This is a genomic window from Ruegeria sp. K3 (genome assembly GCF_056531845.1).
The window spans coordinates 1-229,680 of sequence record NZ_JBQFMM010000008.1 but is presented as its reverse complement, the minus strand read 5'-3'; the positions used below and the strand labels follow the sequence as shown (position 1 = coordinate 229,680).

At 55.7% G+C, this 229,680-nt stretch carries 219 protein-coding genes, 3 tRNA genes and 1 pseudogene (1 of these 223 only partly in view); 115 read left to right on the top strand and 108 right to left on the bottom strand.

Translation table 11 applies throughout. The features are described from left to right. The 4 genes in view from ACR0MP_RS15635 to ACR0MP_RS15620 are tightly spaced (at most 60 nt apart) and all read left to right on the top strand, a layout consistent with a single transcriptional unit that may run on beyond the window. On the top strand, positions 1-97 hold the final stretch of the coding sequence (locus tag ACR0MP_RS15635) for a MaoC family dehydratase (RefSeq protein WP_074736482.1). It extends 347 nt beyond the left edge of the window; the window shows 97 of its 444 coding nt (coding positions 348-444); the start codon falls outside the window, past its left edge; it ends in the stop codon at positions 95-97. Between the two features lie 60 nt (positions 98-157). Next, complete coding sequence (locus ACR0MP_RS15630) at positions 158-1,090, top strand: bifunctional riboflavin kinase/FAD synthetase (protein WP_480887187.1); 933 nt, start codon at positions 158-160, stop codon at positions 1,088-1,090. Then, positions 1,087-1,560 carry a YcgN family cysteine cluster protein gene (locus ACR0MP_RS15625; RefSeq protein WP_170512517.1) on the top strand — a complete coding sequence of 158 codons (474 nt, stop codon included), beginning with the start codon at positions 1,087-1,089 and terminating at the stop codon, positions 1,558-1,560. The genes ACR0MP_RS15630 and ACR0MP_RS15625 overlap by 4 nt, the downstream gene beginning before the upstream one ends. Beyond that, positions 1,560-2,594 (top strand): threonine aldolase family protein, encoded by a 1,035-nt coding sequence (locus ACR0MP_RS15620; RefSeq protein WP_170401858.1) that lies wholly within the window; start codon positions 1,560-1,562, stop codon positions 2,592-2,594. Before ACR0MP_RS15625 ends, ACR0MP_RS15620 begins: the two co-directional genes overlap by 1 nt. A 19-nt stretch (positions 2,595-2,613) precedes the next feature. Here ACR0MP_RS15620 and ACR0MP_RS15615 read toward each other — a convergent pair whose 3' ends face one another. Continuing rightward, positions 2,614-3,213 carry a DsbA family protein gene (locus tag ACR0MP_RS15615; protein ID WP_480887184.1) on the bottom strand — a complete coding sequence of 200 codons (600 nt, stop codon included), beginning with the start codon at positions 3,211-3,213 and terminating at the stop codon, positions 2,614-2,616. A 108-nt stretch (positions 3,214-3,321) separates the two neighbouring features. Between ACR0MP_RS15615 and ACR0MP_RS15610 the strand changes: the two genes are divergently transcribed. Then, positions 3,322-4,341, top strand: coding sequence for a ribose-phosphate pyrophosphokinase (locus ACR0MP_RS15610; protein WP_170392433.1), 1,020 nt, complete (start codon positions 3,322-3,324; stop codon positions 4,339-4,341). Positions 4,342-4,393: 52 nt separating this feature from the next. Here ACR0MP_RS15610 and ACR0MP_RS15605 read toward each other — a convergent pair whose 3' ends face one another. The 8 genes from ACR0MP_RS15605 to ACR0MP_RS15570 all read right to left on the bottom strand — a co-directional run bounded on the left by ACR0MP_RS15605 (position 4,394) and on the right by ACR0MP_RS15570 (position 11,556). Continuing rightward, positions 4,394-5,086 carry a nitroreductase family protein gene (locus ACR0MP_RS15605; protein ID WP_170401865.1) on the bottom strand — a complete coding sequence of 231 codons (693 nt, stop codon included), beginning with the start codon at positions 5,084-5,086 and terminating at the stop codon, positions 4,394-4,396. 103 nt (positions 5,087-5,189) lie between these two features. Further along, complete coding sequence (locus ACR0MP_RS15600; RefSeq protein ID WP_170401869.1) at positions 5,190-5,540, bottom strand: H-type lectin domain-containing protein; 351 nt, start codon at positions 5,538-5,540, stop codon at positions 5,190-5,192. 117 nt (positions 5,541-5,657) lie between these two features. After that, positions 5,658-6,068: a F0F1 ATP synthase subunit epsilon gene (locus ACR0MP_RS15595; protein WP_170401872.1), complete on the bottom strand. Its 411-nt coding sequence runs from the start codon at positions 6,066-6,068 to the stop codon at positions 5,658-5,660. Positions 6,069-6,080: 12 nt separating this feature from the next. Further along, a complete protein-coding gene (gene atpD, locus ACR0MP_RS15590) occupies positions 6,081-7,505 on the bottom strand; it encodes a F0F1 ATP synthase subunit beta (protein WP_039537698.1) in 1,425 nt (474 codons plus the stop codon). 20 nt (positions 7,506-7,525) lie between these two features. After that, positions 7,526-8,404, bottom strand: a complete 879-nt coding sequence (locus ACR0MP_RS15585) for a F0F1 ATP synthase subunit gamma (protein ID WP_170401874.1) — start codon at positions 8,402-8,404, stop codon at positions 7,526-7,528. A 15-nt stretch (positions 8,405-8,419) separates the two neighbouring features. Then, a complete protein-coding gene (gene atpA / locus ACR0MP_RS15580; protein WP_170401878.1) occupies positions 8,420-9,958 on the bottom strand; it encodes a F0F1 ATP synthase subunit alpha in 1,539 nt (512 codons plus the stop codon). Next, the gene (locus ACR0MP_RS15575) at positions 9,959-10,519 is read right to left on the bottom strand and encodes a F0F1 ATP synthase subunit delta (protein ID WP_170392445.1); all 561 of its coding nucleotides are present in this window, start codon (positions 10,517-10,519) and stop codon (positions 9,959-9,961) included. Positions 10,520-10,821: 302 nt separating this feature from the next. Beyond that, a complete protein-coding gene (locus tag ACR0MP_RS15570; RefSeq protein ID WP_170401881.1) occupies positions 10,822-11,556 on the bottom strand; it encodes a methyltransferase domain-containing protein in 735 nt (244 codons plus the stop codon). A gap of 61 nt (positions 11,557-11,617) precedes the next feature. Here ACR0MP_RS15570 and gloB point away from each other — a divergent pair, with 61 nt between their 5' ends. Both gloB and clpA read left to right on the top strand, forming a co-directional pair. Beyond that, a complete protein-coding gene (gene gloB / locus ACR0MP_RS15565) occupies positions 11,618-12,385 on the top strand; it encodes a hydroxyacylglutathione hydrolase (protein ID WP_170735613.1) in 768 nt (255 codons plus the stop codon). Between the two features lie 173 nt (positions 12,386-12,558). Beyond that, a complete protein-coding gene (clpA, locus tag ACR0MP_RS15560) occupies positions 12,559-14,883 on the top strand; it encodes an ATP-dependent Clp protease ATP-binding subunit ClpA (RefSeq protein ID WP_480887180.1) in 2,325 nt (774 codons plus the stop codon). 87 nt (positions 14,884-14,970) lie between these two features. On the opposite strand, the gene ACR0MP_RS15555 is transcribed toward clpA, so the two are convergent. The 3 genes from ACR0MP_RS15555 to ACR0MP_RS15545 form a co-directional block, all read right to left on the bottom strand. Then, entirely contained in the window at positions 14,971-16,650 is a 1,680-nt protein-coding gene (locus ACR0MP_RS15555) for a peptidoglycan -binding protein (RefSeq protein ID WP_480887179.1), read from the bottom strand. A 3-nt stretch (positions 16,651-16,653) separates the two neighbouring features. Then, positions 16,654-17,832, bottom strand: coding sequence for a biopolymer transporter ExbB (locus ACR0MP_RS15550; protein WP_170392455.1), 1,179 nt, complete (start codon positions 17,830-17,832; stop codon positions 16,654-16,656). Between the two features lie 68 nt (positions 17,833-17,900). After that, positions 17,901-18,431: a gamma-glutamylcyclotransferase gene (locus ACR0MP_RS15545; RefSeq protein ID WP_170392457.1), complete on the bottom strand. Its 531-nt coding sequence runs from the start codon at positions 18,429-18,431 to the stop codon at positions 17,901-17,903. A gap of 67 nt (positions 18,432-18,498) precedes the next feature. Between ACR0MP_RS15545 and ACR0MP_RS15540 the strand changes: the two genes are divergently transcribed. Further along, entirely contained in the window at positions 18,499-19,500 is a 1,002-nt protein-coding gene (locus ACR0MP_RS15540; RefSeq protein WP_170401896.1) for a DUF2125 domain-containing protein, read from the top strand. Here ACR0MP_RS15540 and ACR0MP_RS15535 read toward each other — a convergent pair. The 4 genes from ACR0MP_RS15535 to ACR0MP_RS15520 form a co-directional block, all read right to left on the bottom strand. Beyond that, positions 19,497-20,318, bottom strand: coding sequence for an extensin family protein (locus ACR0MP_RS15535; protein WP_170401898.1), 822 nt, complete (start codon positions 20,316-20,318; stop codon positions 19,497-19,499). The genes ACR0MP_RS15540 and ACR0MP_RS15535 overlap by 4 nt on opposite strands. Continuing rightward, complete coding sequence (locus tag ACR0MP_RS15530; RefSeq protein ID WP_170401899.1) at positions 20,315-21,235, bottom strand: prephenate/arogenate dehydrogenase family protein; 921 nt, start codon at positions 21,233-21,235, stop codon at positions 20,315-20,317. Before ACR0MP_RS15530 ends, ACR0MP_RS15535 begins: the two co-directional genes overlap by 4 nt. Beyond that, positions 21,232-22,317 carry a histidinol-phosphate transaminase gene (gene hisC / locus ACR0MP_RS15525; RefSeq protein ID WP_480887177.1) on the bottom strand — a complete coding sequence of 362 codons (1,086 nt, stop codon included), beginning with the start codon at positions 22,315-22,317 and terminating at the stop codon, positions 21,232-21,234. The genes ACR0MP_RS15530 and hisC overlap by 4 nt, the downstream gene beginning before the upstream one ends. 64 nt (positions 22,318-22,381) lie before the next feature. Further along, positions 22,382-23,797 (bottom strand): aminotransferase class V-fold PLP-dependent enzyme, encoded by a 1,416-nt coding sequence (locus ACR0MP_RS15520; RefSeq protein ID WP_170401901.1) that lies wholly within the window; start codon positions 23,795-23,797, stop codon positions 22,382-22,384. Positions 23,798-23,900: 103 nt separating this feature from the next. On the opposite strand from ACR0MP_RS15520, the gene ACR0MP_RS15515 reads away from it, so the two are divergent. Beyond that, on the top strand, positions 23,901-24,362 hold the full coding sequence (locus ACR0MP_RS15515) for an Lrp/AsnC family transcriptional regulator (RefSeq protein WP_170401903.1): 462 nt from the start codon (positions 23,901-23,903) through the stop codon (positions 24,360-24,362). Between the two features lie 120 nt (positions 24,363-24,482). Here ACR0MP_RS15515 and rpsD read toward each other — a convergent pair whose 3' ends face one another. The 6 genes from rpsD to ACR0MP_RS15485 form a co-directional block, all read right to left on the bottom strand. Continuing rightward, positions 24,483-25,103 (bottom strand): 30S ribosomal protein S4, encoded by a 621-nt coding sequence (gene rpsD / locus ACR0MP_RS15510; protein ID WP_170392466.1) that lies wholly within the window; start codon positions 25,101-25,103, stop codon positions 24,483-24,485. 212 nt (positions 25,104-25,315) lie between these two features. Further along, positions 25,316-25,630 carry a hypothetical protein gene (locus ACR0MP_RS15505; RefSeq protein WP_480761297.1) on the bottom strand — a complete coding sequence of 105 codons (315 nt, stop codon included), beginning with the start codon at positions 25,628-25,630 and terminating at the stop codon, positions 25,316-25,318. Positions 25,631-26,237: 607 nt separating this feature from the next. Further along, the gene (locus tag ACR0MP_RS15500; protein ID WP_480887174.1) at positions 26,238-26,789 is read right to left on the bottom strand and encodes a La RNA-binding domain-containing protein; all 552 of its coding nucleotides are present in this window, start codon (positions 26,787-26,789) and stop codon (positions 26,238-26,240) included. Between the two features lie 182 nt (positions 26,790-26,971). Continuing rightward, complete coding sequence (locus ACR0MP_RS15495; RefSeq protein ID WP_480887172.1) at positions 26,972-27,568, bottom strand: hypothetical protein; 597 nt, start codon at positions 27,566-27,568, stop codon at positions 26,972-26,974. Between the two features lie 195 nt (positions 27,569-27,763). Continuing rightward, complete coding sequence (locus tag ACR0MP_RS15490) at positions 27,764-27,955, bottom strand: hypothetical protein (protein WP_480893821.1); 192 nt, start codon at positions 27,953-27,955, stop codon at positions 27,764-27,766. A 147-nt stretch (positions 27,956-28,102) separates the two neighbouring features. Continuing rightward, positions 28,103-28,483 (bottom strand): VOC family protein, encoded by a 381-nt coding sequence (locus ACR0MP_RS15485; protein WP_480887169.1) that lies wholly within the window; start codon positions 28,481-28,483, stop codon positions 28,103-28,105. 85 nt (positions 28,484-28,568) lie between these two features. Here ACR0MP_RS15485 and ACR0MP_RS15480 point away from each other — a divergent pair, with 85 nt between their 5' ends. Continuing rightward, positions 28,569-29,321 carry a DeoR/GlpR family DNA-binding transcription regulator gene (locus tag ACR0MP_RS15480; RefSeq protein WP_480887168.1) on the top strand — a complete coding sequence of 251 codons (753 nt, stop codon included), beginning with the start codon at positions 28,569-28,571 and terminating at the stop codon, positions 29,319-29,321. Then, a complete protein-coding gene (locus ACR0MP_RS15475) occupies positions 29,318-30,499 on the top strand; it encodes an MFS transporter (RefSeq protein WP_480887166.1) in 1,182 nt (393 codons plus the stop codon). Before ACR0MP_RS15480 ends, ACR0MP_RS15475 begins: the two co-directional genes overlap by 4 nt. A 273-nt stretch (positions 30,500-30,772) precedes the next feature. On the opposite strand, the gene ACR0MP_RS15470 is transcribed toward ACR0MP_RS15475, so the two are convergent. Beyond that, positions 30,773-32,080, bottom strand: coding sequence for a tetratricopeptide repeat protein (locus ACR0MP_RS15470; protein WP_480893819.1), 1,308 nt, complete (start codon positions 32,078-32,080; stop codon positions 30,773-30,775). A gap of 495 nt (positions 32,081-32,575) precedes the next feature. On the opposite strand from ACR0MP_RS15470, the gene gntH reads away from it, so the two are divergent. The 8 genes from gntH (at position 32,576) to ACR0MP_RS15430 (ending at position 40,111) form a co-directional block, all read left to right on the top strand. Next, positions 32,576-33,871, top strand: coding sequence for a guanitoxin biosynthesis MBL fold metallo-hydrolase GntH (gene gntH / locus ACR0MP_RS15465; protein ID WP_152456705.1), 1,296 nt, complete (start codon positions 32,576-32,578; stop codon positions 33,869-33,871). A gap of 78 nt (positions 33,872-33,949) precedes the next feature. Further along, entirely contained in the window at positions 33,950-34,978 is a 1,029-nt protein-coding gene (locus ACR0MP_RS15460) for a CobW family GTP-binding protein (RefSeq protein ID WP_480887164.1), read from the top strand. A 5-nt stretch (positions 34,979-34,983) separates the two neighbouring features. Next, the gene (locus tag ACR0MP_RS15455) at positions 34,984-35,331 is read left to right on the top strand and encodes a DUF1622 domain-containing protein (RefSeq protein ID WP_152456707.1); all 348 of its coding nucleotides are present in this window, start codon (positions 34,984-34,986) and stop codon (positions 35,329-35,331) included. A gap of 20 nt (positions 35,332-35,351) precedes the next feature. Continuing rightward, on the top strand, positions 35,352-35,777 hold the full coding sequence (locus ACR0MP_RS15450) for a YidH family protein (protein ID WP_480887162.1): 426 nt from the start codon (positions 35,352-35,354) through the stop codon (positions 35,775-35,777). Beyond that, positions 35,777-36,670: a bile acid:sodium symporter family protein gene (locus ACR0MP_RS15445; RefSeq protein WP_480887161.1), complete on the top strand. Its 894-nt coding sequence runs from the start codon at positions 35,777-35,779 to the stop codon at positions 36,668-36,670. The genes ACR0MP_RS15450 and ACR0MP_RS15445 overlap by 1 nt, the downstream gene beginning before the upstream one ends. Next, the gene (locus tag ACR0MP_RS15440; protein ID WP_480893818.1) at positions 36,667-37,368 is read left to right on the top strand and encodes a hypothetical protein; all 702 of its coding nucleotides are present in this window, start codon (positions 36,667-36,669) and stop codon (positions 37,366-37,368) included. The genes ACR0MP_RS15445 and ACR0MP_RS15440 overlap by 4 nt, the downstream gene beginning before the upstream one ends. 40 nt (positions 37,369-37,408) lie before the next feature. Then, positions 37,409-38,518: an HlyD family secretion protein gene (locus ACR0MP_RS15435; protein ID WP_170791980.1), complete on the top strand. Its 1,110-nt coding sequence runs from the start codon at positions 37,409-37,411 to the stop codon at positions 38,516-38,518. Between the two features lie 72 nt (positions 38,519-38,590). Further along, positions 38,591-40,111 carry a phospholipase D family protein gene (locus ACR0MP_RS15430; RefSeq protein WP_480893816.1) on the top strand — a complete coding sequence of 507 codons (1,521 nt, stop codon included), beginning with the start codon at positions 38,591-38,593 and terminating at the stop codon, positions 40,109-40,111. 510 nt (positions 40,112-40,621) lie between these two features. On the opposite strand, the gene ACR0MP_RS15425 is transcribed toward ACR0MP_RS15430, so the two are convergent. The 3 genes from ACR0MP_RS15425 to ACR0MP_RS15415 form a co-directional block, all read right to left on the bottom strand. After that, positions 40,622-41,983, bottom strand: coding sequence for a sulfatase-like hydrolase/transferase (locus tag ACR0MP_RS15425; RefSeq protein WP_480887157.1), 1,362 nt, complete (start codon positions 41,981-41,983; stop codon positions 40,622-40,624). Positions 41,984-42,016: 33 nt separating this feature from the next. Next, the gene (locus tag ACR0MP_RS15420) at positions 42,017-42,754 is read right to left on the bottom strand and encodes a hypothetical protein (protein ID WP_480602562.1); all 738 of its coding nucleotides are present in this window, start codon (positions 42,752-42,754) and stop codon (positions 42,017-42,019) included. Positions 42,755-42,849: 95 nt separating this feature from the next. Further along, positions 42,850-44,523, bottom strand: a complete 1,674-nt coding sequence (locus ACR0MP_RS15415) for a sulfatase-like hydrolase/transferase (RefSeq protein WP_170334738.1) — start codon at positions 44,521-44,523, stop codon at positions 42,850-42,852. 276 nt (positions 44,524-44,799) lie between these two features. Between ACR0MP_RS15415 and ACR0MP_RS15410 the strand changes: the two genes are divergently transcribed. Then, positions 44,800-45,756: a helix-turn-helix domain-containing protein gene (locus ACR0MP_RS15410; protein ID WP_170334736.1), complete on the top strand. Its 957-nt coding sequence runs from the start codon at positions 44,800-44,802 to the stop codon at positions 45,754-45,756. A gap of 243 nt (positions 45,757-45,999) precedes the next feature. On the opposite strand, the gene ACR0MP_RS15405 is transcribed toward ACR0MP_RS15410, so the two are convergent. Further along, positions 46,000-47,274: an adenylate/guanylate cyclase domain-containing protein gene (locus tag ACR0MP_RS15405; RefSeq protein ID WP_170402013.1), complete on the bottom strand. Its 1,275-nt coding sequence runs from the start codon at positions 47,272-47,274 to the stop codon at positions 46,000-46,002. Positions 47,275-47,741: 467 nt separating this feature from the next. On the opposite strand from ACR0MP_RS15405, the gene ACR0MP_RS15400 reads away from it, so the two are divergent. The 7 genes from ACR0MP_RS15400 (at position 47,742) to ACR0MP_RS15370 (ending at position 53,099) form a co-directional block, all read left to right on the top strand. Further along, on the top strand, positions 47,742-48,041 hold the full coding sequence (locus ACR0MP_RS15400) for a hypothetical protein (RefSeq protein WP_480887154.1): 300 nt from the start codon (positions 47,742-47,744) through the stop codon (positions 48,039-48,041). 301 nt (positions 48,042-48,342) lie between these two features. Then, positions 48,343-48,705, top strand: a complete 363-nt coding sequence (locus ACR0MP_RS15395) for a hypothetical protein (RefSeq protein WP_480893814.1) — start codon at positions 48,343-48,345, stop codon at positions 48,703-48,705. 56 nt (positions 48,706-48,761) lie between these two features. Next, entirely contained in the window at positions 48,762-49,376 is a 615-nt protein-coding gene (locus ACR0MP_RS15390; protein WP_480887150.1) for a hypothetical protein, read from the top strand. Between the two features lie 52 nt (positions 49,377-49,428). Next, positions 49,429-49,734 (top strand): hypothetical protein, encoded by a 306-nt coding sequence (locus ACR0MP_RS15385; RefSeq protein WP_480887149.1) that lies wholly within the window; start codon positions 49,429-49,431, stop codon positions 49,732-49,734. Between the two features lie 42 nt (positions 49,735-49,776). Next, entirely contained in the window at positions 49,777-49,950 is a 174-nt protein-coding gene (locus ACR0MP_RS15380) for a hypothetical protein (protein WP_171129925.1), read from the top strand. A 784-nt stretch (positions 49,951-50,734) separates the two neighbouring features. Further along, positions 50,735-52,168 (top strand): hypothetical protein, encoded by a 1,434-nt coding sequence (locus ACR0MP_RS15375; protein ID WP_480887147.1) that lies wholly within the window; start codon positions 50,735-50,737, stop codon positions 52,166-52,168. After that, complete coding sequence (locus ACR0MP_RS15370; protein ID WP_480887145.1) at positions 52,158-53,099, top strand: metallophosphoesterase family protein; 942 nt, start codon at positions 52,158-52,160, stop codon at positions 53,097-53,099. Before ACR0MP_RS15375 ends, ACR0MP_RS15370 begins: the two co-directional genes overlap by 11 nt. On the opposite strand, the gene ACR0MP_RS15365 is transcribed toward ACR0MP_RS15370, so the two are convergent. Beyond that, positions 53,100-53,825 carry a DUF4956 domain-containing protein gene (locus ACR0MP_RS15365; RefSeq protein WP_480887144.1) on the bottom strand — a complete coding sequence of 242 codons (726 nt, stop codon included), beginning with the start codon at positions 53,823-53,825 and terminating at the stop codon, positions 53,100-53,102. It lies immediately after the preceding gene. A gap of 387 nt (positions 53,826-54,212) precedes the next feature. Between ACR0MP_RS15365 and ACR0MP_RS15360 the strand changes: the two genes are divergently transcribed. Beyond that, positions 54,213-55,007 (top strand): SdiA-regulated domain-containing protein, encoded by a 795-nt coding sequence (locus tag ACR0MP_RS15360; protein WP_480887142.1) that lies wholly within the window; start codon positions 54,213-54,215, stop codon positions 55,005-55,007. Between the two features lie 214 nt (positions 55,008-55,221). Here the strand turns inward: ACR0MP_RS15360 and ACR0MP_RS15355 are convergent, their stop codons facing one another. Beyond that, complete coding sequence (locus ACR0MP_RS15355) at positions 55,222-56,169, bottom strand: ornithine cyclodeaminase family protein (protein ID WP_480887141.1); 948 nt, start codon at positions 56,167-56,169, stop codon at positions 55,222-55,224. Between the two features lie 337 nt (positions 56,170-56,506). Here ACR0MP_RS15355 and ACR0MP_RS15350 point away from each other — a divergent pair, with 337 nt between their 5' ends. Next, entirely contained in the window at positions 56,507-57,493 is a 987-nt protein-coding gene (locus ACR0MP_RS15350) for a DMT family transporter (protein ID WP_480887200.1), read from the top strand. A 108-nt stretch (positions 57,494-57,601) separates the two neighbouring features. Continuing rightward, complete coding sequence (locus ACR0MP_RS15345) at positions 57,602-58,069, top strand: transglycosylase SLT domain-containing protein (RefSeq protein WP_480887139.1); 468 nt, start codon at positions 57,602-57,604, stop codon at positions 58,067-58,069. A 239-nt stretch (positions 58,070-58,308) separates the two neighbouring features. Here ACR0MP_RS15345 and ACR0MP_RS15340 read toward each other — a convergent pair whose 3' ends face one another. Continuing rightward, positions 58,309-60,624, bottom strand: a complete 2,316-nt coding sequence (locus ACR0MP_RS15340; protein WP_480887137.1) for a xanthine dehydrogenase family protein molybdopterin-binding subunit — start codon at positions 60,622-60,624, stop codon at positions 58,309-58,311. Between the two features lie 139 nt (positions 60,625-60,763). Then, positions 60,764-61,846: a GFA family protein gene (locus ACR0MP_RS15335; protein ID WP_480893812.1), complete on the bottom strand. Its 1,083-nt coding sequence runs from the start codon at positions 61,844-61,846 to the stop codon at positions 60,764-60,766. A gap of 125 nt (positions 61,847-61,971) precedes the next feature. Here ACR0MP_RS15335 and ACR0MP_RS15330 point away from each other — a divergent pair, with 125 nt between their 5' ends. From ACR0MP_RS15330 to ACR0MP_RS15320, 3 genes are all read left to right on the top strand, one after another. Beyond that, the gene (locus ACR0MP_RS15330) at positions 61,972-62,787 is read left to right on the top strand and encodes a class I SAM-dependent methyltransferase (protein ID WP_480887133.1); all 816 of its coding nucleotides are present in this window, start codon (positions 61,972-61,974) and stop codon (positions 62,785-62,787) included. Positions 62,788-63,067: 280 nt separating this feature from the next. Beyond that, positions 63,068-63,733 (top strand): class I SAM-dependent methyltransferase, encoded by a 666-nt coding sequence (locus ACR0MP_RS15325; protein ID WP_480893810.1) that lies wholly within the window; start codon positions 63,068-63,070, stop codon positions 63,731-63,733. A gap of 134 nt (positions 63,734-63,867) precedes the next feature. Next, positions 63,868-64,701: a CE1 family esterase gene (locus ACR0MP_RS15320; protein ID WP_480887130.1), complete on the top strand. Its 834-nt coding sequence runs from the start codon at positions 63,868-63,870 to the stop codon at positions 64,699-64,701. A gap of 86 nt (positions 64,702-64,787) precedes the next feature. On the opposite strand, the gene ACR0MP_RS15315 is transcribed toward ACR0MP_RS15320, so the two are convergent. From ACR0MP_RS15315 to ACR0MP_RS15300, 4 genes are all read right to left on the bottom strand, one after another. Then, on the bottom strand, positions 64,788-65,006 hold the full coding sequence (locus tag ACR0MP_RS15315) for a hypothetical protein (RefSeq protein ID WP_480691735.1): 219 nt from the start codon (positions 65,004-65,006) through the stop codon (positions 64,788-64,790). 103 nt (positions 65,007-65,109) lie between these two features. Next, complete coding sequence (locus tag ACR0MP_RS15310; protein WP_480691733.1) at positions 65,110-65,583, bottom strand: DUF6714 family protein; 474 nt, start codon at positions 65,581-65,583, stop codon at positions 65,110-65,112. Between the two features lie 185 nt (positions 65,584-65,768). After that, a complete protein-coding gene (locus ACR0MP_RS15305) occupies positions 65,769-66,104 on the bottom strand; it encodes a hypothetical protein (protein ID WP_480893808.1) in 336 nt (111 codons plus the stop codon). A 250-nt stretch (positions 66,105-66,354) separates the two neighbouring features. Further along, entirely contained in the window at positions 66,355-66,777 is a 423-nt protein-coding gene (locus ACR0MP_RS15300; protein WP_480887126.1) for a nuclear transport factor 2 family protein, read from the bottom strand. A 344-nt stretch (positions 66,778-67,121) separates the two neighbouring features. Here ACR0MP_RS15300 and ACR0MP_RS15295 point away from each other — a divergent pair, with 344 nt between their 5' ends. Both ACR0MP_RS15295 and ACR0MP_RS15290 read left to right on the top strand, forming a co-directional pair. Continuing rightward, a complete protein-coding gene (locus ACR0MP_RS15295) occupies positions 67,122-67,820 on the top strand; it encodes a hypothetical protein (RefSeq protein ID WP_480637307.1) in 699 nt (232 codons plus the stop codon). Positions 67,821-68,008: 188 nt separating this feature from the next. Next, complete coding sequence (locus tag ACR0MP_RS15290) at positions 68,009-68,821, top strand: DEAD/DEAH box helicase family protein (protein ID WP_480887125.1); 813 nt, start codon at positions 68,009-68,011, stop codon at positions 68,819-68,821. A 123-nt stretch (positions 68,822-68,944) separates the two neighbouring features. Here the strand turns inward: ACR0MP_RS15290 and ACR0MP_RS15285 are convergent, their stop codons facing one another. Both ACR0MP_RS15285 and ACR0MP_RS15280 read right to left on the bottom strand, forming a co-directional pair. Continuing rightward, positions 68,945-69,343 (bottom strand): hypothetical protein, encoded by a 399-nt coding sequence (locus tag ACR0MP_RS15285; RefSeq protein WP_480887123.1) that lies wholly within the window; start codon positions 69,341-69,343, stop codon positions 68,945-68,947. 59 nt (positions 69,344-69,402) lie between these two features. After that, entirely contained in the window at positions 69,403-69,834 is a 432-nt protein-coding gene (locus tag ACR0MP_RS15280) for a MarR family winged helix-turn-helix transcriptional regulator (protein WP_480887121.1), read from the bottom strand. Positions 69,835-69,994: 160 nt separating this feature from the next. Here ACR0MP_RS15280 and ACR0MP_RS15275 point away from each other — a divergent pair, with 160 nt between their 5' ends. Beyond that, complete coding sequence (locus ACR0MP_RS15275; RefSeq protein ID WP_480893806.1) at positions 69,995-70,999, top strand: GNAT family N-acetyltransferase; 1,005 nt, start codon at positions 69,995-69,997, stop codon at positions 70,997-70,999. A gap of 177 nt (positions 71,000-71,176) precedes the next feature. Here ACR0MP_RS15275 and ACR0MP_RS15270 read toward each other — a convergent pair whose 3' ends face one another. The 4 genes from ACR0MP_RS15270 to ACR0MP_RS15255 form a co-directional block, all read right to left on the bottom strand. Then, positions 71,177-71,983, bottom strand: coding sequence for an NAD(+)/NADH kinase (locus ACR0MP_RS15270; RefSeq protein ID WP_480893804.1), 807 nt, complete (start codon positions 71,981-71,983; stop codon positions 71,177-71,179). Positions 71,984-72,093: 110 nt separating this feature from the next. Continuing rightward, entirely contained in the window at positions 72,094-73,080 is a 987-nt protein-coding gene (locus ACR0MP_RS15265) for an SPFH domain-containing protein (RefSeq protein ID WP_480887115.1), read from the bottom strand. A 17-nt stretch (positions 73,081-73,097) separates the two neighbouring features. Next, complete coding sequence (locus tag ACR0MP_RS15260) at positions 73,098-73,898, bottom strand: NUDIX hydrolase (RefSeq protein ID WP_480887113.1); 801 nt, start codon at positions 73,896-73,898, stop codon at positions 73,098-73,100. A gap of 357 nt (positions 73,899-74,255) precedes the next feature. Then, on the bottom strand, positions 74,256-76,538 hold the full coding sequence (locus ACR0MP_RS15255; protein WP_170401907.1) for an adenosylcobalamin-dependent ribonucleoside-diphosphate reductase: 2,283 nt from the start codon (positions 76,536-76,538) through the stop codon (positions 74,256-74,258). A gap of 129 nt (positions 76,539-76,667) precedes the next feature. Between ACR0MP_RS15255 and ACR0MP_RS15250 the strand changes: the two genes are divergently transcribed. Next, the gene (locus ACR0MP_RS15250; protein WP_170392480.1) at positions 76,668-77,099 is read left to right on the top strand and encodes a DUF1489 family protein; all 432 of its coding nucleotides are present in this window, start codon (positions 76,668-76,670) and stop codon (positions 77,097-77,099) included. On the opposite strand, the gene hisG is transcribed toward ACR0MP_RS15250, so the two are convergent. From hisG to hisS, 3 genes are read right to left on the bottom strand one after another with little or no spacing between them, the layout of a single operon-like run. Continuing rightward, positions 77,096-77,785 carry an ATP phosphoribosyltransferase gene (gene hisG, locus ACR0MP_RS15245; RefSeq protein ID WP_170401909.1) on the bottom strand — a complete coding sequence of 230 codons (690 nt, stop codon included), beginning with the start codon at positions 77,783-77,785 and terminating at the stop codon, positions 77,096-77,098. The two genes, ACR0MP_RS15250 and hisG, sit on opposite strands and share 4 nt — an antisense overlap. Then, a complete protein-coding gene (locus ACR0MP_RS15240; RefSeq protein WP_170392482.1) occupies positions 77,782-78,870 on the bottom strand; it encodes an ATP phosphoribosyltransferase regulatory subunit in 1,089 nt (362 codons plus the stop codon). The genes hisG and ACR0MP_RS15240 overlap by 4 nt, the downstream gene beginning before the upstream one ends. A 3-nt stretch (positions 78,871-78,873) precedes the next feature. Next, positions 78,874-80,361, bottom strand: a complete 1,488-nt coding sequence (gene hisS, locus ACR0MP_RS15235) for a histidine--tRNA ligase (protein WP_170401912.1) — start codon at positions 80,359-80,361, stop codon at positions 78,874-78,876. Positions 80,362-80,486: 125 nt separating this feature from the next. Between hisS and ACR0MP_RS15230 the strand changes: the two genes are divergently transcribed. Together ACR0MP_RS15230 and ACR0MP_RS15225 are read left to right on the top strand one after the other, a co-directional pair. Further along, complete coding sequence (locus tag ACR0MP_RS15230; RefSeq protein WP_010443294.1) at positions 80,487-80,681, top strand: SlyX family protein; 195 nt, start codon at positions 80,487-80,489, stop codon at positions 80,679-80,681. 10 nt (positions 80,682-80,691) lie between these two features. Beyond that, entirely contained in the window at positions 80,692-81,381 is a 690-nt protein-coding gene (locus ACR0MP_RS15225; RefSeq protein WP_170401916.1) for an imm11 family protein, read from the top strand. 23 nt (positions 81,382-81,404) lie between these two features. Here the strand turns inward: ACR0MP_RS15225 and ACR0MP_RS15220 are convergent, their stop codons facing one another. From ACR0MP_RS15220 to dnaE, 3 genes are all read right to left on the bottom strand, one after another. Further along, positions 81,405-81,776, bottom strand: a complete 372-nt coding sequence (locus ACR0MP_RS15220; protein WP_170401919.1) for a YmgD family protein — start codon at positions 81,774-81,776, stop codon at positions 81,405-81,407. Between the two features lie 2 nt (positions 81,777-81,778). Beyond that, positions 81,779-81,991, bottom strand: coding sequence for a YMGG-like glycine zipper-containing protein (locus ACR0MP_RS15215; RefSeq protein WP_170392486.1), 213 nt, complete (start codon positions 81,989-81,991; stop codon positions 81,779-81,781). A gap of 86 nt (positions 81,992-82,077) precedes the next feature. Next, positions 82,078-85,578: a DNA polymerase III subunit alpha gene (gene dnaE, locus ACR0MP_RS15210; RefSeq protein ID WP_480887107.1), complete on the bottom strand. Its 3,501-nt coding sequence runs from the start codon at positions 85,576-85,578 to the stop codon at positions 82,078-82,080. 342 nt (positions 85,579-85,920) lie between these two features. On the opposite strand from dnaE, the gene xdhA reads away from it, so the two are divergent. The 8 genes from xdhA to ACR0MP_RS15170 all read left to right on the top strand — a co-directional run bounded on the left by xdhA (position 85,921) and on the right by ACR0MP_RS15170 (position 96,578). Further along, positions 85,921-87,282, top strand: coding sequence for a xanthine dehydrogenase small subunit (xdhA, locus tag ACR0MP_RS15205; RefSeq protein ID WP_170401925.1), 1,362 nt, complete (start codon positions 85,921-85,923; stop codon positions 87,280-87,282). Further along, positions 87,279-89,681 (top strand): xanthine dehydrogenase molybdopterin binding subunit, encoded by a 2,403-nt coding sequence (gene xdhB / locus ACR0MP_RS15200; RefSeq protein WP_480887105.1) that lies wholly within the window; start codon positions 87,279-87,281, stop codon positions 89,679-89,681. Before xdhA ends, xdhB begins: the two co-directional genes overlap by 4 nt. Then, the gene (gene xdhC, locus ACR0MP_RS15195; RefSeq protein ID WP_170392490.1) at positions 89,681-90,616 is read left to right on the top strand and encodes a xanthine dehydrogenase accessory protein XdhC; all 936 of its coding nucleotides are present in this window, start codon (positions 89,681-89,683) and stop codon (positions 90,614-90,616) included. Before xdhB ends, xdhC begins: the two co-directional genes overlap by 1 nt. Next, entirely contained in the window at positions 90,613-92,130 is a 1,518-nt protein-coding gene (locus ACR0MP_RS15190; RefSeq protein ID WP_170401928.1) for an ABC transporter ATP-binding protein, read from the top strand. The genes xdhC and ACR0MP_RS15190 overlap by 4 nt, the downstream gene beginning before the upstream one ends. Before the next feature lie 38 nt (positions 92,131-92,168). Next, positions 92,169-93,251 carry an ABC transporter permease gene (locus ACR0MP_RS15185; protein ID WP_170392492.1) on the top strand — a complete coding sequence of 361 codons (1,083 nt, stop codon included), beginning with the start codon at positions 92,169-92,171 and terminating at the stop codon, positions 93,249-93,251. A 1-nt stretch (position 93,252) separates the two neighbouring features. After that, a complete protein-coding gene (locus ACR0MP_RS15180) occupies positions 93,253-94,173 on the top strand; it encodes an ABC transporter permease (protein WP_170392493.1) in 921 nt (306 codons plus the stop codon). A 34-nt stretch (positions 94,174-94,207) separates the two neighbouring features. After that, complete coding sequence (locus ACR0MP_RS15175; protein ID WP_170392494.1) at positions 94,208-95,281, top strand: BMP family ABC transporter substrate-binding protein; 1,074 nt, start codon at positions 94,208-94,210, stop codon at positions 95,279-95,281. A 262-nt stretch (positions 95,282-95,543) separates the two neighbouring features. Next, entirely contained in the window at positions 95,544-96,578 is a 1,035-nt protein-coding gene (locus ACR0MP_RS15170; RefSeq protein WP_480887103.1) for a S41 family peptidase, read from the top strand. Positions 96,579-96,773: 195 nt separating this feature from the next. On the opposite strand, the gene ACR0MP_RS15165 is transcribed toward ACR0MP_RS15170, so the two are convergent. Further along, on the bottom strand, positions 96,774-98,006 hold the full coding sequence (locus ACR0MP_RS15165; RefSeq protein ID WP_170392496.1) for an HlyD family secretion protein: 1,233 nt from the start codon (positions 98,004-98,006) through the stop codon (positions 96,774-96,776). Positions 98,007-98,009: 3 nt separating this feature from the next. Further along, a complete protein-coding gene (locus ACR0MP_RS15160) occupies positions 98,010-98,420 on the bottom strand; it encodes a hypothetical protein (RefSeq protein WP_480887198.1) in 411 nt (136 codons plus the stop codon). Positions 98,421-98,623: 203 nt separating this feature from the next. Here ACR0MP_RS15160 and ACR0MP_RS15155 point away from each other — a divergent pair, with 203 nt between their 5' ends. From ACR0MP_RS15155 to ACR0MP_RS15145, 3 genes are all read left to right on the top strand, one after another. Then, positions 98,624-99,685, top strand: coding sequence for an NAD(P)/FAD-dependent oxidoreductase (locus ACR0MP_RS15155; protein WP_170401934.1), 1,062 nt, complete (start codon positions 98,624-98,626; stop codon positions 99,683-99,685). Positions 99,686-99,687: 2 nt separating this feature from the next. After that, a complete protein-coding gene (locus ACR0MP_RS15150; RefSeq protein ID WP_480887101.1) occupies positions 99,688-100,341 on the top strand; it encodes a DUF938 domain-containing protein in 654 nt (217 codons plus the stop codon). A gap of 72 nt (positions 100,342-100,413) precedes the next feature. Continuing rightward, on the top strand, positions 100,414-100,749 hold the full coding sequence (locus tag ACR0MP_RS15145) for a carboxymuconolactone decarboxylase family protein (protein ID WP_170401940.1): 336 nt from the start codon (positions 100,414-100,416) through the stop codon (positions 100,747-100,749). Between the two features lie 69 nt (positions 100,750-100,818). On the opposite strand, the gene ACR0MP_RS15140 is transcribed toward ACR0MP_RS15145, so the two are convergent. From ACR0MP_RS15140 to ACR0MP_RS15125, 4 genes are all read right to left on the bottom strand, one after another. Next, positions 100,819-103,326 carry a GcvT family protein gene (locus ACR0MP_RS15140; protein ID WP_170401943.1) on the bottom strand — a complete coding sequence of 836 codons (2,508 nt, stop codon included), beginning with the start codon at positions 103,324-103,326 and terminating at the stop codon, positions 100,819-100,821. A gap of 137 nt (positions 103,327-103,463) precedes the next feature. Next, the gene (locus ACR0MP_RS15135) at positions 103,464-104,711 is read right to left on the bottom strand and encodes a hypothetical protein (protein WP_480761316.1); all 1,248 of its coding nucleotides are present in this window, start codon (positions 104,709-104,711) and stop codon (positions 103,464-103,466) included. 110 nt (positions 104,712-104,821) lie between these two features. Next, positions 104,822-106,219, bottom strand: coding sequence for an FAD-linked oxidase C-terminal domain-containing protein (locus ACR0MP_RS15130; protein ID WP_170401949.1), 1,398 nt, complete (start codon positions 106,217-106,219; stop codon positions 104,822-104,824). Between the two features lie 27 nt (positions 106,220-106,246). Next, positions 106,247-107,233 (bottom strand): 2-hydroxyacid dehydrogenase, encoded by a 987-nt coding sequence (locus ACR0MP_RS15125; RefSeq protein WP_170392503.1) that lies wholly within the window; start codon positions 107,231-107,233, stop codon positions 106,247-106,249. A 169-nt stretch (positions 107,234-107,402) separates the two neighbouring features. Here ACR0MP_RS15125 and ACR0MP_RS15120 point away from each other — a divergent pair, with 169 nt between their 5' ends. Then, on the top strand, positions 107,403-107,891 hold the full coding sequence (locus ACR0MP_RS15120) for an SH3 domain-containing protein (protein WP_480887196.1): 489 nt from the start codon (positions 107,403-107,405) through the stop codon (positions 107,889-107,891). A gap of 27 nt (positions 107,892-107,918) precedes the next feature. Here the strand turns inward: ACR0MP_RS15120 and ACR0MP_RS15115 are convergent, their stop codons facing one another. Further along, positions 107,919-108,428 carry a ferritin gene (locus ACR0MP_RS15115; protein WP_170401952.1) on the bottom strand — a complete coding sequence of 170 codons (510 nt, stop codon included), beginning with the start codon at positions 108,426-108,428 and terminating at the stop codon, positions 107,919-107,921. A gap of 370 nt (positions 108,429-108,798) precedes the next feature. Here ACR0MP_RS15115 and ACR0MP_RS15110 point away from each other — a divergent pair. Next, positions 108,799-108,873: transfer RNA gene (locus tag ACR0MP_RS15110), tRNA-Gln, on the top strand. Between the two features lie 183 nt (positions 108,874-109,056). On the opposite strand, the gene ACR0MP_RS15105 is transcribed toward ACR0MP_RS15110, so the two are convergent. Continuing rightward, positions 109,057-109,284: a hypothetical protein gene (locus ACR0MP_RS15105; protein ID WP_170401955.1), complete on the bottom strand. Its 228-nt coding sequence runs from the start codon at positions 109,282-109,284 to the stop codon at positions 109,057-109,059. Between the two features lie 398 nt (positions 109,285-109,682). Here ACR0MP_RS15105 and ACR0MP_RS15100 point away from each other — a divergent pair, with 398 nt between their 5' ends. From ACR0MP_RS15100 to ACR0MP_RS15065, 8 genes are all read left to right on the top strand, one after another. After that, a complete protein-coding gene (locus tag ACR0MP_RS15100) occupies positions 109,683-111,422 on the top strand; it encodes an ABC transporter substrate-binding protein (protein ID WP_170392843.1) in 1,740 nt (579 codons plus the stop codon). Between the two features lie 81 nt (positions 111,423-111,503). Then, positions 111,504-112,553: an ABC transporter ATP-binding protein gene (locus ACR0MP_RS15095; RefSeq protein ID WP_480887098.1), complete on the top strand. Its 1,050-nt coding sequence runs from the start codon at positions 111,504-111,506 to the stop codon at positions 112,551-112,553. A gap of 1 nt (position 112,554) precedes the next feature. Then, positions 112,555-113,631 (top strand): ABC transporter ATP-binding protein, encoded by a 1,077-nt coding sequence (locus ACR0MP_RS15090; RefSeq protein WP_480887097.1) that lies wholly within the window; start codon positions 112,555-112,557, stop codon positions 113,629-113,631. Then, entirely contained in the window at positions 113,628-114,491 is an 864-nt protein-coding gene (locus ACR0MP_RS15085) for a carbohydrate ABC transporter permease (protein WP_170392846.1), read from the top strand. The genes ACR0MP_RS15090 and ACR0MP_RS15085 overlap by 4 nt, the downstream gene beginning before the upstream one ends. Continuing rightward, positions 114,488-115,285: a carbohydrate ABC transporter permease gene (locus tag ACR0MP_RS15080; RefSeq protein ID WP_170401963.1), complete on the top strand. Its 798-nt coding sequence runs from the start codon at positions 114,488-114,490 to the stop codon at positions 115,283-115,285. The genes ACR0MP_RS15085 and ACR0MP_RS15080 overlap by 4 nt, the downstream gene beginning before the upstream one ends. Positions 115,286-115,293: 8 nt before the next feature. Continuing rightward, positions 115,294-115,695, top strand: a complete 402-nt coding sequence (locus tag ACR0MP_RS15075) for a DUF2160 domain-containing protein (protein ID WP_170401966.1) — start codon at positions 115,294-115,296, stop codon at positions 115,693-115,695. Between the two features lie 66 nt (positions 115,696-115,761). Next, positions 115,762-116,157 carry a BlaI/MecI/CopY family transcriptional regulator gene (locus ACR0MP_RS15070; protein WP_008759241.1) on the top strand — a complete coding sequence of 132 codons (396 nt, stop codon included), beginning with the start codon at positions 115,762-115,764 and terminating at the stop codon, positions 116,155-116,157. Continuing rightward, positions 116,144-117,241 carry a M56 family metallopeptidase gene (locus ACR0MP_RS15065; protein ID WP_170401969.1) on the top strand — a complete coding sequence of 366 codons (1,098 nt, stop codon included), beginning with the start codon at positions 116,144-116,146 and terminating at the stop codon, positions 117,239-117,241. The genes ACR0MP_RS15070 and ACR0MP_RS15065 overlap by 14 nt, the downstream gene beginning before the upstream one ends. 927 nt (positions 117,242-118,168) lie before the next feature. On the opposite strand, the gene rplT is transcribed toward ACR0MP_RS15065, so the two are convergent. The 5 genes from rplT to pyk form a co-directional block, all read right to left on the bottom strand. Continuing rightward, positions 118,169-118,534 carry a 50S ribosomal protein L20 gene (rplT, locus tag ACR0MP_RS15060; protein ID WP_008756009.1) on the bottom strand — a complete coding sequence of 122 codons (366 nt, stop codon included), beginning with the start codon at positions 118,532-118,534 and terminating at the stop codon, positions 118,169-118,171. 14 nt (positions 118,535-118,548) lie between these two features. Continuing rightward, entirely contained in the window at positions 118,549-118,749 is a 201-nt protein-coding gene (gene rpmI, locus ACR0MP_RS15055; RefSeq protein ID WP_010443552.1) for a 50S ribosomal protein L35, read from the bottom strand. 182 nt (positions 118,750-118,931) lie between these two features. Beyond that, entirely contained in the window at positions 118,932-120,482 is a 1,551-nt protein-coding gene (locus tag ACR0MP_RS15050; protein WP_170395588.1) for an alanine/glycine:cation symporter family protein, read from the bottom strand. 14 nt (positions 120,483-120,496) lie between these two features. Beyond that, the gene (locus tag ACR0MP_RS15045) at positions 120,497-120,934 is read right to left on the bottom strand and encodes a universal stress protein (protein WP_170395586.1); all 438 of its coding nucleotides are present in this window, start codon (positions 120,932-120,934) and stop codon (positions 120,497-120,499) included. Between the two features lie 243 nt (positions 120,935-121,177). Next, on the bottom strand, positions 121,178-122,623 hold the full coding sequence (pyk, locus tag ACR0MP_RS15040; RefSeq protein ID WP_170395584.1) for a pyruvate kinase: 1,446 nt from the start codon (positions 122,621-122,623) through the stop codon (positions 121,178-121,180). A gap of 118 nt (positions 122,624-122,741) precedes the next feature. Here pyk and ACR0MP_RS15035 point away from each other — a divergent pair, with 118 nt between their 5' ends. The 3 genes from ACR0MP_RS15035 (at position 122,742) to ACR0MP_RS15025 (ending at position 124,235) form a co-directional block, all read left to right on the top strand. After that, the gene (locus tag ACR0MP_RS15035; RefSeq protein WP_170512699.1) at positions 122,742-123,479 is read left to right on the top strand and encodes an N-formylglutamate amidohydrolase; all 738 of its coding nucleotides are present in this window, start codon (positions 122,742-122,744) and stop codon (positions 123,477-123,479) included. Between the two features lie 87 nt (positions 123,480-123,566). Continuing rightward, on the top strand, positions 123,567-123,806 hold the full coding sequence (locus tag ACR0MP_RS15030; protein ID WP_170401976.1) for a DUF6868 family protein: 240 nt from the start codon (positions 123,567-123,569) through the stop codon (positions 123,804-123,806). A 114-nt stretch (positions 123,807-123,920) separates the two neighbouring features. After that, on the top strand, positions 123,921-124,235 hold the full coding sequence (locus ACR0MP_RS15025) for a DUF1244 domain-containing protein (RefSeq protein WP_170401979.1): 315 nt from the start codon (positions 123,921-123,923) through the stop codon (positions 124,233-124,235). Positions 124,236-124,280: 45 nt separating this feature from the next. Here ACR0MP_RS15025 and ACR0MP_RS15020 read toward each other — a convergent pair whose 3' ends face one another. The 3 genes from ACR0MP_RS15020 to dgcN form a co-directional block, all read right to left on the bottom strand. Next, the gene (locus tag ACR0MP_RS15020; RefSeq protein WP_170395576.1) at positions 124,281-125,141 is read right to left on the bottom strand and encodes a D-amino-acid transaminase; all 861 of its coding nucleotides are present in this window, start codon (positions 125,139-125,141) and stop codon (positions 124,281-124,283) included. Positions 125,142-125,151: 10 nt separating this feature from the next. Continuing rightward, positions 125,152-126,117, bottom strand: a complete 966-nt coding sequence (gene dgcA, locus ACR0MP_RS15015) for an N-acetyl-D-Glu racemase DgcA (protein ID WP_170401982.1) — start codon at positions 126,115-126,117, stop codon at positions 125,152-125,154. Between the two features lie 68 nt (positions 126,118-126,185). Beyond that, entirely contained in the window at positions 126,186-127,187 is a 1,002-nt protein-coding gene (dgcN, locus tag ACR0MP_RS15010) for an N-acetyltransferase DgcN (protein ID WP_170401985.1), read from the bottom strand. A gap of 295 nt (positions 127,188-127,482) precedes the next feature. On the opposite strand from dgcN, the gene ACR0MP_RS15005 reads away from it, so the two are divergent. Beyond that, positions 127,483-128,445, top strand: a complete 963-nt coding sequence (locus ACR0MP_RS15005) for an L-malyl-CoA/beta-methylmalyl-CoA lyase (protein ID WP_170513736.1) — start codon at positions 127,483-127,485, stop codon at positions 128,443-128,445. A gap of 38 nt (positions 128,446-128,483) precedes the next feature. Here ACR0MP_RS15005 and ACR0MP_RS15000 read toward each other — a convergent pair whose 3' ends face one another. Further along, the gene (locus tag ACR0MP_RS15000; protein WP_170401991.1) at positions 128,484-129,062 is read right to left on the bottom strand and encodes a PA14 domain-containing protein; all 579 of its coding nucleotides are present in this window, start codon (positions 129,060-129,062) and stop codon (positions 128,484-128,486) included. 118 nt (positions 129,063-129,180) lie between these two features. Next, a complete protein-coding gene (locus ACR0MP_RS14995) occupies positions 129,181-129,633 on the bottom strand; it encodes an Lrp/AsnC family transcriptional regulator (RefSeq protein ID WP_170401994.1) in 453 nt (150 codons plus the stop codon). A gap of 72 nt (positions 129,634-129,705) precedes the next feature. On the opposite strand from ACR0MP_RS14995, the gene ACR0MP_RS14990 reads away from it, so the two are divergent. Then, the gene (locus ACR0MP_RS14990; protein ID WP_170401997.1) at positions 129,706-130,302 is read left to right on the top strand and encodes a LysE family translocator; all 597 of its coding nucleotides are present in this window, start codon (positions 129,706-129,708) and stop codon (positions 130,300-130,302) included. A 1-nt stretch (position 130,303) separates the two neighbouring features. Here the strand turns inward: ACR0MP_RS14990 and ACR0MP_RS14985 are convergent. Next, positions 130,304-131,137: pseudogene (locus ACR0MP_RS14985) on the bottom strand (AraC family transcriptional regulator). Between the two features lie 121 nt (positions 131,138-131,258). Between ACR0MP_RS14985 and ACR0MP_RS14980 the strand changes: the two are divergent. Next, positions 131,259-132,221 carry an acetyl-CoA carboxylase carboxyltransferase subunit alpha gene (locus tag ACR0MP_RS14980; protein WP_170395560.1) on the top strand — a complete coding sequence of 321 codons (963 nt, stop codon included), beginning with the start codon at positions 131,259-131,261 and terminating at the stop codon, positions 132,219-132,221. Positions 132,222-132,225: 4 nt separating this feature from the next. On the opposite strand, the gene ACR0MP_RS14975 is transcribed toward ACR0MP_RS14980, so the two are convergent. From ACR0MP_RS14975 to ACR0MP_RS14965, 3 genes are all read right to left on the bottom strand, one after another. Next, complete coding sequence (locus tag ACR0MP_RS14975; protein WP_170401999.1) at positions 132,226-133,356, bottom strand: lytic murein transglycosylase; 1,131 nt, start codon at positions 133,354-133,356, stop codon at positions 132,226-132,228. A gap of 111 nt (positions 133,357-133,467) precedes the next feature. Further along, positions 133,468-134,115, bottom strand: a complete 648-nt coding sequence (locus ACR0MP_RS14970) for a GntR family transcriptional regulator (RefSeq protein WP_170395556.1) — start codon at positions 134,113-134,115, stop codon at positions 133,468-133,470. A gap of 30 nt (positions 134,116-134,145) precedes the next feature. Beyond that, a complete protein-coding gene (locus tag ACR0MP_RS14965; protein ID WP_480615325.1) occupies positions 134,146-134,838 on the bottom strand; it encodes a M48 family metallopeptidase in 693 nt (230 codons plus the stop codon). 100 nt (positions 134,839-134,938) lie between these two features. Between ACR0MP_RS14965 and ACR0MP_RS14960 the strand changes: the two genes are divergently transcribed. From ACR0MP_RS14960 to ACR0MP_RS14950, 3 genes are all read left to right on the top strand, one after another. Continuing rightward, a complete protein-coding gene (locus tag ACR0MP_RS14960; RefSeq protein ID WP_170402007.1) occupies positions 134,939-135,262 on the top strand; it encodes a TIGR02300 family protein in 324 nt (107 codons plus the stop codon). A 137-nt stretch (positions 135,263-135,399) separates the two neighbouring features. Then, positions 135,400-135,475: transfer RNA gene (locus ACR0MP_RS14955), tRNA-Ala, on the top strand. A gap of 63 nt (positions 135,476-135,538) precedes the next feature. Continuing rightward, the gene (locus ACR0MP_RS14950) at positions 135,539-136,126 is read left to right on the top strand and encodes a linear amide C-N hydrolase (RefSeq protein ID WP_480887092.1); all 588 of its coding nucleotides are present in this window, start codon (positions 135,539-135,541) and stop codon (positions 136,124-136,126) included. A 1,122-nt stretch (positions 136,127-137,248) separates the two neighbouring features. On the opposite strand, the gene ACR0MP_RS14945 is transcribed toward ACR0MP_RS14950, so the two are convergent. From ACR0MP_RS14945 to ACR0MP_RS14930, 4 genes are all read right to left on the bottom strand, one after another. Beyond that, on the bottom strand, positions 137,249-137,521 hold the full coding sequence (locus ACR0MP_RS14945) for a hypothetical protein (RefSeq protein ID WP_480887091.1): 273 nt from the start codon (positions 137,519-137,521) through the stop codon (positions 137,249-137,251). A 79-nt stretch (positions 137,522-137,600) separates the two neighbouring features. Then, a complete protein-coding gene (locus tag ACR0MP_RS14940; RefSeq protein ID WP_480893801.1) occupies positions 137,601-138,626 on the bottom strand; it encodes a hypothetical protein in 1,026 nt (341 codons plus the stop codon). 51 nt (positions 138,627-138,677) lie between these two features. Then, complete coding sequence (locus ACR0MP_RS14935) at positions 138,678-138,974, bottom strand: hypothetical protein (RefSeq protein ID WP_480887088.1); 297 nt, start codon at positions 138,972-138,974, stop codon at positions 138,678-138,680. 27 nt (positions 138,975-139,001) lie between these two features. Continuing rightward, entirely contained in the window at positions 139,002-140,972 is a 1,971-nt protein-coding gene (locus ACR0MP_RS14930) for an alpha/beta hydrolase (protein WP_480893799.1), read from the bottom strand. Between the two features lie 442 nt (positions 140,973-141,414). On the opposite strand from ACR0MP_RS14930, the gene ACR0MP_RS14925 reads away from it, so the two are divergent. From ACR0MP_RS14925 to ACR0MP_RS14915, 3 genes are all read left to right on the top strand, one after another. Beyond that, positions 141,415-145,014: an adenylate/guanylate cyclase domain-containing protein gene (locus tag ACR0MP_RS14925; protein ID WP_170402058.1), complete on the top strand. Its 3,600-nt coding sequence runs from the start codon at positions 141,415-141,417 to the stop codon at positions 145,012-145,014. A gap of 27 nt (positions 145,015-145,041) precedes the next feature. After that, complete coding sequence (locus ACR0MP_RS14920; RefSeq protein ID WP_170402061.1) at positions 145,042-145,299, top strand: DUF4242 domain-containing protein; 258 nt, start codon at positions 145,042-145,044, stop codon at positions 145,297-145,299. 118 nt (positions 145,300-145,417) lie between these two features. Next, on the top strand, positions 145,418-146,833 hold the full coding sequence (locus tag ACR0MP_RS14915) for an FAD-binding oxidoreductase (protein ID WP_170402064.1): 1,416 nt from the start codon (positions 145,418-145,420) through the stop codon (positions 146,831-146,833). Between the two features lie 805 nt (positions 146,834-147,638). On the opposite strand, the gene ACR0MP_RS14910 is transcribed toward ACR0MP_RS14915, so the two are convergent. The 9 genes from ACR0MP_RS14910 to ACR0MP_RS14870 form a co-directional block, all read right to left on the bottom strand. Further along, complete coding sequence (locus tag ACR0MP_RS14910) at positions 147,639-148,091, bottom strand: SRPBCC family protein (protein WP_170402067.1); 453 nt, start codon at positions 148,089-148,091, stop codon at positions 147,639-147,641. A 102-nt stretch (positions 148,092-148,193) separates the two neighbouring features. After that, positions 148,194-148,802 (bottom strand): nucleotidyltransferase family protein, encoded by a 609-nt coding sequence (locus ACR0MP_RS14905; protein WP_170402070.1) that lies wholly within the window; start codon positions 148,800-148,802, stop codon positions 148,194-148,196. Then, complete coding sequence (locus ACR0MP_RS14900) at positions 148,795-149,577, bottom strand: XdhC family protein (protein ID WP_170402073.1); 783 nt, start codon at positions 149,575-149,577, stop codon at positions 148,795-148,797. The genes ACR0MP_RS14905 and ACR0MP_RS14900 overlap by 8 nt, the downstream gene beginning before the upstream one ends. Then, the gene (locus ACR0MP_RS14895) at positions 149,574-150,755 is read right to left on the bottom strand and encodes a VWA domain-containing protein (protein ID WP_170402076.1); all 1,182 of its coding nucleotides are present in this window, start codon (positions 150,753-150,755) and stop codon (positions 149,574-149,576) included. The genes ACR0MP_RS14900 and ACR0MP_RS14895 overlap by 4 nt, the downstream gene beginning before the upstream one ends. Further along, complete coding sequence (locus ACR0MP_RS14890) at positions 150,752-151,627, bottom strand: AAA family ATPase (RefSeq protein WP_170392519.1); 876 nt, start codon at positions 151,625-151,627, stop codon at positions 150,752-150,754. The genes ACR0MP_RS14895 and ACR0MP_RS14890 overlap by 4 nt, the downstream gene beginning before the upstream one ends. Positions 151,628-151,673: 46 nt before the next feature. Then, positions 151,674-154,103 (bottom strand): aerobic carbon-monoxide dehydrogenase large subunit, encoded by a 2,430-nt coding sequence (locus ACR0MP_RS14885; protein ID WP_170402079.1) that lies wholly within the window; start codon positions 154,101-154,103, stop codon positions 151,674-151,676. Continuing rightward, on the bottom strand, positions 154,100-154,594 hold the full coding sequence (locus tag ACR0MP_RS14880; protein WP_170392521.1) for a (2Fe-2S)-binding protein: 495 nt from the start codon (positions 154,592-154,594) through the stop codon (positions 154,100-154,102). The genes ACR0MP_RS14885 and ACR0MP_RS14880 overlap by 4 nt, the downstream gene beginning before the upstream one ends. 12 nt (positions 154,595-154,606) lie before the next feature. Next, a complete protein-coding gene (locus tag ACR0MP_RS14875; RefSeq protein WP_480887087.1) occupies positions 154,607-155,461 on the bottom strand; it encodes an FAD binding domain-containing protein in 855 nt (284 codons plus the stop codon). Positions 155,462-155,572: 111 nt separating this feature from the next. Then, positions 155,573-156,688: an MHYT domain-containing protein gene (locus ACR0MP_RS14870; protein WP_170735722.1), complete on the bottom strand. Its 1,116-nt coding sequence runs from the start codon at positions 156,686-156,688 to the stop codon at positions 155,573-155,575. On the opposite strand from ACR0MP_RS14870, the gene ACR0MP_RS14865 reads away from it, so the two are divergent. Beyond that, positions 156,665-156,877, top strand: coding sequence for a hypothetical protein (locus ACR0MP_RS14865; protein ID WP_170402087.1), 213 nt, complete (start codon positions 156,665-156,667; stop codon positions 156,875-156,877). The genes ACR0MP_RS14870 and ACR0MP_RS14865 overlap by 24 nt on opposite strands. Positions 156,878-156,973: 96 nt before the next feature. Here the strand turns inward: ACR0MP_RS14865 and ACR0MP_RS14860 are convergent, their stop codons facing one another. Beyond that, positions 156,974-157,318 (bottom strand): adenylate/guanylate cyclase domain-containing protein, encoded by a 345-nt coding sequence (locus tag ACR0MP_RS14860; protein ID WP_170735724.1) that lies wholly within the window; start codon positions 157,316-157,318, stop codon positions 156,974-156,976. Between the two features lie 241 nt (positions 157,319-157,559). Between ACR0MP_RS14860 and ACR0MP_RS14855 the strand changes: the two genes are divergently transcribed. Next, positions 157,560-158,837, top strand: a complete 1,278-nt coding sequence (locus tag ACR0MP_RS14855) for a tetratricopeptide repeat protein (protein ID WP_480887084.1) — start codon at positions 157,560-157,562, stop codon at positions 158,835-158,837. 127 nt (positions 158,838-158,964) lie between these two features. Here ACR0MP_RS14855 and ACR0MP_RS14850 read toward each other — a convergent pair whose 3' ends face one another. From ACR0MP_RS14850 to ACR0MP_RS14835, 4 genes are read right to left on the bottom strand one after another with little or no spacing between them, the layout of a single operon-like run. Further along, a complete protein-coding gene (locus ACR0MP_RS14850; RefSeq protein WP_480887082.1) occupies positions 158,965-159,813 on the bottom strand; it encodes an ABC transporter six-transmembrane domain-containing protein in 849 nt (282 codons plus the stop codon). Positions 159,814-159,819: 6 nt separating this feature from the next. After that, entirely contained in the window at positions 159,820-160,239 is a 420-nt protein-coding gene (locus ACR0MP_RS14845) for a DUF2141 domain-containing protein (RefSeq protein ID WP_170402094.1), read from the bottom strand. After that, on the bottom strand, positions 160,236-163,364 hold the full coding sequence (locus tag ACR0MP_RS14840; protein ID WP_480887080.1) for an efflux RND transporter permease subunit: 3,129 nt from the start codon (positions 163,362-163,364) through the stop codon (positions 160,236-160,238). The genes ACR0MP_RS14845 and ACR0MP_RS14840 overlap by 4 nt, the downstream gene beginning before the upstream one ends. A 3-nt stretch (positions 163,365-163,367) precedes the next feature. Next, positions 163,368-164,516, bottom strand: a complete 1,149-nt coding sequence (locus tag ACR0MP_RS14835; protein ID WP_480762190.1) for an efflux RND transporter periplasmic adaptor subunit — start codon at positions 164,514-164,516, stop codon at positions 163,368-163,370. A 101-nt stretch (positions 164,517-164,617) separates the two neighbouring features. Here ACR0MP_RS14835 and ACR0MP_RS14830 point away from each other — a divergent pair, with 101 nt between their 5' ends. Then, the gene (locus ACR0MP_RS14830; protein WP_480887078.1) at positions 164,618-165,235 is read left to right on the top strand and encodes a TetR/AcrR family transcriptional regulator; all 618 of its coding nucleotides are present in this window, start codon (positions 164,618-164,620) and stop codon (positions 165,233-165,235) included. Between the two features lie 327 nt (positions 165,236-165,562). On the opposite strand, the gene ACR0MP_RS14825 is transcribed toward ACR0MP_RS14830, so the two are convergent. Continuing rightward, on the bottom strand, positions 165,563-167,158 hold the full coding sequence (locus ACR0MP_RS14825; protein WP_170402106.1) for a GMC family oxidoreductase N-terminal domain-containing protein: 1,596 nt from the start codon (positions 167,156-167,158) through the stop codon (positions 165,563-165,565). A 109-nt stretch (positions 167,159-167,267) separates the two neighbouring features. Between ACR0MP_RS14825 and ACR0MP_RS14820 the strand changes: the two genes are divergently transcribed. From ACR0MP_RS14820 to ACR0MP_RS14805, 4 genes are all read left to right on the top strand, one after another. Further along, complete coding sequence (locus ACR0MP_RS14820; protein ID WP_170402109.1) at positions 167,268-168,506, top strand: TRAP transporter substrate-binding protein; 1,239 nt, start codon at positions 167,268-167,270, stop codon at positions 168,504-168,506. A gap of 66 nt (positions 168,507-168,572) precedes the next feature. After that, a complete protein-coding gene (locus ACR0MP_RS14815; protein WP_170392533.1) occupies positions 168,573-169,238 on the top strand; it encodes a TRAP transporter small permease in 666 nt (221 codons plus the stop codon). After that, positions 169,238-170,596 carry a TRAP transporter large permease gene (locus ACR0MP_RS14810; protein WP_170402112.1) on the top strand — a complete coding sequence of 453 codons (1,359 nt, stop codon included), beginning with the start codon at positions 169,238-169,240 and terminating at the stop codon, positions 170,594-170,596. Before ACR0MP_RS14815 ends, ACR0MP_RS14810 begins: the two co-directional genes overlap by 1 nt. 11 nt (positions 170,597-170,607) lie before the next feature. After that, a complete protein-coding gene (locus ACR0MP_RS14805) occupies positions 170,608-171,387 on the top strand; it encodes an IclR family transcriptional regulator (RefSeq protein WP_170402115.1) in 780 nt (259 codons plus the stop codon). A 286-nt stretch (positions 171,388-171,673) separates the two neighbouring features. On the opposite strand, the gene ACR0MP_RS14800 is transcribed toward ACR0MP_RS14805, so the two are convergent. Continuing rightward, positions 171,674-172,711 (bottom strand): LacI family DNA-binding transcriptional regulator, encoded by a 1,038-nt coding sequence (locus ACR0MP_RS14800; protein WP_170402118.1) that lies wholly within the window; start codon positions 172,709-172,711, stop codon positions 171,674-171,676. Positions 172,712-172,882: 171 nt separating this feature from the next. Between ACR0MP_RS14800 and ACR0MP_RS14795 the strand changes: the two genes are divergently transcribed. The 16 genes from ACR0MP_RS14795 (at position 172,883) to ACR0MP_RS14720 (ending at position 185,432) form a co-directional block, all read left to right on the top strand. Continuing rightward, positions 172,883-173,074, top strand: coding sequence for a hypothetical protein (locus ACR0MP_RS14795; RefSeq protein ID WP_170392536.1), 192 nt, complete (start codon positions 172,883-172,885; stop codon positions 173,072-173,074). Between the two features lie 31 nt (positions 173,075-173,105). After that, positions 173,106-174,251, top strand: coding sequence for a TRAP transporter substrate-binding protein (locus tag ACR0MP_RS14790; RefSeq protein WP_170402121.1), 1,146 nt, complete (start codon positions 173,106-173,108; stop codon positions 174,249-174,251). A 102-nt stretch (positions 174,252-174,353) separates the two neighbouring features. Next, the gene (locus ACR0MP_RS14785; RefSeq protein ID WP_170392538.1) at positions 174,354-174,869 is read left to right on the top strand and encodes a TRAP transporter small permease; all 516 of its coding nucleotides are present in this window, start codon (positions 174,354-174,356) and stop codon (positions 174,867-174,869) included. Between the two features lie 15 nt (positions 174,870-174,884). Further along, on the top strand, positions 174,885-176,216 hold the full coding sequence (locus ACR0MP_RS14780; RefSeq protein WP_170402124.1) for a TRAP transporter large permease: 1,332 nt from the start codon (positions 174,885-174,887) through the stop codon (positions 176,214-176,216). A gap of 36 nt (positions 176,217-176,252) precedes the next feature. Beyond that, positions 176,253-177,560 carry a histidinol dehydrogenase gene (gene hisD / locus ACR0MP_RS14775; RefSeq protein ID WP_170402126.1) on the top strand — a complete coding sequence of 436 codons (1,308 nt, stop codon included), beginning with the start codon at positions 176,253-176,255 and terminating at the stop codon, positions 177,558-177,560. 8 nt (positions 177,561-177,568) lie between these two features. After that, positions 177,569-178,306, top strand: a complete 738-nt coding sequence (locus tag ACR0MP_RS14770) for an SDR family oxidoreductase (RefSeq protein WP_170402129.1) — start codon at positions 177,569-177,571, stop codon at positions 178,304-178,306. Then, positions 178,303-179,265, top strand: coding sequence for an alcohol dehydrogenase catalytic domain-containing protein (locus tag ACR0MP_RS14765; RefSeq protein ID WP_170402130.1), 963 nt, complete (start codon positions 178,303-178,305; stop codon positions 179,263-179,265). Before ACR0MP_RS14770 ends, ACR0MP_RS14765 begins: the two co-directional genes overlap by 4 nt. Positions 179,266-179,283: 18 nt before the next feature. Beyond that, positions 179,284-179,589: a UxaA family hydrolase gene (locus tag ACR0MP_RS14760; RefSeq protein ID WP_170392543.1), complete on the top strand. Its 306-nt coding sequence runs from the start codon at positions 179,284-179,286 to the stop codon at positions 179,587-179,589. Positions 179,590-179,601: 12 nt separating this feature from the next. Next, on the top strand, positions 179,602-180,780 hold the full coding sequence (locus ACR0MP_RS14755) for a UxaA family hydrolase (RefSeq protein ID WP_170392544.1): 1,179 nt from the start codon (positions 179,602-179,604) through the stop codon (positions 180,778-180,780). A 209-nt stretch (positions 180,781-180,989) separates the two neighbouring features. Next, on the top strand, positions 180,990-181,406 hold the full coding sequence (locus ACR0MP_RS14750) for a universal stress protein (RefSeq protein WP_170402133.1): 417 nt from the start codon (positions 180,990-180,992) through the stop codon (positions 181,404-181,406). Between the two features lie 155 nt (positions 181,407-181,561). Next, positions 181,562-182,449, top strand: coding sequence for a helix-turn-helix domain-containing protein (locus tag ACR0MP_RS14745; RefSeq protein ID WP_170402136.1), 888 nt, complete (start codon positions 181,562-181,564; stop codon positions 182,447-182,449). A gap of 113 nt (positions 182,450-182,562) precedes the next feature. Next, positions 182,563-183,516 carry an alpha/beta hydrolase gene (locus tag ACR0MP_RS14740; RefSeq protein WP_170513551.1) on the top strand — a complete coding sequence of 318 codons (954 nt, stop codon included), beginning with the start codon at positions 182,563-182,565 and terminating at the stop codon, positions 183,514-183,516. A 58-nt stretch (positions 183,517-183,574) separates the two neighbouring features. Then, a complete protein-coding gene (locus ACR0MP_RS14735) occupies positions 183,575-184,069 on the top strand; it encodes a nuclear transport factor 2 family protein (RefSeq protein ID WP_223116901.1) in 495 nt (164 codons plus the stop codon). 53 nt (positions 184,070-184,122) lie between these two features. Continuing rightward, positions 184,123-184,629: a nuclear transport factor 2 family protein gene (locus ACR0MP_RS14730; protein ID WP_170735734.1), complete on the top strand. Its 507-nt coding sequence runs from the start codon at positions 184,123-184,125 to the stop codon at positions 184,627-184,629. Positions 184,630-184,740: 111 nt separating this feature from the next. Continuing rightward, entirely contained in the window at positions 184,741-185,148 is a 408-nt protein-coding gene (locus tag ACR0MP_RS14725) for an SDR family NAD(P)-dependent oxidoreductase (RefSeq protein WP_480887074.1), read from the top strand. Then, on the top strand, positions 185,115-185,432 hold the full coding sequence (locus ACR0MP_RS14720) for an SDR family NAD(P)-dependent oxidoreductase (protein ID WP_480887072.1): 318 nt from the start codon (positions 185,115-185,117) through the stop codon (positions 185,430-185,432). Before ACR0MP_RS14725 ends, ACR0MP_RS14720 begins: the two co-directional genes overlap by 34 nt. 3 nt (positions 185,433-185,435) lie before the next feature. Here the strand turns inward: ACR0MP_RS14720 and ACR0MP_RS14715 are convergent, their stop codons facing one another. Next, the gene (locus ACR0MP_RS14715) at positions 185,436-186,272 is read right to left on the bottom strand and encodes a LysR family transcriptional regulator (protein WP_480867298.1); all 837 of its coding nucleotides are present in this window, start codon (positions 186,270-186,272) and stop codon (positions 185,436-185,438) included. Positions 186,273-186,363: 91 nt separating this feature from the next. On the opposite strand from ACR0MP_RS14715, the gene ACR0MP_RS14710 reads away from it, so the two are divergent. After that, on the top strand, positions 186,364-187,359 hold the full coding sequence (locus tag ACR0MP_RS14710) for a zinc-binding dehydrogenase (RefSeq protein ID WP_170512830.1): 996 nt from the start codon (positions 186,364-186,366) through the stop codon (positions 187,357-187,359). Between the two features lie 37 nt (positions 187,360-187,396). Then, complete coding sequence (locus ACR0MP_RS14705) at positions 187,397-188,137, top strand: SDR family oxidoreductase (protein WP_480762197.1); 741 nt, start codon at positions 187,397-187,399, stop codon at positions 188,135-188,137. A 28-nt stretch (positions 188,138-188,165) separates the two neighbouring features. Here ACR0MP_RS14705 and ACR0MP_RS14700 read toward each other — a convergent pair whose 3' ends face one another. Then, positions 188,166-189,053 carry a MurR/RpiR family transcriptional regulator gene (locus ACR0MP_RS14700; RefSeq protein WP_170392553.1) on the bottom strand — a complete coding sequence of 296 codons (888 nt, stop codon included), beginning with the start codon at positions 189,051-189,053 and terminating at the stop codon, positions 188,166-188,168. Between the two features lie 130 nt (positions 189,054-189,183). On the opposite strand from ACR0MP_RS14700, the gene ACR0MP_RS14695 reads away from it, so the two are divergent. From ACR0MP_RS14695 to ACR0MP_RS14680, 4 genes are all read left to right on the top strand, one after another. Continuing rightward, on the top strand, positions 189,184-190,266 hold the full coding sequence (locus ACR0MP_RS14695; protein ID WP_480887070.1) for an alcohol dehydrogenase family protein: 1,083 nt from the start codon (positions 189,184-189,186) through the stop codon (positions 190,264-190,266). A gap of 17 nt (positions 190,267-190,283) precedes the next feature. Beyond that, on the top strand, positions 190,284-190,841 hold the full coding sequence (locus tag ACR0MP_RS14690) for a dimethylsulfonioproprionate lyase family protein (RefSeq protein WP_480887068.1): 558 nt from the start codon (positions 190,284-190,286) through the stop codon (positions 190,839-190,841). A gap of 25 nt (positions 190,842-190,866) precedes the next feature. Then, positions 190,867-191,973 carry a mandelate racemase/muconate lactonizing enzyme family protein gene (locus ACR0MP_RS14685; protein WP_480887066.1) on the top strand — a complete coding sequence of 369 codons (1,107 nt, stop codon included), beginning with the start codon at positions 190,867-190,869 and terminating at the stop codon, positions 191,971-191,973. A gap of 109 nt (positions 191,974-192,082) precedes the next feature. Then, positions 192,083-193,204 carry an aminotransferase gene (locus tag ACR0MP_RS14680; protein ID WP_480887193.1) on the top strand — a complete coding sequence of 374 codons (1,122 nt, stop codon included), beginning with the start codon at positions 192,083-192,085 and terminating at the stop codon, positions 193,202-193,204. Here the strand turns inward: ACR0MP_RS14680 and ACR0MP_RS14675 are convergent. The 5 genes from ACR0MP_RS14675 to ACR0MP_RS14655 all read right to left on the bottom strand — a co-directional run bounded on the left by ACR0MP_RS14675 (position 193,201) and on the right by ACR0MP_RS14655 (position 199,541). Continuing rightward, a complete protein-coding gene (locus tag ACR0MP_RS14675) occupies positions 193,201-194,283 on the bottom strand; it encodes a sn-glycerol-3-phosphate ABC transporter ATP-binding protein UgpC (RefSeq protein ID WP_170735743.1) in 1,083 nt (360 codons plus the stop codon). The genes ACR0MP_RS14680 and ACR0MP_RS14675 overlap by 4 nt on opposite strands. Positions 194,284-194,286: 3 nt before the next feature. After that, the gene (locus ACR0MP_RS14670; RefSeq protein ID WP_480887064.1) at positions 194,287-195,942 is read right to left on the bottom strand and encodes an alpha-glucosidase; all 1,656 of its coding nucleotides are present in this window, start codon (positions 195,940-195,942) and stop codon (positions 194,287-194,289) included. Positions 195,943-195,951: 9 nt separating this feature from the next. Further along, positions 195,952-197,100: a carbohydrate ABC transporter permease gene (locus tag ACR0MP_RS14665; RefSeq protein ID WP_170392558.1), complete on the bottom strand. Its 1,149-nt coding sequence runs from the start codon at positions 197,098-197,100 to the stop codon at positions 195,952-195,954. A gap of 12 nt (positions 197,101-197,112) precedes the next feature. Then, the gene (locus ACR0MP_RS14660; protein WP_170402173.1) at positions 197,113-198,120 is read right to left on the bottom strand and encodes a carbohydrate ABC transporter permease; all 1,008 of its coding nucleotides are present in this window, start codon (positions 198,118-198,120) and stop codon (positions 197,113-197,115) included. A gap of 65 nt (positions 198,121-198,185) precedes the next feature. Next, positions 198,186-199,541, bottom strand: a complete 1,356-nt coding sequence (locus ACR0MP_RS14655) for an ABC transporter substrate-binding protein (RefSeq protein WP_170402176.1) — start codon at positions 199,539-199,541, stop codon at positions 198,186-198,188. A gap of 214 nt (positions 199,542-199,755) precedes the next feature. On the opposite strand from ACR0MP_RS14655, the gene ACR0MP_RS14650 reads away from it, so the two are divergent. Both ACR0MP_RS14650 and ACR0MP_RS14645 read left to right on the top strand, forming a co-directional pair. Further along, complete coding sequence (locus ACR0MP_RS14650; protein WP_170402179.1) at positions 199,756-200,787, top strand: substrate-binding domain-containing protein; 1,032 nt, start codon at positions 199,756-199,758, stop codon at positions 200,785-200,787. 1 nt (position 200,788) lies between these two features. Then, positions 200,789-202,108 carry a GH1 family beta-glucosidase gene (locus ACR0MP_RS14645; protein WP_170735747.1) on the top strand — a complete coding sequence of 440 codons (1,320 nt, stop codon included), beginning with the start codon at positions 200,789-200,791 and terminating at the stop codon, positions 202,106-202,108. A 34-nt stretch (positions 202,109-202,142) separates the two neighbouring features. On the opposite strand, the gene ACR0MP_RS14640 is transcribed toward ACR0MP_RS14645, so the two are convergent. Then, entirely contained in the window at positions 202,143-202,682 is a 540-nt protein-coding gene (locus ACR0MP_RS14640; protein ID WP_170402185.1) for a ZrgA family zinc uptake protein, read from the bottom strand. A 231-nt stretch (positions 202,683-202,913) separates the two neighbouring features. Between ACR0MP_RS14640 and ACR0MP_RS14635 the strand changes: the two genes are divergently transcribed. The 10 genes from ACR0MP_RS14635 to speB all read left to right on the top strand — a co-directional run bounded on the left by ACR0MP_RS14635 (position 202,914) and on the right by speB (position 213,991). Beyond that, a complete protein-coding gene (locus tag ACR0MP_RS14635) occupies positions 202,914-204,182 on the top strand; it encodes an imelysin family protein (protein ID WP_480887062.1) in 1,269 nt (422 codons plus the stop codon). A gap of 128 nt (positions 204,183-204,310) precedes the next feature. Then, complete coding sequence (locus ACR0MP_RS14630) at positions 204,311-204,604, top strand: (2Fe-2S)-binding protein (RefSeq protein ID WP_170392565.1); 294 nt, start codon at positions 204,311-204,313, stop codon at positions 204,602-204,604. After that, positions 204,552-205,037, top strand: coding sequence for a bacterioferritin (bfr, locus tag ACR0MP_RS14625; protein ID WP_170402188.1), 486 nt, complete (start codon positions 204,552-204,554; stop codon positions 205,035-205,037). The genes ACR0MP_RS14630 and bfr overlap by 53 nt, the downstream gene beginning before the upstream one ends. Next, positions 204,997-206,544: a di-heme oxidoreductase family protein gene (locus tag ACR0MP_RS14620; RefSeq protein WP_480893796.1), complete on the top strand. Its 1,548-nt coding sequence runs from the start codon at positions 204,997-204,999 to the stop codon at positions 206,542-206,544. Before bfr ends, ACR0MP_RS14620 begins: the two co-directional genes overlap by 41 nt. A 3-nt stretch (positions 206,545-206,547) precedes the next feature. Continuing rightward, the gene (locus ACR0MP_RS14615) at positions 206,548-207,558 is read left to right on the top strand and encodes an imelysin family protein (protein WP_170735751.1); all 1,011 of its coding nucleotides are present in this window, start codon (positions 206,548-206,550) and stop codon (positions 207,556-207,558) included. A 3-nt stretch (positions 207,559-207,561) separates the two neighbouring features. Further along, a complete protein-coding gene (locus ACR0MP_RS14610) occupies positions 207,562-208,647 on the top strand; it encodes a DUF1513 domain-containing protein (protein WP_170735753.1) in 1,086 nt (361 codons plus the stop codon). 102 nt (positions 208,648-208,749) lie between these two features. Then, a complete protein-coding gene (gene speA, locus ACR0MP_RS14605; RefSeq protein WP_480887059.1) occupies positions 208,750-210,639 on the top strand; it encodes a biosynthetic arginine decarboxylase in 1,890 nt (629 codons plus the stop codon). Positions 210,640-210,661: 22 nt separating this feature from the next. Further along, positions 210,662-211,873: a saccharopine dehydrogenase family protein gene (locus tag ACR0MP_RS14600; RefSeq protein ID WP_170735755.1), complete on the top strand. Its 1,212-nt coding sequence runs from the start codon at positions 210,662-210,664 to the stop codon at positions 211,871-211,873. A 109-nt stretch (positions 211,874-211,982) separates the two neighbouring features. After that, positions 211,983-213,152, top strand: coding sequence for a carboxynorspermidine decarboxylase (nspC, locus tag ACR0MP_RS14595; RefSeq protein ID WP_170402899.1), 1,170 nt, complete (start codon positions 211,983-211,985; stop codon positions 213,150-213,152). After that, positions 213,149-213,991, top strand: a complete 843-nt coding sequence (speB, locus tag ACR0MP_RS14590; RefSeq protein ID WP_170402203.1) for an agmatinase — start codon at positions 213,149-213,151, stop codon at positions 213,989-213,991. Before nspC ends, speB begins: the two co-directional genes overlap by 4 nt. Here the strand turns inward: speB and ACR0MP_RS14585 are convergent. Next, entirely contained in the window at positions 213,988-214,578 is a 591-nt protein-coding gene (locus ACR0MP_RS14585) for an HD domain-containing protein (protein WP_170402206.1), read from the bottom strand. The genes speB and ACR0MP_RS14585 overlap by 4 nt on opposite strands. Positions 214,579-214,680: 102 nt before the next feature. Between ACR0MP_RS14585 and ACR0MP_RS14580 the strand changes: the two genes are divergently transcribed. Beyond that, positions 214,681-215,514, top strand: a complete 834-nt coding sequence (locus ACR0MP_RS14580; protein ID WP_170402209.1) for a LysR family transcriptional regulator — start codon at positions 214,681-214,683, stop codon at positions 215,512-215,514. Positions 215,515-215,516: 2 nt separating this feature from the next. On the opposite strand, the gene lptF is transcribed toward ACR0MP_RS14580, so the two are convergent. The 8 genes from lptF to ACR0MP_RS14540 form a co-directional block, all read right to left on the bottom strand. Then, a complete protein-coding gene (gene lptF, locus ACR0MP_RS14575; RefSeq protein ID WP_170402212.1) occupies positions 215,517-216,656 on the bottom strand; it encodes an LPS export ABC transporter permease LptF in 1,140 nt (379 codons plus the stop codon). 72 nt (positions 216,657-216,728) lie between these two features. Continuing rightward, entirely contained in the window at positions 216,729-218,144 is a 1,416-nt protein-coding gene (qhpG, locus tag ACR0MP_RS14570; RefSeq protein ID WP_480887056.1) for a flavin-dependent monooxygenase QhpG, read from the bottom strand. A gap of 4 nt (positions 218,145-218,148) precedes the next feature. Continuing rightward, on the bottom strand, positions 218,149-219,459 hold the full coding sequence (locus tag ACR0MP_RS14565; protein WP_480887054.1) for a radical SAM protein: 1,311 nt from the start codon (positions 219,457-219,459) through the stop codon (positions 218,149-218,151). After that, entirely contained in the window at positions 219,456-221,216 is a 1,761-nt protein-coding gene (locus ACR0MP_RS14560) for a ferritin-like domain-containing protein (RefSeq protein WP_480887052.1), read from the bottom strand. The genes ACR0MP_RS14565 and ACR0MP_RS14560 overlap by 4 nt, the downstream gene beginning before the upstream one ends. Continuing rightward, positions 221,209-222,882: a hypothetical protein gene (locus tag ACR0MP_RS14555; RefSeq protein ID WP_170594301.1), complete on the bottom strand. Its 1,674-nt coding sequence runs from the start codon at positions 222,880-222,882 to the stop codon at positions 221,209-221,211. Before ACR0MP_RS14555 ends, ACR0MP_RS14560 begins: the two co-directional genes overlap by 8 nt. A 39-nt stretch (positions 222,883-222,921) precedes the next feature. Further along, complete coding sequence (locus ACR0MP_RS14550) at positions 222,922-224,487, bottom strand: FAD-binding oxidoreductase (protein WP_170402229.1); 1,566 nt, start codon at positions 224,485-224,487, stop codon at positions 222,922-222,924. Positions 224,488-224,607: 120 nt separating this feature from the next. Then, a complete protein-coding gene (locus ACR0MP_RS14545; RefSeq protein ID WP_480887050.1) occupies positions 224,608-227,913 on the bottom strand; it encodes an adenylate/guanylate cyclase domain-containing protein in 3,306 nt (1,101 codons plus the stop codon). A gap of 228 nt (positions 227,914-228,141) precedes the next feature. After that, positions 228,142-228,217: transfer RNA gene (locus ACR0MP_RS14540), tRNA-Trp, on the bottom strand. Positions 228,218-228,359: 142 nt separating this feature from the next. On the opposite strand from ACR0MP_RS14540, the gene ACR0MP_RS14535 reads away from it, so the two are divergent. Continuing rightward, positions 228,360-229,064: a DUF374 domain-containing protein gene (locus ACR0MP_RS14535; RefSeq protein WP_170402235.1), complete on the top strand. Its 705-nt coding sequence runs from the start codon at positions 228,360-228,362 to the stop codon at positions 229,062-229,064. 34 nt (positions 229,065-229,098) lie between these two features. Here the strand turns inward: ACR0MP_RS14535 and ACR0MP_RS14530 are convergent, their stop codons facing one another. Together ACR0MP_RS14530 and ACR0MP_RS14525 are read right to left on the bottom strand one after the other, a co-directional pair. After that, a complete protein-coding gene (locus tag ACR0MP_RS14530; protein WP_170402241.1) occupies positions 229,099-229,320 on the bottom strand; it encodes a hypothetical protein in 222 nt (73 codons plus the stop codon). 270 nt (positions 229,321-229,590) lie between these two features. Then, on the bottom strand, positions 229,591-229,680 hold a 90-nt coding region (locus ACR0MP_RS14525; protein ID WP_211330766.1), incomplete at its 5' end, for an EF-Tu C-terminal domain-related protein.

Below are 229,680 nucleotides of genomic sequence, written 5' to 3'. Positions count from 1 at the left end.
ACGTCGGGTGAAACTGGATTGCCACTGCGCAGTTGACGGAAAGAAAGTGTTGGTGGGTGAGGCCATGGTGCTGGCTCCGAGCCGCAAGTTCGACTGATAATCCACCTTAACCGAACTGCGGCTTGAACCTGACGGGCAGTCCCGCTAGGCAAGCCGCATGCATATCATCCGGGACTTCCAGTTTGTTGAACCAGAAGACCGAGGCGCAAGTGTCGCCATCGGGAACTTTGACGGTGTTCATCTTGGCCATCAATCCGTCATCGAGTTGGCGCGCAATGCTGAATTGAACGCGCCGCTGGGGGTCATGACATTTGAGCCGCATCCACGAGAGTATTTTTCCCCAGAGGCACCGCCCTTTCGTCTGATGCGCGGCAATGCACGCGCGCACCGGCTGGAAAAACTCGGCGTGCAGAAGCTTTATGAACTGCCTTTTAATTCAACGCTCGCGGGTATGACGCCCGAAGCTTTTGCGAGAAATGTCATATGCGATGGTCTGGGGCTTTCTCATGTTGTCGTGGGTGCCGATTTTTGTTTTGGCAAAGGGCGCAGCGGTAACCCTCAGGACCTGGTTCGCTTTGGCGAAGAGATGGGGTTCGGTGTGACAATCGCGCCCCTGTTGGAGCGCACCGAGAATGTGGTTTCGTCGACTGCGATCCGGACAGCTCTGTCAGAGGGGCGCCCGCGCGATGCGGCAACAATGCTGGGGCACTGGCACCGGATCGAGGGTGAGGTCGTCGGAGGCGAGCAACGCGGACGAGAGTTGGGGTACCCGACAGCCAATATGTCGATCGAAGGACTACACCCTCCGAGATTCGGCGTTTATGCAGTTTTGGTCGACGTCCTGGATGGCCCGCATCAGGGCAGCTATCACGGGGCGGCATCGGTCGGGACCCGGCCCATGTTCCAAGGCGAGGTTCCTAACATCGAGACATTTCTGTTCAATTTCTCAGGTGATCTTTACGGTGCCACGCTGTCCCTTGGTCTGGTCGACTATCTGCGGCCCGAAATGACATTCGACGGCCTTGACGGGTTGATCTCGCAGATGGATGCCGATTGCGCGCGCGCGAGAGAGATACTGGCCAGTACATGACTACGGATCCAATCGATCGAGCTGGCCTCGCGCCCCGATTCTGGGAACGCAAGCCGCTGCGCAAGATGAACCAGCGTGAGTGGGAGGCCCTGTGTGATGGTTGCGGCAAATGCTGTCTTAACAAGCTGGAAGACGAAGATACGGGCGAGGTCGCATTGACCTGTGTTGCCTGTCGCCTGCTGGATGACGAAACTTGCCGGTGCACCCAATATGATATCCGCCACCAATTCGTGCCCGAATGCATCGTCATGACACCCGATAACATCGACAACCATGCCTATTGGCTGCCCCAGACTTGCGCCTATCGACTGCTCTGGGAAGGCAAACCGCTTTACGACTGGCACCCTTTGCTATCAGGTACGCCTGAAAGCGTTCACACCGCCGGAGTCTCCGTGCAGCGGCGAACCGTATCTGAATTCGAAACGCCCATGGAAGAGTGGGAAGACTACATCATCGAGGAGCCGAATTAATGCATTTTGCCTCTGATAATTCCGGGCCTGTTCATCCCGAAGTTCTGGCCGCATTGGCCGAAGCCAATCAGGGCTATCAGATGGCTTATGGCGCCGACACCTTGATGAACGAAGTGCGCGACCAAATCCGCGGCATTTTCGAAGCACCGGGTGCGGCAGTTTATCTGGTCGCTACGGGAACGGCAGCGAATTCACTGGCGTTGGCAACGCTGAGCAAGCCGTGGGAAACCGTGTTCTGTTCACCCGTTGCTCATATCCATGAGGATGAGTGCAATGCCCCCGAATTCTACACCGGCGCGAAACTGACTCTGGTGCCGGGTGGCGACAAGATGACCCCCGAAGCATTGACCAAGTCCATTGAGGGGGAAGAAACCCGCGGCGTGCATGGTCCGCAGCGCGGGCCTGTCTCGATCACTCAGGTGACCGAGCGTGGCTCGGTTTACTCGCTTGCCGAACTTCAAGCCTTGTGTGGCGTTGCCAAGAAGTATGGGTTGCCGGTGCATATGGATGGTGCACGCTTCACTAACGCTCTGGTCGCTTTGAATTGCTCACCGGCAGAGATGACGTGGAAATCTGGTGTTGACGCAGTCAGCTTTGGCGGCACCAAAAACGGGCTGATGGGTGTCGAGGCCGTAATCTTCTTCGACGAAAGCAAAGCTTGGGAGTTCGAGCTGCGGCGCAAGCGCGGGGCGCACCTGTTTTCCAAGCACCGTTATCTGTCGGCCCAGATGGCTGCTTATCTGCAGGATGACCTGTGGCTGAAATCAGCTCGCAAAGCGAATGCCAATTGCGCGCGATTGGCGGGTGGTCTGCGGGCAGTCGGGGCAGAATTCCTGCATGAACCCCAGGCAAACATGATTTTCGCAAGCTTTCCTCGCAGCCAACACAAGCGCCTGCACGAGGCCGGCGCCGTTTATCACCTGTGGGGCGATACGTTGGACGGTGTCGACGAAGACGAGATGCTGGCCTGCCGCCTTGTCTGTGACTGGTCCATCGAAACCGACCAGATCGATCGGTTTCTGAACCTCTTGTAGCCGTGCCTCCCTGCCCCGGCTATTTCATCTCAGCCAGATGCTTGTCCAGATCATCAAGACGGTCCTGTCCCCAGAACCTCTGATCGTCCGGTGTGATGTAGAAAGGTGCCCCGAAAACACCCCGGTCCACGGCTTCTTCCAGATTTGCGGCGTAGGTTTCCGCACCTACCAACAGGCCACTATCAGCTAGATTTGGACTAAATCCTGCCTGTTCCAAGCAATCCCGGATCACGCCATCATCAGAGATGTCCTTTTCTTCTGCCCAGCAGGCACGCAAGAAGGAATGGCAAAGTTTACCCACATCACCTGATCCATCCTGTACTGCTGCGATCACAGCGTAAGAGGACGGTGCCATGTTCGTCGGCCAGTGCGCAGGCTGCAGGTTCAACGGCATATCCAGATTACGCGCTTGGCGCACTAATTCCTGCCCGCGGTATTCGATGCGAGATATATGTCGGTCTTTTGGTGGCGTTCCACCTGTCCGGCCGAACAGGGCAACAATATCCAATGGTTTATAGTTGATCGTCGCACCGTGTTTTGCCGCGATCTCTTCAAGGCGCATTTCCGCCAGATAGGAATAGGGCGAGAGTGTCGCAAAAAAGTAGTCAATCTGGGCCATGTTCACTTTCTCCGCTGCGTTATCTTTGCGGGACGGTAGACCCATGCTAAGCGGTGTCAACATCACGAATCTGTCACATTGCCACTGCTGCCCGGGGAAAATCAGCCGATGCCGACACTTCACGAACCCAAGCTTATCGCTGGGAACGCCAATCTTCCGCTTGCCGAAACCATTGCACGTCGCATGAGCCTGCATCGCGGCGTTGACCAGGGGCTGGTCGATGCACGGGTCGAACGGTTCAACGACGGAGAGATTTTCGTCGAGGTTTTCGAGAATGTGCGCGGTGAGGATATGTTTATCGTTCAACCAACCTCGAACCCCGCCAATGACAATCTGATGGAGCTGCTGATCATCGCAGATGCCCTGCGCCGTTCATCCGCAGCCAGGATCACCGCTGTCATTCCGTATTTCGGGTACGCCCGTCAGGACCGCCGCACCAAGGCGCGCACACCAATCAGCGCTAAGCTGGTGGCAAACATGCTGACTGGTGCGGGTATCGAACGGATTCTAACCATGGATCTGCACGCAGCCCAGATTCAGGGCTTTTTCGACATGCCGGTGGACAACCTTTATGCCTCTCCGATCTTTGCCCTGGATGTGAAGAAACAATTCAAGGATCAGATGGACGACCTGATGGTGGTCTCGCCGGATGTCGGCGGTGTTGCACGTGCCCGTGAATTGGCCAAACGCATCAATGCGCCCCTTTCGATCGTTGACAAACGCCGCGAAAAGGCAGGCGAAGTGGCCGAGATGACTGTCATTGGTGACGTGAAAGACAAAATCTGCCTGATTGTCGATGACATTTGCGATACCGCTGGCACTCTGTGCAAAGCTGCCCAGGTGCTGATGGATAACGGCGCCAAGGAAGTACACTCTTACATCACCCACGGTGTCATGAGTGGACCGGCGGTTGAACGTGTGACCAATTCGGTGATGAAATCTCTGGTCCTATCGGACACGATCCAGCCTACGGCTGAGATCAACAAGGCCGCCAATATCCGCATCGTGCCCACCGCGCCGATCTTTACGCAGGCGATCCTGAACATTTGGAATGGCACCAGCGTGTCATCTTTGTTCGAAGACAAGACACTGACGCCGATCTACGAGTCACTTTATCATATGGATTGATCGAAAAAACTGCTAGCTACCATAGATAATGTCTGAATTCATGACGGCCTACCTATTCGGCGACCGTCATGATTTCTTCCAACGGTTTTTTCATCTTTGCAACTTTTGGCACCTTCGCGTCGTCTTGCGGGTGGCCTACAGCTACGATCATAATAGGCTTTTCATGATCAGGGCGGTTTAGCAGTTTATTCAGGAACTTCATCGGGTTGGGTGTGTGGGTCAGTGAAACCAGCCCTGCATGGTGCAGCGCCGTCAACAAAAAGCCCGTGGCAATGCCCGTGCTTTCAGGCACGTAGTAGTTTTTGAACCGATCTCCATCATCGAAATGACCCCAACGTTGGGCGAAAATCACTATCAGCCACGGTGCGTCTTCCAGATGCGGCTTCTGATCGTTAGTCCCGATTGGTTCAAGCGCCTTCAGCCATTCATCTCCGGCACCGCCTTCATAAAACCTGCGCTCCTCAGCTTCTGCCTCTTCCCGAATACGGCGTTTCATCTCAGGGTTCGAGATGGCCACAAAGTGCCAGGGCTGATGATTGGCCCCTGAGGGCGCTGTTCCGGCTGCGCGAATGCACTCTTCGATGACCGTGCGCTCGACGGGCCGGTCCGAATAGTCACGCACGGTATGGCGGCGTTTCATCTTGTCGTAGAACGCTCGCGCTTCGGCCAGCATTTCTTCATCAGACAAGTCCATACGATCCGGAAGGTCCAAGGCTTCGTATTCGATATGATCTCTTGCAAACACCTGTATGATCCTCCGGTTGCGTTAGCCGCTATTTGGGGTGGCCAGTCTTCTTTATGGGACGACGCGCGAAGGTGCGCAATCTTATGTCACGAACAGGCCTGCTTCACGAGATGTCCCAATCGTCTTCATGCGAAACATCTCCAATTGCGGTCCAATTCACCCGAATTCTGGCGATACGCGTATCAGACCAGGTGCGAAACACCGCATTGAATCCTTCCGGCGTTATATCTTCGGCCTGAACTTCAGCGCGTAAAGCGGAAGACGTATCCACATCCCAAAGCACCACGCCTATCTGGACGATTGGCACAGAGCGGAACACTTCTGAAAAACGGACGCTTACGCGACGCTCTCGCGGGCCCTCACCAGTCCACATCACGCCACCATCGGCGAAATCGGAAAACAAGACCTCCTCGCCCTGATCAATGCCGATGGGATGGGTTTGAAACTTTTTCATCTATCGTCTTTTATTGTTCAATTCCTGCAGCTTAACTTCAGCGAATGGCAAAATCACGACAAAAAAACGGCCCCGCGTATACAGGGCCGTTCCAAGTGATCAGAATGTCATGAACCCTTACAGGCTCATATGCGTTCCTAGGGCTTCCATGTCAGCCAGCAACTTGGCAGCATCGTCGACGATCGTCTGATCGTCACCGGCCTTGGCCGCCTCGTGCGAGGTGCGGGCCTCGGCGATCAGATCGTCCAGATGCGAACGTGTTACTTCGGCAACCGGAATGGCCTTTTCGGCCAGAACCGACAGGCCATCACCATTGATCTGAGCAAACCCACCGGTGACCAGGTATTCGCTGGAGCCTTGGGGTGCTTCGACCTTCAGGATGCCCGGGCGCAGAGTTGTAATTGTGGGGGCATGATCGGGCATTGCCGTCATGTCCCCGTCCGCGCCGGGAATCTGGACCGCGGTGGCCTCGAGCGAAGCAAGGCTCCGCTCGGGGCTGACGAGGTCGAATTGCATCGTGTTTGCCATCAGGGATACTCCTTAGGCGGCTTCTGCGGCCATCTTCTCCGCTTTGGCGATCACTTCTTCGATGCCGCCAACCATCAGGAAGGCCGCTTCGGGCAGGTGATCGTATTCGCCAGCAACAACCGCTTTGAACGACGCGATGGTCACATCCAGAGGAACCTGAACGCCCGGCGAACCGGTGAAGACTTCGGCCACGTCGAACGGCTGCGACAGGAAGCGCTCGATCTTACGGGCACGTGCCACGGTCAGTTTGTCCTCTTCCGACAGTTCGTCCATGCCGAGGATGGCGATGATGTCCTGCAGCGACTTGTAGCGCTGGAGAATCTGCTGAACGTCGGTTGCGACCTTGTAGTGCTCTTCACCAACGATGGCCGGGTCGAGCAGACGCGAGGTCGAGTCGAGCGGGTCAACCGCCGGGTAGATACCCTTTTCCGAGATCGCACGGTTAAGAACGGTGGTCGCGTCCAAGTGAGCAAACGAGGTTGCTGGCGCCGGGTCGGTTAGGTCGTCCGCAGGCACGTAGATCGCCTGCACGGACGTGATCGAGCCCGACTTGGTCGAGGTGATGCGTTCCTGCAGGGCACCCATGTCGGTGGCCAGGGTCGGCTGGTAGCCCACCGCCGAAGGAATACGACCCAGCAGAGCCGAAACCTCGGAACCCGCCTGCGTGAAGCGGAAGATGTTGTCGACGAAGAACAGAACGTCAGTACCGGACTGGTCGCGGAACTGCTCGGCCAGGGTCAGACCGGTCAGAGCAACACGCGCACGCGCACCCGGAGGTTCGTTCATCTGACCGTAAACCAGGGCCACCTGCGATTCCGACAGGTTGTCCGGTTTAATAACGTTCGATTCGATCATCTCGTGGTACAGGTCGTTGCCTTCACGGGTCCGTTCACCAACACCCGCGAACACCGAGAAGCCCGAGTGCACTTTTGCGATGTTGTTGATCAGTTCCATGATCAGAACGGTTTTACCAACGCCGGCGCCGCCGAACAGGCCGATCTTACCGCCTTTGGCGTATGGGGCCAGCAGGTCAACAACCTTGATGCCGGTTACCAGAACTTCCGACTCGGTCGATTGTTCGTCAAAAGTCGGTGCGGGCTGGTGGATCGCACGGGCTTCGGTTGCTTCAACCGGGCCTTTTTCGTCGATCGGCTCGCCAACCACGTTCAGGATGCGGCCCAGAGTGGCGTTACCAACCGGAACCGAGATCGGTGCACCAGTGTCGGTCACGGCTTCGCCGCGGACCAGACCCTCGGTCGCGTCCATCGCGATGGTACGGACGGTGTTTTCACCCAGGTGCTGAGCAACTTCCAACACCAGGCGCTTGCCGTTGTTGGTGGTTTCCAGCGCGTTCAGAATTTCAGGCAGCTGATCTTCGAAGTGCACGTCGACGACGGCCCCGATGATCTGTGTGACTTTGCCTTTTGCATTCGCCATGTTTCGTCTCCGGTATGTCTCTACAGCGCTTCGGCGCCGGAAATAATTTCAATCAGCTCGTTGGTGATCACGGCCTGACGCGAGCGGTTGAACTGGATCGTCAGCTTGTCGATCATCTCACCCGCGTTGCGTGTCGCGTTGTCCATTGCGGACATCCGTGCACCCTGTTCAGACGCTCCGTTTTCGAGCAGAGCCGAGAAGATCGCGGTGGCAACCCCCTTGGGCAGCAGGTCGGCCAGGATGGCCTCTTCGCTGGGCTCGTAGTCGAATACCGCACCGCTGTCGTCACCCGTCGCTTCGTCTTCGAACGAGGCGGGGATGACCTGCTGTGCCGTCGGGATCTGGGTCACAACGTTGACGAACTTCGAGTAGAAGATCGTGGCAACGTCGAACTCACTCCCGTCAAAGCGGGACAGGACGTCCTTGGCGATGTCTTGCGCGTTGGAATACCCCAGACGCTTGACCTCGCTCAGGTCGATATGTCCAACGAACAGATCGCTAAAATCACGCTTGAGCGCGTCGCGACCTTTTTTGCCGACGGTCAAAACCTTGACCGTCTTGCCTTTGGCGCGCAACTCGTCCGCCTTTTGGCGAGCGAGCTTGGCGATGTTCGAGTTGAAGCCGCCACACAGGCCGCGTTCAGCTGTCATGACAACCAGCAGATGGACATCATCACTGCCCGTGCCACGGAGCAGCTTGGGGGCGCTGTCGCTGCCCCCGACCGAAGCCGCCAGCCCCGCCATCACGGCATTGAACCGCTCGGCATAGGGACGCGAGGCTTCGGCAGATTCCTGGGCGCGACGCAGTTTTGCAGCCGCGACCATCTGCATGGCCTTGGTGATCTTGCGGGTCGATTTGACCGACTCGATCCTGTTTTTAAGGTCCTTAAGATTTGGCATATGCCCGCCTCTCCCTTAAGCGAAGGTTGCGGCGTATTCGTCCAGCGCAGCCTTGATCTTGTCGGAAGCGTCACCCTTGATCTTGGGATCTTCGTCCGTGATCCACTGAAGCAGATCCGCGTGCTTGCCACGCAGATGCGCCAGCAGGCCAGCTTCGTAACGACCAACATCGGACACGTCGATCTTATCGAGGTAACCATTGGTACCGGCGAAAATTACGCAGACGATTTCAGCGTTGGTCAGCGGCGAGTACTGCGGCTGTTTCATCAGCTCGGTCAGACGCGCACCACGGTTCAGCAGCTGCTGGGTCGCGGCGTCGAGGTCAGAACCAAACTGCGCAAAGGCAGCCATTTCGCGGTACTGAGCCAGTTCCAACTTAACTGGACCGGCAACCGACTTCATCGAGTCGGTCTGAGCCGAGGAGCCCACACGCGAAACCGACAGACCGGTGTTCACGGCGGGGCGGATACCCTGATAGAACAGTTCGGTTTCCAGGAAGATCTGGCCGTCGGTGATCGAGATCACGTTGGTCGGAATAAACGCCGAAACGTCACCACCTTGAGTTTCGATAACCGGCAGAGCGGTCAGCGAGCCCGCACCGAAGTCTTCGTTCAGCTTTGCCGAACGTTCCAACAGACGCGAGTGGAGGTAGAAAACGTCGCCAGGATAGGCTTCACGTCCGGGTGGACGGCGCAGCAGCAGCGACATCTGACGATAGGACACAGCCTGCTTCGACAGGTCATCATAGATGATCAGCGCATGGCGGCCGTTGTCGCGGAAGTATTCGGCCATCGCGGTTGCGGCGTAAGGTGCAAGGAACTGCATCGGTGCCGGGTCGGACGCGGTTGCCGCCACAACGATCGAGTAGTCGATCGCGCCGGACTCTTCCAGTTTCTTCACCAGCTGAGCAACGGTCGAACGCTTCTGACCGATCGCAACGTACACGCAGTACAGCTTCTTCGACTCGTCGTCGCCTGCTGCGTCGTTGTAAACTTTCTGGTTCAGGATCGCGTCCAGAGCAACGGCGGTTTTACCGGTCTGACGGTCACCAATGATCAGCTCACGCTGGCCACGGCCGATTGGGATCATTGCGTCAACCGATTTCAGGCCCGTTGCCATCGGCTCGTGAACCGATTTACGCGGAATGATGCCCGGCGCTTTAACGTCTGCAACGCCACGCTTGGTCGCGTTGATCGGGCCTTTGCCGTCCAGCGGGTTGCCCAGACCGTCAACAACGCGGCCCAGCAACTCGTCACCGATCGGAACGTCCACGATCGAGTTGGTGCGCTTAACAGTGTCACCTTCTTTGATGTCACGGTCAGAACCGAAGATAACGACACCAACGTTGTCGCTTTCCAGGTTCAGGGCCATGCCCATGATGCCACCGGGGAATTCGACCATTTCGCCCGCTTGCACGTTGTCCAGGCCGTATACACGGGCAATCCCGTCACCGACGCTCAGCACGCGGCCGATCTCGGCCACTTCGGCTTCCTGACCAAAATTCTTGATCTGGTCCTTCAGGATTGCAGAAATCTCTGCAGCTTGGATTCCCATTTATCCGACCTCTTTCATTGCATTCTGTAGGGAGTTCAGCTTCGAACGGATCGAGCTATCGATCATTTTCGAGCCCACTTTAACGACAAGACCGCCGATGAGGCTTTCATCAACGGTCGCATTGATTGTCACGGTCTTGCCCACACGCTCGGACAGCGTCTTGGACAGTTTATCCATTTGGGTCTTGGTGAGCGCCTTGGCCGAGGCGACATCGGCGGTCACCTCGCCACGCTCGTCAGCCAGCATGTCGCGCAAAACCTGCACCAGTTGCGGTACAACGAACAGACGACGTTTCTGCGCCATCAGACCCAACGTATTGCGCAGGATGGCATGTAGGCCCATCTTGTCAGCAACAGCAGTGATTGCGCTTTCCTGTTCGGCGCGCGAAACCAAAGGCGATGCGATCAGGTCGCGCAATTCAGCGCTGTCACCCAATGCTGCTGCCAGATCGTTGATTCCGGTTTCCAGACCTGCAAGGTCATTATTCTCTTTAGCGATCTCGAAGATCGCGGTGGCATAGCGCTCGGCGATGCCAGTGGAAATCGAAGCTGGTTCGGACACGTCCACCCTTCCGATATTTGAGGCCCCGATTTTGAGTAGCGGCCGCTACCTTGGGGCGTGAGGAAACCCCGTCCATTTAGGGCGGGGATCAAAATCACCGGGGATGTAGCAGAGGTGTTCCAACCAAGCAATACGCTATAGCGGTAACAGTTTTATCCACAAATTATTATTTTTCATACACTTAACCCAACTGCGACCCTTTGGACCGATTGGGGCAGTTGAAAAATGTTACGAATATGCAGGTTTTTGCGATTCCTGTGACCTTTTTCCCGCATTTTTTCCGTTCAAAATGCGCCGGACTGTCACGCAGGCTTCAACAAACCATCCAACGCTTTGATCGGGCGCTTCGCTGTGTCTTTAGTAACGCTTCCGCTAGGCGGGCGAATGAGTTTACTGGCCTCAACCATAAGCACGCCTCCGGCCATGACGGTTGGGATGCGTTGTCCAGTCTTCTCGATCAGGCTACCTGATTTTAGCCAGAACCGACGGAACGAAGGCGGCAGGTAAAGCGCCGAGCAATGGTTTTCGGGGACGAAGTGGTGCGCTCGCAATTGGTTTTCCAATTGGGTCGTTGAATAGGGCTGCCCAAAGCCAAACGGCGTCCGGTCTGAGCGCGACCAAAGCCCGGCCCGGTTCGGTACGACAAATAGCACACGCCCTCCGGGCCCCAGAACGCGCCAGCATTCTTCCAGCAATTGGCTGGGTCGGTTTGAAGTTTCCAAACCATGCATCACCACGAGTTTATCCACATGGCCAGTTTCGATTGGCCACATCGTCTCTTCGGTCAGAACGGAAACATTGGGCATCCCCGCAGGCCACGGCATTACACCCTGCGGACCAGGCATAAGACCAATCACACGACGCGCATCTTTGAGGTAAGGCCGCAATAAAGGTACGGCAAAACCAAATCCGACCACAGTTTGCCCTTTGGCTTCGGGCCAAAGATCCACCAACCGACCACGGATCGCTGCCTGGGCCGCGCGACCCAGGGTGCTGCGATAGTAGAAATTCCTCAGATCCTGCACATCAAGATGCATTGCGGACACCCGGTCAATCGGCTTAGCTGGGCGCAGTCTAGCAATGAAAGGGCAAAAGGCCATGCCTCTTGAGATCGTTACCATTCCTTGCCTCAGCGATAATTACGCCTTTCTAGCCCATGATCCGGCCAGCGGTGAGACTGCCTTGATCGATGCGCCAGAGGCAGTTCCGATTCTGGCCGAACTGGATTCGCGCGGCTGGCAGCTAAGCCATGTGTTGCTGACCCATCATCATTGGGATCATGTGGACGGGCTGGGCGACATTCGGGCGAAACAGCCCGCGCGTGTGATCGGCGCAAAAGCAGATGAGCATCGGTTGCCAAAACTCGATCAGGCGGTGGTTGAAGGTGACACTTTTTATATCGGCGGTGAGCCGGTCGAGGTTCTTGATGTGTCCGGGCACACAATTGGGCACATTGCATTCTACATGCGCCAAACTGGCGTTGTATTCACCGCTGACAGCCTGATGGCGCTGGGATGTGGGCGATTGTTCGAGGGCACGCCTGCGCAAATGTGGGCCTCTCTCAGCAAGTTGGCGGCCCTGCCCGATGAAACAATCGTGTGCTCAGGCCACGAATACACACAGGCAAACGCCAAGTTCGCCCTGACCATCGATCCCGACAACCCAGCCTTGCTTGACCGCGTGGCCGATATTAATCGCGCCCGCGCTGCCGGAGAACCCACTGTGCCTTCGCTTTTAGGCCTGGAAAAGGCGACAAATCCGTTTCTAAGGGCCACTGATCCGGCGATTCAGGCCCATCTGGGCATGGAAAACTCTGATCCCGTGTCCGTATTCGCCGAAATTCGAGCCCAAAAAGACAGCTTTTAACCCGTTTCAAGCCCCAATCACGGCCACGGTCACAACAAATGTGACTGTCAAGTGAAAGAAAACCCTTGAAGCCGGGGCGGGATCAACCAAACTCTAATAGTATGAGGACATGGTTGGGATGGGGTTCCGGCCTGCAGCCTGCCCCTTCCGGCCCAATACAGAGGAGCACCCGCGTGCCTTCATTCTCGAGCACACTGGAACAAGCCATCCACGCGGCCCTTGCGGCGGCGAATGAACGGCGACATGAATTTGCAACGCTAGAACATCTGCTGCTGGCGCTGCTGGAAGAACCCGATGCGGTGCGCGTCATGAAAGCGTGCAGCGTCGATCTTGATGAGCTGCGCAGCACATTGGTCGAATTCATCGACGAAGACCTTTCTAATCTAGTCACCGATATCGATGGATCCGAAGCTGTGCCCACAGCTGCCTTCCAACGTGTCATTCAGCGCGCCGCGATCCATGTTCAAAGTTCCGGCCGCACCGAAGTGACCGGGGCCAATGTTCTGGTCGCGATCTTTGCGGAACGCGAAAGTAACGCAGCCTACTTCCTGCAGGAACAGGATATGACGCGCTATGACGCGGTGAACTTTATCGCACATGGTGTCGCAAAAGACCCAGCCTATGGTGAAAACCGGCCTGTGACAGGTGCAGATGAAGCCGAAGAAGAGGCGCAGACGACATCCGGTGATGCAGAGCAGAAAGAAAGCGCACTTGGTAAATATTGCGTAGACCTGAACGCCAAATCGCGGGCCGGGGATGTTGATCCCTTGATCGGACGCTCGGACGAGGTCGAACGCTGCATTCAGGTGCTGTGCCGCAGGCGCAAAAACAACCCATTGCTGGTGGGTGACCCCGGTGTTGGTAAAACCGCCATTGCTGAAGGTCTTGCTCATAAGATTGTGGCCGGTGAGGCCCCCGACGTGTTGTCGGAAACCACCATCTACTCGCTGGATATGGGCGCGCTCCTTGCAGGAACCCGTTATCGCGGCGATTTCGAAGAGCGTTTGAAAGCCGTCGTTACCGAGTTGGAAGAGCATCCCGATGCGGTTCTCTTCATTGACGAAATTCACACGGTGATCGGTGCGGGGGCGACGTCAGGAGGTGCAATGGATGCATCGAACCTGCTGAAGCCTGCGTTGCAGGGCGGCAAGCTGCGCACCATGGGTTCGACCACGTATAAAGAATTCCGTCAGCATTTCGAGAAAGACCGCGCGCTGAGCCGCCGGTTCCAGAAAATCGACGTGAACGAACCCTCGGTCGAGGACAGCGTGAAAATCCTGCGCGGTCTCAAGCCGTATTTCGAAGAGCATCACTCGATCAAATACACCGCGGACGCCATCAAAACGGCGGTCGAATTGTCGGCGCGCTATATCAACGACCGCAAACTGCCCGACAAGGCCATCGACGTAATCGATGAGGCTGGGGCAGCGCAGCATCTGTTGGCCGAAAGCAAACGCCGCAAAACTATCGGCGTGAAAGAGATCGAAGCCGTGGTCGCCAAGATCGCGCGCATTCCGCCCAAAAACGTCACCAAGGACGATGCCGAGGTACTGAAAGATCTCGAAACCTCGCTGAAAAGGGTGGTGTTTGGTCAGGATGTAGCCATCGAAGCCTTATCCAGCGCAATCAAACTGGCCCGTGCCGGTCTGCGTGAGCCTGAAAAACCCATTGGAAATTATCTGTTCGCCGGTCCCACCGGTGTGGGTAAAACCGAGGTGGCAAAACAGCTGGCGGATACGCTGGGCGTTGAACTGCTGCGCTTTGACATGTCGGAATACATGGAGAAGCACGCGGTCAGCCGACTGATTGGTGCCCCCCCAGGCTATGTCGGGTTTGATCAGGGCGGTCTGTTGACCGATGGCGTCGACCAGCATCCGCATTGTGTGCTGCTGCTTGATGAGATCGAAAAGGCGCATCCGGATGTGTTCAACATCCTGTTGCAAGTGATGGACCATGGTGAGTTGACCGACCATAACGGGCGCACTGTGAACTTCCGCAACGTGGTGCTGATCATGACCTCGAATGCAGGGGCCCAGGAACAGGCTAAGGCCGCGATCGGCTTTGCCCGCGACCGCCGCGAAGGCGAGGACACTGCCGCGATCGAGCGAATGTTCACGCCGGAATTCCGCAACCGTCTGGACGCCGTGATCTCATTTGCGCCGCTGCCGAAAGAGGTCATTCTGCAGGTGGTTGAAAAGTTTGTCCTGCAGCTTGAGGCTCAGTTGCTGGATCGCGGCGTGACCATCGATCTGACACCCCGAGCCGCCGAATGGCTGGCCGACAAAGGGTATGATGACAAAATGGGTGCGCGCCCGCTGGGCCGCGTCATTCAGGAACACATTAAGAAGCCCCTCGCCGAAGAGCTTCTGTTCGGCAAACTGGCCAAAGGCGGCGTGGTCCGTGTCTCGATGAAGAAGGGCGAGCTGAATCTGGAAATCCTGGGCCCCGATCAGCCCCGCATTCCGGGCGACAAGCCCCCGCTTTTGACTGCGGACTAACCTACAGCCTCTATGACGAAAAACGCCCGCCTTCTCGGTGGGCGTTTTTCTTGTTTGGCAGGTAATCCACAGCGGTTCGAACCAGCCTTACCGCTCTGTCAGCTTCAACTCGATCCGACGGTTTTGGGCGCGCGCCTCGGGTGTGTCGGCGGGATTAACGGGCTGGAATTCTCCGAACCCGTTTGCCGCCAAACGATCAGGTGGAATGCCCAGCGCATCAACCATGTAGCGCACCACAGAAAGGGCACGACCCTGGCTGAGCTCCCAGTTGTCGCGATATCGTCCGCTTCCTGCAAGTGGCACATTGTCGGTGTGACCATCGACACGGATGACCCAGTTCAACCCTTCGGGTATTTCTGCGGCAACGCCTCGCAGGATATTGGCAACTTTGGCAACCTCCTGACGACCTTCCGCAGACAGGTTTGCGGACCCGGTGGCAAACAACACCTCAGACGAGAACACGAAACGGTCACCTTCGATGCGCACGCCATCCTGATCACCCAGCACATCGCGCAGCCGCCCGAAGAATTCCGAGCGATAGCGCTGCAAATCCTCGGCCTGTGCGGCTAGTTCCTGATTTTGGCCCGCCAGTTTCTCGGCCTCGGCTTCCAGCCGAATACGTTCAGCCTCTTCCAGCAGTCGGCGACGGCGTTCTTCCGAGGCTGCGCGCGCTAGAGCGGCATTCAGATCCTGGCCCAGCGTCTGTATCTGGATCTCGGCGGCGGTATTACGTTCTTCGTAATCGTCTAACAAAGCCTGCAGCGATCCCAACTGGCTGCGCAGGGCTGCCATCTGCTGATTAAGCAGCGCGGTCTGACGTTGCGCTTCGGTCGAGATTTCCTGTTCCGATACAAGCGCCTCTCGGGCGAGCGCCAGCAGCGCCGCGCGCTCCTCGGCCAGCGACCTTTGTTCAGCTTCATTTGCTTGTGCTTGGGTTTGGGCATCCAGCGCCGCCTGCAGTTGTTCCCTCAGTTCTTCGGCATTGATCTCACCGAACTGACGCTCAAGCTCTGCCTTGGCAGCCTGTGCCGCAGCTAGCAAAGTCAGGGTATCCTCTGCTTCCTTTCGCTGCGCTTCCAGCGCCAAGGTCATCGCTGTCAGTTCGGCATCTGCATTCTGCAATCGATCACGCAACGCCTCAGCAGCGGCGGCTTCGGCCAGACGCGCGGCTTCTTCCTCGGTCAGTTGCTGTTCTAGCTCGGATATCTGAGCTGCCTGTGCATCTTCGCTGGTTTCAAGTTCGGCGACGAGAGCTTCAAGTGCTTCGCGTCGAGCCGCGGCAAGGCGGGCGGCTTCAGCCTGTGCGTCGATTTCTTGTCTGCTTTGAGCAAGTGCCAAATTCAAGGCATCTTGTTCATTTAGCAACTCATCGCGTTGCGTTTCTAGCGCGGCGATATCCCCCTGCGCACGCGCCTGATCAGCCAGCAAAGCCGCGACCTGTGCTTCAAAGTCGGTTATGCGGGTTTGTGCCTGCGCCAGATCATCTTCGACCTGATTAAGCGTTGCATTCAAGTTCCCAAGACGCGCTTGAAGACGGCTGTTTTCCCGCTCTTCCAGCCCCAGCGCCCCGGCCAGCGCGGCGATTTCGTCGGACAGCGCAGTCAGTTCATCCTCTTGACCTGAAATGGTTTCGCGCAGCACAAATTGCACGACCATGAAGATGGTCAGCACAAAGGTCAGCACCATCAACAATCCCGTCATCGCATCCACGAAGCCGGGCCAGACCGAGCCCGAAAACCGTTGACCTGTGCGGCGGGACAGCGCCATGGGTTACTCTCCTTCCGGGGGGGTACGTACGGCGCCCCGTGGCAAAGTCAACGCTTTGACCAGCAGCTCAAAATCCTTGCGCAGTTCGTTCATGCTGTCCTGACGACCAGCGGAGATTTCTTCGAGTATACGCAGCAACTGAACATCCATTGACCGCAGGCGCATGCGGCTTTCCGCATCAATCCCCTCGCCCGCGCCATGTTCGCGCATGTGATCCAACAAAGCGTCCTGCCCCAGCGCCACACGTTCAAGCGCAGCCGTAACACCTTCGGTCTGGGCCTGACGCTGGTTCATTTCCCCGATGACATCGACCAAATGTCCCAGTTTGGTCGAGACGTTCGTACGATCAACTTCTTGCGCCGAGAACATGTCCTGCAGTGCATCCATTTGTTCAGACATGGCGTCCAGTACTGGGGTCAGCACGGCCAGTTCCGCGCCGCCCTCATCGCCCGCAGCAAAGCCAACGCGGGTGATTGAGGACAACCATTCTTCCAATTCGCGATAGAACCGGTTCTGGCCATGGCCCGCGAATAGTTCCAGCAAACCGACGATCAAGGATCCGGCCAGACCCAGCAATGACGACCCAAAAGCAACGCCCATGCCCTGCAGCTGCGCTTCCAATCCTGTCATCAGACGGTTGAAGACGGCCAGACCTTCTTCACCTTCCTGCGGGTTCAGGCTGCGGATCGTATCAACGATGGCGGGGACAGTGGTGGCCAAACCAAAAAATGTCCCCAGTAGGCCAAGGTAGATCAGCACGTTGGTGATGTAGCGGGTGATCTCGCGCTCTTCTTCGACCCGTTCGGCGACGGAATCGAGGATCGATCGGGTAGAGCTAGAGCTGATCTGAGACCGCGCCCCGCGTTCCCTCAACAACGACGCCAGTGGGGCAAGCAGTTGCGGCGGGCGCACATCGTCACGTTCGACCCCTCCGGCAAAGGCTTCGATCCAACGAACCGATCCGATCAGTTGTGTGACTTGCAGAAAACAGGCAGCGACACCGATGACAAAGACCAGCAAAATGAACCCGTTAAGATACAGATTGGCCTGAATAACCGGCAGCACATATGGCAACGCCATGAACACGCCAAGTCCTGACAGCCCTATTGCGATCAGCATCATCAAAATCTGACGGATCGGTTGTGAGAAATGTGGTCTCACGCCCTGTTGTGCCTGCGCCATGCGCGTGGCTCCTGGTATTGTCTGCTCTGGGCTGAACCTATCGAAGTTCGCCCCGTGACGCCAAGAGTTTATGCGCTGATTGTCCGCACCCGTTGCGACAACCACTCAAGATCAGGGTCGTGCAGTCCGATCTCGGTCAAGTGCGAGGCAGTATTGTAGAGATATTCGGTATTTGGCCCACGTCCGCCAACCGCGTGGGCGATGATCTGAGCCTGCTCTTCCAATGGAAGACCACCGCAATACTGAACGTGGTGAGCATCGATGACGTAAGTCACTGCATTTACGATCTGCCCGCAGTCCAGATGCACGTCCAGCATCCGCTCCAGATAGGCTGACGAGATCAGCTCACGCTCACGCAATTCAGCCAAAGTGCGCTCTTCGTGACCTGCCTCGACAGCAAGCGCCAATCCAGTGCAATGCGCGTCTGGCTGTTCGTCCAGCGCCAATACCAAACCGGGGTCTTCTTCCGTGCCGCGATGGTGGATAGAGCGCATGCAAAACGACCGCGCATATCCGTGCAATTTAGCGCGTTCGCTGCGTGCCACCGGAAAGCCCGGGTTCCACAGCAGCGATCCATATCCGAATACCCACATCGTCATTGCACTGGTCCTTGCCCGTTTGGCCCTATAAACATCAAATCCGAGGCAGGAAAAAGGGCCATTCATCATGCGCCGTCTGGTACGCGTTTTCGTATTTATCGCCCTCGCGTGGAGCGCCTACTGGTTTGTCGCCGGTTATGGTCTGCGAAACGCCCTGACCGGTTGGTTTGACCGACAGCAAGAACTGGGCTGGCAGGCCGAATTCTCGGACGTGTCGACGGCCGGATATCCGTTTCAGCACATCACACGCCTGAATAATCCCGCTTTGGCCGATCCGGTCAACGGAACGGCGTGGAGTGCGGACTGGGTCGAGTTCCAAAGCCCAGCAATCTGGCCCGGCCGCCAGATGCTGCGCTTTGCCAGTACGCCGCAGCGCCTTTCCTATTTCGACCAGACCACGACCGTTCAGGCCGAAGCGCTACAAGCCGAATTGCAGCTCCAACCCGGTGTCGCGCTGGTGCTCGAGAAAATGGCGCTGACCTCAAAGCGCTGGCTGCTGACAACCGAAGGTGATCCGCAAGCCGGAGGCCAGTCGCTGAGCCTTGTGATGGAGCAATCTGGAGCGCCCGAAAGCTATGGGATTACTGCGAAGATCGACGGATTTACCCCCGGCGATGATCTGAGACGCCTGATGCGTTCAGCATCGACCCTGCCGCAATCGTTCGAAACGCTGGAAATGGATATGTTTGTCACTTTCGACAAACCCTGGGACCGCACCGCACTTGAGCAGCGTCGCCCCCAACCCGTTGCGATTGATCTGCGTTTGGCAGAAATGAAATGGGGTGAGCTGCGTCTGTTCGCCACCGGCGAACTGGAAGTTGACGAACAGGGCATTCCAACGGGTGAAATCGCGATGAAGGCCGAGAATTGGCGCGACATGATTGCGATGGCAAACGCCGCAGGTGCGCTGCCCGATCAGGCGGTTGATCCGGTAACCCGCGCATTGGGGTTCATGGCCGGATTGGGCGGCAATCCAAATGCGCTGGATTTACAGCTGAATTTCCGAGATGGGTTCGTCGCCTTAGGTCCGTTGCCCCTTGGTCCTGCCCCGAGACTGGTGCTGCGTTAACGGCAATAGGTGCCGCTGCGGTAGCGCGCGGTGTCTAGGTGGAAATGATCCCGATGGTAGCGATCAGAGTTTGGTCCGAGAACCGTGCCAAATGGCCCACACGCGCCGCGCCAAACCTTGGTCAGTTGCTTCTTGGACGGATTTTTGCGCCAGCCATTTAGAACCGTCACCACCTCACCATCGGCCATCTTGAAGCCCGAAATGTCGATGGCGCGCCCTTTACCATGCTCAGAGATCCGCGCCCCTTTACGGTTGTTACGTGTTCTACAGGCGTAATGCGCGGCGACCTGTAGCTCGACCACCGGACCTCGGCGTTTGAACGTGGGCTTTACAGTTTTGTCGACCCAATTATTCAGCGCCTGTGCAGTGCCGCAATCCATCGTCGCTGGGCGGCTCAGCCCGACCCCCGATACTGAGGTGATTTGCACTGCATCCTTAATCCCGCAGGCTTTGATCTTGCCCTTCACACGTCCAACCGGCTTACCCTGAATATCGATATCGCCACAGACTGAACCCTTACGCAGCTTGCGTTTCTTAAGAAAGACGCGTTGTTCCAATTCTTCTGGGCGCACAAACGGGCGGATCGAATACTCGGGCCCGAGCAATGGTAATTCAGCGGGACGGGCTGCAGCGGCCGTTACCTGCGGCGAAGCGGGCCGTAGCACCGGCCGGATGTTGGGGGTGACGATTGCCACCATCGCTTGGGTGGTTTCCGGGCGCGTCAACGGCACAATAGAAGTTTCAGGCGCCGCCGCATTTGCAGTCGTTGCCGCCAAAGCAACGCAGAAAATCAAATGGCTGCAACCGATCTTTCTCATGTCGATTTTTTTCCCCGCCCGAAATCTGGCGCATCCGTATCCTGGCCCGCATCAATGATGCCGCGGCGGATCGCCCGTGTGCGCGTAAAGTAGTCGAACAATTGCTCTCCGTCACCTGTTCGGATGGCCCGCTGTAGCGCAAAGAGCTCTTCCGTGAACCGGCCCAGAATCTCCAGCGTTGCGTCTTTGTTGGTCAGAAACACATCACGCCACATCGTCGGGTCCGAAGCCGCGATGCGGGTGAAATCGCGGAAACCAGCTGCCGAATACTTGATGACTTCGGTGTCTGTAACCCGCCGGAGATCATCCGCAACTCCCACCATCGTATAGGCAATCAGGTGAGGTGCGTGCGAGGTGACCGCCAGCACCAAATCATGATGCGCGGCGTCCATCTCATCGACATTCGATCCCAGACCCTCCCACAAAGCCCGCAGGCGAGCGATTGCATCCGGGTCGGAATCTTCGACCGGCACCAACAGGCACCAACGGTTGTCGAACAGTTCGGCGAATCCCGATTCAGGCCCGGAATGCTCGGTCCCGGCCAGAGGGTGTGCCGGAATGAAATGAACGCTATCGGGTATGTGGGGTGAGACGGCGTCAATCACGTGACGCTTTACCGACCCCACGTCTGAAACGGTGGCACCGGATTTCAGAACCGGCGCAATCTGCTGCGCCACAGGTCCCATTGCGCCAACGGGGACACACAAAACCACTAGATCAGCACCTTCGACCGCCTCTTCCGCGGTCTCGCAAACCCGGTCACAAAGGCCGATCTGGCGCGCCGTCTCGCGGGTTGCCTCGGATCGCGCATAGCCCGTCACTTCCCCCGCAAGCCCAGCCCGTTTGATCGCCCAGAACATGGACGATGCAATCAGGCCCAACCCGATCAGCGCAACACGGTCGTAAATCTGGCTCATGCAGCGCCCCCTTTGAACGCAGTAATCGCTGCAACCACGCGGCCGCAGGCGAATTCGTCACCTACGGTGATCCGCAGCGCGTTTGGCAGGTTGTAGCCCGCGACCCGCCTCACGATCAAACCCTGCGTTTTCAAATAGTCATCGCAGGCTTCCGCCTCGGCCCTGTCAGCAAAACGGGCGAGGATGAAATTCGTGCATGACACATCGGATGAAACGCCGACCTTCGCCAGTTCATCAGACAACCAAATCCGGAGGCGTGCATTTTCAGACAGGCAGAACCGCAGATATTCCTCATCCCGCACGGCGGCCTCGGCCGCCGCAAGAGCCGTCAGCGATAGGTTGAACGGCTGACGAACGCGGTTCAGCACATCAATAATCTCTTTCGCCGCATAGCCCCAGCCAACGCGCATCCCACCTAGACCGTACACTTTCGAAAACGTCCGGGTCATGATGACATTGCTAAACCGGTCCACCAGCCCTGCGCCTCCATCGAAACCATCGACAAATTCGGCATACGCACCATCCAGCACCATCAGGCAATTGGCTGGCAATGCATCCGCCAACCTCTGCAATTCGGCGTCAGAGGCCATGGTTGAAGTAGGATTTCCCGGATTGGTCACAAAGACAATCCGTGTCTGCCCAGTGACCGCGGCAAGGATGCTATCTACGTCTACACGGCGATCCCTCTCGGGCACCATGACCGGGGTCGCGCCCGCCATTCGCGCGATGATCGGATACATGGAGAATCCATGCTCGGTATAAATCACCTCATCACCCGGACCAGCATAGGCCTGCGCTACGAACTGCAACACTTCATCACTGCCGACACCGCAGATGACCCGATTGGCATCCAGTCCGTGCCGTTCAGAAATTGCGGCGCGCAGGCTGGCATGATCGGTGCTGGGATAACGATGCAGCGAAACGGCACTTTCGCGCACCGCTTCGATCGCCTTGGGACTTGGCCCAAACGGGTTTTCGTTGGAACTCAGCTTGATGACATCCGCAACACCGTCAACATGCGACTGTCCGCCCTGATACAGCGCGATGTCCATTATGCCGGGTTGAGGTGTGATCTGGTTCATGAGGGGCTCCACTAGCTTGGCCCCTCATACCTTTCTCAACGGGTTGAGAAAAGCGGCAATTATCTTACGCCGCTTTGAAGCGCGCCGTCGCCGGATCGGCATTGTAGAATGGGACGAACTCCTCGGTCCGGCGCGACAGCTCGTTAACGCTGTCGATAATGAACTGAACGGTCTCTTCGCTCATGAGGTAAGAGAAATTCAACCGCACCCAACCCGGTTTCTTCATTTCCTCACCCTCCGACAGGGCCGCATGCAATTCTTCCGACGTTGCCCGATCAATGCCCAGCAAACGATGCGCATAGGGTCCGGCACAGGCACAGCCGCCACGTGCCTGGATGCCGTAGATATCGCTGAGCATCCGGGTAAACAGCTGCTGATGCACCGGCTGCCCATTCCGATCACACACGAGGAACGAGAATATCGGCAGGCGGTGTGCATTCTCGGCACCTAGCAATGTCAGATGTGGGTTGTCGGACCACCCATCCAACGCCATGCGGTTACACTGCGCCTCACGCTGTGCGATTTCATCCGTTCCGACCGCATCCTTGACAATGAAGGCCAGGGCCGCACGAATGTCTCCGATCACATTTGGTGTACCCGCCTCTTCCCGCGTCGCGAGATCGGCGCTGTAGTCGTGCCGCCAAGGCGAGACAAAGCTGACAGTCCCACCTCCGGGCCAACTCGGACACGTCCGCTTCACAACGCATTGGTTAACGACCAGAACACCCGACGCCCCCGGCCCACCCGGAAACTTATGCGGAGAGACAACGATCGCGTCCTTCCGCGCATCTTCCGGCCCCATGTCCATTGGCAAATAAGGTCCACCACCCGCATAGTCCCATACCGCAAGCGCACCATGCTCTTTCAGCATCCGCGTCACTGGATCAGAGTCGGTGATGATGCCGGTGACGTTTGACGCCGCTGAGAATGACCCAATCACAAGATCGGAATCTGCGTGCTCTACCAGTGCCGCCTTTAGCGCCTGCATATCGGGACCGCCGTCAACGGCTTCTGGAATCTCGATTACCCGCGCCTTGCTTTCACGCCACGGCAGAATGTTCGAATGATGCTCATACGGACCAATCAAAACGACCGGCTGATTAGCCTCTTGCACTCCCAGCAGACTAACCAGCCGGTTAAGACCCGCTGTAGCGCCAGACCCGGTAAAGATCACCGCGTCCTCTTCCTTGGCGCCAACTATGCAGGCGATCTCGGCCCGCGCCTCGCGGCGCAAACGGGTTATATAGGAACCGCAATAGGAGGCTTCGGTGTGGCTGTTGGCATAGAACGGCAACACATGCTCAGCCACGAAATTTTCGACCTGTCGCAACGCGCGACCCGAGGCAACGTAGTCCGCATACACAAGCGGCACGTCCCCATGCAGACCCGGGATGAGTACCCCCTCACCGATCAGCCCATCACGCAGAGTATTTCCGTGAGCAGCAGATTGAATTTCTGCGCGAAAGTTGGACAAGGTCATAACACAGGCTCCATATTGCTAACTCCAATATGATTGATCCATCCTGTGGAAACCTCACAATTTTATGCTTTATATGTCCGAGTTTTGTGTCATATGAGTTTATATGGAGAAAAAATTAGATCAAATTGACACGCGTCTTCTGAAGGAACTGCAAAAAGACGCAACACTTTCCCAGCGAGAATTGGCAGATAGGGTCGGCCTGTCCCAAAATGCCTGCTGGCGAAGAATAAAGGCCTTGAACGACACAGGTGTCCTGCAAGGTTCTACGGCGCGCATCGCGCGTGAAAAGCTTGGGCTGAATCTGGTGGTTTTCGTCATGCTGCGCACGCGCCACCACTCTGCCCAATGGTTGCAGGCCTTTCGCAGTCATGTCCTGACCATTCCTGAAGTGGTCGATTTCCATCGCATTGGCGGCGACTATGACTATCAACTCAAGGTCGTTACAGAAGATATGGCCTCTTACGACAAAGTCTATCAACGCCTCATCGATAAGATCGAACTGGACAGCGTCACCTCCTATTTCGCAATGGAGGCCATTGCCGAAAGTCGCCCGCTTCCTATCTGATCCGCCTCTTCATCTGGCCAAATATATCTCGGGGGAGTCGCGCAGCGACTGGGGCAGAGCCCCATAAAAAAAAAGACCGCGCTGAAAGCGCGGCCCTTAAACTCAACAGGTCGGCGAAGATTAGTTCTTCGCGTAGAATTCGACGACCAGGTTCGGTTCCATCATAACCGGGTAAGGCACATCGCTCAGGCCCGGTGCACGCACGAAGGTCGCGGTCATTTTCGAGTGGTCGGCGTCGATGTAGTCAGGCACATCACGCTCGGCCAAGCCGACAGCTTCCAGGACAACGGCCAACTGCTTGGACTTATCACGCACTTCGATAACGTCGCCTTCTTTGACGCGGTAGGACGGGATGTTGACCCGCTTGCCGTTCACTTTAACGTGGCCGTGGTTCACGAACTGACGTGCGGCGAACACGGTCGGAACAAACTTGGCGCGGTAAACAACAGCGTCCAGACGGCGCTCCAGCAGACCGATCAGGTTTTCACCGGTGTCGCCTTTGACACGTTCGGCTTCTGCATAGATGCGGCGGAACTGCTTCTCGGTCAGGTCGCCGTAGTAGCCTTTCAGCTTCTGCTTGGCACGCAGCTGCAGACCGAAGTCAGACAGTTTGCCCTTGCGGCGCTGGCCATGCTGGCCGGGGCCGTATTCACGACGATTAACCGGGGATTTCGGACGACCCCAGATGTTTTCGCCCATCCGGCGGTCGATTTTGTACTTGGCAGACGTGCGTTTGGTCACGGCTGATCTCCTTCTTTAGATCGAGGCCCCGATGGGCCACTATGAAGGGCGTTGTCCTCTTGAGGTTTCCCCCATGACAGGCATCCCCTCGCGGGGGCCACCAACACCAATGAAGCCGCGCTTATATCCCTGCTTCGGCCAGAGTCAACACGCCACAGCAAGCAAAGGGTAGGATTTCTGCTTAGAGTTGGAATCTTTCTGAGAAGTATCCGTTATTCAGCGGCCCAACCGGCAGTATTTGACAGACTTACCGGCACTGAACTTGCATTTGCGCGAGCCGCCGGGAACACGACAACCTTGTCGTCATAACCGCTGTCAATCTCAACAGGTTCAATATGCGAAGCTGCCGAACTGACCCAGAAATCTTGATCAGGCTCAGGGCATCCATCCTCAAACACAAGCACCAGAGACGCTTCGTTCACCTCACGCACCAGCTCGGCAACGAAAGTCTGAGCCCCGTTTGACAACTCGATCTTGGCACTTTCGTTGATCTCGCCGGGGTTGGCGAAACTGGCTCTGGCCGCCAATATAGATCCAAGACCGGTGGAGCCTGCGTGCAGCGCAACTTGGTCAGCACTTGCGGCGAGTTGGACCCCTCGCCCCCTCCAGGACCAAGAGCTACCAACGCACAAGTGGGCCAAAGGCGCCGCCTCAAGCCCGTCAACTTCCGTCTGTGTCCAAAATATTGCTATTCGACCGTTATAACCGGTTCTCATCTGTCCGCCCGCACTTTTACTCATCCCACAAGTAACTGTGCTTGTGTATCAACGAAAAAATGGGCGGAAAAGAGACCGAAATGTAGCAATCACGAAAATGTTGCTAAAGAACAGCCTCATATTGATACTTTTCGTCGAATGTTGGTGAACGTCTGGCGCACCGCGCTAAGTTCGCTTCGATCCGAAGTCCGCGAAGATAGCCGACTTTGATTGATTGCAGATGTTCCGTTGGGCATAAATAACCCATAATCGGCAGCCGCCAAAATCTAAAATATTGATTTTTATATATATTTAACATCACCATTGGTCATACCGCGGCCACTTCGCCCATCTTGACAACTCATTGTCGCCCACAAAAAAATTTGGGCAACAAAAAAGCCGCCCCAAAGGGCGGCTGCTACTTCAGCTTTTTGTTCTTCTAGAATTCTGAGGTTCTGTAGAGCTCCACTCCTGCCGCTTTGGGTTCCCAAACTGGCAAGATCCCTCGAGATTTTAACTTCCTTCGGGCTTCCGGAACTGTTGTTGCCATTCTCGTCGCAACGTCGGTGATCTTTTCGTAGTCCACCTTGAAACGGTCCACGCTAGCAGGGCTAACAAGATCACGCATCTGCCCCATGTGTCTAGTTTGTCCGCAAATTGTCAGAACCGGTTCCATTCCGTCTGGTGGAGTTCGTAGAAGGAAGTCGACTGAGGTGGCAGAAAGGCCAAGCTTTCGCGCGACATCCGAAATCGATTTCCCGGGAGAACCAGTTCGGCAACCGAGTTTTTCACCCACTTCTGCCACGTCAACAAGTACAGATTGGTAACGCAGTTCTTCGTCGAGAAGCTCAACTCCAGTTAGTTGCCTTTGGAGCAACAGTTCGACAATCCTGACAGCGGGCGCTTTCAAGGCTTCAGCCGCGTTGGCAATTCCCAACACACCCTCTGAGGGTTCAGAAATGGACTGCCCGAAACTTCGCAAGCGGTTCACAAAACTGTCCAGGTCGTTGGCGTCAACTCCCTGAGCAATGCTCCTTCGGCCATCTCTACAGCCCGCGATTGGTTTGGTTCCTAGCAGGAGAGGCGCTTACAAGAAGCGCGCACTACTACAACGACAGTCGCCATATAAGACTTCGTATGTAAAATATTGGGTAATGGCGGCAGGTAACTGTACTAGCGGTCTGGGTCTGTATCGAGTTTGCCCCAGAGATCATCAACCATATCTGAGAAGCCATCATTCGAGGCCTCCTTGGGCATTAGACCAGCTCTTCGCCGGCGTTCGATCTCGGCCAGTAGTTCCTCCTCTGTAGCTGTTTCAACCACATCACATCGAAGAGCTTCAATCTCGTCCGCTGTCCACGACTCAAATTTGTCAGCGTAGAAGCCCAGGGAATACGGCTCGTCATCAGAAATCTGTTTGATCACAGCATTCCAATCGTCATTCTGGTTCGATGCCTTTTCGATCCTCTCGTCTGGTTCGCGAATGGACTCACGGATCAACGGCAGCAGCTTTGCCTGAGCGCTTTCTTCACCAGCACCAGTCCCTGCAAGCCAAAGGTCTGCGATCTTGCGAACAAGCGACCAAACAGTTTGATTTCGTGGGTGGTCTTCGATTCTGCCGCCAAGGCCTCGTTCTTCAACACCGAGCTGTTCAGATGCCCTCTCATTCATGCGGATATCGTAATTAGACACGTCAGCCAGATCTGAAGCGTTCTCAGCCACAGCTCGGGCGACCTCTTGATCACCAACATAGACAACCACCTTCAACATCCCGCTACCTCTTCCTTCGCCGGTTCATCACTCGGTCCAGGTGGCTGTAGTCCAGATCTCGCATGATCCTTTGAACTCGCTCTGGATCGACTTCGCGATCTTTTCCAGCGGTGCGGACGATGTGTCTGACGTAGACCGCCAACGCGACAACGATCACGGCGGATAAGATCAAGCTGTAATGCTCGGGGCCCATCACTACTTCTTCTTCCTTGGGTCTTCGATCCCGAGGTCGTCGAACACGTTGCCGCTACCATCAGTGATCTCGACATCATCGTCGTCAGTCACAAGATCCCAGGTGTTCTCTTTGACCCATTCATCCCGCCATTTGGGCGCGTCGGCCGGACGCTGTGCAAAATCGGCGATTTGCTCGAAAATCATTTTGCGCAATGCAAGCCAGACCTCCGGACCCTCTTTGCGACGAGCTTGCAACTCTGCGATCAACTCATCCAGAGGAACATCATGTAGAGGCTAAGAAGCATTGGACCTTTGCTGTTGACGGCAAAAAAACAAAAACGCTTTTGACCATAAGTGAATTCATTCGACGATCTCCACCATGAGACCTTCCGGAGATCGAACCACTGCTTCATAATACCCGTCGCCCGTTCGCCTCGGTTTGGACACTAACAGCCCAGCGTGTTTGAAGCGATCTGCGACCTCATCAACTTTCGATACACCACCTACTGAAAATGCAACGTGTGCCCAGCCACCTTCCTCGTGCGAGCGAGGCCTTACCCATGGTCCTTCCATTAGTTCGATGCGAACGTCATCGTTTGGCAGCGTGGCGAAGCGGGAGGCAAAGCCGGGGCGGTTCACACTCTCATACCGGTCGCTGAGTTCCGCTTCGAAAAACTCTACCCAAAATTTCGAGGAGCGCTCCAAGTCTGTTGTCCAAAGAGCAACGTGGTTCAATTTCATCCCAATCTCGCTCGCATCTATTCAGTATTGACGGACGTCGCATAACAGCATATGCGGTTTTTTGCAATATCCTGAAGGTTTCTGCATGAATCTGAATGTCCCAGACACACGACAACTCGAACTGGCTCGGCGCTTGCAGGAAGGTCAGCAAGTCATTGCGGTCGAGGCTGCTCTAGAATTTGACGTGTCAGTTGATACGATCCGGCGGGATATTCTCGCCCTCGAAGCAGAGGGAAAGGCCCAACGCGTTCGCGGTGGTGCAGTGCCTTTATCCACTCCGGCACCGCCGTTGCATAAAAGACTATCGGGAGATGTTGCGCCTAACCGGAAGCTGGTTTCAGCCGCTATCCGAGAGATCGGCAGTGCGGCGACACTCCTGATCGATGGAGGTACTACAACGCTTGCCATAGTCGAACACCTGCCCCAGGAAGAGGGTCGCCTTGTGATCACACCGTCGCCCTGGATTGCGATTGCCTGCCAGCAAATGAACGTTCCGGTCTATGTTTTGGGTGGTAGCCTAAGGCCGCAAGGCGGCATTGCGACAGGAGGCACCGCAATCGAACGGGTTGGGGATGTCACGGCAGATGTTGCCATTCTGGGAGCGTGCGGTTTGGATGCTGAGTTCGGTTTAAGCTCGGACGATGCAGAAGAAGCCATGATGAAGAAGGCAATGCACCGCGCCGCAAGCCGCACTATTGTTGTAACTAGTCACGCGAAGATCGGCCTCAGAGCCCGTCATCGAACAGTAGCGCTCTTAGAGATAGATGCTGTTGTCACAGATTCACACAACGCGACAACAGATTTGATCGCATCCCATACGCGTGTGGTGACCAAATGAGCGATAGTTCTCGTGTAAGTGAACTGACCCCGAGAATTGGCCGGCCGACTGATTATTCGGCTACAAACTCGGCGCGTTTAGCCACACGTTTGGCCTTTTTTACTGCGGGTTTTTCTTTGGCCTGTTGTGCGCCCCTTTTCCCCTTTTTCAAAGAATCCGTTGACGTCGACAAAACTCAATTTGGGTTACTCCTGCTTTGTCTTGGATTTGGATCCATAGTAGCCATGCCGGTTACCGGTGTCTTGGCAGCGCGCAGTGGAGCGCGTCCACTTATTTTGCTTGGAGGCTATGGTTTGATCGCCATGCTTCCCCTTCTGGCACTATCGCAAACGCCAATAGCTTTGGGTGCAGCTTTATTCGTTTTCGGAGCGTCACTTGGGACCATCGACGTTGCAATGAATGTACATGGCGCGGAAATTGAAGCTATCGAAAGTCGCCCCCTTATGTCGAACTTTCACGCCCAATTCAGCATTGGTGGGTTTTTCGGAGCTGGTTTGGTTACACTGTTGTTGTCATTCTCCATCCCAGTGCTGACTTGTTCCATTCTGGGGGCTATCGTGGCGTTGGCTTCTATGCTGCTGGCCCGCTCCCGGTTTTTGGAGGTCAGTGGCAAAGATCCGGAACCCATTGTCGTTCCGCGTGGGATTGTTTTGCTATTAGCCATTTTGGCCGCAATCACGTTTTTGGTCGAAGGTGCCCTGCTGGATTGGGGCGCTCTTCTGATCATTGATCTTGAACTCGCCGAACCCGAGAGCGCTGGCGTGGGCTATATCCTGTTCTCAATCGCGATGGTACTGGCCCGCCTGACTGGTGACCGAATTGTTGAGCGATGTGGCGAATATCTCGTTCTGATGGTTGGCGGATCACTCGCGATCATTGGGATCGCGAGCATTCTTCTGTCGACCAATTCGGTTGTAGCCCTGCTTGGGTTCGTCTTGATCGGGCTCGGAGCCGCAAATTTGGTGCCGATCCTATTCAGCGTTGCTGGACGTCAAAACTTGATGCCACCTGGGATTGCTATCGCCTCGGTTACTACTACGGGATACGCGGGCATCCTTATGGGGCCAGCGTTGATTGGTTTCATATCTGGGGCATCGACGCTGGCGACGGCTTTCTGGATGCTTGCGCTGCTAATGGTATCTGTTCCGATTTTCGCGAGACTGGTGGCAAAAGTCTGAACCCAACATAGGCAATAGCCGCGATACGTTTCATCATTATCTATGTAGTGTTTCCAGTATCATATTTCGCGTATTGACGTCGTTGTGGAAAATCCTGTCGGCGAAAACTCATGCCTTACGCATTTTAGCGACGAGCCGTTTTGCTTATTCTGGTTTTCCCAACTGATCGCGCGCAACGGCTCGGAGAAAAAGCGTATGAGTACTCGCGACTGGGGCGGCGAAAACAACAGTATTAAGGCTGTTAACCCTTCGGCTCGCTTCACGTCCGCTAACTCAACTTGGTGAATAAAGATCAAGCACGGATAGCACACGTGAACGAGTCTCACGATCTTTCACAAAAAAACGTTCTACGACGCTGCGGGCAGGGAAGTCTGGCCAAGTGTCCAGCAATTCGACAATTGCCTTCTCCGCCCCCACAGTATTACCTGTTTCGTGATAGGCGGTGGCGAGCAAAAAGAGGCTTGGCGGACTCACAGGATGGCCTCGCTCTGCTGCTTTGGAAAAGGCATCGATGACTTCACCATAGTTCTCCAACATAAGTTGTGCAGCCCCATAGATGTTGTTGTATGCGAAACGACCCACGCCTAGTCGAGACCGTTGTGGATTAGAAACTTCGGCCATTAACACAGGATCATCTACAACTAGGGCCGTGATGCCTATCAGATCCAAAGTATGTCCGTCTTGAGGGCTAAGATCCAAGGCAATTCGGGCACGTCTAAGCGCTGCTTCACTATCTCCAGTCACAGCAAGGGTCCAGCCATGAGCGGCTTGCGACCAACCATCCAAGGGATCTAGCGTGGTAGCGCGTTCTGCCATTTCCAAAGCTTCAGCAACTAAAGCGGTTGAAGCGTCAGCATCGCTTGTCAGAAGTGACTTAAGTGTGAGCACCTGGGCCGAACCCGCATAACCTGCAGCAAGTTGCGGATCGAGGTCAATCACATACCGAAACGTTTCCAAGTTAATGGCTTGCCGTCGGAGGTCGAACAAAGGAAAAAACAATCCCCGTGTTTGCTCAGCTAAGTTTGCAGCCTGAACACTGGTGAATGACTTCTCCCGAAGCGCAGCCAATTCTGCGGGGTTTTTATTGGTTGCGAACTGTGTGTTCGATTGGGAACCGCGTAGTCCAAAATATCCTAGGACACATGCCAACAAAAGCGTTGTTCCGATGAGCGGTAACAGGAATTTGCGACGCCAGAAACCGCCAGAGTGCGATGATGCCGACTGGCTTTGCCCGCTACTTGGCTTCGTCGCGACGGATGGTTCAAATTGTGGTCGATACCCCCCGGTTTGCATAGTTATGCGTAAAGGGTCTGATTTGCCCGCGTCACTGTAGTAGTTCTCCAAGGCACGCCTAAGGCGACGGGCCTCAACCCGAACGAGGTTTAGTGCCCCACCGGTCTCGTCAAGCTCCTTATCGTAGACATCTGTCGCGATAACTTTGCCCTTTATGGAGCGCCCGTGACCGTCAAGTTCCTGTTCGACAATGTATCTTAGGAAGGACTGCAGCCTGGGTGAGCCAGCAAACTCTGCGGATGAAAGGACCCGCTCAAGTGTTCGCCTAATTTCTTCAGCCTCTATCATTTCCTCAGACTCACATCCATTTTCTTATTTTTTTCAGTGTTTTAATGACCATCCCGCCTTTCTGAATCTAAGCTGAACTCACCCCTAGCTCACCGTAACTCACTTTCTTTCCGCTCCGCCCACCTTCTAACATATTGGCTAAAGTGAATACAAAAAGGCCACACTCAACCATGAACTGCAGGGAACTCCACGCCCTCATACCTGAGTATTCCGAGGCGGCTCTGTCCCGAGCGCTAAGGAACGAAAATGTACGTGAGGCGGTGGAAGACCTTGATGAAGTTCTTAAGCATGTAGCCCTCTCACCAGAAAAGTCTCCTGTACGAAAAGAATGGGAGACTGTTCGAGACGAGCTGCTGTCCGAAATTCGACGACTTACGCAGAGGCTCAGCGATGCTAGTTGATATCGGCGATGGTTAGGAAACGCAGGTCCTTGTCTTCAGGAACCAAGAAAAAACAAAAAACTGTGCACCAAAAAAACTCTCGGAGGATCCAAAAATGAGCCAATCACGCAACCCTTACGGGCAACGCCCCGGCGGTGGCATTACGCTGCCGGAGTATTTCCGGCCGACACCCGGCTGTACAAGCAACAACTTTTTCCCACCCAACGAGCTTTTGCCAAAAGGCGAGATGCGGATTTGTTTTCCGGGTAGCACGCCTTGGCCTCCGACGATGGTACAGTCCGGCACATGCATTGTCTTGGAGCTGGGGAACGGTACTCCATTCCCGCGCCGCCTGTTCTTTGATTTCGGCAATGGCTGCGTAAGGAATATTATTCAGCTTGGCATTTTGCCGCCGATGGTGCGCGACATCTTCATCAGCCACTTGCACGTCGACCACTATGCAGACTTGCCCTACTTCATGCCGTTCCGCGCATGGTCGGGAGGCTGGCGCAACGGTTTGCGCATTTTCGGCCCGTCAGGTGACCGGCCAGAGACGGGCACCCAATATATGGTCGACAAGATGCATGAGATGATGACATGGCATCTTGAGAACTTTGACCACTGCCCGATTGGCGCCGGCTACGACACCGAAGTTGTTGAGTTCGACTACAAAGACGAAGGCGGTGTGGTTCTGGAAGAACCCGGTTTGAAAGTCACACACTGGGCGCGAAGCCACGTGAAAAGCGGTGCGTCAGCATATCGCGTGGATTGGGAAGAAGCCGGATTGTCCTTTGTCTGGACAGGCGACGGGCGCCCTGATGAAAGCACAATCGAGTTTGCGAAAGGCTGCGATATTTTCGTGACCGAAGGACAAGCCGATCTACCGCAACTACTCAACTACAAATACGGCACGCCCAAAGAAGTTCTGGAATTCACTCTGGATACCTACCACACGCCCTACTATGCGGCGGGATATCTGATGAACGAAATTCAACCTCGGGCCGGTGTGATCTGCCACTACACCGAGGAATCGGCGGGCGAAGCCATCGCGGAAATTCGCGCGCATTGGGATGGTCTATTCCTCTTTGGTGGACCAGACACCAAGGTAATCAACGTCACAAAGGATCGTATCTGGGAACGTATGGCCCTGCGTCCGGAAATGCCGGCGATGCAGCCACCAGATCCCAGAACGATACCGTTCCCGGATGGCGAGATGCCGGATTACATTCAGATTCCGAAACCGCGTTTGCCGCGTGAGGAACAACAGGATGCCTTCCTGCGGGAACGGGAACTAGATCCGGCCCTCTACATGCCTGAGGACGTACTCCGTCCACTGACGCAGCACTACGACGAAGAAACTTTCCGCTTCGACCTCCACGCCCTGATTGCTGCGCGCGATCATACGGATTGATCTGATTATTGACTAAAAATAAGCGCCGCGTTTCTTAGCCACGCGGCGCGATCACAGTTCTTGCAAAAGGATGTAGCCATGAACAACGCCCCAAAAGAACCTGTCCCGCTGACGATCCTAACAGGGTTTCTGGGTGCGGGAAAAACTACTCTGCTGAACCGGATTTTAAAGGGTGAACATGGGTTGAAAATTGGCATTCTTGTGAATGATTTCGGCTCGATCAATGTCGATGCAGAACTGGTTGTCGACGTCGAAGATGGGATGATTAGCCTCGCGAACGGCTGCGTCTGTTGTCAAATCCGAGATGATCTCGTTGAGTCGGTCGCAGCGTTGATCGAGCGTGATGATCCCATTGAGTACATACTGCTTGAAGCCAGCGGAGTTGCAGATCCGGCAAGCATCTATATGACCTTCGTGGATTCAGCATATCGCGATCTGATACGGCTTGACAGTGTGACGTGTGTCGTCGACGCCGATCAAGTCTTTACTTATGACGACCCGGACCTTGCCAAGCTCAAGCTGCAGCAGATCGGATTTGCGGATCTTGTAATCCTTAACAAAGTTGATTTGGCAGGAGTCGAGGAAACTGCAAAGGTAAAGAGGTGGATAGACGGCTTCTTCTCAAGGGTTCGCATCGTTCCTGCCGTCAAATGTAACGTTCCACTCGAAATCCTGCTGTCTGTCGGTCGTTTCGATGTTTCTCGCGCAATGGCTGATCAAGCGCATAGCCACGACCACGAACATCATCATAAGCACAATCACGGTTCTTTCTTCAGCACCTGGAGTTATACGCGCGACGCGCCATTGCAGCGCAAAGCATTGGAACGAATGATCAAGAGAGAACTGCCTTCAAATATCTATCGCTGCAAGGGATTTGTTTACCTGGATGACGACCCGAACAGCCGTTATTTGCTGCAAGTTGTCGGGCGGCGGGTCGAGTTGACGAAAGACCGCCCTTGGGGGGGCGAGGATCCGGCAAACCGGATCGTTGCCATCGCACACAAAACAACTCTTGATCAAGCACACTTGTGTGAGTTGTACGATGCTTGCTCTGGTTCGTCTGTCGGGAACGAAAATAGCGAAGTTGTAACTGTCGCAACAGGATAGTTACCATGCATGAGTTGGAAATCCTGATCGTTCAAGCGGCGAGCTACATCCAGGTTCTATTCGAAGCGGCGAGCGTCATCGTTGTTGCTGCTGGAGGCATCGCCTTTGCACGAGCGTTCATTATGCATCGGAAGTCGGATGCCGAGCCTGTCGCACGGCGCATCCTTGGAAAATACCTGATTGTGGCGCTCGAACTGCAACTAGGCGCGGATATTATAGCGACTGCAACAGACCCAACAATCGAAGAATTGGCGAAACTGACAGCCATCGCCTTCGTCCGAACCTTTCTCGACTATTTCCTCGTTCGGGAAATTCGCGAGGAGAGAGTCGAGGATAAACCAAGTGAAACCTGATTTTCTAACTGAGGCCTCCAATGGAATTTGACGACGAGGACATGCCGCAGCGTTCTAACAATCAGTTGGCCGGCGAACGAACAGATCTGGCGTTCGAGCGGTCCCGGCTCGCTTCGGACAGGACGACCATGGGATATATGAGAACGGCTACGTCGCTCGTTGGTTTTGGCTTCTCTATACCCGCACTATTCAGAATTTTGACTGATGTACCTGGGTTGGAAGAGGTTCCGATAGAACATGCACGTTTTGTCGGATTATTCATGCTGATACTGGCGGTAATAATGCTATCTGTCGCCATCATACAGCAAATTACTTTTCTTAAGCGGATCTCTGATATCTCCGGAAAGCCATTTCCGATTTCACCTGCGCTGGTCTCAGCCGGGTTGATCTTGGCGGTCGCTATTTACGCTACGATCAGCATCCTTTGGAATGTGGAACCGCTGTGATGGAGTCGCCGCTGCCGTTTGAGCAATCCGTCACCCTATTCATCCATATCTTCATTACTCTAGCCATGCTTTGCATCGGGATGAGTGCAACGCTGCGCGAAATGGGTGCAACGGTTCTGGAACGTGAAAGACTAACGCGCCTTCTTGCTGCAAATGTCTTCATACCGCCCGTCATTGCAATCCTGATTATCGGGGTCTTCCCACTACCACGATCAGTTAGCGCCGTTTTGTTTTTGTTGGCAGTCGCCCCCGGCGGCATCAACGCGGTCCAATTTTCGACCAAAGCGCCGGGACAAGTCAGCGCGGCCGGGGCCCTGCTGGTTTTACTTTCAATCATCGGCTTGGTTCTTGCGCCGTCGGCCGCTCAGGTCGTTTTGCCAACCGCCGCGCTGGAACGTGTCGCTTGGGACCAACTAATGATCCGCATCGTGGGTGTGATCGGAATTCCCTTGCTTCTTGGGATTTTGATCCGACGATTTTACCCGGATGTCGCCGAGCATATCTACAAACCGGCGATGCTTATATCGACAGTCTCCTTCATTGCATCTGTCGTAGCAAGCATCAGCATCCGGCAGGAAGCCGCTGTTGGATTGGGGCCTTCGAGCCTGATCGCGATATTGGTTTTCATTCTGTCCCTAATGGCGCTCGGCTGGTTTTTAGGCGGCGAGAATAAGGAGTATCGGCAGGTCCTTGCGACCTGCACAAACCTTCGCAATGTCGGTCTTGTCTATCTACTTGTGGATGCGTGCTGCTTTGATCCGGCCTATTCAACGAGCGTTCTGGCCTTCATGATGCTGATGGTTCCAATCAACCTTGTATTCACTATTGCCTGCGCAGTGGCAAGAAAACGGCATAGCCAATCTGGTAGTGATGACAGAGGCACCAATGCATGACGATTGGGCGAACGACATCGCGAAAATATCTTGCAACCATGCTCGCTATTGCTGCTTCCACTTCTTGGGCTCAGACCGGAGAAGACGAAAAACTATCGGATGATCCGACAAAGATCGTAACGAAAATCGGCGTTCGTTATAGTGACTTTGGCACTGTATTCGGCTCGGTTGCTTTCGGGCCCGTAACGAAGATCAACGTCTCGGTCTCAGAAGACGATCAGTGGCGCGTTGGTGGCTCTTATCTCTTCGATTTTGGAATAGTTAATTTCTCAGCGTCCGAGCAAGAGCTGGAAGGTGGCGTCAAACAAACGCAATACGCCATAGGGACCTTTGTGCCGCTTGCCGCGTTGGGCTTTCAGCCTAAAGGATGGCTTTTGTTCCCGGCACTGGGAGCAAACTATACCGACGGTCGGATCGGCAATAGCGATATTGAGTTTGCTGATGCCTTTCCCGCTGAAATTGCCAGCAAGGGCGGTTATATCGGTATACTTGGCCTCAAGCCATTGTCAGAACGATGGGTTGTGAAGACGGGTGGTGTCCCATCTGCCGGTTCCAACGATTACTCTGGGTACACCGTTGGTGCCGGCGTTACCTTCAATGCGTCGCCGAACGACAGCATCAGCGTATTTGGCAGCCATATCGACAACACTTTCGGAACACGTGATCTGGTTGGTATCAGCTATACGCACGAGTTTTGACGGCAACTGAACAAAAGAAACACGGTGAGGGCAATTCACGATGCTCATTATTCTCGGTCTTTATTTTGGTATTGTTTGGCTGGTTTTTGCGAAGCTCAAAATCCTGCCTTGGAACGGGTTCTTCAAGACAGTCGTGTACGGTGGAGCTTTGGTCATCGCGTTGGTTGTTGTTGGAGCCTTAAACCACACGACACCATCCGGGACTGTGTCCGTGCAAGGTGCTGTCATCAACATTGCACCGAACGTATCCGGCCCAGTCACTGAAGTAGCGGTCACGGCAAACCAACCGGTGGCGAAGGGTGATGTGTTGTTTCGAATAGATGACACCACCTACGCGGCTGAAGTTGCCCGACTTCAAGCCTCGCTCGCATCAGCACAGTCCGCAGCAGACCAGTTACAGACAGACTATGCGGCGGCGCTTGCAGAAATTGATTCTCTTGAAGCCCAACTTTCTTTCGGTGTGCAGCGTCGCGATGACATCGTCCAGCTTACCGGACGCGGTGCTGCAGCTGAGTTCCAATTGCAGGAAGCCGTTTCAACGATTGAGCAACTTGAAGCCGGGCTGCGAGCAGCACAAGCGCGTAGGCAGAGCCTCGAACGACGCATCGCGGCTCAGGTGGACGGAGTCGATGTCGGTGTCGTTGAAGTTCAGGAGGCGCTGGCCCAAGCTGAGTGGGCGTTGCAGCAGACGGTCGTTCGAGCGCCGGATGACGGTGTTGTAACGGCGCTCTCACTCCGCCCAGGCAATCGTGTTACGACTTTACAAGGCGCCGTGAATTTTCTACTCCCTTCAGATCGGCTGCTCATTGCGGCGTTGCCGCAAAGCAGCTATCCCAACGTGGCCGTTGGCGATACGATCCGGATTGCTTTGGGCACTATGCCAGGTCAGGAATTTGAGACCACAATACGGTCAATCCCTCCGGGAACACGAGAGGGCGCGTTGGATACGAGAGGCGGGCTGCCTAGCATGCGCGAACTTACAGGCGCGTCGAGCTACATTGTAACTATCGATATCCCAGAAGGCCTTCCGTCTGATCGTGCAAAGCTTGGTGTGTCAGGAACCGCTTTGGTAATAACCGAAGGGGCTGGCGCAATCTCAGTGCTGGCGGAAATCCTGTTTTGGATCAACAAGAAACTCAACTACATCTGAGCCCAAATTCGACAAAAGGGGCAACCCGGCCTTGCAAACATAGGAAACTAAATGCGGCTGATCAGAGTATGCTTGATTGCGACAACAGTGATTGCACTCACCGTAGTTTGCTTAAGGTTGGCTTTTCCGCTGCCTGAGCAGAATTTTTCGCGGCAAACGCTGAAACTGGACGCCGATTGGGCTGGAGCATTGGGCGAAACCATTCAATATGCTCTTAATCGCAACCCCGGTCTCGACGGAGTTCGGCCTTTGGGCGATGGACGCGCCGCATTTGCAGCCAGGGCTATCCTTGCGAGAGAAGCTACCTCCTCAATCGATGCGCAATACTATATATGGCAAGATGACGTAACAGGTCTCATGCTCCTTGACGAGCTTAGGGCGGCAGCAGAACGCGGTGTTCGTGTCAGACTACTGGTCGATGACAACGGTATCTCAGGGTTGGACGATCTACTTTCAGAGCTAGACACGCTCCCCAACGCGAATGTGCGTATTTTCAATCCGTTTACGCTGAGAAAACCCAAGTTGCTCTCTTACGCATTTGACTTCAGCCGACTAAACCGGCGGATGCACAATAAGTCGATGACTGTCGATGGGGTCGCAACGATTGTTGGGGGGCGCAACATCGGCGACATCTATTTCGACTATGGGGGTGGAACGCACTACCTTGATTTAGATGCGATTGCCATCGGGCCGATTGTGGACGATGTTTCGAAATCATTCGACGCTTATTGGAACAGTGCATCTTCTTACGATGCTGGACTATTCTTAGATCCTCCAGCCGTAGGCAGTCTGCAAGCTAAGGCGGATGCGGCACGGCGAACCGCCGTTGGCGCAGGTTACCAAAAGGCAATTCAGGAAAGTGAACTGGCCGACAACATCGCAGCACATACTCTGAAGTTTGATTGGAGCGAGGTTACACTTTTTGTCGACGATCCGGCGAAGGGCTTGGGCGAAGTCAAAAGTGAAGACCTATTGGTCGAACAACTGATCGAATTCGCTAAGAGCTCACGGACTTCACTGGACCTTGTTTCGGCATATTTTATTCCTGGCGAAAGAGGCTCTAAGGTCTTGGAGGAGTTGGCCAAGTCAGGTGTTAGGGTCCGTATCTTGACCAATTCTTTGGACGCGACAGACGTCATGCCAGTTCACGCTGCGTATATGCGTTACAGATATGATTTGTTGAATAGTGGAGTAGAACTGCTGGAGCTACGAGCCTTGCGGCGGGAACATCGCGACAGAAGCCTGCCAGAGATCCTAGCTGGGTCGGCATCAGGGCTGCATGCAAAAACCTTTGGGGCGGATGGCGAGCGGATCTTTATTGGCTCTTTTAATCTCGATCCAAGGTCTGCGCATCTCAACACTGAAATGGGCATCATGATCGAAAGTCCAACGATTGCTGCATCACTGACAGAGCAATTGAACAAACCGGAATTTTCTTATCGCGTTAAGCTCAATAACGGCAATGAAATGATTTGGGTTCAAGAAGAACAAGATGGCACAGTAACTGTACATACTACGGATCCGGAAACCAATGGCCTACAGAGAGGTCTTACTACAGTCGTCAGGTGGCTACCGGTAGAATGGATGCTGTGAGCAGTTTTTTGAATTGGTTGTATTATTGAAAAGGTCATGCTCCCTCTTCCATTCCGTACCAATGCGCCTTTTTAGTATTCAACGTAGCGCTAGACTGTTTCAGATTTTGCCGATTTTGAGCAAGAAAGGGAGTGAATGGAGCTAGAAAGCGGATCACGGCCAATCACAAATGCTGATTCGACGGCCGCTTTGTCCGCATGCCGGAAGTTGCAATGTCCAGTTTTGAAGGTCCGGTTTGGGCTGACTGCGGTCCTTTGAATTAAGAATGCGGATGGCTGCAAAGTCCGCATCTCGGAAGTCACCTTGCTTGGAATTGAAGGTCTGCTTTGGGCTGCCTCCAGACATAGGCACGGGAACCAGCGAAGGTCGACTGCGAGCCCAATCTTACCAATGCTGCGCTGGATCCAAATGACAGTCTTGGTGCACAAGCGAACCTTCGTCAGAAGGTGTTCCTCGCGAGTTCTTGTTAGGATCGGGAGGCAAGGATTGGTGCCTCCCGTGAGTTGATTTCTACTGTGACATCCCGCCTTCGGTCGAGATTTGTTCTTCAACATGACCTTGGTTGGTGACGTCCGAACCCCGTGGAGGATAGTCCTTGAACGTAGAAAGGTGGTTTTGAACGATTTTGGCCGCCGGCCCAAATGCCCACATCTTGTTGCCCATCCAGCGGGTATACATCCCGGATTCCTCGGCCGCTTTTTCGTAAGGATCGCGACGCAGGTTGAACAGCAGGGGTGCGTTCAGTTCCTCCTTGGGGCCAGCCCAGCCTTCGGATTGGATCGTGAAATGTGCTTTCCAGTCACCATGGCGTACAGCTTGCAGGTCCGGTCCTTCGTAGTAGATGATCTCGTCCCGGCTGCTCTCGCCCTCACCGGTCAGGAAAGACAGTTGGTTATATCCATCGAGATGCACCTGATAGCCTTCATAGCCTTGCAGCAAGGATTCCGGCAGATCGCCCGGCCCTCCGGCGGCGGCAACAAGGGTGGGCATCCAGTCAAGACCGGCAAAAATACCGTTACTCACGGTTCCGGCGGGGACTTTTCCGGGCCAGCGAATGATGGCCGGGACGCGGAAACCGCCTTCCCAGGTTGTGCCCTTTTCGCCATGGAACGGTGTTGTTCCACCATCGGGCCAGGTCATGGTTTCGGGGCCGTTATCGGACGTAAAGACAACAATCGTGTTGTCCGAGACACCCAATTCCTCCAATCGCGCCATGACTTTGCCGACGTTGTCATCCAGCTCTTTCATCACGACATCCTGCAAGCCGCGCCCGTCGCCCAGCATGGCCTCGTATTCGGGGCTCAGATGGGTCCAGACATGCGCGCGCGCCGGTGCCATCCAGACAAAGAAAGGCGTATCGCTGTCGACTGCGCGGTAGATGAAGTCCAGCGTGTGGGCTGTCACCTCGTCGTCCAGCGTCTTTTGCCGCTCAGGCGGAGCCGGACCATCGTCGATGATGCGTTGCTTGCCAACCAGACCCCAGCGTGGGTCCACAGTTTCATCGACTGTATCCGTGGCGTACGCGTGAATGATGTTCCGAGGGCCAAATGTGTCGTTGAATTTCTGATCTTTCGGCCAGTCCGGGTCGGATGTGTATTCCATCGCGTTCAGATGGTAGAGCCAACCCCAATATTCATCAAAACCCTTCACCGTCGGCAGGAATTTATTCATATCCCCCAGATGGTTCTTGCCGAATTGACCGGTCGTGTAGCCCAGAGATTTTAGCATGATGGCCAAAGTCGGGTCATTTTCGTTCAGACCTTTTTCAGGGTCTCCGGGCAGGCCGACTGTGTGCATTCCGGTACGAACTGGCAATTGTCCGGTGATAAACGCAGAAAACAAATGGCTGAACAGATTTCTGGACTGTGACATAGATGATCTTCGCCGAGGTTGGGTGTGGGTGAACTAGTAGTTGAAACGCAAACCTAAGCCGGCACCTTTATCGTAGGGGCGGTCGGAACCTATGCCGATGAGGAAATCAGCATAAATTGCGATGCCAGGACTGAGGTTCTTGCCAATCTGGAACTCAGCGGTAGCTGGCCAAGCATCGTTCTCCCAGTCATATGGTGCTTTGATATCAGCCTTGGCCCAGTACCCATCGCCAAACGGTTGTAGCGCAATCAACCGCATCGCGGTTTGGTTTATGTCCGTCGGGCCATTGTATGAAGCAAAATGCTGGAGCAGTGGGATCAGCGTCAGCCCTGATTTTGTGTTTGCAAAGGCGAACCCGCCAAAAGGCGCAATTTGATCGGACCCGGTTCCGATCCCTTTTTCCGGGTCGCCAAAGTCCAGTATCCACTCCAGACCAATGGCCGACTTGATGGCCCACGTTTCGTTGAGCGGTCTCTGAGAAGGGAAATAGATCGCTTTGAGGCTCAATTTCTCAAAGTCAGTGAACCGAGTTCCAGTCACATCCGTTGAGTTGTAGTGCAACTCATATTTCAGTTTCAGATCAGGCCGCAGCATGTATGCGCCATCTATAAAGGCGTCCTGCTTGTCAGCACCGTTGCCCAAATCAAAATACTGATACCGGATGTCCGTGTTATTGACTGCGGCCAAAGGGTTTGAAGCGTTTTCATCGGCGATTGCTGAGGCCGCAACAATGCCAGTCGCCAATGCAAGGACAAGCGCTTGGATTTTCATATTGTTTCCAGAATTTTTGTTGTGGATGCCAAGCCCCACATCAAGCATATTATCATCTGATGCGGGGCTTGCATGACTCTTATCAGCTTCACCTTTTAGTCGGGCTGAATGTCCCGCTTGGCGACAAAGGCATCCACCGCTGCGACGGTTTCAGGACGAAGGTTCACGATACCTTCATAGGGACGTCCAGTCGCGGCTGGTTGATCGGGGTACATTTCCTTGAATTTCAGGTGGCGGGCAATAATGCGGTTAAACTCATGTCCAGCCCATGCTCCGATCTCGGTCGATACGCTCTGTTCTTCGCGGGGGTCGCGGAACAGGTTGTAGAACTTGGCCACGATAGCATTTTCACCTTTGGCCGGAACTTTGAGTTTGATGTGTTCCTTTACCACCTCTTTCAGCGAATTGATCGAGTAGATCAGTACATGATCCCTGCGCCCATGCGTATCGCCAATAAACATCAGGGACGTCTGATCGACACCGTCAATGATCCGGTCGCGGGGGATGGCATCCATCGCTCCGCCGATACGCGCAATTGACGTGAACAAATCAGAGATATGAATAATGTCAGATACAATTGAGTCTCCCTCGATCAAGCCGGGCAGGCGGGCAAACGCGTCCACCCGAACGCCTCCTTCAGACGTATCGGCCTTGCCGCCGCGGAAGACCAGCGGCGAAAACCCACTGCCGGGGGCATATTTGGTGAAGTGACCGTTGTCGCCCATCAAAACGATCAGGGTATTATCCCTGAGCCCCAGCGCATCGACTTCGTTCAGAACGACCCCTATCCATTCATCCAACTCTTCCATGCTTTCAACGAATGTACCGCCGTTGGGTGTCGTGAACGCTTCTCTCGTCGTGCGCGTTGTCGACAGAGGGACAAGCGGCCAGTATTGCAGGAAGAACGGTTCATCCCGTTCTGCTAGCAGGCGCAACTGCTCCATCGCCTGTGCCTGATAGCGGATGTTCATTTCATTATATTTGTCCTGGGTCCATTTCTCACCCGGTTCCATATGGACTTCGCGGACCTCCCCGCCAATAACAGCTTCAAGGCCGGTAATCATGTGTCCCGGATCAGGGCGAAACCAATCATCCAGCGTGTATTTGGAGTTGTAGTTGTCTTCCCCTATGGCCATGGTGATTTCTTCCTTGGCTGCATCTTCGTTGAAGATGGCCAACTGGCCCTGCTGATGGATGGGGAACGCGGCGTAGTCAAAGCCCTGATAAGTAGGCCAGGATTCCTGAATGTCGCCCATGTGCCATTTGCCAACATGCGAGGTGTTGTAGCCTACGGATTTCAGAACTTCGGCAATTGTGACTTCTTCATCGGCAAGGCCAAAACCTGAAATATCGACGGCGGTATCGCCCATCCCATTGCGATACGGCTGGCGACCCGTCATGAAGGCGACCCGCGACGGTGTGCAGGACGGCTCGGTATACATGCGCGCAAACCGCATGCTTTCCTCTGCGAGCGCGTTGATATTGGGCGTCGAATACCCGCGTATCGCGTTCATCTCGGGCATACCCATGTCGCCAAAACCCATGTCGTCAATAAGGATGTAGAAGATGTTTGGAGGGTTCCCTCCGTTTTTCTCACGAAAATCGGCCAGCAGTTGGTCAACCTGTGCGTCGTTCTCGACCCAAACGGCTTCGTTTTGCTGCTTCAGCACATAGTATTCCGCATCATGCACGATATTGCTGTCCTGTGCTGCCGCCGTGATAGCGGAGCCGGCAAAGACCAGCGCGGAGAGGAACAGTTTTGATTTCATGAGATACCCCTGTTTCATGATATACTTGTTTTCAGACCTTCAAGGATCAGATGATGGCAAAAGGTTGAAAGGGAGAGTTCGCTGTCTTCAGCCTGTGAGCGCAACAACTCTTTTTCGCTTTTGGTTAGCAGCGTTACGACGCGTTCGGTGCGCACAGTATCTTCAGGCAACGATGGGCGTCCGAACCTCTTCCCTCTCGATTTGTCTGCTTTCTCTTGCAATTGTCCACGCCTACATATTCGAATAACATTTCATGAAAACTACCTGCGGGGCGGAATGGACGACATCAAAAAACGATCAGCCCCCAAAAAAACCTGCGCCCCAAACACACTTTTTTTGCAGGACCCTTCGCAATTCCGCGAGCTGTCCCAATGGGATGTCGAGCTACGTCAAATTGAAGAGGGAACTATGAACTCTTCGGTATCCGTTTGGGCAGGTCTTGACCTTCAAATGATTGATTTGTCGTTTGATAAGGCTGTGTACCAAACCGGAGTTTCTCGCCCTGACATTCTAGCGTTTGGCTTACCAGACAAAGGGAGTGTACGAACTTGGCTTAACGGCTCACCCTCAGACACCGCTCTGATGAATTTTGGTAGCGGAGACCCTTTTGAAGGCGTGAGCAATTCAACGCTCACAGGCCTGACCTTTGGCATCGACATCCGAAGGGCTCAACGGATCGCCGACGATTGCGGTCTTGATATCAGCACCGTGCGAAATGACGCTTTAAGATCCTTCGTTAGCGACGCTGGCAAGCTGCATTACTTAGTCAAAAACAAAGCGCGCTTTCTAATTGGATCAGCGGCCGGACCAAGCTCTGATAGTGAAGAGAGTGATATGATCTTAGAGCTTCTGGAAATGCTGGTGGTAGGCGAAAAATGGAGTGATCGGCGAAACAGTAAAAATAGAACCCGTTTAGCACAACAAGCCGTTGAGTTCATGCGGGCCCATTTGATGGATAACGTGTCAATCGGTGAGGTATGTGCAGATATTCAGGTATCCACATGCACTCTTCGTCGCGCGTTTCAGGAAACATATGGGGTGAGCCCCAAGCAGTTTTATCTAAGAGCCCGTCTCGGTGCTGTGCGCCATGAACTGGTATCCTGCTCGCCAGAGGAGAGTATATCGGACATCGCAAACGCTTACGGATTTTGGCACATGGGTCAGTTCGCGCGAGACTACAGAGCACTCTTTGGACAACTGCCGACACAAACGTTGTCAGGCAAAATGAACTGAAACAGAGCTTGGCAGTCCGCGGCCTAACTTGTCCGCAACACTAGAATTGCAAAGTCGGATTTTGAAGGTCCGCTTAGGGCTGAGACCAGTCGTCAGAAAGCGATGAGCCTACGGCAATTTTGTCCGCGAAGCAGACACTTGTCGGGATTGCGTCAATGACGGCTTCGAGCCCAAAGCTGACCGGTTTCATTTCAGTACCCGCGCCTAAACGAATGATTGCCAATCGCCTAATGCAATTGAGCGTTATGAGAAAATTTCGTAAGAAAAGACATCTAAGTCTTCCTCAAAACCCCGCAAAGAATGCCGCCCCATTTTTTTCGGCTCTTCAGATACCAAGTTCACAAAATCGCCCGTTGCTAAAAGCCGCGCCTCCAGTTTTCGCGTCAGGCCCTCTAACCTGCTGGCTATCGCGACTGATGGGCCAGTTACCGTAAAATCCAAGCGCTTTTCAGTGCCAACATTCCCGTAGACAGCCGCCCCAGTGTGCAAACCAACCCCAAATTCAGCACGGTCTGATGGATCAAGTTCTTCATTCCTTTGGAACGCTTCACGCGCTGCGGACAGGGCAGCTTCGCACATGTCCTCGGGTAGTCTTCGTTGACCATCAAAAGGAAAGATCGCAAGCAACCCATCGCCAACGAATTTAAGTACCTCTCCGCCGTGATCGTGTACCGCCCCACCGACACAATCGAAGAATTGGTTAACCGTCGCGACATATTTTTCCGATGACAGGCGCTGGCTCAAAGCAGTAGAGCCGCGCATATCGCTGAACAAGAGAGCACAGTCAATTATGCTGACATCTCCCCGGGCTATTTGACCGTTCAGTACGGATCGACCGGACAACTTGCCTAGATAGACCTCCATCAACTCAGCTGCCAAGAACTGTTCCGACAATACACGCGCTGCACCAAGCAAAGGTAAAGATAGCCGCGACAGACCATCTACCTCACGGTCTGTGAAGCCAGTACGACGCTTTGTAGCAAAAGACACAGACGCGCCCAAAGCCCACTCCATCTCTCCGTCAAAGACAACAGTGCGATTGCCGAATGGTGCACTGCATACGACATAGTCGGTGACACCTGCTTCAGCGAGTTTTCGGAATAGCGGAAATTTGTCACGGGTCGCTTGGTCAGTCAGATTTGCTCGCATGAAAGGAAACTTGATTGTGCCGTTCGCAAGACCGTCCGCCAAGTCCCAGACTTCCTTATTAAAGTGCTGTTTCGCAATCTCATTGGCCAATTTCGAATTCTCTCCGAAGGGTGCTTTGTCGAAGAGATCAGCCGTTACTGAGCTGCGTGGAAGAACGGTCCATTCAATACGATGGTTCGACGCATCCCACGTTGCATCGAGCAATCCAATTACAGGGTGCATCATCAGGCGGCCCAAGGAAACACGCGTGACCGGCACGCCACCATCGATCAGCCTGTGACTTAACTGCTCGACTAGTCCGCCAAGATCAGCATCAAAAAAGGCCAGCTTTTGCAGCCAATCTGCAATGCGGTCGAAAACATCCGCCATAACTTACACCTCCACCATCATCTTGTTACAGCTGAGGGCTCGTGTCATTCGGTTTGTCTTCGAACGCTCAATTCTCTAGCGATGGGTTTGCAAATTCTCACGCGCGTTCGCTTGAGATATTGGCCAAAGCCCGTCAGTTTTTCGAGCTACGAAATAGTACCGGGCGCAACAGTCGATAGAGAAACGTGACTTTCAGCTCTAAAGTGCTCTTGCCAAGGTCCTGTGCATCGGTGCAACTAACGGCCGCTTTGTCCGCATAGCAGTCGTTCGACTTTATTGCTGCGAATGATCGCTTCGAGCCCAAAGCGGAAGTTAAAATGGATCTATTGCTCGAAAGGCTTTGGCTATCAAAACAAGTTGTCCCAGCCTGACATCCGCTATCATGTAAAAATCTCGACACAATCAAATAGTTGATTTTGTTTTGCATCTTTGGCCAAGTATTAGTTGGAACCATAGAGGGAACGACAATGAAGAAGTTTTTGACGCCCACCGCTGTACTACTTGGGGCTCTGACGATTGCAGCATGTGAAGATACTGGCAGCTCGACTGTGTCATCAGAACTCACTCCGGCTCAGCAGGCATGCCTCCGTGATGTCGCCAATACGACGAACAATTCGCAAGTCGTGGTGCTGTCGTCTGCGTTTAGCGAGGCGGGGACACAAGTAACCGTCGGCGTTGGCGAGGATCGTGCTCCTTGGAATTGTATTGCTTACAGTGATGGCGCGACAGCTGGTATCGAGTTCCTGGGCGACGAAGGCGCATTGTGATCAATTTGGTGCGTGGCTGAACACGGCCGCGCAACACTGGCTTGCTCTTCGGAAAACTCGACTTGGTTTGTAGAATAGCCACCATCGTATTCGCGATCTTTTACCTGCTGGCTTTGTTTGTGTTCTTGACGGGTACATTTGGCTGGTTTGGACAAGAAAAAGACCCTTTGTCTGGGGTGTTCCTTTTGCCGTTGGGACTGCCTTGGATACTTGTATCGGACTTGGTCTCAGAGCCAATCAAACCGTGGTTCGCGGCGCTTGCACCAGTACTTAACCTGTTCGCGCTGGTTTTGAATTGCAGATGGGCACGCAGTTTGCGGCAGTAGTGATGGCTGAACTCTTTCTCATCAAAAGGGAGGAAAACATGGGAAAAGTGATCTTGGGTATTGTGATCGGTCTGGTCCTCGGTGTGGTTGGGGCGATGACCTTGGGTGGCGGAGCCGCAATGGGTGTCGGCGTTGCGACAGGTTTGTCCGCCGGTGTCTGCTCCACATTAAAAGGAGCACAAGCCGAGAACCTGATCACCGCTGAGCAGGCGGATCAGATCCTCAACCGCGTAAATTCCGAAATGGCGTCACTGCAAGGAATTGAAACGACGGGCGAGATCGTCGGCAGCGCACAGGCATGCGATGAATTTCTGTCAAAGCTACGAGAAGCGCAGTGAGGTTACCCTTTTGTACCGAACTAAACTGTAAGGACATGCCGACAGGGAGCCATCTGATGAAACACCTTTTATTCAAACTCCTCACACCCATGTTCGCAATCGCGGGCACAGCTGCTTTTGCAATATCAGAAGCCGACGACGCGTGTATCGACCATTTGCGGCAGGTTGGTGGACCAGACGGTCAATCCGGACTGATTGAAAGCTCTCAGTTCTCGGAAGCTGGTACGCTCGTCATGCTACGAGACGCAGGCGGAACACTTTGGCGCTGCATCGCGTACAAGGATGGTAGCATCGGCGAGATGTCGGTTGTCGAAGCGATGGATGATGGCGGTGGAGCCATGGCAGGCGCCGCCGGGTCTACTGGTAGCCAACGTGTCAAATTCGATGCTGGTTCCACCGGGGCCGAACTCGTTGGTGAACTCGCGCCCGGAGCGTCACAGCAATATGTTCTCGGGGCAAAAAACGAACAGTTTCTTTACGTCCGCGTTGCTCCGCGAAATGGCTCCTTGGACTACGTTATTCGTAACCCCGATGGTTCTGAACTGTTGGGATTAATGTCGGCGGACAAGGAGTATCGAGGGCAGCTTTGGCAATCTGGTGATCATGTTGTGGAGGTTATCAATCGCAGCAACTCTTCCGTCGGCTACAACGTAATTTTCGGAATTGAATAGGTGATCAACCAGAAACCCGGAAATGTATTCCCAAAGAAGCTAGGAAAAACAGATGAAACCCAAGTTCTTATTTGTGATCGGCACGGCGTGTACTGCTGCGCTTGCAGCATGCGACGAGAGTGGCGGATCGGTGGATGCAAGTGCACCAACTGTAGGCAGCGCTAGCGATCTTTCGTCATTTGAAGGGGCAAGAGCGGGCCAAGCTGAAATGGGCATCCAAAGTCTCGGATTTGAGCTCATCCGAAGCGAAGGTCTGACCTCGTACTGGTTTAACAAGGATACTGGTGCATGTGCTCAGATCACAACGTCTGAGGGAAGGTACTCAGATGTAGCTATGCTGCCATCAGGTGATTGCTAACACATTTTCATCAATCTCCAATCTGAAAGAAGGAGCTCGCACTTGCACTTTGACCTGGCACATGCGGCGGTCATCATTGCCGCTCTAGTTATGACAAATCTGGCTTTGATATCGGCTGGCGTGATCAATGAAGAAAACAAACACCAATGGAACTGGAAAGTTGTTCTAGCCTACTTCGTGGTCGTCGTTATCATCAACCTGGTGTGGCCCATTTAAAGTTTCATAACGTTAAGTTAACCGCCCACTTGAAATGGTTATCGTGAACCAGCCCTTTCGAGAGTTTATCAGGTCGGAAGAGTGTAACCATCAAGTGCTCAAGAATAGGAAGGAGCTGGCATGCGGTTTTTGATGTCCCTCATATTCATTGGTGTTCTCGCAACCGCTGCCAATTCTGACGTGACCAGTCGAAACGGCGGCCCAAGCAACAGTCAATTGCTCTCAAAGGGTGGTGACGGAGGCATCGATGGCGTCGCTTTTTTTCGCCCCGTCTTAAGCGGAGTATTGTATCGCTCTGGTTTCAAAGGCGGCGACAAGGAGCGAACTGGCCTAAGTGAAGGTCAACGCGAAACTCTGTGCAGTGAAGGGTTTTCAACAGGGTTTTATGCCGACTTTGGTAAAAACACTGAATACGGTCGCACCAGCTGCGGAAACGGATCCTTTGACTATCAGAGCGCCAGATCCTCCCGACCCGATGCTGTCATGGCGTCCATACACGAGGTGATTAAAAACCCCGGAAAGGGCCCTGTTCTGGTGCACTGCATGTGGGGCGTTCATTCCTCGGGTGCATTGTCGGCGATGGCGCTCGTTCAGTTTTGTGGTTGGACGGAAGAAAGGGCCAAGGAATATTGGAATGATGCCCGAAACGGGGCCCCTTGTTCAGGCGGGTGCGACAAGTGGATTGACACAAAGTTCTCCAACTTCAGTGTCGACCCAAAGTTGAAAATCTCCACCGAACAACAGGCCGCGATTTGCCCTAAATGATACCGGGAGGACTATCCAAATGAAATTCAATCTTCTGGGGTCACTTGCTCTCATTGCACCCACTGCCTTGTGGGCGAATGACGATGTTCTGGGTGAAGCCACGACATTTGATAGTTCCAACGGCATTACTGAACGCTGTATTCGGATCGAAAAAGTTCCGACTGGCGAGTACAAGGACAGCGATCTTGAGGAAGAAACTGCCTATTGCGAGATCGATTTCTATGCCTCCGAAATTGCTATTTGTCCAAAAACCTGGAGCACCAGCCCAGGAATGGCCGTCTACGATATTTCGGAAGGACCCTACACGGGGAACCGTTCTGAATTCGAGAGAAACGCTTGCAAGGAGGGGAAGGCGGCAAAAGATCTGGCTAAGGACAGGGTGGCTAAATTCAAGTCCACCATGAACCAGAAAGGCACCAGTGGAACCTTTTCCACGTCTTCACTGCTTTACTATCATTTCTCCAGATATTTCGACGCGACTGTAAAAGTTCCAGTCGCCGTTTGGCGAAGCATGGACGCCCAGACGCATTTTTCCGAGGTCGCCGAGCCTGGCCTTGCGATTTCTGGTGGCTCTCATGGCGGGCGCATGAACCACGAAGGCTGGCGGGTCTTCGCAGCTGCGGATGCTGACCCGAACTCATACCAGCCAACCGACGATCTGTTCACCGCAGATCGAACGCAAATATACGGTGTGCTGCTTGATAGCCCTGGGCATCGATACGGCTCGGAAATCAACGGCACCCGTAAATCTGGTTGGGGGAAAGGTCAGAACCGCGATTTTCAGGAAACTCCTGCTTTCTTGGCTTTGCGTTCTTCAAAACCCTTGCCAGAGGCCATTGTAGAGGGCGTCAGAGAAGGTCGAAGAGACCGGATGATCAACAAGGATCTCGGTCCCGATGTCAGCGACCAACAGATGGCATTTTGGATGCAAGAAATTACCGAGATTGTTCTCCTCGATTTCATCTTTAGCCAGCAGGACCGCGTAGGAAACATAGACTTCACACCCTATTGGTATTGGGTCGAAGACGGAAAGCTGAAGCATAAGAAAGCGAAGCACCATCAGCCAAAGGATGGAGATGTTCCTGCCAACGCGCTTTTGATCCGTCGAAGCAATCTAAACGACAACGATGCTGGGGGGCGGGTCGAGTATGCCAACTTCGCGAAATCTACTCAAATGCTGGAGAAAATGCGCCACTTTTCTCCAAGCACGTACCGGCGCTTGGTTACATTAAATAGTGACCTGCAAACGCAAGGCCCGGTTTATGACTGGCTATCGCAAAGCTTTGGGTTGTCAGGCAGTCAGATTGCACAAGTTGTTAAAAACACTGCGCTGGCAACGTCCATCCTCCAGAACAGTTGTTCTAGTGGTGATTTGATGTTCGACTTGGATCCTGTCGCATTCTTTTTGAGAAACGACACCGACGTGGAGGCCGTGAACTGTAGTGACCCGTAAGCTTTCTACGCTCTTTTCGGCAATCATTTGGACCGCTCTTGTCGCCTGCAAAGCGGCGGCATTGGATGTTATCGTCATATCGGATCTGAACGGAAGCTATGGTTCGGTAAGATACGATGCCCGCGTCGACAAGGCGATTGAGCGCATAATCGAGATTGATCCAGATCTGGTTATTTCGACCGGAGATATGGTTGCGGGACAGCGCATTCCCAACTTGTCCGATAAACAGGTCAGGGAGATGTGGAAGGCGTTTCACGAGGCGGTATCAGATCCTTTAGAGGCTGCCGGCATTCCATTTGCGGTCACGCCAGGAAACCATGATGCCTCTGCGTACCGTGGGTTCGAGCGTGAAAGAAAAACATACGCAGAGGAATGGACATCGAGAAAACCAGACGTCGATTTCCTGGTTTCAGATGACTACCCGTTCTTCTACGCATTTGAGATGCAGGGCATTACGTTTGCGTCACTGGATGCAACGACCCTAGGACCCCTATCCGGTGACCAGCAGGACCGCCTACAGGAACTGGGTGCAGACGGAGATCCGATTGTCACTTTCAGTCACCTCCCACTTTGGCCGTTCGCGATCCAGCGCGAACGCGAAATCATCGGTGACCCAACACTTGAAAAAATCTATTTGGAAAGCGGTGTCGTTCTGCATCTGTCAGGCCACCACCATGCCTTCTATCCCGGTTGGAAAGACGGGGTAGCTTACGTCTCTCAAGCTTGTTTGGGGGGGGGCCCGCGACGGCTTATTGGCTCAAAAGCCAGATCACCTCACAGCTTCACTCATGTAACGTTTCAGCCAAACGGAGAATTTGGGATTGCGGTATATCGAGGACCTGATTTCGAAAGGTCGGTAAATTTCAAGTCGCTCCCGAAAGAGATCAGATCTCCGAATGCAGTGTTGAAACGCTTAGACCTTGTCAAATGACTAGAGGTTGAGTTTCAGTTCGACCTTTTCTGGGACCAGATCGTTTATCATCTCTTCGATCCGAGCTTCTGAAAGTCCTCCTGAGGTGATGAAAAGCAATGAAACGCGAGATTTTCCGGGGACGTGGTGTTTTCTGACCAGCTTCCAGCCAGCGTCTGCGGCCATCGCTTCAATGTCTCCGCTGACTTTCAATGAGTGTTCTTCATCTGAAGCTTTGAGCGAAACTTCCACACCCTTGTTTCGCCCTCCGAGCCAAATGAAGCTCCAACACACAATCGCCACCAGTGTGGCCATCAGCGGTAAGCCCAAACCGACGGCAAGACCAAGAACCGTTACGATTATCATTTCGACTGTATCGACCGGATCATCCAGATTGGAGCGGAACCTGAGCAACGCACCGATGCCAAAAATAACGAAACCAATCATTGACCCGTGCTGGACCACCAGGAATCCCACAGCCATTCCAATTAGCGCGTATAGGAAGAACAGTCTGGGCATAACCAGATCGCTGACACTTCGGCGCGCTTTACGTCGTACGGGATGATAGACAATCAATGCGGTCAAAATGATCGTTACAATGACGTCTAGCGTGAAGAAGTAGAGTTCCTGCTTACCACGGAACTGAGTCCAGCCTCGTTCAATCACTATCTCTGACTCGGACGTTCCCGCAAGCAAGGAAGCAGGATCAATCTGAGAATAGCTAACGCTAGGCAAAAGCACCGCCAAAAGGACCGATACTATCGAAAATAGCTTACTCAAAAGTCTTTCCCTCCCGCTGTACCGTCGAAATGTCGCTCCAAAGTGAATAACTTGAAGCAATCACTCCACACCTCTCGACCAAGTCGCACGCCCATAATCTAATTCAACCCTATGAATTTACATTCGGTAAAGCCTTGCGGGGTCAAACATCATACTTCCGCGAAATACTGTGTTAGGTTGGACAACATCGATTTTTGATCGAGTATGAACTAAGTCCAAACGAACGCAGAATTATCTCGAATGAACCAACCAAATGATCGGCACAAACGAAGAGTAGCGAAGGTAATTTGCGCGAGCCTTGCTGTTGTCGCCACCACTTTGGCGTTAACGAGCCCAGTGAGCGCGCAGACTGATATGTTGGAACTTATTGAGTCTTACAAAGTTGCAGATAAATCAGCGGGCTTTTCTGAGCCATCTGGGTTATCGCTTTCCAGCGTTGATGGGTTCTTGTGGGCAGTAAGCGATGAAGCATCGAAGCTGCACCTTCTAGGAGTAGATGGAGAACTAAAGAGTTCGTTCAAACTTCCAGAATATCTGGGCACAGATTTGGAAGGTGTCGCTGGAAGAAAGGATGGGTCTGTATTGCTGTTACAAGAAACTGACCGATCTATCGTAACGGTCCAACCAACAGATCCAATCAAAGTCAATTCTACTTCAATTTCTTCACTCAGGGGCTACGGCAAAGTTGCTGAAATGCTTGCTGAGAACCCTTTGAACAAGGGGCCAGAAGGGATCACTGTAGATCAAGACTCTGGGCAAGTATTCGTAGTCATTGAGGGTCAACCAAGACTGCTGCTCATCATTTCGCCAGAGATTGATGAGATTGTCGAAGCAGTTCCATTAACGGCTCAGGCTGGTTTTGTTTCATCTCGCGCCGACGATGACGAACTAGACATCAGCGGGATTGCCTGGTCCGGCAAGACCAAGTCATTATGGATACTCAGCGATGAAGGGCGCCGAATATTCGTTTTTGATCCTGAGGTTCAATCAGTCAAATCTATCGACTTAATTTACTCCAAAAGGGATGAAGTAAAGGAAGTGAAGAACCCGGAGGGGATAGCATTGGATGAAAGTGATGGCGTTCTATACATCTTGACCGATGATGGAAAAAAGTCACGCCTCTACGCATTTGCCTTACCGCAAGTTTGATCGCAGTAAGAAATTCGCACTTGCTTGTCGCATTTAATTGCAGAAAAACGAAATGGCCACCCCTTCCTGCATCTCGGGAGTTGCAAAGTCTTGTAACGAATGTCCGCTTAGGGCTGCGACCAACTAATTGAACTGATCGCAGAGAATGGCAAATCTGGACCCAAAGCGACCATTTCGTTATCTAATTCCAAAGTGGATGTTCATGTCTTTGGCCTCACTTCACGGGCATATCGGTGAACCGGCGAACTGCGAGGACCGAAGCAGCATAATCCCCCAATGAAATTCCTCTGAAAGCAAAAGCCGCCGGTTTATTGCGTGCTCGGACGTCGACTTTGCCAGCGACCAATTCCGTCAAGTCGCCAGCAATTTGCTCGTATGGCAACATCGGCTTGTCGCTTTCCAGTTCCTGCAAACGGTCGTCGACAATTACCGTTTTGAAAGCAGTCATGTGCGCCGACACCCACGGGATGCAGGCATCAGTTATGGTGGCGAAGGCAGCCGGCTTCAGCCATCGGGCATCCAAGAAGGGTTCAATAGAGTAGTCCAACGTTATCGATGTCACTATCAGTTCGGCATCACTCAAAGCGTCCTTGGCATTGGCGCATGTTTCAGCTTCGAGACCCATGCCCCGAGCATAACGACAAAGCTTGTCGGTATTCTCCGTGCCACGCCCGAACACGCGGATTCGTTTCAGGGGAAACAGTTCTGAAAACGCGACTAGATGGGAGTGAGCCTGCACACCCGCGCCCACAAAAGCCACCGTCTCGGCATGAGGGTCAGCAAGCCGACGCGCTGCCACCACTGACAGCGCCGCAGTTCTGACTGCCGTAATCCAATTCGCTCCCAAGACCGCGCGAAGTAACCCAGTTTGCGCATCCATAACCATGATGGCACCGTTTATCGCGGGAAGACCCCTCTCCGGATTTTCCGGACACACTGTAACCTGCTTGGTCACGATGAATCCATCATCTCCCATTGCCAAAGTAGACATTGCGTAGCGCCCGTCGCCGGGCAAGATGACTGTCTTGGGAGAAGTGTGAAGCTTTCCGTCTGCCTTGGCTATTAGGGCAGCCTCGATGGCATCGGCAACTTCAGAAGGTTGGATGCCCAAACCCCCGAGGTCGTCGTCAGACAGGTAAATTAGGGCGTTCTCAGAAGTCACGGCGTCTCTCACTTAAGCAATTTGGCTTTCTGACTGAATACATTATCTTCGGCAGTTTTTCCTATCGGCTTACCCTCACAGAAGTATTTGGGCTGTAACTTTCAATCGCCCGATCCAAGGCGCAGAAAAGAAATGCGACTTCATTTTTCTGAAAATGTGAACCTAGCCGAACGCTTGATTTGTCCGCAATTCGGAGTTTGCAATATCTTTTTGAAGGTCGGCTTAGAGCTGCACCTGTCACAGATACGCGTCGTGGATATCAGAGCGAAAATCCGTGTCGCAAAGCGACGTGACCTATTCTGTGGCCCATGGTAGTGGCCCAATGAAAGGGTCCTCCATGACACCGGCACATAAACTACAAAACCCGACAGCTGGTATTGCGTTCGTACTGATCGGAATATTGGCGATTTCTATCAATGATATGCTGATCAAATTCCTGTCTGGTGGTTATCCCTTGCACCAGATGGTGTTTACAAGATCGTTGATCGGGATTGGGTTCAGCTTTGCCCTGGTCCAGATGGAGGGCGGTTGGCGCATCCTGAAAACCGATCAGCCGGGACTTCACCTTGTGCGCGGCCTGCTGATTGTCATTGCCAATCTGACGTTTTTTACGGCCCTAGCAGTAATGCCTCTGGCGGAGGCCACCGCTGTTTTCTTCGTTGCTCCCTTGATGATCACCTTGCTGAGTATCCCATTGCTTGGCGAAAAAGTTGGGCCGATGCGGATTGGTGCTGTGCTTGTGGGACTTTTGGGCGTGGTGATCATGACCCGCCCATGGGAGGCCGGCGGCGAGCGTGAAGTTGGTCTGTTTATGTATGCCTTACCGGTTCTTGCTGCTTTCACCTATGCCCTCAACAACGTGATGACCCGTTTTCTTGGCGCAAAGTCCAAAGCCTCAGCAATGGCCGTGTACATTCAGGCGTGCTTTATCGTTGTCAGTCTGTTGTTCTGGTCAGTAGCAGGGGATGGGCGTTTTGCGAGCGAGTTTGAAAACGAAAGCTTGATCTTCTTACTGCGTGCCTGGGTTTGGCCCGAAGGGACTGACCGCTGGTTGTTTATTGGCCTCGGATTCAATTCTGCAATTGTCGGGTATTGCCTTGGCCAGGCTTACCGCATGGCAGACGCAGCTACAGTGGCACCGTTTGAATATGTCGGTCTTCCCATGGCCATATTCTGGGGATGGGTCATCTGGGGCGAGCTCCCAAACCTGCCTGTCGCAGTCGGTATTTCACTGATCCTGGGTTCAGGATTGTTTGTCTTTTTGCGTGAGCGTCAAAAAAAGAGGCACGTTGTTACTGAAAAGAGAGTGCACCGTCGGTATTAGGTGCCAAATCAATTCTGGCCAAAAGCCGCTCAAAAATACCCTGGGATATTGAATATCAATCGCAGTTGAGCGCTGATGAATTTTGTAGTTAATGAGATGAGAATTTTGATGCGATACACAGTCATTCTTGCTGCGCTATTTCTTACCGCTTGCGGCAATGAACCCGCAGAGCCAATAACCCGACTTTTTCCCGGTGAGACCCCTGAGCTGCGCGTGATGATCAACGAAACTGCGGACGCAAACGGTGTACCGCGGAGCCTTGTACACCGTGTGATCCAGCGAGAAAGCGACTATCGTCCCAATGCTCGAAATGGCCCCTACTACGGGCTGATGCAAATTCTGCCTGCTACTGCGCGCCAGATGGGATTTCGCGGACAGCCTTCCGACCTCTTGGACGCTCAGACCAATCTGACGTACGCCGTGAAATACCTGCGTGGCGCTTGGATGGTTTCGGATGGATATGAACCCGAAGCGGTCATGTGGTATGCCCGTGGGTATTATTACGAGGCGCGAAACAGATGCATGCTTGTGGCCACCGGGCTTAGGGATACTGAGGTGCGAAAGTACTGCGGATGAAGCCCTTCCCATGAGAGCGACATAGAGCTTCAAATTAACCGTATACAGACTTCTCCAAACAGAGTGGGCTCGCATTACGGAGCCATGTTTTTTTGTGCGTCTTGCAGAGTTACCTCATCTGTGAGCAGTTGCTGCAACAGCAAAACGCGGAAGAATGCAGGCAGCTTTACCGCGCATCTCAGAAATTTGCAAAACCCAGTTTTAGATGTCTGCTTCGGGCTGATTAATCCCGTTTGCATTTAATATGCATCCGACCGGCACTCTGGATTTGTGGAGACTTGTTGCACCAATCGCCAGATGCGTTCCGGGGTAATCGGAATATCAAGGTTAGCGACTCCGCGTGTGCATAGAGCGTCAGCTACGGCGTTGGCGACAGCGGAAATTGAGCCGACGGTTCCAGCTTCACCGCAGCCTTTAACACCCATTTCATTCGCCGTGGAAGGAACTGGTTCGTTGAAATAGTCGAAATGTGGAAAGTCCAGCGCTCTTGGCAGTACGTAATCCATGAAACTCGCTGACAGCAATTGACCGTTGTCATCGAAAACAGTGCGTTCCAGTAATGCCTGGCCAATACCCTGCGCGCAGCCTCCATGCACCTGGCCTTCAACCAGCATGGGGTTTATCAGGTTACCGAAATCGCTGACCACCGTGTATTTCTCAAGGGTGACCACACCGGTTTCAGGGTCCAGTTCAACCTCGGCAACATGCGCGCCATTTGGAAAGGCCCAGGTGTCGATTTTGCCGACTCCTTCAATATCCAAAAGGTCGGCCCTTCCGGCTGCGCGTATCATATCAGCGGCTTGCAGCATCGAGGGGGTCAGGTTTGAGCCCGGAGCGCGAAAGGTCTCGCCGTCAAACTCAACCAGATCAGGGTCAACCTGCATGGTTTTGGCGACAAAGGGGCGGAGAACCTCGACAGCATTCGAGACAGTTACCAATGTAGCGTTGCCGGTAGTCGTCAGTGAGCTTGACCCGCCTGTGCCGACGCCAATCCCCGTCTTGTCGCTGTCCCCCTGAATTACGGTAATCTGTTCTTCGGGAATTCCGGTTTGTTCAGAAAGAAACGCGGCAAACACACTTTCGTGCCCCTGTCCCGAGGACTGCGATGGGACGGTTAGAATGGCTGATCCATCGACGGGAAATTCCAAACGCGCACTGACCTTGGAATTGCCTATCGCGTTCATAACGTAATAGCTCAACCCGATCCCGCGCAATCTGCCGCGGGCTTCACTATCGGCTCGCCGCTCAGCAAACCCTGATCTGTCAGCCACATGCTCAGCCCGGTCCAGAACGCGGTCGTAATTTGCCGGATCATATTGCTCACCCGTCGCGTTGATGAAAGGAAACTGCTCGGGCTTGATAAAATTGCGTCGTCGCAATTCCCACGGATCGACACCAAGTTCGCGGGCCGCGTAGTCCATCATTCGTTCCAGAACATAACTGGCCTCGGCCCGCCCGGCACCGCGATAGGCGTCGGTCTGTGCTGTATTGGTGAAAATGCCTTTCACGTTCAAATAACAATTCTGCACCTGGTACGCGCCGGACAGAACCATCGCAAAATAGTCGGTTTGGATAAGTTGCCCAAGGTCGCTGTTGTAAGCGCCCAGATTACAGCGTGTTTCGACACGATATCCGATAAGACGATAGTCGCTATCAAATGCCAATTCGGCATCGTGATCCAGGTCACGGGCAGCCGCGTCAGTCAGCATTGCCTCAGTTCGGTCGGACGTCCAGCGAACTGGCTGTTTCAAAACCCGCGCTGCATGCGTGACCAAAATGGGTTCAGGATATGACATGGCTTTCATACCGAACCCGCCCCCGACATCAGGCGTCGTCACTCGGATATCTTCGGCTGCCACACCAAGAATTCGGTTGATTTCGTCTTTGGTGCTCTGGACACCCTGACTGTTCAAGGCAAGATGAATTCTACCGCCCACCGTTTCAGCGAAACACCCGCGCGCCTCGATTGAGTTCACGATGATCCTGTTGTTGTAAACGGTCTTGGAAACTGTGTACGCGGCCTTTGAAAACGCTGCCTGACAAGCTGCCTCATCGCCCGTGGACCAGTTGAATGCGCAATTGTCCGGTGCTTCGCTGTGTAACGGCTCTCCACCTGCTGAAACGCGCATGTGCGAAGGCAAATCTTCGTACTCGAATTCGATCAGCTCGCAGACGTCCAAAGCCATTTGCGGCGTCGATGCCACGATCATTGCAATTGGCTCGCCGACAAAGCGCACCTTTTCTTCGGCAAGAAGTGGACGCCTGGGCGCGACGCCAATACTGCCGTCCGGACATTCCACAACTTCGAAGGGCAATCCTTCTACAATGCCAGCCGCGTGTAAGTCGTCAGCGCCTAACACCAAATGCACGCCTTCCATCTTGCGCGCGTTGAAAACGCTCAATTTGGTCATTTTTGCGTGCGCTACGGGCGATCTATAGAAATGGGCATACAGCGCGTATTTTGGCGCAATATTATCGACAAAAGTCCCTTCTCCGCGCAGCAATCTGACATCTTCGCGTCGTGACCATGGATTGCGGGCTCCGAAATTCTGCATTGAAATCTCCAGCCAAAAGCGAGAATTCTACGATGAAATCAATCTCTTCAGCATGCACTTATGGCCGGCCCGAACAAGTTCTTCTTAGAGTCCGCTTTTACCGACTAATCTCGTGCCAGATTAACCGAAGGCACGTTCGTTATTTTGTCCTGAGTTGACCGTCATACATCCCGCGCTTTTTTGCGTCTGGCAGTGTTGGACCAGCTTTTAACTCACCAACTGCGACCCAGCGCGATGAAAGCTGCGGATCATTCTCCGTCCTGATCCTTGGCAAATCGTCGTGAATATCAACCCAGGGTATCTGACTCTCGACACCGAAATGTAGCTCAGGGGGGAAATCAGCTGGGTTATCGAACGTCCCAACCCTGATCGAATAGTATCCAAGCTCTTTTACGTCTGTATAAATGCTTGAGCCGCAGGTTTTACAGAATGCCCGCTCAGAAAGCTGCGAGGACGCATAAAGCCCCGGTGGATCGCCTTCAAACGTTACATTTTGCTTCTCGAAAATCGCCCAGGCGTTCAACGGTGCTCCTAGAGCGAGTTGACAGTGCCGACAGTGGCAAAACCCAACTGTGACCGGTTGTGACCAAACCTTATATTTTATTTTGCCGCAAAGGCATCCGCCCGCAGCCACCGGCTTGCGTGTAGTCGCTGAAAGGAATGGCCAGCCAGATGGTTTTTCGGTTTCGCCGGTTGCTTTGGCACTAGTAGAGAATACTCGCACCGGTTCAGCTATATTTTTCAGCTTACGGTGTCCAAGATCATGAAAGGTCTGTTCGACCTTACCTTTGATCTGTCCATGTACTGCTGCGGAAATGCAAATTGCACCTGGCTCAGATATCTCCTGCAATCGGGCTGCCTGAATAACCCCGTCGCCAAAGATATCGTCACCGATGATCGTAATGTCTCCGATATTGATGCCCATTCTGAATTCTATTCGGTGGGCTGTTTCTTCATCGGTTTCCCACTCTTTCAGGGCGTTCTGGATTTCCAGCATGCACCTAACGGCATCCAGAGCGGACGAAAATTCCAATAGAACGCCGTCGCCCATGAATTTCACGACACGTCCATATCGAGAGTCTACGCGCGGCGAGAAGACATTGTCGAAACATTCAGAGAGGCGGGAGATTGTTCCGGCTTCATCCAATTCCATCAGATGCGAGTAACCCGCCACGTCTGCTGAAACGATGGCAGCGAGTTTTCGAAGCTTGAGTTGTGGCATAGCAACATAATACTCGAACAACTCCGTCAGAAATAGCTGAAATCCAGCGGGGGAAAGCGATCATACCGCCCTCACGATTCCGACCAGTATGTGCTATATATAAATCTGGGACCAATTGCTGTGGGATGGCAATAGTGGTTACTGATGTGACACCGGAGGAACTTGAGGCAGGACGCGGGTATGAGGCTCTGTTCGTGCCAGCGCTTTTTGCGCCATGGACCGGACACCTCATTAACGGCGCTTCAGTTAGCGCGAGTGCCCATGTTCTGGATATTGCCTGCGGATCGGGGGTACTTGCACGTGCGGCTCTTGAACATGTCGGCAAGTCTGGACAGGTTGTAGGGCTTGATCCGGCACCAGGTATGATTGCTGCGGCCAGAGAAGTTGAGCCCGATGTCGAATGGGTTTTGGGCAGTGCCGAAGATTTGCCTTTTGGCGATTGTTCATTCGACTGCGTAGTGTCGCAATTTGGCATGATGTTCTTTCAGGACCGCCAAAAAGCGGCCAACGAAATGTATCGGGTGACCAAGCCAGGCGGAACGCTGGCGGTGGCTGCCTGGCACTCGATAAACAGGAATCCAGCATATAAAGACGTCGCCTCGGTATTAGATGAGCATGTATCGCCAGAGGCCGCTGATGCAGTGCGAATACCGTTCTGCCTAGATGATCCTGATCAGGTTGCCGGACTATTGTCGAAAGCTGGATTCGGCGACATAGCCTACGAGACGAAAACCGAGCAGGCAAAATTCCCCAGCACCCGGACAATGATAGAAGTCGAATTGCGCGGCTGGCTGCCACTTTTCGGCATACATCTCAACGAAAAGAAAATCGCGACTGTGTTGGAAAAGTCAGACGCAAGGCTGTCGAAATACGCCAAATCGTCCGGGCAGGCCGTTTTTCCAACGTCCGCTTACATTATGGCCGCCTGTAAGCCAGAATAGCCTCGGAGCCGGAACTGGAGCATTACCATACTTGTGAGAGACTGGCAGCATGGTTTCAAACGCGGCTGTGATGCGTTAGTCGCAATAGTTTCCTGGTCCGACATTCATCGGAAGGACAAACAATATACAGGACCGTGTATCTGACCATTACAGCGGCCGTGGCAACTTGGCCGAAAAACTCGCGAATGATCTGCGAGAAATTGGACTGGAGCCCACTGAACTGAAACCGTCTGATTTTGAGTCCATCGACGAATTTCACTTTCGGGGCCGGGAAGCGACTTTGGAACTGCTGAAACAACTAAACTTCCAACCAAACTCGAAAGTTTTGGATATCGGAAGCGGCCTTGGGGGTGTGTCCAGAACAATCGTCCAAGAGGCAGGCGTTTTCGTGTCAGGGGTCGATCTAACGCAAGAATTCTGTGACGCGGCAACAACCATTTCTGATTGGGTCAACCTGTGCCACAGAACCGAATTTCGCCAGGGTGATGCGACAAAGCTGCCATTTACAGATGACCATTTCGACGGAGCAATCACCGTTCATGTTGCTATGAATATCCCCGACAAGAAAATGATGTACGCCGAAGCCAAGCGTGTTCTCAAACCCGGCTCGAAGTTCGGCATTTATGATATTCTTCAGGGCGAAGGCGGGGATGTCCTTTATCCCGCCCCATGGGCTAGGGAACCTTCAATCAGTCATCTCGCGACTCCGGCAGAAATGTCCGAATATCTCCTAGATGCCGGTTTCAATATTCTCCAGGAATCGGATTCAACCTTGGAGAGCTACCGCTGGCTTGAAAACAGAGCAGCTCAACCGAAACACTTCAAGAGTTTGCCCGCCACAACACAATTGCTATTCGGAGCCGTGTCACGGGATATGGTGCAAAATCAGTTGCTGGGGCTTTTGGAGCGTCGGATGCTGACCTATTCGTTCATTTGCGAGGCGTGAAGCCAAGTCTTACTACCAGCATAGATCTGCGTTCCGCATATTGTAGATACAGCTGAGCTGAATCCTGTACCAACTCCGTGTCAGTAAAGTCGGTGCTGTAATATGGTATTGTCAGGCATTGGAGGCGAACAGATATGATCCATAGGGTAACAATCGCATTGTTTACGCTTCTGATTTCGGGACAGGCCATTGCGCTTGATTGCGGCGAAGTATCCAATCCCTGCAAAATAGACACTGGTGAGTACCATATCGCCCTTCCAAATGAATGGCGGGGCGGGCCAGTCGTGATACACCTGCATGGTTATGGCGGGTCCGGAGCAAAGGTGCTTAAAAACAAGCTATTCGTCGAAGCATTCACCGCGCGGGGCTATGCGTTTGTGGCACCGACCGCACTGCCATGGCTGGAAGGCAAGCCCGCAGATTGGTCGGTTCGGGACGGGTGGGTTACCTATCCTCGGTCTGATGTTAGTTTTCTCCGCGACGTGCTGGCGGATGTCGTAGTCCGCGCAAACGTGAATCCGGACCAGGCGCTGATGACAGGGTTCTCACGAGGCGGCTCGATGGTTTGGGAAGTCGCGTGCCTCGCGCCAGATCTGGCGCGGGGCTATGCCCCTGCTTCCGGTGGCTTCTGGCTCCCAATGACTCAAGAATGTCTCGGGCCCGTTCACATGCTTCACACACATGGATTCACTGACAAGGTTGTGCCGCTTGAGGGCAGATCAATACACAATGAAGAATTTGATATCACCATCACCCAGGCCGATATCTGGGAGGGGCTTGCATTATGGCGCCGAAGAAACGAATGCCAACACAACGCGGCAGAAATCGAAGTGAAAGCCAGTCTCTGGCGCAAGCGGTGGGAATGCGAACAGGGAAGTCTTGAACTCTTTTTGCACGACGGCGAGCACGGCTACCCAAAAGAATGGGGTACTATGGTGCTCGACTGGTTCGAAAGCATGGAAAATTGACAAACCAACGAAAACGCAACGGTCGTATTCGTTCAGCCTAAAGTGGCCCATTGGTTCTGAAGTCACACCGTGCTGGGCAAAACTTACTAATCCTTAAAGAAAATAGCCCAGATAGCAGCAATGATGACTCCGGCGCCAGCTGCGAACACCAATGCGATAGCGCTGAAGAACAAACGCGGCTGGCTGGAGCGTCGGACTGTCGAAATATGAATTCTTATCTGGCCTCTAAGCAAACCATCCGCTGCCATCGATACTGCAAAAAGGCCAAGAGCCAGCGCACTGGCCCCCCCCATAGCCGTTGCCATTGCTCATCCTCAGTCAATGCCAACGGCAAACCGGTTACGATAAAAAGCGCTGCGAAGAGCCACATCAAATACGTAAATATCATCGAACCGGTAACCACATGCCTTATTCTATCCAGTAGTTAATCAATGCGGCTTGTGCAAATTCACCAAGATTAGGATGGTCGCTGAAATGGTACAGAAACCTCAACACGGCCTCCGTCTGTGCAGGCGTCAATTGGGTGAACTTGGACTTCCTGAACTCGTGCAGCATTTCTTTCGATGTGCCAGGGTCGAGTGCCAGAAGAATGCTTTCACTGGCATATTCCGGGCTGTCTGAATTTCGCAGAGTCCAAATCAGATACGCGGGCAAGTAGTACTGAAATGCTTTGGGGCTGAAAGCCGTGGGGGCAGCGTAACTGTATACGATCATTTTACCGGTCATCTCATGCCATTTGACCCCGCCGTAGAATTCAAGAATATCCACGTCATCCATACATTCGGGGTGAAGAAGTTCATCATCAGCAGGTGGATCAAGACCGTCAAAAGCAGCAATGATCTGGTTTGCAAGAGCTTCCGTTGTTGTCGTTATCCTTGGCATGGTGACATATTAAACTGGCTGAAACCCCGAAATCGAGCGTGTCAGCAACAATTCGGATTCGAGTGATTGCAATGGATAACGGACAGAGGCTCTTTCAGGACGTCAGTCATGAATTCCACGACAATTCCATTTATGCCCTAAAATTGGTTTCGCCTGACCCAGACAACAATGACTGGGTGAGCGAACTAATACTCGATATCGACCACATTGAGGAGTGGATCAGGCAGGACAACGGGCAATTCAGTTTTTCCGTTTCCCAGGTCAACCTGTGTTTCGAGGGCGTTTCCGATCTGTTCGTTTCCTTTTCGTTTCCGAAATCGACCGTTACACCGCTGCCAATCGACCGGATTACCCGGTCCAGAGAACCAGTTCGGATCCACGGAATAGATTATTTCGAATTTGCCTGGACCATCGGGCTGAATGACCGCCGCGGCGGTCGCATTTGCTTCCACGCTACTGGGTATCGCTTTGAAAGGGTCGGAAAACCCGTCACCTGCGAGGAACAATGTATACCCAAACATTGGCGCCTACCGCAGTAGATGCAGAAGACTGTGTGACCACCTCGGCAACGAATGCCATTGGAGCCCACCTGCCATCTCACTTCAATCGTAATTGGGTACGCATTTGGTAGGAGGTACTGCACCTGTCACAATTGACTGCGAGTGTATTCAGCATAGTCAGACCGAATACGGAAACGGGTTTTCGTTTGCTGAGGATCAGCTTTGCCGCGCCTCTCAGATGCTACAATGCCCGCTTTGCGTGGCGATATCACTATGAGAAAGTGCCGCCGCCCTGTCTGGCATGGTCGTCGCGGTCAAACCAAACCAACGACAATTGTATCAAGCCATTGTCGTCGAGGGTCCACTCCTCCCAGCCCAACAGGCGGACAGGAGAATCTTCGCGCTTTCCAGGGCCGACGAGCATACCGGTAAAGAGAGCGTGGTTCCCAGATAAACGAAAATCATGCAGCAACACAGAAGAACCAGGAAAATCACGGAAGAACGGTGCCGCGTAATCCGAAGCAATCGCGCCCCGACCTTGAATCGCCTTGCCAGAATTGAGCCGCGCCGCCCCACCTTCAGCGAAATGTGCTGCTACCTGTGCCGGATCGTTGGAACTCCACGCAGCAGCATACGAAGAAGCTTTCTCCAGCGCATCAGCAAACAACATTTCGGTTGCCCCTTTCTCGAACATGGCCGCTCTTTGGCTTTGAAGGTGAGCCCATGGATGTATCTTAGACGCGTACGTGCAATAAGTCAGAGGTAACCTCGTTTTAGGCGTTCGGTTACGGCGCAGCGAAAGAGCGCTCCTCCGAACCGGGCGTTCGCAAAGCTCGCAGCGACAGCGCCGGACGCACCCAGTTTTCTGTTTTCTGCGGGGGTGACGAAAGTCGGCTACGTCTGAGCCAACCGATATTCCATCAGCACATGTCTCGCGCGCTTCACTGCCACGTTCCCAAATTCGTGAGCGCTATTCCGTGGACCCAATCAGAGCATACGACTAGCATCAGTGATTACTCAGCACGAAGGGAGACAAACATGTCGAAGTTCACCTATAGAACAACTGCCCATGGGGTTGCTGCACTCGTAATCTGCTGTTTCGCAACGGCCACACAGGCACAATCGGCGAGCGAGGAGATGTCGTTTTTCATAACCAGTGTGGGTAAGGGGGACGGCGCCAATCTGGGCGGCCTTGAAGGCGCCGATGCTCATTGCAACGAGCTTGCTTCGGCGGCCGGTTCTTCCAGAACTTTTGCGGCCTATTTGAGCACTTCTATGTCCATTGATCGAAGCACTGACCCGATGACAATCACCAATGGCATTTCTGCACGCGACCGGATCGGGTCGGGCCCTTGGTATAATGCCAATGGAGAGCTTATCGCCAACAATGTTGAAGAGCTGCACAGTGACGGCGTGAATATTAGTCTTCAAACCGCGCTCGACGAAAACGGTAACCCCGTCAATGGGCGTGGCAGTCAGCCGAACAAACATGACATTCTGACCGGCTCCGATTCCGCGGGTTACTTCTCGACGGCGGGTGGCGATACGACATGCAGCAACTGGACTTCGAATAGTGAGGACGGATCCGCGATTGTTGGGCACCATGACCGTGTAGGTCTCAACGATGCTCGAAACATGTTGTCCTGGAACTCATCGCACGGCTCGCGCGGTTGCGGAGAGGAACATCTGCCACGTTCTGGAGGGGCGGGCTTATTTTATTGCTTCGCAACCGACTGATCAGGCAGCATTGGTGCGCGTGTCACCCGCACTGCACCTGATATTGTCTGGTTGGCTTTAAAGGTCGCGTTCTGGAAACTGTTTTTGGGCAGCAAAGCCCAATTGCCGTTTCGGCCTGTGGCCGACACCGAATTAGGAGATTCGCAATTTCTATCGACAGTTTTGCGGACACTGAGATTGGAAGACACTTGGCCGACGCTGCTCGTCGTTGCCGCATGGTTTTCTTCACCGGACTACCAGCGTCTGGAAAGTCATTCCTGTTGCGCCAGCAAATATCCATTGCGATCTCCTCGGGACGTCGCGTGCATATCATGCGTTGGGATACGGGGCTCGCGGCGTTTCAGACCGAAGACATTCTCGCGAGGTATCCGGATGTTTCGGATGGAACTCATCCGTTGATACGAAGGGCAGCTGGATTGTGGGGCCGGAGAGCCCTGGCGCGATGGCTGGTAGAGCATACCGACCCCACAGACATGATTATCGGTGAAGTCCCTATCATCGGAAACAGGTATTCCGAGCTCATCCAGGTGCAGCCGGATCAGGTTGAACCAGCCCTAGCATCCGAGGAAACCACATTCATCTTTCCTGTTCCCACAAAGAGCTTGCGTGCCAATCTCGAAGCCATCCGAAGGTCAACGTTTGCGAACCCAAAACATCCTGATGAGGCCAGAGATGCGCCTCCATCGACAATGGAACTGGCCTGGCGCCAGACATGCGCCAAGGCTGCGGAATTGGGCTTAGTCTCTGAGGTTGACATCCATTCTCCGTACGAGGAGACGATCTATGTCCGATTTTTTGAGCACCTTCTGCAACACCGAAACTCCATCGGAATTGGGGTCGATACGGTTTATTCCGATGCCGGTTCAGCCCATGACCTGGATGCGAACATCTTGGAGCTCAGTGCAAGCCCGGACGAAATACAGTGTACAATCGCAGAGGTAGAGGCTGTTTTTACAGTCGAGGACGCTGCCCAAGACGTTAAAAACTGGTATCAAATGTAGTCTCAGGCAATATCCCACTCTTAGCGCATCTCGGAAATTGCAAAGTCTAAGTTTGAATGTCCGCTTTGTGCTGTTTGCGGACATTCTATCTGCCCGCAAACTCAACTAGTACTCTTCGGCTATTTAGGCACCGTCTTTCGAAAGTTTGGACTTCATGAAGTCCTCTTTCATCATGTGAGCTTTCATGGCCGGTAGGCCGATGGCTTTTAATCCGATGATTGCTGCATAGATCAAAGTCGCTGAGGCAAGGGCGTCCAAGAACCACCCGATAGGTGTCGCAGTAACACCAAGTTGCCCTGGCAGCGTCGCAAGTGCCGGTATCGTCCAAAACCCGGTCAAGCCATGAAGAACCAGCGCGATCCAAAATCCGGCGCAGTACGGGCAATGCCATTGTTCATAGAGTGAACTTAGCGGTCGGGGCAGCGCCGCAATGAAGCGGTTGAACCACGTTCCCCATTCAGGGAGTTTCTCCCAGATCAAGATGTGGATGGCTGTCGCCATTAGGACTAATTCGAACGTCATTTTTCAGTTTCCTTTTTTATGTTAGTCTGTCTGACTTACTTTATGCTGCAAAATATTTGTCAGACCGGTTTCCGATGCTGCCCTACTTTGATTTCAATCGCTCTGACGTCATCTTCGGACAGTTCCTCAAGCAGCGCCTTCGCTGCTGCTTCATAGATCTGCTCACCAGAAGACAGTAGGTTTTGACCCTGTTCAGTTAGCATTATGTGTTGAGCGCGGGCGTCGTACTGACAAGGGAAACGCACCACTAACCCACGTTCCTCAAGTTTCAAGACCATCGCACTGGCTGATGCTTTTCGAACACCCATATCATCGACAACATCTTGAAGATGTTGCCCATGATCATCTTTGTCCGTTTTTTTGGCTTCCTGATCTTTTATCGCGCGAAGATACTCGTATTCGCTGTGGGTCATCCCCAGATGCCCCCCTGCTTTCGCCCACTGTCTGTGACCTTGTCTGTGCGCCAGTTCGATCAGCCTTGCCAACTTCATGCTACGATCCTATTTAGTCAGTCTTTCTGACTAACCTGTGTACGCGCGAAGTCAATAGCGCTTTCGCAACTTTGCAAGCAATCAAATCAAGGTAGACGCTTTGGAACAGACAAGGAAATTTGAGACCGCGCGCTTGCGAGTTCAAAGCTGGTCAGAGACAGTGAGCAATGGTGAACAACGACGCCAATTGATCAATGAACTTAAGGACGTTCTAACACCTGCTGTTTTACAACATCTGCCTGAACCGTTGCAGATTCATGATACCGGTTCCTCGATAAAGGACTGGATAAACGAGCGAGTTGCCGAGAGCGAGGTATTGACGGTTCGAGATCGAGCTGATGATAGCCTTTTGGGTCTTCTGATCTTAGCTGAATTTTTAGAACCCGAAACGCTTAAGACAGTTCATCTGGGGTATCTTTTTTGCGAACGCGCCTGGGGGAAAGGCTATGCGACCGAACTGATTTCGGGTGTCATCACATGGTACAGGGCCGACGGCCAATCGGTGCAGCTTTACGGCGGTGTTGAAACGGGCAACCCAGCCTCTGCCAGAGTATTGAGGAAAAATGGATTTGAGCTGGAAGAAGGGTTGTCAAATTCAACAACAGAGATTTTTGGCCTGTATATACCGTACAACTTCGACAAGCTTTTTCGGTCAACGCGCAATGCACTTGGAGAACCCACTCAAGTCTTTGTCGACTTTTTCAAACAATACTCTGGCAAACCACTGCGCGTGTTGGACATTGGCTGCGGTCAAGGCCGTGACGCGTTGTTCATTGCACGGTTGGGTCACAGCGTTGTAGGTGTTGACATCTCTCCCAGTGGCATTCGTGATTTGCTTGAAGCAGCACGTCACGAGAATTCAAGCGTTGAGGGCATCGTCGAAGACATAAGGATCTTTGTTCCCGAAGATAAGTTCGACGTATTGCTCATAGATCGCACCTTGCACATGTTGTTGGAAAAAGATCGGCTGGAGGTGCTTAACCGATTGATCGGTAGCGTGTCCGATGAAGGTTGGGTCCTGATCTCGGACGAGCCGTCGAATATGCAGGGATTCAAAGACGTGTTCACGTCGAGCAACGACGCTTGGGAAGTAAAAATAGATAAACCCGAAACACTGTTCACGCGGCGCTATAGTCAAAGAAGGGGTTTCCAACGACTTCCTTGATAAACTGAAGCAGACTTTCGCTGCGCTGCTGCAAAAAAGCTTTGGCAGGGCTCAAACTGCCCCTCTCCGCACCTCGAATAAATGGCTGGTTGCGACCCAGTTCCAACTTTGGGGTTCGAATTAACAGATATGTGCCGAGCTTGGCTCAAGGTGAACGCGCGAAAATCCCAAGCAAACTCAACTCTCACTGGATGACAATAGGTTCAGAGTCCGGGCTGCAATTCCGATCCGAACCTGTTGCCCCCAATCGAACTGTAGGAAATCCTGCTCAACACCATCTGCGAAAATCACTCCACCTTCGTTGATCCGGGATGTCATGAGCAACCCACCAGACGACTGAACCAATCCGGAAGACAAACTGCATCCGCTGGCTTGGCTAGGCCAAGGTTCCCGCGAAAAATAAACCGCCTTTCTTTCGGTCGGGCTCAACTGGAGGTGTTGGTGCGTGGAGGCCATGATTGATTTGGCCCAGCCTGTCGCTCCTGTTCCGGTCGACACAATAACACCTGACGAAGATTGGTATTCCTCGGCATCTCCCTCGCGAATAATGTATCGGGCAGATTGATGGGACCTGTGACCGATGAACAATTCGTTCAGTGCGACCAGACTATCCCCATTGCCAAGTCTCGCTTCCACCATTGTCCTGGGTTCCAGTGTGGCCAGCCCTGCCGAAACCATAGCAAGCAAATGGGAAACTTCATCTGGCCGTCTCGTCGTCAGCACACCTTCAGACATTCCGCTTCCAGGTGTCACACCAATCACAGGCTGGCTGGTGATGTATTTGGCAAGATTGGCAACAAGTCCATCTTGCCCCACGGCCACGACGATATCGTTGGCCGCGAACAAAAACCGATCAAGATCCGCTCGTTCAACCTGCGCAATAGACCAATCCGAAGGCACCGCGCTTTTCGTTCGGTTTATGCCTTCTTGCAGGGCCGAATGCACCGCCTCTACTTTCTCGATGCTCTGATCGCGGCTGCTCAAGAAGAAGCTTGCCTGCCCCCGCGTCCCGTGTTGCTCGATTAACGTTTGGTACTCTGAAGCACGGTGAACGATAACAACGCGTGGGGACAGGCTACTCATCACTTGCCCTTTCAATCGGTGACAACCGCCGGGGAGATTGCTGATTTCATCTGCGCCATGACACTAGACAACATGTCAGGAGTGACGGTCAGATTGTCGATGGTTTGAAGCTTGCCCGCGAACTCCTGCGCAGCCATAGCGAACAGCACGTTGGGCGGAAGGGACGCGTAAGCAGCCATGCGTTCCTTCTCCATGTCAGCTTTGGCTTGGTCGACGGTGCGAATACGGTCCGCCTCAGCCTCGGCATCAATCTTCATTGCTGCGGCCCCGGCTTCTGCCTTGGAACGGGCGTTTTCATCTTCGCGGGCAATCAGTTGCTTGCGCTGGGTTTCCAACTCGATCCTGGTACTCAGCTCGTTCTCGGCAATGGCTCGTTCTTTTTCGACCGCCAAAGCACGCCTACTGAAAGTAGCTTCATCCGCCTGTTGCTGAAGACTTTCAAAAGTTGGGGCCTGCAACGCTCGGGCAAGTTCGCTGCTGGGTGAGATATTGTCCACGCCAACACTCACGATCTCAACACCCATTTCGGTCATAGCACTCATCGATGCAAAGCCTTCACGCAAGGCGACCTGCACAGGACCAACACCGCTCTTCAGAATCTGCCGAATGTCGTTTTGGTTGACATAGGCGGAAATGAGACGTCTGCCCTGCCCGCCGATCAAATCATTGATCTGATCAACAGGTTGCCCAAGGAGCAGACCTGAATTGGGGTCCAAAGTGAAATCTATACGATCCCCCAAGGTCTCGGCATCTGTTACCCGCCAAACGATACTGCCTTGTACCGTAAGGTCCTGATAGTCAGCCGTTTGCGCCTTCAGCAAGAACGGCAACACGCGATCATCCATTGGAATTTCCGACAATGAGGTGCCCGCTGGTGTAAACCAGAATGACAAGCCTTTGCCTAACCGCGCCCGCTGTCCCTTACGATACTGTTGAACATGGCTTGAGGCGTCAGCCCGCAGGTGTCGGATGAACGGGTATCTTGTGATCTGAGCCATAACGACAAGCTCCTTTCTCAAAGACGCGTGTAAAGTTCGGCGGGGCGAAATGCAGAGGCTTCCTCACGTCGCCCCGTCGCCTTGATCGTCTTGCGATCAAGGAGTTTCCGGCGGAACGCGGGCTTTGTCAGGCTGCGCCCCAGAATTGCTTCGTAGACTTCCTGGGCCTGCCGAAGGGTGAAAAACTCAGGCAGTAGCTCCAATGCTATATTGGTATAGTCCAGCTTCCCGCGTAGTCGCTTGACGACATCCCCGAGTATCTCTGCGTGGTCAAAAGCAAGACCAAGAGTGTTTCCGTCATCGGATACCGCAGTAGCCGCACCCCCGGTTTTGCCATCCCAATTCGTTTGAACCGAAGCGAGCTGCAATGACTCGGATTTCAGAACAGCTTGAAAAAGATCAGAGGACGGCATCAGCGCAAAATGTGTAACGCTGACAACCCGTTCACGTGGGTCGCGATTTAGAGCGCCGTATGTAAACAACTGCTCAAGATAGGCCGATTTCAATCCGGCTTTGTCATTCAAGACCCGCTGAACGGTGGCGTCGATTTCCTCGTCAATCCTGTGTTGCAGGACGCTTTGCACTCGGTTTTTGATACGTCGCTTGTCATCCCAAGTTAGCAGAACACCATCGGATAGTTCGCAAGCAACTTTATCAAAATCATTTCCACCGAGATCGACCGAGTGTTCATCATTTCCGATGAGTTCTTTGGCCAGCCGCGTTTTGCGCAAATTTTTCAGATATTCTGTCAGCCGATGCGTAATGGCGCCTTTTTCAACGTTGGGATCCGTGGCGAGTAGGAGTTTGACGGTCTTCATAGCAGTTCCCTCATCTATCCAGTGAGACAAACCGACCGAAAACGAGCGCAAAAGAAGATAAATTATCAGCAGCTAACGGTCGGCCCTAACAGGGGCAGATCAGAAAAACCGTATGAGAAAGATATGCTGCGATGTCGTCATAGAATGAAACAGCCCTATTACTGGACGCACGTCAATACCTTCGAATTATTGATGCTGACTGAGAAAGCGTCCGCTAAGAAAATCAGACGCTTTCCTGCCCCTATGAAAACAAGGGGATTTTAATACTTGGGCGACAAAGACCTTGTCTTTGGGCGAAAAAATCGCTGATTTGGGTCTCAATTGCTTGGTGCATCAGCAGATAGCTTTTACGCCAAATCAGCCACACTTAGAATGACCGCAGCTGCGGCAGGTCATGCAGCCTTCGATCATCACCATGTCGAACTGACCACAGGATGGGCAAGTCTTGCCACGCGGGGCGTCCATGTTGACCACCTGCGCCTGAGGATCGGATTTCAGGCCCATGCCTTCGCCCTCAAGGAAGCCGATATTGACCATGTGTTGCTCGATCACGCCGCCAATCGCGGCCAGAATGGACGGAATGTACTTGCCTTTGACCCAGGCCCCGCCGCGCGGGTCGAACACAGCTTTCAGTTCCTCGACCACAAAGGACACATCGCCACCGCGTCGGAACACGGCCGATATCATCCGGGTCAAAGCCAGCGTCCAAGCATAATGCTCCATATTCTTCGAGTTAATGAACACCTCGAAGGGACGGCGGCGTCCGCCAATGACGATATCGTTGATTGTCAGATAAATTGCGTGCTCGCTGTCCGGCCATTTCAGCTTGTAAGTCGACCCTTCAAGCGATTGTGGGCGATCAAGCGGTTCGGACATATAAACGACCTCGCCCCCGTCAACCTCATGCGGGGCATCCGCGCTTTCACCCGGCGCTTTGTCGTCGCTTTCCGATACGCTCAGAACCGAACCGGTGATATCATTGGGGCGATAGGTTGTGCAGCCTTTGCATCCCTGATCCCAGGCCTGCATGTAGACGTCTTTGAAGGCATCAAAGCTGATATCTTCGGGGCAATTGATTGTCTTCGATATCGAACTATCGATCCACTTTTGCGCCGCCGCCTGCATTTTTACGTGATGGGACGGGCTTAGTGTTTGCGCATTCACGAAATACTCGGGCAATTCGGCGTCGCCAAACTTGTCGCGCCACATCTGCACCGCATAGTCCACAACCTCTTCTTCGGTGCGCGAACCGTCCTTTTGCAGCACCTTGCGCGTATAGGCATAGGCAAAAACCGGCTCGATCCCCGAAGACACGTTGCCCGCATACAGCGAAATCGTACCCGTCGGCGCGATCGAGGTCAGCAGCGCGTTGCGGATGCCGTGTTCGCGGATTGCGTCGCGCACATCGTCATCCATCTGTTGCATGGTGCCGCTGGCCAGATATTTCTCGGCGTCAAACAGTGGGAAAGCGCCCTTTTCCCTCGCCAAATCGACCGACGCCAGATACGCGGCGCGCGCGATTGCGTGCAACCAGCGCTCGGTCTGACGCGCCGCCTCGTCCGAGCCGTAGCGCAGACCCAACATCAACAGCGCATCGGCCAGACCAGTCACGCCCAGCCCGATGCGGCGCTTGTCTTGCGCCTCGGCTTCTTGTTCGGCCAGCGGGAATTTCGACGCGTCCACCACGTTGTCCATCATGCGAACGGCGGTGGCCACCAGCTCTTGCAAGGCCTCCTCGTCCAGATGCGCGGCATCCTCGAACGGCTCGGCAACCAACCGTGCCAGATTGATCGAGCCCAGCAAACAGGCACCATAAGGCGGTAGAGGTTGTTCTCCGCACGGGTTGGTCGCCGAGATCGTCTCGACGTAATTCAGATTGTTCGCCTGATTGATCCGGTCGATAAAGATCACGCCCGGCTCGGCATAATCATAGGTGGCCTGCATGATCTTATTCCAAAGATCGCGCGCCTGAACGGTGTGATAGACCTTTCCGTCAAATACCAGATCCCACGGTCCATCGGCCTTGACGGCCTCCATGAATGGATCGGTGACCAGAACCGACATGTTGAACATGCGCAAACGCGCCGGGTCGGATTTCGCGGTGATGAACTGTTCGATATCCGGATGGTCGCAGCGCATGGTCGCCATCATCGCACCACGACGCGAGCCTGCAGACATGATCGTGCGGCACATGGCGTCCCAGACGTCCATAAAGCTTAGCGGGCCCGAGGCATCCGCTGCGACCCCTTTCACATCGGCGCCGCGCGGACGGATGGTTGAGAAATCGTAACCGATCCCCCCGCCCTGCTGCATGGTCAGCGCGGCCTCTTTCAGCATGTCGAAGATACCGCCCATGCTGTCGGGGATCGTCCCCATCACAAAGCAGTTGAATAGGGTTACCTGTCGCGCGGTGCCCGCCCCGGCGGTGATGCGGCCAGCAGGAAGGTATTTGAAATCCTCTAGCGCCTCATAGAATTTTTTTTCCCAATGCGCCGGGTCTTCTTCCACACGCGCCAGATCACGAGCTATGCGCCGCCAGCTGTCCTCGACTGTCTGATCGATGGGCGTACCATCCGCCTGTTTGAAGCGGTATTTCATATCCCAGATCTGCTCGGCGATGGGGGCGGCAAAGCGGCTCATTGGTGATTCCCTGTACTGAAAGAGGCATTCAGATTAGCCCAGATCACATCTAAACCACAACACCTTGATGACAAGCGCATGAGGGCTACAATATAGGGATCACCCTTGGGACGACTCTGTGGGAAAGCTGTGGATAAGTACGTAAACCTCATCAAACTTTCGGTTGGGTCAGAAAGCGTCGACACGTTGATGGCATGGCAAGACAGCCGCAAACCACTCTATGAGGACGGATACCCGCGCCACGTCACCCGCATGTGGCCCAAGCGCGACGCTGAAATTCTGAATGGCGGGTCGATCTATTGGGTGATCAAAGGTGTGGTCCAGTGCCGCCAGCGCATCCTGCGGCTGGATGAAGTCCGTGGTGAGGATGGCATCCGCCGCTGCGCCATCGTCCTGGACCCCGAGGTACACAGAACGCAGAACGCTCTGAAGCGTCCATTCCAGGGCTGGCGGTATCTCAAGCCTGAGGACACCCCTGCCGACTTGCCTAAAAATCGCGAGCAGGACGACGCCCTGCCCGACGATCTGAACCGCGCATTAGCGGAAATTGGGGTGCTTTAGGCCAACCTGTCCAGCAGCTCATTCAAAGCCGTCTTTTCAGCCGCATCGTATTTGGCCACGCGGCTGCGCCACAGCGTGGCCTGCGATTGCAGGATCAGCCCATCCGACAGGATTTTCAGGTGGTTCGCCCGCAGTGTTTCCCCGGTCGAGGTGATATCGGCAATCGCCTCGGCTGTCTCATTCACCACCGTCCCCTCGGTTGCGCCCTGGCTGTCGACCAGCGTGTAATCGGCCACCCCCGCTTCGGTCAGGAATTCGCGGACCAGACGGTGGTACTTGGTAGCGATCCGCAGCCGATGGCCATGCGCCCTGCGAAAACCTGCCGCCGCTGCATCCAAATCATCCAGAGTGTCCACGTCGACCCAGCAGGCTGGGGTTGCGATGATAAGGTCCGCCTTGCCGAACCCCAAAGGTGCAACCTCTTCCACCTGCTGTTCCCAGCGCGGCAGCTTTTCATGCACAAGATCGATGCCGGTCACGCCCAAATGAATGCGTCCCGCCGCCAGCTCGCGCGGAATCTCTCCTGCAGACAATAGGATCAGCGAGACGCCACCAATCCCATCAACCTTGCCCGCGTATTCCCGGTCTGATCCGCTGCGCGACAGTGTAATGCCGCGCTTTTCAAACCATGCGAAGGTCTTGTCCATCAACCGGCCCTTCGAAGGCACACCGAGTTTCAGGCTCATTGCGCAGCCTCCTCGATTTCGAGCATCAGGTCCGGGCGGATCACGCCGCCAATTGCCGGAATCTCGGCCCCACCACCCAATTGCCTGGTCAGCGCATCATAGCGCCCACCGGTTGCAACCGGTGGCAGATCAGGGCGGCCTTCGGCATAAAAGCCGAATACAAACCCGTCGTAGTACTCCATCGAGGTCCTGCCATAAGACGCCTCAAAATCCAGTGTATCCACATCTACGCCCCGCGCTTGCAGGGCTGCGATACGAGCCTCCAAACGATCCAAAGCAGATGTGATCTGTGGCAGATCAACCGCAATGTCACGCAGTTGTTCCAGCGCGAAAGGCATGGTTTCTCGCACATTAAGTAGCGTCTCCAAACCGGCCAGTTCATTGTCCGAGATCGGCGGCGCAGCGCGGTCTTCGCGCAGGGCATCAATCCGTTCGAGAATTTCGGGCGTGCGGCGCTTGCCTATCATGGGCACGTCAATCGCCAATGGGTCGACCGCGTCAAGCAGAGCATCGCGCCCCTCGAGACTAGCTTTGCGTCCGGCATATCGGTCCAGCAAAACGCGGAACCGGCGAGGCCGCCAGAGATGCCGCATCAGTGCAGCCTTACGACGACTAGTGGTCTTGAGACCCCCGACCGCGGCGATCAGAATACCGATATCACCTGTCGCTGCCCGCAAAGGCAGCCCGCGCAATTGCAGGGCAAATAACGAAAACACCTCGGCATCGGCTCCGGCGGGGTCTTCGCGATCAAATACTTCGTAGCCGACTTGGATATACTCATTAGCACGATCCGGATCGTGTTCCTGACGGCGGAACACTTCGCCGGAATAGGTGTATCTTGCTGGTTCAGCCCCGTCGGACATGTGCATCTGCACCACCGGCAGGGTGAAATCCGGGCGCAGCATCTGCTCACCCCGCAGCGCGTCCGAGGTTACGTAAGCACGGGCGCGGATATCTTCTCCATAGAGGTCCAACAGCGTCCCGGCTGGCTGCAGCAGAGGCGTATCAACCACCTGCGCGCCCGCCGCCTCGAACCGGACACGCATCATGGCGGCGCGGGCCTGTATTTGGGAACGGTTCGGCATGGGTCAGTCCTGATTGTCCAGAATCTCGCGCACCTTAGCAACCAGATCTCCGCGGGGCACTTCGAACTGGCTGGGCCGTTCTTTCCATTCCTCAAGCGTGGCGCTTTCGGCAATCTTGGCGCCAAGGATCAGGTCCTTGATCTGCACGATCCCATTTGCCTTTTCGTCACCGCCTTCGATCACCGCAATCGGAGAGTTCCGCTTGTCCGCATATTTCAGCTGATTTCCAAAGTTCTTAGGGTTGCCCAAGTAGACCTCGGCCCGGACTCCTGCATTCCTCAGTTCAGCGACCATCGTCTGGTAATCCGCCATGCGGTCGCGATCCATGACTGTCACAACCACCGGGCCAGTCGCTTGCGCCGCGATCCGCCCCTTTTCACGCAAAGCGGCCAGCAATCGGTCAACACCGATGGAGATGCCGGTCGCGGGTACTTCCTGTCCGGTAAACCGCTTGACCAGATCGTCATAACGACCACCACCCGAGACCGACCCGAATTGCCGCTTGCGGCCCTTCTCGTCGTATATTTCGAAGGTCAGTTCGGCCTCATAGACCGGCCCGGTGTAATAGCCGAGGCCACGCACGACCGAAGGATCAATCTCGATCCGGTCCGAACCATACCCGCCTGCATCCAGCAGCGCACCAATCTGCTCCAACTCAGCGATCCCGTCCGCACCGATCTTGCTGTCACCCACAGCGGCGCGCAGGTTGGCCAGCGTTCCGGCGGTATCTGCAGCTTTAGAAGTCAGGAAGGCAATCACCGGCTCGGCCTGATCACCGCTAAGACCAACACCATCGATAAAAGCGCCAGAGGCATCCAATCGGCCTTTGGTCAAAAGCTCACGCACACCAGCCTCGCCCACCTTGTCGAACTTGTCGATCGTGCGCAGAACATTATCTCGGGCGGCGGCGTCTTCACCCAAACCCATCGCTTCGAGCACACCATTCAGAACCTTACGGTTGTTGACCCGCACCAGATAGTCACCGCGCGGGATTCCAACGGTTTCCAGCGTGTCCGACAGCATAGCGCAAATCTCGGCATCCGCAGCCATTGAGGCCGTGCCCACCGTATCCGCATCGCACTGATAAAACTGGCGATACCGCCCCGGCCCCGGCTTCTCGTTCCGCCAGACCGGACCCATCGCATAGCGGCGATAAGGCGTCGGCAGATCGTTGCGGTGCTGCGCATAGACACGGGCCAGAGGCGCAGTCAGGTCATAGCGCAGCGCCATCCAGTCGCCATTGCCGCCTTCGTCAAATTCCTGCCATGCAAATACGCCCTCGTTCGGGCGGTCCACGTCGGGCAGGAACTTGCCCAACGCCTCAACCGTTTCAACCGCGCTGCTCTCCAAGGCATCGAACCCGTAACGATGATAGACGCCTGCAATCGTCCGCAGCATCTCGGTGCGCTGCGTGACTTCCTCGCCGAAATAGTCACGGAACCCTTTCGGCGTTACGGCCTTGGGGCGGGGCTGTTTCTTGGGCTTGGCCATGTGGGGCGTCCTTGGGATTTAGTGTTCCGCGCGCGGTCTATCCCATGGTCTGTTTCGGGGCAAGGCGGGGTTTCTCTGGCCAGGGCGTCACAGGGTCGCTATGAGACGCCTATAAGGAGAGCCCCATGCAGCATCTGGAAGAGCAGATCGCCCATCTGACCCGCACGGTTGAAGAGCTGAACTCGGTCGTCACAAACCAACAGAGCGAGATCGACCGCCTGACCCGCCGTGTTGAGATGTTGCTGCAGCGCGAGGCAGAGCGCGCACAGGAAGGCTCAGGTGGCGTTGTGTTCGGCGACGAACGCCCGCCGCATTACTGAGGGCAAGCTGATGGCGAGTGAGGACAGCAACGCGCAATGCGTGTGGATTGCCACGACGGTGAACAACATCAACGTCATCTCAGCGGTAATCCGAAAGGAATACACCCCTCAATGGCGTGAAAGGCAGTCGCCCGAGGATGTTGAGTGGTCCAAGCGAATGGTTCAGGAATCTGACTTGGGCTGGAAACGCGGTGAGCTGCTGACCAAAGCGCATATTGGTAGTCTGTGGTACTACAACTCAAAAGCCGAATACTACACTGCGCCGTTTATCAGCGGCGGCGGCTATCCTCTGGTTTCAGAAGCGGCCAAATCCGTTCTGGAACAGTTCGATCTGGGGAGCACGGTATTTCATCCGCTGACGTTGATGGATTCGACTGAAAACCACCTGACCACGTCCGAGCGGTATTATTTTCTGAACGTGTGCAACAAGCGATCCATGGGCAACTACGATGTTTTGGGGCCAGAGGGCGATATCCGTTCACCGCTGGACAACATCGGCAAGGGAACCTGCTACCTTCCTAGAAGCAATCAGGAATCTAAACTGGTAGTCATACCTGAAGCGCTTGGTGGACCGGACATCTGGCTGGACCCGAAAGTTCCGAACCTTCTCTTTTTGTCCGACCGTCTCGTCTCAGGCCTGAAAGACGCCCAAATGGACAGAGGCTGGGGCCTTGTGCGTTGTCCAGTGGGCAGGCTTTAGCGCTCGCAAGACCAAGCGCTCGCTTACAACCCCAGCGTCGACTTCACTGCATTGTCGACCACCCCGCCCAGAAGGGCGTTCTTATCTGCGGCACAACCTTCAGACAGCGCGGCGATGAAGGCTTCGCGCAGTTGGGCCTTTTCCTCGTCAGAGGCTGCATGATCCTGGATATTAATCTGGCGGTTGTAAAGTGACAGGGCCGTCATCTTTCCTACGACTTCGACAACAAAGGCTTCGTCCCCGTCGGCCTCTTCGGCGATCGAGGCGCATGTATAGTGCATCATAGGCAGGACGTCTTGCACCATCTGCTCAGCAGCCTCATCCGCGAAAGCAAACGTCGGAAGAACAAACAGCATGGCGCAGAAGGAAGATTTGATGGGATTTTTCAACATCATGATCACTTCCAGTTATGTCCGATAATCGCACCGGCCACCCCACCGACCGCAGCCCCTTTACCATCGCCGACCAGCGCGCCAACGCCCGCGCCGACCAAGGCCCCGGTAAGAGTGTTTTTCTTCTTTTTGTCGTCTGCATGTACCGCAGTGGCCAATGCAAGTGAACATGCCGCGGCGAGTGTAAATATCCTGAAAACATTGCCTGAACTTGCCATTTAGGAACCCTCCTGTGAAATGACCTTTGAGGATGTTCACCCAGCCTAGCGGGGTCCATCGCGTGTGGCAACATTACGGTTCGGGATCAGATTTCTTCGATCTCCGATATCCCCTCAAGCGACTTCAGCGCGCCTTTGATTTCTGGGTTGATCGGAAATTCCCGGCCCAGATCCATCTCGACCTCGCCTGGCAGTCCGGGATCGAATAGACAAACATAAACAGGTCCCTTGGCCACCCTTTTGGCCGAAGCCTCTGCGCCTTCCAGTACCGTGGCCATGTTCGGCAAAACCTTCGAATCCTCGACAAACACACGCAAACCCGTTGCACCCGCATCGGCCACAACTGTATCAACCGGACCAACGGACCGGCCCAGCAGTTTCAGCTGATCGGCCTCCATGGTCGCTTCGGCCGTCAGTACCACCTGTGCGCCGGTTTCCAGAAACTCTCGGGATTTCTCCAGTGTTTCCGAGAATAACGTGACCTCGAATGCTCCGGTGGGGTCAGAGAGCTGGGCAAAAGCGAACCGATTGCCGCGCGCTGATTTCCTTTCTTGCCGTCCGGCAACGACACCTGCCATCTTGGCAATAAATGGGCCAGAGCGCGCCTTTTCAGTCACCTGATCCAGTGTCAGTACCTGTTTGCGCTTCAGGGCCGGCATATAGTCATCCAGCGGATGGCCGGATAGGTAGAATCCGATGGCCTTGAATTCCTCGCTCAGGCGTTCGGCAGGTAGCCAATCAGGCGAAGGGGACAGACGCGGTTCGGGCAGGTCATCGCCTGCCTCGCCAAACAGGGAAACTTGGTTGGAATTCTTCTGCTCGTGAATCGCCGCCGAATACTGAACCAACGGATCAAGGCTTTCAAACACACGGCGACGATTTTTATCGAGCTCGTCAAAGGCACCGGCGCGAGCCAGCATCTCAAGCGGGCGTTTGCCGACCTTCTTCAGGTCAACACGGCGGGCGAAGTCGAACAGGTTTACGAAAGGCTTTTCGCCACGCCCCTCAACCACAAGATTCATTGCCTCGACGCCTACGTTCTTGAGCGCGCCCAGCGCATAGACCAAATGCCCATCGGCCACATCAAAGGTCGCTTGGGATCGATTCACGCACGGCGGAACATAGGGCAGCTGCAGCCCCTTGCGGACTTCCTCAAAATAGATCGCGAGCTTGTCGGTCAGATGGATATCGCAGTTCATGACACCTGCCATGAACTCGACCGGGTGGTTCGCCTTTAGCCAGCCGGTTTGATAGCTGACCACCGCATAGGCGGCGGCGTGGGATTTGTTGAAGCCATAGTTGGCGAACTTGTCCAGCAGGTTCCAGACTTCGGTCGCCTTGGCCTCATCCACATTGTTTTCGGCAGCACCTTTGAGGAACTTGGGTCGCTCTGCATCCATCGCCTCCTGAATTTTCTTACCCATCGCGCGGCGCAGCAAGTCCGCGCCCCCAAGGCTGTAACCCGCCATTTCCTGCGCGATCTGCATCACCTGTTCCTGATAGACGATGATGCCCTGCGTCTCATCCAAGATATGGTCGATGGACGGGTGCAGCGTGTCGCGTTCGCTAAGCTTGTTCTTGACTTCGCAGAACTTGGGGATGTTCTCCATCGGGCCGGGTCGATAAAGCGCGACGAGGGCGATGATATCCTCGATACAATCCGGCTTCATCCGCTTGAGCGCATCCATCATGCCCGAGGATTCAACCTGGAACACCGCCACCGTCTTGGCCGCCGAATAGAGTTTGTACGTCGCCTCGTCATCCAGCGGGATGGCGTTGATCTGATTTATTGCCCCTTCGGCGGGTTCATAGAGTTCCGTGCCATCGGGAGCAATGTGAAGGTCACGCCCTGACTTAAAGATCAAATCCATCGCGTTCTGGATCACGGTCAGTGTTTTCAGGCCCAGAAAATCGAACTTTACAAGCCCGGCCTGCTCTACCCATTTCATGTTGAATTGGGTCGCAGGCATGTCCGAACGCGGGTCCTGGTATATTGGAACCAGTGCATCCAGCGGCCGATCTCCGATCACCACGCCGGCAGCGTGTGTCGAGGCGTTGCGCAGCAGCCCCTCGACTTGCTGGCCATATGTGAGCAGACGGTCCACGACCTCTTCATTGCGTGCCTCTTCCCTCAGGCGCGGCTCATCCTTCAGTGCCTTTTCGATGGAAACGGGTTTGACGCCTTCGACTGGGATCATCTTGGACAGGCGATCAACCTGCCCGTATGGCATCTGCAATACACGCCCAATATCGCGCACAGCCGCCTTCGACAGCAAGGCACCGAAGGTGATGATCTGCCCCACTTTGTCGCGCCCGTATTTCTGCTGCACGTAGCGGATAACCTCTTCGCGGCGATCCATGCAGAAGTCGATATCGAAGTCGGGCATAGAAACCCGCTCGGGGTTCAGAAACCGTTCAAACAGGAGCGAATACCGCAGCGGATCAAGGTCGGTAATTGTCAGCGCATAAGCCACCAGTGATCCCGCACCCGAGCCTCGCCCCGGACCCACCGGAATGTCATGATCCTTGGCCCACTGGATAAAGTCGGCAACGATCAGGAAATAGCCGGGGAAGCCCATCCCTTCGATGATGCCAAGTTCGAAATCCAGCCGTTCCTGATATTCTTCAGGTGTCACGGCGTGCGGGATCACGGCCAGACGTTTTTGCAGACCCTCGTTGGCGATGCGACGCAGTTCGGCGACCTCATCATCTGCAAACTTCGGCAGGATCGGGTCGCGGCGATAAGCCATGAAGGCGCAACGTTGCGCGATTTCAACCGTATTCTCGACGGCTTCGGGCAGATCGGCGAACAGCGTCACCATCTCCTGCTGCGACTTGAAATAGTGCTGCGCGGTCAGACGTCGGCGACCGTCCTGCTGGTCGACATAAGCCCCCTCGGCGATACAGATCAGCGCGTCGTGGGCCTCGTACATGTCCGAAGTCGGAAAATAGACGTCATTGGTGGCCACCAGCGGCAGGTTCTTGTCATACGCCATCTCGACATGACCGCGCTCGGTCAAGCGCTCGGCCTCAGGTTGGCCTCCTTCGCCTGGGTGACGCTGCAACTCAACATAAAGGCGATCCGGGAAAATCGCGGACAAACGATCCACCAAAGCCTCGGCAGCAGGGCGCTGACCTTGCTGTAACAGCAACCCTACGGGCCCGTCTGGACCGCCGGTTAAGCAGATCAAATCATCTGCTCGTTCCGCCAATTCGTCCAAAGTGACCTGCGGCAACTGCCCGCTTTTGTCTACATACAGGCAGGAACTGAGCTTCATCAGATTCTCATATCCCACCTCGGATTGTGCCAGCAGCACCAGCGGCGCGGGTGCTTTGGGCTTTTCTCCCGGCTGCGCCTGAACGTAACTGAGATCGACCTGACAGCCCATGATCGGTTGCACACCTGCCCCGCTGGCGGTGACCGAAAACTCTAAGGCCGAGAACATTGAATTGGTATCCGTCACCGCGACGGCGGGCATCTGCATCTTCTGGCACAGGTCCGGCAGCTTCTTCAGCCGCACGGCGCCTTCCAGCAACGAATATTCAGTGTGAACGCGGAGGTGAATGAATCGGGGGGAACTGCTCATACAGGCTAAGCTATCTCAGCCAGCGACGTTGCAAAAGCGGGAACCGGCACCATCGAATGCCGAAAAAATCATCGGTGATTATTCGGCTTTTTCAGAAGGTGCTTCGGGCGCAGGAACGCACACCTTCACAAAAAGTGTTTATTTTCAATTTATTAAGTTTCACACATACACTACAATCATGGGCCGCTCGGGTGCAATGGTGTATCATATAGGCAGTTTTTCTTGCCAGATAAGGTGCGCTGTTTCTAACATCTGACGGCAAGCTACCGCCCGCCACTCTTTCTACGTCGCATCGAAGGAGGGCCGAACGGGCGCAACCGGGTAACGCGACGGGTTTCTCGAATGAACATCACGTTTCTTCTGAACGGAGAGACAGTGGAGCTGCCGGATGTCGATCCGACGGCCACCCTACTGGACTGGCTGCGTGAAGATCGCGGTCTGACAGGCACCAAAGAAGGCTGCAACGAAGGCGATTGCGGCGCGTGCACGGTCATGGTGACGGACGAAGACGGCGCAAAAGCTCTGAACTCCTGCATCCTGTTCTTGCCCCAGCTGCATGGCAAAGCGGTTCGTACAGTCGAAGGGGCAAGCGGCCCGGATGGCGAAGCACATCCCGTTCAACAGGCAATGGTTGACCTGCACGGCTCGCAATGCGGTTTTTGCACTCCGGGTTTTGTCATGTCGATGGTCGCCAGTCATGCGACGGGCGCCACGGATCATGACACCCAGCTTGCCGGAAACCTGTGCCGCTGCACTGGCTATGCACCGATTATTCGCGCTGCGAAAGCGGTCGAGGACCGTCCCGTGCCAGTCTGGGTCAAAGACAAGCCACTCGCATCTTCTGCTGCGTCGCGCATGCTGCCTGAATCTTCCGATGAACTGGCAGCTGTTTATGCTGAAAACCCAGATGCCACGCTGGTTGCCGGAGCAACAGATGTCGGCCTGTGGGTGACAAAGCAACTGCGCGACCTGGATCCAGTAATCTTCCTCAACCGTTGCGATGATCTCAAACAAATCACCATCACCGACGATGAAATTCGCTTTGGCGCAATGGTCGACATGAATCGGATGGGTGAGGCTCTGGCCGATCTTCACCCCTCTTACGCCGAAATGATCCGCCGCTACGCCAGTGTACAGGTGCGCCATGCCGCAACGGTGGGCGGCAACATAGCCAATGGCTCGCCCATTGGGGACAACCCGCCTGCGCTGATTGCTCTGGACGCAACCCTTCATCTGCGCAAAGGCGACACCCGCCGGTCCGTTCCGCTGGAAGAGTTCTTTATCGACTATGGCAAACAGGACCGCGTTCCCGGTGAATTCGTCGAAGCTGTCGGCTTCCCCCGTCAGCTGGATCGCCTGAAGGCCTATAAACTCAGCAAGCGGTTCGATCAGGACATCTCGGCCGTCTGCGGGTGTTTCAACATCACCGTCTCGGGCGGCATCGTCACGCAGGCGCGCATCGCGTTCGGCGGCATGGCCGGCATCCCGAAACGGGCAACCCATGTCGAGGCCGCATTGGTCGGTAAACCTTGGGCGCGCGAGACGATTGACGCCGCGCTGCCTGCCTTTGCTGACGATTATTCACCACTCACGGACATGCGCGCCTCGGCCACCTATCGACTGGAAACCGCCAAAGCGATGCTCGAAAGATACTTCCTGGAAGATCAGGGCGAAGTGACCAATGTGCTGGAGGTATCGGCATGAGCGTGACCAAACCCCTCCCCCACGACGCAGCACCGCTGCACGTTTCAGGAACCGCGCGGTATGTGGACGATATCCCAACACCCAGGGACAGTTTGCATCTGGCTTTTGGCCTCAGCCCGATTGCCAAAGGCAAGATCACCGCAATGGACTTATCTGCGGTGAAGGCTGCCGAGGGCGTCGTGATGGTTATGGCTGCGGATGATCTGCCCTTCGCCAACGACGTATCGCCTTCGATCCATGATGAACCGCTACTGTCGGACGGCACGGTTCACTATATCGGCCAGCCTGTGTTTCTGGTCATCGCCAGCAGCCATCTGGCCGCCCGCAAGGCGGCCCGTTTGGGCAAGATCGACTATGCCGAGGAAACCCCGATCCTAACCGTCGAAGAGGCTCTGGCCGCCGACAGTCGGTTCGAAGACGGCCCGCGCATCTATGCCAAAGGCAATGCTGATGCGGCTATTGCAGGATCCGCCCATGTGATCGAAGGGTCATTCGAGCTTGGCGGGCAGGAGCATTTCTATCTGGAAGGTCAGGCCGCTTTGGCCGTGCCGAATGAAGGCGCGGATATGCTGGTTCACAGCTCGACCCAGCACCCGACCGAGATCCAACACAAGGTGGCCGATGCATTGGGCGTTCCGATGCACGCCGTCAGGGTCGAGACCCGCCGTATGGGCGGCGGTTTTGGCGGCAAGGAAAGCCAGGGCAATGCGCTGGCAGTTGCTTGCGCGGTCGCCGCTCGCGCAACTGGCAAGGCGTGCAAGATGCGCTATGACCGCGACGATGATATGACCATCACCGGCAAACGCCACGCGTTCCGCATCGCCTATAAGGCCGGATTTGACGAGAACGGCCATATTCAGGGCGTCTCGTTCCACCACTACGCCATCTGCGGCTGGGCGCAGGACTTGTCCCTGCCCGTCGCCGACCGCGCGATGCTGCATTCGGACAATGCCTATCTGTTGCCAAATGCACGGATCGAAAGCCACCGGCTGAAGACCAACACCCAATCCGCCACCGCTTATCGCGGCTTCGGCGGCCCGCAGGGCATGGTTGGCATCGAACGCGTGATGGACCACGCCGCGTATGAGCTGGGTCTGGACCCGGTGGAACTGCGCCGCCGAAACTACTACGAACCGGCCCATGCGATTGCCGAGATCACGCCGTCCGAAAAGCCTTTGGGTCATCCCGACCCGCATGAGGACCTAACAAGCCGCGGCGCGGTCGAAACCGGGGACGCCCCCGTGCGCCCTCTGCCCGCTGGTGGCAATACCACACCCTACGGAATGGAGGTCAGCGATTTCGAATTGCACGGGATGACTCAGGCCCTACTGAAATCCAGCGATTACGAAACGCGCAAGGCCGCCATTGCGAAATGGAACGCCGAGAACAGCGTGATCAAGAAGGGCATTGCCTTTTCTCCGGTCAAGTTCGGGATTTCCTTCACGCTGACCCACCTGAATCAGGCAGGCGCTTTGGTGCATGTGTATCAGGATGGCTCGGTCCATCTGAACCACGGCGGCACCGAGATGGGTCAGGGTCTGTTCCAGAAGGTGGCACAGGTGGCGGCTTCGCGCTTTGGCATCCCCCTGGAGATGGTCAAAATCACCGCCACGGATACGGCCAAGGTGCCGAACACTTCGGCCACGGCAGCATCCTCGGGCAGCGACCTGAATGGCATGGCCGTGCAGGCGGCCTGCGATACGATCCGCGATCGAATGGCGGACTATCTGGCCGAGCGGCATCAGGCCGATCCGTCGACTGTCACCTTCTCTGATGGCCATGTTTCGGTTGGCGCAGAACGCTACACCTTCGCTGAAGCTGCGGCGCTGGTCTATCAGGGTCGGATCAGCCTGTCGGCGACCGGTTTCTACAAGACACCCAAGATCGAATGGGACCGGATCGCCGGACGAGGCCGTCCGTTCTTCTACTTCGCCTACGGAGCGTCGGTCACCGAAGTGGCCGTCGACACTCTGACTGGTGAGAACCGCATTCTGCGCACCGATATCCTGCATGATGCCGGTGCTTCGTTGAACCCGGCGTTGGATATCGGGCAGGTCGAAGGAGGTTATGTGCAAGGCGCGGGCTGGCTAACGACCGAGGAACTGGTCTGGGACGGCACGGGCAACCTGCGCACACACGCACCCTCGACTTACAAGATCCCCGCCTGCTCAGATCGACCCGACGTATTCAACGTCGCACTCTGGGATGCCGAAAACCGTGAGGACACGATCTATCGTTCGAAAGCGGTGGGCGAACCTCCGTTTATGCTCGGGATTTCCGCATGGCTGGCCCTGTCGAATGCGGTCGCGGCCTGTGGAGAGGTCTACCCCGCTCTTGATGCACCAGCCACGGCTGAAGAGGTTTGGCGCGGCGTCCAAAAGATGAAGGGAGGCATCTGATGGGAATTGACTTGGAGGCTTTGAGGGAGGCGGTCAAAACCCACGGAACAGTGGTCCGGGTGGTCATCGCCGGCATCAAAGGGTCGTCTCCACGTGAAGTGGGGGCCGCGATGCTAGTCTGGAAGGACGGGCAAAGTGGCACCATCGGTGGAGGCACGTTGGAGTATCAGGCAGCCGAAGCTGCGCGATCCCAAACCACCGCCACCCGACTAACGCATCACGCTCTTGGCCCCGACATGGGGCAATGCTGCGGCGGTGCAGTTTCATTGCTGAGTGAAGTATTTGATCATGAAGCGCTGAATGCACTGGACGATACCGTCATCGCGCGTTCGGCCTCGGGCGGAGAGATGCCGCTATCGGTCAAACGTCGGCTGGCGGCAGCGCGAGGACAGGGTGTCGCGCCCGAGCCCCAACTGATCGAAGGTTGGATGGTCGAACCCGTTCACAAACCGACGCGTAATCTGTGGATCTGGGGCGCAGGCCATGTAGGCCGGGCGCTGGTGGACGTTTTGTCCCCCCTACCCGATCTGGCAATCACCTGGGTCGATACCGGACCCGAGCGGTTTCCCGATGTGGTTCCAACCGGTGTAACCCCGGTTCCGACCGCAAAACCCGCCGAGCTGGTTCGCCACGCGCCAACCGATGCCGAGCATCTGGTGCTGACCTATTCGCACAATCTGGATCTGGAACTGTGCAACCGGCTGCTTTCGCACAATTTCCTCTTTGCGGGGCTTATCGGCTCGGCTACGAAATGGGCGCGATTCCGGTCGCGACTTGCAGCCCTTGGGCATCCGCCCGAGCGGATCAGCCGGATCACCTGTCCGATCGGCGATCCAGGCTTGGGCAAACACCCGCAGATGATCGCCGTTGGCGTGGCAGCGCAACTGTTACGCCCCGCCCGACAGAACGAATTGAAGAAGGACCTGAGCGCGTGACCACTCCACTTCTGAGCTTGCAAGGGCTGACCAAAGCCTATCCCGGCGTCGTGGCCAATGATCAGGTGTCCTTTGACATCGGTGAAGGCGAAGTTCACGCGCTGCTGGGCGAGAACGGCGCAGGCAAATCCACGCTTGTCAAAATGATCTATGGGCTGGTGAAGCCCGACAGCGGCTCAATGCTGCTGCGGGGGCAGTCCTATGCACCGCCTGAACCGCGCGCCGCCCGTGCGGACGGGATCGCGATGGTGTTCCAGCATTTTTCGCTGTTCGATGCGTTGAACGTCGCCGAGAATATCGCTCTGGGGATGGAGAACCCGCCCCCAATGGGTGATCTGGCGTCGCGTATCCGCGAAGTATCCGAAACCTACGGCCTGCCCTTGGACCCCTTCCGCACGGTTGGCGATCTGTCTGCAGGTGAGCGTCAGCGGGTCGAAATCATCCGCTGCTTACTGCAGGACCCAAAGTTGCTGATCATGGACGAGCCGACCTCGGTTCTGACGCCGCAAGAGGTTGAAATCCTTTTCAAAACGCTGAACAAATTGCGCTCGGAAGGGACATCGATCCTGTATATCTCGCACAAGCTGGAAGAGATTCGAACGCTATGCGACCACGCCACGATTCTGCGGCTGGGTAAGAATGTGGGCGAATGTGTACCAGCTGAAACCTCAGCGCGCGATATGGCTGAGATGATGGTGGGCTCGACCCTGCAGACACCTGAACGTTCCGGCCGGGAGTTCGGTGACGTTGCGCTGGATGTCAGCGGATTGTCAGTGCCGTCGCCGTCGGAATTCGGAACCGCGCTTCGCAACGTCCACATGACCGTCCGCAAGGGCGAGGTTCTGGGGATCGGGGGTGTCGCGGGGAACGGTCAGGATGAATTGCTGGGTGTGCTTTCTGGCGAAATTCCGACCACCGCAGATGCGATCAAATTCAGCGGTCAACCCATCGGCAAACTCGGCCCGACCGCGCGGCGTAAGCTGGGCGTGTTAACCGCGCCCGAAGAACGGCTGGGCCACGCGGCTGCCCCTGATATGAGCCTGACCGAAAACGCTCTGCTGACTGGGTCGGTCCGCGAGGGGCTAGAGAATAACGGCTTTCTGAAGTGGTCCGAGACCAAGAGCTTTGCCGAAAAGATCATTAGCGCCTTTGACGTGCGTACGCCGGGTCCTGAAAATGCCGCCCGGTCGCTGTCGGGCGGGAACCTGCAGAAGTTCGTGATTGGTCGCGAAGTGCTGCAAAACCCGGATGTTCTGGTCGTGAACCAGCCGACTTGGGGCGTGGATGCAGCGGCGGCGGCCTCGATCCGGCAGGCCATTCTGGATCTGGCGGCCAAGGGAACTGCGGTCATCTGTATCTCGCAAGACCTCGATGAACTGATGGAAATCTCAGACAGCTTTGCCGCCTTGAACGAAGGACGACTAAGCGCCCCGCGTGAAACTACGGGTCTGACGGTCGATGAGATCGGCCTGATGATGGGCGGCGCGCATGGCATGGAGGTGGCCCATGTCTAAACAGTTAAAAGAAAAGAGAAACGCGGGGGTATGAGCAAATGATTGTGTTGGAGAAACGGCCTCAGCCGTCCAAGGCGTGGTCTTATGCCACCCCTCTGGTCGCGGTCCTGGCGACGATGGTTTTTGGTGGCATCCTGTTCGCCATTCTGGGCAAAAACCCGGTCGAGGCTATTGGAACCATTTTCTGGGAACCCCTGTTTGGCGAGTTCGCCTTCTATTATCGGCCGCAATTGCTGGTTAAGGGCGCGCCCCTGGTTTTGATCGCTATCGGCCTGTCTTTAGGCTTCCGCGCCGGTATCTGGAATATCGGGGCCGAGGGTCAGTACATTATGGGGGCCATTTTCGGTGCGGGTGCCGGTCTGGCATTCTATCCGCTGGATGCATTCTACATCTTTCCGATCATGGTGATTGCAGGCGCGTTTGGCGGCTGGCTATGGGCAATGATCCCAGCCTTCCTGAAAGTGCGCTTCGGTACCAATGAAATCCTTGTGTCGCTGATGTTGGTCTATGTGGCCGAACAGATGCTGGCCTCGGTCTCGCTAGGCCTGCTGAAGAATCCCGAAGGGTTCGGCTTTCCGGGTTCGCGCAATCTGCAATCCTACGACAGCGCGTATAATGCCGAGCTGATTGCGGGTTCAGGCATGCACTGGGGCGTAGTCACTGCCCTGATCGCTGTTATCTTTGCATATGTCTTGCTGAACCGGCACATGCTGGGCTTCCACATCCGCCTGACAGGTGAGGCCCCGCGTGCGGCGAAGTTCGCAGGTGTAAACCCTGCCCGCCTGATCCTGTTCTGTTTGGGTCTGGCCGGCGCGCTGGCCGGTCTTGCGGGGATGTTCGAAGTCTCGGGCCCTGCTGGCGTGGTCAGCATCGATTTCAACGTCGGTTACGGCTTTACCGCGATCATCGTGGCTTTCCTTGGCCGTTTGCATCCGGTGGGCATCCTGCTGGCCGGAGGCCTGATGGCGTTGACTTATATTGGTGGTGAAATCGCCCAATCTCAGCTGGGTCTGCCCGCCGCAGCCATTCAGGTATTCCAGGGGATGCTTCTGTTCTTCCTGCTGGCATTCGATCTTCTGACAAACTACCGCATCCGTGCGGCCCGTAGCGAGGTAGCGTGATATGGACCTTGGTGAAATTAACCCCGTCCTTCTGGTCGCCTCGCTAATGGTGGCCGCAACCCCACTTTTGTTGGCCGCAATCGGAGAATTGGTGGTCGAAAAAGCAGGCGTCCTGAACCTCGGTGTCGAGGGCATGATGATCGTGGGCGCAATCAGCGGCTTCGCAATCTCAGTCGAGACCGGTTCGCCCTGGCTGGGCTTTATTGCGGCAGCAATCGGTGGCGCGGTGCTATCGCTGTTGTTTGTGCTGCTGACGCAGGTGGCGCTGGCCAATCAAGTTGCCAGTGGCCTGGCCCTAACATTGTTCGGCCTCGGGTTCAGCGCGCTGATGGGGCAGAGCTACGTAGGAATAAAGCCGCCCAGCATGGGTGAAATCCATATCCCGGTAATCAGCGATATCCCTGTTATTGGACCAATCCTGTTTCAGCACGACCCGATCCTCTATGTCGGAATTGCCCTGACGGCCGCCGTCTGGGCCACGCTGAAATACACACGCATCGGCCTGATATTGCGCGCCGTTGGCGAGAACCACGATGCGGCGCATGCGCTGGGCTACAAGGTCATCAAGATTCGCATCATGGCGATCCTGTTTGGTGGTGCTTGCGCTGGCTTGGGCGGCGCCTACATCAGCCTGATCCGCGTGCCGCAGTGGACCGAGGGCATGACTGCCGGTGTCGGCTGGATTGCCTTGGCGCTGGTGGTTTTTGCCAGCTGGAAACCATGGCGTGTCTTGCTGGGCGCCTATTTGTTCGGCGGCATCACTGTGTTGCAGCTTAATTTGCAGGCAGCGGGCGTTGCCATTCCTGTCGAGTATCTGGCAATGTCGCCCTACATCATCACGATCCTTGTGCTTGTGATCCTTTCGGCCGACAAGAGCAGCGCACCTGCCGCATTGGGCCGGACCTTCCATGCCTCGCACTAAGCGAGGCCAACTGAACCAACTTGGGGAGTAACACATGAAATTCACTACACTTTTGGCAAGCGCCGCAATGGCGCTGGGTCTGGCCTCGGGAGCCATGGCCCAAGATAAGACCAAAGTCGGCTTCGTCTATGTCGGCCCAGTGGGCGACGGCGGCTGGACCTATGAGCACAACAAGGGCCGTCTGGCCGTGGAAGAGCACTTTGGCGACAAGGTTGAAACCGTGTTCGTCGAGTCGGTGCCTGAGGGCCCAGATGCAGAACGCGTGATGACCCAGATGGCACTGGAAGGCGCGGACCTGATCTTCACCACCTCGTTCGGCTACATGGATCCGACCATCAACGTCGCGAAGAAATTCCCGGATGTGAAATTCGAGCACGCAACCGGCTACAAGACCGCCGACAACGTCTCGGTCTACTCGGCCCGCTTCTACGAAGGTCGCGCCGTTCAGGGTCACATCGCCGGGAAAATGACCGAGTCGAACATCATCGGCTATATCGGTTCCTACCCGATCCCTGAAGTGATCCGCGGCATCAACTCGGCATACATCCACGCCAAGAAGGTAAACCCCGACGTCGAGTTCAAGATCGTCTGGGCTTACACTTGGTTCGATCCTGCGAAAGAAGCTGACGCCGCCACAGTTTTGATCGAACAGGGCGCGGACGTGATCCTGCAGCACACTGACTCGACTGCACCGCAGGCAGCCGCGCAAGAGGCAGGAAACGTTGTCACCTTTGGCCAGGCCTCCGACATGAGCGAATACGCACCCTTCCCGCGTGTGTCTTCAATCATCGACGATTGGGCTCCCTACTACATCGCGCGGACCCAGGCCGTGATGGACGGAACATGGGAAAGTGCCAACACATGGGATGGCATCCGGGAAGGCATGGTAGCAATTGGTGAGATTTCGGACGCCGTTCCCGCCGACGTTAAAGAAGAAGCACTGGCGCTGAAAGCCGCGATGGCAGCCGGTGAATACCATCCCTTTACTGGCCCGCTGAAAAAGCAGGACGGCAGTGACTGGCTGGCCGAAGGCGAGACCGCCGATGACGGTACGCTGGCGGGCATGAATTTCTACGTTGAGGGGCTGGAAGGCGAAATTCCGCAGTAAAAACTGACCTGGAAACTAACAACAAGGCCCGCATGTTTTTGCGGGCCTTTTTAGTCGCCCTGAGCCCAATCTGGACATTGACGAATGGCTATGCGCATCGTGAAACATGTCGCTCACGGAAGACCTGAACCAAATTTTAGAAACTGCCCTGCCGACCGATCCCAGTTTTCGACAGATCGAAAAGGCCGTGATTGACGACTGTATTGGTGAAACCCGGCAATATGCCTCAGAGGGCTCTGTCGAAGCCTTCCTTTTGTCAGCGATGCGTTTATTGGCACTTCCCGGCAATGGGCACACACGGCTGATCCCGAATGATGCGATCGAGGTGCTACCGCTGAGATTCGTGAGCGTTGGACGTTCCGTTCAATTCATCGACGCGGCGCCAGAGATAGCCGCACCGCGAGGAGAGTTGATAGCGGTCAACGGCTCAGCTTTGAGCCAGATTGAAGCCACTGCAGAGAAATTTCTGGCGGGAACGTGCCAAAGGAAACGGGTCATCGGCCCGATTCTACTGGCTTGGCCGTACGCTTTGGCACGTTTGGGTTTTTCGTCAAACGGCGGCACGACCGAGTTCCGTGTGCAGGACGAAAATGGGCGGATAGCCAATCTGAAAGTGGCCAATGAACATACAGTTCCTGGATCGATGCTCTACCCGAGAAACGAGCACGGCAAGGCTGATCCAGCCTGGGAACCCGAGATATTTGTAGAGATAGAGGACTGGCAAGAGCTAGGGCTATCAATAGCGTTACCAAGCTTCTTTGATCCGAAGGAAAATGCGCTGCCTAAAGCCATCTCAGCCGCGGTGGAATGCGTGCGCGCATCCTCGAACAAAACACTACTAATTGATGTTCGCGGAAACACTGGTGGCGACTTTCTTCTAACGATGCCCTTGATCGACGCGATCTCAGAAAGCGCAAACAAGCAGGTTGTTATGCTTGTCGATAAATTCACGTTTTCCGCAGCGATAGTGTTTGTAGCCATCCTCAAACATCGATTGGGAAACAGGCTCAAACTTATTGGTGAGGAAATGGGAGATAGGCTGACGTTCTTTGCCGAGGGCGGATTGCTCGAATTGTCGACCAGCGGAGCGGTCGTTCGTTACTCATCAGCCTTTCACGACTGGAAGAATGGAACGACTGACGATACCACGCCGCCCGAAATCGCAAGAAAAATCGTACCTGCGGGATCACTGAACTTGGATTTGGAATGGGTCGAAAGACCTGCAGTTGAGGATGCACCAACCGAACTCCATCAACGAGTTCTCAAAAGCATGAGCAAATCGCTAAACAGCCGCTAAGTCCGCATAGCTGCATTCAAAGAAAGCAAATGCTGCACGCACGGCGAAGGTCTACTTGGTGGCCAGTCTTATTGGCGACCCAACACCATCGGACCGTGGGCAATATTAGCCACGAGCGTTTTGATACCCAGCTGTCGTCGGGTCAGGACTTCAAGCGATTGAATCGCCGCAATGGTTAGGTTCTAGGGCGTGAAATTAGTGTCCGCCCAGCACCAGAGTGTTCACTGGCATCAGGATCAGTCGCAGGCGCAGGCCTGCCGCATGAACGACGCCAATCGTGTCTACCACATGCAGGAACGATTTTTCCCAGAAGCCGAGGCTCTCATCCTCCAGCTTTGCATGATTATCCGTATAGATATTCGCCAGACAGTTGCTGCCTGGAGGCACATCATCGGCCATGCTTTTGTAGAGCGGTTCAAGGTAGACAAGGATCGAACCCGGATTGGTGTTGCTCTGCACGTCCCGCAACTCATCAGATGGCCTGATCTGCCCTGATGGGATCACATCCTGCACCTCGACGACAACCACCGGGATAACGGTAAAGGGCTTGGTCATGCAGCCCAATTCGCCAATCATACCCGGTTTGACCACCTGGGCCGAAAGCTGACTGAACGCCGCCTGGAATCGGTCATGTCCGGAGGAGGATGGCACCAGAATACCCGCCGGGCGCAGCAAAGGGCTGACATAGTCGCCGACCTGAAGCCCGAATTGTTCAACCCTGCCCGTCACTCCAGCATTGACCACAGTCTTGTCCAACTCGGTCAATGCCGCATCCAGCTGCGCATTGGCACTGGCAAGTTGGGCCGGGATCAGCTCTTCGATCTGTTGTACAACCGCTGCGCGTTTTGAGACGGCTGCTTTCACCTGCGCTTCACGCTCGGCAACCAGATTTTCCAACCGATCAATCTCGGCCAAGCGCACCGCACTGGATCCCTCGTCACGTAAGGTGGTATTGCGTTCCAGATCCTCGAGCGACTGATCCAGAGCTGCGCGCGCGCCTGCAATCCCGGCCTCAGCCTCGGCCAGATCGGTTTCCGCCACCTTCAACGAGGCTTGAACCTGAGCAATCTGGGCATGCGCCGCTTCGACCTGCGCGGTTTGCGTGAAGTCTTCGATCCGGAAAATCGGCTGTCCAGCTGTCACCTGCTCATTGTTGCGCACGTAGACTTCGGAAACGCGCCCCCCTAGCTGCGGAAGGATCGTTACCGTCCGGAAGTAGGAAGCCGCTGTTTTGCTGGACGGGTGAAAATAGAACAGCGTTGTGATAACGGTTAGCGCCAAAATAGCGCAAGTCGTCAGCCCCCAGCGCAACTCGTACCACATGGTGAACAGCGTGATCTCGTGTCCGATCCGTTTGCCCTGCACAAAGCGGCGAAACAGATAGTCAGGAAGCACGGTAATCAGGGCGCACAGCATCGTCTCGATCATTGTTCAGTGCCCCTGTGCTGCCGGTTCGGAGGTTTTGGATTGTTCGGGCTCAGTTTCCGGCTCAGGAGGGGGTGAAGCGTGTTCTTTGTCCTGCCTAGGCGCCAAAGATCGGATGGCATCGGCAATCGAGCGCAGCGGTGCCGCGAAATCAGGGAACTGGAACCCAGCCACAAGGATGGCGGCAACCCAGAAAAGGCCGTTATGCGTAAACAAAGCCAAAAGCGCCAGAATCCCAACCAATTGAAATTGCGGGTGATTGGTTTCATGCGCCATTTTTTCCGGGATCGAATGCAACGTGAAGTAGGCAACCCCGATCAGCACGACCATCCCGACGGTAAAAAACAACATGAAAGTGAAGAGGAAGTCGCTACCATCTGCCTGTGTCACATATGACGGAATGTGCCCCGTTGCCATCGGGTGAATATCTGCCGCGTTCACGTCCGCCTCCGAATCTTATGTTGTTTGCACTAAAAGCAGGCTGGCCGCCTACGATCAAGTTTCCATTGCGGTGGGCTTGTGTCTTTTCGTTTGGCAGTACGCGTGCCATGGTCCGCCAATGTCGCCAGTCAACCTACCACCGGCTCGATCACTTGGCGGCCGGAAACGGAACAAAACGCATGATTGATTTTCTCATAATCGGTGGCGGTGTCGCCGGGCTAAGCGCAGGTGCGCGCCTGTCAGAGCACGGCACAGTTACGGTGTTAGAGGCCGAGGACGGATTGGGATATCATACTTCGGGTCGTTCAGCCGCCCTGTTCGAAAAGGGTTACGGTCCAAACTCGGTCAAGGCATTGAACGAGGCAAGTGCTGCGTTTTTTGAAACAAATGCGTACCTAACACCACGCGGCCTGATGCTGATTGGCGGAAGGGATCAACAGGCGCTGTTTCAAAAAGACGCCCAAGATCTTGGTGTGCAAGAGATTTCGCCGGATGATGCCATCGGACACATTCCTGTCCTGAATGCTGAAACTGTCGGTTATGCAGCCATAAGTAATAGCGCATATGATATCGATACAGATCGCGTCCTGCAGGACTTTGCGCGAACCGTCCGCAAGAATGGCGGTTCAGTCCTGACCCGTCAGAGGGTCAGCAGCATCCGCAAATCGGTTCATTGGACCGTCGAAACCTCAGAATCCTTTGAGGCACGCAATCTGGTAAATGCCGCCGGAGCCTGGGTCGATGAGGTGGCGCAGATGGCAGGAATCTCCCCCATCGGGATCACACCTTACCGTCGATCGATTGCGCGCATCCCCGCACCGGGCGAACATGACCTGCGAAACTGGCCAATGATGCTGGGCGCAGGCGAGAGCTGGTACGCCAAACCTGATGCGGGCAAGCTACTGGTCTCGCCTTGCGAGGCGGACCCAACCACACCCCATGACGCTTACGCCGATGACATGGTTCTCGCAGAAGGACTGGCACGATACGAAGCGATGGTTACTGAAACTGTAACTCGGGTAGAAACCAATTGGGCGGGGTTACGTAGTTTTGTTGCCGATGGCACGCTGGTGCTCGGACCTGATCCAACCGATCCATCGTTTATCTGGTCGGCAGCACAGGGAGGGTATGGGTTTCAGACCGCTCCTGCAGCCTCGCAACTTGTGGCGGATCTTGTGACTGGCGCGTCGCCGCGCCTTGATGCGGCGATTGTGAAAGCGCTGACACCCGGTAGGCTGTAACGATGACAAAACGCAAACTGCCCCCGAATGCCAGCGTCGCCACCGAGGGCGACGGCAGCAAACTCGTCGCCCCAGCCGCCAGCCGAAACACGGCTGTGCTGTGCGATCTTCTGGCACGGGTCGCCCCGTCATCAGGACAGGCCCTGGAACTGGCCAGTGGAACCGGACAACACATTTCGGCCTTTGCCCAGCGGATGCCCGGGTTGCATTGGCAACCCAGCGAAGTCACCTCTGAACGGCGCGCCAGCATCGATGCGTACACCAAGGGTTTACCAAACACCGCCGCAGCCGTTCATCTGGATGCGACTGTGGAGGGTTGGCACAAATCAATGGCGCAGCAAGATTTGGTTTTACTGATCAACCTCTTGCACCTGATCAGTTTGCCCGAGGCTGAAACCCTCGTTGCCGAAGCAGCGTGCGCTCTGAAAACGGATGGGCGTTTGGTGCTTTATGGCCCTTTCAAACGTGACGGACACCTGACAAGCGATGGCGACCAGCGATTTCACGACGCACTGGTCCAACAAGACCCTGATATCGGGTACAAAGACGACACATATATATTGTCTATGTTAAAGGACAACGCCCTCGAACTGGTCGAAATCGTAAAGATGCCTGCGAACAACTTGGCATTTGTCGCCCAAAAAACTGGAATCTGATCAGGATCAAAGTCTGCTTTGCTCTTCATCATTCATATGCAGATTATCATATGTATCAAGAAGGACGTTATGATGAGCTGGCAGGATTCACTGAACGAAACGCGCAAAAGCTTGCGTAACCTTAACGGAGCCATTCCTGATACGGCGCGTGCCTTTGGGGCGCTGGGAAAATCTGTCAAGGAAGGCGGGACGCTGGACTACAAAACCAAAGAGTTCATCGCGTTAGGCATGTCAATCGCAGTACGGTGTGAGCCTTGCATTACCCTGCATTCCGAGGCGTTGGCCAAGGCGGGAGCCACCCGCGATGAGGTTTCGGACGTTCTGGCAATGGCCATCCAGATGGGCGGTGGGCCGTCCATGATGTACGCCGCCAAGGCACTAGACTGCTTTGATGAATTGAGCGCATGAAAAAAGCCCACCGAGAGCGGGCTTTTGGTAGGCGGTGCTACGTGAGTACCGCCTTATTTCTAAAAAGCGTCAGCCGTCCTTGCGGATGACCTCGTTCTTCGGATCATACGGGCTGTCACAAGTGACGACCGCATCCCACAGCTTGTCCTGAATTTTGACCTGCAGCTTGGTGCCTTCGACCGCCAGCTCAGGCTTCACATACCCCATGCCGATGGATTTCTCGAACGCCACCGAGTACCCGCCCGAGGTCAAACGACCCACGCGCTCACCTTCCGGCGTGTACAGCGCCTCGCGGCCCCAGGGGTCGGCATCGTCCGGTCCGTCGATCAGCAGAGTGCAGCACTTCACGCGCACGCCGGTCTCTTCCAGCTTGGCTTTGCCGTAGAAGTCTTTCGACAGATCAATAAAGCGCGGCAGGTCAGCTTCCAGCGGGGTCGCGTCGCGGCCCAGTTCGGTGCCGAAGGCGCGATAGGATTTCTCCTGGCGCAGCCAGTTTTGGGCGCGGGCACCAACCAGTTTCATGCCGTGCTTTTCACCGGCCTTCTCCAGCAGGTCGAACAGATAGTTCTGCATCTCGATCGGGTGGTGCAGTTCCCAGCCCAGCTCACCCGTATAGGCCACGCGGATCGCGTTGACCGGGCACATGCCCAGTTCGATCTGACGGGCCGACAACCAAGGGAAGCGCTTGTTGGACAGCGCGGTTTCCGGATCGGCGTCCTTGATGACCTCTTTCAGAACGTCACGCGACTTGGGTCCGGCGATCGCGAAGACGCCCCACTGGGTGGTCACGTCCTGGATTTCGATGTAGCCGAACTCCTCCATCTTGTCCTCGGCCGCCTTGCAAAGGTAGTCGGCGTCGTACTCGGTCCAGGCACCGGCAGAGACGATGTAGTAATTGTTCTCGCCATTGCGGACGATGGTGTATTCGGTGCGGGTGGTGCCGTGCGCGGTCAGCGCGTAGGTCAGGTTGATGCGACCGACCTTGGGCAGCTTGTTGCAGGTGAACCAATCTAGGAACTGGGTCGCACCGGGGCCTTTGACGACATGCTTGGTGAAGGCCGACGCATCGATCAGGCCAACGCCTTCTCGGATCGCTTTGGCTTCTTCGACGGCATACTGCCACCAACCACCGCGGCGGAAGCTGCGGCTTTCTTTGTCGAAGTTATCAGGCGCATCCAGCGGGCCGAAATAGTTCGGACGCTCCCAGCCGTTGACCCAGCCAAACTGTGCGCCACGAGCTTTCTGACGGTCGTAGGCCGGAACGGTGCGCAACGGACGACAAGCTTCACGCTCTTCATCCGGGTGGTGCAAGATGTAGACGTGCTCATAGCACTCTTCGTTCTTGCGCGCCGCGAACTCGGTGGTCATCCAGTTCGACGAATACCGCTTGGGGTCCAGCGAAGCCATGTCGATCTCGGCTTCGCCATCGACCATCATCTGAGCCAGATAATAACCGGTGCCGCCCGCAGCGGTGATGCCAAAACTGAAGCCTTCAGCAAGCCACATGTTGCGCAGCCCCGGAGCGGGACCGACCAGCGGGTTGCCATCAGGTGTGTAGCAGATCGGGCCGTTGAAATCGTCTTTCAGACCGGACTCAGCACAGGACGGCACGCGTTCGGCCATCGCCATGTACTGATCGGCGATCCGATCCAGATCCAGCGGGAATAGGTCAGCGCGGAAGCTGTCCGGCACGCCGTGTTCGAACTGCGCAGGAGCGCCATGTTCGTAGATACCCAGAATCCAGCCGCCACGTTCTTCGCGCGCATACGACTCGTTGTCGGCATCACGCACAACTGGATGCTCGGGGTTGCCCGCTTCACGCCATTTGACCAGCTCGGGGTCTTTGTCCATGACGATGAAGGTATGCTCGACCGGGATCGCGGGCATCTTGATACCCAGCATTTTCGCGGTCCGCTGTGCGTGGTTGCCTGACGCGGTCACAACATGTTCGGCGGTGATCACAACCTGCTCATCTGACGGAATGAGGTTGCCGCCCTTTTCGACCATCTTAGTGCAGGTGACTTCCCAGTGAGTACCGTTCCAGCGGAACGCATCGGCCTGCATCTTGCGAACGATGTCGACACCGCGCTGACGCGCACCTTTGGCCATCGCCTGGGTCACGTCCGCAGGGTTAATGTAGCCGTCTTCAGTGTGATAGATCGCGCCTTTCAAGTCGGAAGTTTCGATCAGAGGCCAACGTTCCTTGATTTGCTCGGGCGTCAGCCACTCATATGCAACATCACAAGTTTCCGCTGTGGATGCATAGAGCATGTATTCATCCATACGCTCTTGTGTCTGTGCCATACGCAGGTTTCCGACTACGGCGAAGCCTGCATTCAAGCCGGTTTCTTCCTCTAGTGTCTTGTAGAAATCGACTGAGTACTTGTGGATGTGGGTCGTGGCATACGACATGTTAAACAACGGCAACAGGCCCGCTGCGTGCCAGGTGGAACCGGATGTCAGTTCGTCCCGCTCGATCAGCATCACATCATCCCAGCCCGCTTTGGCCAGATGATAGGCAATCGAGGTCCCGACGGCGCCGCCGCCAACGACCAGTGCTTTGACTTGGGTTTTCATAGCCGGGTGTCTCCCCTTGAATTCAGTTGACACCATATGGCGCATTTGAGGGGCTCGACGCGACATTCATCCGACCAGTGATAATAGAAAAACGACCCGCTAATGCCGCGAGTCGTCGTTTGCAACAATTTGGCAGATCAGTTCTTACCGAACGAACAACGCTTGGTATTCCCGCTCATCGCGCAAGAGGAACCTTCGTTACCTTTTCGCACACGGACTTCGGATGGCATTGATTTGGTTGCCGCAGCAACTTCACTACCTCCGCTCAATGCTCCGAGTCCGGGAAGCTTTTGAATTAGACCCTTGAGGAAACCACCACCAGATTTCGCCGGACCAGAATCGACGTGACGCTGATCCGAGAGCAAAATCATCTCAAGCGCCTTTCCATATGCCATCTGCAGATTGTCCTGATTCTCAAAAACCTTGCCGCCTGTGATGTCCGCCAATCCTTCGGCATTGAACTCTGTCGCCGTCAACGTGTTCAGCATCATCGCACCCATATCCATGTTTTCGATTTTCTGCTGCGTTACCTTGTCTTGCATGACCAGCATCTTGTCATAGAGATGCAACATTTTATCCGCCTTCTCGGGCTGCTCTTCGACCGGTATGACTATGCCCTCCCCCGTCGCGACCGAGGGGAATTCCAGCAGATCGTTCAGACTGGCCAGATCAACCGTTTCCAGAAACTGAATAATCGTCGCGTCATTAGTATTGGAGTGCAACCGCAGGACAATTTCTTCATCAAATCCGATGCGACCTTTGATCTTGCGGATATCGCTTTCTTCGTTCCTGCCAGAGATATCACCGGTCACCTCTGCAAAGGCCACGCCATCAATAACCGCGAACCCGCTGGACTGCTCCATCGCGTTCATGAAATCGGCCTGCCGTCCCAGCGCCAACCCAATAAGCGTGTTGCGCGCTTTCTTGGGCTTCAAAGTGATATCGAACCAGACAATGTCGCCATCTTTTTCATACACATAACCTGACTGAGCCAGTTTGCGTATCAAACTGTCCCGCCCTTCATTCGTTAGACGCTGCAATTCCACCTGGCTGGAAATCGAGCTGACCAAGGGCGAAAGCTCGAACCAGGACAACACCGTCTGAACAGCTTTGCTCTCGCTATCCGCCAGATCAAACCGGGCCCAACCCTCTGGCGGCGATGGCAGATAGGGCTTTGCACCCGCATCCCATCGCTTCTTACGGTCACGCTCGGCCTGCTTGGCAACCTGTTCTGCCTTAAACACACCGAAACGGTCATTGATCGTCTCAAGATATCCACTGAACGATAGTGATCCATCGTGCTTTTTGTCTTGCTGGTAATAATCGAGACCCGCGATAAAAATCGCCGCAATCAGCAAAAAACCAATGAAACGCAGCGCGCCCATAAAAAACCTCAGAATCAGATACTCTTCTGTGAAGAATCTGTCCCACAACATTGAGGCGCAGGTGTGTCTGATGCTTGGAAAATTCCGTCATTTGGCAATCGATCTGATGGCTACAGAATCTTTCCCGGATTCATGATGTTATCGGGATCCAGCGCTGCTTTGATCGCCGCCATATAATTTGTCGCCGCACCTAGTTCTTTCACCAGATAGGGGCGCTTACCCTGCCCGATTCCGTGTTCTCCGGTACAGGTGCCCTCCATCGCAATTGCAAGATCATTTAGCCAACCGACGAATTCCTCTGCACTTGCGACCTCTTTTGCGTCATCCATGTCGATTAACAGAAGTGTATGGAAGTTACCGTCACCAACATGACCCACGATTGGGGCCAGCAAACCCAATTCAGCGGCCTTATCCTGTGCGGAGGTCACACATTCGGCCAAACGCGAGATCGGAACACATACATCCGTAGAAATGCCCCGCGCGCCTGGGCGCAGTTGTAGGCTGGCCCAATACATATCGTGCCGGGCCTGCCACAGCTTGTTGCGCTCTTCGGTTGTCGTAGTGGTGGTGATATCGCTGCCACCAAATTCTTCCGCGATTTGGCCAAAGGTCTCTGCCTGTTCCGCTGCACCGCTGTCCGAACCGTGAAATTCCAGCAGCAGCAGTGGCGTTTCTGGCAAATCCAGTCCCGAATAAGCGTTTGCCGCTTTGACCGACATCTGATCCAGCAATTCGATCCGCGCAACCGGGATACCATACTGAATAGTCATCATCACAGCCTGACAGGCTGCATCCACCGATGGAAACGAACAGCGAGCTGAACTGATGGCCTCGGGGATACCCTGCAATCGCAATGTGATTTCGGTGATTATTCCCAGTGTGCCTTCGGCACCGATTAGCAAGCGGGTCAGATCAAAACCCGCCGAAGATTTTCGCGCACGATGCCCCGTGCGGATCACTTGCCCGTCCGGCATCACGGCCTCAAGGCTAAGCACATTATCTTTCATTGTCCCATAACGCACAGCATTGGTGCCAGACGCGCGTGTCGCGGCCATTCCACCCAGCGACGCATTCGCGCCCGGATCAATCGGGAAGAACAACCCCTGATCCCGCAGATGGGTGTTCAATTCGGCTCGGGTGACACCCGGTTGGACAACGCAATCTAGATCACCGACATTGACCGCCAATATCTTGTTCATCTGACTCAGATCGACGGATATGCCACCAGCAGGAGCGTTCACATGACCTTCGAGCGAGGTGCCTGTTCCGAATGGGATGACTGGCACCTTGTGCTCGGCACAGGTCCTGACGATATCGGCCACTTCTTCGGTTGAATGCGGGAAAACCACCGCATCCGGTCTCTGGTTTTCAATCCACGTTGTTGTGTGCCCGTGCTGCTCGCAGATCGCAGCACCAGATTGCAGCCGGTCTGCGAACCTCTGCTTCAAAATTCCCAGCGCCGTGTCGATCCCGGCCTCGTTTCGCGGCAAAGCAGTTGCCTGCACCATTGCGTTCCCCTTTTCTCAGGCCACAGCCTAAAGCATTGCAGGCACAACCTGATCTGGCGGGCGATGACCGTCTTCGAAGGTCTTGATGTTGATAATGACTTTCTCACCCATCTCGATCCGACCCTCAAGCGTCGCCGAGCCCATATGGGGCAGCAGCACCACATTCGGCAATTGCCGGAGGCGTGGGTTCACATCCGTGCCCTGTTCATAAACATCCAGACCAGCGCCCGCGATCTCACCGGCGCGGATCATGCGTGTCAGGGCGTTCTCATCAACGACTTCACCGCGTGATGTATTCACGATCACCGCCGTGGGTTTCATCAATTTCAAACGCCGCGCATTCATCAAATGAAAGGTCGAAGGGGTCGACGGGCAGTTGATCGAGATGACGTCCATCCGCGCCACCATCTGATCAAGACTATCCCAATAGGTCGCCTCAAGTTCCTGTTCAATCTCGGGGCGCAACCGGCGGCGGTTGTGATAGTGGACCTGCATTCCAAACGCGCTGGCACGTCGCGCAACGGCCTGCCCTATCCGGCCCATCCCAAGAACACCCAAGCGGCGACCACCGACCCGGCCACCCAGCAAGGCCGTCGGGGCCCAACCGGCCCAATCGCCCTTTTGCATCACACCTAACCCCTCGGGGATACGTCGTGTAACCGCCAGGATCAGAGCCATAGTCATATCTGCAGTATCGTCAGTCAGTACTCCTGGTGTGTTCGAGACAAGGATCCCGCGCTGCCTCGCCGTCGCCACATCAATGTTGTCGACACCGGCACCATAATTGGCGATCAGTCGCAATTTCTCACCAGCCTGCCCCAGGATACCGCCATCAATTGTATCGGTTATCGTCGGAACCAACACATCTGCTGTGTTCACTGCCGCCACCAGCTCTTCGCGAGTCATGGGATCGTCGGTGTCACGCAGTTTTACATCGAAAAGCTCGCTTAGCCGTGTTTCCACCGCTTCGGGCAACCGTCGCGTAACGACAACACTCAGACGTTCTCTTGGCACCTTGACCCTCCTACCGCTTTGCAAACTGCCGCGCGCCATGGCATCGTGGCGCAGGATTACACGGGGCACAAGAACCCCTTGGGCATCGTCTCAACCTTTTTTGCATACGATCCACAGGCATAAGAGCAGACAGGCAGTGAGTGCTAGTTTTTCAGTGAACCGCCATTTTGTGGTGTTGATATCGGTTTTCCTGCTCGTGCTCGGCGCAGTGGCCGTGTCCGCGCAGGAAAAACGCGGTCCAGTGACGAATCTACCGCTTCCACGATATGTCTCGATGAAAGCCGCCGAGGGTAATGTCCGTCGCGGCCCTTCGCTGACTCACCGAATCGATTGGGTGTTCAAACGCCGTGGCATGCCGCTGCAGATCACGGCCGAATATGGAAACTGGCGCAAGGTTCAGGATCGAGACGGTGCCGGGGGTTGGGTGCATTACGCGCTGCTTTCAGGTGTGCGGACAGTCCTTATCGAAGCCGACTTGCTGCCGGTTTACGCGATGCCTGATCCCAAATCGCAGGTGAACGCGCAACTTGAAGACGGCGTCGTCGCCCGGCTTGAAAAATGTTCACCCGATTGGTGCCGCATATCGGCAGGCGGCTATCGCGGCTGGACCCTAAAAAGCAATCTTTGGGGGGTCGACCCCACCGAGATTCGGGAATGACACGCGTGCGCGACAGCGCCGACTGAGCTACTCCGCGCCTGCAGCGCTGCCGCGTTTGGCCAGTTCCTGATCCAACAAAAGCAGGTTCCATCGGTCCCCGCTGGCCGCCTTGGCCTTATCCAGGATCGATGTGAACAGGTCTTCTTCCTCTATCTGTTCGGCCAGGAACCAGTTCAGCATATTCTGTGTGCTGTATTCTTTGACCTCATGCGCCAGCTCAAACAACGCGTTGATCTGGCCCGTCACGGTTTGCTCCTGCGCCAGCGCCTGCTCCAGTACATCAACGGGTGATTCATAGTCCGTTTGCGGTTTTGCGATGCCGTCAAGATTTACCCTCCCACCCCTCTTGGCGATAAAGTCGAATATACGCATTGCATGGGTTTCCTCTTCGGCAGAATGCCCCCGAAACCAACTGGCGAATCCTGGCAGATCCTGCGCCTCAAAATAAGCCGACATCGCCAAGTAGGTGTACGAAGCGTGGAGCTCATTGTTGATCTGCTTATTCAATGCTTCTGCAACTTGCGGGTTCAATTTCATTGCTCGCTCCTTTTTTGTGGTGGTTAGCGGACCTTATCTAGCTAGGTCCGAAGCCAAAGACATTCAACTGATAAAGGTAATTTTTATCGCTATTAATCAATAATTTAATCCAATTCTTGCGCTATTGAAACGCAGTCGCAGGAACGAGCGTTGTGGCGCATCGCGGATTGTATCTCGAGACCGCAGAACCAAGGATTGCCAGTTGGATTTTCGTTTTAGAGATCTAGCTTCGCCTCAAACAATCGCCTGACCCATATTCGACAATCCCGACGATCCAACCGCGATCAAACTAAATTGCATATCCACATCAAAATTGTCCAAAAAAGCCCTTGAACCCTGAAAGCAACAGTCGTAGATAGCCGCTCACCGTTGGGGTGTAGCCAAGTGGTAAGGCAGCGGTTTTTGGTACCGTGTATCGTAGGTTCGAATCCTACCACCCCAGCCATGATTTTCCCGGAAATCACATACCGAGAAGTTGCACGCCGATTATAGCGTGTTTTCAGCGACTTAAGATCCAGCAATTTCAACTGAGACCCGAGCGTGTGCGCAACAGTGGTCGATTTCCGACCACAGTCCCAGGTCGCGACTCCGACGGTACGAGTTTGGTGGGTTTCGGAGAGGCGGCAGATCAGAGGGCAGAGAAGCGCTTGTGTTGATCTGACCAGATCACTGGGAATCCCGACTTGATCTGGTAGTCCATTGTCAGACCATCAGTTTGTTCGCCTGAAGCGATGGCATCCAGAGCATCAGGCGCCAGCATGGCCAGATCGACCACATCCTGCACCCGGCGTTTGGAGGTGCCTTCTTTTTCTACAATCTCAGAAAACGTTGGCCATCGACGATCATCACCAGCCACTGACGCACTTTGATGACACTGTGAACAGGTATTTGATCAATCTGGGGCGGCTCATCGCCAAGATGTAGTTTCATTTCCACGCCTTTCCGGTGCATCCGGTATAGCGCTGCTATGGTTGGTTCAGCGTTGGGTTCCACCCAATTTGCATTGGAACAGCAAGCGCTAAGCCCACTTCAGAATTGGGTGTTTCGCGATGCTTTCAGCACCTACGGACACCATTTGTTTGAACGTATCTTCTACTTCCAACACGCCGCAAGCAGATATTATTTTTATTTATCAAGTGCTTAAATTTGATATCTCTTATTACTAAAATTTTAGTTTGACAGCAGCGCTGAATATCATCGATGCTGTTTGCCATCCGGTCTGCACCGGATCACATAATCTTTGGGAGGAGACAGATGCGGAGACATCTACTTTCCGCCGTGGCGGCAGCGGCCGTCATTGCGGGGCATGGTCCTGCTTGGGCCGACGAAGCCGCAGCACAACGTTGGATCGACGACGAATTCCAGCCATCGACCTTGTCGAAGGATGAACAGTTGTCCGAAATGAAGTGGTTCATCGAAGCTGCACAACCGTACTCGGGCATGGAAATCAATGTCCTGTCCGAGGGTATCCCGACGCATTCCTATGAATCCGAGGTTCTGACCAAGGCGTTCGAGGAAATAACCGGGATCAAGGTCAATCACCAGATTCTCGGCGAAGGCGAAGTGGTTCAGGCCGTACAGACTCAGCTACAAACCGGACGGAATCTGTATGATGGCTATGTCAACGACAGCGACCTGATCGGGACACATTCGCGCCTGCAGTTGGCCTATCCGCTGACCGATATGATGGAAGGTGATTGGGCGGCGACAACCTCGCCAACGCTGGATCTGGATGACTTCATGGGCATTCAGTTCACCACCGGCCCTGATGGCAAGCTGTATCAATTGCCCGACCAGCAGTTTGCGAACCTATATTGGTTCCGCAAGGACTGGTTCGATGACGAAGCCAACAAGGCCGCGTTCAAAGAGAAATACGGCTATGATCTAGGCGTTCCGGTCAACTGGTCAGCCTACGAAGACATCGCCGAGTTCTTCACCAATGACGTGAAAGAAGTCGATGGCACCACGATCTATGGCCACATGGATTATGGTAAGCGCGCGCCTGACCTCGGCTGGCGCATGACTGACGCCTGGCTGTCGATGGCCGGCGCCGGTGACGTGGGTGAACCGAACGGCGTTCCCGTCGACGAATGGGGCATCCGCATGGAAGCGGGCACCTGTAACCCGGTCGGTGCGTCCGTTTCACGCGGCGGTGCCGCAAACGGTCCCGCTGCGGTCTATGCGATCCGCAAGTGGGATGAATGGCTACGAGCGTATGCGCCTCCAGGTGCGGCGTCTTACGACTTCTACCAGTCGTTGCCAGCGCTTAGCCAAGGCAACGTGGCTCAGCAGATCTTCTGGTACACCGCCTTCACCGCGGACATGGTGAAGCCGAAGTCCGAGGGCAACAACACCGTGGATGACGAAGGCACGCCGCTGTGGCGGATGGCGCCCAGTCCGCACGGCCCCTATTGGGAAGAAGGCCAGAAGGTTGGTTATCAGGACGTGGGGTCGTGGACCTTCCTGAAGTCGACGCCTGCGGATCGTGCTCAGGCGGCTTGGCTCTATGCCCAATTCGTGACGTCCAAGACTGTCGACGTGAAGAAATCCCATGTGGGCCTAACCTTCATCCGCGACAGCTCGGTCAACCACGAGTCGTTCACCGAGCGCGCACCCAAGCTGGGTGGTCTGGTCGAGTTCTACCGCTCACCCGACCGTGTGGCATGGTCACCGACCGGCATCAACGTGCCGGACTATCCGAAGCTGGCCCAGATCTGGTGGCAGCAGATCGGTGACGTGAACTCGGGCGCCTTCACCCCGCAAGAGGCGATGGACCGTCTGGCAGAAGAGATGGACATCACTATGGCCCGGATGCAGGCCGCTGACGAAAGCGCCGGTGTCTACGGTGGCTGTGGCCCGCGTCTGAACGAGCCGCAGGATGCCGCCTTCTGGTTGGAAAAGCCGGGCTCGCCCAAGGCCAAGCTTGAGAACGAAAAGCCGCAGGGCCAGACCGTCAACTATGACGAACTGGTTCAGCGCTGGCAGTCTCAGTAAGCAAGCGAAACCGGGGGTGCCGTGTGCGGCATCCCCACCCCAAGGCCAGTGCGACGCACTGAAGGACCGGAACCCACGGACATGATCGAACTTAAAGACGCCACCAAACGGGTTGGCAATGTCATCCATATCAAGCCTACGAACCTGACGCTCAAGACTGGCCATTTCAACGTGTTGCTGGGCGCGACGGGGTCGGGCAAAACCTCGCTGATCAAGATGATGGCCGGGCTGGACCCGATCGCCTCAGGCAAAGTTCTGATGGACGGGCAGGACGTCACCAAGCTGAACACGCAAAAGCGGCAGATCAGTTTGGTACACCAGTTCTTCGTGAACTACCCGCATATGACCGTTTTCGACAACATCGCTTCGCCCTTACGCGTGGCGGGGATGGCAAAATCCGAAATCGAAGGCCGCGTCGAAGAGGCCGCCGACTTGCTGCAGTTGCGCCCAATGTTACAGCGCCGTCCGCATGAGTTGTCAGGTGGCCAGCAGCAGCGTACCGCGCTGGCCCGCGCGATTGCAAAGGAAAGCCGTGCAGTGTTTCTTGACGAACCTCTGGCCAACCTCGATTACAAGCTGCGTGAAGAACTGCGTGAAGAACTGCCCGACTTGTTCGCCGGGCGCGGGGCCGTAGTCGTCTATGCCACCTCGGAACCGGAAGAGGCGTTGATGCTTGGCGGCTACACCGCCTTGATGGAGGACGGGCGCGTCACCCAATTTGGCCCCACATCAGATATCTATCGCAACCCCGAGAACATCTCTGCAGCTCGTGTGTTCTCTGACCCGCCCATCAATGTGGCGCGCATCACTGTGTCTGATGCGCAGGCGCAATTGGTCGGCGGTGGTGGCTGGAAAGTCACCGATATAGCCGATGGTGACTACTTGGTCGCCGTGCGTCCGCACCGGGTGACCCCGTTCCGCTCTTCCGACGCCGACGTGGAGCTGACCGGGCGTGTCATCGTGACCGAGCTTTCGGGCTCGGATTCCAGCGCGCACTTCCAACATGGGGATGAGGCGTGGGTATCCCTGGCCTCGGGTGTCCATCCCTATCAGGTGGGTGAAGACCACAGCTTCTACATGAACCCGGCCCATTGCCGGTATTTCGGCCAAGACGGCAAAAGGATAGCCTGACATGGCACAAATCAAGCTTGCAAACCTGCGACACAGCTATTTCCCCAATCCCAACGGGCCACAGGATTACGCCCTGAAGGAAATCGACGTCACCTGGCGCGATGGCGGCGCCTATGCGCTGCTGGGGCCATCAGGATGCGGCAAGTCAACGCTGCTGAACATCATCTCGGGGTTGCTGACGCCTTCCGAGGGACAGATTCTGTTCGATGGTCAGAACGTTACTGCCTTGCCCCCAGATCAACGCAACATTGCGCAGGTGTTCCAATTCCCGGTGATCTACGACACGATGACTGTGGGCGAAAATCTGGCCTTCCCGTTGAAGAACCGGGGGGTTGACCCGGCAACGATCAAACGTCGCGTCGATGAGATTGCAGAAATGCTGGACGTTACGGATATGTTGAATACCCGGGCCTCAGGTCTGAGCCCGGACAACAAACAGAAAATCTCGATGGGTCGTGGGTTGGTGCGCGACGACGTGAACGCGGTGATGTTCGATGAGCCGCTGACTGTTATCGACCCACATCTGAAATGGAAACTGCGGTCCAAGCTGAAAGAGCTGCACCAGCGCGTCAAAGCCACGATGATCTACGTCACGCACGACCAGACCGAGGCGCTGACCTTCGCGGACGAAGTAGTCGTGATGCAGGAAGGCGAAGTCGTGCAGATCGGCACCCCTGTGGAACTGTTCGAACGCCCTCAGCACACATTTGTCGGCCATTTCATCGGCTCACCCGGCATGAATGTGCTGCCGTGCGAAGCAAAGGGCGATCGGGCCCTATTCGAAGGCCATGAAGTGATGCTGGAAGGCCAGACCCACGGTGACGGAGGCCGCACCGATCTGGGTATCCGGCCTGAATATATAAGCTTTGGCGAAACCGGCATCCCTGCCCATGTCACCAAGGTCGCAGATATCGGGCGACACTATGTGGTCAGTGCCATGGTCGGTGATACGCCGGTGAAAGCCGTAGCAGAACACAATGCGCCCAACCCTGGCTCACATGTGTACCTGCAATTCAAACCCGAACAATCTCGCGTCTACCGCGACGGCTGGATCGCAACCGAGGAGCGGACGCAATGAGAACGGAAAACCAAAAAGCATGGTTCTTTGTCCTGCCGGTGCTGGCGCTGGTCGCGTTTAATGCGCTGGTGCCGATGATGACGGTGGTCAACTATTCGGTGCAGGAGACCTTCGGTAACAACCAGTTCTTCTGGGAAGGACTGGGCTGGTTCGAACAGATCCTGCGTTCCGACCGGTTTCAGGCAGCTCTGGGACGGCAGTTCCTGTTCACCTTTCTGATCCTGCTGATCGAGGTGCCGCTTGGTATCATCGTGGCGCTTTCCATGCCGCGCAAAGGGTTCTGGGTGCCGGTCTGTCTGGTCCTGATGGCCCTGCCGATGCTGATCCCGTGGAATGTGGTCGGCTCGATGTGGAATATCTTTACTCTGCCCAAGATCGGCCTGCTGGGCTACTTCCTGAATGACGTCCTGGGCATCAACTATGACATGACACAACAGCCACTGTCGGCCTGGATCACCGTGATCGTCATGGATGTCTGGCACTGGACGTCGCTGGTTGTGCTGCTGTGTTATGCGGGCCTCGTGTCGATCCCGGATGCCTATTATCAGGCCGCTAAGATCGACGGCGCGAGCCCCTGGTCAGTATTCCGCTATATCCAACTGCCCAAGATGAAAACCGTCCTGACCATCGCCGTTCTGCTGCGCTTTATGGACAGTTTCAACATCTATACCGAGCCTTTCGTTCTGACCGGCGGTGGCCCCGGCAACTCAACCACTTTACTGTCGATCGACCTTGTGAAGATCGCGCTGGGACAGTTCGACCTTGGCCCTGCGGCCGCGATGAGCCTGATCTACTTCGCCATCACCCTGCTGGTCAGCTGGGTCTTCTACACTCTGATGACAAAGGATGACGCGCAATGAAGAAGCGGTCCCTTATCCCGATCCTCTATATCGCGTTCCTGATGCTGCCGATCTATTGGCTGGTGGCGATGTCCTTCAAGACCACGAACGAGATCCTGTCGGGCTTTTCCCTGTTCCCCCAGACCTTCACGCTGGAGAACTACGTCACCATATTCACCGATCCGACGTGGTATTGGGGCTATATCAACTCGATAATTTACGTGACGATCAACACGGTGCTGTCGGTCTGTGTAGCGCTGCCAGCGGCCTATGCGTTCTCGCGCTATCGGTTTCTGGGCGACAAGCAGTTATTCTTCTGGCTGCTGACCAACCGGATGGCGCCAGCGGCGGTGTTCGCGCTGCCCTTCTTCCAGCTCTATTCGTCAATCCACCTGTTCGACACTTATCTGGCCGTGGCGCTCGCGCACACGCTGTTCAACGTGCCGCTGGCGGTCTGGATTCTCGAAGGCTTCATGCGCGGCATCCCGAAAGAATTGGATGAGACAGCCTATGTCGACGGCTATTCTTTCCCACGCTTCTTCGTGACGATCTTCCTGCCCAACATCAAAGCGGGTGTCGGCGTCGCGGCCTTCTTCTGCTTCATGTTTTCATGGGTCGAGATGCTGCTGGCCAAGACCCTCACCGCGGTCGAGGCCAAGCCCATCGCCGCCGTGATGACCCGCACCGCCTCCAGCGCGGGGTATGAGTTGGGTCTGCTGGCAGCCGCGGGAACACTGACCATTATCCCTGGTGCCATTGTCATCTGGTTTGTCCGCAACTACATCGCGCGCGGTTTCGCGATGGGCCGTGTGTGAGGTTCGATATGCGTAGACTTCTTCTCACCCTCCCCTTCCTGCCTTCGATGGCATTCGCCCAGCAAGCCGGATGGGGCAATGTTGGCCAGCAAGAGGAAAAGGGATTCTCGTGGACCGCCCCTCTTTGGCCTGATTTCTGGATGGCCTGGACCCCGGCGACGTTGGCGGTATTCGTGGGTATCTTCGCGGCCATCGCATTAATTGGACTATTGGAAGGGTTCAAGTTCCGCGACGGCCTTGAACGTCGCGGTGTACTTGGTCTGACAACCACGTTAGGCGATCGGTTGTTCATAACACTGCTCGGCTCGACCTATATCTTCCTTGCCTGGCTTGGGCTGGTAGGCCAACCTGTATGGACGCCTCTTTTCCTGTCCATCGGTTGGGGCGTCTTCGTCTTCTGGAAAGTTTAAGCTTTGAGAAACAGCGAAAGGATGCTTGTCTGTCAGGCATACTAAATAATGGCGACACCGAGATCGATGCGAAAGAAAAAGACAACAAATCTTCTGACCGACGTGGAACTTGAGTTCATGAACGAACTCTGGGCGCTTGGTCAGGGCTCGGTCCGTGAAGTCCTTGATCGCCTGCCACCTGATCGCAATCTGGCCTACACTTCCGGAGCCACAATTTTGCGTATTCTTGATGAAAAGGGCTTTGTCGAAAGCGAGAAGAACGGCAAGTCGCTGATCTACAGACCCCTTCTGGAGAAAGACAGGTATCAGTCGCGGTCGTTGCAGAATTTGTCCCGGACCCTGTTTGACGACACGCCCGCAACTCTGGTGGCAAGGCTGGTCGATGATGAGGGGCTGACAGAAGATGATCTAGAGGAGATTCGAGCACTGGTAGAGAGGAGACTGCAAAATGACAGCGGTTAAACCGGTTCTCGATGCGTTTCTCGAGTTCAACATAGTGCTTGGATTGTCGGCGCTGATCTGGCTGGCCGTGCGCGGAGGCCTTGCGCTGACGCCCATGCGGTACGGCTTTGTTGCTCAGCTTCGTTCGCTCAAGATACTCTGCATCGGCGTTATGCTCAGCCCGGTTCTGGCGATGGGTGTTTCGGGTTTTGTTGCTCAGGTATGGCCCGGACGGGTTGTTGCGCTGGGGGATATCGCAGTGGCAGCCTATTTGCGCGGCGAAATCGCAATGCCGGCTGCGCAGTTCGAAACCCTTCTTAACACGCGCGAACGCTGGGTTGATCATGTCATGTCAGGCGGCTCTGTTTTTGTGACTTGTGCGTTGATTACACTGGTTTTGGTGGCGGCTGTTCTGGCAATTCGGGTTGCCCTCAACGCGCTTGCAATTCGCAACGCTGTAAGCTCCAGCTTTCTATGGCGACAATCGGCCAAAGTGGACATTCGTCTTTCGGATCGCGTGACCGTACCCTTTGCAGTACGCGGCCTTCGTCGCCGCCACGTTGTTTTGCCCAGCCATCTACTGAACTCGCCACGCGATCTGCGCTTTGCTCTGGCGCACGAGTTTCAGCACATCCGCGCATTGGACGTGGAATGGGAACTGGGTTTCGAGCTTTTACGCCCGTTGCTGTTCTGGAACCCGGCCTATCTGGCTATGAAGCATCAGTTTGACCGGCTTCGCGAATTGGCCTGCGATCAGTCTGTCGTCTCGCGTAAAGGGATTGACGCGACCGACTATACCGCCTGTTTACTGGACTACTGCACACGATCGGTTAAGCTAAAAAGCCCTCGCATTCTTCATGTGGCCTTGGTTAACGGGCCGAAAGCAAAGCATGTTCTGCGACAGCGTGTGATCGCCCTGACCGATGCACCAGTGACGACGACCCAATTGTCGGCTATTTTCGTTGGGTCGGCGCTTTCCCTTGTTGTTGTGCTTGCAATTGGTTCGGCCTCGGTTCGTCAAACTCAGGATTGGAGCCATGATCGTCTTATGCTTTCGACGGTTGTAAACCTTGAACGGCTGGAAGCTCGTAATCAGGGGAATTAACTGGCCGTAGTGTATGTCCAATGCGGGCTGGGGGGGTTACACTTGCGGTTACTGCTAGCAAGTTAGTCACAGATTCTGCGCTAAAGTGCTGCTGATTTTCAATAAGTCTGGTTTTGAGGTATCGCTGTCAGCGGCTTTAACGCTGGCGTCCGCGTTGCTCGATATTGATCGACCGAGAACGATTCGATAGCAATTTATGCCATTCCAACCTGCTACAACGCAGCATCGCCATTTCTAAATCAAGGTCTGGTTATACTTCGGTGCTGTGAACGTTCCAAGTTTGGCAGAGAGCCCTTACAACGCCTTCTTATCCGCTATGCGAGCCATTGAAACGCCCCGAAGACGATCTGCCAGCGTACCCGGTCATTCAGCAGAGTGAGTGTGTTGTAAACCTTTGTTGTCCCAATTGATCGTGGACAACCGCGCCCGCAGTTGCGCCGGAAACATTCGATGATTTGATTTGCCTGTCGGGGCTGAACCCTTGGGATGCGAAGCAGCTTCTACTCAGAAACCCGCGAACTTCTCAGCGCTGTTCCATTGAAGTTCGCCTTCTATCAGCCCTGACTGCACAAATCACGGATGGAATGCCATCATCAGAAGTGCCTTATCGCCTCAATTGAAGCCGGTCATATACAAATCGATTACGCCCAGGTCGTTCTTTTCTTCACTGCACATTTTCGCATCTCATCTGATTTTGGGAGCGAAGCAGTCAAGTAGTCACAGCGCCTAATTGGAACCTAACGAAGGTATCGCATCCTACCGCCGTTGCCATTGTAGGCGGGGTCAGCGATCAGCCATTTGGGGTATCTATATCGTCGCCCTGGAAAGCTAAACCTCGCATGCTAACGAACTTGACACCCATTCTGAAAACAAGAAAAGACCGTCCCAACTGGGACGGCCTTTCATTCACTGTCTCTCGAAAGAGGTTCAGGCAGCCAGCGCGGCCTGTGCTTTGGCGACGATCGCGCCGAACGCTTCCGGTTCGTGCACAGCCAGGTCGGCCAGAACTTTGCGGTCCACTTCGATACCGGCCAGGTTCAGGCCGTTAATGAAGCGGGAATATGTCAGTGCCTCGTCATGCGAACGGACAGCGGCGTTGATACGCTGGATCCACAGCGCGCGGAAGTTGCGCTTGCGGTTCTTGCGGTCGCGGGTTGCGTACTGGTTGGCCTTGTCTACGGCCTGACGGGCAACCTTGAAGGTGCTCTTGCGGCGGCCATAGTAACCTTTGGCAGCCTTGATGACCTTCTTGTGACGGGCGTGAGTTACGGTTCCACCTTTAACGCGGGACATCTCTTAATCTCCTCTTAGCGGTCGTAGGGCATGTAGCCCTTGACGATCTTGGCGTCGGGGGCGGACAGGGTGGTGTTGCCACGGGCGTCGCGGATGAATTTCTTGGTCCGCTTGATCATGCCGTGCCGTTTGCCGGCCTGGCCAGCAAGGACCTTACCGGTCGCAGTCACCTTAAAGCGCTTTTTGGCGCTCGACTTTGTCTTCATCTTAGGCATTTCCGTCTCCTTTCGGGGTTCGGTTTCAGACGCGACTCGGCATGCCATCTCGGCCGGTCACGCGATCAGAAGCGCCGTTTACGCAAGTTCGGTCATACTGGCAAGGGGGTTTGGGCCAGAATCTGCGCTTTTTGCAGGCTGGCTAGGCACCGGGGCGACGCGCGCCGCCCCGGAGGTTTGGATTAATGTTCGAATTTGCGGATTTCACCGCTCTTCAAACGCTCTGCATAAGATGCCAGTTCCTGACGTACCACTTTCATCAGGAAGTAGAGCGCGAAGACGTTCACAACCGCCATGGCAAAGATCGCCGCATCCGAGAAGTCGATAACGGGGCCAAGGTTAGCCGCTGCACCGATGACTACGAAGATGCAGAAGATGACCTTGAACACCAGTTCCTTGGTGTGACCCTCACCGAACAGGTAGGTCCAGGCCTTGAGGCCGTAGTAGGACCAGCTGATCATGGTCGAGAAGGCAAACAGAACTACTGCGATTGCCAAAACGTAAGGGAACCAACTGAACGCGCTGCCAAAGGCGGCTGAAGTCAGGCTGACGCCCGAGTTTCCGTCAACCGTTGCGATGGCATTACCGGCTTCGTTCAGCATATAGTTTCCGGTCTCCGGATCGACGATCAGCTGCTGCGTGATGATGATCACCAACGCGGTCATGGTACAGATCACAACCGTATCAATGAACGGCTCCAGCAGCGACACGAACCCTTCGGTGATCGGTTCTTTGGTGCGAACCGCCGAGTGGGCAATCGCCGCTGAACCAACGCCCGCTTCGTTCGAGAACGCCGCACGCCGGAAACCCTGGATCAATGCGCCGACCATACCGCCAGCAACACCAAGACCGGTGAAGGCTCCTGCGAAGATCTGGCCAAAGGCCCAACCGATCTGATCCGCGTTCATCAGGATGATCACCAGCGCCGCGGCCACATACATCACGCCCATGAAAGGAACGACTTTCTCAGTCACGCGCGCGATGGATTTCAGGCCGCCCACGATCACTGCAAAGACGATGCCTGCAAAGACCAGGCCAGTGATCCAGCCCGGGTAATCTCCGACGATGCCTGCGATCTGCTGATGTGCTTGATTGGCCTGGAACATATTGCCCCCACCAAGCGCGCCAAGGATGCAGAAGATCGAGAACAGAACGGCCAGAATTTTACCGCCCGGCAGGCCCAGTTCGTTGAACCCTTTCGACATATAATACATTGGACCACCAGAAACGGTGCCGTCATCATATTCGTTGCGGTACTTTACACCCAGCGTACATTCGGTGAATTTCGAGGCCATGCCCAACAGGCCCGCGACAATCATCCAAAAAGTTGCACCTGGCCCGCCGATACCGACGGCGACCGCAACACCAGCAATATTACCGAGGCCAACTGTACCGGACAGCGCCGTTGCCAGCGCCTGAAAGTGGCTAACTTCACCCGCATCATTGGGATCAGAATAGTCACCTTTCACAAGGCTGATCGCATGACCGAAGAAACGCAATTGTACAAAGGCAAAATAAAGCGTGAAGACGGTCGCGGCGATCACCAGCCAACCCACGATCCAAGGGAACCCGGTGCCCGGAAACGGGGCAAAAATAAAGCTGACGAAAGGCCCGGTGAAATCAGCAAAGGCCTGGTTGATTTTATCGTCCAACCCGACCGCCTCCTGTGCGGCAGCGGGGCTCGCAACCAGAGCGGCAAGTGCTGCCAGACTCAGTTTGTTCTGAATATTCATCATAATCTCTCCCCTCAGTTCACGACCGTAACCGGAACATCGGCGTGCATGACAAGGTTCTGGGTCGAACTGCCAAACAGGCGTTTTTTAAACCCATCTGCCGAGGCCCGACCCACAACGATCTGGGAGCCACCGTTTTCAACCGTGATTGCATTCAGCGTTTCCGCCACATCTCCGTGACGGACGATGCCGCGCGCCTCGAATCCTGCAGCCTTCAACGCTTCGACCGCTGGCTCGATGATCCGTGACGTAGCTAACGCAACCTCTTCTTCGCGCCGTTTGTGCCGCAGGGCGTTCTCTTCTGGTGTCTGGAATGTGAAAGGAGACCATTCGATGACGTAAACCGCCAGAAGCTCGCATGAACCGATACGCCCGGCCAAGTCTTTGGCAAAGGCGATCGCGCGTTCTCCGGTTTCTGTCCCGTCCAGTCCTATGACAATTTTCGTTGTCATGCCGTTCCTCCGTTATTGTTGCTTTGGCCGGGGCCCTCGCCCCCGGCAGGGCAGCCGGAACCTGGAACTTGCTTGAGTAGACCGCCCTAAGGGCAAGTATCCCGAAAAAACACGCAAAAACAGAGAGATTATTGCTGGATACAACCCTCAAACTTCTAAGACACTGTAAATAAATATTATTATATGCCCAAATATTAGGCATACGCCTGGTATCAAACTGAAATTAGTAGTGGTGATCCGGGCTTAGCCCGGATCAGTGTTGTAGATCAGCCGTTCATCACAAGGGGCGATACGTAAGATGTTGGTGGTGCCAGGAACATTGAAAGGGACGCCGGCGGTGACCACAATCTGATCAGTCTCAGCGGCGAAACCACCCGAACGGGCGGCGCGAGCGGCGCTGACGACCGCACCTTTGAACCGCTCTTGTTCAGGGGTTAAGACGCAATGACAACCCCAGCTCAGGCAAAGCCTGCGGGCGGTGCCAGTGGCGGGGGTCATTGCGATGATAGGCACACCGGGACGCTCACGGGCGGTGAGCAAGGCGGTGGTCCCGCTTTGAGTGAAGCAGCAGATGGCTTTGATGTCAGTCTTTTCGGCAATCTCACGTGCCGCAGCCACGATACCATCAGCGATGGTCGTACCCTTGGCGGTACGCGACGCGGCAATAATCTGAGTGTAGGTTGGGTCAGCTTCAACTTCGATGGCAACCTTGTTCATCGTCTGAACCGCCTCGATGGGATAAGAACCAGCAGCCGATTCAGCACTCAGCATGATTGCATCGGTACCCTCGTAGATCGCGGTGGCCACGTCCGAAACCTCGGCCCGTGTGGGCATTGGGCTTTCGATCATGCTTTCCAGCATCTGGGTTGCGACAATCACAGGCTTCGCGGCTGTACGGCATTTACGCACCAGACGTTTTTGGATCGGGGGGACTGCCGAAACAGGCAGTTCGACGCCCAGATCACCCCGCGCAACCATGATCCCGTCTGAGGCGTCAAGGATATCGTCAAAAGCTTCGACCGCAGCAGGTTTTTCGATCTTGGACAAGATCGATGCTCGGCCATCCGCCAGTGCGCGCGCCTCGAACACATCCTTGGCACGCTGAACGAAGCTCAGCGCCAACCAGTCCACACCCAGTTGGCAGACAAATTCCAGATCGTCGCGATCCTTGGCCGACAGCGCTGCCAATGGCAGCACCACGTCAGGCACGTTCACACCCTTGCGGTTCGAAATCGTGCCACCGACTTCGACCGTGCAATGTGCAAAATCCTGACCGCAATCCTGCACGATCAGACGAATCTTTCCGTCATTGACCAGTAGGCGCGCACCTGGCTCCAATGCGGCAAAAATTTCGGGATGTGGCAGGCAGACCCGGGTGATATCCCCGGCTGCCGGATCAAGATCCAGACGGAATGCGGCGCCCTCCTCCAGTTCTTCCGCATCATTTGCAAACACGCCAACGCGCAGCTTTGGCCCCTGCAGATCAGCCAGAATCGCGATCGGGCTTTCCAGATCCTTTTCGATCTGCCGGATTATACGGTGCCTCTCGCGAATCTCATCGTGGCTGCCATGGCTCATGTTCAGCCGGAATACATCGGCCCCGGCCTCATGCAGCGCACGGATGGTGTCATAGTCATTGGACGCCGGTCCCAGCGTCGCCACGATTTTCACATTTCTCAGGCGTCGCATTGATCAGGCTCTCCTCAAACGCGTAAATGTTACCGCAAACATTGCTCAGGCTGCTTATTGCGCAATTCCCTTTCCAACGCAACTGTCCTACACCTGCGACAAACAAGATGACAGGCTCATGACATACTCTCCGTTTTTTGTTCACGGCGCGGATCGCCCGTCGCGTTGGCTGATTACTTGCGACCATGCAACCAACATGGTGCCGCCCGAAATCAGCGGCGGAGACCTGGGCCTGCCGCGCGAAGATATGGAACGCCATATCGCTTATGACGTGGGCGCCTACGAGGTCTCAAAGCATCTGGGTGAGGTTCTGAACGCCCCCGTAATCGCAGCCAACTTCTCGCGCCTCGTGATTGACCCCAACCGGGGCGAGGACGATCCGACGCTGTTGATGAAGCTCTATGACGGCTCGATCATCCCCGGTAACCGACACGCAGATGCGACCGAGCGTGAGCGTCGTCTGACCATGTGCTACCGGCCCTATCACGATGCGCTGGCAGAGCTTGCAGCCCTGCCGCATGCGGTCATCATCTCGATGCATTCCTTTACGCGCCAGCTCCGTGGCCGCGATCCTCGGCCGTGGCACATCGGCGTCTTGCACACACCGGATGAGCGGTTCTCGCGCCCGCTGATCAACCGGTTGAACGCCGAGGATGATCTGTGCGTTGGGGTAAATGAACCCTATACAGGTGTGCTACCCGGCGATGCGATCGACAAGCATTGCAGCAGTTTCGGCCGTCCTAATGCACTGATCGAGCTGCGTAATGATCTGATTGCGGATCATGACGGGCAACGCAGCTGGGCCGAACGATTGGCCGTTATTCTGCAGGATGCACTGAACGATAGCGGACTATGACGTAAGGTCACTTCATGCCGCTTCCGATCCTCGAAATATTGTGAGCCAATGTACTGACACCCATATATTAAGGGAAAGGAGACGACCATGACTCAGGAATTCCTGACAACTGTCTTCGGCTGGATGACCGCCCTTAACATCGCTGTTTTGTTGTTCAGCACACTTATGATCCTCATCATGCAGGACTGGATTGCAGGCGTGCATGGCAGAATGTTCCAAATGGAGCGGGCCGACGTAAAGAGGGCCTATTTCAGATATCTTGCGAACTACAAAATCCTGACAATCATTTTTTGCCTTGTGCCGTGGCTGGCCCTCAAACTGGCATAAAGCATCCAAACCTGACGTTCCAAGGGGCCTTAGGCCCCTTCCTGTTCGTTGTAACATGGCCCACGGATTGCTAGGTCAGGTCCAGATCGCAAGACAATCATTCGGAGCCCGACAATGGACAAGCAAACTGAAATCGAACTTCAGGCCGCAGCGTTTCGCCGTTTGCAGCAGCATCTGATGCAGGATCGCACCGACGTACAGAACATCGATATGATGAATCTGACCGGGTTCTGCCGCAATTGCCTGTCCCGCTGGTATCAGGAAGCAGCCAATGCCAAGGGCATCAACATGGACAAAAACGAAGCGCGCGAGATTTTCTATGGCATGACCATGGATGAGTGGAAGGCCAACTACCAGACCGAAGCGAACGCCGAGAAACAAGCCGCCTTCAAGGTCGCGTTTGAAGAGAACGTCACAAAAAAAGGCTGACGCCCCGAAAACGAAAAATGCCCGCCATACTGGCGGGCATTTGGTTTAGATTGCAGCCTTTCGGCTTTCGTCCAGATAGATCTCGCGAAGGCGTTTGGCAATCGGGCCCGGCGTGCCATCACCCAGTGCCACGCCATCAATCTCAACCACCGGCATGACAAAAGCGCTGGCCGAAGTGGTGAAGGCCTCATCCGCCTCTTTCGCCTCGTCGATGGTGAACAGGCGCTCCTCAATCTCCATCTGCGCCTCGGCTGCCATGCGCAGAACCGCCTTGCGGGTGATGCCGTGCAGAATGTCGTTGGACAGCGGGCGGGTGACGATCTTGCCGTTCTTGACGAAATAGGCGTTGTTGCTGGTGCCTTCGGTGACATAGCCGTCTTCAACCAACCAGGCATCGTCACAGCCAGCCGCTTTCGCCATCATCTTGCCCATGGACGGATACAGCAACTGTACGGTTTTGATATCGCGGCGGCCCCATCGGATGTCGTCGATCGAAATAACCTTGGCCCCTTTCTTCGACGCGGGGCTGTCGGCCAGACCTGGCTTATTCTGCGTGAACAGAACAAGCGTAGGCTTGGTATCCGCTGACGGAAACACAAAATCCCGGTCGCCGTCACTGCCGCGCGAAACCTGTAGATAGATCAGACCTTCTTCGATGTCGTTCAGCTCGACCAGTTTGCGATGGATTTCCAGAAGTTCTTCTTTGCTGCAGGGTTCAGCCATCTGTAACTCGTCCAGCGAGCGTTTCAGCCGCACCGCGTGGCCTTCGAAATCGACCAGCTTACCATCCAGCACACTGGTCACTTCGTAGACGGCGTCTGCAAACAGGAAACCTCGATCAAAGATCGAGACGCTTGCCTCGGTTTCAGGCAGGTATTCGCCATTCACATAAACGGTGCGGGTCATGTTCTTCTCCTCAGCCCCAAAGTGCCGCTTTGGGCGGATGCACTCCGGCGTCATCAAAAATCAGGGGTGTGTCGCGGTCTTCTGCCAACAAAAGCGGTCCGTCAAGGTCCGTCACCATCGCACCCTGCGCGACCAGCGTTGCAGGTGCCATGGCCAGCGAACTTCCAACCATGCATCCGACCATGATGCCATAGCCCTCGGCCAGCGCGGCCTTGCGCAGTTCGAGCGCCTCGGTCAGACCGCCGGTCTTGTCGAGTTTGATGTTCACCACATCATATTTGCCTTTTAGCGCAGGCAAGCTGGCCCGATCGTGACAGGATTCGTCGGCACATACCGGCACCGGACGATCCATGCCGATCAGTGCATCATCCTCACCGGCTGGCAGAGGTTGTTCAACCAGAGCAACGCCCAGTCGCACAAGATGCGGCGCAAGATCGGCGTACACTTCAGCAGACCAACCCTCATTGGCGTCGATAATGATTTTGGACTCCGGCGCACCAGCCCGCACGGCCTCAAGCCGGGGCATGTCGTCCGGTGTACCAAGTTTGATCTTCAACAAGGGTCGGAACGCATTTTCTGCCGCCTGTGCCTGCATTGCCTCGGGAGTGTCCAGGGAAAGAGTATAGGCCGTAACTTCAGGCCCCGGTGCGGCAAGTTCCGCCAGCTCCCACGCCCGTTTGCCGGAGCGTTTCGCCTCAAGGTCCCAAAGCGCGCAATCCACTGCATTCCGAGCCGCGCCGGCAGGCAGCAGATCCATCAGGGAATAGCGAGAGAATACGTCGGGCAGGCCGGCAATCTCGGCCTCGACTGAATCCAGCGTTTCGTCATAGCGCGCATAGGGCACGCACTCGCCCCAACCATGATGCACACCATCCGAGATCCGAACCGTCAGGACCTTTGCCTCAGTCCGTGAGCCGCGCGAGATAGTGAATACCTGCGCCAGCCGAAATACATCGCGGGAAACGTCAATCTGCACGCGTTCAACCTTTCATCGAAAGTGATGTCTGTTGCCGACAGCAAGGGGCGATCGGCAACCTGCTTAGATCACAGTGCGGCCAACGCATCCACCAGTTTACCGGCACCAAACCGGTAAGGATCGGTTGCTGGGATACCCATCTCGGTCTCAACCTTGGCGATGTATGCGTGTGCGTCGTCTTCGCTCAGATGCTGGGTGTTGATCGACACGCCCGCAACCTGACATTCCGGGTTAGCAACACGCGCCAGCGGCAGTGCTGTGTCGCGCAACTGCTCCAGCGTCGGCAGCGAATACTCAGGCAATCCTCGCATATGGGTCCGGGTCGGCTCGTGGCACAGGATCAGCGCGTCGGGCTGACCGCCATGAATCAGCGCCATGGTGACGCCAGAATAGGACACATGGAACAACGAGCCCTGCCCTTCGATGTGATCCCAGTGATCCGGATCATTGTCTGGTGTCAAATACTCAACGGATCCCGCCATGAAATCGGCGATAACCGCATCCAGCGGGACGCCTTGACCCGTGACCAGAATTCCGGTCTGACCGGTGGCCCGGAAGGTGGATTTCATGCCGCGTTCGCGCATTTCAGCGTCCATGGACATCGCAGTGTACATCTTGCCGGCAGAGCAGTCGGTTCCAACGGCCAGGCACCGCTTACCAGTACGCTTGCGGCCGTTTGCGATAGGATATCCTACGGTAGGCACACGGACGTCGTGCAATGTGCAGCCGTGAGTCTGTGCCGCAGCAACCAGATCGCCTTCGTCGCGCAGCAGGTTGTGCAGGCCCGACGCCAGATCATAACCCATCTCCAGTGCTGCGATCAGAACCTCTTTCCAGGCCTCACTAATGACCCCACCTCGGTTGGCAACACCAATGACAAGAGTCTTGGCACCAGCAGCTTTACCTTCGGCAAGTGTCATTTCGGTAAGACCCAAATCAGTCTTGCAACCATCCAGCCTTATTTGACCCACTGCATTCTCAGGACGCCAGTCGCGGATACCAATGGCCACTTTGGCCGCCAACAAGTCGGGCGCATCGCCCAAAAACAACAGGTACGGTGTCTCGATCATTGCGGTGCACTCCTTTGATTCTGGCTTAAGCTAGAGAACCGTTTTGACGAGGGTTTCTCAAATTCTTCTTGCCTGCCCGCCCACAGCGGGAAGTTTTTGCGTATTTGGGCCTTCTTGCACAAGATTGTTCGAAGTTTTTAAACTGATCAAACTTTAAGCACCCCATTTTGCCAGTATCTTCAATCATGCTGCATACGCATTGCCGCATATGCACAATCACGCTTGCGCAGCATTGCGCAATTTAATATCCCATGACCAACCCTAAACGCAATTTCCTTACTCTCATGAGGTCCAAATGAGCTTCCGCATCCAACCTGCCGCTCCGGCCCGGCCCAATCGCTGCCAACTGTTTGGCCCGGGCTCGAACACCAAGCTATTTCCCAAGATGGCTGCATCAGCTGCAGACGTCATTAATCTGGATCTAGAAGATTCGGTGGCTCCTTCCGACAAGGATACCGCTCGCGCTAACGTAATCGAGGCGCTGAACACAGTCGATTGGGGCAATAAATACATGTCGGTTCGGATCAATGGGCTGGATACACCCTATTGGTACCGTGACGTGGTTGATGTGCTGGAACAGGCAGGCGACCGTCTGGATCAGATCATGATCCCCAAAGTAGGCTGCGCGGCCGATGTCTATGCCGTGGACGCGCTGGTTACCGCAATCGAGCGTGCCAAGGGCCGAACCAAGCCAATTTCATTCGAAGTGATCATCGAATCTGCCGCCGGACTGGCGCATGTCGAAGAAATCGCAGCCTCATCCCCGCGCCTGCAGGCCATGAGCCTTGGCGCCGCAGATTTTGCAGCCTCAATGGGCATGCAGACAACCGGCATCGGGGGTACGCAGGAAAACTACTATATGCTGCGCGAGGGTGAGAAGCACTGGTCCGATCCGTGGCACTGGGCGCAGGCCGCAATTGTCGCCGCTTGCAGGACTCATGGCGTGCTGCCTGTCGACGGCCCGTTTGGCGATTTCTCCGACGATGAGGGCTATGTCGCGCAGGCCAAACGGTCTGCCACGCTGGGGATGGTCGGCAAATGGGCCATCCACCCCAAGCAAATCGCATTGGCCAATCAGGTCTTCACACCGTCGGATGAAGCAGTGTCCGAAGCGCGCGAGATTCTGGCCGCCATGGAACAGGCAAAAGCCAACGGTGAAGGCGCGACGGTCTACAAAGGGCGTTTGGTCGATATCGCTTCGATTAAGCAAGCCGAGGTTATTGTGGCGCAGGCAGAATTAATCGCGGCGGGTAGCTAAGAAAAAAGGCGCTCAGCTGAGCGCCCCAATCGATCTGATCAGCGTCCAAATACATTGTTTGGTGTCCATGTTAAACGCTCACCCTTCTTTCCTGATTTCATCATCAGGCACGAGGTACCGTATTTCTGAAAATACTTGATTTTGATTGGATACCAACCCGCCTGCGGCACCTCGACCTCGGTGCGTTGGTTGGCTTCGCAGCCCTGACGGCCGTTGACATAACCGATCTGCTGACCGCCGACCCAGGCGTCAATCCCATCGTTCGACCAGGTCTCAAGCTCGTAAACACCGGGTGAATCAAAGCGGATATACCCACTGATTTCCGCGGCAACATTGAACGCCTGATTGTAGGTCAGGACAGGATCACCTTCGTTCGTGTCTCTGTAGTCCAAACCTCGGAGGGGCTGACCCGGCTTTGCCTTCTTCAATAGATGATTGACCTTCGAGAGGTTCTGGATTTTGCGAGGCGGGTTACCTTCCCAACTGTATTTTACATTCAAGCCGGCTTTTGGGCTGGGCTGAGGGCTAGCTGGCTGTAACTTCAAAGGTGCTGCTGTCGCAGCGCCGGCAAACATTGCCAAGGCAGCCACCAGCGCTCCGGTGCGGAAAAATGTCATGGTCTACTCCCTGAATTTGCGCCTGCTTCGGGGTTAATCCCTGCCGACGATCCTGTTGAGATGACACTAGGCGCTGAACTTTGACCTCGCAAGATGGTTAAAAATCACTTTTTAATGGTCACGCACGCATATCCTTGGGCGATCCCATCACAACATATGAGGTGATCGAGGTCACATGCGGCAGTGTACCCAGCACCTCGGTGTGGAAGGTTTTGTAGGAAGGCAGATCGGCACATTCGACCCGTAACAGGTATTCGATCGTGCCGGTGATGTTGTGACATTCCACCACTTCGGGCGCTTGTTGCAAGGCCCTTTCGAACCCTTCCTGCGCCGCTTTTGTGTGCTCGCCCAAACCAACGCCGATATAGGCAACGAAACCCACCCCCAGCGCCGCCGGGTTCAGCACCGCTCGGTAGCCGGAAATGACCCCTGCCCGCTCAAGCTCCTGCACCCGGCGCAAGCAAGCGGATGGGGACAGGCCCACCCGCTCGGCAAGATCGAGGTTGCTGATGCGACCGTCCCGCGAAAGCTCTTGCAATATATGTTGGTTGATCTGATCAATCTTCGCCATTTATTGCAACATTAACCTTTGAACGCACGAATACGCAATTTCATTTGCCGGGTTCAGCGAGAAAATGCAGCCATGACCTACGATATCCTGATGGCCCTGATCGCGTTTGCTTTTGTCTCGTCAATCACTCCAGGCCCCAACAACCTTATGCTGATGGCATCAGGTGCGAATTTCGGCTTTCGCCGCACGATCCCGCATATGCTGGGTATCGGTTTGGGCTTCACCTTTATGGTGCTTCTGGTGGGGGCGGGGCTGGTTCAGGTCTTTGACCGGTATCCGATTAGTCATACCGTGTTGAAAGTTCTTTCGGTTCTGTATCTGCTGTATCTGGCATGGAAAATCGCGCATGCAGCGCCCGCTAAAGGTGCCGATGCTGCGGGCACCCCGATGACGTTTCTGCAAGCTGCAGCCTTCCAATGGGTCAACCCAAAAGCCTGGGCGATGGCGCTGACCGCGACAGCCGCCTATGCGCCCGACCAAACGATCAACGCGATTCTGCTGGTCGCGCTGGTGTTCGGAGCCATCAACCTGCCCTCGGTCAGCACCTGGACGGTTCTTGGACAGCAAATGGCGCGAATCCTGACGAACCCGCACCGATTGCTGGCATTCAACTGGACGATGGCGGCCCTGCTTGTGGCCTCGCTCTATCCGGTGCTGTGGCCGAATTAGGTTACCTGAGCGGCAGGCAAATTTCTGTCAACAGATCCTCAGGGGCCGTTTCTCGTGGATCGTTGAGATAGATCTCATAACACGGATGGTCCGCAGGTTCTTCGCCAGACTCGGGCAACCAATTGCCAAATAATGTCTGATACGCGCCGTGAAGGCCGGAATAAGGGCCCTTGAAGGTCAGCACCGCTGTTTTGCCACCCGGAATTTCAAGGTCTTCCATCCCCTCGGGCGTATCATCACCGCAGAATTCAGCATCTGCAAAACTGCGTAAATCATCCTCGGGCACATCGTCCGGACTGTCGAGATACAGCCCGATCATCGGGCCGACTTGCGGCCACAGCTTGCGGGATTCGCACAGGGCACCAAAGGCCTCAAAGCTGCGGCCAATCTCGGCATACGCCCCTTTATGTGGCAGCGCTATGACTCGGCGGGACGGTTCGGTTCGGGTTGTTACGGGATGCATCGGATATCCTCCGGTTTTGAACATTGGATGGGCCGGCAGTATTTGCCCCGCACGTCGAAACGCGGTGGGGCTGCTGCCGTAGGCCTCGGAAAAGCCCCGCGCAAAGGATTTTTGGTTCGGATAGCCAATGTCGGTCGCGATCCGCGTAACCGGTCTGTCTGTTTGCACCAGCCAGCAGGCGGCACGGTGCAGGCGTATCCGACGGGTGGCCTACGCGCAGGTCTCGCCAGTAATGGCGCGAAACACGCGATGCCTGTGAAACCGCGACATGGCTGCGACCTCGGCCAAAGCATCCAGCGACAGATCCCCGGCGGGGTGATCATGGATGTAGGCCAACACGCGCAACACGCGATCTTTGTAGCTAGCGGCCATCGGTATCCTTCCTTCTCTTTGCCCGTCCGTGGTCGCATATTCCGCGACCACAAATCTTGCTGAGTTGCATCCCGGACCACCTTTGGTCATATAGCAGGGAACTTCCGCGTTGAGAGGCGTCATGACCCAGTATCTGGATTTCGAAAAACCGCTGGCCGAGATCGAAGGCAAAGCTGAAGAGCTGCGCGCGCTGGCCCGTGCCAATGAAGAAATGGATGTGACGGAAGAGGCCGCCGCGCTGGATGCCAAGGCCGCCAAGCTTCTGGACGAGCTGTATGCCGATCTGACCCCATGGCGGAAATGTCAGGTGGCGCGTCATCCTGAACGTCCACACTGCAACGATTACGTGGATGCGCTGTTTACCGAATTCACCCCACTGGCAGGTGACCGGAACTTTGCCGACGATCTGGCGGTAATTGGCGGTCTGGCGCGGTTCAACGATCAACCCGTCATGGTGATTGGCCACGAAAAAGGCAGCGATACCAAATCGCGGATTGAACGCAATTTCGGCATGGCCCGCCCCGAGGGCTATCGCAAGGCTGTGCGCCTGATGGAAATGGCAGGCCGCTTTGGCCTGCCGGTAATCACCTTGATCGATACAGCTGGGGCCTATCCCGGCAAGGGGGCGGAAGAACGTGGCCAGTCCGAGGCGATCGCGCGCTCAACCGAGATGTGCCTAAAGATTGGCGTTCCTTTGGTGTCCGTAATCATCGGCGAAGGTGGTTCGGGTGGCGCGGTCGCCTTTGCGACTGCGAACCGCGTAGCGATGCTGGAGCATTCGGTCTACTCGGTGATTTCGCCCGAAGGCTGCGCGTCGATCCTGTGGAAAGATGCCGAGAAGATGCGCGAGGCCGCCGAGGCGTTGCGCCTTACCGCTCAGGATCTGCACAAGCTGGGCGTTTGTGACCACATCATTACCGAGCCCAAGGGCGGTGCACATCGCAACCGCCCGGCGGCGGTCGAAGCCGTGCGGTCTGCAATTGCCTCGATGCTGGAAGAGCTTGATGGGAAAGACGCGGCAGCCCTGATCAAGGACCGCCGTCAGAAGTTCCTGGATATCGGTTCGAAAGGGCTGGCGGCTTAACCCGTCAGCCACCCAACCGCTGCAACAGAGCCACCGAAGGCTGGCCAGTCACGGACAACCCGTTGGCGCGCTGGTAGGCGCTAATTGCCGCCTCAGTATTCTTGCCGATAACACCATCTGCGCCTTGTGTGTCATAGCCCGCGGATGTCAGGCGGCGCTGCAGTTCTTTACGATCCTCCAGCGTCAAACCGGTCGCATCCGGCCCGAATGACGCTTGGAACGGCGCGCCGCCAGCAATGCGATCAGAAAGATGACCTACGCCGATCGCGTAGCTGTCCGAATTGTTGTAGCGCTTGATCACCTGAAAATTGCGGAACACAGCAATACGTGGGCCGGGCGTCTGCGGTTGCAGCACTGCCGCCGGCGTGCCCGAAACCGTGCCGACTTCACCGCCCCAAGGCTGCCCTCGCACCCAACCGGCACGTGCCAGATAAGCCGCCGTTGACGCAAGTGAATCTGCTGGGTCATCGGACCAGATATCGCGCCGCCCGTCGCCGGTGAAATCGACCGCATAAGCAAGGTAAGACGTCGGAATGAACTGTGTGTGGCCCATCGCTCCGGCCCAGCTGCCGGTCATGTTAGCCGGGGTCGTATCGCCCTCTTGAATTATCTTCAGCGCTGCCACCAGTTGCTTCTCAAAAAACGCTCCGCGCCGCCCGTCATAGGCCAGAGTCGACGTTGCCGAGATCACCGGCACATCGCCGCGCCGTGCACCATAACGGCTTTCCAGGCCCCAAACAGCCACGACGACCTCCTTGTCGACACCGTATTGGGCTTCGATCTGCGACAGGGTTCCTGCATGCCGCACAAGCATTTGCTTGCCAGTGCTGATCCGTTCATCCGAGGCAGCAATCGCCAGATAATCCTCAAGCGAGCGTTTGAATTCGACCTGATTGCGATCGCGTTCGATCACGTCGGGTAGATATCCTGCGCCTTGAAACGCTCGGCTAAGGGTCGTCTGTGAAATGCCCTGTGACGCTGCCCGGTTTTTGAAACTGGCCACCCAGGCATCCCATCCTGCGTTCGGAACCGCACGCATCCGCGAAGCCGGAGCACTGTTGGGTGCGGTGCCTGTGGAACAGGCCGCCAACAGGGTTGAACCAAGCCCTAAGGAAAACACTCTTCGATTAATCATAGTTAAATCTGCTCTTGTTGTGATTTGCGTTCAGAATAGCGCAGCCCGGTCGCTCAAGCCAGCAAAGCGACATCCGAAATCAACTGAATTGGAAGATGGGCAACAAGCCGCTCAGGTCACAAGCAGCCGCAAGCCCTGGGTCACATCCGAACGCACTGCTAGTCGCAATCCAGGCTCATCCCCGGCCTTGAGCGCTGCGATGATCAGACGATGGTAGTGCGGTGGCTCGGTCCTCCGCAACCGACCGTATAGGGCACGCATCGTGGGACCCAGCTGCAGCCAGACAGTTTCGGCCATGGCAAGCATCGCGGGGGCCTGTGCGCGTAGATACAGCGTGCGGTGAAATTCCAGATTTGCACGGATATATCCCACTGCATCGCGTTTCGTGACCATCTCGGCTACTGCCATGTTGATGCTTTGCAACCGGTCAATCAGCGCCATATGCGCGCGCGGCAGGGCCCGGCTGGCCAGTTCAACCTCAAGCAGCGCGCGCAGCGCCGCCAGCTCTTCGATCCGATCGCGCGTGAGTTCCGGCGTTGATACCCGACCGGAGGTGGACAGGAACAAAGCACCTTCTGCCGCCAGACGTCGCACCGCCTCGCGCGCGGGAGTCATCGACACACCGAATTCCTTGCCAATCCCGCGCAGCGTCAACGCCTGCCCCGGGGCAATCTCTCCATGCATGATGCGGGATCTGAGGGCGCGATAAACGCGATCATGGGTTGCCGTATGAGACTCGGCGGGGCGTGAGGTTAACATGAGTTTATGTGATCACAAATCGCGCTGAGGTCAAGCGACGGAGTCGAAGCGATATCTGTGCAGTTCAGCCCCGTTGTCTCGCAGCCAGCGGCGTGGTTCTTTGTAAGGGCCAAAAATACGCTCGACCTGCGCCCAGAACGCAGGTGAGTGGTTCATTTCGGCAAGATGCGCCACTTCATGCGCGGCCACATAATGGAGAACCTCTGTCGGGGCGAGGATCAACCGCCACGAGAACATCAACCCGCCCGCAGAACTGCACGACCCCCAGCGCGAACGCGTATCGCGCAAAGTAAGGCTACTGTACGACCGCCCCAGCATCGCCGCGTAATCATCGCACGCACCGGTCAGACGATCGCGGGCAAGCTCTTTTAGAAACCGCGCTAGTCGCCGTGCTTCGGCACCGGGCGGAACCCCGATCGCATCGCCACTCAGCAAGACCCTCCGCCCCGATGCAGGAACGATTCGCCGCGCCGTACCCTCGATCGGAATGAACTGCCCTACGCCAACTGCTTCAATGCTGGGTCGATCCTGCAGGTGCCCGCGGATCCAGCCCTCTTTCTGCTGTGCGAAATTCAGCGCTTCGGCTTCAGCCACCCCTGTCGGGTAGGTCAGCGTAACCCGTCCATCCAATTGGGAAATTCGCAAACTGATCCGCCGTGCGCGCGCCGATCTGCGCAGTGTCAGCGGCACCGGAGGTGTTCCGGGCAATGCGTGTCGCCCCATGGGTGGGCCTCCTTTGCGCAAAGGCTTTGACAGTGCCTGCCGCATGTGGCAGGTGACCTGAATCATTGATGAGATTCACCTGATATCAAGGGGATTTGATATGCCCAAGGAAGAATGGGGCGTAAAGCGTGTCTGCCCGACAACCGGCAAACGGTTTTACGACCTGAACAAGGACCCGATCGTCAGCCCCTATACGGGCGAGGTCGTGGAGCTGGATACCGGAAAAAGCCGGATGATCGCCGCGGATGCTGAAGATGCCGCATCGGTCAAGGCGCGCGAAGCGTCGTCGGACGAAGACATCGTTTTGGATGATGACGATAATGTCGATGTCGAATTGGATGACGATCTGCTGGACGACGATGACGACGGCGACAACGTTTCACTAGACGATATAAAGGACATGTCGTCAGAAGACGAAAACTGATGGATCCCGAGGCGGCCCCGCCGCCTCGACCCGGCCTGCGAGGTCGGTCTGAATTTTTTGCGGATTCCGATTTTAGGACTTGCACTCATCGACGGCGTCTCATAAACGTCCGTCCACCGTTACGACGGTACATTTATGGGGCCTTAGCTCAGTTGGGAGAGCGCTTGCATGGCATGCAAGAGGTCAGGGGTTCGACTCCCCTAGGCTCCACCAAAACCTAACAATACAACTAGATAGCAAGCATTAGAGCGGTGTGACACACAGGTGTGACACAAAATGAAGCTGCATGCGTATCTCTCACTGTCCAGACATGGCATCTACTACTTCCGTTGGCCACTGCCCGACACAAGGCCAAACTCGCCTAATTACGACTGGCACATGACCAACCTCAACAATTATGTAAATCTGACCGCTATCGGCCTTCCCGAAGTCGAAGCTAGCGGCGTCACCTTTGCCCCGCTGGGCGCAGGAAGCGGGATGATTGGCCTACCCGGTGATTTCACACCTCCTTCGCGGTTCGTCCGCGCGGTCGCATTCTCTCAAACGGCACGTGAGACAGAAGGCGGATATGACACTGTGCGCGAGGCCTTCCGAATACTCGACAACTTCAACATACCAGCCGACGCAGCAGAGGGTGCTCAGGACGATGTACAGTCTGAGGATTTGCTATACAGCGCGACACAGGTAACGACTGCGAGCAACTCACTAGACCTGACCTACTACTATCACACGATGTACGACCGCACTGTGCACATGGTCGATCTCAAACAAATCGACTTCGAAGGGATGGGTGACGAGATGATAATATTCCCAACAAGTGGCAATCGCGAACCCACAATCGTCGATATGACACCGACCAACTAGTCACATGCGCACTTGGGCCACGGAAGCAACAGAGTGGGAACGTGGCCCAAGACATCAGCCCAAACGTACTAGTTGCCTATGTTCGGGTGTGACATTAAGGTGAGACACAGTACAAACCACCACACTACAATAGTGTTTACTATCAGTGCATTAGGCGTCCGGCGGCGTTTCCCCTAGGCTCCACCAAAACCTAACAATACAACTGGATAGCAAGCATTAGAGCGGTGTGACACGCAGGTGTGACACAAAATGAAGCTGCATGCGTATCTCTCAATGTCCAGACATGACATCTACTACTTTCGTTGGCCATTGCCCGACACAAGACCAAAACCCCATACCAGACCAAGCACTACACGTAGGACCATTCGGGTGTCTTTGCGTACGAGATGCCCTAAAGAGGCTGGCACTCTGGCACGGCGTCTTGCAGTGTGCGGCGACACAATAACAAAGCACATAGAAATATCGGGCATGAACCACGGCGAACTGCGCACAAAGGTGCATGAGCACTTCACGGAAGTACTAAAGAAAGCAAAGGCGCGTAGAAATGAACTTGGCCCCTACACCGAACTAGAGAGAGAGCGTATCTTCTACTACATCTTGTCGTGGTTGCGGCTGCGGAACTTTTGACCACGCGGCGCATGGCGGATCCCATGACATCGCGCATAGCCAAGGAAGCGTGGATGAGGGATGCGGACCGGGTTCGTGCGTGGGCGGCAGAGAGACTATCCATCAAGGCAAACAACGTCGTCACTGTTGCTGATCTGTATTCGAATTTCCGTCAGTGGTGTGCCGCAGAAGGTGTATCGGACAGCCGAATTCCTGCGCGCAACAGCTTCGCTCGACGCTTGCGTCATGTAGGGCCCCGTCTAGTTCCAGGACCCAATAGCAAAGGCGCTCGGTTCGAAATTGCTATCCTCAAGACGGCCTGATTTAAAGTGGGACAGCTTGTAACGAGGCCAAACGAACTAGGCCGGCCATTTCGTTTTGGGTGGACATGCAATAAAACCTCCCAACTTCCCTGTCGGGCGTTTGGTTGGGAGGTTGGGATGTTTTGTGTCTCGTCCGTCTGTATATTTTCTGTTGTTCACATCAAGCATAATGCTGCTTTTTAACGCCCGACGTTCATTGCAGCGCTGCGGTGCGACCCCGCGAGGACCTCCGTGTTTCGTCCAGCGCCTGACGCATTGCTGCCAAACCAGCCCGCTCGACATACTGGTCCATCGGGTCGAGTTCATCCCAAGTGCGAGATGCGGCAGCAGGCCAGATCTGCGGATGACTGTGCCGCATTTGGCTGAGCCGCCATTCATGGTGGCAGAGTTGCGGTGTCATAGCTTCAGGATCGCTCAGGAAGCGCGCAGCGACACCACAGCAGGCCTGCCACTGCCGGTCATGCACAATCGGGCTTTCCTCGCCGCTCGTTGCTGTTTGGGCTTCACAGTAACGGCATCAAAGTTGGCCCGACAAAGTGGCAACGCTATTGGAGTGCTTTAGTCAATGCAGAGACCAGCGCGTTCGGATCTTCCTCCATGCGGGGGAGAAGTACTGTTTTCACGACGTCGTTCAATGCCCTATCCGCTTGGGCAGCGGCTGGGTCATCGTGATCGACGAAGACTTCGAATGCTTCAGTGGCGGTTAAGACTGCGCCCGGCACATGCGCCACGCCCTGTAGCAATGCGCTAATGCCCAAATGTTCCACTTGATTGCTATTAGTAGGGGGGCCGACGAACGCGGGATTGAACCCGTCAACTCCCCAAACCTGGCTCGCGGTAAGGCCTTCGCCCGTTGCATATTGATGGATGTGAGGCACACTAAAGTGGCCGATATAGCCGTGGCTCCACAGGGGGCGGTGCGTTAAGGGATTGTACCTGCTTGTGCCTGATAACAGAGCTTGCCAGATCAACAGAGTGGCCTGTCCCTCTGTCTTGGCATGGCGTTCGCGCTCTGCTCGCGCACTCTCTGGCAGCGTTTCGACATAGTTACGGGAAAGCGGCAGCAGCGCCAATGCGCCTTCCAATGCATTGGGCTTGCGCTCGAGAAAAGCCGCGTAAGCATCAGATAGAAGTGCGACGTGAATTGCTCCGGCATCTGATGCCATTGCGTCGGTGAGTGTGTATACAGTCCAGCCCGCCTCACGAAGCGCTGGCGTGCTCACATCCCAAAGCGTCGGCGGCAAGGCTTGACCGCGATCCGCGCTGACTGCCGACAATTCCGCTATGGCATCGGCATACGCGCTCAGTGTAGCTGCGTCGACCTTGTCGGCTTCCAGCCGAGCAAGGTGGTCATCGACGCCGAGATCGCTTAGCTGACCGGTCGGGTGAAGGCCGACTGCCAGAAGGCGTTGCTCCAACTCTGATGCGTTCAGGAGCGCCGGTTCAGGCGGTACTGCCTCCGCCAAGTCTCTGAGTGTTTCAATCCGTAAAAGAGGGCGAGATACAAGCCAAATAGTGCCCGCCGCTATAAGAAGCGCAGCCGCTGGCCAGAGAAACGCTGACCGCTTCATGAAGTCTCCGACCCGCGCCACGTTTTTGCAAAAGACGGCACGGTTCTTGTCCTATTCCTGCGCCAGATAATCTTCAAAACCCTTCACCGCGCCGTCAATGATTGTACAATTACCTGCCGCGCGTATTGTTGGGTCGTCCCAATACACATTCCAGAAAACGACGATACTTTGATCGTTCAAAATGCCCGGAAATACGGAAATTGCGGCGTTTGGCAGGTCAGCATATTTGGGTACATCCCACAAATAGTCGTGGCACAGTTGAAGCGCGTCAGTCGTTTGACGATCAAATGCATGGGCAGACGATGCAAAGCCAATCGCCAAAATCGTTGCTGTGATCAGGGCCTTCATTGGACTCTCCATTTGCTTAAGCGGTCTTCAATTCTCGACACTATGCAAGCTGCCGTCCGGCATCAAATACGGTAGCCTTAGATCCGAGACGCATGTGCCATCGATGCCTGCCCCGGGGTTTTCAAGAAACGCTTCACCAATATCGCGGGCGCATTGGCTGAAAACAAGGGCCCCGTGCCCTGTTTCCGGGAACAGGAACGACTGACTGTTGTGCAAAGTGTCTGCCGCTAGTCCACCCCAGGAAGATGCGGTCTGTGTGTCAATCTCACCAGACAGCACCAGTACCGCGATGTCGGAGAGCACGGGTTCGAGGTAGTTGTCTCGAGGTGCCGGTGTGAACTCGCTGCAATCTGCAAATAGGCTCGGAATTTCAGCTAAAGCCGCTGTCATCAATGGACCGTATCCCAACTCTGCTACTAAAGCGCCAAACCCCGCCGCCGAGTTGAAACCGTCTACAAAATCTTCCTGACATGCGTAAAGCAAGAGCTCGAACTCACCCTCCATAATTGTTTGCAAAGCTGCGTTATCTGTCGCGATCAAGCTGAAAACACGCTCGACATCTTCGGGGCTTAGTAAAGCGATCAATGAGGCTAACCGTCCTGCTGTCGCCTCATTGAAATGGGCGCGGACTAGGTCCAGCAACGCTCCAGCACGCGGCGTTTCAAACCGGAGGTTTAAATAGTCTTTCGCAAACATCAAGCGATCCGCCCGATCAGGTAACCCGGCCAGAGCATCTTCAAGAGCATCGTCAAAGAACTCTCCCAACGAAGCCGGTTCTAGATCTCGGTCGCGATCCGCTTCAAGCTGCTCCAAAGCCGAGGACGCAGTGTCGGAAGCAATTTCCATTTGCGACATGGCGTTGATTGCAGCTTGCGCCAGAGCCTTTTCATCGGTGCTCAGGTCTAACGTACCCGCCAACAACGTTTCTGCGGAGGGCTGGGGTGGAAGGTCACCGTTGATGATTTGTGCGATGAGGTCGACCGTTCCGTCCTCAAGCTCTCTGACCAGTGCGGGCGCGTAAGTGGTGAAGCCCCGGATCGTTGGGTCGGACCAATCGTTTCTGCCGGAAAAAATGCTGAAAAGCACTTGCCCGGATATCTCGATCCCCGCAGCCTCCAATGGACGTGCCTCCAAGTCTTCAAGGAGGTTAAAATACCGCTGCGTTATGTCGGGATATGCCTCCGCACAGATAGGATCCGCTTCACACGGTGCGAACGTATTAAAAATGGCCTCGGTGTGTGGGACGAACAGAGTGTCGTAAAGCGCGATTTGGGGTGGAGCGACGCTGTCTAAAACGACTGCACGCACACCCTCTGGCGCAGAGCGCATGAGTTCTAGCGCGAGCTTGGTGCCATATGAAACGCCATAAATATTGTACTCAGCGTAGCCAAGAGCCGACATTACAGCTCGCACATCTAAAGCATTTTGGGTCGTGTTGAACTGCGGAAGATCGAAGCCTCGTTCGGTCAATTCAGAAATGCAGTCGCGAACAAGTGCCGTCTCCAGCTGAGGTAGGTCAGCCCCGCCCAACTGATCGACGATTGGCTCCAGGTTTTTTGCCAGAGTCCCGAAGCAATCCATATCCGGGGCGCTGGCATCGACGCCGCGTTGATCGAACGCCACGACGTCCCTTCGCCCCCGCAAATGGTCAAAAAACAGACTGAGCGAGCGCACAGATTCAACTGAACCGCCGCCCGGTCCCCCGTGAAGGTAGACAACCGGGTCTGCCACGGGTGCCAGCGAATGAGCCTTGAAAACGATGAAGCTCAGGTCCAGGGTCCTGCTTTGAGCATCTCTGTGGTCCTCAGGTACTGCCACGATACCGCAGATTACAGTTTCTCCGTCAATCTCATCGGGGACGACGGGGCGCGTGCACGGAGTGATTTCGACCGGATAGCGCGTATCTGCTCCACCCGCGAATTGAGCTTCAAAAGCCGTCGGATCAGAAGGCTCTCCAAGCAAAGCAGACAGGACGGCAAATATTTGTTCGGGATTCATGGTCACACCACATGAGGCTGTTGATTTTTCTATAACCTTAGATCAGTGGACTGCAATTGCGAACCGATTGAAAGTTGTCCTTCCGTCGCTTCAAATCCAAACACTACGGATTGAGAGGTTGTGTCAGAGCATCTTTGCAATGGGCACCACCCTGTAGAATCCGGAGATCGAAAACTAAACAACCAACGACAGCTTTGTCCGCAAAGTAGACGTTTACGCAAGTTGCCGCGATCGAATGCAATGCGGACAGAATTGCCTTTTGCGGCAACGCAGCAAATGCACGCTGTGGGAGAACTAGGCGCAAGAACCCACTGAGTCCCGGCAAGGTTCGATAACCAAGTGTCATTTCTGTCAAAGGCAATGCGGACGTTTTGTCGCCAAAAACCGTCTGTGTTTACAGCGTTTTCTTGATTAACGCCCCGTATCTCAGCATGATCCCATTATGGTAGTTGAAATCCACAAATGGCTGAAAGATCTCGAACTGGATCAATACGCCGACGCTTTTGCCCAGAATGATATCGACGAGCGTGTCCTGCCATTGCTATCAAACGAAGACCTTAAAGAACTTGGGGTTAGTCTGGGTCACCGAAAAATCATCCTGGAAGCGGTTCAGGACTTGATTAGCCAAAAGCGACAGTATCATCCACCAAAATCCATAGACGCTGATGAAGACGAAGTCGGTCGCCCCCCCATTTCCAATGGGTCGCAAGACGAGGCAACATCCGCGAGGAAGCCTGCTTCATTGGGGATTGCAGAAAGGCGTCACTTAACAGTTTTGTTTGCGGACCTCGTCGCCTCGACGGAGTTGACTAATCGGTTTGACCCCGAAGACATGCGCGAGCTGCTGCGGAGATACCAGGATGCGGTTGCAGGAGCAGTTAGCAGGTACGGCGGCTACGTCTCGAAATTTTTGGGTGACGGCCTTTTGGTGTTTTTCGGCTGGCCGACAGCCTATGAAGATCATGCAGTTCGCGCCGTAAAGGCTGGTCTTGAAGCCGTTCGGCGGGTCAGAGAGCTTAAAACACCTGACGGTGAGCGTTTGTCAGCCAGGTTTGGCATCGCGAGTGGCGACGTGGTAGTTGGCGATACGATCGGTGAAAACACCTACGAAGAAGGAGCGATGACGGGTCCGATCGTCAATCTGGCAGCACGGCTTCAGGAGCACGCAGAACCAAACTCGGTTGTATTGTCTGCTGAGGAAACCGAAGAAACTTTGCATCGGCTATTTGAGTTGGCGCCTCGTGCATTAACTAGATTGAAAGGCTTCAAAGAGCCGCGGAACCTTTTGACTGTCGTATCAGAACACAGCGCGGAAAGCCGATTTCGAGCGTCCTACAGGGACGAAATCGGCAGCGTTATGATTGGCCGCGACTACGAAAAAGGTATCCTTTTGCAATCATGGCTGCGTGCTCAGAATAGTCAGGGCGAAGTTGTTCTGCTTGCCGGTGAAGCTGGGATCGGTAAATCGCGATTGGCGGAAGAATTTCTCGCTAACGCTGTAGCGACTAGCGAAGCTGATATTATCAGGCTGAACTGCTCTCCTTACCTTACCAGCAGCCCGTTCCACCCTGTCGCCCAGAGGATTTCTCAGGACGCTGGTGTGGGGACAGATTTTGATGACGATCAAATTCTCGATCTTGTAAAAAAAATGTTGGAAAGCCGGGAAGGCTTGGACTGGGAACAGGTTCTACCCGTCTTTGCCGCGCTGGTTGCGCCCCACAGTGCTCTTGCCCGAAGCGTACTCGATATGTCACCGCAGGAGCAACGTGACCTCACGATTCAGACTTTGATCCAAACGGTTCAGGTACGCTCAAGAACGCGCCCTGTTATTCTTTGCGTTGAGGACGCCCATTGGATTGATCCTTCCACCCAAGCCCTTTTGGATCGCTTCAAAGCAATTTGTGCAGATCTGCCCTTAATGATTTTGATCACCCATAGGCCCGGCTGGGAACTTGTCCGTGATGATGGGGAAGCGCACGTACATACGCTCCAGCTGCGTCGGTTTGATACAACCCATGTCTCGAACTTGGTGCGCAATGTTATCGGAAAAGTACCCGACGATGCACTGATCGCCACAATTATTGAGAAGACGGACGGTGTGCCGTTGTTCGTAGAGGAGCTGGCCCGAGCGATTGTTGAGGCGGGCGAACACAGGCAAGTTCACATACCTTCGTCTTTGAAAGGCACATTGATGGCACGTCTTGACGCGGTCTCGCCAGAGGCCAAACAGGTCGCGTTAACAGGTGCCGTCATTGGGAGGGAGTTCGAGCCTGGTCTGCTGGCATCCGCAATAGGTCTTGCCAGTGCGGAGACTCAGTCTCGTATAGAAGAGCTGTCCCGAACGGGTTTGATCTTTGAAAGCGGGCACAATCGAGGGCATTTCGTTTTCCGTCATGCCCTTATTCGGGACACCGCCTATCAATCCATGTTAGGCTCCACCCGCCGACAACAACATGCAAACGTGGCTCGTGCTTTGATGCAGTTGCGTTCAGCAGAGATTGAACGTCGACCCGAGCTGGTTGCCCGCCATCTTTCAGAGGCCGAAGAATGGCGTGCTGCGTTCGACAAATGGCAGACGGCGACCGAAATGGCATTGGCGCGATCCGCTAGCCAAGAGGCGATGGTCAACGCTAAAGAAACGCTCAAAGCTGCCGAAAATCTTGGGGACGATAACAGTGTCGAAACGATTAAAGCCAAAATCCTGATTGGTCGAAGCCACGACAGCCTGGGTCAGTTGCCGGAGGGGATAGCGGCCTTGAAAGAAGCCTCGGACGCCGCCCGTGGAATACGCCATGTAGCGCTCGCCGCTGATGCCGCGAACCATTTTGCGGACTCGTGCATGATGTCGAGTAAGAGACATAGCGAGGCTATTGAGCTTTGTAATAGAGCTCTGGACGACCTTGCCGACCATGATGAAGTTAGGCAGTGCAGATTAATGAGCCAACTTGCACGGGCACATATGTTTGTCGGCCAGTTTTCTGAAGGCGCACGCTTTGGCCAGCAATCAATGGAACTGGCCGCGAAACTGGGGGACTATAAATCCCAGTTCTCGGTGATGATGATGCATTATGGGGCGCCATTCGTTGCGCGCAAAGGAAGAGAGATACGTCATTGGCGTGAAAACCTTGATGCAATGCATCGGGTCGCCGAGAACCTAGGGAGTATTGATCAGGGTCGGGACCGGACACTTAGCCTGTTTGTCGGGGCTGAAATGGCCGACCGCGACTTGATGGATCATTCACTCGAATTGCTGACGGAGATTTCGGAAAAGGACAACCACCTGCAACTCTACTGGGTACAGAAACATGCGCGCGCCATGGTTGCAATTATGGACGGCGATTTTGAGCAGGCAGAGAAGCATGCCAACGAAGCGGTGAAAATTGGTCGGGAGACACACGGAGAACATGTTGAGGGCGTCTTCGGTGTTCAGATGTTTACCATCCGCCGCGAACAAAACCGACTGCACGAAGTCGCACCGGTTATCAAGAGGCTGATGACTGAAAGCCCGGAAGACATTTCTTGGAAACCTGGTTTTGGCCTTATTGCCGCCGAGTTGGGTTACAAGGAACCAGCTGAACGCATACTTAATGAAATGGCAGAGAAAGGCTTCGATCTGCCCGCTGATGCTATGTTTTCAACTACATTGTCTTATCTTGCTGACATTTGCGTCGCAGTCGAGCATCTGGGACATGCTGGGACACTCTATGACATGCTGACCCCATACGAAGAGCTGACGGTCACCGCAGGTGCAACGACTGTTTGCGCCGGGGCGGCTGCAAGACGTCTGGGCAATTTGGCAGCGGTGCTGAAAAATTGGGACACCGCTGAGAGGATGTTCCAAAAGGCCATCGAAATAGACACGCGCATGAAGTGCCCTCCTTGGATTGCGCACAGCAAAGCAGCATATGCATCCACACTTAGGCGACGGGGCCGCACGAATGATTTGGAACTAGCGTTTCAACTGGAAGGGGAAGCGTTGGCAATTTCACAGCAATTGAGTATGGTTTCCCTTAGGTCAAAGCTCGAAGGAGTAGCTGTTTAAAGCCATTTACATGCTTGGGGGAGCATTATGCCAAGATACATAATCGAGAGAAATTTTGCGGAACAGCTGAACGTCAGCGACGACGACAAAATTCACATCAAAGAGATCAATGACGAAGTTGGGGTCGAGTGGATTTTCTCGTTCCTCAGCGCAGACAAGCGTAAAACATACTGTTTGTATGAGGCCCCCGACGAGGAAAGCCTCAGAAAAGCGGCGGAGCGCCTTAACATTCCTGCCGATGTCATTACACCGGTAGATCATATAGATCCTGGTATTTTCGCCTGACTATTTGCACCTCAAATCCTAAACCGAGGCGATTATTCTGCAGGACAAAGCCTCGGGCTTCACATCTACATGAGGCAGCTGCGCAAGAAGCCTGACCTAAAAACAGGGAGGCCTATGCATGTACGACATAAAAACACTCGACGGAAACACGGCAAGTGTGGATCAAGACGCCTTGGACGCGCTTAACTCTTCTCTTCGCGGCGGCGTCTACTTAGTGGGCACTCCGGAATACGAAGACGCAAGAACAACATGGAATAGCATGTTCGAACGTCACCCTGGGTTTGTGGTACGAGCGATGGGCGCAAGCGACGTGCAGAAAGCGGTGGACTTTGTAAGAGACGCCGATCTCATAATGTCAGTCCGATCAGGTGGGCATCAGATTGCGGGGCACGCTGTTGCAGACGAGGCCGTATTGCTCGATCTGTCCCAAATGCGATCGGTTCACGTGGACCCTGTCAACAAGACCGGTCGGGTTGCGCCAGGCGCGTTGCTTGGCGATGTGGATCGTGAAACTCAAGCTCACGGGCTTGCAGTCCCTGTCGGCATCAATTCGACAACTGGTATCGCGGGTTTGACCCTTGGCGGCGGTTTTGGGTGGACGACGCGGAAATTCGGAATGACGATCGACAACCTTCTATCGGCAGAAGTCGTGACGGCAGATGGGGCGATTGTTTCCGCCTCGCCCACAAGCCATCCGGAGCTTTTCTGGGCCATCCGCGGAGGAGGTGGCAATTTCGGCGTCGTGACCTCATTCGAGTTCCAGTTGCATGATCTTGGGCCCGAGGTTTTGTCCGGCCTGATCGTTCACCCGATCGCAAAGGCAGCAGAGCTTCTTGCAGAATTCGCAGTCATTGTAGATGAATCACCGGATGAGCTGACGGTCTGGAGCGTGATGCGAAAAGCTCCTCCCCTGCCGTTCCTACCAGAAGAGTGGCATGGGAGAGAGGTGCTGATTTTCGCAGCTTGTTACAGCGGCCCCATAGACGAGGGTGAAATAGCCATGGGGGCTTTGCGCGCGCTTGGAGAACCAATAGCCGACGTTATCTCACCTCACAACTTTGTGGACTGGCAAGCAGCATTCGACGCATTGCTTACACCTGGTGCTCGGAACTATTGGAAAAGCCATGATTTCGATGCGCTTTCCTCGGATGCGATCACAGGTCTTCTCGAGGCGATTTCCAGCCTCCCCGACCCTGCGTGCGAAGTATTTATTGCCCATGTAGGTGGCGCAATGGCGCGCATCGAATCCCACTCAACAGCTTATCCGCAACGATCTGCACACTTCATAATGAATGTTCACACTCGTTGGGAGGACCCGAACAAGGATGGTGAGTGCATTGCGTGGGCGCGGCGACTTTATGATCAGATGCGACCCCATTCGTCTGGCAGCGCATATGTTAACTTTATGCCCGAAGACGAAGCGGATCATATGGCTGGCGCGTACGGTGTGAATGGTGAGAAACTTTCGAAAATAAAGGGCAATTATGATCCAACAAATCTGTTCAGGATTAATCACAACATATTACCCAAGTAGGACCATTCAATCTGGATAGACTGATCCATACGGACCCTTGGAGCCTATGCTTGATTTTTATGACAAATATCTGGTTGCTTACTCAGACCTCCTGATATTTTTGCCGTCCAAGATATGGACGCTCGTGTTACTACTGTTAGGCGAAAGTCCTGTCCCGCTGCAGAGGCAAGGGCAATGCCGAACATTTGGCCGCTTTGGGCTCAACTTGGTCATTCGCAAAATCGCGATGTAAGTCCACTTTGCGGAACTAACCGTCATTCGAATTCCATACTTCGCTGACGCAGCATTCAGTCGCAAGTGTAGAAATTTGTTGTCGCTGCGCAGCGCATGTCGCCAATACGTTCATTCACGGGCGTAGATTTGGTCGGAACCGAAGACTCAGTGCAATTCCCTCACGCCGACACAGATCGGCAAGCGTGGTGTTGAATCAGGCTGAATGAAACAAACTTTAATACCCATCAGACGCTTCTTACCAACCTCAAGGAGTTCCTTGAACCTATTGCAGTAGAGGTTCCCTGCGACACTCTCGGCGGCAAAGAGTTAGAATTGATTCACTTTCGATACCATCGCTTTGGGTGATACATCGAAGATGCCTGATATCTAAATAATCTTAATCACGACCCCAATGTACGAAGGAAAGGTTTTGGTAAAGCGCCGATCGAAGCAGTACCGAAACGGCCAAGATCTTCGGAATCCCTAACAACTTTTCAGCCCGTTTGTTGTTGCGCAGGCGGTACAATTTGCCTTTCTGGTCGTTCGCGGGTGGAGCAAGCTTACAGAACCGCTTCATCCCCACCCATTAAGATCAAATCATCGCGCCTTCATTTACTACATCAGCGAAGGACTTGAAGAATTTTCCAGCGAGCTTCTTGGCTGTGCTCTGGATCAAACGACTGCCGAGCTGAGCCAGTTTCCCGCCAATCTCGGCCTTTGCTTCATAGCGCAGGATCGTTGTGTCGCCGTCTGCACTCAGCGTCACATCTGCGCCACCCTTTGCATGACCAGCGGTACCACCATTGCCCTGACCAGACAGAGAGAATGCATCAGGGGCGCCGGTCTGATCCAGGGTGACATTGCCTCCGAACCGCGCCTTTACGGGCCCTACTTTTAGCAAGACCTTGGCCTCCAATTCAGTATCAGAATGCTTGATTAGTTCTTCACAACCCGGGATGCATTGTTTCAACACCTCGGGATCATTCAGTGCCGCATAGACGCGATCTTTCGGGGCGTTGATGATGATTTCGTCCTTCAGTTCCATACTCTAGTCCTTCTTAGCAACAGGGAAATCTTATGTTGTCTGCTTGTTCAGTGGTCATTTCGAGCGATTTAAGACGCCTGCGCATCCAGATCAGAAGTCGGCTCATGAGATCGGCTCCTTCGCGGTTTCCAAATGGGTCGCATAGTAATCCGGGGTATCGACATCGGTGTAGAACCCTGGCGATGGCAGCGTAGCGGCTTGTACATGTTCGGGATGATCGCGCGTAAAGCCCAAGCAGCCGGGGCGTACGGGGTTTTCCAGCAATCGCCGGCGCAATAGCTGCGGGATAGTAATTGGATTGCCTCGTGCGCCGTTGTGGACAGGTATCGTCACTTTAGTCGCATCACCTGCAACGTGAGCGGCAATCAGATCTTGCAGATCCTGAGTGGTCAATAGCGGCTGATCACCCAAGCCGATCAGAAGCAGATGGGCGTCAGGTGCACAATGCAATCCCGTGGCAACCGAGCTCTGCTGGCCGCTGGTGAAGTTTGCATTGTGAACCAAAGAAACAGCTAGCCCTGATAATGCCCGGCGCACGGCGCTCGCCTCATGTCCTGTTACCACCGTCAGGTCAGTATCAATGGCGCCTAAGTAAGCCATGGCTACACGGCGGATCATCGGTACGCCGTCTATTGGTAACAGCAGCTTGTTTTGCGCCCCCATGCGCCGGGAAAGACCGGCGGCCAGAAGGATCGCGGCAACATCAGCCATCGGCAAGCCCCACAGTCTGCCGTCTGACACGGACTAACTGCGCAAGGATCGACAGCGCTATTTCCTCGGGCGTGACCGCCCCCAGGTCCAGACCCGCCGGGGCGTGGACGGTGTTGATGGCCTCGGGCGTTATGCCGGCGGTCTTTAGTTTTTCAGCCAGTGTCGCGAATTTCCGAGCGCTTCCGACGAAGGCAACATAGTCGGGCAAATCTGTCAGTACGGATTTGAGCGCGTCCAAATCTCCTTGGCCTTGCGTCGCAATGACAACGAAGCGTCGTCGATTGCACGTCGTATCAGTCGACGTGGTGCCAGAAACCGACCAGTGGAATTGCGGTGCCAGGGAACCAAGCGCTTGGGCCACAGGGGATGCGCCAAGCACGACAAGTTCGGGCATTGGCAAACAGGGCTCGATAAAAATGTCGACGGTGCCTTTTGACGGGCAACCATTGCGCGCAAAGCGCGTCCCGTCGATCTCATCCCCCGCTATCACGCCCATTTCTTCCAGGAGTTCCTCGGGCGCGACAGAAACCAGTTGCGGCTGACCGGCGCGCAAAGCCTCTACCGCAGCGCGTTTGACCGCGCCACGCGTGCATCCGCCACCAAGCCATCCATGCAGGATTGTCCCGTCCGCGCTGAGCAGCGCTTTAGCACCCGGCTTGGCCGCCGTCGCCCCCGCAGTGCGCACGATTGTCGCGAAGGCGAAAGGTTCTTGCCGGTCACGCAGGTCTTGTGCCGCATCGGCAAGGTCCGTGTCTAGGATCTCTGCCGGACTCATAGCGTCACCAATTTTGGTTCCAGGGCGGCAAGATCGGCAAGGGTGTTGGCCGGTTGAAAAAGGTCGAGATAAGGCAAGGCCGCAGCCATTCCGCCAGCTACGGGCGCGTAGTCGCTCCAGCCCTTCAATGGATTGAGCCAGATGATCTTACAGCCGCGTTTTCTCAGCTTCTCAAGCGCTGCTGCCAGGATTGCGGGTGGCTCGGTATCATAGCCGTCCGACAGGATCACTACGACAGACCGGCCATCTACAAAGCGCCGCGCATAGGTATCGGCAAAGCGTTGCAACGATGGCCCGATCTTTGATCCACCGCCGAAGCCATCTGCCATCAGCGACATCCGACCAATTGCACGCAGTGCGTCTTTGTCGCGCAATGCTTCAGTGATGCGAACCAGCCGTGTGTGAAAAAGATAAGCGTCGGCATCTTTGTCAGCGCGCATCAGCCCAGCGAGAAAAGCAAGGAAAACTTGTGCATAGACGCTCATCGATCCCGATACATCGCAAAGCGCTACGATTTTGCGGCTGCGATCTGGGCGAGACTTGCGCAAGAGCTGCAGAGGTTCCCCTCCTGTCGCAAGGCTCAGGCGAATGGTCTTGCGAAAATGCAGGCGGTCGCCTTTGCGGGCGGCGATCCGACGGCGCGAACGTCGGTCGCGCAAAGCGGCACCGATGCGACGCGCAACTGCTTCGGCCTCTGCGATATCATCCGCGCGGACCAGATCACGCAGATCGCGGCGGCTGAGATTGCGTTGCTGAGTTGCGATAAGTTTACCGGTGCCGTCGCTGTCGGCCTCGCCGTCACCGGAATCAGGAGCGATGGCGCTGCCCGATGCGCCCATATCCTGACCCTTGGCTTGACGAGAGGAATGCACGTCATCGCTGAGCGCAGACTGCGCTTTGGGCACGGCCCTTTGCTTCACCCGACCGGAATCCATCCAAAAACTATCGAAGAGGCTGTCGAACCGTTCGGCCTCATCCTTGCATCCTGTGCAGATGGCCCGTAACGCGCGACGGCTTTCATTCGGGACAACGGCATTGACCTCGCCGAGGGCAAGCAAGGCAAGCTCTGCCTCTGCCACACCTAGGCGCAGGCCGTTCTGGCGCAAATGCGCAATGAACCCGGCGACACGGGCCGCTGGCCCCGGATCACGCGCCGCAAATTTGGAAACCCGGCTCATGCGGCCTTCCCCGCGATACGGGCCGCGACTTCGGCGGTGATCTGTGCCTGATCGCTTTGAGTTTTCAGCAGCGTGGTTAAGGTGGAGTGCAACACGGTTGGATCGTTGGTCAGATCCGCAATCCCAAGTCCCATCAAGGCGGCAGCAAAATCGAGCATCTCAGCGATGCCGGGTGTCTTTTCCAGTTCCTCCTCGCGAAGCTTTTGTACAAAGCCTACGACTTGCGCGCCAAGACGCGCCTCAATCGCAGGGCAGCGGGCTTTGAGGATTGCAAGTTCTGTCTGTCGGTCCGGATAATCGACATAGGTGTAAAGGCAGCGACGACGCAGTGCATCGGATAGATCGCGTGTGCCGTTTGATGTCAGGATCACGATCGGCTTACTAGAGGCCGTGATGGTGCCGAGTTCTGGCACAGTCACTTGATAGTCGGCCAGAACTTCCAGCAAGTAGGCTTCGAATTCCACATCAGCGCGGTCAATTTCGTCAATCAACAAAACAGGCGGCGTGTCCTGGGTAATGGCGGCCAATAGAGGGCGTTCCAACAGGAAATCACGGGAAAAAATACGCTCCTCAACGCTTTTGCCCGTCTCACCATCTTCGGCGGCGGCGCGGATCGTCAGCAATTGCCGCTGGTAGTTCCATTCGTAGATGGCCTGCGCGGCGTCGAGCCCCTCATAGCATTGCAGTCGGAGCAATTTAGTGTCGCGCGCATCGCTCAGGGTGCGCGCGACCTCTGTCTTACCTACGCCCGCGGCGCCCTCCAGAAGAAGGGGCCGCTCCAACGTCAGCGCCAAATGGAGAGCAACTGCTAGGTCGTCGGATGCGACATAGCCCTGCCCTTCAAGAGCGGATTGTAAATCGGTCCAGGTCATGTGTGTCTCCGGGCAGAGCGGAACGTCTCCGCCCTGCCTTTCGCCTTTAGCCATGCAGGCCAAGCTCATTGGCGGTCTTCCAGATCCGCCAGTGATCATGTGGCATGTTGGTATGCCGCAGACCAAAGGCCCGGAACGCATCCTGCACCGCGTTGGAGAAGCATGGCACCCCGCCCACATGCGGACTTTCGCCCACGCCCTTCGCACCGATGGGATGATGTGGCGACGGCGTGACGGTGTAGTCGGTCTCGTAATTCGGAACCTCCCATGCAGTCGGCAGGAAGAAATCCATCAGCGTGCCCGTCTTCACGTTGCCCTGATCGTCATAGGCGATTTCCTGGCCCAAAGCGACGGCGAGTGCTTCGGTCAGGCCGCCATGCACCTGTCCTTCGATGATCATCGGGTTGATCCGGGTACCGCAATCGTCCAGCGCGTAGAAGCGGCGGATGTCTGGCACGCCTGTATCCACATCAATATCCATCACGCAGACATAGGCACCGAACGGATAAGTCATGTTCGGCGGGTCATAGTAGCTGACCGCTTCAAGCCCTGGCTCAATCCCTGGAATGGCCTGATTGTAGGCGGCGAACGCGATTTCTTTCATGGTCTTGAACCGCTCGGGCGCTCCTTTGACCACGAAACGGTCGACGTCGAACTCGACGTCATCGTCATGCACTTCCAACAGATAGGCCGCGATCATTTGCGCCTTGGCGCGGATCTTGCGGCCAGCCATGGCCGTAGCCGCCCCGGCAACCGGGGTCGAGCGCGAGCCGTAGGTGCCCAGACCATAGGGCGCGGTATCGGTGTCACCCTCTTCGATGGTGATGCTATCGGCAGGTAATCCGATCTCGGAGGCCAGTATCTGTGCGAATGTCGTCGCGTGGCCTTGCCCCTGCGAAATCGTTCCAAGCCGTGCAATTGCAGAGCCCGTTGGATGGATGCGAATTTCGCAGCTATCGAACATGCCGAGACCCAGGATATCGCAATTCTTCACTGGGCCGGCACCCACGATCTCAGTGAAGAAACTGAGACCGATTCCCATGAGCTTGCGCGTTTCGCCCCGTTTGAACGCCTCTACACGCTCGGCCTGTTCCTTGCGCAATCCCTCGTAGTCGACGGTGCTGAGCGCTTTGTCCCATGCAGTGTGATAATCGCCAGAGTCATATTCCCAGCCAAGCGCAGCCTGATAGGGGAATTGCTCTTTCTTGATGAAGTTGATCCGGCGCAAATCTGCCGCGTCCATGTTCAACTCGATCGCCAGCACCTCGATCATCCGTTCGATGAAATAAACCGCCTCTGTCACGCGGAAGGAACAACGGTAGCTGACCCCGCCCGGCGCTTTGTTGGTGTAGACGCCATCAACCTCAAGGAATGCAGTCGGGATGTCGTAAGATCCGGTGCAGATATTCATGAAACCCGCCGGGAATTTGGTTGGGTCGGCGCAGGCGTCAAATCCACCATGGTCCGCTGTCACATGGCAATGCAACCCGGTGATCTTGCCGTCCTTGGTGGCAGAAATGCGGCCCTTCATCCAATAGTCGCGGGCAAAGGCGGTGGTCATCAGATTGTCCATCCGGTCTTCGATCCACTTTACCGGTTTGCCGGTGACGATGGAGGCGACGACCGAACACACATAGCCCGGATAGGCCCCAACCTTATTTCCAAACCCGCCGCCAATATCGGGAGAGATCACACGGATATTGTGTTCCTCGATCCCGGAAATCAGGCTGACCACAGTGCGGATAGCATGAGGCGCCTGGAACGTGCCCCAAAGAGTCAGCTTGCCATTGACCTTGTCCATTGAGGCGACACAGCCGCAGGTTTCCAGTGGGCATGGGTGCGTACGGTGGTAATACATGGTCTCTTCGGCAACGACCTCGGCATTGTCGATTGTCTCGAATGTTGGATCCTTGTCGCCCGCTTCCCACGTAAAGATGTGGTTGTGATGCTTTCGAGGACCATGTGCTCCATCGATTGGTTTGCCATCCTCGCCCACGGTGTCTTCACGCAGAACTATCTCTGATTCCATCGCCTTGAACGGATCGACCAGAACCTCAAGCTCTTCGTATTCGACCTCGACGGCCTCGATTCCATCTGCCGCCGCATAGCGGTCTTCGGCCACCACAAACGCCACTTCCTGGCCTTGAAACAGAACCTTGCTATCGGCCAGAACCATCTGCTTGTCGCCGGCCAGCGTCGGCATCCAATGGAGGCCGAGCGGTTCAAGGTCCTTGGCGGTCAGCACAGCGAGAACGCCGGGCACTTCAAGCGCTGCCGCCGTATCGATGTTGGTGATCCGTGCGTGAGCGTAGGGAGAGCGGACGAAATCTCCAAAGAGCATCCCGTCAAGCTTCACGTCATCGACGTAGTTGCCCTTGCCTTGAGTAAAGCGGGCATCTTCGACCCTTTTGCGCGAACAGCCCATGCCCTTGAGGTTCGCGGTGCGTTCCTCACGATCTGGTGTCATGTCATTCATTGGGCCGCCTCCTTGGCTGCATTCATCTCGGCCGCTGCGGCTTTGATGGACTTCACGATGTTCTGATACCCGGTACAGCGGCAGATATTACCTGCCATGCCAAAACGGATCTCTTCCTCGGACGGGTTCGGGTTCTCTTCGAGCAACTTTGCCGCGCGTGTGATCATGCCCGGTGTGCAGTAGCCGCATTGCAGCCCATGATGTTCCTTAAACGCCTCTTGCAGCGGGTGCAGCGCGTCAGGCCCGCCGATGCCTTCGATGGTTGTGATATCCTTGCCATCGGCCTGCGCCACGAACATGGTGCAGGACTTGACTGATTTACCATCAATGGTGACGGTGCAAGCGCCACAATGGGAAGTCTCGCAACCAATATGCGGGCCGGTGATGTTGAGCCGCTCGCGCAGCGTGTAGATGAGAAGTTCGCGTGGCTCGGCAAGGAATTCCTCTTCCTTGCCGTTCACCGTGATCTTGTAGTGTTGTTTCTTTGACATCGGACGATCTCCTCACGCACGCGACCAGGCGCGCTCAATGGCGCGGGTCAGAATGATACCTGCCACGTGTTTTTTGAAAGCGACGGGGCCGCGGTTGTCCTCGGTGGGGTCAATATCACCGAGCATGGCGGCCACAGCGGTCTTAATGGCATTTGCATCGACGCCGGTGCCAACCAGAGCGGCCCCAGCCGCCTCGGAAAAGACCGGTGTGTCGCTCAGATTGGTCATTGCAATCGAGGCGGAGGCACAGGTGCCACCTTCTTTCACGATCTGGACTGCAGCAGCAGCGGTAGCATAATCACCAATCTTGCGCTTTTGTTTTTCATAGGCGTAACCGCCATGCGGCGTTGGGATGGTGACTGAAGTCAACACTTCTTCGTCTTCCCGAGCGGTCATGTAGGCGGCTTCGTAAAACTCGCGGGCAGCGATGTCGCGTTCCCCGTCAGGACCCTCGACAGTGAAACGCGCATCCAGGCACTGCATCAGGCCGGGCATGTCATTGCCGGGGTCGCCATTGGCCACGTTGCCACCAACTGTACCCATGTATCGGACTTGCGGGTCTGCGATCTGAAGGGCAGCTTCGCGCAGAATCGGAGCGGCGTCAGCCAGTGCTTCGTGATCAATAATCGCGTGCTGGGTGACCATCGCACCGATGCGGATACTGTCACCTCCGATCTCGATATCAGACATGCCGCCAACATCCTGAAGATCGATCAGATGCGGCACATCCGCCATCCGCAGCTTCATCATCGGAATCAGGCTGTGCCCACCGGCCATGACGCGGGCATCATCGCCATGCTCTTCCAGGATCGACAGCACACCGGCCATGTCCCTGGGTCTGTAGTATTCGAATGCCGCTGGAATCATCGGCTCTCCTCCCTTCAAGCAAATGTTCTGGCTGAAAGGATCACTGCATGCGCTTGGTTGGCGACGCTTCAGTAAATCAACAAAAAACAGGTATTTTGCACGAAATGCGCCCTAGGTCGCACGAATTGCGCCCACCTGCGATGCAAGCGCATCCTGAACCGTCTTGAGTTTGGATCGACTGACCGGTGCGGGTGGTAAACCATCCCCGTCGAACAGGCATCGGCCCTTATCCTTGGTACGCTCAAACCGCGCCACGCGCTGAGGATTGACAAGGTAGCTGCGGTGGGTCTGGAGAAATCCGGTGGGCACTAATCGCTTGGCGGCCTCGGTCACTGGCCAGACACAAAACAACCGATCCGTTTCGGTGTAAACTTGGGTGTAGTGCCCATCCGCGCGCAAAAACAGAACATCTTCGGCAGAGATGAAGACCTTTCCACCATCCCGTTCGCAAGGAATTTGCAGCAATGGTTTTACATCCACGGTCGCTTCTGTTGGCTCCGGGTCTTTCCTCGAAGGTCCTGGCAGGTAGGTCACGCTGACCCACAAGCAAGCACCAAATATGATGAAACTGAACAGGATTACGCCAATGGCCAGCGTCTCGTTGCTCATCAACGGGCCAAACTCAACCCCACTTGGCACGGCGACGAAACGGGTGCTCGCCAGAGCAAGAAAATGAACGGTGCAAACCGCCACTGCAAAACACAATGTGCCCAGCAAAATGTTTCTGTTTGTTCGCTGCCCGTAGGCAATCGCGAAAGCCAGCATACAAAGCGCTATTGCAGCAATCGAGGACAAGATGACGCCACTGGGCGTATACACTGCCCGGCAAAGCTCCAAGCCAGCCATGCCAATATAGTGCATCGCCAAGATGCCCAACCCAACGACGCCTCCTGCCATCGCAATCGTGGCGCGGTTGCGTTCGGTGAAATGCAACAGAATAAGCGCAGCCCCGACGAGCAGGATCGCGACAAGGGCAGACACAAGTGTGATTGCAGCGTCGTAATAGAACAGGATCGGCATCTGAAGCCCGAGCATGGCCACGAAGTGCATGGCCCAGATTCCACCGCCAAGCGAAACAGCCGCAAGAGCCACCGAGGCCTTCTTTTCAAAGACCGGCTTCGTCGAAAGATCTCGCGTCATCGACAATCCTGTAAACCCTGCCACGAAGGCAACGATGCAGGACATGGCGACGAGGAAACTGTTGTGGCTGACGTCGAGAAACTCCATTGTCGCAAATTGGCTAAAAAGTATGCGTTTGGCAAATGGATCAACGATGTCGGACGTTCAAAGAGCGGTTACACATTAGGCGATGCCCAGCTCCGAAGCATTCGTGCCGAGGTGGCTAGCATGCTGCTATTCGGCGGCTTTGAGGCCAAATCCGCCGTTCATATTGATTGGGTGAAAACCACAATTTAAGGCTAATGAAGATCTGCTCGGCCCCACGCGCCGTCATCATTTGATGTTTAATTTGTGACTTCCAAAAGCTGTTGGGTGGAATGGCTAGAGATGCCTTTAGACCGCTCTAAAAACTTGCCAGTCTTCGGATAAGCCCTTCAGTTCTTTTGTTCCAAGACTTTCGAAGTCCAGACCGTACCCAGCCACCAGATCTTTTACTGTTCTGGAAACGACGATGTCGCCGCCTCCGCCCAATTCAGAGATACGCGCTGCAATGTTAACGGCAATTCCGCGCACATAATGCAAAGAAACTTCGACTTCGCCTGTGTGAACCCCTATGCGAACTTCCAGATTCAGCGTGGAAATGGCATCGCCAATCGCCTTGCCACGATGGATCGCCTGGCCGGGTCCGTCAAACGCAGCGAGAAAGCCATCGCCATATACTTGGTAGGCAATGTGCACCTCATCACTGTGCCTCCTTAGGACAACCCTATTGGCAAAGAAAGGCTATGAGGCACGCTTGGTTCAACCAATATCTTTTCAATCAGCAGTGAAGGCCAGAAGGCCAGTCCGTTAACCGATGGTTCGATCCCTATAGCAATCGATTATCCACAATAGTGCTTATGGTTTCGCTTTTTGTGCTAGCGTTGGGCAGTTGCGAGCACGCACGTTTGAGTATGCTGACGAAAGTGGGAGTGTGGAGATGCTGGTTGACCGATATGGACTGACGTTGACGACCAGCCTGCCAGAGGCGCGGGATGCCTATGTCGCGGGGCTTGATCACATCCTTGCAGCAACGTTTGGTGCAAGCGAAGCTTTTTCCGCCGCCATCACGGCCGATACCGGCTTCGCCCTCGGTCACGTTGGGCTTGCTCGAGCTCGAATGTATGAAAACGATATGTCTGGCGCTCAAGAGGCAATGGCGTCGGCCCGCGCCTGCGCATCTGGGTTGACTGAGCGCGAGGAGGGTCATCTCGCGGTATTCGATCTCTTGCTTCAGGGACGTGTTTCACAGGCACGAAGCGCAGTTCTGAAGCACGCTGCTCATCACCCCCGCGATGTCCTTGTCGCGCAGATCTGTACCAACATTTTTGGTTTGATTGGGACATCGGGTGAGCCTGGTCGGGAAAGCACGCAACTTGCCTACACGACCAAATTATTTGATGCCTTGGGCGAAGACTGGTGGGTTATGAGCGTACACGGTCAGGCGCTGTGCGAAGTTGGGCGGCTTGATGAGGCCATGTCCATGATGGACGGCTCGCTCGCTTTGAACAACGCCAATGCAAACGCGTCACACTTCAAAGCGCACACACTCTACGAGCAAGGTTATGGAGAGGCCGGTCGCGCATACCTTGCCGACTGGATCGCGGATTATGATGTGCGCTCGGTATTGCACGGCCACTTAAGTTGGCATCGCGCTCTGTGGGCCTTGGAGCAAGGGGATGAGGCTGAGCTATGGACGATTTACGAGGGGGCTATCGCACCCGCAGCGTCCTATTCGTTGCCGATAAATGTTCTAACCGATGCTGCTGCACTTTTGCACCGCACTGAGATTGCGGGTCTAACAGTTGCGCCCAAACTTTGGCGCGACCTGAGTGAATACGCATCACGGTTTTTTCCAAACCCAGGCATGAGTTTTGCAGACATACATGGCGCACTGGCTCATGCAATGGCAGGGGAAGGAGAACGCCTTGCGGTTCTGACCGAAACAAGCTTGGGTTTTGCGTCAGATCTTGTTCGCCCGGTGGCCCGTGCGTGGGGCGCGATTGCGCGACAAGATTGGACGGATGCGCTGCAACAGCTGACACCGGTCATGGCAGATCACGCTCGTCTGGGTGGCAGCCGCGCACAGCGTGACCTTTTGGAGCTGACTTACCTGAATCTGCTATTGAAATCCGGCCATATTCAAGAAGCTCATCGAACGATTACAGCGCGACGCCCGATCTTCAGTCATAATGCGCCCGTTGCAGGCTTTGTCTGAATTCACAAAGCTCTAGTTTATCAGCTCTTCTTACCCCTCCTTTAGCTAGGCTACGCACGACCGGAATGGACTGGTTACTTCCTGATTACAAATCCCGAATCACGCCATTTATGGTATGCAAGCCTGATCAATCGCTCTGCAACCTGGTCGTAATTTCTGACAGGCGAGACCGGGATTGTAAGGTGACGGGCAAAGCAAGTGCGGCTTCCGCAAACTCCCACGAATAGCTGATAATCGAAAATATCATGCCCGGTGTCGCATCCAGGTTTTGGGTCGCGAACCACAGGTTGAATAGGAGCAGACCTATTAACAGAATGAAGATTACGCCATACAGAACGGCTTCGGTATCCGAGAGCTTTACTTCGAACCGGCGCAGTTTACTCAGGTGGACGAAAACCGGACGGTCACGTCGTTGTTCCAGAACACTGATCTGATGCTCCATTTGCTCATTCAGCGCACGGTTCCATTGCCAAAACGTCGAATGAAACAGAGCGTACACAGATATCATTCCGACAAGAACTCCACAGGCAGACAGGGCCAGAACTGGCGAGAAGTAAAACAGCAAAATTGCTGATACGACGAACTGCACCACCCCCGCGATTGCCGAGGGCAGGATCTCCTCAAGAAAGTCGGCCAGTTCGCGCCCCATGCCGATCCGGGCGTTCAGCGACGAAATTGGAAGATTTGAAAACCGCGCGGCAAGCGCCTTGCCCAATTCGACACGGATCATACCGTAGACACGTGTATCGTAAATCCGCCGGATCACGCTGATCATAGTGAGGGCAACCATGAGCGCACCTAACTGCACAAAGGGCTCAAAATCTTCGCTCAGCAATCCATCTATGGCGAAGCCGACGAACAGCGGAATCAGAACCGTCATGGCAGTTTCAGCCAGGATCAGGAACCACGTAAGCCCTACGCGCCAGCGGAACACACTCAGAAGCGTGCCGATTGTTAGTTGTCGATCTGTCAGCATGGCGCACTACTGATCATAGTGAATGCGAACACGCACATCGCCCGGCCAAACCGAGGCAGCCTTGAAATCCGGCTCGTCCTGAGGGTCTGAGGCACCTGTTGAACCCAGCCCCTCCAACAGTTTTGTCTCAGTCATGTTCAGGTCATCGTCCTTGTTTTCGTCATGAAACAACAGCACAGCGTATGGGCCCGCGTTCAGGTCAGAAAACTCATGGCTGACGCTGCCTTTACGTGACGGAATCTGGGCGTAGTCAATGGCGCTCCAGACATCCAAACTGTCAAAGGCGCGCGCGTTATCGAATACAAGGATCACGATGTTGCCCTTGGCGTTGCGGATGCCGTCCACAGTCACATTCAGACCCTCGGCGGAGGCCGGTGTCGCAAGCGTTATCACGGCGAATGCAGGGGCTAGAAGGTTCCGTATCATGGCTTTGTCCTTTCTTCAGGAGGCTGCGGAAGGGGTGACTTGAGAATGGCAATGACATCCTCGGTGATGGCGATCAGTACCGGCACCAGCAGCAGCATGAGGGCTGTGCCGAAGAGTTCTCCAAAAGCTAAAGAGATTGCCGCAGGGATCAGATACTGCGCTTGCTCAGAGGTTTCGGTCAGCAAAGGCAGCAGACCAATCACTGTAGTTGCGGTGGTCAGAAAGATCGCCTTGAAACGTCCAATGCCTGCGCTTCTCAGCGCCAGATTCACGGGCTGACCTTCCTCTCGCGCCTGATTGTAGCGGGTGATCATGACCAGACTGTCGTTCACAATCACACCGGTCAGAGCAAGCATGCCGAAGAACGAAAACAGCGACAGCGAGACATCCATGATCAGGTGCCCGACGGCGGCTGCGATAAAGCCGAATGGCACGATGGCCAGAATGACGAAAGGCTGCCAATAGCTTTTCAACGGCACGGCCATCAGCACATAGATCAGAACGGCTGCCAGCAACAGCGCGCGCTTCAGGCCATCGCTTATATCGGCTATCTCTTCCAGTTCACCGGCCGGCAGGACGGTTACGCTGGGATATTTGGCACGGAGTTTCGGGACCAGCTGCTCGAACACCGCCTGCCCCACCTCTTCGGGAGCAACAAGGTCGCGGTCGATGGACGCGGCTACGATGTTCATGCGCTTGCCGTCACGGCGATCGATAGTGCCAGAGGCATAGGTGCCCTCGATTTCGGCGACGGTCTCAAGCGGCACCCAGGCGCCGGATGCGCTGCGCAACCGGGTCTGCACCAGATCCGCCAACGTATCGCGGTTTTCACGCGCGTTCTGTACGACTACGCGGACTTCGGACCCATCGCGTCTGACCTTGGTCACCTCGGCCCCGCCGAACCCATAGCCAATCTGTCTGGCCAGAGCCTCGGCGTTAAAACCAAGGTGCCGCGCGTCCGGGCGCAGGCGGAGTTTCAGTTCAGGTTGGCCGCCCACCAACCCATCCCTTACATTTGCCACGCCCTCGATGTTCGACAGGAAACCTTTCATTTCAGCGCTGGCTTGCTGCAGAAGATCTTCGTCTTTTGACGCCAACCGGATTCGGAACCCTCCGGCAAGCGTTTCCAATCCGGTGAACTCCAACTCGGTGGCGCCCTCGACCGCACCGACCCGGTCGCGCCATTCGCGGACCACAGAAAGGATCGGGACATTCGGACGCTCAGCTACCGGGATCATTTCAGCGAAAATTTGCGCATTTCCAGCGCTGTTGATGATGGTGAATACTGTCTGAACGGGTGGAGCAGACATGCTCGCCTCTTCTGCAAGCTCGACGTTCAGCTCGTTCAACACGGCTTCGATCCGATTCACGTTCCTGCGGGTCAGTGCAAAGGGGGAGCGGGCATCCATTTCCAGGTTCATCGTGATGACCTGACCGGGCACCTCGGGAAAGAACACCGTCCTGACCTTGCCCTTGTACATCAGGCCAAGCCCCAGCGTTGCGGCGGCAATGAACAAGATCAGCACGGCGTAGCGCTGACGCACCGCCGCGACGAGCAAAGGCTGGTAGATGCGATCCCGCACCCAGTACAACCCGCCCTGCGCAGAATCCTGTACCCGCCCCCACAAGCGGGTCGGCAAGTATCGACGCTCTTGCCGCATCGAAACCTGCGCCAGATGGGCGGGCAGGATGAATTTGCTTTCGATAAGCGAAAAGATCAGCGTCAGGATCACGATGCCCGCGAACCCGGCAAGTACCTTGCCCAGCGGATTGTCGATCAACAGCATCGGGAAAAAGGCTGCGATTGTGGTCAGCACGCCAAAGACGGTCGCAACAGCCACGCGATGCACGCCGCGTTCCGTGTCCCTAATCGGGTCCTTCCCCTTGCGGCGTTCTTCAAAAACGCTTTCGCCGACTACAACGGCATCATCGACCAGAATTCCCAAGGCAATGATCAGACCAAAAGTCGTGACATCGTTCAGCGAATAGTCCACCCATTTCGAGCCCGAGACAGCAAGCGCCCCCATGACCGAAACGGGAATGCCCATGGCAACCCAGAAGGCCAAACGCACGTTCAGGAAAATCGACAGCATCAGGGTCACAAGGATCAAACCCTGCACCCCGTTTGAGCGCAACAGCGCCAGACGGTCCGAGATGTAGCCAGCGCTATCACCCCAAACCTCGACCTGTACCTGCGACGGCAGCTGTCGGCTGAACTCGTCAACCGTGCTGCGCACGACATCACTGATCTCCAGCAGGTTCTCCTTCTGCCCGACCAGAACCTCCATCCCTACGGTTGGTTTGCCGTTCAGGCGAAACAAGTACTCGCCGTTCTGAAACCCGTCTTCGATTTTGGCAATATCGCCCAAAGGCACATAGGACCCGTCGTCACGTTCGATAATCGGCAGAGCTGCGTATTCCGGCACGTATTTCGCCCTGTCATCGGCCCGCAGATAAATCGTACCGCCATCGGTCCTCAGACGACCTGCCTGAAAGGCCAGCGAATTCCCTTCGATCGCACGGGTCACATCCGAAACCGTCAACCCATAGTGGCGCAGCAACGCCGGGTCGATTTCGATGCGCAATTCCCGCGGTATCAGGCCCCAGATTTGCAGCCGCGACAATTCCGGTTGCGCCAGCAACTCTTCTTTCAGGCGTTGCGCCAAGCTCTGCAATGTGGCGGGGTCTGTTTCTCCGAACAAGTTCAGATACAGCGCCGGGAAATCGAAACCCGAGGCTTCGATCACGGGTCGGCGCGCAGTATCAGGCAGATCAGTCAAACCGTCGATCCGAATACGTACACGATCCAGGACGGCTTGTAGCTTCTGGCCACCTGCGCGGCGGACAGTCACGACACTTAGGTCATTTTGGGATCGTGATGTCACACTACGCACGCCCTCCAAACCTTCGAGGGCCTGCTCAACTTTCTGGGTCACCAATTCATCAACCTGTTCGGCTGTGGCGTCCGGAAACTCAATCGCGATTGTAACACTTTCCGGCGGAATGCGGGGGAAGCCTTCGATCCGAATGTTCAGCAGCGTTTGCACCCCAAGAAATAGGATCAGCGCCATCAACAAATTGGCAGCGACCGGATTTCGAATAAACCAGGAAGTCAGAGCGTGCATGGCTCAGCCCCCATCTGATTGCGGCGTCACCCGCTGACCCGGTAGAAACGAGGCCAAAGGTGTTTTGCCCACGCGCCACGGGCCGGTCCCTTCGGGGGCCGATACCGTCACTGTACCTTCGCTGCGGAACAGGATGTTCGGGCTAAGCCTCTGCAATTGGTCCTTATCGTCTACAAGCCAAATGTATCCCGCACGGGTCAGGACGCTTTCGGGTAGGGTTAATGTGTCCGAGATCCGGCGTCCGGGTATGTGAACCTGCAGGAAGTCTCCGGCGAGTATGCGTTCATCGGGCTTTGTGACATCCAGAAAGACCCGCACCTGCCGTGTGTCTTGATCCAGAAACCCTCCTCCACGCCGGACTTGAGCCCGCCCCAACGCTCCGCCCGAGCGCTGTGTCAGATCAGCAGTGGCGCCAGAGATCGGATGATCCAACAACGCCCAGTCCGCCTGACTAAACTCGGCGACCAGTTCGAATTGCTGGTCGTCCGAAAGGTGTATCAGGGCATCGCCTGGGTTGACCGTCTGGCCCAGACTGGCAAAGCGATGGGTTACAAATCCCGAAAAAGGGGCGACAACCTCCGCGTCCTTCAGTTCATTTCGCGCCGCATTCAGCCGTGCCTGCGCAGCTGCAACGGATTTCTCGGCAATGCGCAATTGCGGCAGATTCACAGCCAGTTCGTTTGGCGGTTCTGTTTCATCCCGGTCAAACTGTCGTTGCGCGACTGTCACTTTGTTCTGCGCGCGCAATAACGCCAGTTCCGCTTGCTCAAGCTCCATCTCAGCGGCTGCAACGGCGCTTTGATAAGGTGCATTTTCGATTGAAAACAAAGGGGCACCCCGTTCCACCTTAGTCCCTGCCAAAGCAGCGTTGTGCACTGCAATGATGCGCCCGGACACAGCAGATCGCAGCTTGGCATCCCACCGAGGCCGAACTTCGGCAAACGCCGAAACCCGCGCTTGTACGGTTGCTGAAGCAACTGTGACGACCGAGACGGTCGGTGGCGGAGGTGAGGTCGTTGTTGCCTGAACATCAATTGTATCTTCTGTATCAAACAGGAGGATGGCGATCGCTACAAACAGTGCCAACGATAGTCCAATCCAAAGCCACCGCCGGGTCGGTCTTTGCCGAGTTTCCAAAGTTTTGTCTGTCATAGACCAGTCTTTCCTGTGCCGCCGAATCCATTGCACCTTGCGGCATTCGATAGAGTGTCATATACTATGAACGATCGTTCGTTCAATATTAAGTTGAAAAAATGACCGAAGACACCAGGAAGCCGGAATCAATCCGGGAAAAGGCAACAGCCAAGCGTCGCAACCAGATTTTGGAGGCCGCAGTTATGTGTTTCCTTGAGCGCGGCTATCATCAGACAGGCGTCCGCGATATCGCTGCGCGGGCGGGCGTCAGCCTTGGAAATCTCTATAATCATTTTCGCAGCAAACATGATGTGCTTGTAGAAATCGCAATACTTGAACGCCGCGAGATGGAGCCGTTTCTGAAAATCCTGAACTCAGATGCGCCCGCGCCCAAAGTCATAAGAAAGTTCATCAAGGCCTACGCAAAATACCTTGCTGCGCCAGAAAACGTTATTCTCACGTTGGAAATTTCGAGCGAAGCAGTTCGTCAACCGGACATCGCGCAGCTGTTCGTCGAGAACCGATCGAGTTTGACTGAGGCCCTGGAAGCCGTAGTGAAGCGAGGAATTACTGGCGGTGAATTGCGCACCGTTCCGGATCCCCTTCAGGCGTCACAACTGGTGATCGAAGTTCTGGAAGGTAGTGCATATCGTAGTGTACTGTCAGAAATGCCTATGACCGGGATCATTGTGTGCGCTGAAGACTTTATTATGAGTTCCTTGCTGGCACGTCATTAGCACGTGGGTAGCGTGTCGTTTTGGATTTCGTGAATGTCAGCCAAAGGGAACTGCCTGAGACATTCATTTAGGCAGCAAAGATCGACTTTGAGCCGGCCGAAACGCGCGGGAGGTCAAAAGAAAGTTGGAATTGCAGTTAGGACTATTGGCTAACGCAATATCATCCGAGGTTCGGTTACCAGACTTCGTTTAGTCACAAGACAAAGCGGTGGCAAAGCGCATGCAGATTCCAACCACCGGCACAGCGCCAGATCGTTTTTGATGCGATTGACGCACTGATCTATTGATACTGTAGGGATCAGGCGATCAGATACGATGGCAGATTTCTCAAGCATCCGCCTTTATCAGGTCGCTTGCCTTTTCGCCAATCATGATCGCTGGTGCGTTGGTGTTGCCGCTGACGATTTCCGGCATGATCGAACAATCAGCCACCCGCAGGTTCGAAATACCGTGTACCTTTAGTCTTGCGTCGACAACAGACGTCTCGGCGTTCCCCATCGCGCAGGTGCCGGTTGGGTGGTAGATCGACACGCTGTTCGATCTGGCCCAATCCAGAGTGCCTTCATAATCTTCGCAGCTCAGCTCTGCCGTTGGTCGAAACTCTTCTGATATCTTCGAGGCCAGAGGGTTTTGTTTGGCAATCCCGCGCGCGATGTTCACGCCGTCGACAATGGTTCGGCAGTCCGTTTCAGTAGACAGATAGTTCGGGATGATCTTGACATGTTCGGATGGGTCCGGTCCGTTCAGGCGCAGCTCTCCCCGACTTTCCGGACGCAGTTGGCAGACCGACATCGTGAAGGCCGAAAACGGATGCACACCTTCGCCTGGGCTGTCGGCGGACCAGGGTTGCACGTGGAACTGAATGTCGGGCGTCTCAACATCGGGCCGGGTTTTCATGAAACCAGTCGCAAGGCTGGCGGCCATTGTCATCGGACCCGCACGAAATAGTGCATATTTCAGCGCGATTCGCGCCTGATTGAACAGGCTGCGAACTTCGTCATTCAGTGTGGGCTCATTGCATTTGAACACCAGCCGCGCCTGCAAGTGATCCTGAAGACCTTTGCCAACACCCGGCAGGGCGTGCAGCGGTTTGATACCATTTTCCTTTAGATGATCCGGCTCTCCGATCCCTGACAACATCAGGATTTGGGGAGAGTTGATCGCCCCGCCGGACAGGATGACCTCGCGCCGAACAGTCAGTGTCTGCTCGTTACCAGAACGATCCCGGTAGACCAGCCCGGTTACTTTTTTCCCATCCAGAACCACACGCGACACAAGCGCTTTGGTGATGATGTTGAGGTTCTGACGACCGCGAATGGGCTTGAGATAGGCGACGGCGGCGCTACAGCGGCGCCCATTGCGCGTGGTCAGTTGGAAGTAACCCACGCCTTCTTGCTCGGCCCCGTTATAATCTGGGTTGAACGGGTAACCGGCGGCCTGTGCTGCTGCGACCCAGGCATCGCAGATCGGGCGCTGAATGCGCATGTTGGACACTGACAAGGGGCCATCGACGCCATGATATTCATCCTCGCCGCGTTCTTGATCCTCACAGCGTTTGAACAGGGGTAGCACATCGTCCCAGCCCCAACCCTCGTTGCCCATTTGCCGCCAGCGGTCGTAATCTTCCTTCTGGCCACGCACATAGAGCAACCCGTTCAGCGAAGATGAGCCACCCAGTACCTTGCCCCGCGGCCAGTCGATGGATCGACCGTTAAGGCCGGGGTCGGGCTCAGTGCGATAGCACCAGTCAACCGAGGGGTTATGCATCGTTTTGAAATAGCCGACGGGGATGTGAATCCACGGGTTGGTATCGCGGCCACCTGCTTCGAGCAGCGCAACAGTTGTGTTGGGGTCTGCGCTCAACCGATTGGCAATGACACAGCCCGACGATCCTGCGCCAACAACTGCATAATCCACCTCCATGACCGCCTCCTTCCAAACTCGCTGAAAAAAACTCTATGCAAGATGCAAGAATTATACTAGCCTTTTTTGATACAAAACGTCTCAATAATTGCGATCAGGGAGGTAAGCAATGGAGATCGGACGGAAACTAAGTGGTATTTCACGGCGAGATTTCTTCCGCGTGGCCGGGCGTTACGGCATGAGTTCGACACTGCTGGCGGCAGGCGGGTTCGGCGGCGCGATGAGTCTGGCGAATCTGGCGCAGGCCGCCGAATCCACCTATGAGAAGCGCTTTTCGAAAGAGCCGAAGCACACGCTGAAATTCGGCGCGTCGGGTTTCAACACCCGCAACCTGTTGATTGAGCGCGCCGGCGCAATCGAGTTCGCGCGCGACCTGGAAGAACGCACGGACGGCGAGATTCGCATCGAATTCATCGGCGACAACCAGATCTGCGGCCAGCTGAGCTGTGTCGAAAAGACCCAACAGGGGATCGTCGATATTTATGCCGCCTCAACTCAAAACTCGGCCGGAGGCGCACCTTATCTGAACGTGCTGGACTATGCCTATATGTTCCCCAGCCGCGCGGCGCAGTATCACTTCTTCTATAGCCCGGCGAGCCAGCGCATCCTGCGTGATCCGCTGGAAAAACGGCACGGGTTGAAGTTCCTGTTTACCCATTGTGAGCTACGCGGCCTGCAAATGGGTTCGACCTTTGCCGACAAGCCGACCGTCACCAAACTGGAAGAGTTGTTTGGTACCAAGAACCGCGTGACGGGTACGCAGTTGGGCCGGATTGCAATGCAATTGCTGAATCTGAACCCAGTCCCGGTGGCTTGGGAAGAGACACTGGATGCGCTTAAGACAGGTCTGATCGATGGGGCGGAAACCTGGGCCTCGGCCGTGGCTTACGCCAACATGGCGCCGGTGGTTTCGCAGTCGGTCAATCTGAAATTTTTCTGCGGCACTGAACATACGTCCATGTCGGCCGAGGTCTTTGACGGTCTGAGTGGAGAATTGCAGGACGCAGTTATGGAGTCTTCCTACTTCACTCAAGCGTTGATCCAGGGTGCGAATGAAGCCGCATTGCTGAATACGGTAGGCTTCTCGGAGCCGCAATTGCCGGACACTATCTTCGCCGAAAATGGCGTGCGCCCGGCATTCCTGGCTGACGATCAGATCAAGCTGGCCGAAGAGATGTGCGCTCCGAACTACAACCCAGAGCCTTGGGCCCAGTGGCGCGAACGTCTGAATAAATGGGCAGGCGGCATTGATACCTATCAGGAAATCTACGACATCGCGCGCGAGATTCCGGCCGACACCCTGCCGGAAAATGTCGAACCGCGCCGTTGGTGGAAAGGCGAAGCCTGATAGACTGTTACGAACCGGCCCTGAGCGGGCCGGTTCAACTTTATACCGACTGGGAGGACGGGGTTCATGTCGTTTTGGGCAGACATCGGCGCGATTTTCAGCGCCTTTCTCAGCCAGGATTCGTTCGAGATTCAATCCGCACTGGAATCCGACGCCGCCTGGGTGTTGGGCGCGATTGTCTCGGCGATTGGCGGAATCGTGATCATGTTGATCTATCGGGCGGTGCCCTTTGTTGAACGTCATCTGGAACGGTCGGTGATGGTGTATTCCTACCTTGCGATCGCATTAATCATCTTCTGGGGCGTGATCGACCGGTTTGTGTTCAACGATCAGGAACCCTGGTCGACCACCATCCCCCCGCTGCTGTTCATGGTCATGGCGTGGTTTGGGGCGTCGTATAACGTCCGCCTGCGCACACATTTGAGCTTCAGCGAATTCCGCACTGCAATGCCGAGGGCTGGGCAATTGGCTTGCCTGATACTCGACGCGATATTGTGGTTCATCTTTGCGGTGATCGTCATCGTGACCACAACACGGCTGGTGGCATTGTCGGCATCAAACTTTCAGATCGTTCTGGGCACAGACAATATCATGCAGTGGTGGTTCCTTTTGGCCGCACCGCTGTCGTTCTTTCTGATGGTCGGGCGCGTGTTCCAGAACCTTGCCGATGATCTGAACAACTGGAAAACAGGCGAGCCGCTGATCAAGCAGGCCGTGATCGGAGCAGACTGATGACAGACGGAACTATGGTCACACTGATCTCTCTTGCGGTCACCTTTCTGTTCATGCTGGGCGTGCCGGTTTTGCTGGTAATCGGCTATTGGGTCATCGGCTGTTCGTTTGTTCTTGGCCTGACGCTGGACAACATGGGTGCTGAACTTCTGAACGTGTTCAACAAGGGTTTCGCCTTGCTGGCGATGCCGCTTTTCATCCTGACCGGCGACCTGATCAATAAATCGGGCATCGCGCGGCGGCTCAGCGATTTCGCCTATGCCTGTCTGGGCTGGATACGCGGTGGATTAGCGATGGCGTCACTCGGCGCTTGTGGGCTGTTTGCTGCGATCTCGGGGTCGAACTCGGCAACGACAGCCACCATTGGCTCGATGCTGCACCCCGAGATGGTCAAAGGGGGTTATGACGAACGGTTCAGCGCGGCCACGGCGGCGGCAGGCGGTACGGTGGGGATCATCATTCCTCCCTCGATCATCTTCATCGTCTATGGCTTCCTGATGAACCTGCCGATTTCCGAGCTATTCGTGGCGGGTATCCTTCCGGGCGCGCTGATGGTCTTTGGCATGCAGTTCGCCTGCTGGATCATTTGCCGCATGAACGGCTGGGGACATCTGATTCCGCTGCAACTGAACCGGGTGCTGAAAACTGCATTCGGTGCCTGGCTTGGATTCTTTGCCATCGGGCTGGTGCTGTGGGGTATATACACAGGCAAATTCTCACCAACTGAGGCAGCCGGAGTGACGGTCGGCTTCTGCGTTATTGCAGGGTTGGTCAGCTATCCGATCAATCGGATCATGGGCGCGCGGAACGACATCTCACCCACCGAAAAAAGCTATGCCGAGATGTTTGTCGTCGAAGGTTTCACGATCCCCGAGATCCCCTCGATCGTGATCCGTTCGGCCCAGATCACAGGCATCCTCGCACCGCTAATCGCAATTTCTGTGGTGATGCAGCAGATCCTGTCTTTGCTTGGCGCTCAGCAAACCATTGGGGATTTCGTAACCTCGATGGGTGGCTACCATGCGGTTCTGTTTACTTCAATGGTGATCGTTTTCTTCTCGGGCATGGTACTGGAAAGCCTGCCTGTCACGATTATCCTGGCCCCGATCCTGGCGCCGATTGCAGCCTCGGTCGGGATTGATCCGATCCATTTCTCGGTGATCTTCCTTGTTGGGGCGTCGATCGGATTCATTACCCCGCCGTATGGGCTGAACCTTTACGTAGCCTCGGGCGTGACCGGAGTACCCTACTTCAGACTGCTGAGGTATACAGTGCCTTATCTGGTGTCTCTGCTGTCGGTTTGGATTTTGGTGTCGCTTGTGCCCGATCTGGCCTTGATCCTGCTGCCGAATAACTAGACTGTTCCGGGATGGCCGAGACGGAAACACAAGACAAAGAAACTCAGATCCCAACTAACTTGCGCCTTCTCCTCATCCTTGAGGAGGTGGCGCGACGCGGGGTAGCCGTCAAACCATCGGACCTGATCGAGGCACTCGGTCTGGCGAAACCAACAATCCACCGTTTGTTGCAAACAGCAGAGGCCGAAGGTTTCCTGCAGCGCGATCTGGATGGCCGCTCATACGGTCCCGGGCACCGTCTGCGGTTGCTTTCAGTCAACACCATGTCGTCCGAGCATCTGCGCACAGCGCGTTTGGCGATCTTACGCAGTGTCGCCGAACAGGTTGGTGAGACCTGCAATCTCGCCATCCCCGACCGAGAGGGCATGATCTATCTTGACCGGGTCGAGACGAAGTGGCCTTTGCGCATTCAATTACCGGTCGGGACACAGGTTCCCTTTCATTGCACCGCCAGCGGTAAGATGTACTTGTCCACGCTCCGGCAGAAAACACTGGATGGATTTCTTTCAGCAGGAAATCTGCAGCCACAGACTGAAAGTTCACTGACCGACCCGCAGTCATTGCGCACGGAAATCCAACATATCGCTGAGAACGGTTATTCCACTGATGATGAAGAGTTCATGAGTGGAATGGCAGCCCTAGCAGTACCCGTTCAAGATGGGCAAGGCCGATTGGTGGGCACACTTTCGGTTCATGCACCGACACAACGTCACAACGTCAACAGCCTGATGTCGTTTCTGGGTATCCTGAAAAAGGGAGCAAATGAACTTTCGGCTCTGTTAACCACGTGACCAGAACCTGAAAGACAGCCGCGACATAATAATTTTTGCTCGACTGCCACGGCAGGTATCGTCCGGTTCGGGGCATTCTGCATCGCAACGGATGAGCCGCACACAAAGGCCTTCCTCACAGCAATCACTCTCACAGCTTTCTTAGTCTGCTAGCCATAAACTCTGAATCTAAGAAATACTCACACCAGTAGTTCAAGTTGGATTGGCCGTGCATGCCGAATCCGAGTCGTACATCGTTGATAGATTCGAGCGGGTAGATTTCCAGAGATAGCCCTCAAGGTCGGGATCACTCAATAGTGCGAGCAGGACCGAGTGATTGACGTAGTCTTATTTCTGTCGGCAACTCAACACTTTGACCGCTGTGCGCATCACGGAGTATCTGGATCAGCATCCCTGCAGCGCGACGACCCATCTCGCGATGCGGGACATGGACCGTTGTAAGAGCGGGTTCGGCGAGCATTGCAATTTCGATATCGTCAAAACCGGTAATTGAGAGGTCCCTGGGCACCTCAAGCCCCATTTCCCGAGCCGCACGTAAGGCTCCGACCGCCAAAACGTCATTGACGCACATCACGGCAGTGGTTTCTGGTGCGGCTGTCATGACCTCGCGCAAAGCAACTTCACCAGTTTCAACGCCGTAAGCGGTCTCGACAAGAAACATTGTATTCGGGTCTTGACCGGCCTCTTGTTTGGCATCCCGAATGCCTTGAACGCGTTCCCTTGCCCGATCATTCGAAGCGGTTGGTGCAGAGATACACGCGATATGCCGATGCCCATATCCAATGACCTGCCGGGCAAGGGCAAACATCGCAGCCCGATTGTCAAAGCCGATGGCCGGCGGGGATTGGTCAGGATCAAATGACCAGGCGATCAAAGTTGGTACACGCTGCTTTTTCAGAAACGCATAGATTTCCGGTTCGCGATCGTACCCAATCAGCAGCAACCCATCTGCACCCCGCGCTACCAACGCACGCACCTGTTGTTCTTCCAGCTCTGAATCATAGGCGGACGAAGCAACCAGAAGCGTTTTACCATGCCTCACCAGCTCTTCCTGAAACGCCTGTAATCCGCGTGCAAAAACAGCGTTCTCCATAGTCGGTATCACGGCGGCGATGGTATTTGTCTGCCTTGCTGCAAGGGCTTGGGCTCCGAAATTTGGCGCGTACCCAAGTTCTCGTACGGCTGCCAGAACTCGTTCCCTTGTGCTTTGCCCTACCCGCTCTGGCGAGTTCAGGCACCGCGAGACAGTTGCGGTGGACACGTTCGCATGTCGGGCAACATCTGCAAGGGTTGGGACTGTGTTTTCGTGACCGCTTTGAGGCATGGTTTTTCTTGTCATTTTGGATGGGCAACTAGCTCAAGACGAATTCTATCAAAAGCACGATTTGTCGGGAACCTACAACACATGTGCAATGTAAGCGCTTGCATAACAAAATGTAAGCGCTTACATTGCGGGCGACTCAGTGCGAGGCATTGGATGGGTTGGGGAGGACGCATGCCATACTTGATAGCTGGAATATTGCTGCTCGCGTTTGTAGCGAACGTAGTGATCGGAGCAGTGTCGAATGCGCCCTTGGTCAACAATATCTGGGAAATGTTGATCTTGTTTGCCGCGGCCATCGCCTTTTCGATCGGCATTCTGCGGAGCGAAGCAAAAGAAATTTCGGAGAAAAAATCAAAGGAATAAATCCGAAAAAAGTCCAACGGGAGGAGAACACATGGACAAGACTAAACAGGAGCTGGCTTCGGCCGAGCGTCGGAATTTTTTGAAACTCGCGGGCACCGGCTCGTTCACGGCAGCTATGGTCGCCGGCGCGGCTGGGACATTGTGGTCCAGCGAAGCGGCAGCACAGACCGCCGCCGAGGAACGCGATCGCGAAAACGCGGCTGAATTCAAGATGACGTTGGCAACGGCCTATGTTCTGGGCGCGTCTCGCAGCTATCCGATCATGCAGCTGGACCTGAAAGAAAACATCCAGAACATGACGAATGGCAAGGTCTATGTGAAACTGGCGCCCGGTGGTCAGCTTGGTGCAGGTGGTGCGTTGGCGCAGGCGGTTCAGGGGGGGACCATTCAAGCCGCGCAACACTCGTTGTCAAATTTCGCGCCCTTCGCAAGCGTCGTCGACCTGATCAACCTTCCATATTTCTGCGGGTCCAACCAGCGGTTCACGAACCTAACTTCCTCTGAAGCTTGGAAGGCGGAAGTAGACCCCAAGATCGCGGCATCCGGCTTTAAAGCGCTGATGTATATCGTGATCGATCCGCGCGTCGTCGCTGTTCGCCAGGGAGGCAACGCAATTATCACCCCCGGCGATATGTCCGGTGTCAAATTCCGCGTACCCGGATCAAAAATGCTGCAGCAGTATTATGGCATGGTGGGTGCGAACCCGACGCCTGTTGCGTGGGGTGAGACTCCGTCAGCGATCCGGCAAGGCGTCGCAGATGCGCTTGATCCCTCGGTGGGCGCGCTGCATGTCTTTGGCTTTGGTGAGATCCTCAGCCATGTGACCTTCACTCAGGCGGTGCCGGACAGTCAGGTCTATTCGATCAACCTTGAATGGTTCGACAGCCTGCCGATGGACGTCAAAGAAGGTATCGAATTTGCGGGCGAAGTCACCCAGCAGCAGAACCTGTCCAAAGTGCCTTCGGCACGGGCCTACGCCATGTCTCAATTGATCGCGAACGGCGTCGAGTTCCACTCGCTCAGCGAAGATCAGTTGGGCGAATGGAAAGAGGTCGGTGGCTATCAGCGCAGCGAATGGGACAGCTTCAAGACCGAGCTGGCCGGATCGATGGATGCGTTCGCCAAGCTGGAAGAAGCCGCAGACACGCGTGCGAAATACTACGTGCACGACGCCTGATCGCGTCTTCGGGCCGGCGCGTCCAGCGTCGGCTCATCCGATGTTTGCCCATTAAAAACCCACTAGAACACGTCGCCGCCGCGTGACGGTAGTGAGGATGCTATGTCTCAGCTCTTTCGAGCGATTGATAAAAATGCCGAACGTTGGCTGCTTTTAGTCTTCTACGTCATGCTCGTCGGCACGATGTTTATCGAAGTGGTCCGGCGCGAGGTCTTTGCCTACTCGTCCATCTGGGGCGAAGAAATCGTCCGGTATGCGTTCATCTATCTCGCATGGATCGGTGCCGCCGCTGCGGTAAAGGAACGCGGGCATATCCGCATTGATGTTCTGATGCACTACGTCCCGCGCACGGTCAAAACGCTGCTCTACATCTTCGGCGACATCGTGATGTTCATCGTGGCACTCGTCGCGATCTATTGGTCGTGGGAGACAGTCCACGTGTCCTGGAAATTCGGGTCTGTCACACACGGCCTGCGGATCAGCCAGGTCTTTTTCCTCATGGCGGTGCCGTTTGGCTTCGCGCTGGTCATCTTTCGGCTGGTGCAGTCCTTCCTCCGCGACATTGCCGACCTTCGAACGGGCCGTCCCGTCTACGAAGGCGACAAGCTGTTTGATTAAGGGAGGGCCTGAGCCATGATGTGGCAACAACTCGGCGGTCAAACGCTTGAACTTGGGTGGGATTTCTACGCCTCCGTCATTCTCTTCGTCGCTCTTGTCGCGCTCGCCGTTCCGGTCTGGGCAGCGATCGGCGCAGCATCGATCACAATGCTGATCATGTCCGGCGCATTGCCGCTGAGCCTTGTCGGCGAAAAGCTGTTCTCGGGCATCGATGCCTTCGCGCTGACAGCTGTGCCGTTGTTTATCCTGACCGGAGACGTGCTTGTCCGAACCGGGCTCAGTCGAAAGTTTCTGGACGTCGCCGAAGCCCTGACCTGCTGGGCCAAGGGTGGCTTCGGTTCGGCCACCGTCCTGGTCTGCGGCATGTTCGCGGCGATCTCCGGGTCGGACGCAGCAGGTGCGGCAGCGGTAGGGCGCATGACTATCGACCGGCTGGTCGAGAGCGGTTATCCCCGCCCCTACGCCTGTGCTTTGGTCGCAGCAGGAGCCTGCACCGGCATCCTCATCCCGCCCTCTATCGCCTATATCATCATCGGCCTCGTGCTGGGCATAGCGGTCTCGACCTTGTTCCTTGCTGCGCTGATCCCCGGCCTTTTGATCCTGACGGCCATCCTGATCACCAACGTCGTGATGAACCGGCTGAACCTTTGGGAAGGTGGCGGCATGATGACCGCAGCTGAATGGCGCGCGAACCTGTGGAAGACGGTCAAGTCCGGCTGGTACGCTTTCCTTGTCCCCGGCATCATTTTCTACGGCATCTTCTCGGGGAAACTGACCCCGACCGAGGCAGGTGCCGTGGCGGTCGTCGTGACCATCGTCATCGGGTTTATCCTAGGCACACTGAAATTGTCCGACTTCCCGGCCATGCTGGTCAGTTCGGCCAAGGTCAACGGTGTGATCCTTCCGATCATCGCCTTCTCGATCCCTCTGGCCGAAGCTCTGGCGATCATTGGAGTGCCGCAAGGATTTGTCGGAGCTTTGACCTCAGTCAGCAGTAACGAATTCGTACTGATCGCCATGATGGTCCTTATCCTAATCATTGCGGGCTGCGTTATGGAAACGACGCCCAACATCGTGATCCTGGCACCGATCCTCTACCCGTTGGCGCAAGAGATTGAGATGAACCAGATTCAGTTCTGCATCATGATGATCACCGCGCTGGGGGTCGGGTTTATTACTCCACCCTTGGGGCTGAACTTGTTCGTGGTGTCGGGGATTACGGGCGAGTCGATCCTCAAGATCGCCTACCGCGCCATCCCGTTTGTTTTCTTCATGCTGATCGTGACGTTGATGATCGCCTATATCCCGGCGTTCTCTACCTCGCTGTTGCCTGATGTCTATCGATAAGCCGCCGAAAGACGCGGTAGGAAAAGGACTCGATACATGACCCGTGAATACCTGAAGAAAGCCACGCTGACCGCGCGCAGCGGAGCGTCGGATGTCAGTGAAATTGTGCAGGGAATCCTGACTGATATTGAAGCAGGCGGTGATGCCAAGGCGCTAGAGTACGCTGGCAAATTCGACAAATACGAAGGTAACGTCATTCTAAGCGATGCCGAAATCCAGGCCGCGATGGATGCCGTGCCAGAAAAGCTGAAGCGCGACATCGAGTTCAGTCACAGCAACGTCAAACGCTTTGCCGAGGCGCAAAAGGAATCCATGACCGACATCGCGGTCGAGGTTGTGCCGGGCCTGACCGCTGGCCAGAAGATGATCCCGGTGGATGCAGCCGGTTGCTACGTCCCAGGCGGGCGCTACAGCCATATCGCCAGCGCGATCATGACGGTCACCACGGCAAAAGTAGCGGGATGTAAGCACATTGTCGCGTGCTCACCGCCGCGCCCCGATGTCGGTATCGCGCCTGCGATCGTCTACGCCGCGCACATCTGTGGCGCCGACAAGATCATGGCCATGGGCGGCGTGCAGGGGGTTGCGGCGATGACCTTCGGGTTGTTCGGGCTTCCCAAGGCTAACATCCTTGTGGGGCCCGGCAATCAGTTTGTGGCCGAAGCAAAGCGTATCCTGTTCGGGCGTGTCGGCATCGACATGATCGCGGGCCCGACGGACAGTCTGGTCCTTGCGGATGTCACTGCTGATCCGATGGTTGTTGCAACTGACCTCGTTGGGCAGGCCGAGCACGGATACAACTCACCGGTTTGGCTGGTGACAGACAATCGCGACCTCGCCGAAGAGGTTATGCGCTTGGTGCCAGTGCTGATCGAGGACCTGCCCGAAGTGAACCGCGAAAACGCTACGGCTGCGTGGCGCGATTATGCCGAGGTCATCCTGTGCGCGGATCGCGAAGAAATGGCGGCGACATCGGATCAATACGCCCCGGAACACCTGACAGTCATGGCCGATGATCTTGATTGGTGGCTGGATCGGCTGACGTGCTATGGGTCGCTTTTCTTGGGCGAAGAGACCACGGTTGCCTTTGGCGACAAAGCCTCGGGCACCAATCACGTGCTGCCCACGAGCCGGGCGGCCACTTACACCGGTGGCCTCAGCGTCCATAAATACATGAAGATCGTGACCTGGCAGCGCTCGACCGCTGATGCGATGAAGCCGATTGCGCAGGCGACGGCCCGTATCTCACGCCTTGAAGGTATGGAGGGGCACGCGCGTACCGCGGATATTCGACTGGCCAAGTTCTTCCCCGATGAAAACTTTGACCTGACAGCCGAAGACTGACCCAACCCGTGACCTATCATCCTGATCTCACTGGACATACCGCTCTTGTGACCGGGGCCAGCTCCGGCCTTGGTCGCAGAGCGGCAGAGGTACTGTCGCATGCTGGCGCTAAGGTCGTGGGCGTGGCGCGACGTGCAGAAGCGTTGGCCGAGCTGGATCAGGTTCATGCGCTGCCATGGGATCTTTCGGATCGCGATCGGTTGGCAGAGCTGGCCGTTGCCGCGTCGCAGCCGTTTGGGGCACCGGATATTCTGGTGCATGCCGCCGGGATCAACACGCGCGAGCCTGCGGATTTGGTGTCACCAGAAGGATGGGACATAACAATCGGGTTGAACCTTGCCGTTCCCTTCTTTCTGTCGCAGCACCTAGTGCCCGATATGAAGGCCAAAGGCTGGGGACGGATCGTAAATTTCGCATCGCTCCAGTCCAGCCGAGCTTTTCCAGGTGGGCTTAGCTATGGGGCGTCTAAGGGCGGCGTGGCACAGCTGACCCGAGCAATGGCCGAGGCCTGGTCATCAAGCGGAATATGCGTAAACGCGATTGGCCCTGGGTTCTTTCGAACCGAGCTGACGGCTGCAGTGTTCAATGATCCTGAACGCGCGAACCGTAATGCTGCGCAGACCTGTATCGGTCGCAACGGTGAGCCCAAAGACCTCGACGGCCCGTTGCTGTTCTTTTGCTCTGATGCCTGTGCCTACGTGACCGGGCAAGTTTTGATGGTTGATGGGGGGTTTACAGCGAAATGAGAGCGTTAGTCTACACCGATGTAGAAACACTGGAATACCGCAATTTCGCGGACCCGGAGCCCGGCCCCGATGAGGTTCTCGTCCGTATCGATAGCGTCGGCATTTGCGGGTCCGACATGCACGCCTATCTGGGCCATGATGACCGCCGCCCGGCACCGCTGATCCTCGGCCATGAAGGGGCCGGAGTGACTGCTGATGGTCGCCGCGTAACCATCAATCCGCTGGTAAACGACCCCAACAGCGCGGCCAGCCGGTCCGGACGTGAGAACCTTTGCCCCTCGCGACAGATCATCTCAATGCCGCCGCGCGAAGGCGCTTTTGCGGAATATGTCGCTATCCCAGAGCGCAATTTGATTGAAGTGCCCTCGCATATCACGCTGGAGCAGGCCGCACTCGCCGAACCGATTGCGGTCAGCTGGCATGCGGTGCGGCTGGGGCTTGCGGCCCTGCACCCGGCAGACGAACGGCGTGCCCATGTGATTGGCGGCGGGGCAATCGGGCTAGCGGCAGCTCTCGCGCTCACTGCGATGGGGGTCGAGCAGGTGACCTTATCCGAACCCAATGCAGCCCGTGCGACCTATCTTCGCGACACCTGTGGAATCGCCGTTGTGGACACACCGGAACAGGACATTCCATTGGTGATCGACGCAGTGGGGTTTGCGTCTACCCGTGCGGTTGCCTCGGCGCTCGTCAGCCCGGGCGGGGTGATTTTGCACATCGGCCTAGGCAGTTCCGAAGGTGGATTGGATATCCGACGCATCACGCTGCAGGAAATCACGCTAATCGGCACCTACACCTATACCGCACAGGACTTCCGCGACACATGCAATGCCATGTTCAAGGGCCGCCTCGGGACGCTTGACTGGGTTGAAACCCGCGACCTGTCCGACGGGGCCTCGGCCTTTACAGACATTCGCGCTGGCAAGACGCTTGCGCCGAAAACCATCCTTAAACCATAGCAAAAACCGGAGACCTTCATGTCAAATCCAGCCCCAAATGAAATACCGCACCTTTTGGTGCATGAAGAGGAAGACAATGTCGGTGTCGTGGTCGTCGAAGGCCTGACTGCAGGCACCGACATGCTGTGCTGTATTACACATGACAACTCGACCTTTCGCCTGACCGCAGGTGCGGATGTTCCGATTGGCCACAAGATTGCGCTCACGGACCTCAAGAACGGCGATACGGCGATCAAGTATGGTGAGGATATCGGCAAGATCATCGCTGACATCCCACGCGGCGGGCATGTCCACACGCAAAACTGCAAGACCAAGCGCTGGTAAGGGGTTAATACCATGAGCAAATATTCAAACATGACTGTCATGGGCTACCGGCGCGAAAACGGCCGGGTTGGTGTGCGCAACCACGTGCTGATCCTGCCCGTCGATGACATTTCCAACGCCGCCTGCGAGGCGGTCGCCAACAACGTCAAGGGCACGCTGGCAATCCCACATGCTTATGGCCGCCTTCAGTTCGGCGAGGACCTCGAGCTGCATTTCCGCACCATGATTGGCACAGGGGCCAACCCGAATGTCCACTCGGTGGTGGTGATCGGCATCGAGCCGGGTTGGACCAAACGCATTGCCGACGGCATCCGCGAGACCGGCAAGGACGTGGCAGAGTTCTCAATCGAACAGAACGGTGACTTCGAGACCATCCGGCGCGCTTCATGGGCCGCCAAGGATTTTGTCCACAAGGCCACCGAGGTCCAGCGCGAGGAATGCTCGATCAACGAGCTTTGGATTTCGACCAAATGCGGTGAAAGCGACACGACAACGGGTCTGGGGTCCTGCCCAACCGTTGGCAACATGTACGATAAGTTACTACCCGAAGGGATCACCGGATTCTTCGGTGAAACCTCGGAAATCACCGGGGCGGAACACATCTGTCAGAAGCGGGCCATCAATGAAGAGGTGGGCGAACGCTGGTACAAGATGTGGAAAGCCTATCAGGACGATGTAATCTTTGCCCATCAGACCGATGACCTCAGCGACAGTCAGCCAACCAAGGGCAACATCGAAGGTGGCCTGACCACCATTGAGGAAAAGGCGCTTGGCAACCTCGAAAAGATCGGCCGGACTTCGCAATATATCGACATTCTGGAACCTGCCGAGCAACCTAACTCGGGCAAAGGCCTTTACTTCATGGACAGTTCATCAGCTGCGGCGGAATGTGTGACGCTGATGGCGGCGGGCGGTGCTGTGATCCATACCTTCCCGACAGGTCAGGGCAACGTGGTGGGCAACCCGATCGTTCCGGTCATCAAGATCACCGCGAACCCGCGTACAGTGCGCACCATGGGCGAGCATGTGGATGTTGATGTTTCAGGCATCTTGCGGCGCGAACAAACCATCGATCAGGCTGGTGATGCTCTGATCGATATGATCCGCAGGACAGCAAACGGCCGTAACACCGCGGCAGAGGCGCTGGGACATCGGGAATTCTCGATGACAAAACTGTATCGCAGCGCATAGTAACCTCAAGGCGGCCATCGCATATGCGGTGGCCGTCTTTCTCTTGAACCGAGGTCCAGAATGGGCGCGGCTCGAGGTGTTTGGCCACTAAGGCAGGGCGGGGTCCTGGGCAACAGATCAGAACCTTATAATTCTGAAAGTACTTATCAAGTTATGATGCACCAAGCCCTGCTCGTTGACATCGCCGAAACTCACTGGGAGTGCTTTACATGTATAAATCCATATTGATCCCCGTTGCCATTGATCATGAAGAGTTGGTTGCTGAGAAAATCACCACTGCCCGCAAGCTTTTGGCAGCTGACGGAAAGATCACACTACTTACAGTTCTGGAACAGATCCCGGGTTTTACGGCGGAATTCGTGACAGTGAAATCCGAGAACCATCTGACCAACAAAATCATGGGAACCCTAAAGTCGATCGCCGGAGAAGCGACCGATATAAACTGCCAGGTAGAAACGGGAAAGCCAGGGCTGCGCATTACCGAGTTCGCACGGGAAATCGGCGCTGATTTGATTGTTGTCGGAGCGCATCACCCATCGGCAATGGACTATTTTCTCGGATCAACGGCAGCACGTGTTTCTCGTCGGGCATCGTGTTCCGTCTTGATTCAGCGACCGCAATCTTGAAAATTCTCTAAGCGTCGACCCGAACGCTACAGCTGCGCTGCGAGAAGCAGGTGGCCACGGCACCACTCCATGGGTTCGCACCCCTGTTGGATGTTTTCAACCGTGTACGATCGACGCCAGCGAGAATTGCCCAGGTACACTATGGGAGCCGACGATTGCCTTCGAGATATGCGGACATTTACCCCTCGGAACCTTTACTAAACAGCGATGCGATCGAGCGGCCTTCGGCTGCAGGGTTGATGTCCGTTCGGTATTTCCGGGCTGAGCCGGATCAGATGCCCGAGGATGTTTTCAAAGAGCATCACGTGCTTCTCAATCTCCAGACCATTCCGCACAGAGTTCAGAACTGGAGGGATGGTGAGTTGCGGGATTTCATGTTTCACAAGGATGAAATCATCGTCACTCCGGCTGGTATGCGATCGGGTTGGCGGTGGTACGCGACGTCTGATGTCATCGTTATCACACTGGACCCGGCTAAGGTTGAACGCTTTGCTCAGTCCGAGCTGGGCATGCTGCTTGACCCGCAGCAATTTCGGGATTTGCCGCAGTTCTCGGACCCTGATCTGTGCACGGCTGGCGTTATACTGCGTGACGCATTGGAATCGACCGACATGTCTTCGGTCGTGATGTTCGAAGCCATGAGCCGCGTATTCCTAGTGAAACTGCTCCAGAAATATGGAAAACGCCGGATCGAAGATGTTCAGCTGTCATCCCGCTTCACATCCCGGCATTACCAGCGCGTTTTGGCCTTTGTACAGAACCGGCTGGATCAGACCATAACCGTTGAGCAGCTCGCGACCGAGGCGGGAATGAGCCCTTCGCACTTCGCACGCATGTTCAAAGAGACGTTGGGCACGACCCCGATGCAATATGTCATGGCCTACCGAATTGAACAGGCGATGAAGATGATGCAGGACCAGCAGCGTCCTCTGGGTGATATCGCTTTGGAATGTGGCTTTTCCGATCAGGCTCATTTCACGCGCAGCTTTAAACAGGTGGTGGGACAAACCCCCAAGGCTTATCGCGCGGCCAACATGGCTTGATGCAGGATCATTCAAAAACACAGCAGTCCGGTGCAATCAAGTGAACCTCCGGCAACGTATCTCTTTCGTCATCGGGCTTGCGCCCATCCAGACAGACTTTGGGAGATATCGCGATGAAAACCCTCGCTCTGAATACCGCTGCGGCTTTAATGGCCTCGACAGCTGCCGTCGCACAGGTCGAAACCCGCATTGTCACCTTTGAGAATGAAGGTGCCACCCTATCCGGCACACTGTACCTACCCGAAGAACGCGGCGATGCACCATTGCCAACGGTCGTGGTCACAGGGGCCTGGACCTCAGTACAAGAACAGATGCCGGCGAACTATGCCCGGGAAATGGCCGAACGCGGATTTGCCGCCTTCACCTTCGATTTCCGGGGCTGGGGCAAATCCGGCGATCTGCCGAACCAAGCGCGCTTTGTCGAAAGCCCCGAAGCCAAGACCTCGGACATCAAGGCAGCGATCGAATTCATAGCGACCCTGCCAGAAGTGGACGCCGAGCACATCAATGGGCTGGGTATCTGCGCCTCAGCGGGTTATATGGTCGATGCCGTCTCGGGCAACCCGCTGGTTCAGCGACTTGGTTTGGTTGCTCCCTGGCTGCAGAACGCCGAAATTGTTGAGGCCGTCTACGGCGGCGCAGAAGGTGTTGCCGGCTTGCTTCAAGTCTCTCGGGCTGCCGAAGCCGCCGGGGGCCAGATCATTCCTGCCGCGGGTCCAGAAGGTGCCGAAGGCGTGCTGATGCCGATCGGTGGTTACTACTATGAGGCTGACCGTGGAGCGATCCCGGAATATGATGACAAATGGAACAATGCAGGCTGGGAAGGCTGGCTGACCTACCATCCCGCCGACAACCCACAGCGTCTGGATAAACCGCTGACCATTGTTCACTCTGAAAGCGCAGCGATCCCGCAGGGCGTGCAGACCTTCCTTGCCGGATTTGCCGGTGACGCGACTGCGCAGTGGCTCGAGGATGTCACGCAGTTCGATTTCTACGACAACCCCGAGGACGTGACACGGGCGGCCGACGCCGTTGCCGACCACTTCCGCGCCGGATTGGATAATTGATCCTGCTGATCAGGCGTCGGGCCTCGCTGTCCGACGCCTCATTCCCTTGGAGACCCCTATGACCCGAAAACTTCAACTAGCACTCGCGGTCGCGACCGTTATGGGAGGCAACGCAATGGCCGATACCCCCGAAGACAATATGAAAGTGGTTCAGAACTTTTTTGCGGCTTACGGCTCGAACGACCTTGATGGAATCGCCGCTGTCATGGACGAGGACGTACAATGGCACATTCCCGGCCGCCATCCGCTGAGCGGCACCAAAAACGGTCGGGATGAAGTTTTGGCCTTCTTCGCCCAGTTGGGCGCAGCTGGGTTTCAGGCTGACCCGATCTACTTTGGCGCGGATGAAACCCATGTTGTAGATATTCACCGAGGCTGGTCCAACGCCGAAGGTAAGCCGAATGTCGATACCATCTGGGCTCTGGTCTACCGGATCGAGAACGGCAAGATCGTCGAGGCCACCAATCTCAGTGCCGATCAGGATGCGGCAAATGCGTTTTTTTGGTCGCAATACACCTTAGCGCCCGTGCCTGAACGCCTGGCTAATGAATGAAGCAGGCGCAGCAACGTACGTTGCTTTGTCCAACTCTGACAAAGGACCCGGATATGAAACGATCCCTCATCGCCATGCTCGCCGCCATAACAATGATTGGAGGCCCTGCATTGGCCGATCAAACCGACATCACCCGCACCCTAACGGATATCGCTGCAGGCGCAGACCGGCACGATTGGACCCGTGTAAGGGATGCCTTCGCCGATCACGTCACCATTGACTACACCAGCCTTTGGGGTGGAGACCCGGCAACCCAACCCGCTGACGAACTTGTTGCGGGCTGGGCCGCCTTCCTGCCCGGGTTCGACAGCACGCATCACATGGTGACCAACCACGCAATCACCTCAGTTTCAGAAATCGCCGCGACAGCGCAAGCTGATTTCACCGCCACCCACCGTCTTGACGATGGCCTATGGGTATTGGGCGGCCGCTATGACTATGCGCTGGAAAAAACAGGTGACCGCTGGGTTGTGACAACGATGACAATGACCGCTCTTTGGGAAACCGGCGACCGTGGTCTCGTCGCCCTCGCCGGTGAACGCGGGGCTAAGGCCAACTGACATCAGTTAACGCTGCATCGTTGCGCGCCGGCTGCCTTGCCAGAGCGATGTTGGCAATCTCACTATTAGGCTTTGCTTTCGGTTAACTGACGAAAATTCAAAGGAAACCTCATGACCGAACAACGTATCGCACTTGTGACCGGAGCCAATCGAGGCATCGGTAAAGAAGTCGCCCTACAACTGGCCCGCGATCATGGATTATTTGTTTTGGTAGCATCGCGCGACCCGCAAAAGGGACAAGCCACGGCCGAAGAGATTGGGCATGGAGCTAAGGCCTTGCAACTGGACGTGTCCGATCAGAGCTCGGTCAACGCTGCCTTTGATAAGATCAACTCCGAATACGGATATCTCGACATACTGGTAAACAATGCAGGCGTTGACTACGACACGGATCAGCACTCGCTCAGCGCCGACCTGGTGCGCGTACGCCGTGCTTTGAGACCAACTTCTTCGGAGCCTGGGCAACAACCATTTCGGCCGTTCCTTTGCTTCAAAATGGTCATGATGCCCGGATTGTAAACGTGTCTTCCGGCTCAGGAGCGCTGACAGGCATGTCATCCAGCACTCCCGGATATGGCATCTCGAAAACAGCGCTCAATGCGCTGACCATCAAGACTGCGGCTGATTTGAAACCCGAAGGCATCCTTGTCAACGCAGTGTGCCCCGGCTGGGTCGCCACTGACATGGGCGGGGGTGGTCGCCCGGTGTCCGAAGGGGCCAAGGGCGTCGTGTGGGCTGCAACACTGCCCGTGAACGGTCCAACAGGTGGTTTCTTTCGGGATGGGGTGCAAATTGATTGGTAGGATTTATCCCGGCACCATGAAATCGATCAGTTTCCTGACACGCTCGGGCAACAGGCGACGGCTGGGATAAACCGCATACATGTCTCGTGTCAGCGGGACAGTATTCTCAACTTCCAGTCGTCGCAGATCGCCCTCCACCATATCCTTCGGCAACATCGCTATCCCCAGATTACGACGAGCGGCCTGTGCGATGACATCAAGGTCGCCAATATTATGGGCTATGTGGGCTGGATTCACCGTCTCTCCCGTTTCCAGTACCCAGGGTTGACCCGCTATCAGTGCAGGAAGAGTCTGGAACTTCGGTCGCGTTAAAGGACCCGAAAGTCCGTGCTCTCGAATGAAGCCCTGCCCTGCGCAAAAACAATATGGAACTGACCATAACCGCTTGGCAACAAGACCGGAGTCCGCAAGCGGACCGACCCGAAAGGCGAGGTCGATATTGTCCGCGAAAAAATCCAGCATGATGTTAGTCGTCGTCAGTTCAAGCTGGACCTGAGGATTTTGTTCGGCGTAATCCACCAGCTTTGGCCCTATCGTTGTACGAGCTGCCAAGGGTGGGGCCGTAATGCGAATCGTGTGGTGCCGCGTGTCATCGGTAAAACCCGCAACACGCTGAAGCGCTTCAATCGGATCCTGACAACGATCCAGAAGACGGCGCCCCTCTTCGGTCAGGCGCACCTGCCTTGTCGTGCGCTCGAATAGCTTAGCGCCCAGATGATCCTCTAACTTGGCAATCCTGCGGCTAATCCTGCTAAGCGGAATACCCAGACGATCTGCAGCTTTGGAAAAGCTGAGGTGGTGGGCGACAATAGTAAACAGGCCAAGGTCGTTGAAGATCATAATTCTGTCTATGAGATAATACCTTCTAAATTCAACTATTATCACGAAATGGCGTCATCGCTATCTTCTGCGAAACAAAAGGAGATGCATCATGCCGTACGCGATAGAAATCACCCAAACTGGCGGGCCCGAAGTTCTGCGAAGTGTTGGCCAAGCGGTCGCACAGCCCGGTGCCAGAGAAATCCTGATCCGTAATCATGCCGGGGCGGTGAATTTTATCGATACGATTATTCGCCGTGGCGAAATGCCAGAGGGCATGATGCCAGACCTGCCCCATGTACCCGGCGTTGAAGGTGCCGGAATCGTCGAAGCGACGGGCAAAGATGCCGTTGGTTTCGCCGTGGGTGATCGCGTCGCATGGATGGGGCCGATTGGTGCGGGCGGCTATGGTACGCATTCCGTAATAAGTGCACCTTATGTAACCAAAATTGCCGATACCATCGCCTTTGAAACCGCAGCAGCAATCCCTGTCAACGCAATGACGGCCTATCACATGCTGGTCAATCTGGGCGGTGCGGCGGCCGGAAGATCCGTACTGGTGCATGCGGCTGCAGGCGGAGTGGGCACGATGGCCCTCCACATCGCCAAGCATCTGGGCATGACTGTGATCGCTTCGGTCAGCACTGAAAAGGTCGGATACGCCCAGGCGCAAGGAGCAGATTTTGTCATCGACTATCGTACTCAGGACGTGGCCACGCTGGTGTCAGAGATCACAAGTGGGCGCGGTGTTGATTTGACGTTGAATCCGGTTTCCGGTGACTCCTTGAAATCAGACCTTGATGCGCTGGCTCCCCTTGGAACGGCTGTGCTCTTCGGATTCCTTGCCGGGCCGCCAGCTGGCGGTTTTGCCGAGGATCTGGCGAAACACTTCCAGAAATCTGTCTCAGTTCGGGTCAGCGATATTTACACGTATTTTTCCAACCGACCAACTGCATTCGGCGCGGACATGACCAAGGTATTCAAGCTGTTGGAAACTGGCATTCTGCGTCCTCAGATCACCACATACCCAATCGCCAAGGCCACGGAAGCGCATCGCCGCCTAGAGGCGGGCGAAACCACCGGCAAGTTGGTGCTCAGCATCGATTGACTCATTTAACAAACACGACAAGCAAGGAACCAAAGCAATGAACTCGGTTTTCGAAACGGCCCTCATCGGCAAACACGTTGTTATCATTGGCGGCAGCAGCGGCATGGGTAAGGCCACCGCAAAGCTGGCGGTGGCGCTTGGTGCGAAAGTTACCATCGCCAGCCGGAGTCCCGCCAAGCTGGAAGCAGCAGCGGCAGACATCGGAGGCGAAGTTCAGATCGCACCGGTCGATACCACCAACGAAACTGGCATGAAGTCCTGGGCCAGCGGCCTTGAAAAAGTAGATCATCTGGTCATCTCTGCCTCAAGCGCAGCGCGTGGGGCCTTCGCCGAATTGCCAACCACTGACCTGCGCGCGATGTTCGAGGCTAAATTTATCGGGCCCTATGTGGCGGCGCGTGAAGTCTTGCCTGTCTTGACTGAAGGCGGCTCCATCACCTTCTTTTCTGGCGTCCTCAGCCGCCGACCCTCTGCCGGTGCAACGGGTCTTGGGGCCGTGAACGCGGCGGTCGAAGCCCTGTCCAAGGGGTTGGCATTGGAGCTATCAAACCGTGCGCGTGTGAACTGCATCAGCCCTGGAATGGTTGCGACCGAGGCTTACGCGGCAATGTCGAATGAGGCTCGCGAGGCCATGTTCGCTCAGGTTGGTAACAGCCTGCCCGTCGGACGCATTGGTGAGGCAGAGGACATCGCCCAAGCTGTGATAATGGCAATGACAAATGGCTATCTCACAGGCGCTGTGCTGGATGTGGATGGAGGTCACCTGGTGCGTGGCTGAATGGCCAATGCGGATTGGCCTGATCCAATCAGGGCTCTTCCGCGTGATATAGGCCTAGCTGATGGCGACGCTTGTGAAAGGTCGCCACTCTTTCGACAATCTCGTCGCTGGCCACTGCAATGACGAAGGACAAAAGCGTTTCGAGCAATGCGATAGTACTTACTGATGACGGGAAGAATTGCGGCGTATCCGCCGAGATGACGAACCCGTGTTGTGCATTGCGCAGAACAGGGCTGGCTGGGCTGTCAGAAAGACCGACCACCGTCATGCCCTGCTCTCGGGCAACTTGCACCGCCTCGACCACTTCATTCCGATAAGGTTTGCAGGTCATCGCAATTAGCACATCGCGTTTGTCCGCCCATGCCAGATCGTCAATCGGATTTGATCCGGCGCGCGGGATAGCATGGAACTGCACCATGCCCGTCGAGGCCAGATAAACAAAGTTTCGCGCATTCGAATTGTTCACACCAACGCCCAGCACGAACACGTTACGCGAATTCCAGATATCTTCAGCGGCGGCTTTCAGCTGTTCGGACGAGATATTGGCAAACGTCTCCTCGACATTGCGCAGGGCGTCCTGAACCATATCCGCATAAAGCCCGCCCATATTGCCGGACTTACGAATATCCTGCAGCCAACGCGCGCGCTCCGGGAAATCGGCCTGCCCGCGCCGGATCGCCTCGCGGAAGGGAACCCGGAAATCTTCGTAGCCTTCGAACCCCACCTGCCGCGCCATTCGGACAATGGTATTGGGTTTCACATTGGCGGCTTCAGCAATTTCGCGTACAGTCGATACGCCCACGTCGCGCGGGTTCTCAAGCACATAGGTCGCAGCCTTGCGTGCCTCGGGTGTCAACTGAGACAGTTCTTCCGCCAGCCGTTCCAAAACTAAATTTGATACATCTGTCCCATTCATGATTGACGATGGTATTTTTGTTTGCATACGGTGTCGAGACCAAATCGACTCAGGGGGCCGGACCGATGTATTTCAGCTCACTCCCGCGTTTGATTGAGGTCACCGTAAATGCATCGACGGAGTTTGCCGCATGGCCCAATCCGAGACAATGAAGGCGATGGTCACCATGGGGCACGGTGATCTGGATAAGATGGTCTGGCACGAAAACTGGACCTGCCCCACTCCCAAACCGGGCGAAGTTCTGATCAAGGTTGGTGCCTGTGGCCTGAACAATACCGACGTAAACACTAGGTCCGGCTGGTATTCTAAAACAGTCAGCGATGCGACCACCGGTGGCGCGTTTGAAGAGGTCGGCACTGATGACCCAACCTGGGGCGGAGCGCCACTGGCCTTTCCGCGCATTCAAGGGGCGGATGTCTGTGGGCAGATCGTTGGAGTTGGAGACGGCGTGGATCCAAACCGCTTGGGCGAGCGTGTGATAACCGATTGCTGGTTGCGCGATCCGACCGATCCGGTGAACAAGGACAAAACCGGCTACTTCGGATCAGAGCGAGATGGCGGCTTTGCCGAATACACAACGATCCCGGCTGTCAATGCGATAGCCATCCAATCAACACTTTCGGATGCTGAGCTGGCAACCTTCTCCTGTTCCTACTCAACCGCCGAAGGCATGCTGACCCGCGCCAAGGTCACCGCGGCTGACACTGTTCTTGTTCCGGGCGCATCTGGCGGCGTCGGTGGCGCTCTGGTTCAACTGGCCAAGCGCCGAAATGCGCGGGTCATCGCGATGGCGTCGGAGGCTAAGCACGACAACGTGGCTCTGTTGGGTCCAGATGTCATCCTGTCCCGCGCCCCCGATGAATTGCGCAAATCGTTGGGAGACGAAAAGATCACGGTCGTTGCCGACGTGGTGGGCGGGTCATACTGGCCGCAGCTTATCAGCATTCTTGAACGCGGCGGACGCTATACCTGCTCGGGCGCCATCGCGGGCCCTATGGTCGAGTTCGATTTGCGGACGTTCTACTTGCGCGATCTGACCTTTACAGGCTCGACCGTCATCGACCCCGAAGTAATGCAAAATCTTGTACGTTATATCGAAGCGGGCGAAGTAAAACCGGCCCTGGCCGCAACCTACCCTCTAAGCCAATTGCATGAGGCACAAACCGCCTTCATCGCGAAGAAACACACCGGAAACATCGTGGTGATCCCATGACGTTGGATGATGTTTTAATGGCCGCCAGGCGATTGCATCAGAACCACCCGGATTTGGCGGGTTTTGGGGGTTGGCCAACGGATTTATCCAGAACGGACTTACAGCCCGCACAAATTCCGGCAACCCGGCTTGTCAGCAAATTTGGTCTGAGCGGTACGCCCGAAACACAGGCATTGGTTACGGCCATTGCAGCAACTGCTGAGCAGGCGCACTGGAAACTGACCTATTCCGAATCCGAGGTCGGTGCGGATTTCTTGTCCCGATACGGGTATTACGAATTGTTCGGACCCAGCGGGCATTTCCATTCGACCCAACTACGCGGTTATGTCGCCTATTGGGGCGCAGGTCTGCAGTATGACTGGCACAGCCATCAGGCTGAAGAGCTATACCTCGCGCTCGCTGGAAAAGCCTGTTTTAAGGTTGAAGGGAATGCACAGCTTGTCGGGCCGGGCCAGACCCGCCAGCATGAAAGTTGTCAAAGTCACGCCATGACTACAAGCGATCATTCAATCCTAACCTTTGTCTTGTGGCGGGGCGATGGAATGGATGATCTGCCTCGGATGGATGCCGCATGACATACTGCGTCGAGGTGAAACCAAAATGAAAATTACCGGGATTTCTGTCTTTCAAATCGACCTGCCATTGGAGCATCCATACTGGCTGTCAGGCGGGCGATTGAAGTTTGAGAAGCTGGATGCGACGCTGGTCAAGATTGAAACCGACAAAGGGCTTGTTGGTTGGGGCGAAGGCACGCCCTGGGGGCATACCTATGTACCCGCCCACGGCCCCGGCATACGGGCCGGGATCGAGACGATGGCACCGTTTGTTCTAGGCCTCGACCCGCGGCGAGTTCTGGATGTTGAACGCGCGATGGATCAGGCCCTACCCGGACATCTCTACTCCAAAAGCCCGATTGACATGGCGTGCTGGGACATAGCCGGTCAGGTTGCTGGTCTTCCGATTGCTGATCTGATGGGGGGAGGGTCGCGTACGCCGCGCCCTATCGCAACCTCCGTAGGAGCCAAGACAATCGAAGAAACCCGCGCCGTCATCGAACGATACCGGCAGCGCGGCTATATCGCCCATTCCGTCAAAATCGGCGGCGATGTGGCCCGTGATATCGCCCGAATCCGTGACATGGAAAGCCTGCGCAATCCCGAAGAAATCGTCCTCTATGACGTCAATCGCGGCTGGTCGCGGCAGCAAGCATTACGCGTGATGAGTGCGGTCGAAGACCTCAATGTCATGATCGAACAGCCTTGCGAAACACTGGATGACATTGCCGCGATCTCAGGCAAACATGCTTCGCCTGTTTCCGTCGATGAAAGCCTTGTGACCCTTCAGGACGCGACGCGCATAGCCCGCGATGGCATTGCCGAAATATTTGGCATCAAGCTCAACCGGGTCGGCGGGCTGACCAAAGCGGCCCGAATGCGTGATGTCGCGCTGGCGCATGGGATCGATATGTTCGTTATGGCGACCGGTGGTTCTGTATTGGCGGATACCGAAGCGCTGCATCTGGCGGCGACCATTCCGGATGCGAATTGCCATGCTGTATGGGCCTGTCAGGACATGATCACAGTCGATATCGCGGGGGGGCGTGGACCGCGAAACATTGACGGCCACCTGCATCTTCCCGAAACTCCCGGCCTTGGGGTTCACCCGGATGAAAACACATTGGGCGATCCGGTGGCGGTTCATAGGTGATGATCACCTGCCTAATGCACGGGACTTGACGACGGCCATTCTCCAAGGTTGACCTTATCCCGCTGCCATGGGAACGATGCGCGATGGTAAAACCGGACAGGATTCAGCGATGAAGATCGAACCCTTTGGCGTCGAAATCTGGATGGACGAATGGGAAACCCGCTGCGCCTATAACCTTGCGGAAACCTGCGTCGAGAGCCTGAGTATTGGCGAGCTTTTGAAGCTTTCCGGCAAAAACTCGGATGATCTGTCAGAATTGCTGGGGATGAAAATGACCTATGGCGCGATCCGGGGCTCGGATCGGCTGCGTGATGCGATCTGTGGTCTTTATGACCAGCAAAAGCGCAAAAACATCATCGTCACCCACGGCACGATCGGCGCCAACATGCTGGTCCACAAAACGCTGGTCGAGCGCGGCGACAAGGTGGTGGCCGTCGTGCCCACCTATCAGCAACACTATTCCATCCCGGCCAGCATCGGCGCGGAGGTGACGCAGATCCATTTACGGGCCGAGAACGCTTATTTGCCCGATCTTGAGGAGCTGCGCGCCGCCGTAACTCCGGGCACCAAACTGATTGCAATCAACAACCCCAATAATCCAACCGGCGCGGTGATGGATCGCGCCTTCCTGCTTGAGATCGTCGAAATCGCACGCACCGCCGGAGCATGGTTGCTGTGTGACGAGGTCTATCGTGGCACCGGGCAGGAAGGTTCTGGCATGACAGACGCAGTTGCAGATCTTTATGAGAAAGGCATTTCAACCGCAGGCATGTCCAAGGCTTTCTCGCTGGCGGGGCTACGACTGGGTTGGATCGCGGCTGACCCGGAATTGATCGAGGCGGTTTCGATCCATCGCGATTATGACACGATCTCGGTCGGCATGATCGACGACCATTTCGCTGCGCTTGCGCTGGAAAACCACGACAAGGTTCTGGCGCGCAGCCAGGCCATTACGCGCGGCAACCTCGCCATGCTGGAAGAATGGGTCGAAAGCGAGCCCAAAATCAGCTGGGTCAAACCCAAAGCAGGAACAACTGCACTTTTGCATTACGATGTCGACATGCCCACGCGCGAGTTCTGTGTGAAACTGCTGCGGGAAACCGGCGTGATGTTCACACCGGGCTCTGCCTTGGGTCTCGAAGGCTGTGTTCGGATCGGTTACGCCAATACTCCGTCGATCATTCGCGAAGGGCTGGAAAAAGTTTCCACCTTCCTTGCGAAGCTCGACTAGCGCCTCATCGACTGACCGTTGTGGAACAGATGCACCTTTTCGGGTGCCGCCGTGACCGAGACGGTTTTTCCTCGCAGATTGCGCTGAACACCAGGTAGTTTTGCAATCACGGCTTCCCGTCCATCCGGGACTGCAAAGTAAAGCAGCGTGACCTCACCCAAAGCTTCGGTGAAATCCACCAAGCCGGAATAAATTGGTGTTCCATCAGTGATATTTAAGTCCTCAGGCCGGACACCGATATTGACCTTTTTGCCTTCGTCAGCGGCATCCGTCGGGATCGATGAGATTGCCACGCCGCCATCATCCAGCGTCACAGTCGTTGTCTCTCCTGTCGCGGTAATAGTCCCGGGCAGCAGGTTCATTGCTGGTGAGCCGATGAACTGCGCAACAAACTCGTTATCTGGCGTCTCGTAGAGTTCCAGCGGCGTGCCGACCTGCGCGATCCCCTTGTTAGCCAAAACCACAATGCGGCTGGCGAGTGTCATCGCCTCGACCTGATCGTGGGTGACGTAAATCATCGTGCTGTCGGGCATCGCCTCTTTCAGGCGTGCGATCTCGATCCGCGTCGCCACGCGCAGGGCAGCGTCGAGGTTCGAAAGCGGCTCGTCGAACAAATATACTTTGGGGTCGCGCACGATGGCACGACCGATGGCAACGCGCTGGCGTTGTCCACCAGACAATGCCTTGGGCAGGCGATCCAGCAGGGGTTCGAGCTGTAGAATCTGGGCCGCGCGCTCCACGGCGGCATCAACCTCAGCACTGGGCAACTTGGCAATCTTGAGTGCGAAAGCCATGTTTTCGCGCACCGTCATATGCGGGTAAAGCGCATAGGACTGGAACACCATCGCGATGCCGCGTTGCGCAGGTGGCACATCGTTCACCACCTGCCCTTCGATCTCAAGCGTACCGCCAGTGATCTTTTCAAGGCCCGCGATCATCCTCAGCAAAGTGGATTTTCCGCAACCTGATGGGCCGACAAAGACAATCAGTTCGCCTTGCTCGATCTCGAGATCGATATGTTTCAGAACATCGACAGGACCATAGGATTTGGCCACATCCGTAAGCTTGAGTTCCGACATGGTTTACCTCTTTTCCCGAGCCAATAGACAGAATTGAGCGGCATCCAGCGTCAAGTTGCTTTCCCCGCGAACGCCGCCCAACTCCTCCCCGATCACTTGCCAGTCACCTTCTGGCAGGGTCACGTCAACCGGACAGTCACCCAGATTGAAGGCGCAGAAGACCTGCTCGGCTTCATCCTCTCGGGTGAAGGTCAATACCGAACCGACTTGTGACATCCCTGTCTGCGCGCCGGACATCAGCGCTGAGTGCGCATGACGCAATGCAATCGCATGGCGGTAGTGGTGCAGCATCGACGCTGGATCTTTTTCCAACCGATCCACCGCCCGCTCGGCCTGCGCAGCGCTGACTGGCAACCAGGGACGGCTCGTGCTGAACCCGGATTGTTCGTCCTGTGCGGCCCAGACCATCGGAGTACGGCAGCCATCGCGACCTTTGAATTCAGGCCAGAATTCAATGCCATAGGGGTCTTGCAAATCTTCGAACGCAACATCTGCCTCGGGCAGACCCAGTTCCTCACCCTGATAAAGACAGGCTGAGCCACGCAGGCACATCATCAGAACGGCGTGCTGCCGGACAGCTGCGTCGTCCAAACCCCAACGCGAAGCATGGCGTTGCACGTCGTGGTTTGAGAAGGCCCAGCATGGCCATGCATCACCCGCCTTGTCCTCAAGCTGGTCAAAAACCTGCTTTGCGTAAGCTGCCGTCAAAGCCCGCTTTTCGAGGAACTCGAAAGCATAACACATGTGCATCCGTTTGTCGCCGCTGGTGTATTCGCCCATAATCTCAAGCCCGCGCTGCGCGTCGCCGACCTCACCCAGACAGGCGCGGCCCTCGTATTCGTCAGTCAGGGCGCGCAGCCGTTCTAAGAAGGCGATATTCTCGGGCTGACTTTTGGAATAGAGGTGATCCTGATGGTTATACGGGTTCACCATCGGCGCAATTGATGAGTTCCTCTGATCCATCGGCAGGCCGGGATTGTCACGCAGCTGGGCGTCGTGGAAATAGAAATTGATGGTGTCCAGACGGAACCCGTCGACCCCCATATCCAGCCAGAAGCGCGCCACATCCAGCAGGGCATCCTGGACATCCTTGCAATGGAAGTTCAAATCTGGCTGCGAAGTCAGGAAGTTGTGCAGATAATACTGCAAACGCCGCGCATCCCACTGCCAAGCCGAGCCGCCAAAGATCGAAAGCCAGTTATTCGGAGGTGTCCCATCGGGTTTGGAATCAGCCCAGACATACCAATCGGATTTCGGGTTCTCGCGGCTGGCGCGGCTTTCGTTGAACCATGGATGCTGATCTGAGGTGTGGGATAGCACCAGATCGATCATCACCTTCAGCCCGTGTGCATGGGCCTCATCTAGCAACTCTTTGAAGTCCGCCATAGTACCGAACATCGGATCGACATCGCGGTAGTCGCTGACGTCATAGCCGAAATCCTTCATCGGAGATTTGAAGAACGGCGAAATCCAGATTGCATCAACCCCCAGCGAGGCGATGTAGCCTAGCCGCTGGGTGATACCCTTTAAGTCTCCGATCCCGTCACCGTTGCTGTCCTGAAAGCTGCGCGGATAGATCTGATAGATCACCCCGCCCCGCCACCAATCTGACGCCGACTTGGTTTTTTCGAATGCTGTCGCGTTGGTCTGCACGTTCATCACACGCCCTTATTTTACGGAACCGGCAAGCAAGCCGCGAACCAGATATTTTTGCATTGCAAAGAAGACTGCCAACGGCACCGCGATTGAGACAAACGCCGCCGTGGCCAAGATTTCCCAGTTACCGCCACGCGTACCCAGCAGCTCGACGATACGGTTGGTCATTACCGTTGTTTGGCCGCTGGCATCGATCAGGAAGACTTTGGCAACCAGCAGATCGTTCCATGTCCAAAGGAACTGGAAGATCGCAAAGGATGCCAGTGCCGGAAAGCTAAGCGGCAGGATCAACTTGGTAAAAATCTGAAACTCGGTTGCGCCATCTACCCGGGCGTTCTCAATCAGGTCACGAGGCAGCCCGGCCATGTAGTTACGCAATAGGTAGATCGCCAATGGCATCCCGAACCCGGTATGAGCCATCCAGACCCCGAGGTATCCTTTACCGATCCCGATATTGAGATGCAGTTTCAGCAACGGGATCAGCGCCAGCTGCAATGGCACCACCAATAGGCCAACCACCGCAGCGATCAGCAGGGCACGCCCCGGGAAATCCATCCATGCCAGCGCGTAAGCCGCAAATGCTGCGACAAGAATCGGGATAATCGTCGCCGGGATCGTCACCGTCAGGGTATTGAAGAACGCCTTGCCCATACTGTCGGAACTGCTTTCGTTGAACAGAACATGGGCATAGTTTTCCAAGGTGAATTCAGGCGGCAGAGTAGTCGTCACAAACACGCGAGGGCCGCGCTTGCCCGAAAACTCTTCTGCGTTTTCCATCCGATAGTCACCGTTGGCCTGAACCGTGATCGTCCCGCCACGACGAAGCTCAGCCGTTTCGCCCGGAGCAAAGGCATCAATCGCACGGGAATTCACACCCCATCGCGAAATGTCCGAGGCCCGATCACCATCGAAGATATTGCCTTCGATCACATAGAGACCATCCTGCAGAACCTGCGTTTCCGGCGCAGCCGCGCGCAGAGTCAGGTTCTGTTCCGACGGGAAGAGCGCCCGCCACCAGCCGCTGCTGGAAATCTGGTCCGCCGTTCTGAATGACGAGATCAACAAACCGAGTGTTGGGAAAACCCAAAGCACCACAAGCAGCACAACCGAGGCGTGAACGACCCATCTAAGGGCTGGGCGGGTTCCTGCAATATCGCTCATAACCCCGTCCTCCTACTGCATTTCTTTGCGCGCATTGCGCACGTTCCAGATCAGGATCGGCGTCACCAGCAACATGATCACCATGGCGGATGCCGATCCCACGCCCCAGTCATTGGCGCGGAACATCTTGTCGTACATGTAATTGGCCAGAACCTGCGTCTCCCACTGGCCGTTGGTCATCGCAAAAACGATGTCAAAGACCTTGAGGACCACGATGGTGATGGTGGTCCAGACCACCATGATCGTGGTTTTGATCTGCGGCACTTTGATCTTGAAGAAAATCTGGAACGGATTGGCCCCGTCCAGAATGGCGGCCTCGATGGTCTCTTCCGGGATGCCGCGCAGCGCGGCGGACAGAATGACCATGGCAAAGCCAGTTTGTATCCAGACCAGAACGATCATCAGGAAGAAATTGTTCCAGAAAGGCAGGGTCAACCAGGTGTGCGTTTCGGTTCCACCAAAGAAGATGTAGATCGCGTTCAGGACGCCGATCTGATCCTGATCGGCCGGACGCGCATCATAGACCAGTTTCCAGATTACCGAGGCGCCAACGAAAGAAATCGCCATCGGCATAAAGATCAACGACTTGGCGACGTTACCCCAGCGGATGCGATCCGTCAGCTGCGCCACGAGCAGGCCAAATGCGGTGGACATGGCAGGTACAACAATCAGCCAAAGCATGTTGTTGCGCATCGCCTCCCAGAATTTCGGCTCGGCTACCATCTGGGTATAGTTGTCAAAACCCGCCCATTCATATCCGCCTCCGGCTACGCGATCAGTCAGAGACAGGCGCAGCGTCTCAAACACCGGATAGGCAAGATAGACCCCAAGGGCGAGGATCGCGGGAAGCAGAAACAGCCAGGGCCGAATCATATTCGCGCGGTTGATATTGCGACCCGCGTTCGGTCCACGCGCAGGGAACAGGACTTTATCCAGAAATTGGTTGGACAGGTAGAAATAGCCCACGCATCCCGACACACCGATTACGATTGTTAGCAGGCCCTGAATTGCCGGATTCATGGCGTCCTCTCCCTTGCTAGGGTTTCGGGCAACCTGATTGAAAGGTTGCCCGAAGGTTCAGCGGATTACTTGATTGCGTCCCAAGATGACTGGATTTCGCCGGTGACTTCTTCGGCGGATTTCCCGCCAGTATAGTCAACCATGCCGGTCCAGAACGTACCCGCACCCACGGCGCCCGGCATTAGGTCCGAGCCGTCGAAGCGGAAGGTGGTCGCGCCCAGTAGAATGTCACCCAGACCGCGCAGAGTATCATCCTTATAGGCTTCAGTGTTCACGCCCTTATGCGGGGTCAGGAATCCGGTTTGTGCCATCATGACTTCATGTGCAATCGGTTGCTTGAGGAACTCCATGAACGCGCTGGTCGCATCCGATGGATTGCTTACCGCCATCAGAGTACCGCCACCCAGAACCGGGTTACCCAAGTCCTTGTCTGCGAAAGACGGCATGTAAAAGAAATCTGCATCCAGGCCGAACTCGACATCTTCGGGGAAGAAAGCCGGAACGAAGGATGCCTGACGGTGCATGTAGCACTGCGGCGGCGATGAGAACATGCCTTTGGGGCTGTCGCGGAAGTCAGTCGAGGCGACAGCATCTGACCCACCCGAGACCTTGGCGTCATCACGCGCGAACCAGCCAAACTCTTCGATTGCGGCGATAACGCGCGGATCGTCAAACGGGATCTCGTTTGTCACCCACTGGTCGTAAACCTCGGGCGGCTGAGTCCGCAGCATCATGTCTTCAACCCAGTCGGTCGCCGGCCAACCGGTGGCGGCACCCGATCCCAGGCCAATGCACCACGGGGTTTCGCCATCGGCGACGATCTGCTCGGTCAGGGCCTTCAGTTCTTCCATGGTCGTCGGCACTTCGTATCCGGCATCCTCGAAGTTTTCCGGGTTATACCAGACCAGAGACTTGACGTTCACATTGTAGAAGAAGCCATACATCTGGTCATTGCCGTCGGCGTCTTTGTAAGTGCCAAGATCAACCCAGGAATCGCCAGCCGCATAATTGTCACCAACCCAGGCCGCCATATCTTCACCCAGCGGTGTCAGCTGCCCTTTGGATGCCATGATCGCCGCCAGACCAGGTTGCGGGAAGACCGCGATATTGGGGGCTGATCCTGCCTCGGCATCGATAACGATCTGCTGCTCAAAACTGTCGGAACCGGTATAGATCACATCTGCGCCAGTCGCCTCTTCGAAATAGGCAATCATGTTGTTGAAGTAACCGTCTTCCGGGGTCAGCCACGGACCAAAAATCGTGACCGTCTGACCGCTCAGATCCGGGGCGCTTTCGGCCCAGGCATTATAGCTGTCCCAGTTGAACGGCCCCTCGCCCGGCGCGAAGACCAAATCTTGTGCTTGTACCGACCCGGCCAGCAGAGCGATCGCCGCCGCACCCGAATAAAGTGCGTGTCTCATGAGTTCTCCTCCCAAAATTTTCGGCGCAAACGAGATTCGTTTTCAAAGCGCTTTGGATGCCGTACTTTATCCGCTAACATTCAGACCCTGTCAATATCTCGCCTACAAACCCCTAAAAAACTGCCATTCTAAGGCATTCTCTCGAAACATGTTGACTGAGCCAGGTTTTCACAACAAAACAAATGGGAATCAATTTGAAGGCGCTTTGAGTGAAATGAACCTAAAGCAACTCTCTGAGATCCTCGGCCTTTCACAAACGACCGTCAGCCGCGCGCTGAACGGTTACCCGGAGGTCAGCGAAGGGACGCGCATCCGGGTTCAGGCTGCTGCGAACAAGCATGGTTACCGCCCCAACAGCCGCGCCAAGGGGCTGGCGACAGGGCGGTCTATGGTCATCGGCCATGTGATTCCCACCTCGTCCCGGCACGAAATGGTCAATCCGATTTTCGGAGATTTTGTGGCAGGCGCAGCCAAAACCTATGCGGCGAACAATTATGACATGATGTTCACGCACGCGCCGGACACATCAATTGAAGAATCCTATCGCAGCCTGTTCAATCGGGGCGTCGTAGACGGCGTGGTCCTGCAAGGCCCCAAGGTACGAGAGCCGCGCATCTCGGTATTATCGCGCCTCGGCGTGCCCTTCATTGTTCATGGCCGGTCGACCTACGCCAAAGAGCCCTATGATTGGATCGATGTGAACAACCAGCGTTCATTCGAACGCGCTACTCGGTTTTTGATCGATCTGGGCCATCGGCGCATCGCCTTGATCAACGGGCTCGAGGAAATGGATTTCGCGCGTCGGCGGAGGAACGGCTATCTGTCGGCGCTCAAAGAAGCGGGGATTGCGCCTGATCCAAACCTACTGCGCAGCGCTGAGATGACCGAGATTTATGGGCATCAGACAGCCTGCGACATGCTGAAGCTCGACGACCCGCCAACAGCAATTTTGGCCTCTTCGATTATCTCTGCGGTTGGAGTCCGGCGCGCACTGGAAGAAAGCGGCCTGAAAATGGGGCGCGATATCTCGGTGATCGCTCATGATGACGAGTTGTCATACATGCGCAATGGTATGGATGTTCCAATTTTCACCGCAACGCGCTCGTCGGTCAGACACGCGGGCGAGGTGGCTGCCGAAATGCTGATCGAGCGGATCAACGCTCCGGATGACCCACCCAAAACGCGCTTGCTGGAGGCTGAACTTGTCGTCGGCAGCTCGACGGGGCCAGCCCCACAAAGGATGTGATATGAAGTACAAACGCGCAGATTTCCCGCCAGATTTTCAGTTTGGCGTGGCGACGTCGGCCTATCAGATCGAGGGACACGCCAATGGGGGCGCAGGCAAGACCCATTGGGACAGTTTCGCCGCAACTCCAGGTAACGTCGCCAATGCGGAAAACGGAGATTTGGCCTGCGATCACTATAACCGGTTCGAACAGGATCTGGATCTGATCCGGGGCGCAGGCTTCGACTGTTACCGTTTTTCAACCAGTTGGGCGCGCGTGCTGCCCGAAGGGCGCGGACCGATCAATCAGCAAGGCTTGGATTTCTATGATCGCCTGACCGATGCGCTGCTTAAACGCGGCATCAAACCCTGCGCAACGCTGTATCACTGGGAACTCCCGTCACCGCTCGCCGATCTGGGCGGTTGGCGAAACCGGGATATCGCGAATTGGTTTGCAGACTTCACCGAGATCATCATGGGCCGCATAGGCGATCGGATGTTCAGCGTCGCACCTGTCAACGAGCCTTGGTGTGTAAGCTGGCTGAGCCATTTCGAAGGCCAACATGCCCCCGGCTTGCGCGACATCCGGGCAACCGCGCGCGCGATGCATCATGTATTGCTGGCCCATGGCCGCGCAATCGAAACTATGCGCGGATTGGGCATGTCGAACCTTGGCGCAGTGTTCAACCTTGAATGGGCGGAACCTGCTGACGACAGCGATGAGGCACAGACTGCGGCGGCGCTTTACGACGGGATTTACAACCGCTTTTTCCTGGGCGGCGCTTTCAAGAAATCCTACCCTCAAAATGTTCTGGAAGGATTGGAGCCGCATCTGCCGGACAAGTGGCAGGATGATTTCGACACGATAGCTGCACCTGTCGATTGGTGTGGGCTCAATTACTATACGCGCAAGTTGATAACGCGCGCAGATACGTCTTGGCCTTCCTTCACCGACGTCCCTGGCCCCTTGCCAAAAACGCAAATGGGGTGGGAGATTGATCCGGCAGCCTTGTCCCGTTTCCTGATCCGGACCGCGCAAGAGTATACTGGAAACCTGCCTATCTACGTGACCGAAAATGGCATGGCGAGCGCAGAACGTCAAAACGACGCTGACAGAATTGACTACTTGAACCAGCATCTTGCCGAAGTGTGTAAGGCCCTGGACCACGGCGTTCCGATCAAGGGATATTTCATCTGGTCCCTTCTCGACAATTACGAGTGGGCGCTGGGATATGAAAAACGGTTCGGGCTGGTCGATGTAGATTTCGAGACGCTGGAAAGAAGGCCAAAGGACTCCTACCGCGCGTTGCAGGCCGCATTGGTTCGGGATCAGTCTGGTTGACCGTCAAGCTTTGCTACTGCGGGCACACGCCGGTTCAGTTTGGCACCTTCAAATGTGGCGTTTGGCGTTCCACCGTAAGGTTCTGTGTGGCCGAGGATGACGTCAGTTCAACAAACAAGCGCTCGGCGCGCGCAAACCGTTCGAAATAGGTGAACTGAATTGAATTCACTAACGACGGCTCCTGACACTGCACCAGATAATCGGCCTGAAATTCGGTGTGATGCACGGCATTATCGCTGACTTGCCCCTCATCCTGAACGAAGACATCACCAACAAGCGCGACATTGGCCGTTGCAGTCACACACCCCGCTTCAGGCGGCACCTCAAAGATCTCAAGCGGTTTAGAAAGGTCCGAGATTGCGACAGCAACATCCGCCCTCTCATCTTCGTTCTCGGCAGTGTGTTCGAACCCAACAATATCTACGCCTGGCACTTCAAGCGTCAGGCTAAATCCGGTTTCAACGAATGAAATTGCCATATGACCCGCGCCATGAGTATGCGCTTCGATGGCGGTCTCTGCCTGCGCCATCAGCGCGGCTGGTATTAGCGCAAGAACAACGGCCGCGCGTTTCATTCTGTTCACCATTAACCAAACAAACCGTAGGGCATTTTAATACAATTGCGCCTCAGCGCAATGTTCGCCGGGTGCATCGGGCTCCCCAGATATGGTTAGTCAGAAATAGGAATAATACCCGACAATAAAACTCAGGTTGACATTGCCGACTATTTCACTAAGAAATTGCCCCGTCCAGCCCCGCTGTGCCTGCCGGGGTCCGAATCCCGCTAAGAAAGAAAAGTGTTCCACATGACCAGATTGTTCAACGCGGCCAGTGCCCTGACCTTGTGTATCGCAAGTACAGCTGTCGCCGAGGCCCCGTCCAAAGCCGATGTTCTGACCACATATTCCAACATCGCCGAAGCCAAATATGACGACAGTCTGATTGCAGCAAAGAATCTGCAAGCTGCCGTCAACGCCCTGATTGCTAGCCCATCCGATGCCACTCTGAACACCGCACGTGCCGCATGGGTCGCCGCGCGCGTGCCGTATCAGCAGACCGAGGTTTATCGCTTTGGAAACGCCATCGTCGACGATTGGGAAGGCAAGGTGAACGCATGGCCTCTGGACGAGGGCATGATAGACTATGTGGATTCCTCCTACGGCGGCCCCAGCGATGAGAACGAGTTTGCCGCGCTGAACGTCATCGCCAACCCCAGCTTTGATCTGTCTGGCGAGACCATCGACGCCAGCGAAATTACCCCTGCCCTGCTGTCGGATACGCTGCATGAGGCTGACGGGATCGAGGCGAACGTCGCCACCGGCTATCACGCCATCGAATTCCTGCTGTGGGGTCAGGACCTGAACGGCCACGGCACGGGCGCAGGAAGTCGTCCTTATACCGATTATCTAGTTGGTGACGGCTGTACAGGTGGCAACTGCGATCGCCGCGCCCAATATCTGAAAGCGGCAACCGATCTGCTGATTAGTGATCTGGAATGGATGACTGCCCAGTGGGCCGAAGATGGTGACGCACGTGCCGCTCTTGCCGCAAATGAAACTGCTGGCATTAGTGCGATCCTAACCGGCATGGGTTCGCTGTCCTACGGCGAGCAGGCGGGTGAGCGTATGCGCCTCGGCCTGATGTTGAACGACCCCGAGGAAGAGCAGGACTGCTTCTCGGACAACACCCATAACAGCCATTACTATGACGGCCTGGGCATCCAGAATGTGTATTTGGGCAGCTATACCCGCATCGATGGCACGCCTGTTTCGGGTGCATCCCTATCGGATCTGGTGACCGCAGCCGATCCGACGCTTGATACAGAGATGAAAGCCAAGCTGGCCAACACCATGCTGGCGCTAGGCCGTATCAAATCAACCGCCGAAGCGGGTTTTGCGTATGACCAGATGCTGGAACGCGGCAATGAAGGTGGCGAAGCGCTGATTATGGGTGGCGTCAATGGACTGGTCGATCAGACCAAGACCATCGAACGCATCGTGACCGTGCTGGAGCTTGACCAGATCGATTTCGAAGGCTCGGACAGCTTGGATAACCCTGACGCGGTATTCCAATAGGCATCATGGCCGGGCGCATTTTTAGTGCTCTCGGCCTTTCTCAACATCGAGTGTGGCGTCTTGGCACTGGACGCACCCTCAATAACCTACTATTTCACTAGGAAATAGCATACCCCGACTGAGTCGCCATGATCGTTTGCCATTGCACCAACATCTCTGACCACGATATCCGAGCGGCGATCGATTGGATGCGCACGGCAGACCCACAGACCATCATCACTCCCGGCAAGATCTATCATGCCCTCGGCAAGTCAGCGGATTGCGGCGGATGTATGCCGCTTTTCCTAGACACAATGCGCGCAGACGATAATCTTAAAGTCCCCATGCAGCTTCGGTCATTACGATCCGAAGTATCACAGGAGAAAGCACATGAAGGGCGATCCCAAGGTCATAGAATACCTCAACAAATCACTGCGGCATGAACTGACGGCGGTCAGCCAGTACTGGCTACATTACCGCCTGCAAGAGGATTGGGGGCTTGGCCATATGGCCAAGAAAAGCCGTGAGGAATCCATTGAGGAGATGGGCCATGCAGACAAGCTGATCGAGCGGATCATCTTTCTGGAGGGCCACCCCAACCTGCAGAAACTTGACCCACTCCGCATCGGGCAGACCCCGAAAGAAACACTGGAATGCGATCTAGCCGCCGAACAAGACGCGCGGGCGCTTTATGTCGAAGCGCGGGAATACTGCCGCGAGGCCAGCGACTATGTGTCCATGGGCCTGTTCGAAGAATTAATCAGCGACGAAGAAGGACATATCGACTTCCTCGAAACGCAGCTCGACCTTTATGAAAGGATTGGCGAAGCCAATTATGCGCAACTTAACGCATCCAAGATGGACGAAGGCGAGTAAGCTTGCCCTTGCATCGGTGGCCGCACTCACGGCCACCTCTTCCCAAGCCACCGAGCTGCGGGACCCTCATCTAAATTTCCTTCCAAGAACTGCCGAAGAACGCGCCCGGATCGACGCTGTCACAGCAACGCCGGACGACTTCAGTGTGCCGCAACGGTTCGAAGAACTGTCCGCTGGTGCTGCGACCGTGCGGGCGCGCACTGTTGCGGACGCGTTTTCTCAGCCCTCCGCCAATTTAAGCTTCGAACAGGAGCTGGACTTCAAAGTCGGCAACGGGTTGTTCAAAAAGATCTGGGTCTCGTCTCCGTCGTCCACTCTGGCTTCGGACGGTTTGGGTCCGCTATACAACGCCCGCTCGTGTCAGCGCTGTCACATCAAGGACGGGCGCGGTCATACGCCTAACGGCCCGGATGACAATGCCGTCTCGATGTTCCTGAGAGTTTCGGTTCCCGGCAAGCCAGAGGGCGCGCCTGCTGAGATCGAAGACTATATCGCCACCCTGCCTGATCCGAGTTATGGCACTCAACTGCAGGATTTCGCTCTGGCAGGCCATCCCGCAGAATATCGGCTGGACATCACGTATGAGGAAGTCCCCGTCGCGCTGTCCGACAGCGAAACGGCCTCGCTCCGCCGCCCCAGCTATAAGGCCGCCGATTTAGGCTATGGCCCGCTGCACCCGGACGCGATGCTTAGCCCTCGAGTTGCGCCGCAGATGATCGGACTGGGGTTGCTGGAATCAATTCCGGTTGAGGACTTGCTGGCCAAAGCCGATCCTGATGACGAAGATGGCGATGGTATCTCGGGCCGTCCGAACATCGTATGGTCGACGGAATTCGGCGAACCAATGATGGGCCGCTTTGGTCACAAGGCCGGGATGCCCACGGTGATGGAGCAATCGGCGGCGGCCTTCGCAGGTGACATCGGCATATCAAGTCCGCTTTACCCCGCGCCGTACGGCGATTGCACCGAATTGCAGGCCAACTGCATTGATGCACCGCACGGAGACAATGATGCGCGGGGATTCGAGATTGACGCAATTGGCATGGACCTCGTCGCCTTCTACAGCCGCAATCTCGGTGTTCCGGCGCGCCGAGACACCGATGACCCTGAAGTGCTGCGCGGGAAAGAAGTGTTTCTTGCCTCGGGCTGCGCATCCTGCCACACGCCTGCTTATGTCACCCACAGGATGCCCGATAGGCCCGAACAGAGCTTCCAGCTTATCTGGCCCTATACCGACCTGCTGTTGCACGACATGGGCGAGGGTCTGGCCGACAACCGCCCCGAGGCCCGCGCAACGGGCCGCGAATGGCGCACGCCGCCTTTGTGGGGCATCGGCCTGACACAGCGCGTCTCGGGCCACACCCAATTCCTGCACGATGGTCGCGCGCGATCCCTGCTTGAAGCCATCCTTTGGCACGGTGGCGAGGCGCAGGCCGCCCGTGACACGGTAGTTTCAATGCCAAAAGCCGACCGCGACGCTCTGATCCGCTTTCTTGGGAGCCTCTGACCCATGCGTAGCCTTACTTTCGCCGCCGCCCTGCTAGTGCCCTTGGGCGCCTTTGCTCAGGATCGTGCTCCGATTTTGATGGATGTGACCGAAACGCATATTCTACCGCGCTTTGCAGAGCTGGCTGACGCAACCGGTGCTTTGTCGACCACAGCCCAAACAGATTGCGAACCGGAGTCAGACGACCTGCGCGCTGATTACGCCACGGCATTCAATAGCTGGATTTCGGCCAGCCATTTACGTTTTGGGCCGTCCGAGGCTGACGATCGCGCTTTTGCACTGGCTTTCTGGCCAGATACCAAAGGATTCACACCCAAAACCCTGTCCCGACACATCGCCAGTGAAGACACTGCCGTCGACGACCCCGATGCCTTTGCCGAAACCTCAATCGCCGGGCGCGGCTTTTTTGCATTGGAACGAATGCTCTTTGATCCAGCGATGACAGAACAAGGAAGCGCCGACTATCGTTGCGCGCTTATCCGCGCCATCACCACTGATATCAACCGAAATGCCGTAGCGATCAACGCGGACTGGCAAAGCTACGCACCACGACTGACGCAGCCGGGGGACAACAGCCCCTATCGCTCGGGCGATGAGGCGATGCAGGAGCTGTTCAAGGCGCTTACAACGGGGCTAGAGTTCACAGCCGACACACGCATTGGACGCCCTTTAGGAACGTTCGAGCGTCCGCGCCCGAACCGTGCTGAAGCGCGGCGGTCCAAGCGGTCGTTGCATCATGTCACGCTGTCTCTGATCGCCCTGCGTGACTTGGCCGCCCGTCTGTCCTTTGACCACCCCGAGATTGCTGCAGATCTGAATGCCGGTTTCGCGCGGGCCATCGACCGGGCTCAATCACTGGACGACCCCGCCCTCGCCGGTGTTGCGACACCGCAAGGTCGCGTCCGCATCGAAGCGCTGCAGCAATCGATCAACGACATTCGCGAGATCGCCGCGACCGAGCTTGGCCCGACGCTCGGCATCAGCGCCGGATTCAACTCACTGGATGGGGATTGACCATTGACGAACCGCCGCGAATTTCTTGCAGGCCTTGGTGCCGCCAGTCTTGCTTCGGTGCCGGGCTGGGCGTCCGTCGGCGCGCCCCGCTATCTGGCCGCTGCCTTATTCCCAGATGGTAGCTACCGCCTGTCCGGCCTGGATAACTCGGGCGCAGTTTTGTTCGCTATACCGCTACCCGCGCGCGGGCACGCCGCCGCGGCCCATCCGTTCAAAGCCCAAGCGGTCGCCTTTGCCCGCCGCCCCGGGACCTTTGCAATTGTAATTGATTGTACAGATGGTTCTGTCCTAAAGCGGCTGGAGGCACCCAATGGCCGCCACTTCTACGGGCATGGTGCATTCTCGGCTGATGGAACACAGTTTTTCACAACCGAAAACGACTATGAGGCCGCAGAAGGTGTGGTTGGCGTCTGGGACGCGATCAGCTTCGCACGGCTGGGAGAGTTCTCGTCAGGTGGGATAGGCCCCCACGACATGCGCTTGCTGCCCGGTGGCGACATACTGGTCATCGCCAATGGCGGCATCGAGACACACCCCGACAGCGGTCGGACCAAGCTAAATCTGCCAACGATGCAGCCCAACCTGAGCTATCTCGACATTTCGGGTTCGATATTGGAGCAAGTAGAGCTACCCCGCGCGCTGCACAAAAACTCGATCCGCCATCTTGCGGTGCGTGACGATGGTCTAGTGGGTTTTGCAATGCAATGGCAAGGCAGCCAGACCAAGTACCCTGCCCTTCTGGGGCTTCACCAAAGGGGCGAAAAGCCTCGCCTTTTGTCAGCGCCCGAAACGCAGCAAAGAGAGTTGCAAGGGTATGCTGGCAGCATTGCCTTTTCCACCGATGGCCAATCGGTTGCGATCACCTGTCCGCGAGGCGATGCATTGCACCGCTTCGACGTAAATAGCGGAACATTCATCGAAGCTTTAGTGTTCGAAGATGTTTGCGGTTTAGGCGCCGGCAAGGCTGGGTTGGCGTTTACCACCGGAACCGGTGCATTTGGCACTCTGACGACCACCGGCGCCGAAATCACCGCGCGGTCGGATTGCCAGTGGGACAACCACCTGATCCCGATCCGTGCATACGGCTAGAATTCGGCGGCGAACCCTCTCACAGTTTACACTTGGACGAATCAAACTGCTGCCGTATTGGCAGGCGCTAAACCAGCACACCCAAGTTAAGGACTGATCTGATTGAAACAGACGCCCGACGCACCGCATTCCATCTACGGGGTTGAGAAATGGGGCCATGGCCTCATTGAGGTGACAGAAAGGGGCGAGATAGCTCTGCGCAATCCGATGGCCCCCGAGGCCGAGGCAATCAGCCTGCCGGGTATCCTCAGCGATCTGGACGACCGGGGGATCAAAGCCCCGATGGTCTTGCGTGTTGCGTCTTATCTAGAGCATGAAATCGCGCACCTGAACGAGAGCTTTGCCGAGGCAATCGCGCGCGTAAACTATAAGGGCCACTATCGCGGTGTTTTTCCGATCAAGGTGAACCAACAGGCGCAGGTGGTCGACCGGATCGTCGAGTTCGGAAAGAAATACAATTATGGCCTTGAAGCAGGATCAAAACCTGAACTGGTGGTGGCCCTGGCCCATCGCCTGGCCCCCGAAGCGCTGATCGTCTGCAATGGCGTCAAGGATGCTGAATTCATCCAATTGGCGATCCTGTCTCGCAAGATCGGGTTCAACACCGTCATCGTGCTGGAAAGCCCAAAAGAGGCCAATACCGTCATCGAGGTCTATAACCAACTGGGGATCGAGCCCCTGATAGGCGTTCGGGTCAAATTGACCAATCAGATCAGCGGCAAATGGGAAGAAAGTTCGGGCGACCGTTCCGCCTTTGGAATGAACACCGACCAGCTTGTTGCCACCGTGGACAAGCTGAAAGCGGCGGGATTGCTGCACTGCCTCAAGCTGCAACATTCGCATCTGGGTTCACAGGTGCAAGACGTTAACGATGTGCGCCGCGCTGTTGGCGAGGCATGCCGGTATTACACCGAACTCTCGCGTGAAGGTGTACCACTCAGCTACCTGGATCTCGGCGGCGGTATGGGGGTGGATTACACGGGCGAAAAAAAGGCCGCGGAAAACTCGATCAACTACACGGTCGAGGAATATTGCGCCAACGTAGTCGAAACCGTGGCTTACGCCATGGACGAGGCTGAAATCGACCACCCCACACTGATCACCGAAAGCGGCCGTGCGGTGGTTGCGACGTCGTCCATGCTGGTCTTCAACGTGTTGGAAAGCACACTCTACGACGCCCCGGACGGACCAATGGCCGAGCCCGATGACCACCACATGGTTTCGGACCTCGCCGCAGTACACGGCTATCTCAGCAAGGATCGGCTGCAGGAATGCTGGAACGACGCAACCTTCTATCGCAATGAATTGCGCGCGCTTTTCAGACGCGGGTATGTCGACCTGCGCCAGATGGCCCGGGCCGAGCGCATCTACCTGTCCCTTATGGCCCGTCTCAAGGCCTTGGCGGCAAGTGATGATCTGGACACGGAAGTGGATGACCAGCTTGAGAAGGTCGCGGACATCTACCATTGCAACTTCTCGCTGTTCCAATCCCTCCCCGATGTCTGGGCCATCGACCAATTGCACCCGATCGTGCCGTTGCAAAGCCTGAATGAAACACCAGACCGACGCGCGGTCCTGTCCGACATCACCTGCGACAGCGACGGAAAGATCGACCGATTCATACTGGCCGACGGCGTGTCCCCCAGCCTGCCAGTGCATTCGCTGCCCGATGAAGGCGAGTATTTCATGGGCGTCTTCTTCGTTGGCGCCTATCAGGAAACACTTGGCGACCTGCACAATCTGTTCGGCGACACCAATGTTGTCACCATCGACCTGCGCACCGACGGTGGCTTCGACTTGCTGCATGAACAAGAGGGCGACACTATTTCTCAAGTCTTGTCTTATGTGGAATTCGACCCGCAAGACTGTGTCGCCGCGTTCCGCAAAATGGTGGACGAGGCGATTTCGACCGGTACTCTGCAAGCCAAGGACCGAAAAACCCTGATGAGCGCCTATCGCGACTCGATCAACGGCTACACCTATTACGAATAACCCCTTGAGAGGAGACTATCCCATGGGCAAAACACTGGTTGTCGGCGCGGGCGGCGTGTCCCACGCAGCCGTGCACAAAATGGCGATGAATTCGGACATCTTTACCGAGATCACGCTGGCCAGCCGAACCAAGTCAAAATGCGATGCCATCGCCAAAGCCGTGAAAGAACGTGTCGGTGTAGACATCACGACTGCCGAGTTGGACGCGTACAAGGTTGAAGACACAGTCAAACTGATCAAAGAAACGGGTGCAGAGATCCTCGTAAACTTGGCCCTGCCGTATCAGGATCTGGTTTTAATGGACGCGTGTCTTGAGGCCGGCATCCACTACCTCGACACCGCGAACTATGAGCCCGAGGACGAAGCCAAGTTCGAATACCATTGGCAATGGGCCTATCAAGAACGGTTCAAAGAGGCTGGTTTGACTGCCATCCTCGGCTCGGGCTTCGATCCGGGTGTGACCAGCGTCTTCGCCAAATGGCTGAAGAAGCACAAGTTGGATACGATCCGTCAGATCGATGTGCTGGACGCGAATGGCGGCAGCAACGATCAAGAATTCGCCACCAACTTCAACCCGGAAATCAACCTGCGCGAAGTGCTGGCCGAGGTGCGCCATTGGGAAAACGGCGCATGGCAGCACAGCCCGGCGATGACCCACAAGGTCGAGTTCGACTTCCCCGCCATCGGCCCCAAGAACATGTACCTGATGTATCACGAGGAACTGGAGTCGCTCAGCACCCATTTCCCCGAGATTGAGCGCGCCCGCTTCTGGATGACCTTCGGCGACGCCTACATCACCCACGCCAAGGTGCTGGAAAACGTCGGTATGACTCGCATTGACCCGGTGATGCATGACGGCAAGGAAATCATCCCGATTCAGTTCCTGAAAACCCTGCTGCCCGATCCCGGCGATCTGGGCGCGGAGACCAAGGGCAAAGCCTGCATCGGTGACATCGCCACAGGTCAGGCCAAGGACGGCTCGGGCGAAAAGACCTATTATATCTACAACATCTGCGATCACGAGGAATGCTACCGTGAGGTCGGCAGCCAAGCCGTCAGCTACACCACCGGCGTCCCCGCCATGATCGGTGCGGCGCAGGTGCTTAAAGGCAATTGGCGCGAACCGGGCGTGTGGAACATGGAGCAACTCGACCCTGACAACTTCATGGACATGCTGAACGAACATGGTTTGCCGTGGCAGGTCCACGAACTCGACGGCCCGGTTAACTTCTAAATCCTCGCCCGGCGGCAACGCCGGACAGCGCCCGACCGTCCCCATGGGCGGGCGCTTCGCACCCACCCGCGGTCAGGCACTGCCCTCCGCACTGTCCGGAGATAACCTCTTGTCCGACATGATGACTACACAAGCCGGAGATGCAGGAGCTTTCCGCAGGTTTGATCTAAACCGCATACCTACCCCCTGCTTCGTGGTCGATGAAAAAGCTGTCGAACGAAATCTGAACATCCTTGCCGATATCGGCACCCGCTCCGGCGCTCACATTCTCAGCGCCCTCAAGGCGTTTTCGATGTTCTCGCTGGCCCCGCTTGTACGCCAATACCTCGGCGGCACTTGCGCGTCCGGCATCTATGAGGCGCGGCTGGGGCGCGAGGAATATGGCGGCGAGGTCGCAACCTTCTGCGCCGGATATAAAGACGCGGACATGGACGAAATCCTGTCGCTATCGGACCACATCATCTTCAACTCACCCGCGCAAAAGGACCGCTTTCTGGCAAAAGCCCAAGCCGCCGGCGTACAGGTCGGTCTGCGCATCAATCCGGAACATTCCGAAGGCGAAATCCCCAAATACGACCCTTGCGCGCCCTGCTCGCGTCTGGGCACGCCGGTCAGCCAATTGACCGCCGAGACTATGAGTGGCGTGGACGGGCTGCACATGCACACGCTCTGCGAACAGGGGTTCGAGCCGTTGCTGCGGACTTGGGACGCGGTTGAGCCAAAACTCAAACCGTACCTTGGCCAACTCAAATGGCTGAACTTCGGCGGCGGGCATCATATCACCCGTGATGACTATGACCGCGACGGGCTGGTCGCCTTCATCAAATCCATCCGTGAGACACACGGTATCGACGTCTATCTGGAACCCGGTGAGGCGGTGGCCCTGGATGCGGGCATTCTGGTTGGCGAAATCCTCGACTTGCCGACCAACGGTATGACCCTTGCGATCACCGATATCTCGGCCACCTGCCATATGCCGGACGTCATCGAAGCCCCCTATCGCCCCGCCCTCATGGATGAGGCCGAGGCAGGCCATACCTATCGCCTGGGCGGCCCCTCCTGCCTCGCGGGCGACGTGATCGGTGACTACACATGGGACAAACCACTGGAAATCGGCCAGCGCTTCGCCTTCCTCGATCAGGCGCATTATTCGATGGTCAAAACTAACACCTTCAACGGAGTTCCGCTGCCGACTATAGCGCTGTGGAACAGCGAAACGGACGAACTGAAAATCATCAAACAGTTCGGCTATGACGACTTTAAAGGCCGCCTCTCATGAGTATTTTCCTCGACAGTGAACTGTCCGCATCCGAGCGCACTGAGGACGCGCGGTTCCGTGTGATCCCGGTGCCGCTGGAACGCACTGTATCTTACGGGGCGGGCACCGCCAAAGGCCCGGACGCAATTATCGAAGCCAGTAATGAACTGGAACGCATCACTGGCCACGCCGAGCCCTGCGTCGAGGGGATCTTCACCGAAGAACCCGTTGACTGCGATGCAGCGTTGCCAGAGATAATGGAACGCCTAGCCCAACGCACGGAAGCGGCCGTTCGCGCCGGCAAAATCCCGGTGACGCTAGGTGGCGAGCATTCACTTAGCTACGGCGCAGTGTTGGGTGTTGCCCGCGCTCTAAACCAACCGATTGGTATCGTGCAAATCGACGCCCATGCTGATCTGCGCAACGCTTATCAGGGCGAGAAACATTCTCACGCCTCAGTCATGCATCTTCTTGCCGAAGAAGGTATCCGTCTGGCGCAATTCGGCGTTCGCGCCTTTTCGACCGAAGAGGCCGAAAGCCGCCTGAAAAATCACGTGTTTCATGTAGACGCCGAAGAACTGGTTACCGGCAACATCCACTCGGTTGATCTGCCCAAGGATTTTCCCGAACTGGTGTACGTCAGCTTTGACGTTGATGGGCTGGACCCGGCAATCATGCCCGCCACTGGAACACCCGTCCCAGGCGGGCTGGGATATTATCAAGCCCTGCGCCTGGTGGAACACGCCCTGAAGGGCCGAAAATGTGTGGGTTTCGACGTCGTCGAACTGGCCCCGAACGGCAATGCCGCCTGGGATTTTACCGCCGCCCAGATCGTCTATCGCCTGATGGCCGCCTGTTAAGCCTCGGCGGTCTCATTCAGTTCCATGTGCCCTTCGCCCTTGTTCAGAACGCGGCGTAGCATGGGTTCGAAGAACTCCAGCGATTTGGTCGGATAATCCGGGTCGAACGCCTTCTGATCATATTCATGACAAAAATAGCGGCAGTCCTCCCAATACGGGCTGTCGCGATATTTGTCGCGGGCATTCCGATCACCACCTAGATGATGATTGTAGTAGTAGCCCTGAAACACGCAGTGGTGCTTGAGAATCCAGTGTGTCTTCTCACTGACATAAGGCTTCATCATCGCGGCGGACAGTTCCCCGTGATTATAAGGCGACAAGATATCGCCGGTGTCATGGATCAGGGCAGCGACAACCAACTCTTCATCAGCGCCGTCCTCATACGCTCGTGTCGCGGCCTGCAGGCTGTGCTGATAGCGATTCACCGGATACGGCGTCCATTCTTCATCCAGTGAACGAATGGCGTCCAGTATGCGATCCGGCAAAGCAGCGTTGTAGCTCTCTTCATACTCCATGACCGCATCCCAGTCGGCCTTGGTCGCCTCTTCAAAACTGGTCCAGGTGGGTTTGTGGCTCTTGTCCAGCATCGCGCGAATCCTTTGGCTACGTTCGTCAAATCACTTTAAAGCGGCAGATATAGGCAAAAAAATGAATTGATTTTATCAAAACGATCAAAAAATACTTTCAATATGCAAACCAAATCTCTGGAAACATTTTTAAGCGTAGCCGAAACCGGTGGGTTTCACTCAGCGGCCCGTAAGTTGAATGTAACCCAAACCGCAGTCAGCGCCCGGATCAGGGCCCTGGAAGACGCAACAGGCAAACCGCTGTTTTCGCGCGGGGCAGGCGGAACGGTATTGACCGAGTACGGTCGCCAATTCAAACCCTATGCTGAACAGATGCTGTCGCTGTGGTCGTTCGCAGCCAACGACCTGCCTGAACAGATTCAAAATCGGTTGGCACTGCGTCTGGGTGCCCAACTGAGCGTGTGGGATCCGTTACTGGTGGACCTTGCTGTTCGCTTTGAACAACGGTTTGGACAATTGCTTTTAACCCTGAATTACGACCATGATTTGGATATGGTCGACGCCGTTGCTACCCACGTACTTGACGCCGCGCTGACCCATGAAAAACCTGCGGACCGGCGCGTGGTATTCCACGAACTTGCGCCCGAACGGCTGTCTTTGGTTCAAAGCAGGAAGGATGCGAACACCGACGCTGAACGGGTATTTGTCAACATAGAACTGGGCGAGACCTACCGGGATCATGTCCGTTCCACAGCGCGTCTCGCGACAGGGCAAACTATCTTTCTGGGTAATTGCTTGATGGCTTTGCGCTATCTCCTACAGCGTGGCGGGTATGGGTATTTCCCGGACTATGTCATCACTCAGCATCTGAACTCAGGCGAGCTGTTGCGCGAGAAAGATGCGCGCGACTTAATGCTACCGCTGTATTTGGTGGTCCGTTCGGACAGTCAAGAAGTTGAAAACATCCTGCAGTGCCTGGAGGAACTTCGCCGCTGACTTCAGACCGGTGACGGCTTTGGTGCTCCGTTTCGAACCCTTTTTCGCATCAAGGGTCGCCCCGCGGCCAGTAAAAACAGAACCGACACAAGCACGCCCATAACGGCGGGAAGATACAGCAAGCCCCAAAGTCTGGGATCATTGATGACGAACGGGGATACGAATCCCCGAACCCCCTCAAGCAGGACCAGAATGGTAAAGGCACCCAGGATCTGAGGCCAAAGCCCAAAGCGCGAAAAGCTACCCAGCATCAGGGTCGAATATCCGACCAATGCGACCGCAATACATATTGCAATCCACGAGAACCTCTGGTGCAGCTCATCCACCAGATGGCCGATGCTGTGATCATCTTTCACTGAGACCGCTTCGCGATCCCAGATCAACTCGACCGTCGGGATGGCTTCAAGGCTGCGATGGCCCATACTCGAATTCTGGGTCAGTTCGGAAATGTCGTAAGAGGCGTCTTCGAACAACGTGGATGACAGCGTGTTACCAGCCTGATCATACCGCAGCGCAATCCCATCCAGCATAACCAGATGAATGCCCGAAGCCTGATTGACCAGATAGGCCGTAGCACTGGAATAACTGACCGGGTTAATCCCATCGCGACGGTCAGAGACGAAGACTTCGCGCAGCGTTCCGTCCAAATCGATATCGCCGATATAGACGGTTACACCTTCTGCTGGATGCAAGAACTCGCCCTCATTCAACAGCTGTGCGGTGACATCTCCGGCAACTTCATCCTGTCTTAATTCCAGTTGATCAACCGATGCAGGTCGCAGAAAAACGCTGATGACAGCCATCATCAGTCCCGCACTGAGCCCGAACACCAAGACCGCTCGCGCAAGTCGCCACGGGCTGGAGCCTGTTGCCAGCATCACCGTCATCTCGCTTTCGCGGCTCAAACGGTTGGTTGCGTAAACAGCGGCCGCAAACACAGCCATGGGCATGACCGTCCGGATCAGCGTCGGCAAGGTCAACGCCGTGAACTCCAGGAATACCATCGCCGATTGGCCGCCGCTGATGACCCGATCAAAAAGGCTGACTGAACGCGTGATCCAGAACACCCCGACAAGCACAAGGGTGAAAAAGCCAAACAGCACCAGCAATTGCCGCAGGAAATACCCATCAAAACGCGACATGCGACCTCTTGTTTCTTGGCGATTGGCGTTGCGGCGGACTTTAGGTGATTCAACGCGCCGAGGAAACCTCGATTAAGCCTGATCAGCGGCGGGGATCACGATGCGATGATACCAAAGCCAGCGCAGAATGCGCGACGCCGTGTGTGTGGCCAAAACCTCTGACCAGCTCTTGATGATGTTCAAAGTGGTTGTCGGGGCGCCCAGCCGCTCTAGCAACGGTCCCAGCATTGCGCCCTCCAGATTTGCAACTGGCCTTGGAAGATTCGGGTGCCCTATGACAAGGCCGGGTTCGATATGCGAAGCGGTTTGCACGCCGGAAGTGATGAGCTTGGCCTGAGGTGACAGGATGAGGGGCTGATCATCACGCAACGCCTCCGTGTTTGGATCGAACGCTGGAGACTTTACCCAATCCAACGGCTTTGCGCGCTCAGCCCAGAAGTGCGAAGGATCGACAGCATGCTGCCGTGCATAGAAATCGGCTGCGAGCGCTGCATGGGTCTGCACACGCTCGAATTGCCGATCCGCATAAAAAGACAAGGCCAGATCACTATGATCGGGGGTTGTCAGAAGCGTGTTCACCACAGCTGCGGCCTGCACCGCCTGCCCCATCGCCAATTGCACCCCCTGCGACGACAACGCGTCGACCGCGAAGCTGGCCTCTCCGACCCGCAGAAGGTCGCGCGTTGGTGGTGTTGTCTCGGCCTGGCTGGTCGCATCCGCCCGCCGCACAGGCCCGATACGGCGCTGTTCCAGACAGGGCGCTAGTAGTGTCGAACGGGCCAGAAGATTCAGATAGAGATCGCGTCGATCTGCGGGTGGCAGCCCGATGCAGGCGTCGGGATCGACAAAAACCATTGCGTTGACCACTCCTCCCGGTAACAGCGCGCCCCAATACCAATGTCCTTGTCCCGCCTCGACCCGGGCTTGCGGGCCAAAGCCCGGCGGCACGTGCCAATAAGCATAAAGCGCTAACAAAGGTTGGGATGCAGGGCGAAACCTGCGGCCCAGCCCGGCTTGCCGTCCCGCTGCGTCCAGCAGGATTTGTGCCTGGATCCGAAAGGCGCCCGTGTCGGTCCGAACGGGAATCTCCCAACCAGACTGCTGGCGCACCGGGCGGTATGCGCGCGCAGGTTGGATGACCTGCGCCCCTGCCGCTTGTGCTGCACGTAACAGCACCGCATCGAACTGGCCCCGGTCAACCAAAAGTCCGGAGTGATCACCGTCGACGCCGCGACGTTCGAACGCTCCGGCCCAATGCAAAAGCGATCCGCTTGCACGCAGAAAACCGGCTTGGGAAACGGTTTCGTCGACCCCCAACAGGTTCAGGATCGGCCAGATTGATGGCGGCAATGACTCGCCGACATGTTGGCGCGGGAACGTTTGCCGCTCGATCAGGCAGACGCGCCGACCTAGCTGAGCCAACCTCAGCGCAGCAGCGCTACCTGCCGGGCCGCCTCCGATCACGCAGATTTCGGTCTCAATCTCCATCCGTTCAGGCAGAGGCCACCCGTGCGGACACGCCAAAATAATCCGGACGTGCTTCGGACAAGCGGACATAGGCCTGAAGGCAATAGTGCAACCAACCTCGAATGTAGTCGCAAGCGGGGCGTCCGCGATGGATGACTTCGTGATGACACCCGCCGCCGCACAGATACCGCGCCCAGCAGGTGCCGCACGGGGATTGTGTGTGCACGTGCCGATCCGCCAACCAGTTCTCGCGCCGTAGGTCGGGGCCATCATAGACGTTGCCCATGGCTCCGGCTTCGTCTTCAACAAAGCGATGGCAAGCGAACAGGCCGCCATCAGCAGACACGCCAAAATACCCGCCCCCTGCCCCGCAGGCATAGGGCCGGTGGGTGCCTCGGTGGATCTCCTGCATCGCCGCTGCCATGTTCGAGAAAGGGTAGCGCCGCCCTTCGATTACCGCCGCCTCGAAAACTTCGCCGCAACGGATCATCTGCGATAGCATCTCGTCCAAATCACTCCGGTTCAGTTCATGCTGACCGTTGGGCGAGGCCAGCATGGGCGAGAATCCAATCGAATGAAATCCCATTCCCACAAACCGATCCAGCGTCTCTGGCAGGTTCATATTCTTCGGCGTAACCGTTACCCGAGCACCAACCTGCATACGGTGTTGAGCTGCCAGCAAAGGTTCGACCCGTTTCAGGATCGTATCAAAACTACCCCGACCGCCACGATTTGGGCGCAGCTTGTCATGGACCTCGCCCACGCCATCCAGACTGATGGTGACAGCAAATCCATGCGTTTCGAAAAACGCCGCATCCTCGGGGCGTAGCAGGGTCCCGTTGGTTGTGATCGAGAACCCGACGCTCAACCCGTTGGCATGCGCCTGATCGACGGCATATTCCGTAGTGCGTTGCACCAGATCGCGGTTGATCAGAGGTTCTCCACCCAAATAGGCAAGGTTGATCCGCACACCGGGTTCGGCTTCGGCCACCAGCCGATCAACCGAAGCCTTGGCGACTTCCCATTCCATATTCCGCGCGGGTCCGCCAAATTCTCCCCCTGCAGCATAGCAATAAGTGCAAGCCAGATTGCATTTCTGCGCCACTGCCAGTGACAGCGACCTCACGGGCATACTCTGAGGCGGCGTGTCATCGATGAAAGGTGTTCCATCCAATCCCATGGACCTGAGGAAAGCGCTCTGACTTCTCTTGTCCATCGTTGCGAATTGGTCCGCCGTCCCCTCAGGCACATCAAACACGCGCGATCCATCAACGGCCAGCATGTGATCTCCATGCCCTGTGTCAAAGAAATGCACCTGCGCGGCGGGTGGGATCACGCCTTACCCTCCGTCCAGAACGGGATGCCAATCCCCTTGGCGGCCAGCGCTTCGCCCTCGACGCGGAACAGCTTCATATCATCGCGCACCTGCTGGATGTAGGCCTGGGAGTCTTCAAATTTGCCATCCGCTTCAAGCGTATAGGCGTTGGCTAACCCATCCTTGACCTTAGCGTAGAGTTCCAGCGCCATCCTGGCCTCGTCTTCAGTGCCAACCTCAATCTGACGCAAATAGGCAGGCGTGCCTTCTCCCGTATCGTATTTGGCCAAAACGTCCTTCATTTGACTGAAGCGCAGGAAGTGCTCGTCCCCGTCAGTGTCGATCCGTACCGCCAGCGCATAAAGGCGGCGTTCCGGGAACAAATCCTCCTGCTCCAAAGTCGCCACACATTGCGCATAAGCGCGGTCGATAAAGCCTCCGGGGCGCTCGATCTCGATGAAATCCGCAAGCGCTTCGGCCGTCAGTGGCCTCAGTGCGCGCGGCTGCGTCTTACCCTTGCCCGCCGGCAAGGTTTCGGACGGGGTCAAGATGGGTTCATACCCCTCGGGCTCAAGCTCCCAAAGCAACTGGTTCGCCCAGCGCATATGAGTCATCTCGCCAATCGCGACCTCCAGCACCGAACGCCGGGCAAATATCAGATCGTCTTTCAGCGTCGGCCATTTTCGGGTATCCGCCGTTTCGGGATCCGCCAGCGAGAAATAGGCATAAAGATATTGCAGGCTCAGCGTCATCTCCATCGCGGCCAGACGCGTCTTGAGGTCCTCGATCATCGCCTGCGGCGTGTCATAGGGCTCCACACCTGGCATTTCGGGATCAACTTCATAAACCTCGCCCGTTTCGCGGCCTTCAACGACGATAGGCAATTCGCTCCACATCTGATTTACCTGATAATGGTCAATCTGGTAGGGGCGGTTTTGTTCGACCGTATTCAGCGCCGCGACGTTACCGGACGGAGACTTGTCCGAGCGCAGCCAATCCAGATAGGTCTCGGCCTCGATCGGGTTCTTTGACTGACCCGAGGGCAGCTGATCGTCATGCGCCACCTCAGCCATCACTACGTCGGGGTGGTTCGAAGGCCAGTAGTGGCAGCCGCAGTCGCGGAAGTCATGGGACCACGGATTGCACAGGCTTTGCGTCAATTCGCCGGGGTCATAAGCTTCGCTGAAGACCCCCGCCTCGGTCCGGTACTGGCGGCGGAATCCGTGCAGGATGACCTGCTCGGTATCCACGATGCCCTCATGATTGCGCCGTTCCAGAGCAATGCTGACCGGTTTGTCATCACCATGTTCCAGACTGCGGATGAACCGCCAAATCATCAGCCCGTCATAGGGTGTGCCGTCTTCCTCCTTGAAAGTGATGCGCTTACCGCTCTGCTCGACCCATGACAGGAACCAGCGACCTTGGCTGAGCTTTGCGCCGATGTCACCGCTGTAGGCCTCCAACAGCGTCTGCACCCACTCCTCGGGGCTGTTGTCAGGCAGCATCGGGTCGTAGAAATAGTCCACAAAAACCAGATGGAAGCCCTGCGAATTCTTCGGTGCCTCGGGCGCGGGGTTCAGCGGCACCCGCGCGGCGTTGAACACCAGACCGGGGAAAAAGCGGCGGTCCAGGTTGCGCACATCCATTTCCAGACCGGGAAAGCAATTCCCCACCGATCCGTCCAGTCGCGTGTTGTCGGGGTTGCCCGGTACCTTATAGGCCGCGCGGGCGGTCAGGTTGCGGGGTTTAACGCGGATTTGGCCGGGCTGATCAGACATTCTGAGCCTCCGTTTCCTGTGCAACCAGATAGTCGATGAACGAGATCACCAGATGGTACTGCCTGCGCGACAGCGACAGCGGGTAATAGTTGGAATCGCGCATATAAGGCGGCATCCGCGCGTCGTGCATCGAGTCGCGGATAATCCGAGGATCGCGAAAATCCGGGTTCGGATTTTGATCAGGGTTCGGGTCGGTTTCAAGCTCGGTCAGGATACCATATGGTGGACGCAGCAGTGTTTTAACGAAATCCGGGCGACGGCGTAGGAAATCCAGCAGGTTGGCCTCGTCAATCAACTGCTCATGCACGAACTTCGTCGCCACTGTATAGGGCAGCCGATCATTCGGCACGGAGTTCGAAAAGACTGAGATCGGTTGCGGGCGGATCAGTTCGTCGATCTTGTCCGGCGGCCTTGCATCCTCCTCCGTCATGGATTTCGCATCGGTTGACGGCAGGCCCGGCGTCGGGGAAATCCCGGTTTTCGCCTGTAATTTGGCATTGTCCTTCAAACCTTGCGCGCGGATATCGTCGAGGTTGATCAGGCTGTTAGTCTCGAAGGCGCGGCGGAAAATATCAACCACCTCATCCTTAGCTTGCGTGTAGTTTTCTTCAGTTACCGAGATTAGCGACAGATCACGATCGGCCAGATCATCCTCAAGGCTGTAGAACGGCCGCGCATCAGGTGCAAAATCGGGTGGTCCGGTCATGATCGTGGCGCGCGCGGTCAGGCGTTCGCCACGTACAGCCAGCGTCGCCTCGATCACGCCATCGCTGGTGTCATCGGCCACTCCCCAGGATTGGTCATTGCCCACACGGGCACCGTCGTAACTATCGTGCGGCTCAGGGTCGTCCGAGGTGCCGGACATCATGATCCATTTCGACCAAGGGGTGTCGGGGTTCAGGATGCGGTTCTGTTCGGGCACGATTTCGTGGATGCGACCATATTCCGATTTCGGCGGGTCGTTCTGATAGCCCGGTACGGCCAGCGTCGCCGGACCGTATGCAGCATCAGGCGGGCCATAAACCTCACCTTTCGGAGGCATAAAGCGCAGGCGCAGGATGCTGCGGTCGATGAACTCCCCTTCGACCGGTTCATCATGACCCTGCACAGGATGCATCACACGGATTGAGCCTAGCGGGATCGGGTTATGCTCATAGACCATCGGCTGTTGTTCGGACGTATACGGGCTGAAGGCCAGCAGGGGTTTCGGGGTGAAATCCTGACCCGCAATCTCGACCCGTGCACGAAACCCGCAAGCCGCGTCGCCAGTCCGGCGCTCGGCCTTGGTGTTCCCGACGGTGACCGAATAGCGCACGTTTTGCAGCGACAGGCCCTGATCGTCGAGCAGATCGAGCGTCACCGGTGTCTCATATTCCTCGCCCGTCTCGGCGTCATGCATCCGCGCCCACAGCTCAAAGAACGGGGCAACCGGGCGCAACGCGCCGCCTTCGTCGCGAAAGCGGATTGTGTCGGGATCGGGAAGATAGGCAGTGACACTGCCATCTTCAATCTCGCGAAAGGTTATGTTCGACCGGATGACCGTTTTGTTGTTGCCATGGGCATCCATGTCCTGCTGCCACTCATAGCTTTCCAGCGGTGTCTCACCCGGTCCAAGACGGGCAACCGCCATGGGTGGCAGAAAGAAAATCTCTTGGATCGTGTCCATACTGGGCCCTCCCCCGTTTGGCCTTGGCAGCCCCCGCTTTCAGGGGTTCGAATAGCTCTCGTATGTGATCGTTGGGTCGTCGAATATCGGCTTGGACGTATCTCGGATGATGTCTGGCGGAGCGTCATCCGGCACAGGCGAAATGCTCTGCTGATAATGGAAGAAATTATGCGGGTCGAATTTCTGCTTCACGAACAGCAAAGAGTTGAAATACTCGCCCCAATATTGCCAGCGATAGTTCTTCTGAGTCCGCCGCGGATAGTTCTGATAGACGCGGTCAATGAAATAGCCTTCTTCGGTCATCAGTTCCATGAATCCGTCGAGCCACGGCACCACGATCTCTTTTTCTTCTTCCGACACCCAGAACACATCGACGTAGAAGTTCAGCGACACATCACGGTGAATGAAGGCATTGCCTTGTTTGCCCAACGGCATCCGATTGATCGCCCCCCCATAGGGTTCGATGGCCACAGCGCCATAAGCGTTGGGCGTGCTGTCGAGGTAGTCTACGACGCGCTGCCATTCGGCTTCGTTGAGCTGGCGTTCAATATATCCGGCCTGCTTATCTTCACGCGCCTGATCGGGGACGACGGGGATGTCATATTTGTCGTCATACAGCCATGAGTTGATTTCTTGATAGGTGCCATAGTTCTGGTCGTCCTCCCCCATCTCGCCGCCGATTTCATCGCTCAGCAGGGGCTGAACAAACGCGTTCCCCTCTTCGGACGTGCCATCATAGAGCGCCGACACCAGCAGCACTTTTCGATCTCCCTGATAGGCCAGAAAGATATAGGCCCCGAAACGGTCATCTTCGCAGGTGCGCATGTAGTTGGCCTGCAGGTACTCCAGTGCCTTGGCGGCTTTGTCCAGCGGCCATGTGATGTGGCAACCCCAGACTTCATATAGCTGGTGCAGCTGGTAGCGGATTTCCAGCAACACACCAAAGTTGTTGCCGGTCCCGCCTCGTATGGCCCAGAAGAGGTCGGAGTTCGTATCTTTGTCCGCGATCACGATACTGCCGTCCCACAGCATGACCGTGACGCCCAGAACGTTGTCGCAGGCCATCCCAAGCCGGCGCGAGGTAAAGCCATAGCCGCCGCCCATCATGAAACCCGCCACGCAGACATCCTGACAGGCCCCGCCCGGCACGTGCAGGTGATATGAGTTCAACTCCGAATTCAGCATCTTGAACGGTGTGCCCGGACCGACATAGGCCATCGGCACCTTTGGATCGACGGTCACGTAATGCATTCGGCTGGTATCCAGCACCATCTGGTTATTGACCGAATACCCCGCCGTGCTGTGACGCCCTGACCGCGCAACAACCCAAAGGTCATGCTCGCGCGCGAAAGCAAGGCTGGCGCGTACATCCTGGATGGTCTCGCAATAGACGATGATCTCTGGGTAGTCCTGGAAAGCCGGATTCCAAACCTGCCGGTCATTGTTGTAATCCGCGTCGGTCGGCAGAGTGACCGTTCCGATCAGTTTCTTCTCAAATTCACGTATCTGATCGGGCGTGATCGAATGGTACTGCTGCAGCGCCAGATCGGTACGGCTTTGCGCCAAGACATCCTTGGCCAGAAGTGTTTTGCTGATCTTACGCATTAGGTCTCCTCATACCACAAGAGCGGGGCGCCGGACTGGTGACCCAGCGCTTAAAAGTCGAAATTCAGGTATCATCCCAACTCTGCCCGCGCCCAAGCTGGCAGCAAGTTGGCCTTCGGGTCAAGTAATCGTTTCCATCAACGCTCGTGCGTCTTTGAGGTCCGGCAGTTGGGCATCTTGATGGAAATGCGACATGACCGAATTCAACGCCTCACCAGCCGGTTCGCCTCGGTGTTGCCGCCACTCCGCCAACGCGACCGCCGCACGAAGCTCGTAAAGCCGCGCGCCTTGCCTTTGCGCAGTTTCGATAGCGCGCAATAGCAGCGGTACGGGATCGCCCCCGGTCTTGGCTACAAGGGCGGCCTCAATACGCAGTTGATCGGCCTCGGCCCATTTCTCTTCGGTTTCGCTCAGAACATCTCTGGCGTGCGTCAGAGTCTGATGCGCAGCGTCGTGATGGCCGGCGTTTGTCTGAATCTCGGCAATCAGCGAAGGGAAGAAAGTCTTGTAATTTCCGGCCCCAACCGACCACCAGTCTTCCGACGCCTGACGCAGGTCCTCGATATGTTCGACTTCAGAGGTCGTGGTCGCCTTTGCCCAGCTTTCCCATAGCCGCGCAATGGTCGCCATAAAGGGTAGCGAATGCTCCTCGGCGACTTCGGACAGCGCCTTAACATCCCTTTGCAATGCAGGGATGTCGCGCGCCAGCAGGTGAACCTTGCACATGTAAACCAAGATCTGCGCCACACTATGCGCGTGCTTGAGGTTCTTGGACCATTCCAGCGCTGTATTCTGCACCTGCAGGGCATCTTGATGCCGACCCATCAGGCAATAACATGTGCCCAGAAATGCTGATGTAATCGCGGCATGATCCGTTCCATAGACATAGGCTAGCTGGCTGTGCTGATCAAAATCATAAAGCGCCCAAGCTTGCTCAAGATGGCGCTTTGCATCTGACAGGTTGCCCAGATGCAATTGCACCGCCCCCATGGCGCGATGACCGACCATGCGGTGTTCGGTCTTGCCGCTTGTCGCCGCCAGATCGAGGATCTGCGCAGCCACGCCTTTCGCCAATCGATATTCGGCACGCACAAGATGGAATGCATATAGCCCGTTGAGCACAGGAAACAGCCGCTCGGTCTCGTCAGCTCGGTGACATAGTTCGCGCAGACGCCCATAGGCCTCACCCGTCGCATCCCCCGAAATACCGCTTGTTGAGCGCAGGACACCGGCACGCAGGATCTGGATGTCGATCTCTTGCAAATCCCGTGCACGGCTCTTTGGCAGATCGGCAAGCTGATCCAGAGCTTTCGACAGATGGGTCAACGCCTCGGCCTGGGCCGAGCGTTCGATCGCTCGACGCCCCGCGCTTTGCCAGTGCATCACGGCCTCATCCGCGCGTTGGGCCAACGTGTAGTGCTGTGCCAGAACCTCGGGCTGAGTCTGGGCCAGTTGCGGCTGGTTCTCCAGCAACGCACCCGCCGCGCGGTCATGCAGCGACTGCCGTTCCGTGCGCAGCAGGCTGTCATAAGCCATGTCGCGAATCAATGCGTGGCGGAAGATGAACTCATCCTCTGCCGCATCCGGGGCTTGAAGAATGATCCCGGCCGATGAGAGCTGTTCCAGTCCGGCCTGCAGAACCGTCGGAGACAGAAACGAAACAGAGGCCAGCAACGCGATCGAGAACTGCCGCCCGAACACGGCGCCGGTTTGCGCCACTTCTTTGGCCTTGCCCAAACGGTCCAAACGCTCCATCAGCGAATCCTGCAACGTGCTGGGAACTGAAAGCGATGGCAGGGGGCCGCGTACGACATACCCCTTGTCGCTCAAGCGCAATTGCCCCGATTCTAAAAGGCCGCGGGTCACTTCCTGGACATAAAGCGGAATGCCATCCGTCTTGGCCGCAATAAGGTCGCAAACCTCGGGTGGTACTGGGTGCCCCCCCGCCACCTCAGCTACGATCTCAGCCACATCCCGATTGGTCAAACGCTTGATAGGTATACGCAGGGTATTGTTGTGGTGACCCCAACCCGGATCGAAACCGGTACGTGCTGTTACGACGATCAGCACCGGTAGGTCCCGAATATGTTCGATCACCCGATCTGTAAGAGACAAGGTGGTCGGATCAACCCAATGCGCATCTTCGAACAACAGCAACACCGGTCGTTCTCGCGCTAACGTTGCAAGCTGTTCTGTCACTGCCTCCAACGTCTTCTCAAGCTTCACTTGCGGCGGCAGGTCGAGAGGCCCCAGCGTAGCATCCGCATCAACGCTCAACAAATCAGCGATCAGGCGCACATGCTCAGGCGGGTGATGGCGCAAGAGGTACGAGAGTTTTCCCAGTTTATCCTCATCGTTGTCTGTCGGCGCAAATCCTGCGGCGCGTTCCAGATGCTGAATGATCGGATAAAGTGCCGAGTTGGCATGAAAGGGCGAACACTGGAAGTTCAGGCGAAGCGCGCCTTGATCCAGCACTTCTTGGCTAAGCCCCTCAATCAGGCGTGATTTGCCGATCCCTGCCTCGCCAGTGACAAGAACCGATTGTCCAGCGCCCTGACTTGCCTCATTCCATTTGTCGGTCAGCTTGCGGAACTCTGCCTGGCGCCCAATGAGCCGACCAGAACCGGCATCAGGCATTATGTCAAATCTGCGCTCGATCCGCGCCTGCCCTGTGACGCTCCAGGCTTGTATCGGTTCCGAAAACCCTTTCAGTGCGAAAGACCCGCGATCCTGCAGTTCAAATGCATTGCCCACCAATCTGCGAGTGGACGGGCTGATGATCAGTGTATTGGGCTCGGCCAAACTCTGCAAACGTGCTGCCAGATTGGGTGTACGCCCCATGACCACGTCATGTTCCTTCAACCCTTCGCCATGGATCTCGCCCACAACGACAAGACCGGTCGAAACACCGACCCGCGCAGTCAGACGTTCCTGGCCTTCCATGCGATTCAATCCTTCAAGAATATCCAGACCCGCATGAACGGCGCGCGAGGCCGCATCTTCCACCGCGTGAGGATACCCGAAATAGATCATCGCCCCGTCACCCATGAAATCGGCGATATGTCCACCAAAGCGAGCAACCGAGGTCGAGCAAATTTCCTTAAACCGCCGAAGCAGCTCCCCCAAGTCTTCGGGATCAAGCCGCTCGGACATGGCAGTCGAGCCAACCAGATCAACAAACATAACTGTCAGTTGCCTCCGCTCGGCGACAATCTTCCCGCTGCCTTGCACCGGGGTCGGATTGGCATCCCGCGCCTGCCCCAATGCGGCCATCAATCGGCGCCTTGGTCCAAGTGGCAGTCCAAGGTCGATCAAATCATGTTCGGAGAGATGTGCGAGATCGGCCAATGTCACTTCGTTCGACGCGAATACCGGCGCATATTTCGACAGCCCGTGTTCTTCAAGGAATGCGTCGATCTCTGTCATTATCCCCGTTGTCCCCGATCGTCTCCGGGTTCCCCTACCCGGTCAGGCTTGCATATTGTGACACAAAAGCCGAACGACTTTAGCACATTAGCTGGACAGTCCTGATGGCTTTTCCTTCAGCCTTGATCAAGCTTTTTCTTTATTGCCGCACACGTCAAGTGAATTGCGCCACACGTATGCACCAAGCCCGCGCCTCTGTTGCAGGAATTTCGCTTGTCTGGTGGGAAATGGCAGGGGCAGCAGGGTTCGAACCCGCGACCTACGGTTTTGGAGACCGTCGCTCTACCAACTGAGCTATACCCCTAGGCTGGGCCATCAGATATGACAGAGGCGCAGCGGACTCAAGAGGCTTTTTGAGTTTTCCGAACACTTTACCGCTGACAAAAAAGTTGCGCCCGGCGCGCAGTTCTTTAAGACAAGGCTCGGCCAGCAGGAGGACCGCAGCCTTGAGCATCCGCAAGAAAATCGCAGACAGCGAAGCCGTGCTGAACTGGGTCGCGCGACGGATCGCAAGCTATATCCGGTTGGTGCATCGCAACACACGCTGGCAGCGCATCGGTTACGAAGAGCTGGATCAACTGGCCGAACAGGGCGAACCGGTCATCGTGGTGCTGTGGCACCAGAGACTGGCACAATCGCCATATTTCTTCCCACTGGACAAGGGCCGCATTTGCTCGATCACTTCGGCAGCGCGCGCGGGCAGCATGGTGGGGCGAGTGCAGAAGCTGTTCGGGATGGATACAATTGCAATGTCCAGCCGCAAGCGCCACGTCGCCTTGTCGCGCGAAGTGCTGGGAAAGATGAAACAGGGTATCTCGATTGGCATTGCCGCCGACGGCCCTCGCGGACCCGAGCGGGTATCCTCGACCGTACCGCTGGTCTGGGCTCGCACATCAGGTAAACGAGTTTTCGGCATCACCTATTCCGCGCGGCACGGGCGCGAAGCCGGAACTTGGGATCGTCTGCTGATGCCTCGCCCCTGGCGCAACGACGGCGTGTTTCTGTGCCGCGAATGGACCGATCCAGTTCCACGCAAGGCCAGCGAAGAGCAGATTGAGGCCCTTCGTCTGAGCCTTGAGCAGCATATGAACGACATCACCGCCGAGGCCGACCGGATGGTCGGGCGTGAGCCATGGGCAAAGAGCATGTGAACCCAGAACCCGGCGTGAAACGACTATTGCGCCGTTAGGCCGCATCTGCGCTGGTTTTGACCGAGGTCGCTCCTCTCGCCATGCTGTCCGACATTTCAGCAAGCTTGATATCAAATCGCTTGCGCTCTCGGCAAAAGTCGCTGATTTTGCACTCAATTTCCTGTTCGTCATCACCGAGAACAGCGGCTCTCATATCGTCCAAATCCTTGCTGTGAAGGATTTGCGTTCCATAGTTCAGAAATTCAAAACCAAACATCTTAGTCTCCCCTGATCGCCGGGACGCGCTTGATTTGCGCGTCACCCTTGCTGTTGCAATAGAGAGCTGGGAGTTCAGTCTTCGTTTGGAGTGGACGGTAGATTAAGAATGCGAGATCGACAGCTGTTTTGTTCAATGAACTCAGCTTGCCCGAGATCATTCGACGAATAATCTCAATGCGCCGAGAAGATTGGATGAGAAAAGGCCGCCCCATGTGGAGCGGCCTTCTTTAGTTCACCGATTTGTCGGGCCAAAGCCCGACTACCGTGATTACTCGATGATTTTCGAGACGACGCCGGCGCCGACGGTGCGGCCGCCTTCGCGGATCGCAAAGCGCAGGCCGTCTTCCATCGCGATCGG

Excerpts from the sequence above, each read along its gene's own strand:
- ACR0MP_RS15630 (WP_480887187.1), top strand. The coding sequence starts at position 158 with ATGCATATCATCCGGGACTTCCAGTTTGTTGAACCAGAAGACCGAGGC.
- ACR0MP_RS15625 (WP_170512517.1), top strand. The coding sequence starts at position 1,087 with ATGACTACGGATCCAATCGATCGAGCTGGCCTCGCGCCCCGATTCTGG.
- ACR0MP_RS15620 (WP_170401858.1), top strand. The coding sequence starts at position 1,560 with ATGCATTTTGCCTCTGATAATTCCGGGCCTGTTCATCCCGAAGTTCTG.
- ACR0MP_RS15615 (WP_480887184.1), bottom strand. The coding sequence starts at position 3,213 with ATGGCCCAGATTGACTACTTTTTTGCGACACTCTCGCCCTATTCCTAT.
- ACR0MP_RS15610 (WP_170392433.1), top strand. The coding sequence starts at position 3,322 with ATGCCGACACTTCACGAACCCAAGCTTATCGCTGGGAACGCCAATCTT.
- ACR0MP_RS15600 (WP_170401869.1), bottom strand. The coding sequence starts at position 5,540 with ATGAAAAAGTTTCAAACCCATCCCATCGGCATTGATCAGGGCGAGGAG.
- ACR0MP_RS15595 (WP_170401872.1), bottom strand. The coding sequence starts at position 6,068 with ATGGCAAACACGATGCAATTCGACCTCGTCAGCCCCGAGCGGAGCCTT.
- atpD (WP_039537698.1), bottom strand. The coding sequence starts at position 7,505 with ATGGCGAATGCAAAAGGCAAAGTCACACAGATCATCGGGGCCGTCGTC.
- ACR0MP_RS15585 (WP_170401874.1), bottom strand. The coding sequence starts at position 8,404 with ATGCCAAATCTTAAGGACCTTAAAAACAGGATCGAGTCGGTCAAATCG.
- atpA (WP_170401878.1), bottom strand. The coding sequence starts at position 9,958 with ATGGGAATCCAAGCTGCAGAGATTTCTGCAATCCTGAAGGACCAGATC.
- ACR0MP_RS15570 (WP_170401881.1), bottom strand. The coding sequence starts at position 11,556 with ATGCATCTTGATGTGCAGGATCTGAGGAATTTCTACTATCGCAGCACC.
- gloB (WP_170735613.1), top strand. The coding sequence starts at position 11,618 with ATGCCTCTTGAGATCGTTACCATTCCTTGCCTCAGCGATAATTACGCC.
- ACR0MP_RS15555 (WP_480887179.1), bottom strand. The coding sequence starts at position 16,650 with ATGGCGCTGTCCCGCCGCACAGGTCAACGGTTTTCGGGCTCGGTCTGG.
- ACR0MP_RS15550 (WP_170392455.1), bottom strand. The coding sequence starts at position 17,832 with ATGGCGCAGGCACAACAGGGCGTGAGACCACATTTCTCACAACCGATC.
- ACR0MP_RS15545 (WP_170392457.1), bottom strand. The coding sequence starts at position 18,431 with ATGACGATGTGGGTATTCGGATATGGATCGCTGCTGTGGAACCCGGGC.
- ACR0MP_RS15540 (WP_170401896.1), top strand. The coding sequence starts at position 18,499 with ATGCGCCGTCTGGTACGCGTTTTCGTATTTATCGCCCTCGCGTGGAGC.
- ACR0MP_RS15535 (WP_170401898.1), bottom strand. The coding sequence starts at position 20,318 with ATGAGAAAGATCGGTTGCAGCCATTTGATTTTCTGCGTTGCTTTGGCG.
- ACR0MP_RS15530 (WP_170401899.1), bottom strand. The coding sequence starts at position 21,235 with ATGAGCCAGATTTACGACCGTGTTGCGCTGATCGGGTTGGGCCTGATT.
- hisC (WP_480887177.1), bottom strand. The coding sequence starts at position 22,317 with ATGAACCAGATCACACCTCAACCCGGCATAATGGACATCGCGCTGTAT.
- ACR0MP_RS15520 (WP_170401901.1), bottom strand. The coding sequence starts at position 23,797 with ATGACCTTGTCCAACTTTCGCGCAGAAATTCAATCTGCTGCTCACGGA.
- ACR0MP_RS15515 (WP_170401903.1), top strand. The coding sequence starts at position 23,901 with ATGGAGAAAAAATTAGATCAAATTGACACGCGTCTTCTGAAGGAACTG.
- ACR0MP_RS15495 (WP_480887172.1), bottom strand. The coding sequence starts at position 27,568 with ATGTTGAAGGTGGTTGTCTATGTTGGTGATCAAGAGGTCGCCCGAGCT.
- ACR0MP_RS15485 (WP_480887169.1), bottom strand. The coding sequence starts at position 28,483 with ATGAAATTGAACCACGTTGCTCTTTGGACAACAGACTTGGAGCGCTCC.
- ACR0MP_RS15480 (WP_480887168.1), top strand. The coding sequence starts at position 28,569 with ATGAATCTGAATGTCCCAGACACACGACAACTCGAACTGGCTCGGCGC.
- ACR0MP_RS15475 (WP_480887166.1), top strand. The coding sequence starts at position 29,318 with ATGAGCGATAGTTCTCGTGTAAGTGAACTGACCCCGAGAATTGGCCGG.
- ACR0MP_RS15470 (WP_480893819.1), bottom strand. The coding sequence starts at position 32,080 with ATGATAGAGGCTGAAGAAATTAGGCGAACACTTGAGCGGGTCCTTTCA.
- gntH (WP_152456705.1), top strand. The coding sequence starts at position 32,576 with ATGAGCCAATCACGCAACCCTTACGGGCAACGCCCCGGCGGTGGCATT.
- ACR0MP_RS15460 (WP_480887164.1), top strand. The coding sequence starts at position 33,950 with ATGAACAACGCCCCAAAAGAACCTGTCCCGCTGACGATCCTAACAGGG.
- ACR0MP_RS15455 (WP_152456707.1), top strand. The coding sequence starts at position 34,984 with ATGCATGAGTTGGAAATCCTGATCGTTCAAGCGGCGAGCTACATCCAG.
- ACR0MP_RS15450 (WP_480887162.1), top strand. The coding sequence starts at position 35,352 with ATGGAATTTGACGACGAGGACATGCCGCAGCGTTCTAACAATCAGTTG.
- ACR0MP_RS15445 (WP_480887161.1), top strand. The coding sequence starts at position 35,777 with ATGGAGTCGCCGCTGCCGTTTGAGCAATCCGTCACCCTATTCATCCAT.
- ACR0MP_RS15440 (WP_480893818.1), top strand. The coding sequence starts at position 36,667 with ATGACGATTGGGCGAACGACATCGCGAAAATATCTTGCAACCATGCTC.
- ACR0MP_RS15435 (WP_170791980.1), top strand. The coding sequence starts at position 37,409 with ATGCTCATTATTCTCGGTCTTTATTTTGGTATTGTTTGGCTGGTTTTT.
- ACR0MP_RS15425 (WP_480887157.1), bottom strand. The coding sequence starts at position 41,983 with ATGTCACAGTCCAGAAATCTGTTCAGCCATTTGTTTTCTGCGTTTATC.
- ACR0MP_RS15420 (WP_480602562.1), bottom strand. The coding sequence starts at position 42,754 with ATGAAAATCCAAGCGCTTGTCCTTGCATTGGCGACTGGCATTGTTGCG.
- ACR0MP_RS15415 (WP_170334738.1), bottom strand. The coding sequence starts at position 44,523 with ATGAAATCAAAACTGTTCCTCTCCGCGCTGGTCTTTGCCGGCTCCGCT.
- ACR0MP_RS15410 (WP_170334736.1), top strand. The coding sequence starts at position 44,800 with ATGGACGACATCAAAAAACGATCAGCCCCCAAAAAAACCTGCGCCCCA.
- ACR0MP_RS15405 (WP_170402013.1), bottom strand. The coding sequence starts at position 47,274 with ATGGCGGATGTTTTCGACCGCATTGCAGATTGGCTGCAAAAGCTGGCC.
- ACR0MP_RS15400 (WP_480887154.1), top strand. The coding sequence starts at position 47,742 with ATGAAGAAGTTTTTGACGCCCACCGCTGTACTACTTGGGGCTCTGACG.
- ACR0MP_RS15395 (WP_480893814.1), top strand. The coding sequence starts at position 48,343 with ATGGGCACGCAGTTTGCGGCAGTAGTGATGGCTGAACTCTTTCTCATC.
- ACR0MP_RS15390 (WP_480887150.1), top strand. The coding sequence starts at position 48,762 with ATGAAACACCTTTTATTCAAACTCCTCACACCCATGTTCGCAATCGCG.
- ACR0MP_RS15385 (WP_480887149.1), top strand. The coding sequence starts at position 49,429 with ATGAAACCCAAGTTCTTATTTGTGATCGGCACGGCGTGTACTGCTGCG.
- ACR0MP_RS15375 (WP_480887147.1), top strand. The coding sequence starts at position 50,735 with ATGAAATTCAATCTTCTGGGGTCACTTGCTCTCATTGCACCCACTGCC.
- ACR0MP_RS15360 (WP_480887142.1), top strand. The coding sequence starts at position 54,213 with ATGTTGGAACTTATTGAGTCTTACAAAGTTGCAGATAAATCAGCGGGC.
- ACR0MP_RS15350 (WP_480887200.1), top strand. The coding sequence starts at position 56,507 with ATGACACCGGCACATAAACTACAAAACCCGACAGCTGGTATTGCGTTC.
- ACR0MP_RS15345 (WP_480887139.1), top strand. The coding sequence starts at position 57,602 with ATGCGATACACAGTCATTCTTGCTGCGCTATTTCTTACCGCTTGCGGC.
- ACR0MP_RS15340 (WP_480887137.1), bottom strand. The coding sequence starts at position 60,624 with ATGCAGAATTTCGGAGCCCGCAATCCATGGTCACGACGCGAAGATGTC.
- ACR0MP_RS15335 (WP_480893812.1), bottom strand. The coding sequence starts at position 61,846 with ATGCCACAACTCAAGCTTCGAAAACTCGCTGCCATCGTTTCAGCAGAC.
- ACR0MP_RS15330 (WP_480887133.1), top strand. The coding sequence starts at position 61,972 with ATGGCAATAGTGGTTACTGATGTGACACCGGAGGAACTTGAGGCAGGA.
- ACR0MP_RS15320 (WP_480887130.1), top strand. The coding sequence starts at position 63,868 with ATGATCCATAGGGTAACAATCGCATTGTTTACGCTTCTGATTTCGGGA.
- ACR0MP_RS15315 (WP_480691735.1), bottom strand. The coding sequence starts at position 65,006 with ATGGCAACGGCTATGGGGGGGGCCAGTGCGCTGGCTCTTGGCCTTTTT.
- ACR0MP_RS15310 (WP_480691733.1), bottom strand. The coding sequence starts at position 65,583 with ATGCCAAGGATAACGACAACAACGGAAGCTCTTGCAAACCAGATCATT.
- ACR0MP_RS15305 (WP_480893808.1), bottom strand. The coding sequence starts at position 66,104 with ATGTTTGGGTATACATTGTTCCTCGCAGGTGACGGGTTTTCCGACCCT.
- ACR0MP_RS15300 (WP_480887126.1), bottom strand. The coding sequence starts at position 66,777 with ATGTTCGAGAAAGGGGCAACCGAAATGTTGTTTGCTGATGCGCTGGAG.
- ACR0MP_RS15295 (WP_480637307.1), top strand. The coding sequence starts at position 67,122 with ATGTCGAAGTTCACCTATAGAACAACTGCCCATGGGGTTGCTGCACTC.
- ACR0MP_RS15285 (WP_480887123.1), bottom strand. The coding sequence starts at position 69,343 with ATGACGTTCGAATTAGTCCTAATGGCGACAGCCATCCACATCTTGATC.
- ACR0MP_RS15280 (WP_480887121.1), bottom strand. The coding sequence starts at position 69,834 with ATGAAGTTGGCAAGGCTGATCGAACTGGCGCACAGACAAGGTCACAGA.
- ACR0MP_RS15265 (WP_480887115.1), bottom strand. The coding sequence starts at position 73,080 with ATGGCTCAGATCACAAGATACCCGTTCATCCGACACCTGCGGGCTGAC.
- ACR0MP_RS15260 (WP_480887113.1), bottom strand. The coding sequence starts at position 73,898 with ATGAAGACCGTCAAACTCCTACTCGCCACGGATCCCAACGTTGAAAAA.
- ACR0MP_RS15255 (WP_170401907.1), bottom strand. The coding sequence starts at position 76,538 with ATGAGCCGCTTTGCCGCCCCCATCGCCGAGCAGATCTGGGATATGAAA.
- hisG (WP_170401909.1), bottom strand. The coding sequence starts at position 77,785 with ATGAGCCTGAAACTCGGTGTGCCTTCGAAGGGCCGGTTGATGGACAAG.
- ACR0MP_RS15240 (WP_170392482.1), bottom strand. The coding sequence starts at position 78,870 with ATGCCGAACCGTTCCCAAATACAGGCCCGCGCCGCCATGATGCGTGTC.
- hisS (WP_170401912.1), bottom strand. The coding sequence starts at position 80,361 with ATGGCCAAGCCCAAGAAACAGCCCCGCCCCAAGGCCGTAACGCCGAAA.
- ACR0MP_RS15230 (WP_010443294.1), top strand. The coding sequence starts at position 80,487 with ATGCAGCATCTGGAAGAGCAGATCGCCCATCTGACCCGCACGGTTGAA.
- ACR0MP_RS15225 (WP_170401916.1), top strand. The coding sequence starts at position 80,692 with ATGGCGAGTGAGGACAGCAACGCGCAATGCGTGTGGATTGCCACGACG.
- ACR0MP_RS15220 (WP_170401919.1), bottom strand. The coding sequence starts at position 81,776 with ATGATGTTGAAAAATCCCATCAAATCTTCCTTCTGCGCCATGCTGTTT.
- ACR0MP_RS15215 (WP_170392486.1), bottom strand. The coding sequence starts at position 81,991 with ATGGCAAGTTCAGGCAATGTTTTCAGGATATTTACACTCGCCGCGGCA.
- dnaE (WP_480887107.1), bottom strand. The coding sequence starts at position 85,578 with ATGAGCAGTTCCCCCCGATTCATTCACCTCCGCGTTCACACTGAATAT.
- xdhA (WP_170401925.1), top strand. The coding sequence starts at position 85,921 with ATGAACATCACGTTTCTTCTGAACGGAGAGACAGTGGAGCTGCCGGAT.
- xdhB (WP_480887105.1), top strand. The coding sequence starts at position 87,279 with ATGAGCGTGACCAAACCCCTCCCCCACGACGCAGCACCGCTGCACGTT.
- xdhC (WP_170392490.1), top strand. The coding sequence starts at position 89,681 with ATGGGAATTGACTTGGAGGCTTTGAGGGAGGCGGTCAAAACCCACGGA.
- ACR0MP_RS15185 (WP_170392492.1), top strand. The coding sequence starts at position 92,169 with ATGATTGTGTTGGAGAAACGGCCTCAGCCGTCCAAGGCGTGGTCTTAT.
- ACR0MP_RS15180 (WP_170392493.1), top strand. The coding sequence starts at position 93,253 with ATGGACCTTGGTGAAATTAACCCCGTCCTTCTGGTCGCCTCGCTAATG.
- ACR0MP_RS15175 (WP_170392494.1), top strand. The coding sequence starts at position 94,208 with ATGAAATTCACTACACTTTTGGCAAGCGCCGCAATGGCGCTGGGTCTG.
- ACR0MP_RS15170 (WP_480887103.1), top strand. The coding sequence starts at position 95,544 with ATGCGTTTATTGGCACTTCCCGGCAATGGGCACACACGGCTGATCCCG.
- ACR0MP_RS15165 (WP_170392496.1), bottom strand. The coding sequence starts at position 98,006 with ATGATCGAGACGATGCTGTGCGCCCTGATTACCGTGCTTCCTGACTAT.
- ACR0MP_RS15160 (WP_480887198.1), bottom strand. The coding sequence starts at position 98,420 with ATGGCAACGGGGCACATTCCGTCATATGTGACACAGGCAGATGGTAGC.
- ACR0MP_RS15155 (WP_170401934.1), top strand. The coding sequence starts at position 98,624 with ATGATTGATTTTCTCATAATCGGTGGCGGTGTCGCCGGGCTAAGCGCA.
- ACR0MP_RS15150 (WP_480887101.1), top strand. The coding sequence starts at position 99,688 with ATGACAAAACGCAAACTGCCCCCGAATGCCAGCGTCGCCACCGAGGGC.
- ACR0MP_RS15145 (WP_170401940.1), top strand. The coding sequence starts at position 100,414 with ATGAGCTGGCAGGATTCACTGAACGAAACGCGCAAAAGCTTGCGTAAC.
- ACR0MP_RS15140 (WP_170401943.1), bottom strand. The coding sequence starts at position 103,326 with ATGAAAACCCAAGTCAAAGCACTGGTCGTTGGCGGCGGCGCCGTCGGG.
- ACR0MP_RS15135 (WP_480761316.1), bottom strand. The coding sequence starts at position 104,711 with ATGGGCGCGCTGCGTTTCATTGGTTTTTTGCTGATTGCGGCGATTTTT.
- ACR0MP_RS15130 (WP_170401949.1), bottom strand. The coding sequence starts at position 106,219 with ATGGTGCAGGCAACTGCTTTGCCGCGAAACGAGGCCGGGATCGACACG.
- ACR0MP_RS15115 (WP_170401952.1), bottom strand. The coding sequence starts at position 108,428 with ATGAAATTGAACCCGCAAGTTGCAGAAGCATTGAATAAGCAGATCAAC.
- ACR0MP_RS15100 (WP_170392843.1), top strand. The coding sequence starts at position 109,683 with ATGCGGAGACATCTACTTTCCGCCGTGGCGGCAGCGGCCGTCATTGCG.
- ACR0MP_RS15095 (WP_480887098.1), top strand. The coding sequence starts at position 111,504 with ATGATCGAACTTAAAGACGCCACCAAACGGGTTGGCAATGTCATCCAT.
- ACR0MP_RS15090 (WP_480887097.1), top strand. The coding sequence starts at position 112,555 with ATGGCACAAATCAAGCTTGCAAACCTGCGACACAGCTATTTCCCCAAT.
- ACR0MP_RS15085 (WP_170392846.1), top strand. The coding sequence starts at position 113,628 with ATGAGAACGGAAAACCAAAAAGCATGGTTCTTTGTCCTGCCGGTGCTG.
- ACR0MP_RS15080 (WP_170401963.1), top strand. The coding sequence starts at position 114,488 with ATGAAGAAGCGGTCCCTTATCCCGATCCTCTATATCGCGTTCCTGATG.
- ACR0MP_RS15075 (WP_170401966.1), top strand. The coding sequence starts at position 115,294 with ATGCGTAGACTTCTTCTCACCCTCCCCTTCCTGCCTTCGATGGCATTC.
- ACR0MP_RS15070 (WP_008759241.1), top strand. The coding sequence starts at position 115,762 with ATGCGAAAGAAAAAGACAACAAATCTTCTGACCGACGTGGAACTTGAG.
- ACR0MP_RS15065 (WP_170401969.1), top strand. The coding sequence starts at position 116,144 with ATGACAGCGGTTAAACCGGTTCTCGATGCGTTTCTCGAGTTCAACATA.
- rplT (WP_008756009.1), bottom strand. The coding sequence starts at position 118,534 with ATGTCCCGCGTTAAAGGTGGAACCGTAACTCACGCCCGTCACAAGAAG.
- rpmI (WP_010443552.1), bottom strand. The coding sequence starts at position 118,749 with ATGCCTAAGATGAAGACAAAGTCGAGCGCCAAAAAGCGCTTTAAGGTG.
- ACR0MP_RS15050 (WP_170395588.1), bottom strand. The coding sequence starts at position 120,482 with ATGAATATTCAGAACAAACTGAGTCTGGCAGCACTTGCCGCTCTGGTT.
- ACR0MP_RS15045 (WP_170395586.1), bottom strand. The coding sequence starts at position 120,934 with ATGACAACGAAAATTGTCATAGGACTGGACGGGACAGAAACCGGAGAA.
- pyk (WP_170395584.1), bottom strand. The coding sequence starts at position 122,623 with ATGCGACGCCTGAGAAATGTGAAAATCGTGGCGACGCTGGGACCGGCG.
- ACR0MP_RS15035 (WP_170512699.1), top strand. The coding sequence starts at position 122,742 with ATGACATACTCTCCGTTTTTTGTTCACGGCGCGGATCGCCCGTCGCGT.
- ACR0MP_RS15030 (WP_170401976.1), top strand. The coding sequence starts at position 123,567 with ATGACTCAGGAATTCCTGACAACTGTCTTCGGCTGGATGACCGCCCTT.
- ACR0MP_RS15025 (WP_170401979.1), top strand. The coding sequence starts at position 123,921 with ATGGACAAGCAAACTGAAATCGAACTTCAGGCCGCAGCGTTTCGCCGT.
- ACR0MP_RS15020 (WP_170395576.1), bottom strand. The coding sequence starts at position 125,141 with ATGACCCGCACCGTTTATGTGAATGGCGAATACCTGCCTGAAACCGAG.
- dgcN (WP_170401985.1), bottom strand. The coding sequence starts at position 127,187 with ATGATCGAGACACCGTACCTGTTGTTTTTGGGCGATGCGCCCGACTTG.
- ACR0MP_RS15005 (WP_170513736.1), top strand. The coding sequence starts at position 127,483 with ATGAGCTTCCGCATCCAACCTGCCGCTCCGGCCCGGCCCAATCGCTGC.
- ACR0MP_RS15000 (WP_170401991.1), bottom strand. The coding sequence starts at position 129,062 with ATGACATTTTTCCGCACCGGAGCGCTGGTGGCTGCCTTGGCAATGTTT.
- ACR0MP_RS14995 (WP_170401994.1), bottom strand. The coding sequence starts at position 129,633 with ATGGCGAAGATTGATCAGATCAACCAACATATATTGCAAGAGCTTTCG.
- ACR0MP_RS14990 (WP_170401997.1), top strand. The coding sequence starts at position 129,706 with ATGACCTACGATATCCTGATGGCCCTGATCGCGTTTGCTTTTGTCTCG.
- ACR0MP_RS14980 (WP_170395560.1), top strand. The coding sequence starts at position 131,259 with ATGACCCAGTATCTGGATTTCGAAAAACCGCTGGCCGAGATCGAAGGC.
- ACR0MP_RS14975 (WP_170401999.1), bottom strand. The coding sequence starts at position 133,356 with ATGATTAATCGAAGAGTGTTTTCCTTAGGGCTTGGTTCAACCCTGTTG.
- ACR0MP_RS14970 (WP_170395556.1), bottom strand. The coding sequence starts at position 134,115 with ATGTTAACCTCACGCCCCGCCGAGTCTCATACGGCAACCCATGATCGC.
- ACR0MP_RS14965 (WP_480615325.1), bottom strand. The coding sequence starts at position 134,838 with ATGGGGCGACACGCATTGCCCGGAACACCTCCGGTGCCGCTGACACTG.
- ACR0MP_RS14960 (WP_170402007.1), top strand. The coding sequence starts at position 134,939 with ATGCCCAAGGAAGAATGGGGCGTAAAGCGTGTCTGCCCGACAACCGGC.
- ACR0MP_RS14950 (WP_480887092.1), top strand. The coding sequence starts at position 135,539 with ATGAAGCTGCATGCGTATCTCTCACTGTCCAGACATGGCATCTACTAC.
- ACR0MP_RS14940 (WP_480893801.1), bottom strand. The coding sequence starts at position 138,626 with ATGAAGCGGTCAGCGTTTCTCTGGCCAGCGGCTGCGCTTCTTATAGCG.
- ACR0MP_RS14935 (WP_480887088.1), bottom strand. The coding sequence starts at position 138,974 with ATGAAGGCCCTGATCACAGCAACGATTTTGGCGATTGGCTTTGCATCG.
- ACR0MP_RS14930 (WP_480893799.1), bottom strand. The coding sequence starts at position 140,972 with ATGAATCCCGAACAAATATTTGCCGTCCTGTCTGCTTTGCTTGGAGAG.
- ACR0MP_RS14925 (WP_170402058.1), top strand. The coding sequence starts at position 141,415 with ATGGTAGTTGAAATCCACAAATGGCTGAAAGATCTCGAACTGGATCAA.
- ACR0MP_RS14920 (WP_170402061.1), top strand. The coding sequence starts at position 145,042 with ATGCCAAGATACATAATCGAGAGAAATTTTGCGGAACAGCTGAACGTC.
- ACR0MP_RS14915 (WP_170402064.1), top strand. The coding sequence starts at position 145,418 with ATGTACGACATAAAAACACTCGACGGAAACACGGCAAGTGTGGATCAA.
- ACR0MP_RS14910 (WP_170402067.1), bottom strand. The coding sequence starts at position 148,091 with ATGGAACTGAAGGACGAAATCATCATCAACGCCCCGAAAGATCGCGTC.
- ACR0MP_RS14905 (WP_170402070.1), bottom strand. The coding sequence starts at position 148,802 with ATGGCTGATGTTGCCGCGATCCTTCTGGCCGCCGGTCTTTCCCGGCGC.
- ACR0MP_RS14900 (WP_170402073.1), bottom strand. The coding sequence starts at position 149,577 with ATGAGTCCGGCAGAGATCCTAGACACGGACCTTGCCGATGCGGCACAA.
- ACR0MP_RS14895 (WP_170402076.1), bottom strand. The coding sequence starts at position 150,755 with ATGAGCCGGGTTTCCAAATTTGCGGCGCGTGATCCGGGGCCAGCGGCC.
- ACR0MP_RS14890 (WP_170392519.1), bottom strand. The coding sequence starts at position 151,627 with ATGACCTGGACCGATTTACAATCCGCTCTTGAAGGGCAGGGCTATGTC.
- ACR0MP_RS14885 (WP_170402079.1), bottom strand. The coding sequence starts at position 154,103 with ATGAATGACATGACACCAGATCGTGAGGAACGCACCGCGAACCTCAAG.
- ACR0MP_RS14880 (WP_170392521.1), bottom strand. The coding sequence starts at position 154,594 with ATGTCAAAGAAACAACACTACAAGATCACGGTGAACGGCAAGGAAGAG.
- ACR0MP_RS14875 (WP_480887087.1), bottom strand. The coding sequence starts at position 155,461 with ATGATTCCAGCGGCATTCGAATACTACAGACCCAGGGACATGGCCGGT.
- ACR0MP_RS14870 (WP_170735722.1), bottom strand. The coding sequence starts at position 156,688 with ATGGAGTTTCTCGACGTCAGCCACAACAGTTTCCTCGTCGCCATGTCC.
- ACR0MP_RS14855 (WP_480887084.1), top strand. The coding sequence starts at position 157,560 with ATGCTGGTTGACCGATATGGACTGACGTTGACGACCAGCCTGCCAGAG.
- ACR0MP_RS14850 (WP_480887082.1), bottom strand. The coding sequence starts at position 159,813 with ATGCTGACAGATCGACAACTAACAATCGGCACGCTTCTGAGTGTGTTC.
- ACR0MP_RS14845 (WP_170402094.1), bottom strand. The coding sequence starts at position 160,239 with ATGATACGGAACCTTCTAGCCCCTGCATTCGCCGTGATAACGCTTGCG.
- ACR0MP_RS14840 (WP_480887080.1), bottom strand. The coding sequence starts at position 163,364 with ATGCACGCTCTGACTTCCTGGTTTATTCGAAATCCGGTCGCTGCCAAT.
- ACR0MP_RS14835 (WP_480762190.1), bottom strand. The coding sequence starts at position 164,516 with ATGACAGACAAAACTTTGGAAACTCGGCAAAGACCGACCCGGCGGTGG.
- ACR0MP_RS14830 (WP_480887078.1), top strand. The coding sequence starts at position 164,618 with ATGACCGAAGACACCAGGAAGCCGGAATCAATCCGGGAAAAGGCAACA.
- ACR0MP_RS14825 (WP_170402106.1), bottom strand. The coding sequence starts at position 167,158 with ATGGAGGTGGATTATGCAGTTGTTGGCGCAGGATCGTCGGGCTGTGTC.
- ACR0MP_RS14820 (WP_170402109.1), top strand. The coding sequence starts at position 167,268 with ATGGAGATCGGACGGAAACTAAGTGGTATTTCACGGCGAGATTTCTTC.
- ACR0MP_RS14815 (WP_170392533.1), top strand. The coding sequence starts at position 168,573 with ATGTCGTTTTGGGCAGACATCGGCGCGATTTTCAGCGCCTTTCTCAGC.
- ACR0MP_RS14810 (WP_170402112.1), top strand. The coding sequence starts at position 169,238 with ATGACAGACGGAACTATGGTCACACTGATCTCTCTTGCGGTCACCTTT.
- ACR0MP_RS14805 (WP_170402115.1), top strand. The coding sequence starts at position 170,608 with ATGGCCGAGACGGAAACACAAGACAAAGAAACTCAGATCCCAACTAAC.
- ACR0MP_RS14800 (WP_170402118.1), bottom strand. The coding sequence starts at position 172,711 with ATGCCTCAAAGCGGTCACGAAAACACAGTCCCAACCCTTGCAGATGTT.
- ACR0MP_RS14795 (WP_170392536.1), top strand. The coding sequence starts at position 172,883 with ATGCCATACTTGATAGCTGGAATATTGCTGCTCGCGTTTGTAGCGAAC.
- ACR0MP_RS14790 (WP_170402121.1), top strand. The coding sequence starts at position 173,106 with ATGGACAAGACTAAACAGGAGCTGGCTTCGGCCGAGCGTCGGAATTTT.
- ACR0MP_RS14785 (WP_170392538.1), top strand. The coding sequence starts at position 174,354 with ATGTCTCAGCTCTTTCGAGCGATTGATAAAAATGCCGAACGTTGGCTG.
- ACR0MP_RS14780 (WP_170402124.1), top strand. The coding sequence starts at position 174,885 with ATGATGTGGCAACAACTCGGCGGTCAAACGCTTGAACTTGGGTGGGAT.
- hisD (WP_170402126.1), top strand. The coding sequence starts at position 176,253 with ATGACCCGTGAATACCTGAAGAAAGCCACGCTGACCGCGCGCAGCGGA.
- ACR0MP_RS14765 (WP_170402130.1), top strand. The coding sequence starts at position 178,303 with ATGAGAGCGTTAGTCTACACCGATGTAGAAACACTGGAATACCGCAAT.
- ACR0MP_RS14760 (WP_170392543.1), top strand. The coding sequence starts at position 179,284 with ATGTCAAATCCAGCCCCAAATGAAATACCGCACCTTTTGGTGCATGAA.
- ACR0MP_RS14755 (WP_170392544.1), top strand. The coding sequence starts at position 179,602 with ATGAGCAAATATTCAAACATGACTGTCATGGGCTACCGGCGCGAAAAC.
- ACR0MP_RS14750 (WP_170402133.1), top strand. The coding sequence starts at position 180,990 with ATGTATAAATCCATATTGATCCCCGTTGCCATTGATCATGAAGAGTTG.
- ACR0MP_RS14740 (WP_170513551.1), top strand. The coding sequence starts at position 182,563 with ATGAAAACCCTCGCTCTGAATACCGCTGCGGCTTTAATGGCCTCGACA.
- ACR0MP_RS14735 (WP_223116901.1), top strand. The coding sequence starts at position 183,575 with ATGACCCGAAAACTTCAACTAGCACTCGCGGTCGCGACCGTTATGGGA.
- ACR0MP_RS14730 (WP_170735734.1), top strand. The coding sequence starts at position 184,123 with ATGAAACGATCCCTCATCGCCATGCTCGCCGCCATAACAATGATTGGA.
- ACR0MP_RS14725 (WP_480887074.1), top strand. The coding sequence starts at position 184,741 with ATGACCGAACAACGTATCGCACTTGTGACCGGAGCCAATCGAGGCATC.
- ACR0MP_RS14715 (WP_480867298.1), bottom strand. The coding sequence starts at position 186,272 with ATGATCTTCAACGACCTTGGCCTGTTTACTATTGTCGCCCACCACCTC.
- ACR0MP_RS14710 (WP_170512830.1), top strand. The coding sequence starts at position 186,364 with ATGCCGTACGCGATAGAAATCACCCAAACTGGCGGGCCCGAAGTTCTG.
- ACR0MP_RS14705 (WP_480762197.1), top strand. The coding sequence starts at position 187,397 with ATGAACTCGGTTTTCGAAACGGCCCTCATCGGCAAACACGTTGTTATC.
- ACR0MP_RS14700 (WP_170392553.1), bottom strand. The coding sequence starts at position 189,053 with ATGAATGGGACAGATGTATCAAATTTAGTTTTGGAACGGCTGGCGGAA.
- ACR0MP_RS14695 (WP_480887070.1), top strand. The coding sequence starts at position 189,184 with ATGGCCCAATCCGAGACAATGAAGGCGATGGTCACCATGGGGCACGGT.
- ACR0MP_RS14690 (WP_480887068.1), top strand. The coding sequence starts at position 190,284 with ATGGCCGCCAGGCGATTGCATCAGAACCACCCGGATTTGGCGGGTTTT.
- ACR0MP_RS14685 (WP_480887066.1), top strand. The coding sequence starts at position 190,867 with ATGAAAATTACCGGGATTTCTGTCTTTCAAATCGACCTGCCATTGGAG.
- ACR0MP_RS14680 (WP_480887193.1), top strand. The coding sequence starts at position 192,083 with ATGAAGATCGAACCCTTTGGCGTCGAAATCTGGATGGACGAATGGGAA.
- ACR0MP_RS14675 (WP_170735743.1), bottom strand. The coding sequence starts at position 194,283 with ATGTCGGAACTCAAGCTTACGGATGTGGCCAAATCCTATGGTCCTGTC.
- ACR0MP_RS14670 (WP_480887064.1), bottom strand. The coding sequence starts at position 195,942 with ATGAACGTGCAGACCAACGCGACAGCATTCGAAAAAACCAAGTCGGCG.
- ACR0MP_RS14665 (WP_170392558.1), bottom strand. The coding sequence starts at position 197,100 with ATGAGCGATATTGCAGGAACCCGCCCAGCCCTTAGATGGGTCGTTCAC.
- ACR0MP_RS14660 (WP_170402173.1), bottom strand. The coding sequence starts at position 198,120 with ATGAATCCGGCAATTCAGGGCCTGCTAACAATCGTAATCGGTGTGTCG.
- ACR0MP_RS14655 (WP_170402176.1), bottom strand. The coding sequence starts at position 199,541 with ATGAGACACGCACTTTATTCGGGTGCGGCGGCGATCGCTCTGCTGGCC.
- ACR0MP_RS14650 (WP_170402179.1), top strand. The coding sequence starts at position 199,756 with ATGAACCTAAAGCAACTCTCTGAGATCCTCGGCCTTTCACAAACGACC.
- ACR0MP_RS14645 (WP_170735747.1), top strand. The coding sequence starts at position 200,789 with ATGAAGTACAAACGCGCAGATTTCCCGCCAGATTTTCAGTTTGGCGTG.
- ACR0MP_RS14640 (WP_170402185.1), bottom strand. The coding sequence starts at position 202,682 with ATGAAACGCGCGGCCGTTGTTCTTGCGCTAATACCAGCCGCGCTGATG.
- ACR0MP_RS14635 (WP_480887062.1), top strand. The coding sequence starts at position 202,914 with ATGACCAGATTGTTCAACGCGGCCAGTGCCCTGACCTTGTGTATCGCA.
- ACR0MP_RS14630 (WP_170392565.1), top strand. The coding sequence starts at position 204,311 with ATGATCGTTTGCCATTGCACCAACATCTCTGACCACGATATCCGAGCG.
- bfr (WP_170402188.1), top strand. The coding sequence starts at position 204,552 with ATGAAGGGCGATCCCAAGGTCATAGAATACCTCAACAAATCACTGCGG.
- ACR0MP_RS14620 (WP_480893796.1), top strand. The coding sequence starts at position 204,997 with ATGCGCAACTTAACGCATCCAAGATGGACGAAGGCGAGTAAGCTTGCC.
- ACR0MP_RS14615 (WP_170735751.1), top strand. The coding sequence starts at position 206,548 with ATGCGTAGCCTTACTTTCGCCGCCGCCCTGCTAGTGCCCTTGGGCGCC.
- ACR0MP_RS14600 (WP_170735755.1), top strand. The coding sequence starts at position 210,662 with ATGGGCAAAACACTGGTTGTCGGCGCGGGCGGCGTGTCCCACGCAGCC.
- speB (WP_170402203.1), top strand. The coding sequence starts at position 213,149 with ATGAGTATTTTCCTCGACAGTGAACTGTCCGCATCCGAGCGCACTGAG.
- ACR0MP_RS14585 (WP_170402206.1), bottom strand. The coding sequence starts at position 214,578 with ATGCTGGACAAGAGCCACAAACCCACCTGGACCAGTTTTGAAGAGGCG.
- ACR0MP_RS14580 (WP_170402209.1), top strand. The coding sequence starts at position 214,681 with ATGCAAACCAAATCTCTGGAAACATTTTTAAGCGTAGCCGAAACCGGT.
- lptF (WP_170402212.1), bottom strand. The coding sequence starts at position 216,656 with ATGTCGCGTTTTGATGGGTATTTCCTGCGGCAATTGCTGGTGCTGTTT.
- qhpG (WP_480887056.1), bottom strand. The coding sequence starts at position 218,144 with ATGGAGATTGAGACCGAAATCTGCGTGATCGGAGGCGGCCCGGCAGGT.
- ACR0MP_RS14560 (WP_480887052.1), bottom strand. The coding sequence starts at position 221,216 with ATGTCTGATCAGCCCGGCCAAATCCGCGTTAAACCCCGCAACCTGACC.
- ACR0MP_RS14555 (WP_170594301.1), bottom strand. The coding sequence starts at position 222,882 with ATGGACACGATCCAAGAGATTTTCTTTCTGCCACCCATGGCGGTTGCC.
- ACR0MP_RS14550 (WP_170402229.1), bottom strand. The coding sequence starts at position 224,487 with ATGCGTAAGATCAGCAAAACACTTCTGGCCAAGGATGTCTTGGCGCAA.
- ACR0MP_RS14545 (WP_480887050.1), bottom strand. The coding sequence starts at position 227,913 with ATGACAGAGATCGACGCATTCCTTGAAGAACACGGGCTGTCGAAATAT.
- ACR0MP_RS14530 (WP_170402241.1), bottom strand. The coding sequence starts at position 229,320 with ATGTTTGGTTTTGAATTTCTGAACTATGGAACGCAAATCCTTCACAGC.